Annotated in this window: 230 protein-coding genes and 2 pseudogenes (2 of these 232 cut by a window edge); 96 read left to right on the forward strand and 136 right to left on the reverse strand. The window is 59.2% G+C overall.

Annotated features, from left to right (window positions below):
* The 8 genes from rseP to rpsB form a co-directional block, all read right to left on the reverse strand.
* Nucleotides 1-92, reverse strand: partial view of a sigma E protease regulator RseP gene (rseP, locus tag FX984_RS24005; protein WP_146475825.1) — the start only. 1,261 nt of this gene lie to the left of the window's left edge; 92 of the gene's 1,353 nt are visible here — the first part of the coding sequence; the start codon lies at nt 90-92; its stop codon lies beyond the left edge, outside the window.
* Nucleotides 93-146: 54 nt separating this feature from the next.
* Nucleotides 147-1,337 carry a 1-deoxy-D-xylulose-5-phosphate reductoisomerase gene (gene ispC / locus FX984_RS24010; protein WP_146475826.1) on the reverse strand — a complete coding sequence of 397 codons (1,191 nt, stop codon included), beginning with the start codon at nt 1,335-1,337 and terminating at the stop codon, nt 147-149.
* Nucleotides 1,334-2,143 carry a phosphatidate cytidylyltransferase gene (locus tag FX984_RS24015; protein WP_141156920.1) on the reverse strand — a complete coding sequence of 270 codons (810 nt, stop codon included), beginning with the start codon at nt 2,141-2,143 and terminating at the stop codon, nt 1,334-1,336. The genes ispC and FX984_RS24015 overlap by 4 nt, the downstream gene beginning before the upstream one ends.
* Nucleotides 2,144-2,899 carry a polyprenyl diphosphate synthase gene (gene uppS, locus FX984_RS24020; protein ID WP_027604478.1) on the reverse strand — a complete coding sequence of 252 codons (756 nt, stop codon included), beginning with the start codon at nt 2,897-2,899 and terminating at the stop codon, nt 2,144-2,146.
* Nucleotides 2,900-2,916: 17 nt separating this feature from the next.
* Entirely contained in the window at nt 2,917-3,474 is a 558-nt protein-coding gene (gene frr, locus FX984_RS24025) for a ribosome recycling factor (protein WP_027604479.1), read from the reverse strand.
* The gene (pyrH, locus tag FX984_RS24030) at nt 3,471-4,214 is read right to left on the reverse strand and encodes a UMP kinase (protein ID WP_003172271.1); all 744 of its coding nucleotides are present in this window, start codon (nt 4,212-4,214) and stop codon (nt 3,471-3,473) included. The genes frr and pyrH overlap by 4 nt, the downstream gene beginning before the upstream one ends.
* A 211-nt stretch (nt 4,215-4,425) precedes the next feature.
* The gene (gene tsf / locus FX984_RS24035; protein WP_027604480.1) at nt 4,426-5,289 is read right to left on the reverse strand and encodes a translation elongation factor Ts; all 864 of its coding nucleotides are present in this window, start codon (nt 5,287-5,289) and stop codon (nt 4,426-4,428) included.
* Nucleotides 5,290-5,481: 192 nt separating this feature from the next.
* A complete protein-coding gene (gene rpsB, locus FX984_RS24040; protein WP_003219330.1) occupies nt 5,482-6,219 on the reverse strand; it encodes a 30S ribosomal protein S2 in 738 nt (245 codons plus the stop codon).
* A gap of 387 nt (nt 6,220-6,606) precedes the next feature.
* Here rpsB and map point away from each other — a divergent pair, with 387 nt between their 5' ends.
* From map to dapC, 3 genes are all read left to right on the forward strand, one after another.
* Nucleotides 6,607-7,389, forward strand: coding sequence for a type I methionyl aminopeptidase (map, locus tag FX984_RS24045; protein ID WP_012722594.1), 783 nt, complete (start codon nt 6,607-6,609; stop codon nt 7,387-7,389).
* A gap of 65 nt (nt 7,390-7,454) precedes the next feature.
* Nucleotides 7,455-10,157, forward strand: coding sequence for a [protein-PII] uridylyltransferase (locus tag FX984_RS24050; RefSeq protein ID WP_027604481.1), 2,703 nt, complete (start codon nt 7,455-7,457; stop codon nt 10,155-10,157).
* 59 nt (nt 10,158-10,216) lie between these two features.
* On the forward strand, nt 10,217-11,416 hold the full coding sequence (gene dapC, locus FX984_RS24055) for a succinyldiaminopimelate transaminase (protein WP_065938769.1): 1,200 nt from the start codon (nt 10,217-10,219) through the stop codon (nt 11,414-11,416).
* A 9-nt stretch (nt 11,417-11,425) separates the two neighbouring features.
* On the opposite strand, the gene FX984_RS24060 is transcribed toward dapC, so the two are convergent.
* On the reverse strand, nt 11,426-13,069 hold the full coding sequence (locus FX984_RS24060; protein WP_146475827.1) for a Na+/H+ antiporter: 1,644 nt from the start codon (nt 13,067-13,069) through the stop codon (nt 11,426-11,428).
* Between the two features lie 281 nt (nt 13,070-13,350).
* Between FX984_RS24060 and FX984_RS24065 the strand changes: the two genes are divergently transcribed.
* From FX984_RS24065 to FX984_RS24080, 4 genes are all read left to right on the forward strand, one after another.
* Complete coding sequence (locus FX984_RS24065; protein ID WP_231982825.1) at nt 13,351-13,659, forward strand: arsenate reductase; 309 nt, start codon at nt 13,351-13,353, stop codon at nt 13,657-13,659.
* Nucleotides 13,660-13,691: 32 nt separating this feature from the next.
* On the forward strand, nt 13,692-14,726 hold the full coding sequence (gene dapD / locus FX984_RS24070; RefSeq protein ID WP_146475828.1) for a 2,3,4,5-tetrahydropyridine-2,6-dicarboxylate N-succinyltransferase: 1,035 nt from the start codon (nt 13,692-13,694) through the stop codon (nt 14,724-14,726).
* Between the two features lie 64 nt (nt 14,727-14,790).
* Complete coding sequence (locus FX984_RS24075) at nt 14,791-15,996, forward strand: aminotransferase class V-fold PLP-dependent enzyme (RefSeq protein WP_146475829.1); 1,206 nt, start codon at nt 14,791-14,793, stop codon at nt 15,994-15,996.
* The gene (locus tag FX984_RS24080; protein ID WP_065938765.1) at nt 15,993-16,406 is read left to right on the forward strand and encodes a SufE family protein; all 414 of its coding nucleotides are present in this window, start codon (nt 15,993-15,995) and stop codon (nt 16,404-16,406) included. Before FX984_RS24075 ends, FX984_RS24080 begins: the two co-directional genes overlap by 4 nt.
* Before the next feature lie 20 nt (nt 16,407-16,426).
* Here FX984_RS24080 and tcdA read toward each other — a convergent pair whose 3' ends face one another.
* Nucleotides 16,427-17,236 (reverse strand): tRNA cyclic N6-threonylcarbamoyladenosine(37) synthase TcdA, encoded by an 810-nt coding sequence (tcdA, locus tag FX984_RS24085; RefSeq protein WP_027604488.1) that lies wholly within the window; start codon nt 17,234-17,236, stop codon nt 16,427-16,429.
* Between the two features lie 218 nt (nt 17,237-17,454).
* On the opposite strand from tcdA, the gene FX984_RS24090 reads away from it, so the two are divergent.
* From FX984_RS24090 to FX984_RS24105, 4 genes are all read left to right on the forward strand, one after another.
* A complete protein-coding gene (locus FX984_RS24090; RefSeq protein WP_141156915.1) occupies nt 17,455-20,046 on the forward strand; it encodes a glycosyltransferase in 2,592 nt (863 codons plus the stop codon).
* A 111-nt stretch (nt 20,047-20,157) separates the two neighbouring features.
* Nucleotides 20,158-21,309 (forward strand): succinyl-diaminopimelate desuccinylase, encoded by a 1,152-nt coding sequence (gene dapE / locus FX984_RS24095; RefSeq protein WP_027604490.1) that lies wholly within the window; start codon nt 20,158-20,160, stop codon nt 21,307-21,309.
* Entirely contained in the window at nt 21,309-22,118 is an 810-nt protein-coding gene (locus FX984_RS24100) for a putative RNA methyltransferase (RefSeq protein ID WP_027604491.1), read from the forward strand. The genes dapE and FX984_RS24100 overlap by 1 nt, the downstream gene beginning before the upstream one ends.
* A gap of 54 nt (nt 22,119-22,172) precedes the next feature.
* The gene (locus FX984_RS24105) at nt 22,173-22,550 is read left to right on the forward strand and encodes a hypothetical protein (RefSeq protein WP_065948851.1); all 378 of its coding nucleotides are present in this window, start codon (nt 22,173-22,175) and stop codon (nt 22,548-22,550) included.
* Between the two features lie 131 nt (nt 22,551-22,681).
* On the opposite strand, the gene FX984_RS24110 is transcribed toward FX984_RS24105, so the two are convergent.
* On the reverse strand, nt 22,682-22,891 hold the full coding sequence (locus FX984_RS24110; protein WP_017529713.1) for a cold shock domain-containing protein: 210 nt from the start codon (nt 22,889-22,891) through the stop codon (nt 22,682-22,684).
* Between the two features lie 180 nt (nt 22,892-23,071).
* On the opposite strand from FX984_RS24110, the gene plsB reads away from it, so the two are divergent.
* From plsB to FX984_RS24125, 3 genes are read left to right on the forward strand one after another with little or no spacing between them, the layout of a single operon-like run.
* Entirely contained in the window at nt 23,072-25,576 is a 2,505-nt protein-coding gene (plsB, locus tag FX984_RS24115) for a glycerol-3-phosphate 1-O-acyltransferase PlsB (RefSeq protein WP_146475830.1), read from the forward strand.
* A gap of 51 nt (nt 25,577-25,627) precedes the next feature.
* Entirely contained in the window at nt 25,628-26,029 is a 402-nt protein-coding gene (locus FX984_RS24120) for a YbaY family lipoprotein (protein ID WP_027604494.1), read from the forward strand.
* 22 nt (nt 26,030-26,051) lie between these two features.
* A complete protein-coding gene (locus tag FX984_RS24125) occupies nt 26,052-26,741 on the forward strand; it encodes a DUF4197 domain-containing protein (protein WP_074844233.1) in 690 nt (229 codons plus the stop codon).
* 48 nt (nt 26,742-26,789) lie between these two features.
* Here FX984_RS24125 and FX984_RS24130 read toward each other — a convergent pair whose 3' ends face one another.
* The 4 genes from FX984_RS24130 to FX984_RS24150 all read right to left on the reverse strand — a co-directional run bounded on the left by FX984_RS24130 (nt 26,790) and on the right by FX984_RS24150 (nt 33,621).
* On the reverse strand, nt 26,790-28,154 hold the full coding sequence (locus tag FX984_RS24130) for a Fic family protein (RefSeq protein ID WP_391564220.1): 1,365 nt from the start codon (nt 28,152-28,154) through the stop codon (nt 26,790-26,792).
* A gap of 92 nt (nt 28,155-28,246) precedes the next feature.
* Nucleotides 28,247-28,840, reverse strand: a complete 594-nt coding sequence (locus FX984_RS24135; RefSeq protein WP_092356443.1) for a LysE family translocator — start codon at nt 28,838-28,840, stop codon at nt 28,247-28,249.
* 611 nt (nt 28,841-29,451) lie between these two features.
* Entirely contained in the window at nt 29,452-32,514 is a 3,063-nt protein-coding gene (locus FX984_RS24145; protein ID WP_146475835.1) for an efflux RND transporter permease subunit, read from the reverse strand.
* A gap of 6 nt (nt 32,515-32,520) precedes the next feature.
* Nucleotides 32,521-33,621, reverse strand: a complete 1,101-nt coding sequence (locus tag FX984_RS24150; protein WP_092356439.1) for an efflux RND transporter periplasmic adaptor subunit — start codon at nt 33,619-33,621, stop codon at nt 32,521-32,523.
* Between the two features lie 93 nt (nt 33,622-33,714).
* Here FX984_RS24150 and FX984_RS24155 point away from each other — a divergent pair, with 93 nt between their 5' ends.
* Nucleotides 33,715-34,368 (forward strand): TetR/AcrR family transcriptional regulator, encoded by a 654-nt coding sequence (locus tag FX984_RS24155; protein WP_027604500.1) that lies wholly within the window; start codon nt 33,715-33,717, stop codon nt 34,366-34,368.
* Between the two features lie 44 nt (nt 34,369-34,412).
* Here the strand turns inward: FX984_RS24155 and FX984_RS24160 are convergent, their stop codons facing one another.
* A complete protein-coding gene (locus tag FX984_RS24160) occupies nt 34,413-35,195 on the reverse strand; it encodes a class I SAM-dependent methyltransferase (protein ID WP_146475837.1) in 783 nt (260 codons plus the stop codon).
* Nucleotides 35,196-35,291: 96 nt separating this feature from the next.
* On the opposite strand from FX984_RS24160, the gene FX984_RS24165 reads away from it, so the two are divergent.
* Nucleotides 35,292-35,912 (forward strand): energy transducer TonB, encoded by a 621-nt coding sequence (locus tag FX984_RS24165; protein WP_092356433.1) that lies wholly within the window; start codon nt 35,292-35,294, stop codon nt 35,910-35,912.
* Here FX984_RS24165 and FX984_RS24170 read toward each other — a convergent pair.
* The 7 genes from FX984_RS24170 to ppc all read right to left on the reverse strand — a co-directional run bounded on the left by FX984_RS24170 (nt 35,909) and on the right by ppc (nt 43,145).
* Nucleotides 35,909-36,607, reverse strand: coding sequence for an extensin-like domain-containing protein (locus FX984_RS24170; protein WP_027604503.1), 699 nt, complete (start codon nt 36,605-36,607; stop codon nt 35,909-35,911). The two genes, FX984_RS24165 and FX984_RS24170, sit on opposite strands and share 4 nt — an antisense overlap.
* 3 nt (nt 36,608-36,610) lie before the next feature.
* Entirely contained in the window at nt 36,611-37,438 is an 828-nt protein-coding gene (locus FX984_RS24175) for an isocitrate lyase/PEP mutase family protein (RefSeq protein WP_108573940.1), read from the reverse strand.
* 27 nt (nt 37,439-37,465) lie between these two features.
* Nucleotides 37,466-38,326, reverse strand: coding sequence for a DUF72 domain-containing protein (locus FX984_RS24180; protein WP_027604505.1), 861 nt, complete (start codon nt 38,324-38,326; stop codon nt 37,466-37,468).
* On the reverse strand, nt 38,326-38,616 hold the full coding sequence (locus FX984_RS24185; RefSeq protein WP_027604506.1) for a hypothetical protein: 291 nt from the start codon (nt 38,614-38,616) through the stop codon (nt 38,326-38,328). The genes FX984_RS24180 and FX984_RS24185 overlap by 1 nt, the downstream gene beginning before the upstream one ends.
* A gap of 160 nt (nt 38,617-38,776) precedes the next feature.
* The gene (gene tsaB / locus FX984_RS24190; protein ID WP_027604507.1) at nt 38,777-39,463 is read right to left on the reverse strand and encodes a tRNA (adenosine(37)-N6)-threonylcarbamoyltransferase complex dimerization subunit type 1 TsaB; all 687 of its coding nucleotides are present in this window, start codon (nt 39,461-39,463) and stop codon (nt 38,777-38,779) included.
* A gap of 89 nt (nt 39,464-39,552) precedes the next feature.
* A complete protein-coding gene (gene adk / locus FX984_RS24195; protein WP_010212617.1) occupies nt 39,553-40,200 on the reverse strand; it encodes an adenylate kinase in 648 nt (215 codons plus the stop codon).
* A gap of 299 nt (nt 40,201-40,499) precedes the next feature.
* Nucleotides 40,500-43,145, reverse strand: coding sequence for a phosphoenolpyruvate carboxylase (ppc, locus tag FX984_RS24200; protein WP_027604508.1), 2,646 nt, complete (start codon nt 43,143-43,145; stop codon nt 40,500-40,502).
* A 184-nt stretch (nt 43,146-43,329) separates the two neighbouring features.
* Here ppc and FX984_RS24205 point away from each other — a divergent pair, with 184 nt between their 5' ends.
* The 3 genes from FX984_RS24205 to lptF all read left to right on the forward strand — a co-directional run bounded on the left by FX984_RS24205 (nt 43,330) and on the right by lptF (nt 45,223).
* Entirely contained in the window at nt 43,330-43,674 is a 345-nt protein-coding gene (locus FX984_RS24205; protein ID WP_027604509.1) for a hypothetical protein, read from the forward strand.
* 297 nt (nt 43,675-43,971) lie between these two features.
* Complete coding sequence (locus FX984_RS24210) at nt 43,972-44,382, forward strand: DUF4398 domain-containing protein (protein WP_169899499.1); 411 nt, start codon at nt 43,972-43,974, stop codon at nt 44,380-44,382.
* 55 nt (nt 44,383-44,437) lie between these two features.
* A complete protein-coding gene (gene lptF / locus FX984_RS24215; RefSeq protein ID WP_098480282.1) occupies nt 44,438-45,223 on the forward strand; it encodes a lipotoxin F family OmpA-related lipoprotein LptF in 786 nt (261 codons plus the stop codon).
* A 438-nt stretch (nt 45,224-45,661) separates the two neighbouring features.
* Here the strand turns inward: lptF and FX984_RS24225 are convergent, their stop codons facing one another.
* The 16 genes from FX984_RS24225 to FX984_RS24300 all read right to left on the reverse strand — a co-directional run bounded on the left by FX984_RS24225 (nt 45,662) and on the right by FX984_RS24300 (nt 62,294).
* On the reverse strand, nt 45,662-45,991 hold the full coding sequence (locus FX984_RS24225) for a hypothetical protein (protein ID WP_043293396.1): 330 nt from the start codon (nt 45,989-45,991) through the stop codon (nt 45,662-45,664).
* Nucleotides 45,992-46,160: 169 nt separating this feature from the next.
* Complete coding sequence (locus FX984_RS24230) at nt 46,161-46,487, reverse strand: PA3694 family proteiin (protein WP_003172217.1); 327 nt, start codon at nt 46,485-46,487, stop codon at nt 46,161-46,163.
* Entirely contained in the window at nt 46,484-47,389 is a 906-nt protein-coding gene (locus FX984_RS24235; protein ID WP_027604512.1) for an alpha/beta hydrolase, read from the reverse strand. Before FX984_RS24235 ends, FX984_RS24230 begins: the two co-directional genes overlap by 4 nt.
* A 27-nt stretch (nt 47,390-47,416) precedes the next feature.
* Nucleotides 47,417-48,694 (reverse strand): flavohemoglobin expression-modulating QEGLA motif protein, encoded by a 1,278-nt coding sequence (locus FX984_RS24240; protein ID WP_027604513.1) that lies wholly within the window; start codon nt 48,692-48,694, stop codon nt 47,417-47,419.
* A 21-nt stretch (nt 48,695-48,715) separates the two neighbouring features.
* Nucleotides 48,716-49,264 carry a hypothetical protein gene (locus tag FX984_RS24245; RefSeq protein WP_092356418.1) on the reverse strand — a complete coding sequence of 183 codons (549 nt, stop codon included), beginning with the start codon at nt 49,262-49,264 and terminating at the stop codon, nt 48,716-48,718.
* A 15-nt stretch (nt 49,265-49,279) separates the two neighbouring features.
* Nucleotides 49,280-49,996 carry a TetR/AcrR family transcriptional regulator gene (locus FX984_RS24250; protein ID WP_027604515.1) on the reverse strand — a complete coding sequence of 239 codons (717 nt, stop codon included), beginning with the start codon at nt 49,994-49,996 and terminating at the stop codon, nt 49,280-49,282.
* Between the two features lie 106 nt (nt 49,997-50,102).
* The gene (lysS, locus tag FX984_RS24255; protein WP_027604516.1) at nt 50,103-51,605 is read right to left on the reverse strand and encodes a lysine--tRNA ligase; all 1,503 of its coding nucleotides are present in this window, start codon (nt 51,603-51,605) and stop codon (nt 50,103-50,105) included.
* A 91-nt stretch (nt 51,606-51,696) separates the two neighbouring features.
* Nucleotides 51,697-52,792, reverse strand: a protein-coding gene (prfB, locus tag FX984_RS24260; protein ID WP_098465888.1) for a peptide chain release factor 2 whose coding sequence is annotated in 2 segments (ribosomal slippage) — nt 51,697-52,719 and nt 52,721-52,792 — 1,095 coding nt in all. Because the reading frame shifts where the segments join, the coding sequence is not laid out codon by codon here.
* Nucleotides 52,793-52,948: 156 nt separating this feature from the next.
* Nucleotides 52,949-53,950 carry a response regulator gene (locus FX984_RS24265; protein ID WP_027604517.1) on the reverse strand — a complete coding sequence of 334 codons (1,002 nt, stop codon included), beginning with the start codon at nt 53,948-53,950 and terminating at the stop codon, nt 52,949-52,951.
* Between the two features lie 49 nt (nt 53,951-53,999).
* Nucleotides 54,000-55,010: a chemotaxis response regulator protein-glutamate methylesterase gene (gene cheB / locus FX984_RS24270; RefSeq protein ID WP_027604518.1), complete on the reverse strand. Its 1,011-nt coding sequence runs from the start codon at nt 55,008-55,010 to the stop codon at nt 54,000-54,002.
* Nucleotides 55,007-57,289: a hybrid sensor histidine kinase/response regulator gene (locus FX984_RS24275; RefSeq protein ID WP_027604519.1), complete on the reverse strand. Its 2,283-nt coding sequence runs from the start codon at nt 57,287-57,289 to the stop codon at nt 55,007-55,009. The genes cheB and FX984_RS24275 overlap by 4 nt, the downstream gene beginning before the upstream one ends.
* Complete coding sequence (locus FX984_RS24280; protein WP_092356412.1) at nt 57,286-57,987, reverse strand: chemotaxis protein CheW; 702 nt, start codon at nt 57,985-57,987, stop codon at nt 57,286-57,288. The genes FX984_RS24275 and FX984_RS24280 overlap by 4 nt, the downstream gene beginning before the upstream one ends.
* Nucleotides 57,984-59,237, reverse strand: a complete 1,254-nt coding sequence (locus tag FX984_RS24285) for a CheR family methyltransferase (protein WP_027604521.1) — start codon at nt 59,235-59,237, stop codon at nt 57,984-57,986. Before FX984_RS24285 ends, FX984_RS24280 begins: the two co-directional genes overlap by 4 nt.
* Nucleotides 59,234-59,746, reverse strand: a complete 513-nt coding sequence (locus tag FX984_RS24290; protein WP_027604522.1) for a chemotaxis protein CheW — start codon at nt 59,744-59,746, stop codon at nt 59,234-59,236. Before FX984_RS24290 ends, FX984_RS24285 begins: the two co-directional genes overlap by 4 nt.
* Nucleotides 59,746-61,368, reverse strand: coding sequence for a methyl-accepting chemotaxis protein (locus tag FX984_RS24295; protein WP_027604523.1), 1,623 nt, complete (start codon nt 61,366-61,368; stop codon nt 59,746-59,748). The genes FX984_RS24290 and FX984_RS24295 overlap by 1 nt, the downstream gene beginning before the upstream one ends.
* Before the next feature lie 218 nt (nt 61,369-61,586).
* Nucleotides 61,587-62,294: a tellurite resistance TerB family protein gene (locus FX984_RS24300; RefSeq protein WP_065938734.1), complete on the reverse strand. Its 708-nt coding sequence runs from the start codon at nt 62,292-62,294 to the stop codon at nt 61,587-61,589.
* A 167-nt stretch (nt 62,295-62,461) separates the two neighbouring features.
* Here FX984_RS24300 and FX984_RS24305 point away from each other — a divergent pair, with 167 nt between their 5' ends.
* From FX984_RS24305 to FX984_RS24340, 8 genes are all read left to right on the forward strand, one after another.
* Nucleotides 62,462-63,373, forward strand: coding sequence for a LysR family transcriptional regulator (locus FX984_RS24305; protein WP_027604525.1), 912 nt, complete (start codon nt 62,462-62,464; stop codon nt 63,371-63,373).
* 132 nt (nt 63,374-63,505) lie between these two features.
* Entirely contained in the window at nt 63,506-64,963 is a 1,458-nt protein-coding gene (locus FX984_RS24310) for a gamma-aminobutyraldehyde dehydrogenase (RefSeq protein WP_065926495.1), read from the forward strand.
* Between the two features lie 71 nt (nt 64,964-65,034).
* Nucleotides 65,035-66,186: a putative ABC transporter substrate-binding protein YdcS gene (gene ydcS, locus FX984_RS24315; protein ID WP_146475839.1), complete on the forward strand. Its 1,152-nt coding sequence runs from the start codon at nt 65,035-65,037 to the stop codon at nt 66,184-66,186.
* Nucleotides 66,187-66,322: 136 nt separating this feature from the next.
* Complete coding sequence (locus FX984_RS24320; protein WP_027604528.1) at nt 66,323-67,357, forward strand: ABC transporter ATP-binding protein; 1,035 nt, start codon at nt 66,323-66,325, stop codon at nt 67,355-67,357.
* A gap of 1 nt (nt 67,358) precedes the next feature.
* Nucleotides 67,359-68,288: an ABC transporter permease gene (locus FX984_RS24325; protein WP_027604529.1), complete on the forward strand. Its 930-nt coding sequence runs from the start codon at nt 67,359-67,361 to the stop codon at nt 68,286-68,288.
* Nucleotides 68,278-69,087, forward strand: a complete 810-nt coding sequence (locus FX984_RS24330) for an ABC transporter permease (RefSeq protein ID WP_025856826.1) — start codon at nt 68,278-68,280, stop codon at nt 69,085-69,087. Before FX984_RS24325 ends, FX984_RS24330 begins: the two co-directional genes overlap by 11 nt.
* Before the next feature lie 170 nt (nt 69,088-69,257).
* Nucleotides 69,258-70,682, forward strand: a complete 1,425-nt coding sequence (locus FX984_RS24335; RefSeq protein ID WP_146475841.1) for a gamma-aminobutyraldehyde dehydrogenase — start codon at nt 69,258-69,260, stop codon at nt 70,680-70,682.
* 361 nt (nt 70,683-71,043) lie between these two features.
* Nucleotides 71,044-72,669 (forward strand): glucan biosynthesis protein D, encoded by a 1,626-nt coding sequence (locus FX984_RS24340; protein WP_027604532.1) that lies wholly within the window; start codon nt 71,044-71,046, stop codon nt 72,667-72,669.
* 45 nt (nt 72,670-72,714) lie between these two features.
* Here FX984_RS24340 and FX984_RS24345 read toward each other — a convergent pair whose 3' ends face one another.
* From FX984_RS24345 to FX984_RS24355, 3 genes are all read right to left on the reverse strand, one after another.
* Nucleotides 72,715-72,900: a hypothetical protein gene (locus tag FX984_RS24345; RefSeq protein ID WP_027604533.1), complete on the reverse strand. Its 186-nt coding sequence runs from the start codon at nt 72,898-72,900 to the stop codon at nt 72,715-72,717.
* Between the two features lie 270 nt (nt 72,901-73,170).
* Nucleotides 73,171-74,277: an NADH:flavin oxidoreductase/NADH oxidase gene (locus FX984_RS24350; protein WP_027604534.1), complete on the reverse strand. Its 1,107-nt coding sequence runs from the start codon at nt 74,275-74,277 to the stop codon at nt 73,171-73,173.
* Between the two features lie 126 nt (nt 74,278-74,403).
* Entirely contained in the window at nt 74,404-76,305 is a 1,902-nt protein-coding gene (locus tag FX984_RS24355) for a potassium transporter Kup (RefSeq protein ID WP_027604535.1), read from the reverse strand.
* 413 nt (nt 76,306-76,718) lie between these two features.
* On the opposite strand from FX984_RS24355, the gene FX984_RS24360 reads away from it, so the two are divergent.
* The 7 genes from FX984_RS24360 to tsaA all read left to right on the forward strand — a co-directional run bounded on the left by FX984_RS24360 (nt 76,719) and on the right by tsaA (nt 81,480).
* On the forward strand, nt 76,719-77,042 hold the full coding sequence (locus FX984_RS24360) for a type II toxin-antitoxin system RelE/ParE family toxin (protein ID WP_027604536.1): 324 nt from the start codon (nt 76,719-76,721) through the stop codon (nt 77,040-77,042).
* Nucleotides 77,039-77,374 carry an addiction module antidote protein gene (locus FX984_RS24365; protein WP_043293399.1) on the forward strand — a complete coding sequence of 112 codons (336 nt, stop codon included), beginning with the start codon at nt 77,039-77,041 and terminating at the stop codon, nt 77,372-77,374. The genes FX984_RS24360 and FX984_RS24365 overlap by 4 nt, the downstream gene beginning before the upstream one ends.
* 180 nt (nt 77,375-77,554) lie before the next feature.
* Nucleotides 77,555-78,895 carry a 30S ribosomal protein S12 methylthiotransferase RimO gene (gene rimO, locus FX984_RS24370; protein WP_005785474.1) on the forward strand — a complete coding sequence of 447 codons (1,341 nt, stop codon included), beginning with the start codon at nt 77,555-77,557 and terminating at the stop codon, nt 78,893-78,895.
* Nucleotides 78,896-78,994: 99 nt separating this feature from the next.
* Complete coding sequence (locus tag FX984_RS24375; RefSeq protein ID WP_027604538.1) at nt 78,995-79,468, forward strand: GNAT family N-acetyltransferase; 474 nt, start codon at nt 78,995-78,997, stop codon at nt 79,466-79,468.
* 71 nt (nt 79,469-79,539) lie between these two features.
* Nucleotides 79,540-80,250: an rRNA pseudouridine synthase gene (locus FX984_RS24380; protein ID WP_092356391.1), complete on the forward strand. Its 711-nt coding sequence runs from the start codon at nt 79,540-79,542 to the stop codon at nt 80,248-80,250.
* 69 nt (nt 80,251-80,319) lie between these two features.
* Nucleotides 80,320-80,781, forward strand: a complete 462-nt coding sequence (locus FX984_RS24385) for a YehS family protein (RefSeq protein ID WP_027604540.1) — start codon at nt 80,320-80,322, stop codon at nt 80,779-80,781.
* Between the two features lie 3 nt (nt 80,782-80,784).
* On the forward strand, nt 80,785-81,480 hold the full coding sequence (tsaA, locus tag FX984_RS24390) for a tRNA (N6-threonylcarbamoyladenosine(37)-N6)-methyltransferase TrmO (RefSeq protein WP_092356388.1): 696 nt from the start codon (nt 80,785-80,787) through the stop codon (nt 81,478-81,480).
* 118 nt (nt 81,481-81,598) lie between these two features.
* Here the strand turns inward: tsaA and fpr are convergent, their stop codons facing one another.
* A complete protein-coding gene (gene fpr, locus FX984_RS24395; RefSeq protein ID WP_003172178.1) occupies nt 81,599-82,378 on the reverse strand; it encodes a ferredoxin-NADP reductase in 780 nt (259 codons plus the stop codon).
* 124 nt (nt 82,379-82,502) lie between these two features.
* Here fpr and FX984_RS24400 point away from each other — a divergent pair, with 124 nt between their 5' ends.
* On the forward strand, nt 82,503-83,429 hold the full coding sequence (locus FX984_RS24400; RefSeq protein ID WP_027604543.1) for a LysR family transcriptional regulator: 927 nt from the start codon (nt 82,503-82,505) through the stop codon (nt 83,427-83,429).
* 3 nt (nt 83,430-83,432) lie between these two features.
* On the opposite strand, the gene FX984_RS24405 is transcribed toward FX984_RS24400, so the two are convergent.
* The 3 genes from FX984_RS24405 to FX984_RS24415 all read right to left on the reverse strand — a co-directional run bounded on the left by FX984_RS24405 (nt 83,433) and on the right by FX984_RS24415 (nt 85,493).
* Nucleotides 83,433-83,795 (reverse strand): diacylglycerol kinase, encoded by a 363-nt coding sequence (locus FX984_RS24405; protein ID WP_027604544.1) that lies wholly within the window; start codon nt 83,793-83,795, stop codon nt 83,433-83,435.
* Nucleotides 83,796-83,870: 75 nt separating this feature from the next.
* Nucleotides 83,871-84,521 (reverse strand): response regulator transcription factor ErdR, encoded by a 651-nt coding sequence (gene erdR, locus FX984_RS24410; protein ID WP_027604545.1) that lies wholly within the window; start codon nt 84,519-84,521, stop codon nt 83,871-83,873.
* Between the two features lie 252 nt (nt 84,522-84,773).
* Nucleotides 84,774-85,493 (reverse strand): tRNA-uridine aminocarboxypropyltransferase, encoded by a 720-nt coding sequence (locus FX984_RS24415; RefSeq protein ID WP_027604547.1) that lies wholly within the window; start codon nt 85,491-85,493, stop codon nt 84,774-84,776.
* A 179-nt stretch (nt 85,494-85,672) separates the two neighbouring features.
* On the opposite strand from FX984_RS24415, the gene FX984_RS24420 reads away from it, so the two are divergent.
* Both FX984_RS24420 and FX984_RS24425 read left to right on the forward strand, forming a co-directional pair.
* A complete protein-coding gene (locus FX984_RS24420) occupies nt 85,673-86,113 on the forward strand; it encodes a PA3611 family quorum-sensing-regulated virulence factor (protein WP_027604548.1) in 441 nt (146 codons plus the stop codon).
* Between the two features lie 377 nt (nt 86,114-86,490).
* Complete coding sequence (locus tag FX984_RS24425) at nt 86,491-87,603, forward strand: LOG family protein (RefSeq protein WP_146475843.1); 1,113 nt, start codon at nt 86,491-86,493, stop codon at nt 87,601-87,603.
* Nucleotides 87,604-87,868: 265 nt separating this feature from the next.
* Here the strand turns inward: FX984_RS24425 and recX are convergent, their stop codons facing one another.
* From recX to FX984_RS32535, 24 genes are all read right to left on the reverse strand, one after another.
* Nucleotides 87,869-88,336 (reverse strand): recombination regulator RecX, encoded by a 468-nt coding sequence (recX, locus tag FX984_RS24430; protein ID WP_016977936.1) that lies wholly within the window; start codon nt 88,334-88,336, stop codon nt 87,869-87,871.
* Between the two features lie 8 nt (nt 88,337-88,344).
* Entirely contained in the window at nt 88,345-89,403 is a 1,059-nt protein-coding gene (recA, locus tag FX984_RS24435; RefSeq protein ID WP_003189042.1) for a recombinase RecA, read from the reverse strand.
* Between the two features lie 83 nt (nt 89,404-89,486).
* Nucleotides 89,487-89,987, reverse strand: coding sequence for a CinA family protein (locus FX984_RS24440; RefSeq protein WP_027604550.1), 501 nt, complete (start codon nt 89,985-89,987; stop codon nt 89,487-89,489).
* An 81-nt stretch (nt 89,988-90,068) separates the two neighbouring features.
* The gene (locus FX984_RS24445) at nt 90,069-90,569 is read right to left on the reverse strand and encodes a lysis system i-spanin subunit Rz (protein ID WP_092356380.1); all 501 of its coding nucleotides are present in this window, start codon (nt 90,567-90,569) and stop codon (nt 90,069-90,071) included.
* Nucleotides 90,557-91,114 (reverse strand): glycoside hydrolase family 19 protein, encoded by a 558-nt coding sequence (locus tag FX984_RS24450; protein ID WP_098480294.1) that lies wholly within the window; start codon nt 91,112-91,114, stop codon nt 90,557-90,559. The genes FX984_RS24445 and FX984_RS24450 overlap by 13 nt, the downstream gene beginning before the upstream one ends.
* A 22-nt stretch (nt 91,115-91,136) precedes the next feature.
* Nucleotides 91,137-92,147 (reverse strand): contractile injection system protein, VgrG/Pvc8 family, encoded by a 1,011-nt coding sequence (locus FX984_RS24455; RefSeq protein ID WP_146475845.1) that lies wholly within the window; start codon nt 92,145-92,147, stop codon nt 91,137-91,139.
* A gap of 9 nt (nt 92,148-92,156) precedes the next feature.
* Nucleotides 92,157-92,369, reverse strand: a complete 213-nt coding sequence (locus FX984_RS24460) for a tail protein X (protein ID WP_027604555.1) — start codon at nt 92,367-92,369, stop codon at nt 92,157-92,159.
* The gene (locus FX984_RS24465; RefSeq protein WP_027604556.1) at nt 92,362-92,745 is read right to left on the reverse strand and encodes a phage tail protein; all 384 of its coding nucleotides are present in this window, start codon (nt 92,743-92,745) and stop codon (nt 92,362-92,364) included. Before FX984_RS24465 ends, FX984_RS24460 begins: the two co-directional genes overlap by 8 nt.
* Entirely contained in the window at nt 92,745-94,205 is a 1,461-nt protein-coding gene (locus tag FX984_RS24470; RefSeq protein ID WP_146475847.1) for a tail tape measure protein, read from the reverse strand. The genes FX984_RS24465 and FX984_RS24470 overlap by 1 nt, the downstream gene beginning before the upstream one ends.
* Before the next feature lie 5 nt (nt 94,206-94,210).
* Nucleotides 94,211-94,336 (reverse strand): hypothetical protein, encoded by a 126-nt coding sequence (locus FX984_RS32980; RefSeq protein WP_017844653.1) that lies wholly within the window; start codon nt 94,334-94,336, stop codon nt 94,211-94,213.
* On the reverse strand, nt 94,333-94,905 hold the full coding sequence (locus tag FX984_RS24475) for a phage tail assembly protein (RefSeq protein WP_146475849.1): 573 nt from the start codon (nt 94,903-94,905) through the stop codon (nt 94,333-94,335). The genes FX984_RS32980 and FX984_RS24475 overlap by 4 nt, the downstream gene beginning before the upstream one ends.
* Before the next feature lie 50 nt (nt 94,906-94,955).
* Nucleotides 94,956-95,462, reverse strand: a complete 507-nt coding sequence (locus tag FX984_RS24480; RefSeq protein ID WP_146475851.1) for a phage major tail tube protein — start codon at nt 95,460-95,462, stop codon at nt 94,956-94,958.
* Nucleotides 95,462-96,628 (reverse strand): phage tail sheath protein, encoded by a 1,167-nt coding sequence (locus tag FX984_RS24485; protein WP_027604560.1) that lies wholly within the window; start codon nt 96,626-96,628, stop codon nt 95,462-95,464. Before FX984_RS24485 ends, FX984_RS24480 begins: the two co-directional genes overlap by 1 nt.
* 2 nt (nt 96,629-96,630) lie before the next feature.
* Nucleotides 96,631-96,822, reverse strand: a complete 192-nt coding sequence (locus FX984_RS24490) for a hypothetical protein (protein ID WP_146475854.1) — start codon at nt 96,820-96,822, stop codon at nt 96,631-96,633.
* 99 nt (nt 96,823-96,921) lie between these two features.
* Nucleotides 96,922-97,347: a tail fiber assembly protein gene (locus FX984_RS24495; protein ID WP_146475856.1), complete on the reverse strand. Its 426-nt coding sequence runs from the start codon at nt 97,345-97,347 to the stop codon at nt 96,922-96,924.
* 10 nt (nt 97,348-97,357) lie between these two features.
* Entirely contained in the window at nt 97,358-99,316 is a 1,959-nt protein-coding gene (locus tag FX984_RS24500; RefSeq protein ID WP_146475858.1) for a phage tail-collar fiber domain-containing protein, read from the reverse strand.
* Nucleotides 99,317-99,946 carry a phage tail protein I gene (locus tag FX984_RS24505; protein ID WP_146475860.1) on the reverse strand — a complete coding sequence of 210 codons (630 nt, stop codon included), beginning with the start codon at nt 99,944-99,946 and terminating at the stop codon, nt 99,317-99,319.
* On the reverse strand, nt 99,943-100,938 hold the full coding sequence (locus tag FX984_RS24510; RefSeq protein ID WP_146475862.1) for a baseplate J/gp47 family protein: 996 nt from the start codon (nt 100,936-100,938) through the stop codon (nt 99,943-99,945). Before FX984_RS24510 ends, FX984_RS24505 begins: the two co-directional genes overlap by 4 nt.
* Entirely contained in the window at nt 100,935-101,267 is a 333-nt protein-coding gene (locus tag FX984_RS24515; RefSeq protein ID WP_065938705.1) for a phage baseplate protein, read from the reverse strand. The genes FX984_RS24510 and FX984_RS24515 overlap by 4 nt, the downstream gene beginning before the upstream one ends.
* 9 nt (nt 101,268-101,276) lie before the next feature.
* On the reverse strand, nt 101,277-101,888 hold the full coding sequence (locus tag FX984_RS24520) for a phage baseplate assembly protein V (RefSeq protein ID WP_027604567.1): 612 nt from the start codon (nt 101,886-101,888) through the stop codon (nt 101,277-101,279).
* A gap of 3 nt (nt 101,889-101,891) precedes the next feature.
* Entirely contained in the window at nt 101,892-102,407 is a 516-nt protein-coding gene (locus tag FX984_RS24525; RefSeq protein WP_027604568.1) for an ATP-binding protein, read from the reverse strand.
* A 20-nt stretch (nt 102,408-102,427) separates the two neighbouring features.
* The gene (locus FX984_RS24530) at nt 102,428-102,772 is read right to left on the reverse strand and encodes a phage holin family protein (protein WP_027604569.1); all 345 of its coding nucleotides are present in this window, start codon (nt 102,770-102,772) and stop codon (nt 102,428-102,430) included.
* 594 nt (nt 102,773-103,366) lie between these two features.
* Nucleotides 103,367-104,110 carry a LexA family transcriptional regulator gene (locus FX984_RS24540; protein ID WP_169899530.1) on the reverse strand — a complete coding sequence of 248 codons (744 nt, stop codon included), beginning with the start codon at nt 104,108-104,110 and terminating at the stop codon, nt 103,367-103,369.
* A gap of 30 nt (nt 104,111-104,140) precedes the next feature.
* On the reverse strand, nt 104,141-104,344 hold the full coding sequence (locus tag FX984_RS32535) for a hypothetical protein (protein ID WP_186511823.1): 204 nt from the start codon (nt 104,342-104,344) through the stop codon (nt 104,141-104,143).
* Between the two features lie 261 nt (nt 104,345-104,605).
* Between FX984_RS32535 and FX984_RS24550 the strand changes: the two genes are divergently transcribed.
* From FX984_RS24550 to FX984_RS24570, 5 genes are all read left to right on the forward strand, one after another.
* The gene (locus tag FX984_RS24550) at nt 104,606-104,821 is read left to right on the forward strand and encodes a hypothetical protein (protein ID WP_027604571.1); all 216 of its coding nucleotides are present in this window, start codon (nt 104,606-104,608) and stop codon (nt 104,819-104,821) included.
* 135 nt (nt 104,822-104,956) lie between these two features.
* Complete coding sequence (locus tag FX984_RS24555) at nt 104,957-105,283, forward strand: DUF2388 domain-containing protein (RefSeq protein ID WP_146475866.1); 327 nt, start codon at nt 104,957-104,959, stop codon at nt 105,281-105,283.
* Between the two features lie 544 nt (nt 105,284-105,827).
* On the forward strand, nt 105,828-106,196 hold the full coding sequence (locus tag FX984_RS24560) for a hypothetical protein (protein ID WP_126588338.1): 369 nt from the start codon (nt 105,828-105,830) through the stop codon (nt 106,194-106,196).
* 277 nt (nt 106,197-106,473) lie between these two features.
* Nucleotides 106,474-106,689: a hypothetical protein gene (locus FX984_RS24565; protein ID WP_126588339.1), complete on the forward strand. Its 216-nt coding sequence runs from the start codon at nt 106,474-106,476 to the stop codon at nt 106,687-106,689.
* 112 nt (nt 106,690-106,801) lie between these two features.
* Nucleotides 106,802-107,170, forward strand: a complete 369-nt coding sequence (locus FX984_RS24570; protein WP_154905365.1) for a hypothetical protein — start codon at nt 106,802-106,804, stop codon at nt 107,168-107,170.
* A 179-nt stretch (nt 107,171-107,349) separates the two neighbouring features.
* On the opposite strand, the gene FX984_RS24575 is transcribed toward FX984_RS24570, so the two are convergent.
* The 13 genes from FX984_RS24575 to FX984_RS24635 form a co-directional block, all read right to left on the reverse strand.
* Nucleotides 107,350-108,081: an HNH endonuclease family protein gene (locus tag FX984_RS24575; protein WP_221768728.1), complete on the reverse strand. Its 732-nt coding sequence runs from the start codon at nt 108,079-108,081 to the stop codon at nt 107,350-107,352.
* Nucleotides 108,081-109,415 carry an AAA family ATPase gene (locus FX984_RS24580; protein ID WP_126588342.1) on the reverse strand — a complete coding sequence of 445 codons (1,335 nt, stop codon included), beginning with the start codon at nt 109,413-109,415 and terminating at the stop codon, nt 108,081-108,083. The genes FX984_RS24575 and FX984_RS24580 overlap by 1 nt, the downstream gene beginning before the upstream one ends.
* Nucleotides 109,416-109,644: 229 nt before the next feature.
* Nucleotides 109,645-110,439, reverse strand: a complete 795-nt coding sequence (locus FX984_RS24585) for a DNA adenine methylase (RefSeq protein WP_154905366.1) — start codon at nt 110,437-110,439, stop codon at nt 109,645-109,647.
* 147 nt (nt 110,440-110,586) lie between these two features.
* Entirely contained in the window at nt 110,587-111,102 is a 516-nt protein-coding gene (locus FX984_RS24590) for a lysis system spanin subunit (RefSeq protein WP_154905367.1), read from the reverse strand.
* Nucleotides 111,096-111,410: a ubiquitination-like system serine protease family protein gene (locus tag FX984_RS32810; protein ID WP_154905368.1), complete on the reverse strand. Its 315-nt coding sequence runs from the start codon at nt 111,408-111,410 to the stop codon at nt 111,096-111,098. The genes FX984_RS24590 and FX984_RS32810 overlap by 7 nt, the downstream gene beginning before the upstream one ends.
* The gene (locus FX984_RS24600; protein ID WP_154905369.1) at nt 111,407-111,916 is read right to left on the reverse strand and encodes a glycoside hydrolase family 24 protein; all 510 of its coding nucleotides are present in this window, start codon (nt 111,914-111,916) and stop codon (nt 111,407-111,409) included. Before FX984_RS24600 ends, FX984_RS32810 begins: the two co-directional genes overlap by 4 nt.
* Before the next feature lie 435 nt (nt 111,917-112,351).
* Nucleotides 112,352-113,191 (reverse strand): hypothetical protein, encoded by an 840-nt coding sequence (locus tag FX984_RS24610; RefSeq protein ID WP_154905370.1) that lies wholly within the window; start codon nt 113,189-113,191, stop codon nt 112,352-112,354.
* Nucleotides 113,191-115,062, reverse strand: a complete 1,872-nt coding sequence (locus tag FX984_RS24615; protein WP_154905371.1) for an SGNH/GDSL hydrolase family protein — start codon at nt 115,060-115,062, stop codon at nt 113,191-113,193. The genes FX984_RS24610 and FX984_RS24615 overlap by 1 nt, the downstream gene beginning before the upstream one ends.
* Nucleotides 115,063-115,074: 12 nt before the next feature.
* Nucleotides 115,075-117,585 (reverse strand): phage tail protein, encoded by a 2,511-nt coding sequence (locus FX984_RS24620; RefSeq protein WP_190329704.1) that lies wholly within the window; start codon nt 117,583-117,585, stop codon nt 115,075-115,077.
* Nucleotides 117,569-118,027: an NlpC/P60 family protein gene (locus FX984_RS32540; RefSeq protein WP_190329705.1), complete on the reverse strand. Its 459-nt coding sequence runs from the start codon at nt 118,025-118,027 to the stop codon at nt 117,569-117,571. Before FX984_RS32540 ends, FX984_RS24620 begins: the two co-directional genes overlap by 17 nt.
* Nucleotides 118,024-118,884 (reverse strand): DUF2163 domain-containing protein, encoded by an 861-nt coding sequence (locus FX984_RS24625; RefSeq protein WP_190329706.1) that lies wholly within the window; start codon nt 118,882-118,884, stop codon nt 118,024-118,026. The genes FX984_RS32540 and FX984_RS24625 overlap by 4 nt, the downstream gene beginning before the upstream one ends.
* Complete coding sequence (locus FX984_RS24630; RefSeq protein ID WP_122758621.1) at nt 118,881-119,531, reverse strand: DUF2460 domain-containing protein; 651 nt, start codon at nt 119,529-119,531, stop codon at nt 118,881-118,883. Before FX984_RS24630 ends, FX984_RS24625 begins: the two co-directional genes overlap by 4 nt.
* An 8-nt stretch (nt 119,532-119,539) precedes the next feature.
* Complete coding sequence (locus FX984_RS24635; RefSeq protein WP_154905374.1) at nt 119,540-122,311, reverse strand: coiled-coil domain-containing protein; 2,772 nt, start codon at nt 122,309-122,311, stop codon at nt 119,540-119,542.
* A gap of 284 nt (nt 122,312-122,595) precedes the next feature.
* Here FX984_RS24635 and FX984_RS24640 point away from each other — a divergent pair, with 284 nt between their 5' ends.
* Complete coding sequence (locus FX984_RS24640) at nt 122,596-123,636, forward strand: hypothetical protein (RefSeq protein WP_154905375.1); 1,041 nt, start codon at nt 122,596-122,598, stop codon at nt 123,634-123,636.
* A gap of 57 nt (nt 123,637-123,693) precedes the next feature.
* Here FX984_RS24640 and FX984_RS24645 read toward each other — a convergent pair whose 3' ends face one another.
* The 22 genes from FX984_RS24645 to FX984_RS24745 form a co-directional block, all read right to left on the reverse strand.
* On the reverse strand, nt 123,694-123,885 hold the full coding sequence (locus tag FX984_RS24645) for a hypothetical protein (protein ID WP_154905376.1): 192 nt from the start codon (nt 123,883-123,885) through the stop codon (nt 123,694-123,696).
* Nucleotides 123,886-123,950: 65 nt separating this feature from the next.
* Nucleotides 123,951-124,298, reverse strand: a complete 348-nt coding sequence (locus tag FX984_RS24650) for a hypothetical protein (protein ID WP_223841658.1) — start codon at nt 124,296-124,298, stop codon at nt 123,951-123,953.
* Nucleotides 124,295-125,050: a hypothetical protein gene (locus FX984_RS24655; protein WP_223841659.1), complete on the reverse strand. Its 756-nt coding sequence runs from the start codon at nt 125,048-125,050 to the stop codon at nt 124,295-124,297. Before FX984_RS24655 ends, FX984_RS24650 begins: the two co-directional genes overlap by 4 nt.
* A gap of 10 nt (nt 125,051-125,060) precedes the next feature.
* The gene (locus FX984_RS24660) at nt 125,061-125,513 is read right to left on the reverse strand and encodes a hypothetical protein (RefSeq protein WP_090407981.1); all 453 of its coding nucleotides are present in this window, start codon (nt 125,511-125,513) and stop codon (nt 125,061-125,063) included.
* 5 nt (nt 125,514-125,518) lie between these two features.
* Nucleotides 125,519-125,806 carry a hypothetical protein gene (locus FX984_RS24665; protein ID WP_053130790.1) on the reverse strand — a complete coding sequence of 96 codons (288 nt, stop codon included), beginning with the start codon at nt 125,804-125,806 and terminating at the stop codon, nt 125,519-125,521.
* Entirely contained in the window at nt 125,799-126,008 is a 210-nt protein-coding gene (locus FX984_RS24670; protein ID WP_154905378.1) for a hypothetical protein, read from the reverse strand. Before FX984_RS24670 ends, FX984_RS24665 begins: the two co-directional genes overlap by 8 nt.
* The gene (locus FX984_RS24675; RefSeq protein WP_154905379.1) at nt 125,998-126,246 is read right to left on the reverse strand and encodes a hypothetical protein; all 249 of its coding nucleotides are present in this window, start codon (nt 126,244-126,246) and stop codon (nt 125,998-126,000) included. Before FX984_RS24675 ends, FX984_RS24670 begins: the two co-directional genes overlap by 11 nt.
* Before the next feature lie 35 nt (nt 126,247-126,281).
* On the reverse strand, nt 126,282-127,229 hold the full coding sequence (locus FX984_RS24680; protein WP_065899728.1) for a Mu-like prophage major head subunit gpT family protein: 948 nt from the start codon (nt 127,227-127,229) through the stop codon (nt 126,282-126,284).
* A gap of 63 nt (nt 127,230-127,292) precedes the next feature.
* The gene (locus FX984_RS24685) at nt 127,293-127,709 is read right to left on the reverse strand and encodes a cytoplasmic protein (protein ID WP_154905380.1); all 417 of its coding nucleotides are present in this window, start codon (nt 127,707-127,709) and stop codon (nt 127,293-127,295) included.
* A 42-nt stretch (nt 127,710-127,751) separates the two neighbouring features.
* On the reverse strand, nt 127,752-129,116 hold the full coding sequence (locus tag FX984_RS24690) for a S49 family peptidase (RefSeq protein WP_154905381.1): 1,365 nt from the start codon (nt 129,114-129,116) through the stop codon (nt 127,752-127,754).
* A gap of 2 nt (nt 129,117-129,118) precedes the next feature.
* Nucleotides 129,119-130,729, reverse strand: a complete 1,611-nt coding sequence (locus FX984_RS24695) for a phage portal protein (RefSeq protein WP_154905382.1) — start codon at nt 130,727-130,729, stop codon at nt 129,119-129,121.
* Entirely contained in the window at nt 130,726-130,947 is a 222-nt protein-coding gene (locus FX984_RS24700) for a DUF6148 family protein (protein ID WP_065899722.1), read from the reverse strand. Before FX984_RS24700 ends, FX984_RS24695 begins: the two co-directional genes overlap by 4 nt.
* Nucleotides 130,948-130,950: 3 nt before the next feature.
* Entirely contained in the window at nt 130,951-133,194 is a 2,244-nt protein-coding gene (locus tag FX984_RS24705) for a phage terminase large subunit family protein (RefSeq protein ID WP_190329707.1), read from the reverse strand.
* Nucleotides 133,100-133,597 (reverse strand): hypothetical protein, encoded by a 498-nt coding sequence (locus FX984_RS32545; RefSeq protein ID WP_190329708.1) that lies wholly within the window; start codon nt 133,595-133,597, stop codon nt 133,100-133,102. Before FX984_RS32545 ends, FX984_RS24705 begins: the two co-directional genes overlap by 95 nt.
* Before the next feature lie 209 nt (nt 133,598-133,806).
* A complete protein-coding gene (locus FX984_RS24710; protein ID WP_145337684.1) occupies nt 133,807-134,538 on the reverse strand; it encodes a hypothetical protein in 732 nt (243 codons plus the stop codon).
* A 19-nt stretch (nt 134,539-134,557) separates the two neighbouring features.
* Nucleotides 134,558-134,902 (reverse strand): phage holin family protein, encoded by a 345-nt coding sequence (locus FX984_RS24715; RefSeq protein ID WP_154905384.1) that lies wholly within the window; start codon nt 134,900-134,902, stop codon nt 134,558-134,560.
* A gap of 58 nt (nt 134,903-134,960) precedes the next feature.
* Nucleotides 134,961-135,260: a hypothetical protein gene (locus FX984_RS24720; RefSeq protein ID WP_154905385.1), complete on the reverse strand. Its 300-nt coding sequence runs from the start codon at nt 135,258-135,260 to the stop codon at nt 134,961-134,963.
* Nucleotides 135,261-135,813: 553 nt separating this feature from the next.
* Entirely contained in the window at nt 135,814-136,179 is a 366-nt protein-coding gene (locus FX984_RS24725; RefSeq protein WP_115485957.1) for a PA0613 family protein, read from the reverse strand.
* Complete coding sequence (locus FX984_RS24730) at nt 136,172-138,391, reverse strand: VapE domain-containing protein (protein ID WP_115485956.1); 2,220 nt, start codon at nt 138,389-138,391, stop codon at nt 136,172-136,174. The genes FX984_RS24725 and FX984_RS24730 overlap by 8 nt, the downstream gene beginning before the upstream one ends.
* A complete protein-coding gene (locus tag FX984_RS24735; protein WP_347338719.1) occupies nt 138,384-138,638 on the reverse strand; it encodes a TraR/DksA family transcriptional regulator in 255 nt (84 codons plus the stop codon). Before FX984_RS24735 ends, FX984_RS24730 begins: the two co-directional genes overlap by 8 nt.
* The gene (locus FX984_RS24740; protein ID WP_190329709.1) at nt 138,592-139,119 is read right to left on the reverse strand and encodes a phage regulatory CII family protein; all 528 of its coding nucleotides are present in this window, start codon (nt 139,117-139,119) and stop codon (nt 138,592-138,594) included. Before FX984_RS24740 ends, FX984_RS24735 begins: the two co-directional genes overlap by 47 nt.
* Before the next feature lie 326 nt (nt 139,120-139,445).
* A complete protein-coding gene (locus tag FX984_RS24745; RefSeq protein WP_154905387.1) occupies nt 139,446-139,670 on the reverse strand; it encodes a helix-turn-helix transcriptional regulator in 225 nt (74 codons plus the stop codon).
* Between the two features lie 105 nt (nt 139,671-139,775).
* Here FX984_RS24745 and FX984_RS24750 point away from each other — a divergent pair, with 105 nt between their 5' ends.
* The 12 genes from FX984_RS24750 (at nt 139,776) to FX984_RS24815 (ending at nt 146,511) form a co-directional block, all read left to right on the forward strand.
* A complete protein-coding gene (locus FX984_RS24750; protein ID WP_154905388.1) occupies nt 139,776-140,441 on the forward strand; it encodes an XRE family transcriptional regulator in 666 nt (221 codons plus the stop codon).
* 543 nt (nt 140,442-140,984) lie between these two features.
* Nucleotides 140,985-141,545 carry a hypothetical protein gene (locus tag FX984_RS24760; RefSeq protein WP_154905390.1) on the forward strand — a complete coding sequence of 187 codons (561 nt, stop codon included), beginning with the start codon at nt 140,985-140,987 and terminating at the stop codon, nt 141,543-141,545.
* A gap of 9 nt (nt 141,546-141,554) precedes the next feature.
* Nucleotides 141,555-141,845 (forward strand): phage antirepressor KilAC domain-containing protein, encoded by a 291-nt coding sequence (locus FX984_RS24765; RefSeq protein ID WP_090408042.1) that lies wholly within the window; start codon nt 141,555-141,557, stop codon nt 141,843-141,845.
* Nucleotides 141,846-142,010: 165 nt separating this feature from the next.
* On the forward strand, nt 142,011-142,445 hold the full coding sequence (locus tag FX984_RS24775) for a hypothetical protein (RefSeq protein ID WP_154905392.1): 435 nt from the start codon (nt 142,011-142,013) through the stop codon (nt 142,443-142,445).
* Nucleotides 142,442-142,765: a pyocin activator PrtN family protein gene (locus tag FX984_RS24780; RefSeq protein ID WP_430714310.1), complete on the forward strand. Its 324-nt coding sequence runs from the start codon at nt 142,442-142,444 to the stop codon at nt 142,763-142,765. The genes FX984_RS24775 and FX984_RS24780 overlap by 4 nt, the downstream gene beginning before the upstream one ends.
* Before the next feature lies 1 nt (nt 142,766).
* Nucleotides 142,767-142,964: a hypothetical protein gene (locus tag FX984_RS24785; RefSeq protein WP_154905393.1), complete on the forward strand. Its 198-nt coding sequence runs from the start codon at nt 142,767-142,769 to the stop codon at nt 142,962-142,964.
* Nucleotides 142,965-143,021: 57 nt separating this feature from the next.
* Complete coding sequence (locus FX984_RS24790; protein ID WP_154905394.1) at nt 143,022-143,420, forward strand: hypothetical protein; 399 nt, start codon at nt 143,022-143,024, stop codon at nt 143,418-143,420.
* On the forward strand, nt 143,417-143,638 hold the full coding sequence (locus tag FX984_RS24795; protein WP_154905395.1) for a hypothetical protein: 222 nt from the start codon (nt 143,417-143,419) through the stop codon (nt 143,636-143,638). Before FX984_RS24790 ends, FX984_RS24795 begins: the two co-directional genes overlap by 4 nt.
* Nucleotides 143,635-144,177, forward strand: a complete 543-nt coding sequence (locus FX984_RS24800) for a phosphohydrolase (RefSeq protein WP_154905396.1) — start codon at nt 143,635-143,637, stop codon at nt 144,175-144,177. Before FX984_RS24795 ends, FX984_RS24800 begins: the two co-directional genes overlap by 4 nt.
* A complete protein-coding gene (locus FX984_RS32815; RefSeq protein WP_223841660.1) occupies nt 144,174-145,103 on the forward strand; it encodes a hypothetical protein in 930 nt (309 codons plus the stop codon). Before FX984_RS24800 ends, FX984_RS32815 begins: the two co-directional genes overlap by 4 nt.
* Nucleotides 145,100-145,297 carry an excisionase family protein gene (xisR, locus tag FX984_RS24810; RefSeq protein ID WP_154905397.1) on the forward strand — a complete coding sequence of 66 codons (198 nt, stop codon included), beginning with the start codon at nt 145,100-145,102 and terminating at the stop codon, nt 145,295-145,297. Before FX984_RS32815 ends, xisR begins: the two co-directional genes overlap by 4 nt.
* On the forward strand, nt 145,264-146,511 hold the full coding sequence (locus tag FX984_RS24815) for a site-specific integrase (protein ID WP_154905398.1): 1,248 nt from the start codon (nt 145,264-145,266) through the stop codon (nt 146,509-146,511). The genes xisR and FX984_RS24815 overlap by 34 nt, the downstream gene beginning before the upstream one ends.
* On the opposite strand, the gene FX984_RS24820 is transcribed toward FX984_RS24815, so the two are convergent.
* Genes FX984_RS24820 through FX984_RS24830 form a run of 3 tightly spaced genes read right to left on the reverse strand, consistent with a single transcriptional unit; the run spans nt 146,495 to nt 148,831 of the window.
* Nucleotides 146,495-147,556: an MBL fold metallo-hydrolase gene (locus tag FX984_RS24820; protein WP_154905399.1), complete on the reverse strand. Its 1,062-nt coding sequence runs from the start codon at nt 147,554-147,556 to the stop codon at nt 146,495-146,497. The genes FX984_RS24815 and FX984_RS24820 overlap by 17 nt on opposite strands.
* Nucleotides 147,546-148,130, reverse strand: a complete 585-nt coding sequence (locus FX984_RS24825; RefSeq protein WP_154905400.1) for a hypothetical protein — start codon at nt 148,128-148,130, stop codon at nt 147,546-147,548. The genes FX984_RS24820 and FX984_RS24825 overlap by 11 nt, the downstream gene beginning before the upstream one ends.
* Nucleotides 148,130-148,831 carry a hypothetical protein gene (locus tag FX984_RS24830; RefSeq protein WP_154905401.1) on the reverse strand — a complete coding sequence of 234 codons (702 nt, stop codon included), beginning with the start codon at nt 148,829-148,831 and terminating at the stop codon, nt 148,130-148,132. Before FX984_RS24830 ends, FX984_RS24825 begins: the two co-directional genes overlap by 1 nt.
* A 406-nt stretch (nt 148,832-149,237) precedes the next feature.
* Between FX984_RS24830 and mutS the strand changes: the two genes are divergently transcribed.
* A complete protein-coding gene (gene mutS, locus FX984_RS24835; RefSeq protein WP_190329711.1) occupies nt 149,238-151,817 on the forward strand; it encodes a DNA mismatch repair protein MutS in 2,580 nt (859 codons plus the stop codon).
* Between the two features lie 142 nt (nt 151,818-151,959).
* The gene (gene fdxA / locus FX984_RS24840) at nt 151,960-152,283 is read left to right on the forward strand and encodes a ferredoxin FdxA (protein WP_027604581.1); all 324 of its coding nucleotides are present in this window, start codon (nt 151,960-151,962) and stop codon (nt 152,281-152,283) included.
* Nucleotides 152,284-152,779: 496 nt separating this feature from the next.
* Here fdxA and apbC read toward each other — a convergent pair whose 3' ends face one another.
* The gene (apbC, locus tag FX984_RS24845; RefSeq protein WP_027604582.1) at nt 152,780-153,874 is read right to left on the reverse strand and encodes an iron-sulfur cluster carrier protein ApbC; all 1,095 of its coding nucleotides are present in this window, start codon (nt 153,872-153,874) and stop codon (nt 152,780-152,782) included.
* 172 nt (nt 153,875-154,046) lie between these two features.
* On the opposite strand from apbC, the gene metG reads away from it, so the two are divergent.
* The 4 genes from metG (at nt 154,047) to FX984_RS24865 (ending at nt 158,241) form a co-directional block, all read left to right on the forward strand.
* Nucleotides 154,047-156,098 (forward strand): methionine--tRNA ligase, encoded by a 2,052-nt coding sequence (gene metG / locus FX984_RS24850; protein WP_146475868.1) that lies wholly within the window; start codon nt 154,047-154,049, stop codon nt 156,096-156,098.
* A 114-nt stretch (nt 156,099-156,212) separates the two neighbouring features.
* Nucleotides 156,213-157,175: an electron transport complex subunit RsxB gene (gene rsxB / locus FX984_RS24855; protein WP_098480305.1), complete on the forward strand. Its 963-nt coding sequence runs from the start codon at nt 156,213-156,215 to the stop codon at nt 157,173-157,175.
* A gap of 137 nt (nt 157,176-157,312) precedes the next feature.
* Nucleotides 157,313-157,951 carry an endonuclease III gene (gene nth / locus FX984_RS24860; protein WP_027604585.1) on the forward strand — a complete coding sequence of 213 codons (639 nt, stop codon included), beginning with the start codon at nt 157,313-157,315 and terminating at the stop codon, nt 157,949-157,951.
* Between the two features lie 107 nt (nt 157,952-158,058).
* A complete protein-coding gene (locus FX984_RS24865; protein WP_027604586.1) occupies nt 158,059-158,241 on the forward strand; it encodes a PA3496 family putative envelope integrity protein in 183 nt (60 codons plus the stop codon).
* Nucleotides 158,242-158,325: 84 nt separating this feature from the next.
* Here FX984_RS24865 and FX984_RS24870 read toward each other — a convergent pair whose 3' ends face one another.
* The 3 genes from FX984_RS24870 to FX984_RS24880 form a co-directional block, all read right to left on the reverse strand.
* Entirely contained in the window at nt 158,326-158,958 is a 633-nt protein-coding gene (locus tag FX984_RS24870) for a response regulator transcription factor (RefSeq protein ID WP_027604587.1), read from the reverse strand.
* A gap of 589 nt (nt 158,959-159,547) precedes the next feature.
* Entirely contained in the window at nt 159,548-160,765 is a 1,218-nt protein-coding gene (locus FX984_RS24875; RefSeq protein ID WP_012722490.1) for an argininosuccinate synthase, read from the reverse strand.
* Between the two features lie 129 nt (nt 160,766-160,894).
* Nucleotides 160,895-161,803: a flagellar protein MotY gene (locus FX984_RS24880; RefSeq protein ID WP_092356347.1), complete on the reverse strand. Its 909-nt coding sequence runs from the start codon at nt 161,801-161,803 to the stop codon at nt 160,895-160,897.
* 156 nt (nt 161,804-161,959) lie between these two features.
* On the opposite strand from FX984_RS24880, the gene pyrC reads away from it, so the two are divergent.
* Both pyrC and rnt read left to right on the forward strand, forming a co-directional pair.
* Complete coding sequence (gene pyrC / locus FX984_RS24885; protein ID WP_027604589.1) at nt 161,960-163,006, forward strand: dihydroorotase; 1,047 nt, start codon at nt 161,960-161,962, stop codon at nt 163,004-163,006.
* Nucleotides 163,003-163,677 carry a ribonuclease T gene (gene rnt, locus FX984_RS24890; RefSeq protein WP_027604590.1) on the forward strand — a complete coding sequence of 225 codons (675 nt, stop codon included), beginning with the start codon at nt 163,003-163,005 and terminating at the stop codon, nt 163,675-163,677. Before pyrC ends, rnt begins: the two co-directional genes overlap by 4 nt.
* A gap of 65 nt (nt 163,678-163,742) precedes the next feature.
* Here rnt and FX984_RS24895 read toward each other — a convergent pair whose 3' ends face one another.
* The gene (locus FX984_RS24895; RefSeq protein ID WP_003172097.1) at nt 163,743-164,345 is read right to left on the reverse strand and encodes a peroxiredoxin; all 603 of its coding nucleotides are present in this window, start codon (nt 164,343-164,345) and stop codon (nt 163,743-163,745) included.
* A gap of 244 nt (nt 164,346-164,589) precedes the next feature.
* Here FX984_RS24895 and FX984_RS24900 point away from each other — a divergent pair, with 244 nt between their 5' ends.
* Nucleotides 164,590-164,808, forward strand: coding sequence for a bacterioferritin-associated ferredoxin (locus FX984_RS24900; RefSeq protein WP_074844072.1), 219 nt, complete (start codon nt 164,590-164,592; stop codon nt 164,806-164,808).
* A gap of 201 nt (nt 164,809-165,009) precedes the next feature.
* Nucleotides 165,010-165,480, forward strand: coding sequence for a bacterioferritin (bfr, locus tag FX984_RS24905; RefSeq protein ID WP_012722487.1), 471 nt, complete (start codon nt 165,010-165,012; stop codon nt 165,478-165,480).
* Between the two features lie 71 nt (nt 165,481-165,551).
* Here bfr and grxD read toward each other — a convergent pair whose 3' ends face one another.
* Entirely contained in the window at nt 165,552-165,890 is a 339-nt protein-coding gene (gene grxD / locus FX984_RS24910; protein ID WP_027604591.1) for a Grx4 family monothiol glutaredoxin, read from the reverse strand.
* Between the two features lie 86 nt (nt 165,891-165,976).
* Nucleotides 165,977-168,085, reverse strand: coding sequence for a molybdopterin oxidoreductase family protein (locus FX984_RS24915; RefSeq protein ID WP_146475870.1), 2,109 nt, complete (start codon nt 168,083-168,085; stop codon nt 165,977-165,979).
* 431 nt (nt 168,086-168,516) lie between these two features.
* Between FX984_RS24915 and argF the strand changes: the two genes are divergently transcribed.
* Complete coding sequence (gene argF, locus FX984_RS24925) at nt 168,517-169,437, forward strand: ornithine carbamoyltransferase (RefSeq protein WP_027604593.1); 921 nt, start codon at nt 168,517-168,519, stop codon at nt 169,435-169,437.
* Nucleotides 169,434-170,543, forward strand: coding sequence for an ABC transporter ATP-binding protein (locus tag FX984_RS24930; protein WP_065926527.1), 1,110 nt, complete (start codon nt 169,434-169,436; stop codon nt 170,541-170,543). Before argF ends, FX984_RS24930 begins: the two co-directional genes overlap by 4 nt.
* 63 nt (nt 170,544-170,606) lie before the next feature.
* On the opposite strand, the gene ybaK is transcribed toward FX984_RS24930, so the two are convergent.
* Entirely contained in the window at nt 170,607-171,077 is a 471-nt protein-coding gene (gene ybaK, locus FX984_RS24935; RefSeq protein ID WP_027604595.1) for a Cys-tRNA(Pro) deacylase, read from the reverse strand.
* Nucleotides 171,078-171,403: 326 nt separating this feature from the next.
* Here ybaK and FX984_RS24940 point away from each other — a divergent pair, with 326 nt between their 5' ends.
* The 11 genes from FX984_RS24940 (at nt 171,404) to FX984_RS24990 (ending at nt 183,674) form a co-directional block, all read left to right on the forward strand.
* A complete protein-coding gene (locus FX984_RS24940) occupies nt 171,404-172,258 on the forward strand; it encodes an MIP/aquaporin family protein (RefSeq protein WP_027604596.1) in 855 nt (284 codons plus the stop codon).
* A 76-nt stretch (nt 172,259-172,334) separates the two neighbouring features.
* Entirely contained in the window at nt 172,335-173,840 is a 1,506-nt protein-coding gene (glpK, locus tag FX984_RS24945; RefSeq protein ID WP_027604597.1) for a glycerol kinase GlpK, read from the forward strand.
* Nucleotides 173,841-173,935: 95 nt separating this feature from the next.
* Nucleotides 173,936-174,691, forward strand: coding sequence for a DeoR/GlpR family transcriptional regulator (locus FX984_RS24950; protein WP_027604598.1), 756 nt, complete (start codon nt 173,936-173,938; stop codon nt 174,689-174,691).
* Between the two features lie 222 nt (nt 174,692-174,913).
* Nucleotides 174,914-176,452, forward strand: a complete 1,539-nt coding sequence (glpD, locus tag FX984_RS24955) for a glycerol-3-phosphate dehydrogenase (protein ID WP_027604599.1) — start codon at nt 174,914-174,916, stop codon at nt 176,450-176,452.
* A gap of 312 nt (nt 176,453-176,764) precedes the next feature.
* Nucleotides 176,765-177,691: a glutamate/aspartate ABC transporter substrate-binding protein gene (locus FX984_RS24960; RefSeq protein WP_027604600.1), complete on the forward strand. Its 927-nt coding sequence runs from the start codon at nt 176,765-176,767 to the stop codon at nt 177,689-177,691.
* Nucleotides 177,692-177,885: 194 nt separating this feature from the next.
* Nucleotides 177,886-178,632, forward strand: a complete 747-nt coding sequence (locus FX984_RS24965; protein ID WP_024073702.1) for an amino acid ABC transporter permease — start codon at nt 177,886-177,888, stop codon at nt 178,630-178,632.
* Nucleotides 178,632-179,303, forward strand: coding sequence for an amino acid ABC transporter permease (locus FX984_RS24970; RefSeq protein ID WP_027604601.1), 672 nt, complete (start codon nt 178,632-178,634; stop codon nt 179,301-179,303). Before FX984_RS24965 ends, FX984_RS24970 begins: the two co-directional genes overlap by 1 nt.
* Nucleotides 179,300-180,034 (forward strand): amino acid ABC transporter ATP-binding protein, encoded by a 735-nt coding sequence (locus FX984_RS24975; protein WP_027604602.1) that lies wholly within the window; start codon nt 179,300-179,302, stop codon nt 180,032-180,034. The genes FX984_RS24970 and FX984_RS24975 overlap by 4 nt, the downstream gene beginning before the upstream one ends.
* Nucleotides 180,035-180,100: 66 nt before the next feature.
* Nucleotides 180,101-182,002, forward strand: a complete 1,902-nt coding sequence (aauS, locus tag FX984_RS24980; protein ID WP_146475872.1) for a two-component sensor histidine kinase AauS — start codon at nt 180,101-180,103, stop codon at nt 182,000-182,002.
* Complete coding sequence (aauR, locus tag FX984_RS24985; protein ID WP_065926532.1) at nt 181,999-183,336, forward strand: two-component response regulator AauR; 1,338 nt, start codon at nt 181,999-182,001, stop codon at nt 183,334-183,336. Before aauS ends, aauR begins: the two co-directional genes overlap by 4 nt.
* Nucleotides 183,336-183,674: a GlpM family protein gene (locus tag FX984_RS24990; protein ID WP_146475874.1), complete on the forward strand. Its 339-nt coding sequence runs from the start codon at nt 183,336-183,338 to the stop codon at nt 183,672-183,674. Before aauR ends, FX984_RS24990 begins: the two co-directional genes overlap by 1 nt.
* Nucleotides 183,675-183,796: 122 nt before the next feature.
* Here the strand turns inward: FX984_RS24990 and FX984_RS24995 are convergent, their stop codons facing one another.
* From FX984_RS24995 to FX984_RS25020, 6 genes are all read right to left on the reverse strand, one after another.
* Nucleotides 183,797-185,194, reverse strand: coding sequence for a sigma-54-dependent transcriptional regulator (locus tag FX984_RS24995; RefSeq protein ID WP_027604606.1), 1,398 nt, complete (start codon nt 185,192-185,194; stop codon nt 183,797-183,799).
* The gene (locus FX984_RS25000) at nt 185,184-186,953 is read right to left on the reverse strand and encodes a HAMP domain-containing sensor histidine kinase (RefSeq protein ID WP_092356323.1); all 1,770 of its coding nucleotides are present in this window, start codon (nt 186,951-186,953) and stop codon (nt 185,184-185,186) included. The genes FX984_RS24995 and FX984_RS25000 overlap by 11 nt, the downstream gene beginning before the upstream one ends.
* Complete coding sequence (locus tag FX984_RS25005) at nt 186,953-188,077, reverse strand: GNAT family N-acetyltransferase (protein ID WP_098480931.1); 1,125 nt, start codon at nt 188,075-188,077, stop codon at nt 186,953-186,955. The genes FX984_RS25000 and FX984_RS25005 overlap by 1 nt, the downstream gene beginning before the upstream one ends.
* 131 nt (nt 188,078-188,208) lie before the next feature.
* A complete protein-coding gene (locus tag FX984_RS25010) occupies nt 188,209-189,186 on the reverse strand; it encodes an alpha/beta hydrolase (protein ID WP_146475876.1) in 978 nt (325 codons plus the stop codon).
* Nucleotides 189,183-190,577: an aspartate aminotransferase family protein gene (locus tag FX984_RS25015; protein WP_065938687.1), complete on the reverse strand. Its 1,395-nt coding sequence runs from the start codon at nt 190,575-190,577 to the stop codon at nt 189,183-189,185. Before FX984_RS25015 ends, FX984_RS25010 begins: the two co-directional genes overlap by 4 nt.
* Nucleotides 190,570-191,274 (reverse strand): MtnX-like HAD-IB family phosphatase, encoded by a 705-nt coding sequence (locus FX984_RS25020; RefSeq protein ID WP_027604610.1) that lies wholly within the window; start codon nt 191,272-191,274, stop codon nt 190,570-190,572. The genes FX984_RS25015 and FX984_RS25020 overlap by 8 nt, the downstream gene beginning before the upstream one ends.
* A 226-nt stretch (nt 191,275-191,500) precedes the next feature.
* On the opposite strand from FX984_RS25020, the gene FX984_RS25025 reads away from it, so the two are divergent.
* Complete coding sequence (locus FX984_RS25025; RefSeq protein ID WP_146475878.1) at nt 191,501-192,271, forward strand: MipA/OmpV family protein; 771 nt, start codon at nt 191,501-191,503, stop codon at nt 192,269-192,271.
* Between the two features lie 51 nt (nt 192,272-192,322).
* Here FX984_RS25025 and FX984_RS25030 read toward each other — a convergent pair whose 3' ends face one another.
* The 5 genes from FX984_RS25030 to FX984_RS25050 form a co-directional block, all read right to left on the reverse strand.
* Entirely contained in the window at nt 192,323-192,727 is a 405-nt protein-coding gene (locus FX984_RS25030; RefSeq protein ID WP_027604612.1) for a DMT family transporter, read from the reverse strand.
* A complete protein-coding gene (locus FX984_RS25035) occupies nt 192,724-193,104 on the reverse strand; it encodes a DMT family transporter (RefSeq protein ID WP_027604613.1) in 381 nt (126 codons plus the stop codon). Before FX984_RS25035 ends, FX984_RS25030 begins: the two co-directional genes overlap by 4 nt.
* Entirely contained in the window at nt 193,101-194,021 is a 921-nt protein-coding gene (locus tag FX984_RS25040; RefSeq protein WP_027604614.1) for an arginase family protein, read from the reverse strand. The genes FX984_RS25035 and FX984_RS25040 overlap by 4 nt, the downstream gene beginning before the upstream one ends.
* Nucleotides 194,022-194,209: 188 nt before the next feature.
* A complete protein-coding gene (locus tag FX984_RS25045; RefSeq protein ID WP_027604615.1) occupies nt 194,210-194,863 on the reverse strand; it encodes a DsbA family oxidoreductase in 654 nt (217 codons plus the stop codon).
* A gap of 55 nt (nt 194,864-194,918) precedes the next feature.
* Nucleotides 194,919-195,938, reverse strand: coding sequence for an alpha/beta fold hydrolase (locus FX984_RS25050; RefSeq protein WP_027604616.1), 1,020 nt, complete (start codon nt 195,936-195,938; stop codon nt 194,919-194,921).
* Nucleotides 195,939-196,120: 182 nt separating this feature from the next.
* Here FX984_RS25050 and metR point away from each other — a divergent pair, with 182 nt between their 5' ends.
* Nucleotides 196,121-197,038 carry a transcriptional regulator MetR gene (gene metR / locus FX984_RS25055; RefSeq protein ID WP_027604617.1) on the forward strand — a complete coding sequence of 306 codons (918 nt, stop codon included), beginning with the start codon at nt 196,121-196,123 and terminating at the stop codon, nt 197,036-197,038.
* Nucleotides 197,039-197,062: 24 nt separating this feature from the next.
* Here metR and FX984_RS25060 read toward each other — a convergent pair whose 3' ends face one another.
* Genes FX984_RS25060 through nosR form a run of 3 tightly spaced genes read right to left on the reverse strand, consistent with a single transcriptional unit; the run spans nt 197,063 to nt 199,337 of the window.
* Nucleotides 197,063-197,569: a GNAT family N-acetyltransferase gene (locus tag FX984_RS25060; protein ID WP_027604618.1), complete on the reverse strand. Its 507-nt coding sequence runs from the start codon at nt 197,567-197,569 to the stop codon at nt 197,063-197,065.
* Nucleotides 197,570-197,574: 5 nt separating this feature from the next.
* Nucleotides 197,575-197,988, reverse strand: a complete 414-nt coding sequence (locus tag FX984_RS25065; RefSeq protein WP_027604619.1) for an NUDIX hydrolase — start codon at nt 197,986-197,988, stop codon at nt 197,575-197,577.
* Between the two features lie 32 nt (nt 197,989-198,020).
* Nucleotides 198,021-199,337, reverse strand: coding sequence for a response regulator c-di-GMP phosphodiesterase, NosR family (gene nosR, locus FX984_RS25070; protein ID WP_092356312.1), 1,317 nt, complete (start codon nt 199,335-199,337; stop codon nt 198,021-198,023).
* A 219-nt stretch (nt 199,338-199,556) separates the two neighbouring features.
* On the opposite strand from nosR, the gene FX984_RS25075 reads away from it, so the two are divergent.
* The 14 genes and pseudogenes from FX984_RS25075 (at nt 199,557) to FX984_RS25135 (ending at nt 218,569) form a co-directional block, all read left to right on the forward strand.
* On the forward strand, nt 199,557-201,431 hold the full coding sequence (locus tag FX984_RS25075) for a putative bifunctional diguanylate cyclase/phosphodiesterase (RefSeq protein ID WP_027604621.1): 1,875 nt from the start codon (nt 199,557-199,559) through the stop codon (nt 201,429-201,431).
* A gap of 25 nt (nt 201,432-201,456) precedes the next feature.
* Entirely contained in the window at nt 201,457-202,425 is a 969-nt protein-coding gene (locus FX984_RS25080) for a cytochrome-c peroxidase (protein WP_146475880.1), read from the forward strand.
* A gap of 10 nt (nt 202,426-202,435) precedes the next feature.
* The gene (locus FX984_RS25085; protein ID WP_027604623.1) at nt 202,436-204,250 is read left to right on the forward strand and encodes a DAHL domain-containing protein; all 1,815 of its coding nucleotides are present in this window, start codon (nt 202,436-202,438) and stop codon (nt 204,248-204,250) included.
* On the forward strand, nt 204,247-205,626 hold the full coding sequence (locus FX984_RS25090; RefSeq protein ID WP_027604624.1) for an ATP-binding protein: 1,380 nt from the start codon (nt 204,247-204,249) through the stop codon (nt 205,624-205,626). The genes FX984_RS25085 and FX984_RS25090 overlap by 4 nt, the downstream gene beginning before the upstream one ends.
* A 208-nt stretch (nt 205,627-205,834) precedes the next feature.
* Nucleotides 205,835-207,415 carry an OpgD/OpgG family glucan biosynthesis protein gene (locus FX984_RS25095; protein WP_223841672.1) on the forward strand — a complete coding sequence of 527 codons (1,581 nt, stop codon included), beginning with the start codon at nt 205,835-205,837 and terminating at the stop codon, nt 207,413-207,415.
* Nucleotides 207,412-209,676, forward strand: coding sequence for a glycoside hydrolase family 3 N-terminal domain-containing protein (locus tag FX984_RS25100; RefSeq protein WP_146475882.1), 2,265 nt, complete (start codon nt 207,412-207,414; stop codon nt 209,674-209,676). The genes FX984_RS25095 and FX984_RS25100 overlap by 4 nt, the downstream gene beginning before the upstream one ends.
* 81 nt (nt 209,677-209,757) lie before the next feature.
* A pseudogene (locus FX984_RS25105) lies at nt 209,758-210,498 on the forward strand (glutamate synthase-related protein); the annotation flags it as partial.
* A gap of 413 nt (nt 210,499-210,911) precedes the next feature.
* Nucleotides 210,912-212,738 carry an ATP-dependent nuclease gene (locus tag FX984_RS25110; protein ID WP_146475884.1) on the forward strand — a complete coding sequence of 609 codons (1,827 nt, stop codon included), beginning with the start codon at nt 210,912-210,914 and terminating at the stop codon, nt 212,736-212,738.
* Nucleotides 212,739-212,883: 145 nt separating this feature from the next.
* Nucleotides 212,884-214,425 carry an AAA family ATPase gene (locus FX984_RS25115; protein ID WP_146475886.1) on the forward strand — a complete coding sequence of 514 codons (1,542 nt, stop codon included), beginning with the start codon at nt 212,884-212,886 and terminating at the stop codon, nt 214,423-214,425.
* Nucleotides 214,422-215,258 (forward strand): hypothetical protein, encoded by an 837-nt coding sequence (locus tag FX984_RS25120; RefSeq protein ID WP_146475888.1) that lies wholly within the window; start codon nt 214,422-214,424, stop codon nt 215,256-215,258. Before FX984_RS25115 ends, FX984_RS25120 begins: the two co-directional genes overlap by 4 nt.
* A 214-nt stretch (nt 215,259-215,472) precedes the next feature.
* Nucleotides 215,473-216,231, forward strand: coding sequence for an ABC-three component system protein (locus FX984_RS25125; protein WP_146475890.1), 759 nt, complete (start codon nt 215,473-215,475; stop codon nt 216,229-216,231).
* Nucleotides 216,228-216,449, forward strand: coding sequence for an ABC-three component system middle component 7 (locus FX984_RS33270; RefSeq protein ID WP_391564218.1), 222 nt, complete (start codon nt 216,228-216,230; stop codon nt 216,447-216,449). Before FX984_RS25125 ends, FX984_RS33270 begins: the two co-directional genes overlap by 4 nt.
* Nucleotides 216,443-218,068: a DUF2326 domain-containing protein gene (locus tag FX984_RS25130; protein ID WP_146475892.1), complete on the forward strand. Its 1,626-nt coding sequence runs from the start codon at nt 216,443-216,445 to the stop codon at nt 218,066-218,068. The genes FX984_RS33270 and FX984_RS25130 overlap by 7 nt, the downstream gene beginning before the upstream one ends.
* 258 nt (nt 218,069-218,326) lie before the next feature.
* A complete protein-coding gene (locus FX984_RS25135) occupies nt 218,327-218,569 on the forward strand; it encodes a type II toxin-antitoxin system PrlF family antitoxin (RefSeq protein WP_146475894.1) in 243 nt (80 codons plus the stop codon).
* A 35-nt stretch (nt 218,570-218,604) separates the two neighbouring features.
* Here FX984_RS25135 and FX984_RS33275 read toward each other — a convergent pair whose 3' ends face one another.
* Nucleotides 218,605-218,985 (reverse strand): hypothetical protein, encoded by a 381-nt coding sequence (locus FX984_RS33275; RefSeq protein ID WP_223840758.1) that lies wholly within the window; start codon nt 218,983-218,985, stop codon nt 218,605-218,607.
* A gap of 114 nt (nt 218,986-219,099) precedes the next feature.
* On the opposite strand from FX984_RS33275, the pseudogene FX984_RS32820 reads away from it, so the two are divergent.
* Nucleotides 219,100-219,301: pseudogene (locus tag FX984_RS32820) on the forward strand (AbrB/MazE/SpoVT family DNA-binding domain-containing protein).
* Between the two features lie 234 nt (nt 219,302-219,535).
* On the opposite strand, the gene FX984_RS25150 reads toward FX984_RS32820, so the two are convergent.
* From FX984_RS25150 to FX984_RS25170, 5 genes are all read right to left on the reverse strand, one after another.
* Nucleotides 219,536-220,156, reverse strand: coding sequence for a LysE family translocator (locus FX984_RS25150; RefSeq protein ID WP_146475898.1), 621 nt, complete (start codon nt 220,154-220,156; stop codon nt 219,536-219,538).
* 211 nt (nt 220,157-220,367) lie between these two features.
* Nucleotides 220,368-221,585, reverse strand: coding sequence for a diaminopropionate ammonia-lyase (locus FX984_RS25155; protein WP_146475900.1), 1,218 nt, complete (start codon nt 221,583-221,585; stop codon nt 220,368-220,370).
* Nucleotides 221,586-221,776: 191 nt separating this feature from the next.
* Entirely contained in the window at nt 221,777-222,784 is a 1,008-nt protein-coding gene (locus FX984_RS25160) for a bile acid:sodium symporter family protein (protein WP_146475902.1), read from the reverse strand.
* A gap of 66 nt (nt 222,785-222,850) precedes the next feature.
* A complete protein-coding gene (locus tag FX984_RS25165; protein ID WP_146475904.1) occupies nt 222,851-224,263 on the reverse strand; it encodes a M20 family metallopeptidase in 1,413 nt (470 codons plus the stop codon).
* A gap of 54 nt (nt 224,264-224,317) precedes the next feature.
* Complete coding sequence (locus FX984_RS25170; RefSeq protein ID WP_204280835.1) at nt 224,318-225,601, reverse strand: SLC5/6 family protein; 1,284 nt, start codon at nt 225,599-225,601, stop codon at nt 224,318-224,320.
* A gap of 333 nt (nt 225,602-225,934) precedes the next feature.
* Between FX984_RS25170 and ggt the strand changes: the two genes are divergently transcribed.
* A protein-coding gene (ggt, locus tag FX984_RS25175; protein ID WP_146475906.1) for a gamma-glutamyltransferase crosses the window boundary here: on the forward strand, nt 225,935-227,063 show its 5' portion. It continues 458 nt past the right edge of the window; the window shows 1,129 of its 1,587 coding nt (coding positions 1-1,129); its start codon is at nt 225,935-225,937; its stop codon lies off the right edge, out of view.

Genomic DNA, 227,063 nt, shown 5'->3' on the forward strand with positions numbered 1-227,063 from the left:
CGACGTGCCACCCAGAAGTGGCCGAATTCGTGGAAGGTAACCAGCACACCCAGAGCAACCAGGGTGCCGACAATCATGTAAAGCGCACTCATCTAATTTCTCCGCATTCCAATCCAGTGCCCCAGGGCTCAATCGCGCCCACAAGACTAACGCGCGTTGCGGTCCAACCATTGTTCGGCCAAGGCCCGTGCCTTGGTGTCCGCCTCGAATACCGCGCCGAGGTCATTGACTGCCACCACGGGTTCAAGACCCAGGACGTCCTCGATGATACTCGCGATCTGCGGAAAGCGGATGCGCCGTTCGAGAAACGCCGCCACGGCCACTTCATTCGCCGCGTTGAGCATCGCCGGCGCGCTGTTACCTGCCTCCGCCGCCTCACGCGCCAGACGCAGGCACGGAAAACGTTGCTCGTCCGGCGCCTCGAAGTCCAAGCGGGCAATGGCAAACAGGTCCAGTGGCGCCACACCGGAATCGATTCGCTCCGGCCAGGCCAGGGCATTGGCGATCGGGGTGCGCATATCCGGATTGCCCAATTGGGCCAATACCGAGCCATCCACATAGTCGACCAGTGAATGAATCACACTTTGCGGGTGAATCACCACCTCGACCTGATCCGGTCGCGCATCGAACAACCAGCACGCCTCGATCAACTCCAGGCCTTTATTCATCATGCTTGCCGAGTCGACGGAGATCTTGCGCCCCATCGACCAGTTAGGATGAGCGCACGCCTGGTCCGGAGACACCTGCCCCAACTCCCCCAAGGGAGTTTGCCGGAAAGGACCACCCGACGCGGTCAGCAGAATCCGACGCACACCCACCTGGCCCAGGCCACGAGCAAAGTCGCCGGGCATGCATTGGAAGATCGCATTGTGTTCACTGTCGAGGGGCAGCAATACGGCGCCGCTCTTGCGCACCGCCTGCATGAAGAGCGCGCCGGACATCACCAGCGCTTCTTTGTTGGCCAGCAGGATTTTCTTGCCCGCATCCACGGCAGCCAAGGTCGGACGCAAGCCGGCGGCACCGACGATAGCGGCCACCACCGTATCCACCTCGGCATCGGCCGAGACCTGGCACAACCCCTCCTCCCCCACCAGTACCTGAGTGGCCAGCCCGGCAGCCCGCAGATCATCCTGCAGGCTCCGTGCCGCCGAACGCCCAGGTACCACGGCAAAGCGCGGCACGTGGCGCACGCACAGTGCCAGCAGTTCGCTGAGGCGGGTGAACCCGGTCAAGGCAAACACTTGATAGCGGTCAGGATGACGAGCGATCACATCCAGGGTGCTCAACCCTACCGAGCCGGTTGCACCCAGCACGGTCACTTGTTGCAGGCGGCTCACGAAGCGGTCATCCACAACAGTACGGCAAAGATCGGGATGGCAGCGGTAAGACTATCGATACGATCCAGCACCCCGCCATGACCCGGCAGCAGGTTGCTGCTGTCCTTGATCCCGGCCTGGCGCTTGAACATGCTTTCGGTGAGATCACCGACCACCGAGATAAATACGACAATGGCCGTGCCCAGCAGGGCCAGGACAATCTCCTTCACCGACCAGTCGCGCACCAGCCCCACCACCAGGGTGATCGCCAGCGTCAACGCAAGGCCGCCATACACGCCTTCCCAACTCTTGCCCGGACTGACTGCCGGCGCCAGCTTGCGCTTGCCGAATGCCCGGCCAGAGAAATAGGCGCCGATGTCTGCGCCCCAGACCAGCACCATCACCGCCATGATCAGCCAGTTACCCATCGGCGAATTCTTGATTTCCACCAACCCTTGCCAGGCGGGCAACAGAATCAGCAAGCCAATCACCAGCTTGCTGGCGACACTGGACCACTGGCCACTGCTGCGCGGAAAAGTCAGCACCAGGTAGGTCGCAAGCGCCCACCACAGCACCGCCGCCCCCAACACCCAAGGCACGATGATGCTCGACAGGGTGTGCATCAGAAACAGCAGCACCGCCACCACAAGGGCATACACCACACGCGGCAACTGTGCGTTGAAACCTGCCAATCGCGCCCATTCCCAGGCACCCAGGGTTACCACCAGGCCGATAAACAGCGCAAAGCCGGAGCCATCCAGCAGGAAAAACCCGCACAAGGCAATCGGCAACAGTATCAGCGCGGTGATGATTCGTTGTTTAAGCATTTAAACCCGGGCCCCAGCTTCGATCTGCTCACTCGTTTTACCGAAGCGACGCTGACGGGAAGCGAAATCGGCCAGCGCAGTGCGCATGGCATCGTGTTTGAAGTCCGGCCAGAACAGGTCGGAGAAGTACAACTCGGTATAGGCCAATTGCCATAAGAGGAAATTGCTGATGCGATGCTCACCACCGGTACGGATACACAAGTCAGGTAACGGCAGGTCGCCGGTCACCAGGCAGGTCTGTAACAGTTCAGGCGTGATGTCGTCCGGCCGCAGGTGACCGGCCTGCACTTCGCGGGCCAGTCGCTGCGCAGCCTGGGCAATGTCCCACTGGCCACCGTAGTTGGCCGCGATTTGCAGCACAAAGCGGTCAGTACCGGCAGTGATCGCCTCGGCTTCACGCATGGCCGCCTGCAGTTCCGGGTGGAAGCGCGAGCGGTCGCCGATGATGCGCAGGCTGATGTTGTTGTCATTCAGGCGCTTGGCCTCGCGACGCAGGGCCTTGAAGAACAGATCCATCAAGGCACTGACTTCTTCGGCGGGCCGCTGCCAGTTTTCACTGGAGAACGCGAACAGGGTCAATACCTCGACCTTGGCCTCGGCACACACCTCAATCACGGCCCGCACCGCATCGACACCCGCCTTATGCCCGGCGACACCCGGCATAAAGCGTTTCTTCGCCCAGCGATTATTCCCATCCATGATGATCGCGACATGGCGCGGCACCACGGAGGGCACAGTCTGCTTGGTCTTTTCCATGAAGGCGTCCTGACCCCTTATACGGCCATCAGGTCCTTTTCTTTTTCGTCGGTTGCCTGGGTGATCTTCGCCTCGGCCTCCTTGGTCAGCTTGTCGATATCGGCGACGGCACGACGCTCTTCGTCTTCGCTGATTTCCTTGTCCTTGACCAGCTTCTTCAGCTCGCCCAAGGCATCACGACGAATGTTACGCACTGCAACACGTGCATCTTCAGCCGCGCTGCGGGCCTGCTTGGTGAAACCCTTGCGGGTTTCTTCAGTCAGGGCCGGCATGGAGATCAGCAGCAACTCACCCAGGTTGGTGGGATTGAGGTTCAGGCCAGCGCTCTGGATGGCCTTGTCGACTGCCGCGAGCATGTTGCGCTCGAAGGCCACGACTTGCAGGGTGCGCGAATCCTTTACGGTAACGTTGGCCACGCCGCTCAGCGGGGTATCAGTGCCATAGTAGGGCACCATCACGCTGCCCAGGATGCTCGGGTGCGCCTTGCCGGTACGAATCTGGCCGAATGCGTGGCTCAGAGACTCCAGGGATTTCTGCATACGCGCTTGGGCGTCTTTCTTGATTTCGTTGATCATTGTTGGCCTTCCTCGATCAGAGTCCCTTCCGCGCCGCCGTGTACGATATTCAGCAGGGCACCGGGCTTGTTCATGTTAAATACGCGCAGCGGCATCTTGTGGTCGCGGCACAGGCAAATAGCCGTCAGGTCCATCACGCCCAGCTTGCGATCCAGCACTTCATCGTAGGTCAGATGATCGAACTTCTCGGCATGCGGGTCTTTGAATGGGTCTGCGGTGTACACGCCATCTACCTTGGTCGCCTTGAGCACCACGTCGGCATCGATCTCGATGGCGCGCAGGCAAGCAGCCGAGTCCGTGGTGAAGAACGGGTTGCCGGTACCGGCAGCGAAGATCACCACCTCTTTGGCGTTCAGGTGGCGCATGGCTTTGCGACGATCATAGTGATCGGTCACACCCACCATGGAAATAGCCGACATCACGATAGCCGAGATATTGGCACGCTCCAGGGCGTCACGCATGGCCAGGGCGTTCATCACAGTGGCCAGCATGCCCATGTGGTCGCCGGTGACCCGATCCATGCCGGCCGCACTCAATGCCGCGCCGCGGAATAGGTTACCGCCACCGATCACCAGGCCGACCTGCACGCCGATGCCGACCAACTGGCCGACTTCCAGCGCCATGCGGTCGAGCACCTTGGGGTCGATCCCGAACTCTTCCGAGCCCATCAGGGCCTCGCCGCTAAGCTTGAGTAGAATGCGTTTATAGCGAGCCTGATAACCACTGCCCTGCTGAGCCATTGCGAATCTCTCCTGCGGCGTATTTTTAAAAAATTCTTGGCGAGCCGTTTACGGCTTGCGTTCACTCTAGCTGGACGCTCTCACAGCGCCATCGGAACACGGCTTTGTAAGCCAGTTCCGAGGGTAAGCCAAATTAAATCGGCCTGCCCATTTGAAAAGAGGCTGCGCGCGTGAGCGGGCAGCCTCTTTCGGGCGACAGTTAAAAACTGTCTTATTGCTTGGCGGCAGCCAGCTGGGCAGCAACTTCTTCAGCGAAGTTGTCGACCGGCTTCTCGATGCCTTCGCCTACCTTGAAGTAAGTGAAGGAAACGATTTCAGCACCGGCTTTCTTGGCCAGTTCGCCAACCTTGATTTCAGGGTTCTTGACGAACGCCTGCTCAACCAGGCTTGCCTCAGCCAGGAACTTGCTGATACGGCCCTTGACCATGTTCTCAACAATGTTTTCTGGCTTGCCTTTGATTTTTTCTTCGTTCAGCTGCAGGAACACCGCTTTTTCACGCTCGATCGCTTCGGCAGAAACTTCCGAAGGCAGCAGGAACTCAGGGTTGCTGGCCGCTACGTGCATAGCGATGTCTTTGGCCAGCTCAACGTTGCCGCCCTTCAGGACCACTGCAACGCCGATCTTGTTGCCGTGCAGGTAACCACCGACAACATCACCTTCAACGCGCACCAGGCGACGGATGTTGACGTTTTCGCCAACCTTGCCGACCAGTACCAGGCGATCAGCTTCTTGAGCGGCGATCAGCGGAGCGACGTCAGTCAGCTTGTCGGCGAACGCTTTTTCAACGCTGGCAGCAACAAATGCCTTGAAGTCGTCCTGCAGGGCCAGGAAGTCGGTCTGGGAGTTCACTTCCAGCAGAACAGCAGACTTGCCGTCTTCTTTCAGAGCGATAGCGCCTTCAGCAGCCACGTTGCCTGCTTTCTTGGCAGCCTTGATGGCGCCGGAAGCACGCATGTCATCAATGGCTTTTTCGATGTCGCCGTCAGCCTTTTCCAGGGCTTTCTTGCAATCCATCATGCCTTCGCCGGTACGCTCACGCAGTTCTTTAACCAACGCTGCAGTAATTGCTGCCATTTTCAAATTCCTCTTGGATAGGTTTTCAACCATTCCACCCGATCGAACGGGGGATCAATTCTTCCCGAACCACCCTTGTTAGCCGCTGCACGTTACAGGTGATGTAGCTGCGCTGCTGACAAATGGTTTTCGAGGTGGCAAAAAGGGGGCCAAGCCCCCTTTTTGCTTACTGAGTCAACGCCAGGGCGTCAATTACTCAGCTGCGGCTACCGGAGCTTCTTCAACGAACTGCTCGGTGCCACCAGCAACGTGGTTGCGACCACGGATGACAGCGTCAGCCATCGAACCCATGTACAGCTGGATGGCGCGGATGGCGTCATCGTTGCCTGGGATGATGTAGTCAACGCCTTCCGGGCTGCTGTTGGTATCGACTACGCCGATAACAGGGATGCCCAGCTTGTTGGCTTCGGTGATCGCGATGCGCTCGTGATCAACGTCGATAACGAACAGTGCGTCAGGCAGACCGCCCATGTCCTTGATGCCACCCAGGGAACGATCGAGCTTTTCCAGGTCACGAGTGCGCATCAGCGCTTCTTTCTTGGTCAGCTTGGCGAAAGTACCGTCTTCGGCCTGCACTTCAAGGTCACGCAGACGCTTGATGGAAGCACGGATGGTTTTGAAGTTGGTCAGCATGCCGCCCAACCAGCGGTGATCGACGTACGGCGAACCGCAACGTGCTGCTTCTTCAGCAACGATCTTGCCAGCGGAACGCTTGGTGCCGACGAACAGGATCTTGTTTTTGCCCTGGGCCAGGCGCTCTACGAAAGTCAGAGCTTCGTTGAACATTGGCAGGGTTTTTTCAAGGTTGATGATGTGGATCTTGTTACGCGCGCCGAAAATGTACTTACCCATTTTCGGGTTCCAGTAACGGGTCTGGTGACCGAAGTGCACACCGGCCTTCAGCATATCGCGCATGTTGACTTGGGACATGATAGTTCCTTAATAAGTCGGGTTTGGCCTCCACGTATCCCAATGACCAACCAGCGGCATCAAGGCCTCCGGCACCCAGGTCATCGTGTCGACACGTGTGTGGATTTAAGCTTTTCGGGGTATCCCCGGAAAGCGGCGCATTTTATACCACACGAAGGGCGAAAACGAAACACGCAATCACATTTGGCCTGGGCGACGTGTACGCAAGCCTTTGAATAGAGCCGATATAACCCCATCTGATAGAGAGAAGCGATCGTCGGGGGCTCATGATTTGCCGCCCGCGTCTGTTAGAATCGCGTTTTTTGGCGCTTGTGCGAGTTCTGCAACCTTTTGTCGCACGCCCGTAAACCGTATTGATTTCAGCGCATCGCGCTAGAGAGAGCCTGTATGACCGTTAGTTTGAAAACCGCCGAAGACATCGCCGGCATGCGCATTGCCGGCAAACTGGCTGCCGACGTGCTGGAAATGATTGCCGAGCACGTCAAGCCCGGCGTTACCACGGAAACCCTGAACCAGATCTGCCACGACTATATAGTCAATGTGCAGGGCGCCATTCCTGCGCCACTGAACTACAAGGGCTTCCCCAAGTCGATCTGCACTTCGGTCAACCACGTGGTCTGCCACGGGATTCCGGGCGACAAGCCGTTGAAGGACGGCGACACCCTGAACATCGACGTCACCGTGATCAAGGACCGCTACTTCGGCGACACCAGCCGCATGTTCCACGTCGGCACCGTGCCGGTCTGGGCCGAGCGCCTGTCCCAGGTCACCCAGGAATGCATGTACAAGGCCATCGAGATCGTCAAGCCTGGCTGCCGCCTGGGCGACATCGGTGAAGTGATCCAGAAGCACGCCGAAAAGAACGGTTTCTCGGTAGTGCGCGAATTCTGCGGTCACGGTATCGGTACGGTCTTCCACGAAGAACCGCAGATCCTGCACTACGGCCGCGCCGGCACCGGCATGGAGCTCAAGGCAGGCATGACCTTTACCATCGAGCCGATGATCAACCAGGGCAAGGCCGACACCAAGGTGCTGGGCGACGGCTGGACCGCCATCACCAAGGACCGCAAGCTCTCGGCCCAGTGGGAACACACCCTGCTGGTCACCGAGACCGGCTACGAGATCTTCACCCTGCGCGCCGACGACACGATCCCACGCGTTTCGGCGTGAAGGGCTGCCAAGGTTTTCCCAAACTGTGTTGTGACTGACTGATAGATAGAAAGGAAAGCCGATCAATGCCCCAGGTGGATCCCGAACTCTTCGATCGTGGCCAGTTCCAGGCCGAGCTGGCACTGAAGGCGAGCCCCATCGCCGCATTCAAAAAGGCGATCCGCCAGGCCCGCGAGGTGCTCGACGAGCGCTTTCGCAGCGGCCGGGACATCCGCCGACTGATCGAAGACCGCGCCTGGTTCGTCGATAACATCCTGCAAAAGGCCTGGGAACAGTTCAGCTGGAGCGAAGACGCCGATATTGCCCTGGTAGCGGTCGGCGGCTACGGTCGTGGCGAGCTGCACCCGTACTCCGACATCGACCTGCTGATCCTGCTGGACAGCGCCGACCATGAGATCTTTCGCGATTCCATCGAGCGCTTTCTGACACTGCTGTGGGACATCGGCCTGGAAGTCGGCCAGAGCGTGCGCTCGGTGGATGAGTGCGCCGAAGAGGCCCGCGCCGACCTGACCGTCATCACCAACCTGATGGAAAGCCGCACCATCGCCGGCCCCGAGCGCCTGCGCCAGCGCATGCTCGAAGTCACCAGCACCGCGCACATGTGGCCGAGCAAGGATTTCTTCCTGGCCAAGCGTGCCGAGCAGAAGGCCCGGCACCACAAGTACAACGACACCGAATACAACCTCGAACCCAACGTCAAAGGCTCGCCGGGCGGGTTGCGCGACATCCAGACGATTCTGTGGGTCGCACGTCGCCAATACGGCACCCTGAACCTGCGCGCCCTGGCCGGAGAAGGCTTCCTGGTGGAGAGCGAAAACGCCCTGCTGGCATCGTCCCAGGAATTCCTGTGGAAAGTGCGCTACGCCCTGCACATGCTCGCCGGGCGCTCCGAAGATCGCCTGCTGTTCGACCACCAGCGCTCCATCGCCACCCTGCTGGGGTTTGAAGGCGAAGACGCGAAGACCAGCATCGAAAGCTTCATGCAGCAGTACTACCGGGTGGTCATGAGCATTGCCCAGCTCAGCGACCTGATCATCCAGCATTTCGAAGAAGTGATCCTCGCTCCGGAAGACGAAGCACCGCCGCAGCCGATCAATTCGCGCTTCCAACTGCACGACGGCTATATCGAGGCACGCAACGACAACGTGTTCCGCCGCACTCCGTTCGCCATGCTGGAAATCTTCGTGCTGATGGCCCAGCAGCCGGAAATCAAGGGCGTACGCGCCGACACCATCCGCCTGCTGCGGGAAAACCGTCACCTGATCGACGATGACTTTCGCAACGACATTCGCAACACCAGCCTGTTTATCGAGCTGTTCAAGTGCAAGATCGGCATCCACCGCAACCTGCGGCGCATGAACCGCTATGGCATCCTCGGGCGTTACCTGCCGGAGTTCGGGTTTATCGTCGGGCAGATGCAGCACGACCTGTTCCACATCTACACCGTGGACGCCCACACCCTCAACCTGATCAAGCACCTTCGCAAGTTGCAGTACACCCAGGTGTCAGAGAAATTCCCGCTGGCCAGCAAGCTCATGGCCAAGCTGCCCAAACCGGAGTTGATCTACCTGGCCGGCCTGTACCACGACATCGGCAAGGGCCGGCATGGCGATCACTCGGAAATCGGCGCAGTCGATGCCGAGGCGTTCTGCCAACGCCACCAACTGCCGTTGTGGGACAGCCGCCTGATCGTGTGGCTGGTGCAGAACCACCTGGTGATGTCGACCACCGCCCAGCGCAAGGACTTGTCCGACCCGCAGGTGATCCACGACTTCGCCGGGATTGTCGGCGATGAAACCCGCCTCGACTACCTGTACGTGCTGACCGTTTCCGACATCAACGCCACCAACCCGACCCTGTGGAATTCCTGGCGCGCCAGCCTGTTGCGCCAGCTCTACACCGAGACCAAGCGCGCGCTGCGCCGTGGCCTGGAAAACCCAGTGGACCGCGAAGAGCAGATCCGCCGCACCCAAAGCGCCGCCCTGGACATCCTGGTGCGCGGCGGCAACGACCCGGACGACGTCGAGCAACTGTGGTCGCAATTGGGGGACGATTACTTCCTGCGCCACACCGCCGGCGATGTGGCCTGGCACAGTGACGCGATCCTGCAGCAGCCGGCCGATGGCGGCCCGCTGGTGTTGATCAAGGAAACCACCCAGCGCGAATTCGAAGGTGGCACGCAGATCTTCATCTATGCGCCCGACCAGCACGACTTCTTCGCCGTGACCGTGGCGGCCATGGACCAGCTCAACCTGAACATCCACGACGCACGGGTGATCACCTCCAGCAGCCAGTTCACCCTCGACACCTATATCGTGCTCGACACCGAAGGCGAGTCCATCGGCGATAACCCGGCGCGGGTGAAAAAGATCCGCGAAGGCCTGACCGAAGCCCTGCGTAACCCCGACGACTACCCGACGATCATCCAGCGCCGGGTACCGCGTCAGCTCAAGCACTTTGCCTTTGCGCCCCAGGTGACCATTTCCAACGATGCACAGCGCCCGGTGACCGTGCTGGAACTCAGCGCACCGGACCGGCCAGGCCTGCTGGCACGAATCGGCGGCATTTTCCTGGAATTCGATTTGTCACTGCAGAACGCCAAGATTGCGACCCTCGGCGAGCGCGTGGAGGACGTGTTCTTTATTACCGATGCCGATAACCAGCCGCTGTCCGACCCGGAGCTGTGCCTGCGCTTGCAGGCGGCGATCGTGCAGCAGCTGAGCGTGCCCCAGGAACCCGGTGTCGAGCTGACGCGCCTGACGATTTGATACCAGGAGCGGCCTACCGCTCCCCTCCCAGTTTTTAACGCCTTGCACGAGATCCACCGATGAACAACGCCCTGAACCAGCTCCAGCCCTACCCGTTCGAAAAGCTGCGCGCCCTGCTGGGCAGCGTCACGCCGAACCCGGACAAGCGCCCGATCGCGCTGTCCATCGGCGAACCCAAGCACAAATCGCCGCAGTTCGTTGCCGATGCCCTGGCCAACAACCTCGACCAGATGGCGGTCTACCCCACCACCCTGGGCATCCCGGCCCTGCGGGAGGCCATCGGTGCCTGGTGCGAACGCCGCTTCGACGTACCCAAGGGCTGGCTGGATCCGGCGCGCACTATCCTGCCGGTCAACGGCACCCGTGAAGCGCTGTTCGCCTTCACCCAGACCGTGGTCAACCGAGGCGACGACGCGCTGGTGGTCAGCCCGAACCCCTTCTACCAGATCTACGAAGGCGCCGCGTTCCTGGCCGGGGCCAAGCCGCATTACCTGCCATGCCTGGATGAAAACGGCTTCAACCCGGATTTCGACGCGGTATCGCCGGACATCTGGAAACGCTGCCAGATCCTGTTCCTGTGCTCCCCCGGCAACCCGACCGGTGCACTGATCCCGGTCGACACCCTGAAAAAACTCATCGCCCTGGCCGACGAATATGACTTCGTTATCGCCGCCGACGAGTGCTACAGCGAACTGTACTTCGACGAACAAACCCCGCCACCGGGCCTGCTCAGCGCGTGCGTCGAGCTGGGCCGCCAGGACTTCAAGCGTTGCGTGGTGTTCCACAGCCTGTCCAAGCGCTCCAACCTGCCAGGCCTGCGCTCCGGTTTTGTCGCGGGCGACGCCGAAATCCTCAAGGGTTTCCTGCTATACCGCACTTACCATGGCTGTGCGATGCCGGTGCAAACCCAGCTGGCAAGCATCGCGGCCTGGCAGGACGAGGCCCATGTGCAGGCCAACCGCGACCTGTACCGCGAGAAGTTTGATGCCGTGCTGGCAATCCTCAAGCCGGTGCTGGACGTACAGGCCCCGGACGGCGGCTTCTACCTGTGGCCGAATGTGCAAGGCGATGATGCCGCGTTCTGCCGCGATTTGTTCGTGGAGGAACACGTGACCGTGGTGCCGGGTTCTTACCTGTCCCGGGAAGTGGATGGCGTGAACCCCGGCGCCGGGCGCGTACGCCTGGCGTTGGTTGCGCCGCTGGCCGAGTGTGTGGAAGCGGCTGAACGGATTCGCGATTTCATTCAGCGTCGTCGGTAAGCAACCGGGTCATTTCACCTGGCCCAGATTCGCCTCACTCATATCCAGCTCCGCCAGCACTTCCCTCAAAACGTCATCACCAATTTGGTGATGACGGCTCAAGCTGTACAACTCCAAGCGTTGCGCACGCAGGGCCTTGAGCCGCAGCTTTCGCTCGAGCAGGTCCATCTGCATCGCGAGCGCCTGGGCTTCGGCTGAGTCGTTGAACACCTCCAACTGATGGCGGTATTCCGACATCAACCGTGCCTTTAGCTCCGTAGCCAGCGCCGCCTGGGCGGCGTCGGAGGTTTCCGAGTCTAAGGGCTCTTCCGCCTCCAATGCGTGAATCGCTGCCACGGCGGTTTTTTTCCAGGCCTCGCGCACTTCGTTATGGCGCTTTTCGTCCGGACTTTTTTCAACGCCCCGCAAGAGCAGCGGCAGGGCGATGCAGGCGGCGATCAGTGACAGCAGGATCACACCGGCCGCGATAAAGATCAGCAGGTCGCGCTCGGGGAAATCCTGGCCTGGAACCAGCAGCAATGGCACCGACATTACACCGGCCAGAGTCACCGCACCGCGAACACCGCCCACGGTCAACAGCCAGCAGGAACGCGCAGTGGGCACCAGGGTCAACTCACTTTTCCCACGCAGTCGCCGGAGCAAACCCGACAGGCGCCAGATGCTCTGCACCCAGATAAAACGCAACACCACCAGCACCAGGAAAATCGCAATCACATCCAGGCAGCGATACAACAAGGTGGGCCACAGCGTCGGCTCATGACTGGCCACGGCCTTGATGATGTCCGGCAATTGCAGGCCCAGCAGCAGGAAGATCAGGCCATTGAAGGCAAATTCCAGCAATGACCAGACACTGCGATTGAGCAGGCGCGTGCTGGTCTGGCGAGGCAGCAGGTCGAGCCAGCTCTGCATCATGCCCGCCGCGACCGCCGACAAGATGCCCGAGGCGCCGAGCCGCTCGGCCAACACGTAGGCCGCAAACGGCAGCAGCAACATGAACACCACATGCGTTGCCGGGTCGTCCCAGCCCCGGGCAATCATCCAGGCGCGCAGGCGGCCGACCAGCCAACTCAGCGCCACCCCCACCGCCAGGCCGCCCAAGGCCACCAAGACAAAGGTCAGGCTGGCATCGGCCAACGAGAACACACCGGTCAACGCGGCCGCCAAGGCGAACTTGAAGGTCACCAGGCCCGAGGCGTCATTCATCAACGCTTCGCCCTGGAGCATATGCATCAGCGGCGTCGGCAAGCGGTTCTGGGCAATTGCCGACACGGCCACGGCATCGGTGGGCGACAACACGGCCGCGAGGGCGAAGGCCACCGGCAGCGGGATTGTCGGCAATAGCCAATGAATGAAGTAGCCGGCACCGACCACGGTGAACAGCACCAACCCGACGGCGAGTGTCAGGATCGGCCCACGCAGGCGCCACAATTCGCGCTTGGGCATGCGCCAGCCATCGGAGAACAGCAGCGGTGGCAGGAACAGAAACAGGAACAGCTCCGGGTCCAGCGCCACATGCAGTCCCAGCGTGGGCCAGGCCAGCAAGGCGCCGGCGGCAATCTGCACCAGGGGTAACGGCAGGGGGATGACACGCCCGACCAGACGCGAAACGCTGACCAGCATCAGCAGGATAAGAACGGTGTAGGCGGTTTGCATAACGCGGGTTTCCCGGACGATCGGCTTGCAACGACACACATCAGGCAACAACTGGCCGTTGAAGTGCCATATTACCCGGCTATCTTACCGGCCTATGCTGCGCGCTGGCTTTTGCACAAAAGTCGCACGCTGCTGACGAGCGGCACCCAAAATCTCTGGGCGTGGCATAATCCGTGACCTTTCATTTTCATTGGCACTTGCATCAGTAAAGCAGGGGGGGCAATTCCTTGACCGCTTCAAGCAAAACGTTGCACCTTTTCGGCATCAAAGCCTGCGACACCATGAAAAAGGCGCGCACTTGGCTCGACGAGCACGCGGTGAGCTATGAGTTCCACGACTACAAAACGGCCGGTATCGACCGCGAACACTTGACCCAATGGTGCAACGAGCACGGTTGGCAGGTGGTTTTGAACCGTGCGGGCACCACCTTTCGCAAACTCGAAGACGAACGCAAAGCCGATCTCGATCAGTCGAAAGCCATTGAATTGATGCTCGCACAACCTTCGATGATCAAGCGCCCGGTGCTTGATCTCGGCGACAGAACCCTGATTGGCTTCAAGCCAGATAGTTATTCGGCGGCCCTCAAGTAGGCCAGCCCTTCCATTTTTGTAGAGGTAACAGCATGTCCAATTCCCTGTTCAGCCTGGGCTTCGGCGTCGGCACTCAGAACCGCCAAGGTGCTTGGCTGGAAGTGTTTTACGCACAACCCCTGCTCAACCCGTCGGCTGAAATCGTTGCCGCCATCGCGCCGATCCTCGGCTACAACGAAGGCAACCAGGCGATCACCTTCACCGTCGCCCAGGCCCTGCAACTGGCCGACGCGCTCAAAGGCGTCGACGCTACCCAGGCCGCCCTGCTGAGCCGCCTGGCCGAAAGCCACACGCCGCTGGTCGCCACCTTGCTGGCCGAAGACGCCGCACTGACGTCCACCCCAGAGGCCTACCTCAAGCTGCACCTGCTGTCCCATCGCCTGGTCAAGCCGCATGGCCTGAGCCTCGCTGGTGTGTTCCCGCAACTGCCGAACGTGGCGTGGACCAGCCAGGGCGCGATCGACATCAACGAGTTGGCCGAACGCCAACTGGAAGCCCGCCTGCGTGGCGAGTTGCTGGAAGTGTTCTCGGTGGACAAGTTCCCGAAAATGACCGACTACGTGGTGCCGAGCGGCGTGCGTATCGCGGATGCCGCGCGTATCCGCCTGGGTGCCTACGTGGGCGAAGGCACCACCGTGATGCATGAAGGTTTCGTCAACTTCAACGCCGGCACCGAAGGCCCGGGCATGATCGAAGGCCGTGTATCGGCTGGCGTGTTCGTCGGCAAGGGTTCGGACCTGGGCGGCGGTTGCTCGACCATGGGCACCCTGTCGGGCGGCGGCAACATCGTGATCAAGGTCGGCGAAGGCTGCCTGATCGGCGCCAACGCCGGTATCGGTATCCCATTGGGCGACCGCAACACCGTGGAGTCGGGCCTGTACGTCACCGCCGGCACCAAGGTTGCGCTGCTGGACGAGTCGAACCAACTGGTCAAGGTGGTCAAGGCCCGTGAGCTGGCCGGCCAACCGGACCTGCTGTTCCGCCGTAACTCCGAGACCGGTGCCGTGGAGTGCAAAACCCACAAATCGGCCATCGAACTGAACGAAGCGCTGCACGCTCACAACTAAGCAGCCACTCGATGCCACTGGCGGGCCCCGACCCTGGGGCCCGCTTATACGAGTCTTGAACACCATGCTTGTGCCCTCCCCCTGGCGCGCCGACTTTCCGGCCATCGCCACCCTGCAACGGCAAGACCAGACTTATCTGGACAACGCCGCGACGACGCAAAAACCCCAGGCCCTGCTGGATGCCATCAGCCATTACTACGCCAATGGCGCCGCCAATGTGCACCGCGCCCAGCATTTGCCGGGTGCCCATGCGACCCAGGCCTTCGAGGACAGTCGCAGCAAGGTCGCGCAGTGGTTGAATGCAGGTGACAGCGGGCAAATCGTGTTCACCCACGGCGCGACGTCAGCGCTGAACCTCCTGGCTTATGGCCTTGAGCACTTATTCAATGCGGGCGATGAGATTGTCATCAGCGCCCTGGAACACCACGCCAACCTGTTGCCGTGGCAGCAACTGGCCAAGCGTCGCGCGCTCACCCTGGTGGTATTGCCACTCGGCGATGACGGCGTGATCGACCTGCAAGCCGCCACCGAGTCGATCGGCCCGCGTACACGCCTGCTGGCGGTGAGCCAACTGTCCAACGTCCTTGGCACCTGGCAGCCGCTGCCGGCCTTGCTGGCGTTGGCCCAGGCCCACGGCGCCCTGACCGTGGTCGATGGCGCCCAAGGCATCGTCCACGGCCGCCACGACGTGCAGGCCCTGGGCTGCGACTTCTATGTGTTTTCCAGCCACAAGCTGTACGGTCCGGACGGCGTCGGCGTGCTCTATGGCCGCAACGAGGCCCTGCATCACCTGCGCCATTGGCAATTTGGTGGCGAGATGGTGCAACAGGCTGAGTACCAAAGCGCGAGCTTTCGCCCGGCACCGCTGGGCTTCGAGGCCGGCACCCCGCCGATCGCCGGTGTGATCGGCCTGGGCGCGTCCCTTGACTACCTGAGTTCGCTGGATCAGCACGCGGTGCTCGCCCATGAAGCGGCCCTGCATGACTACCTGTTGCGCGGGCTGAACGCGCGCAATGGCGTCCGTGTGCTGGGCTCGCCGCAAGCAGCGCTGGTCAGTTTTGTGGTCGAGGGCGTGCACAACGCCGACCTCGCGCACCTGCTGACCGAGCAAGGCATTGCCGTACGCGCCGGCCATCACTGCGCGATGCCGCTGCTCAAGGCGATGCACTTGTCGGGGGCGATCCGTGTCTCCCTGGCGCTGTATAACGACTCCGATGACCTGGAACGCTTCTTTGAAGCGCTGGACCGGGCGCTGGATATGCTGCGATGAGCCTGCCGGTAGATGCGGTAGCTGCGCTGGAGGCCTTCCAGTCAGTCGGCAGTTGGGAACAGCGGGCACGCATGCTGATGCAGTGGGGTGAACGCCTGCCCGTATTGGCGGACGAGGAGAAGGTCGATGCCAACCTGGTGCAGGGCTGTGAGAGCCTGGTGTGGTTGGTGGGGCGCTTGCACGATGGCCACTGGCAGTTCGCCGCGAGCAGCGATGCGCGGATGATTCGTGGCTTGGTGGCATTGCTGCTGGCGCGGGTCAATGGGCTGTCGGCGGACGAGTTGCAGGCGGTCGACTTGCCTGACTGGTTCAATCAGCTGGGGCTTTCCCGTCAACTGTCGCCGTCGCGCAGCAATGGGCTGAATGCAGTCCTGCAGCGCATGCGCGAACTCAGTCATACCCACATTTGAACCGTGTAACGTTCTGAGGCTCAGGCGGGCTTGACCCGCTCCGAAGGCCTGCGCACCCCGGCCACAATCTTGTCCACCGCCTTGGTCGCCGCGACCATGCCGAAGGTCGCCGTCACCATCATCACCGCGCCAAACCCGCCGGCGCAGTCCAGCTTCACCCCATCACCGACAAAACTCTTCTGCAGGCAGATGCTGCCATCCGGCTTGGGGTAGCGCAGTTGCTCGGTGGAAAACACGCACGGCACGCTGTAATGGCGGGTCACGGTGCGGGAAAAACCGTAGTCACGGCGCAAGGTGGAGCGCACTTTCGACGCCAAGGGGTCATTAAAGGTGCGGTTCAGGTCACAGACCTGGATCAGCGTCGGGTCGATCTGCCCACCGGCGCCACCGGTGGTGATGATCTGGATCTTGCGGCGCTTGCACCAGGCGATCAGCGCGGCCTTGGCATTGACGGCGTCGATGCAGTCGATCACGCAATCAATGTTGGGCGTGATGTACTCCGCCATGGTGTCGCGGGTGACGAAATCCGCCACCGCATGCACCGTGCAATCCGGGTTGATCGCGCGCAGGCGCTCGGCCATCACCTCGACCTTGGGCTTGCCCACGGTGCTGTCCAAGGCGTGCAACTGGCGGTTGCTGTTGCTGACGCAGACGTCGTCCAGGTCGAACAGCGAAATCTCGCCCACTCCGCAACGGGCCATGGCTTCCGCCGCCCACGAGCCGACGCCGCCGACGCCGACGATCGCCACATGGGCCGCTTTCAAGCGCTCCAGGCCTTCAATGCCATACAAGCGGGCGACGCCTGCAAACCGCGGATCTTCTGTACTCATGACCATTACCCCAAAAACCGGCGCGCATTATAGGACTACGCAGCGACAAGTTTTAAGCTACAAGCTACAAGTTAAGAACTTAGATGTACTTTCGCTGCCCAATGTCCGGTTTTTCTCGGCTTGCTGTACGGTCAGGGAAAGGCCGGTGTAGGATGCGCGCCGTTCGGTGCAGGCCGACACCTCTTTTCGTTCCACACCCTTTGGAACCCGACATAACCATGGCATCGCGTAAATTTGGACTCAACCTGGTGATAGTGCTGGCAATTGCCGCGCTGTTCACCGGCTTCTGGGCGCTGATCAACCGCCCGGTCACTGCTCCCAACTGGCCCGAGCAGATCTCCGGTTTTTCCTACTCGCCGTTCCAGCAAGGCCAGTACCCGCAGAAAGACCAGTACCCCACCGACGAGCAGATGCGTCGCGATCTGGAGATCATGAGCAAGCTGACGGATAACATCCGCACCTACTCGGTCGACGGCACGCTGGGGGACATTCCCAAGCTGGCCGAAGAGTTCGGCCTGCGCGTAACCCTGGGGATCTGGATCAGCCCGGACCTGGAGCGTAACGAGCGCGAAGTCCAGCGCGCCATCGAGATCGCCAACAGCTCGCGCAGTGTCGTGCGGGTTGTGGTCGGTAACGAGGCGCTGTTCCGTGAAGAGATCACCCCTGAAGCGCTGATTGTGCTGCTGGACCGAGTGCGCGCCGCCGTGAAAGTCCCGGTGACGACCTCCGAGCAATGGCATATCTGGGAAAAGAACCCGCAACTGGCCAAGCACGTCGACCTGATCGCCGCGCACATCCTGCCGTTCTGGGAATACATCCCGATGGACAAGGCCGGCCAGTACGTACTCGACCGCGCCAGGGACCTGAAGAAACTGTTCCCGAAAAAGCCGCTGCTGTTGTCGGAAGTGGGCTGGCCAAGTAACGGCCGTATGCGCGGCGGGAATGAAACGTCCCCCGCAGACCAGGCCATTTACCTGCGTACGCTGGTGAACAAGCTGAACCGCCAGGGCTACAACTACTTCGTGATCGAGGCCTTCGACCAGCCGTGGAAGGTCAGCGACGAAGGCTCGGCCGGCGCGTATTGGGGCGTCTACAACGCCGCGCGCCAGCAGAAATTCAACTTCGAAGGGCCGGTGGTGGCAATCCCGCAGTGGCGCGTCCTGGCGATCGGCTCGGTGGTGCTCGCCTTGCTGTCCCTGACCCTGCTGATGATCGACGGCTCATCCCTGCGCCAGCGTGGCCGCACCTTCCTGACCTTTATCGCGTTCCTCTGCGGTTCGGTACTGGTGTGGATCGGCTACGACTACAGCCAGCAATACAGCACCTGGTTCAGCGTGACCGTCGGCATCTTGTTGGCCCTGGGCGCCCTGGGCGTGTTCATTGTGTTGCTGACCGAAGCCCACGAACTGGCGGAAGCGGTATGGACCCACAAGCGCCGGCGTGAATTCCTGCCGGTGGAAGGGGAATCGGACTACCGCCCGAAAGTGTCGATCCATGTGCCGTGCTACAACGAGCCGCCAGAGATGGTCAAACAGACCCTCGACGCCCTGGCCGCCCTCGATTACCCGGACTACGAAGTCCTGATCATCGACAACAACACCAAGGACCCGGCGGTATGGGAACCGGTGCGCGACTACTGCGAAACCCTGGGCCCGCGCTTCAAGTTTTTCCACGTCGCCCCCCTGGCCGGTTTCAAGGGCGGTGCACTGAACTACCTGATCCCGCACACCGCCAAGGATGCCGAAGTGATCGCGGTGATCGACTCGGACTACTGCGTGTCGCCGAACTGGCTCAAGCACATGGTGCCGCACTTCGCCGACCCGAAAATCGCCGTGGTGCAGTCGCCGCAGGACTACCGCGACCAGAACGAAAGCACCTTCAAGAAGCTCTGCTACGCCGAATACAAAGGCTTCTTCCATATCGGCATGGTCACCCGTAACGACCGCGACGCGATCATCCAGCACGGCACCATGACCATGACCCGTCGCTCGGTGCTCGAGGAACTGGGCTGGGCCGACTGGTGCATCTGCGAAGACGCCGAACTGGGCCTGCGGGTATTCGAGAAAGGCCTGTCGGCGGCGTACTACCACGACAGCTACGGCAAGGGCCTGATGCCGGATACCTTTATCGACTTCAAGAAACAGCGTTTCCGCTGGGCCTATGGCGCGATCCAGATCATCAAGCGCCACACCGCCAGCCTGTTGCGTGGCAAGGACACCGAGCTGACCCGTGGCCAGCGCTACCACTTCCTCGCGGGCTGGTTGCCGTGGGTGGCGGACGGCATGAACATCTTCTTCACCGTCGGCGCGCTGTTGTGGTCGGCGGCGATGATCATCGTGCCGACGCGGGTCGACCCGCCGCTGTTGATTTTCGCGATCCCGCCGTTGGCGTTATTCGTGTTCAAGGTGGGCAAGATCATCTTCCTCTACCGCCGCGCGGTAGGTGTGAACCTCAAGGATGCATTCTGCGCCGCCCTGGCTGGCCTGGCGTTGTCCCACACCATCGCCAAGGCGGTGCTGTATGGCTTCTTCACCACCAGCATTCCGTTCTTTCGTACACCGAAAAACGCGGATAACCACGGCTTCTGGGTAGCGATTTCCGAAGCCCGCGAAGAAATGTTCATCATGCTGCTGTTGTGGGGCGCGGCGCTGGGGATCTACCTGGTGCAGGGCCTGCCGAGCAATGACATACGTTTCTGGGTGGTGATGCTGCTGGTGCAATCGCTGCCGTATGTGGCGGCGTTGATCATGGCGTTCCTGTCGTCGCTGCCGAAACCGGCCGTGGCACCTGAGCCTGCACCTGTGGCTTAAAAACTTGCGCAATGCACTAAACGGCGGCCTCTGGCCGCCGTTTTGCTATAAGATAACGGCCGTTTTGTCCGCCCGCCCTGCTCTTCCAGACATGTTTCCCGGAGTTTTCCCATGACGGCCCATGCCGACCTTTCGCCGACCCTTCAACTTGCCATCGACCTGATCCGTCGTCCCTCGGTCACGCCGATCGACGCCGATTGCCAGAAGCTGATGATGCAGCGCCTGGGCGACGCCGGTTTTGCGCTGGAGCCGATGCGCATCGAGGACGTGGACAACTTCTGGGCCACCCATGGCAAGCATGACGGCCCGGTGCTGTGCTTCGCCGGCCACACCGACGTGGTCCCCACCGGTCCGGTGCAAGCCTGGCAGAACGACCCGTTCGACGCCTTGATCGACGAAAACGGCATGCTCTGCGGGCGTGGCGCGGCCGACATGAAGGGCAGCCTGGCCGCCATGCTGGTGGCGGCCGAGCGCTTCGTCAGCGACTACCCGGACCACAAGGGCTCGGTCGCTTTCCTGATCACCAGCGATGAAGAAGGCCCGGCGCACCATGGCACCAAGGCCGTGATCGAACGCCTGGCTGCGCGCAAGGAGCGCCTGGACTGGTGCATCGTCGGCGAACCGTCGAGCACCACCCTGGTAGGTGACGTGGTCAAGAACGGCCGTCGCGGCTCCCTCGGCGCCACCCTGACCGTGCGCGGCGTACAGGGCCATGTGGCCTACCCGCACCTGGCGAAGAACCCGATCCACCTGGCCGCACCGGCCCTGGCCGAACTGGCCGCCGAGCACTGGGACAACGGCAACGCCTTCTTCCCACCGACCAGCTTCCAGATCTCCAACCTCAACTCCGGCACCGGCGCCACCAACGTGATTCCGGGTGACCTGACGGCGGTGTTCAACTTCCGTTTTTCCACCGAATCCACGGTCGAAGGCCTGCAACAGCGCGTTGCGGCGATTCTCGACAAGCATGGCCTGGACTGGCATGTGGAGTGGGCGCTGTCTGGCCTGCCGTTCCTCACCGAGCCGGGCGCGTTGCTCGATGCGGTGTCGGCCAGCATCAAGGCGATCACCGGGCGTGAGACCCAGGCCTCCACCAGTGGCGGCACCTCCGATGGGCGCTTCATTGCGACCCTCGGCACCCAGGTGGTCGAGTTGGGCCCGGTGAACGCGACGATCCACCAGGTCAACGAGCGGATCCTGGCCAGCGACCTCGACGTGCTGACCGAAATCTATTACCAGACCCTGATCAAGTTGCTCGCCTGATGCTGGCCTGCCCCATTTGCAGCGCCCCGCTCAACGCGGTGGACAATGGCGTGGCGTGCCCGGCCGGGCACCGTTTCGACCGCGCGCGCCAGGGTTACCTGAACCTGCTGCCGGTGCAGCACAAGAACAGCCGCGACCCGGGCGACAACCTGGCGATGGTCGAGGCGCGCCGTGACTTTCTCAACGCCGGGCACTACGCCCCGGTGGCCAGGCGCCTGGCCGAGCTGGCCGCCGAACGCGCACCGCAGCGCTGGGTGGACATCGGTTGCGGCGAGGGTTACTACACCGCGCAAATCGCCGCGGCCCTGCCCCATGCCGATGGCTACGCCCTGGACATTTCCAAGGAAGCGGTCAAGCGCGCGTGCAAACGCGACCCGGCGCTGACCTGGTTGATCGCCAGCATGGCCCGCGTGCCGTTGGCCGACGCCAGCTGCCAGTTCCTCGCCAGTGTGTTCAGCCCGTTGGATTGGCAAGAGGCCAAGCGCCTGCTCAGTCCCGGCGGCGGCCTGATGAAGGTCGGCCCGACCAGCGGCCACCTGATGGAACTGCGCGAGCGCCTGTACGACGAAGTGCGCGAGTACACCGACGACAAGCACCTGGCCCTGGTGCCGGACGGCATGAGCCTGGCCCACAGTGAAACCCTGGAATTCAAGTTAAGCCTGGCCGAGCCCCAGGACCGCGCCAACCTGCTGGCCATGACCCCCCACGGCTGGCGCGCCAGTGCCGAACGCCGTGCCGAGGTGATCGAGGCGGCCGAGCCGCTGCTGGTCACGGTATCGATGCGCTACGATTATTTCGTGCTTCAATAACCGACTTTTAACCATCCGCGAATGGATTTTCGAATCCCGCAACGAGGAATATCCATGCGCCAACCCGATATCGAGATTTACCTGAAGGACGCCGACGTCGACTACAAGGCCATCGCCGCCTGGCTGGGCGCTGCCCTGGGCCCTTGCAGCGACTGGGTCCAGCGTGGCCAGACCTACAAGTGCAAGGCCGGCAATGTGCCGGTCACCTGGCTGCCGAAAGCCGTAGGCAAGTGGAACAGCCTGTACCTGGAAAGTGACCAGACGCCGTGGGAAGACGACATTGCCTGCGCCCGCGCTGCGTTTGCTGCGCTGAACGTGGAAGTGCGCTGCGCACCGGGGAGCTGGGTCGAGGAAGAAGGTGAGGAAAGCGCCGACACCTGGATTCGCATCAGCGCGGACGGTGAAGAGCAGATCACCTGGAAAACTGCCTGAGCCTGAATTGCGAACCCAGTCAAATGTGGGAGGGGGCTTGCCCCCGATAGCGGTGTATCAGCCAATGTATTCAGTGACTGACACTCTGCCATCGGGAGCAAGCCCCCTCCCACATGGGTTCAGTGGTGAACTTACAGACCGACCACATCCTCCGCCTGCAACCCCTTCTCGCCGCTTACCACGGCGTATTCCACCTGCTGGCCCTCGGCCAACGAACGGTGGCCGTCGCCGCGAATGGCGCGGTAGTGCACAAACACATCCTTGCCATCTTCACGCTGGATGAAGCCATAGCCCTTGGCGTCGTTGAACCACTTCACATTGCCTGTCTCGCGCGTTGCCATCTGTTCACTCCCACTTGATTGTTATTGTTGAGCCGATCGCGTTGAACTGCCGAGTATAAGACAGGCTCAAAAACGATCAACTCAAGTTTACATCGCTGCTTTTTTGCCGATTTTCGGCGAATACGGCACACTACCCGCCCGAGCGCCTGCTCGGTTTTTCCCACTTGAAGCAGCTCGCCTATGACCCGCTCCCCGTTCCGCCGTCTGGTGTTTGGCACCTTGCGCCGACTGTTGTACCTCTGGGTTCGCTCGGAGACGATCAACCAGTCGTCCCTTACCCTCAACCTGGACCGCAGCCGGCCGGTGTTTTACGTCCTGCAATCGCCCTCCCTCACCGAATTGGCCGTGGTCGATGCCGAGTGCACCAAGGCCGGCCTGCCGCGCCCGGTACTGCCGGTATCGGTAGGCCCGCTGATGGAACCCGCGGCGTTCTTCTACCTCACGCCCGAGCCGGACTGGCTGGGGCGCCAGGACAAGCGCGGCGCGCCGCCGACCCTGACCCGCCTGGTCAACACCCTCAGCGAACACGCCGAAGAGAATGCACAAATCATTCCGGTCAGCGTGTTCTGGGGACAAACCCCTGCGAGCGAGTCCAGCCCGTGGAAACTGCTGTTTGCCGACAGCTGGGCGGTCACCGGGCGTCTACGCCGGTTGTTGAGCATCCTGATCCTGGGGCGCAAGACCCGCGTGCAATTCTCCGCGCCCATCAACCTGCGTGAATTGATCGAGCACAATAAAGGCCACGAACGCACCGTGCGCATGGCCCAACGCATCCTGCGCGTGCACTTTCGTAACCTGAAGACGGCGGTGATCGGCCCCGATTTGTCCCACCGGCGCAATCTGGTGAAAGGCCTGGTCAACATGCCGCTGGTGCGCCAGGCCATCCTTGACGAAGCCGAGCGGGAAAAAATCAGCCCGGAAAAAGCCAAGGCCCTGGCCCTGCGCTACGGCAACGAGATCGCCTCGGACTACACCTACACCGCGATCCGCTTCCTGGAAGTGGTGCTGAGCTGGTTCTGGAACAAAATCTACGACGGCATCAAGGTCAATAACATCGAGGGCGTGCAACAGGTTGCCCAGGGCTACGAGGTGATTTATGTGCCCTGCCACCGCAGCCATATCGACTACCTGCTGCTGTCCTACCTGCTGTTCAAGAACGGCCTGACCCCGCCGCATATCGCCGCCGGCATCAACCTGAACATGCCGGTGATCGGCAGCCTGTTGCGCCGTGGCGGTGCGTTTTTCATGCGCCGCACCTTCAAGGGCAACCCGCTGTACACCTCGGTGTTCAACGAATACCTGCACACCTTGTTCACCAAGGGCTTCCCGGTGGAGTACTTCGTCGAAGGCGGACGCTCGCGCACCGGGCGCATGCTGCAGCCGAAGACCGGGATGCTGGCGATTACGCTGCGCAGTTTCCTGCGCTCCTCGCGCATGCCGATCGTGTTCGTGCCGGTGTATATCGGCTATGAGCGCGTGCTCGAAGGCCGCACCTACCTCGGTGAGCTGCGGGGTGCGAGCAAGAAGAAAGAGTCGATCTTCGATATTTTCAAAGTGGCCGGCGCGCTCAAGCAGCGCTTTGGCCAGGTCGCGGTCAACTTCGGCGAGCCGATCAAGCTGGCCGAGTTCCTCGACGCCGAGCAACCGGACTGGCGCACCCAGGAACTGGGCCCGAACTACAAACCGGCCTGGCTCAACGAAACCACCAATCGCCTCGGCGAACAGGTGGCCCGCCACTTGAACGAAGCCGCCGCCGTGAACCCGGTGAACCTGGTGGCCCTGGCGCTGCTGTCCACCACGCGCCTGGCCCTGGATGAACAGGCCATGGCCCGCCAGTTGGACCTGTACCTGGCGCTGCTGCGCCGCGTGCCTTATTCGCCCCACACCACCTTGCCCGAAGGCGACGGCCTGGCGCTGATCAAGCACGTCAAGGACATGGACCTGCTGTCGGAACAGAGCGATGCCTTGGGCAAGATTCTGTACCTGGACGAGCAGAACGCCGTCCTGATGACCTACTACCGCAACAATGTGCTGCACATCTTCGCCCTGCCGGCGCTGCTGGCCAGCTTCTTCCAGAGCAGCTCGCGGATGAGCCGCGAGCAGATCCTGCGCTATACCCACGCGCTGTACCCGTACCTGCAATCGGAGCTGTTTATCCGCTGGTCGCTGGAAGAGCTGGATACGGTGGTCGATCAATGGCTGGACGCGTTCGTCGAACAGGGCCTGCTGCGCTTCGAAAACAACGTGTACCTGCGCCCCGCACCGAGCTCGCGGCACTTCGTGCTGCTGACCCTGCTGTCCAAGACCATCGCCCAGACCCTGCAACGCTTCTACATGGCGATCTCACTGCTGCTCAACAGCGGCCAGAACAGCATCAGCGCCGAAGAACTGGAAGACCTGTGCACGATCATGGCCCAGCGCCTGTCGATCCTGCATGGCCTCAACGCCCCGGAATTCTTCGACAAGAGCCTTTTCCGACATTTCATCCAGACCTTGCTGGAACAAGATGTGCTGCGCCGCGACGAGGCCGGCAAGTTGAGCTACCACGACCTGCTCGGCGAACTGGCCGAAGGTGCGGCCAAGCGCGTGTTGCCCGCGGAGATTCGCCTGTCGATCCGCCAGGTGGCCTTGCACCGTGTGGATGGCGCAGCCGAAGCGCCGGTGGAAGCGGAAGAAACACGCTAGATTGAACAAGGCGCCAGTTGGATGCTGGCGCCGTTGAAAAGGAGCTGCACCATGAAAAAAATCATTCTCCTGGGCCTCACCGCCCTGCTCGGAGCCTGCCAATCCATGCATCCAGCGCCCAAGGCCAGCCTCGACGGCGAGGTGTTCTACCTGCAACGCATTGCCCTGCCGCCCGCCGCCACCTTGAGCGTGAGCCTGCAGGACGTGTCCCTGGCGGATGCGCCCGCGGTGACGCTGGCCGAGCAGAAAGGCCCGGTCAAAGGCCAGGTGCCGCTGCCGTTTCACCTGACCTACGACCCCGCACAGGTCAAGCCGGGCCACAGTTATTCGGTGAGCGCTCGCATCGAGCTGGACGGCAAGCTACTGTTTATCACCACCGAACGGCACACGGTGCAGCTCAACGGCCAGGATCCACAGCCGCTGCGCGTGCGCGTGAACGCCGTAGCACCCTGAACTCGAACATAAGGAAGCGCCCATGCTCCGCAACTCCCTTCGCCTCACTGCCCTGTGTGCCGGCCTGCTGCTCGGCGCCAATGCCGTGGCCCTGGACCTCAGTAGCCTGTCCCAGGGCGACGCCAGCGGCGGCCTCAAGGACGCCCTGACCCAAGGCGCACAGATCGCCGTGAAACAACTGGGTGTACCCGGTGGTTTCAGCAACAACCCTGAAGTGAAGATCGGCCTGCCGGGCAAGCTGGGCAAAGTCGCCGACAAGCTGAAAATGTTCGGCATGGGTGACCAGGTCACGCAGTTGGAAGACAGCATGAACAAAGCCGCTGAAACCGCCGTGACCCAGGCCCAGCCGATCCTGGTCAACGCGGTGAAGAACATGAGCGTGACCGACGCCAAGGGCATCCTCAGCGGCGGCCAGGACTCCGCCACCCAGTACCTGAACAAAAGCAGCCGCGAAGCCATCCGCGCCAAGTTCCTGCCGATCGTCAAGGCCGCGACCGACAAGGTCGGCGTGGCCCAGCAGTACAACGCCCTCGCAGGCAAGGCCGCCGCATTTGGCGCCGTGGATGCCAAGAGCGCCAACGTCGAAAGCTACGTGACCGAACAGGCGCTGGATGGTTTGTTCAAGATGATTGCGCAGCAGGAAGAGACGATTCGCAAGAACCCGGCGGCTGCGGCCACCAGTCTGGCGAAGAAGGTGTTTGGCGCCTTGTAATAGCTATGATGCCCACGTTTCAGCGAGACGTGGGCATCGGGAAGCCGCTCAATGAGAAGTCTTTAACCAGTTCTTTTGTATTTCTGCTTGGTCTCGCATTGAAAAGAACCATTCGCGGCCAACCTTCTTTTTGACAAATATATTCAAGTCGACAAGACCGTTCAGCACGGCCGATGCCGTATTGTAAGAACAGCCTAGATTTTCCTTCACATTGACGGCGGTGAACTGTTTGGCGGTACCGCTCTTGGCGACCTGAAATACCGTCTTTTGTTTCTCATTCAGTTCCTTATAAAGTCCTGACTCCCACAACCAATGCTCAAACGCCTCGGCCTCTCGGACACTTATCTCGTAAGACTGCTTAAATCCATCAACTGCGCGTTGCACGATGGAGCACTGATAGTCGATGAAGTAAGTCAGATCGAGTTCATCCGTCTCCGTATACAGATAAGACATACCGTATTGAACAGCCGCATTCTTCAGCAAGACACTGATGGAGATATACCTGAATGCCGCGTAATCGCTTTTAAACATGAACCAATAAAACAACGCACGCGCAACACGACCATTGCCATCCCGAAAGGGATGCTCGTAACCCAAGGCAAAGTGCAGAGAAATGCCTTTGATCAGTGGATGCAGGTAGCGGGTGGCCGTAGCATCGTCGTGACAAGTATTGATCCAATCAGCCAACCGCTCCAGCCGAGTGATGATCCCTTCTGCAGGAGGTGGCGAATGCACAACATTGCCATCGCCATCCTGGACAACCACCTCATCGTTTAAACGAAAGCTGCCAGGAGAATATTTATCATCGTCAATGCCCTGAACACCTACTTCGTGCATGTCCGCGATCAACTCCACACTTAGCGGCTCGTTTCTCTTATCCCAAGCGAAACGCATCATTCGGTAATTGCCGATGATCATTTTTTCATCTGGCGTTCTGGGCAGTCGCTCTCGCTTCAACATATCTTTTGCAACGAGCGTCGTGGTTGCCGCGCCCTCCAACTGGCTGCTACTGATGGCCTCATCTTCGATCAGGTCGTTGAGCAAATACTTTATATGAGCAGCCTTCCCGACCTTGCTGCTCATGTACTCAAGTGCGGCAGTCGAGGCATACCTGTCGACCGTGGAGACCACGCGTTGTGCGGTTGGCGTTAATACAAAGTTGCACCAGACCTCAGGCATACCTACGGGCACTATTTGCTGATACAGACGGGAGCGCTCGGACTTTACGATCCCCCAACATATCGCTGGATCCAAGTGCTGAGGAAAACGGTGGCGTAGCTGATCAAAGTGCAAATAGCGGCCCCGACTGTCTGTTGGCTGAGACAGCTTCATATAGTCAGATAGATGCTGAAGATGGGGCTCCTGGCCAATGAGAACAAAAACCCGTTCCGGCACCTTGGGTGGCAGTTTAATCATCAAAATCTCAATTTTTGATTTCTGAGACTTGAGTACAGCAGAAAACCCCACCTATCTCAATAACCACGAAAATTGAGACATGCCTTTCTTCAATGCAATACCGACTCAGCCAATCGCCCCACCGTCAACGTTGCAAAGCCCCCCATGGCCAGCGCCGTCGCACGGTTGATCTTCAAGGGTGTCAGCCAGGCTTTTTGCAGCCCTTCGAAGCGACTGCCGAATACGATCCACGCAGACCCTACCGGTATCACCACCAATGCCAGTGTGGCCATGAACCCGGCATAGCCTTGCCATGCGGCAAAGGTGCCGGCCGGCGCAATGAACGACACGATCAACAGCCCCTTGGGGTTCATCAGTGTCAACCAGAAAAAACTCAACCCACTGAGGCGGTCACGGCCAGGGTCGACGGTGCTGTTTTTGCGTTGCCAGAGCTTGTACGAGACATACAGCAGGTATCCGGCCGCCGCCAATTGCGTGAACTTCGACGCCCAAGGCGAATAGGCCGCCAGGTAGAGCAGTGCAACACCCCATATCGAAACCTGAAGCACGTAAGCCAGGCACTCGACAAATGCCAACCACCAGGACGCACGATAGCCAAACAATACGCCGGCACGAAACAGCAAGGTATTGGTGGGACCGGGGGCGAGCAGTAGCAACATCAGGGCTGGAATGCAGGCGAACATGCAGGTTTTCCTCAAGAGTGACGACCCAAAGTCGTTCCACCCATCGAAACTGACGCGTCAACATGGATGGCCCGGCGACAGTGGCCAACATCAAACCCGCGAAGTCTACTGCAAGTACCCGCAAGATGCCCTCACCGGGAGGGCATGCAGATTCGTTCCAGCGGTTAAACCAGATAACTACAGGAAAGCGCCCACGACAAAAGTCGTCGTTGTTGCCACGCCATAACCAATACTCATGGGCGGCTCGGCCGAACGCATTGAACAAGGGAGTGGCCTCGTGGGACTGGGCTCAGGCCAGCAAGGGCTAGGCGGTTTTGCGTAGCAAGGCCGGGGCGGCGGCGGGCAAGGCCGGGGTGGCGGCTCTTGCGGGCAAGGACCGCTTACCGGGGGTCTTTGAGGCATGCACAGCGCAGCAAAAAAGTTCTTGAGGGGGCAAAGAGACATAAAGTATTCCTTAAGTCCAAAGAGATGAGTCCATTTACCGTTGTCGTCAACAACTGACATCGACAAATCCATACCTGTGATCAGGTAGTCTCTAAGTGGCAGGAATGCAGGAAGCGTTCCCGGCTCCTGCCACCCGTTTCGACACTCAAATATTGGCCCTTACCCCTCTATGCCGCCTTCCGAACCTTGAACCACGCCGCGTAGAGCGCCGGCAAGAACAACAGGGTCAACGCCGTCGCCACGATCAAGCCGCCCATGATCGCCACTGCCATCGGCCCGAAGAACACGCTGCGTGACAGCGGGATCATCGCCAGCACCGCCGCCAGGGCGGTCAGCACAATCGGGCGGAAACGCCGTACGGTGGCTTCGATAATTGCCTGCCACGGCGCCAGGCCGGCCCTGATGTCCTGTTCGATCTGGTCCACCAGGATCACCGAGTTGCGCATGATCATCCCAGACAACGCGATGGTCCCGAGCATGGCCACGAAGCCGAAGGGCTGGCGGAACACCAGCAGGAACAGCGTCACGCCAATCAGGCCCAACGGCGCGGTCAGAAACACCATCGCCGTGCGTGAGAAGCTGCGCAGTTGCAGCATCAGCAAGGTCAGCACCACCACGATAAACAGCGGCACGCCGGCCTTCACCGAGTTCTGCCCGCGGGCGGAGTCTTCGACGGTGCCACCGACTTCCAGCAGGTAGCCATCCGGCAGTTCGGCGCGTACACCTTCAAGGGTTGGCAGGATTTGCTGGACCAACGTAGCCGGCTGTTCCTTGCCGTAGATATCGGCGCGCACCGTCACCGTCGGCAAGCGGTTGCGGTGCCAGATAATGCCCTCTTCAAAGCCGTATTCGAGGGTGGCGATCTGCGACAGGGCCACGCTTTTACCGTTGTCGGTCGGTACCGCCAGGCTGGGCAGCAGCGACAACTCAGTGCGCTCGTGGACGGTGCCGCGCAGGAGAATTTCGATCAACTCGTTGTCCTCCCGGTATTGACTGACGCTGGACCCGGTCAGTGAGCTTTGCAGGAATTTCGACAGGTTGGCGGTACTGACGCCGAGGGCGCGGGCGCGGTCCTGGTCGATATTGAGGTAGACGATCTTGCTCGGCTCTTCCCAGTCCAGGTGCACATTGACCACATGGGTATTTTCGCGAACCTTGGCCGCGACTTTCCGCGCAAGGGCGCGGACTTCCTCGATGTGTTCGCCGGTTACGCGAAACTGCACCGGGTAGCCCACGGGCGGGCCGTTTTCCAGGCGGGTGACACGGGAGCGCAGGTCGGGGAATTGTTCGTTGAGGGTTTCGATCAGCCAGGTGCGCAGGCTCTCGCGGCCCTCGATGGTCTTAGCCAACACCACGAACTGCGCAAAACTGGCCGCTGGCAGTTGCTGGTCCAGGGGCAGGTAGAAACGCGGCGAACCGGTGCCGACGTAGGCCACATAGTTATCAATGCCGGCGTGTTCCTTGAGCAAGGCTTCCAGGCGCTTGACCTGGTCGGCGGTGTTGCTCAGGGAAGCGCCTTCAGCCAATTTCAGGTCGACCATCAGCTCCAGGCGGCCTGAGGCCGGGAAGAACTGTTGCGGCACAAAACGAAACAACCCCACCGAGCCGATAAACAGCAGCAACGTCAGGACAATCACGGTTTTGCGCCGACTCACGCACCACTCCACCAAACGTCTTACACGTTGGTAGAACGGCGTGCCGTAGGGATCCGGGCCATCGGTGCCATGTTTGGCCGCGTGAATCTTCGCCAGGTCCGGCAGGAGTTTTTCCCCCAGGTACGGCACAAACACCACGGCGGCGATCCATGAGGCGAGCAACGCGATCGTCACCACCTGGAAGATCGAGCGCGTGTATTCACCTGTGCTCGACTGCGCGGTGGCAATCGGCAGGAAGCCGGCCGCCGTGATCAGCGTACCGGTGAGCATCGGGAAGGCGGTGCTGGTCCAGGCAAAACTGGCCGCCTTGAGCCGGTCGTAGCCCTGCTCCATTTTGATTGCCATCATTTCCACGGCAATGATCGCATCATCCACCAGCAACCCCAGGGCCAGCACCAACGCACCGAGGGAAATCTTGTGCAGGCCGATGCCGAGGTAATACATCGTGGCAAAGGTCATCGCCAGCACCAGCGGAATCGCCAGGGCTACGACCATGCCAGTGCGTATGCCGAGGGAGAAGAAACTCACCAGCAAGACAATCGCCAATGCCTCGGCCAACACCTGCACGAATTCGCCGACACCGGTTTTCACCGCTGCCGGTTGGTCTGACACCTTGCGCAGCTCCATGCCCGCCGGAAGGTTCTTTTGCAAACGTGCGAACTCGCCTTCGAGGGCCTTGCCCAGCACCAGGATATCGCCACCGTCGCGCATGGCCACGGCCAGTCCGATAGCATCCGCCCCCATGTAACGCATGCGCGGCGCCGGTGGATCGTTGAAGCCGCGGTGAATATCGGCAACATCACCGATGCGGAAGGTTCGATCAGCGACACGAATAGGAAAGTCGCGGATTTCTTCCACCGTCTTGAAGTTGCCCGACACACGCAGTTGCACACGCTCGCTCGGGGTTTCAAAGAAGCCGGCAGTGGACACCGCGTTCTGCTCCTGCAACGCCTGCTGCACAGCGGCCAACGGCAGGCCAAGGGTGGCGAGCTTGAGGTTGGACAGCTCGATCCAGATCTTCTCATCCTGTAGGCCAAGTAACTCGACCTTGCCCACATCCGCCACCCGTTGCAGCTGAATCTGGATGCGGTCGGCGTAGTCCTTGAGCACGGCATAGTCGAAGCCGTCGCCGGTCAGGGCGTAGATATTGCCGAAGGTGGTACCGAACTCGTCGTTGAAAAACGGCCCCTGGATATCCGGCGGCAAGGTCTGCCGGATGTCGCTGATCTTCTTGCGCACCTGGTACCACAACTCAGGAATCTGCACAGAGTGCATGGAGTCGCGCGCAATGAAGGTGACGGTGGACTCACCCGGGCGAGAGAACGAGACAATGCGCTCGTATTCGCCGGTCTCCATCAGTTTTTTCTCGATACGCTCGGTGACCTGGCGCGAGACTTCCTGGGCCGTAGCGCCGGGCCAGTTGGTCTTGATCACCATGGCCTTGAAGGTGAACGGTGGATCTTCGCTTTGCCCCAGCTTGGTGTAGGACAAGGTGCCGACCACAGCCAGCAGGATCATCAGGAACAGTACGATCTGGCGGTTACGCAACGCCCATTCGGAAAGATTGAAAGCCATCGGGGACTACTCCTTGGCCGCCAGGTTCACTATACGGTTGGAGCCATCCACCGCGCGCACTTGCTGGCCCTCGTGGAGCACATGCACGCCTGCTGCGACCACCCAGTCGTTGGGGGTCAAGCCTTCCAGCACCGGTACGGTTTTTTCGCCAAAGGCGCCGATGCGTACCGGCGTGCGCTTGAGGGTGTTGTCCGGCTGTACACGCCAGACGTAGGACGCACCGTTCTCCGCACTCAGGGCAGACAGCGGTACCGACAGCGGAACAACGCCGTCGGCCTGTATGAATACGCGAGCGCTTTGCCCCAGTTCCGCCGGGACTGTGCCGCCGGTGAAGGCAACGCGAGCGGCGAAGGTGCGCGATTTTGGATCAGCCGCAGGCGACAGTTCACGGATGCGCCCGGTGAAACGCTGGCCCGGCTGGCTCCACAATTCCACCGCGACCGGTTGACCGATCTTGAAGCGACCAAACCCTTGTTCGGGCAGGCTGATAAGCACTTCGCGCTCGCCATCGGTGGCCAGGGTGAACACGGTCTGGCCAGCGGAGACCACTTGGCCGACTTCCACCGCGCGCTTGGCCACGACGCCATCCTGGGGGGCGCGCAATACGGCGTAACCGGCCTGGTTACTGGCCACGTCGAACTCGGCCTTGATCTGCTTGAGGCGCGCTTCACCGGAACGGTAAAGGTTTTCGGAATTGTCGTACTGGGAACGGCTGACCATCTGACGGTCCATCAGGGTCTTGTAGCGATCACGCTCAGCGCGCACCAGGCGCAGGTTGGCCTCAGCAGCGGCGACCTGGGCACGGGCGGCCTCCAGTTGCAGGCGCACATCCTGAGGGTCAAGTTCCGCCAGCGCCTGGTTGGTCTTGACCCGCTCGCCCTCCTCCACCAGACGCTTGCTGACTTTGCCACCGATGCGAAAGGCCAGGTCCGGCTCATAGCGCGCGCGTACCTCACCGGGGTAGCTGTCCGTCGACTGCGCCGAGGGTTGCGGCTGCACCACCATGGCCGGGCGGACGGTGGTCTGGACCGCTTCTTCCTGGCCGCAGGCGGCCAACAGGAAGACCAGGCAGACAGGCAACGCAAAGGGCAGGAAAGTGCTGCGCATGCTGAAGGACCTTTCGCAAATGGAGCTAGGAATAATTATACTGGCCGGTATGTTATTAATACCAAACTCGCCAGTCCAGTATTAAAGGTGAAAATGTCCGACAATCGTGTAAGCACCAATAGTCCCGGGCGTCCCAAGGACATGGCAAAACGCCAGGCAATCCTCTCGGCAGCAAAAACCCTGTTCTTGAGCAATGGCTACGCCAGCACCAGCATGGATGCCGTGGCCCTTGAGGCCGGCGTGTCGAAACTGACCGTCTACAGCCACTTCACCGACAAAGAAACCTTGTTCACCGCCGCCGTGGTGGCCAAGTGCGAGGAACAGTTGCCGGTGATGTACTTCGAACTGCCCGAAGGCATGCCGGTGGAAACGGTATTGTTGAATATCGCGCGGGGGTTCCATCGGCTGATCAACAGTGAAGAGTCGGTAAACCTGCATCGCCTGATGATGACCACCGGCAATCAGGACGTGAAACTCTCACAGATCTTCTTCGAAGCCGGGCCCATGCGCATGCTCCAGGGCATGGAGCGCCTGCTCGGCAAGATCGACCAGAGCGGCGCGCTGAGCATCGACAGACCGCTTACGGCAGCCGAGCACTTCTTCTGCCTGCTCAAGGGCACCGCGAACTTCTGCCTGCTGTATGGCTGCGGCGGGCAACTGAGTGAGGAAGCCGCCGAAGCCCATGTGCAGGAGGTGGTGGGGTTGTTTATGCGGGCCTATAGGAGAGATGCGGCTGCAAGTGGTTAGCTGCAAGCAGCAAGTGAAAAGCGCTTTTGCTTGCAGCTTGTGGCTTAAGACTTGAGCGCTTTCTTGGGATAAATGTCATACCGGCTGGACTTGCCATCCAGCGCATGGCTCGGCTTGGGCCCCTCGATGCAGGGCGCCTTGCGCGGGCGCTTGACCACCACACGGTGGCTGGCCAGGGCCAGGGCGGCGGCCAGCAAGGCCGGTGCGTCCGGATCATCCCCCACCAGCGGCCGGAACAGGCGCATTTCTTTCTTCACCAGGGCGGTTTTCTCACGGTGAGGGAACATCGGGTCGAGGTAGATCACCTGGGGCGACTCCCCTTGCCAATGGAGCATCACGTCAATGGAGTTGCCCTTGAGCAGCTTCATGCGCGCCACGATGGGCGCCACGTCGAAATCCTCCGCGCCGCGTGCCAGGCCATCTTCGAGCAGGGCGCCAATCAGCGGTTGGCGCTCGATCAGGCTCATCTCGCAGCCCAGGCTGGCCAGCACGAACGCGTCCTTGCCCAGACCCGCCGTGGCGTCCAGCACACGGGGACGCACGCCTTGGGCAATGCCCACGGCCTTGGCGATCATCTGTCCGCTGCCGCCGCCATACAGCCGACGGTGAGCCGCGCCGCCTTCGACGAAGTCCACCCGCACCGGCCCCGGCGCGTCGGGACCAAGCTGTTGCAGTTGAAGGCCATGCTCACCTACCTGCAGGGAAAAATCCGCCTCCGCAAGCTGTAAAGGCAAGCCGAGCTGTTCAGCCCACTGCTCGGCCCGGGCCTGGAAACCTTCGCCCAAGGCCTCGACCTGGATGCGGCTGGCCGCTGGTTGTTCGCTCATCAATCGCTACGCTCAAAAATATTAAGGATCGGCAAACAACGGCCGATAAAAACAACAGTCAGGTATTTTGCCAGAGCTGAGCGTCGACCGAGAAAAATGTCAGACATTCTCCCCCTAACCATCGGTGTACTGCCGACCCATAACCACTACGGCCTGCGCAATACTCAAGCGCTGGCCGGGGTGAGCCATGTGTGGCAGGACTTCTTCGCCCGGGCGCTGGCCGAGCAGCTCGGTGAAACGCCGGACGCGCTCGCCGCCAAGGCGCCGGCACCGGCGGACCCGGCGGTAGAGCCCAGCGCCGGTGCCGACCTGTTGTCGCAGATCCTCACCCAGCGTGAGTGCGACGTCAAAGACACCGAGATTGCGCCACCTGAGCCACTGTTCCTGCCCATCGCCGAATTCGAAACCGAATTGCTGCCACCGGCCGCCGAGCCGTTCCCACAGGATGAAATCGTCGCGCAGCAGCGCCAGCAGAATTTCGAAAGCGCTTGGGTTCGCCCCATCGTCCTGACGGCCGGCCAGCCACTGCCTGAGCCCGGCCCGGCGCCGGAACCACGCCCTCTGCACTTGCCGATTGCCGAGTTCGAACTGGACCTGTTGCCACCACCGGCCACGCCTTACCCGACCGAAGAATTGCTGGCGCAACAGAAGGCGCTGGACTTCGACTACCACTGGGCACGCCCGCTGATCACCCACAACCTGCGCCTGGCGGCCTAGCGACAGACCCACCAACGCCCCATGTCCAGATGGAAATGGTTGCGGTGCGCGGCGTTGTAGTCCGGGCTCAACACCACATTGAAGTCATCACAGGCGCCATCGCGCACCTGGCGCAGGAACCGCGCGCTGTCGCCCTCCCCGGACCAATCCTTGAGCACGCTGATACTGCGCCCATCCGCCAGGCGAAACCCGGCGATATCCAAGGCATTGGCCGACGCATGCTGGCTGAGCCGCCCTTCGGCACGGTTATACATGTTGCGACAGGCAAAGCTGCCCAGGTGATCGACCCGCGTCACCGCCTGGCCGAACACCGCCTGGGCCGCCGGCTGCAGGCTGTGACGCTCGAACAGGGCGAACGCCACGGCCAACGGGCAACTGGCGAGAAAGCTGCTGCTCAATGCCACGTCTGCCCCCTGCACGCGCAAGGTATTGCGCAGCGGACAGGCAGCGTCGGCGGGCGTGTCAGCCTGATGGCTGACACGCAAACCAGAGGTTTTCAGCACTTGGTCGCACAGCACAGGGTCATCCTGCAGGCGCCCCAGCTTGTAGCGAGTCAACAGGTTAGGGCTGGACCTCACGTCCAGCGGCGACCAGGGGTTCCATTCTGCCGGCAACGGCAGCCAGCCACGCCATACACCCACGGCAAATGCGCCGCCGAGCACCAGCAGAGCACCCAGCAGTTTGAAAAAACGCACGGCTCAGTCCTTGAAGAACTGATTGGCCTGGCTGAAGGGCATCGAGCGCTCGGTAAAGCTGAAGGTGCCCAGCTCATAGACTTCCTGGGCCGCTCGGTAGAACTCACCATAGGCCGCCAGTGCCATGGCCGAGCCCACGCTGATGCGCTTTACCCCCATCGCACTCAATTGCGCCACGCTGAGTTTCAGGCCGCCGGACATCAACACGTTCACCGGCTTTGGCGCCACGGCCTTGACCACCGCCAGCACGTCCTCGGCACTGCGCAGGCCCGGCGCATAAAGCACGTCGGCGCCGGCTTCGGCGTAGGCCTGCAAGCGGCGAATAGTGTCGGGCAGATCCAGGCGACCATGCAGGAGGTTTTCCGCGCGGGCCGTCAGTGTGAAGGGGAATGGCAAGCTGCGGGCAGCGGCGACGGCGGCTTCCACGCGTTCTACGGAAAGGTCGAAGGGATAGATCGGGTCGACGGCAACGCCGGTGGCATCTTCGATAGAGCCCCCCACGATACCGCTGGCCGCCGCCCGCAGGATGGTCTCGGTACAGCCATCAGGGGTATCGCTGAAGCCGTTTTCCAGGTCGGCCGCCACCGGCAGCGCGGTGGCCTTGGCAATCATGCTGGCATTGCCCAAGGTGTCTTCCAGGGACAACGCCCCTTCCGCGTCCGGGCGTCCCAGGCTGAACGCATAACCCGCACTGGTCGTGGCCAGGGCTTCAAAGCCAAGGCTGGCGAGCATCACCGCAGAGCCGGCGTCCCACGGGTTAGGCATCACGAAGGCACGGTCGCGCTCATGCAGGGCCTTGAAGGTTTCGGCGCGAAGGGTTTGGGCATCCATGACTGACTCCTGGCGGGAAAAGGAGCCCTAGAGTAACCCCAGTTGCTCGGCTTCGGGTTCCCGATGCAAGGTCGGCAGCGCCGGCAGGCCGGGCAGGCGCGCCATCAGCTGCGCGTGAAAACGCAGGGCCAGTTGCGCGGCAAGGCGATTATCCGAGGTGTGCAGGAACACGTAGGGTGTGCGGCCTTCTTCGATCCAACCCGCGACTTTTTCCACCCACGGCACCAGGAACGGGTCATTGGCCTCAAGCTCCGGATGGCCGATAAAACGCACTTGGGGAAACCGGGTCAGCGCGGCCGGACGGGGCGGCACCTTGGGCTTTTTCGATTGTGCGTGCAGTACCGCCGCCGAAGTCGACGTGCAACTGAACAACGCACGCGGGTCGAGGCAGATGCGCTCGACACCGCGATCACGCAACAAACGGTTGAGCATGCGCTCGGCATCGCCCTTGGCGAAGAACTCAGGGTGGCGTACTTCCACCGCCATCGGGCGTTCCAGGCCATCGATAAAACCGGCCAGTTCAGCCAGGCGTTGCGGCGAAAAACTCGCCGACAGTTGCAGCCACAGCGGCGAAACACGTTCACCGAGCGGGCTCATCAAACCGACAAAACTTTCCGCCGCCGGCAATTGCTCGCGCAAGTCGCCACCGTGACTGATGTCACCGGGGAATTTGGCAGTGAAGCGAAAATCGTCGGGCATGATGTCGGCCCAGCGCTGCACGGTAGCGGCCGAGGGGCGAGCGTAGAACGTGGTATTGCCTTCAACGGCGTTGAAGACCTGGGAATAAAGGGCAAGGTAATCGCCGGAGCGGGCGTCGGCTGGGTACAGGTACTCGCGCCAGGCGTTTTCACTCCAGGACGGGCAGCCGAGGTAGTAAGGCAGGCGCATCAGATGTGGATGTCGAGACCCAGCACTTCCATATCCCATTCGACAAATCCGGCGGTGGTCAGGTAGCTGGCCAGGGCGGTGGCAACGCTTTTGCTCATGGAGCGCGGGAAGACCATGTCTTGCTGACGGGCGGGAACGCCGCTGATGCGGGCTTGTGAACTGGCCTGCGCATCGGATTGGACCTCAATGAAGTCCGGCGAATCCTCGACGGAGTCGTCCACCGTGGCGTTTGCCCTACGCGGCTTGCGCTTGATCGGGTACGACTGTGAGGAAAATCCATCTATACGCATAGGCGCGAACTCGCTATCAGTAATGGCATTTTGGCAGCACTGTCCGTCGCGCGCAAATGCTCTGGTGATAACTAGAACACATAATTTGAAAAAGGTTTAAAAACCCGGGCAAATTCTGACGATTGGCGACTTTTGCCTCAAATTGCCATCATTTTTGGCGTCAAATAATCCCTCTTTCCGCCTTGGTCTGCGCGACCTTATCGCGCAGGTAAACCGGTGCGGCCTGATCCGCAGGAATCGCCTCGCCACGTTCGAACGCGAAGCGCGCCAGGGTCAGCAGATCTTCGGCGTGAGGCAACAGGGTGGCGTCCTGGCCAGCGGGTTGAACACCGATGCGCTCGCCATACCCCCAGCCGGTACCGGCGCCGAACCAGTCACCGCTGGCATCGTCGGGCAATACCGCCGATTCCGGTGGCTGTACCGCTTCCACGCCGACAAGGCGCATTTCGCCAGCCGTTTCGCGGTAGCAAGCCCAATACACTTCGTCCATACGCGCATCGATCGCGGCCGCCACCTGCCGCGCGCCCTGTTCGCGCAAGGCACGCTGGGCCAGTACGGCAAGGTTGGAGACCGGCAGCACCGGGCATTCCAACGCAAAGGCCAGGCCCTGGACCACGCCAATGGCGATACGCACCCCGGTGAACGCCCCCGGGCCACGGCCGAAGGCGATGGCATCCACGGCCGACAGGGTGGTGCCCGCGTCTTCAAGCAGCTGCTTGATCATCGGCAACAGCTTCTGCGCGTGCAGGCGCGGGATCACCTCGTAGTGGCTTGTGACCTTGCCATCGTGCAGCAAGGCAACGGAGCAAGCTTCAGTCGCGGTGTCCAGGGCCAGCAGGGTGCTCATCGGTGTGGGTGTCCAAGTCGAAAAAAAGTGCGCCAGTATAAACAACAACGGCCCGCAAGCGGGCCGTTGTCTATCAAGCCGATAAAGGATCAGCTCAGTGCTTGCAGGACCTTGGCGGTGATGGCTTCCACCGAGCCGACGCCAGGGATATGGCTGTACTTCGGCTTGCCCTGGGCTGCGGACAGCTTCTGGTAGAAATCCACCAGCGGCTTGGTCTGGGAATGGTAGACCGACAGGCGATGACGCACGGTTTCTTCGGTGTCGTCCTTACGCTGCACCAGGTCTTCACCGGTGACATCGTCCTTGCCTTCAACTTTAGGCGGGTTGTAGACGGTGTGGTACACGCGGCCCGAGGCTTCGTGGACGCGACGACCGGCGATACGCTGGACGATTTCTTCATCTTCAACCGCGATTTCCACCACCGCGTCCAGCTCGACGCCGGCTTTCACCAGGGCTTCGGCCTGGGGAATGGTGCGTGGGAAACCGTCGAACAGGAAGCCGTTCTTGCAGTCTTCCTGGCTGATGCGTTCCTTGACCAGGTTGATGATCAGGTCATCGGAGACCAGGCCGCCGCTGTCCATCACGCTCTTGGCGATCAGGCCCAGCTCGGTGCCGGCCTTGACGGCAGCGCGCAGCATGTCGCCGGTGGAGATTTGTGGAATGCCGAATTTTTCAGTGATGAACTTTGCCTGAGTACCTTTACCGGCCCCGGGAGCTCCCAGCAGAATGACGCGCATCGATGTGCTCCTCAATTTTTTATAGAGATGACGCTCGGATTCGCCGCGTGGGGCCAATCTCGTAAAAATAATATAGGGCTCATGAAACTATGGGCCCAGGCCGCCCAAACGGCCAAAGGCTGATCAAGATACACAGCGGGCCCTAACCACACAAGCCGCCAAAAGTCGCAGGAACCCGCGCCACGCGTACGTCATAGGTAGGGTGTGCCTGAGTGCAACCCGCGCTGTAAACGCCGACCACCCCTTTCGGGGCGGCCGTCGTGGTTTCTGCGCAAGCCTTTGAGAACACGCAAAAAACCTCAGCCGGTGTTGCGCAGGCCGGCGGCAATACCGGCCACGGACACCAGCAGCGCCTGTTCCAGAGGGCTGTCCTGCGCGGCTTCCTGGCGACGCGAGCGCGCCAGCAACTCGGCCTGCAACAGGTGCAAGGGATCGAGGTAGGTGTTGCGCAGGCGGATAAACTCCAGGGTGTCAGGGCTATGGGCCAGCAGTTGCGACTGGCCGGTCAGGCCAAGCACCACGTCGCAGGCCTGCGACAATAGGTCGCGTAAGTGCGCCCCCAATGGCAACAGGTCCGGCTGCACCAGGCGCTCGTCATACAGGCGCGCAATATCGGCATCGGCCTTGGCCAGGACCATTTCCAGCATATCGATGCGGGTGCGGAAGAACGGCCACTGTTCGCGCATCTGTCCCAGCAGTTCACCTTCGCCGCGCTCCAGGGCCTTGCTCAACGCGGCCTCCCAACCCAGCCAGGCCGGCAGCATCAGGCGAGTCTGGGTCCAACCGAAGATCCACGGAATGGCGCGCAGGCTTTCTATACCACCGGCGCGACGCTTGGCCGGGCGACTGCCCAGAGGTAGCCGGCCCAGCTCCTGCTCCGGGGTGGACTGACGAAAATACTCGACGAATTGCGGATTTTCCCGCACCACCGCGCGATAAGCGCTGACGCCGTCGGCCGCCAATTCATCCATCAAATGGCGCCACGCCGGCTCCGGTGGCGGCGGTGGCAGCAATGTCGCTTCCAACACGGCGGCCAGATAGAGATTGAGGTTCTGTTCAGCAATGTCCGGCAAGCCGAATTTGAAGCGAATCATCTCGCCTTGTTCGGTGGTACGGAAACGCCCCGCCACCGAACCCGGCGGTTGCGACAGGATCGCCGCGTGGGCCGGGCCGCCGCCACGTCCGACGGTGCCGCCGCGACCGTGGAACAGCAGCAATTCCACCTGTTGCTCCCGGCAGATATCCACCAGCCGCTCCTGGGCCCGGTACTGCGCCCAGGCGGCGGCGGTGGTGCCGGCGTCCTTGGCCGAGTCGGAGTAGCCGATCATCACTTCCTGCGGGCCCTGCAAGCGCGCCCGGTAGCCTGGCAGCAGCAACAGTTGTTCGATCACGGGACCGGCGTTATCTAGGTCGGCCAGGGTTTCGAACAGGGGCACCACGCGCATCGGCCTTTGAACGCCCGACTCTTTAAGCAGCAGTTGCACCGCCAATACGTCCGACGCTGCACCGGCCATGGAGATGACATACGAGCCTAACGATGCGGCAGGCGCGGCGGCCACTTCCTTGCAGGTATTGAGCACTTCGGCCGTATCGGCCGATGGCTTGAAATAGCCCGGCAACAGCGGTCGACGGTTGGCCAGCTCCTTCATCAGGAAGCTGATGCGCATGTCTTCGTTCCAGTCCTCGTAACGGCCCAGGCCCAGGTAATCGGTGATTTCGGTCATCGCCGCCGAATGACGACTGGAATCCTGGCGCACATCCAGGCGCACCAGGAACAGGCCAAAGGTGACGGCCCGACGCAGGCAATCGAGCAACGGGCCGTCGGCGATCACGCCCATGCCGCACGCGTGCAGCGACTGGTAGCACAGCTCCAGTGGCTCGAGCAGGTCGCGGTTGTTCTGCAACACCTCGGCAGGCGCCGGCGTGCTGCTGCTCAACGCGGTATGGGCCCATTGGCGCGTGGCGCGCAGGCGTTCGCGCAGTTGCTTGAGCAGGGCACGATAGGGTTCGACGCTGTCGCCGACCTTGGCCTGCAACGCTGGGCTGGCCTGTTGCATCGACAGTTCGGAGGCCAGGTGGTCGATATCGCGCAGGTACAGGTCGGCCGCCATCCAGCGCGCCAGCAGCAACACCTCGCGGGTGACCGGCGCGGTGACATTCGGGTTGCCGTCACGGTCGCCGCCCATCCACGACGCAAAGCGGATCGGCGCGGCTTCCAGCGGCAAACGCAGGCCCGTCGCCGCGTGTAACGCCTGGTCGGCCTTGCGCAGGTAATTGGGGATGGCGTGCCACAACGAATGCTCGATCACCGCGAAGCCCCACTTGGCTTCATCCACGGGGGTGGGCCGGGTGCGGCGGATCTCTTCGGTGTGCCAGGCTTCGGCGATCAAGCGCTGCAGGCGCTGGCGGATCTGCTCGCGCTCAGCAGTGGTAAGGTCGCGGTGATCCTGCAGCGCCAGTTGCGCGGCGATGGCGTCGTATTTCTGGATCAGGGTGCGACGCGCCACTTCGGTGGGGTGGGCGGTGAGGACCAGTTCGATGTCCAGGCGTCCCAACTGGCGGGCCAGGGACTCATTGCTGTGGCCCTCGCCCTGCAGGCGCGCCAGCAACTCCGGCAATACGCGGGACTCGAACGGTGCCGGTTGCGACTCATCGCGCCGGTGAATCAACTGGTACTGCTCGGCGATATTGGCCAGGTTGAGGAACTGGTTGAAGGCCCGCGCCACCGGCAGCAGTTCGTCTTCCTGCAACTGATTGAGGCTGGCGCTCAGTTCATCACCCGCGGCTTTGTCCGGGGCGGCTCCGCGGCGGTCGGCCTTGGCGCCTTTGCGGATCTGTTCGATCTTGGCGAGAAAATCATCGCCGTACTGCTCTCGAATGGTGTTGCCCAACAGCTCACCCAGCAGGTGAACATCCTCACGCAAGCGTGCATCGATATCACTCATCAGCCAATCTCCAGCCAGAAATCCGGGACGCGCAGGTCTGTCAGAGTGCCGCCGGCATCGTTTTATGACAAGACTTTAAACCTTGTGACTTGCAGCTAGTCTCAAGTGTGAGCCGCCGCGTTTATCCACGCGCACGGCTGGTCACTCATCACCGCCCGCCACCGCAGGCTTTATTGAGGTTGCCATGAAAATTCGAGAACTGGCCCAGCATTGGGAAGAGAACGCCAAGGGTCGCCTGACCAAGACCGAGTACGCCATCCATCTGGATGTGGAGGCCGCTGCACGGCTGGCAGCCATCGCCGAGATGTACCCCAAGCGCCACACCGAAGAACTGCTCGGCGAGCTGATCGGCGCCGCCCTTGAGGAGCTGGAAGCCAGCTTTCCCTACATCAAGGGGCAACAGGTCATCGCCACCGATGAAGAGGGCGACCCGCTCTATGAGGACGTCGGGCCTACGCCGCGGTTCCTGACCTTGTCCCGTCGCTATCTGCATGATTTGTCTGCCAGTGCCGACGACCAAAAGCACTGACGGACTCGATTGACACCCATCTGAACCCCGTATTCCGGGCCTCTGTCGAGGCTCGGAGTACCCCTGCACGTGGCAAAAGTTCCAATTTTTTACCCTGACCAATCAGTCAGATATTTTTTTAGGCAAATCGCCATCTCTTCTGAACTTTTGAAAAAAGCCTCCGGTCACAGCCAGTAAGCCATCACTTGGAACGGCCGTTTGAAAGGGCCTGTCGCGCTTTACCGCCGCGCCCCAAGCCGTTCACCGACTGCGATGGATTTTGATGTTTTTAGGAGCTATCCAATGGAGTTGAAGACGATGAAGACCAGCACTGCCAAATCCACGTTTAACCACCTGCGCGGGCTTAAATTGGCCGCGCTGGCAATCGGCACCAGCTTCGTTTTGGCTGGCTGCGCCGGCAACCCGCCAACCGAGCAGTACGCGGTGACTCAGTCCGCGGTCAACAGCGCAGTGAGCGCCGGCGGCACCGAGTACGCAGCAGTTGAAATGAAATCGGCCCAGGACAAGCTCAAGCAAGCCGAAATCGCCATGCACGACAAGAACTATGACGAGGCGCGTCGCCTGGCCGAACAGGCTGAATGGGATGCTCGCGTTGCAGAGCGCAAGTCCCAGGCCGCCAAGGCCGAACAGGCTGTGAAGGATTCCCAGAAAGCTGTTCAGGAGCTGCGTCAGGAAGGTATGCGCCCGGCTGCTATCCAGCAGAAATAAACCGCCGCGCCTGATTGCACTGCACCCGATATCGAATTGAAAGGACGACACGACTATGCGTAAACAATTGATGATCCCTGCCCTGCTGGCGATGAGCGTTGCCCTGGCGGCCTGCTCTACCCCGCCCAACGCGAACCTGGAAAACGCACGGACCAACTTCTCGTCCCTGCAAACCAACCCGCAAGCCACCAAGCTTGCCGCGCTGGAAACCAAGGACGCCAGCGATTGGCTGGACAAGGCTGACAAGGCCTACCGCGACAAGGAAGACCAGAAGAAGGTCGATCAACTGGCCTACCTGACCAACCAGCGCGTTGAAGTGGCCAAAGACACCATCGTGCTGCGCGAATCCGAAGCCAAGCTGAAAAACGCCGGCGACGAACGCGCCCGTGCCCTGCTCGAGGCCCGTGATGCGCAGATCAAGCAGCTGCAGGACAGCTTGAACGCCAAGCAAACCGAGCGCGGTACCCTGGTGACCTTTGGCGACGTGCTGTTTGCCACCAACAAGGCCGACCTGAAGTCCAGCGGCCTGGTCAACATCAATAAGCTGGCGCAGTTCCTTCAGGAAAACCCGGATCGCCAGGTGATCGTTGAAGGTTACACGGACAGCACAGGCAGCGATGCCTACAACCAGAGCCTGTCGGAGCGACGCGCCGCTTCGGTGCAGGTTGCGCTGATCAAGATGGGCGTTGACCCACGTCGCATCGTGACCACCGGCTATGGCAAGGAATACCCGGTTGCCGACAACAGCAGCGTCTCGGGCCGTGCCATGAACCGCCGCGTTGAAGTGACCATCTCCAACGATAACCAGCCGGTCAAGCCACGCTCGTCCGTCGCCAACTGATTGATTGATGCTGGATAAGAAAACCCACCTTATGGTGGGTTTTTTTTGGGCTCGCCGAATTGGACAGGACGGTTTGTGTCCTCCGCTGGCAGCTCAATCTTCGGGGCATGGGCATGTTTCGGCAAATGCTCCATCAGTTGCTTTTTCTGCTCCCGAGCCTGCTGCCGTTCCAGATCCTCATGGCACCTGACCATATCCCGCATGTTACGTAATGCAGGACTTTCAGGAGCTGCAGGATTCGCAGGAGTTGAAAAAATAGATATCGCCACTTTCTCGGCCCTGAACTGTGTAAGTTACACCGCTTTCTGTGGCGTCTTGCGCGATATGGTTCCAAATAAATCCCGCCCCCCCTGTGGGCATTGAGCGGGCCGTGGCTAACCTGACCCCGGATACACAAAAACCCGCCTATGGCAGGCGGGTTTTTCAACGGGTGGGCAATCAGGGGTTGATCGAGCCTCCCCCCTGATAGTCGGGTTGCGGAATCTGGCCATTGCCCTTGCCACCATCTTCGCTGCCACTGTTCCCCATTAAAGACTGCTGCAATTTTGCCAACTTTTCCTGCATCCTCTTCAGTTCCTCCTCCAGTTCCTCAAGACTAGCTCCGCCCCCGCTTCCATTCCCGCCCTGAGAGCCTTGTGACTTCATTTGGTCAATTCTGTTTTGTAGGCTATTAATATCCCCCTTGAGATCTTGCTCGGGACTACCGCTCCCGCCGGCGCCATAGCTGCCCGTATTCACTGGAGACTGTGTTCCGCTGATGTTTGCCATAAATGTCGACTCCACAATAACTAACGAAAAGGACCGATCAGTCACACCGATCAGTCCATAGTCTGTGGCGGGCAAATAGAGATGGTTCCGGCCTGGGAAGACTCGGACCTGCACCAAGGGACGAATCCCCAGGCTGAGTGGCGTTTTCCCACGGACTCGACGCGCTGGCTTACTGCTGCAGTTGCGGGGTTTCCTGGCCCATGCAACGCACCGCCTGCTTCTTATTATTGACCAATACACCACTCAAGCCTTTTTGTTCGGTATCGAACATGACCAGCACGCCATCGACGCACTGTGCCACTTGAGCGGCCGGGGTCAGGGAGATCTTGTAGTCCTCGCCCGGCACGGTCTTGAGCATGGTGAAGTCGCTGAGCAGCAACGCATCCTCAGGCTTGGCGAAGTGCAAATAGCCGTAGTACCACAGGCAGCCGACGGTGCCGATGATGGTGCCGATGCCGGTGAGGATCAGCGGGATCATGTTGCGTTCTTCGCTCATTGCGGGCTCTCTGATGGATCAACTTTAGGAATGGGGTAATTCGGAATCTCGCCCAGGCGGCGCAGGCCGTTGAAGTGCTGCGGGTCGTCCAGATAGCGCAGCATCACGGTTTGCCAAGTCTTGTCGGCAAAGGTCTGCACATGGCCGCCGCGGGTCAACTGCAATACCCGTGGCGGTGGCGCGGCCTGATACAGGCGGATACCGTTGGCCACGGGCACGATCGGGTCATCCAGACTGTGGAACAGCAATTTCGGCACGCCGGTCAGTTGCGGCATGGCGTTGATCGCGCTGTCGGCGTCAGGCACCAGCCAAGACAAGGGCACCTGGAAGGGCCATGTTAACCAGGAGGTGCTCAGGGCGAATTGTCCTACGTCACGATAACTGGCCGGCACGCCGTCCAGTACCAAGGCCTTGAGTTGGACTTGACGCTGCGGGTGTTCCGCCAGGTAATGCACCGCCAGCGCACCGCCGAGGCTTTGACCGAGGACGATCAACGGCTGGCCCTGGGTTTCGGGCGCCTGGTCGAGCCAGTTGAACGCCGCGTCCACATCCTGATAAATCGCCGGCAGTGAGGGCTTGCCTGCCGACAGCCCATAACCGCGATAGTCCAGCAGCAGTACCTGGTAGCCCTGCTCCGGCAACCACCAGCTGCCGCCCAGGTGCCAGGCCAGGTTACCGCCGTTGCCGTGCAGGTGCAGCACCGTCCCTTTGACGGGTACTCCGGCCTTGGCCGGCAGCCACCACGCGTGCAGCTTTACGCCGTCGGCGGTGGTGAGGGTGACATCGCGGTATTGCAAGTGCGCTTTTTCGGGCGTGAATGGCAGGCCGGGTTCGGGGTAGAACAGCAGGGAGCTGCAACCGTTCAATGTGAGTAGCAGGCACAGAATGCCGAGGATTCTCATCCGTTGAAGCCTCGTGAATAACAGCGTTTAAAGGATATTGGAGTAATCCGCCTCGATCCGGTCCAGGCTCAAGTGGTTGAGGAAGTTGGAGAAACACATCCACGCCGCCAGTGCATTCATGTCGCGGAACTGTTCAGGCAGGTACTTGGGCGGCACCACCAGGCCTTCGTCCACCAGTTGGCGCAAGGTGCGCATGTCTTCCAGGGTGGTCTTGCCGCAGAACAGCAGCGGCACTTGCTCCAGCTTGCCTTTGCGCACAGCCAGCTGGATGTAGTTGTAGACCATGATAAAGCCCTTGAGGTAGGACAGGTCCTTGGTAAACGGCAAGCCGTTCGGCACCGAGCCACGGAATACCCGGCTGGCGTTGCCATAGCTTTCGGCCATTTCAAAGCCTTGCTCGCGGAAGAACTCGAACACCTGCAGGAAGTCGGCACCCTCTTCCACCATGTGGATCGCCCGGGTGCGGTTGGTCAGCTTGCGCAAGCGGCTCGGGTAGGAGGCGAACGTAATGATCTCCATGAGGATCGCCAGGCCTTCCTGGGTCACGGTGGACGACGGCGGGCCCTTGGACAGGAAGGTGCAGATCGGCTGGTTCTGGCCGTTGAGCGTGGTACCGACATGCACCAGGCCTTCGTGGACTTCCAGCGCACGCACGTCGCGGTCGTTGAACATCGCGTCGGCGCGGATCTTGATGTAGTCGGCGCCCGCTGCGGCATCGGCAACGATGCCGTCGGACTCGAACACGCGGATGGTCTCTTCGGCTTCGCCAAATACCTTGTTCAGGCGGGTTTGCAGCAGGGCCACGGCGTCCTTGGCGGTCAGGGTCTTGGCTTCGTCCTTGAGGTCGCCACGGCCGTCGATATTGTTCAGGTAGTCGGAGAGCATCAGGCCCAGGTCAGCCAGGGTCGGGTCGCCGGCGTGGAAGGCGTCGGAAGCGGCGCCGTACAGCTCCTGGGAAATCAGGCCGAAGTCCTCGGTGCCGCGGGCTTCGAGCATGCGCACCACCATGCGGTATTCGCGGCACATGCGGCGCATGATCTGCCCCACCGGGCTGAACTGGCCGAGGCGGCGAGTGATGTCGCGTTCGATGTTCTGGAATTCCAGCTTTACCGCACTGGAGTCGAACGATAGCGGTCGGTTCAGGTAGTAGTCGCGATCCACGGCGGGCATGGCCTTGCCCTTGGCCTTGAGAAATCCCTGGCGAATGTTGTCGTCCCACTTCACAGCGTCGAGGACGCGAATCGGTGTTTGCGCCAGCACAATGCGATCGGACAAGCTGCGTATCGTCTGCTGGTAATCGTCCACCCGGTGCTTCCTCTCTAAACGTTATTTGCCCGCACGCTGGTAGCGCACGGCTTCAACGAACACATCGGCATTGGCCGGGTCATCCAGGTAGGCAAACACCTGGCTCATGGAACTGTCGACCCGTACGCCGGCGCCTTCGACGGTCTCCACGCTGCTGCCCTGCAGCACCTGTTGCCCGATGGCCTGATGAATCTGTTCGAGGTCGAGGTTATAGACCACCAATTCGTGCTTATCGTCGAACTCGAACCCCGCCAGGAAGTAATGCCCTCCGAACCGGGCCGGCAACGGTGCCGACAGGTACCAGCGGTTGCCATGACGCGAAACGGTAAACAGGTACTCATCACGCTGGGCCGGCGTGGCTTTAGGGTAGCTCACTGCCTTGTAGCGGTGCTCACCGGCACGGCTGATGCGCAGATTGAGCGGTTCGCCCCAGGCATTCCTGCTGGTCCAATGGCCCAGCAACTCATCCGGCGCCGCCTCATGGGCGGGCAACGGGTCCTTGAACGTGACCAGGCAACCGCTGAGCAACAGGAACGACAAGGCGATTACCGCCACACGCCAGGTTTTCATTGGACTCCCCCGGTGTCAGACCGAGGCCAACACCAAATGCATGTAACGCTTGAGGATCTCAAGCATCTCTTCACCGGTCAGAGGCTCTGCGCCGCCCAGCAGGCCCTGATATTCCATCCGACTGATAATCGCCGTCAACACCTTGGCGTCCTGTTGCGGCTCGCGGGAGCCCAATACCTGGAAAAACTGTCCCGTGCCCTGCAACAGGATCTGCTGGTGGGACCGCACCAGCTCGGCCAGGCGCGGGTTGAGCAAGGCTTCCTGGCGAAAGGCCTGTTCGGCCATCAAATGTTCGCGGCGGTTGGTCAGTTGGCGCAGCACATAGTCGGCGGTCAGCCGCGCAATGTCATCGGCCAGTTGCGAGCGCGATTCCGGGCTGCCATCGCCATAGGCAACCATCTCACGCAGCAGGCCTTCGTTACGCACCCATAGCTTGCCCATGAAGGCGGCGCTGCGTTCAACATACTGGGCGAAGGTATCGGTGAGCAGGTCATCGATGTCCTTGAAGTAATAGGTAGTGGCTGACAACGGCACACCGGCCTCGGCCGCCACGGCCCGATGGCGCACGGCGCGCACGCCATCGCGCACCACAATGCGCATGGCTGCATCGAGAATGTCTTGCCTGCGTTGCTCGCTGCCCCGACGGCTGGCCTTACGGCCCTGGTACTGGACGCTTTCAGCCACGGCAGCGGCAATGCCGGCGGCGCCTTCTTGAGCGGTTACGCGGTTCACGACACACATCCTTGAATAGATCAAAACCTGGCGCTGTTTGCTTGACGCTTAAAAACGCCACATAAAAAAGCCGCCTTATAAAAGGCGGCTTCGGATTTCGCTACGCTTACGCTTGTGGCCGCATGTGCGGGAACAAGATCACATCGCGGATCGACGGCGAGTTGGTCAACAACATCACCAGGCGGTCGATGCCGATACCTTCACCGGCCGTTGGCGGCATGCCGTATTCCAGGGCACGTACGAAGTCGGCATCGTAGTGCATGGCTTCGTCATCGCCGGCGTCCTTGTCGGCCACCTGGGCCATGAAGCGCTCGGCCTGGTCTTCCGCGTCGTTAAGCTCGGAGTAGGCGTTGGCGATTTCGCGACCGCCGATGAACAGCTCGAAACGGTCGGTGACGTTCGGGTTGTCGTCGTTGCGACGGGCCAGCGGCGACACTTCGAACGGGTACTGGGTAATGAAGTGCGGCTGTTCCAGCTTGTGCTCCACCAGCTCTTCGAAAATCATCACCTGCAGTTTGCCCAGGCCTTCGAAGCCCAGCACCTTGGCGCCGGCTTTCTTGGCGATGGCGCGGGCCTTGTCGATGTCGTTGAGGTCGTCGGCGGTCAGCTCAGGGTTGTACTTGAGGATCGAGTCGAATACCGAGAGACGCACGAACGGCTCGCCGAAGTGGAACACCTTGTCGCCGTACGGCACGTCGGTGCTGCCCAGGACCAGTTGCGCCAGCTCGCGGAACAGTTCTTCGGTCAGGTCCATGTTGTCTTCGTAGTCGGCGTAGGCCTGGTAGAACTCCAACATGGTGAATTCCGGGTTGTGCCGGGTCGAGACGCCTTCGTTACGGAAGTTGCGGTTGATCTCGAACACCTTCTCGAAGCCACCGACCACAAGACGCTTGAGGTACAACTCAGGCGCGATACGCAGGAACATTTCCAGGTCCAGTGCGTTGTGGTGGGTTTCGAACGGCTTGGCTGCGGCGCCCCCCGGGATGGTCTGCAGCATCGGGGTTTCCACTTCCAGGAAGTCACGCTGCATCAGGAAGCTGCGGATGTGCGCGATGACCTGCGAACGCACGCGGAAGGTCTGGCGCACGTCTTCGTTGACGATCAGGTCAACGTAGCGCTGGCGGTAACGTTGCTCGGTGTCGGTCAGGCCGTGGTGCTTGTCCGGCAACGGGCGCAGGGACTTGGTCAGCAGGCGCACGCTGGTCATTTCCACGTACAGGTCGCCCTTGCCGGAACGGGCCAGGGTGCCTTCGGCGGCGATGATGTCGCCCATGTCCCAGGTTTTCACCGAGGCCAGGGTTTCTTCGGACAGGGTCTTGCGGTTGACGTAGACCTGGATACGCCCGGTCATGTCCTGGATCACCATGAACGAGCCACGGTTGAGCATGATGCGACCTGCCACCTTGACCGGGATCGCCGCTTCAGCCAGCTCTTCCTTGGTCTTGTCCGCGTACTGCTTCTGCAAGGCATCGCAGTAGTTGTCGCGACGGAAGTCGTTGGGGAAGGCATTGCCCTTGGCGCGCTCGGCAGCCAGCTTTTCCTTGCGCAGGGCGATCAGGGAGTTTTCTTCCTGTTGCAGGGCTTGCGGGTCGAGTTGTTGGTCGCTCATGTCTTTAAATTTTCCATCAGGTTCGTGGTCCCCGGCCTGCGGCCGGGGATCGCCGGCAAGGACTGGGCGTCCCTCCGGTTCCTACAAGGGGTTACAGGCCAGATTTCAGGCTGGCTTCCAGGTATTCGTCGATGTCACCGTCGAGCACCTTGTCGCAGTCGCTGCGTTCGATGTTAGTGCGCAGATCCTTGATCCGCGAGGCATCGAGCACATAAGAGCGGATCTGGTGACCCCAACCGATATCCGACTTGGTGTCTTCCAGGGCCTGGGAAGCGGCGTTGCGCTTCTGCATTTCCTGCTCGTACAACTTGGCCCGCAGCATTTTCATGGCGGTGTCCTTGTTCGCGTGCTGGGAACGTTCGTTCTGGCAGCTCACCACGGTGTTGGTCGGTACGTGGGTAATACGTACGGCCGAGTCGGTGGTGTTTACGTGCTGGCCACCGGCACCGGAGGAGCGGTAGGTGTCGATACGCAGGTCGGCCGGGTTGATCTCGATTTCCACCTTGTCATCGATCTCGGGCGAGACGAACACCGCAGAGAACGAGGTGTGGCGACGGTTGCCGGAGTCGAACGGGCTCTTGCGCACCAGGCGGTGCACGCCGATCTCGGTACGCAGCCAGCCAAAGGCGTATTCACCCTTGATGTGCACGGTCGCGCCCTTGATGCCGGCGACTTCACCGGCCGACAGTTCCATGATGGTGGCGTCGAAGCCGCGCTTGTCGGCCCAGCGCAGGTACATGCGCAGCAGGATGTTGGCCCAGTCCTGGGCTTCGGTGCCGCCGGAACCGGCCTGGATGTCCAGGTAGGCGTTGTTCGGGTCCATTTCGTGACTGAACATGCGACGGAATTCAAGCTTGGCGAGGTTTTCCTCGAGACGGGCCAGCTCGGCGACGACATCGCCCACTGCGCCTTCGTCGTTTTCTTCGACGGCCATGTCCAGCAGGTCGCGGCAATCGGCCAGGCCGGTGTTCAGTTCATCGAGGGTGTCGACGATCTGCGCCAGCGCAGCGCGCTCGCGTCCCAGCTCCTGGGCGTATTCAGGTTTGTTCCAGACACTCGGATCTTCAAGCTCGCGATTGACTTCGGTCAGACGCTCATGCTTTTGATCGTAGTCAAAGATACCCCCGAATAGTTTCGGAGCGCTCGGACAGGTCCTTGATGGTGTTAAGGATCGGGTTGATTTCCATGGCGGGCAGCACTCGTTGGCGAACTTTTGAAAGCCGGCGAGTATAACGGCAAACGGGGACTAACGGCAGCCCGCTTGGCGAAAAGGCAGACTACGCAGGGTTAAATGTGGGAGGGGGCAAGCCCCTTCCCACCTTTTGATCTGCTGCGGCCTCGAGTCACTCGATACCGACCTGATTGCGCCCGTTGTGCTTGGCCGTATACAAGCCCTTGTCCGCCGCCATGATCAACCGGCGGCAATCGGTACCCTGCACCGGCGTCATGGTCGACAGGCCGATGCTGATGGTCAGGCTCGAGCCTTCCGCCGGCGCGATGTGCGGGATCTTCAGCGCGGCGACGGCCATGCGCAGCTTTTCCGCCACCAGGCGTGCCCCACCCGGCGAGGTGTTCGGCAATACCAGGGCAAACTCTTCGCCACCGTAGCGCGCCGGCAGGTCCGAGGGGCGGCTGCTGGCTTCGCGGATGGTGTTGGCCACTTTGCGCAGGGCTTCGTCACCCTCGACGTGGCCGAAGCTGTCGTTGTAGGTCTTGAAGAAATCCACGTCGATCATCAGCAATGACAACTGGGTCTGGTCACGCATGGCGCGGCGCCATTCCAGCTCCAGGTATTCGTCGAAGTGGCGGCGGTTGGACAGCCCGGTCAGGCCATCGGAGTTCATCAGCCGTTGCAGCACCAGGTTGGTGTCCAGCAGCTGTTGCTGGCTGACCCGCAGCGCACGGTAGGCGGCATCGCGCTGCAACAGGGTCATGTAGGAGCGCGAGTGATAGCGGATGCGCGCCACCAGTTCGATGTTGTCCGGCAGCTTGACCAGGTAATCGTTGGCCCCCGCCGAGAACGCCGCACTCTTGATCAGCGGGTCTTCCTTGGTGGAAAGCACGATGATCGGGATGTTCTGCGTGGCCGGGTGGTTGCGGTATTCGCGTACCAGGGTCAGGCCGTCGAGGCCGGGCATCACCAGGTCCTGCAGGATCACCGTGGGTTTGATGCGGATGGCCTGGGCAATCGCCTGGTGCGGGTCGGCACAGAAGTGGAAGTCGATGTTTTCTTCGTGGGCCAGGCCACGCCGGACGGCTTCGCCGATCATGGCCTGGTCGTCGACCAGCAACACCATGGCGGCGTTTTCGTCGGTCTTGATGTCGTCGATCTGTAAATCATTCATGTGCAGTCACCTGAATTACTACCTGCAAGCCAGCCGCGGGAGGTGTGGATCATTTTGCAAATACCTCCAGCAATCGGGGCGCAATTCTATCCAGTGGGCGAATTTCAACAGCAGCATCAATCGCCGCCGCCGCTTTGGGCATGCCATACACCGCCGAGCTTTGCTGATCCTGGGCGATGGTCAAATAACCTTGTTCACGCATTAGCTTGAGCCCCTGGGCCCCATCACGGCCCATACCGGTCAGCAGTACGCCGACGGCATCGCCATTCCAGTGGCTGGCCACGCTTTCGAAAAACACATCGATGGAAGGCCGGTAAATCTCGTTCACCGGCTCTGCGGTATAGGCTAGCGTGCCATTCTTCAATAAACGAATGTGGTGATTGGTGCCGGCCAGCAGCACCACCCCGCTTTGCGGCGGTTCGCCTTCGCGGGCCAGGCGTACCGGCAGGCCGGAAGCGCTGCTCAGCCACTCGGCCATGCCGGCGGCGAAGACCTGGTCCACGTGCTGCACCAGCACAATGGCGGCGGCAAAGTCCCGGGGCAACCCCTTGAGCAGGGTTTCCAGGGCAGCCGGGCCACCCGCCGAAGAACCGATCGCCACCAGGCTCTGGCGTTTGCCGGTGCTGCGCTCCGGCGTGGTTTCGGCGCGCACACGGCTGCCGCGCTGGCCGATCAGCCAGCCGATGTTGAGGATCTTGCGCAGCAACGGCGCCGCCGCATCCTTGGGGTTGCCCACGCCGAGCGCCGGCGTGTCCACCACATCCAGGGCGCCGTGGCCCATGGCTTCGAACACCCGGCTCACATTGGCCTGGCGGTCGACGGTCACCAGCAGGATCGCGCACGGGGTCTCGGCCATGATCTGCCGCGTGGCCTCCACGCCGTCCATCACCGGCATGATCAGGTCCATCAGGATCAGGTCCGGGGTCAATTCGGCGCAGCGCTGCACCGCCTCCAGGCCATTGCTGGCCACCCACACCACCTGGTGCAGGGGCTCGAAGCTCAAGGCACGGCGCAGGGCCTCCACGGCCAGGGGCATGTCATTGACGATCGCAATCCTCATGAGCGCGCGCCTCCGATCAGCTCCACCACGGCATCCAGCAGCGCGTCATCGTGGAAGCTGGCCTTGGCCAGATAATAATCGGCCCCAGCATCCAGGCCGCGACGGCGGTCTTCCTCACGGTCTTTGTACGACACCACCATCACCGGCAACGATTGCAGGCGACTGTCACGGCGCAGGAGTGTGACCAATTCAATACCGTCCATACGAGGCATATCGATATCAGTGATAAGCAGGTCGAAGTCTTCGGAGCGCAAGGCGTTCCAGCCGTCCATGCCGTCGACCGCGACGGCCACTTCGTACCCGCGATTGAGCAGCAGTTTGCGTTGCAACTCCCGCACAGTGAGCGAGTCGTCCACCACCAGTACCCGCTTGCGCGGTGCCTCGGTGGCCTGCTGGCTGCGCCGGGCGATGCGTTCCAGGCGCCCGGTGTTGAGCAGCTTGTCCACCGAGCGCAGCATATCTTCCACATCGACGATCAATACCACCGAGCCGTCGTCCAGCAAGGCACCGGCGGAAATATCCTGGACCTTGCCCAGGCGATCATCCAGCGGCAGCACCACCAGGGTGCGTTCGCCGATAAAGCGTTCCACCGCAATCCCGTAAACCGCATCGCGCTCGCGGATCACCACCACCTTCAAGGTTTCGTCATTGCTCTGCCCCGATGGGCGCTGCAACAACTGGCTGGCGGCGACCAGGCCCACATGCCGACCTTCGTGCCAGAAATGCTGGCGGCCTTCCAACTGCACAATGTCGTCGGGGGCCAGGTCGCACATGCGCTCGATATGCGCCAGCGGGAACGCATAGGCTTCCTCGCCGACTTCCACCACCAGGCTGCGCACCACCGACAGAGTCAGCGGCACCTCCAGGTGGAAGCGGCTGCCCTGCCCTGCCGTCTGCTCCAGCACCACCGCGCCGCGCAGTTGGCGGACCATATGCTGCACCGCATCCAGTCCGACACCGCGCCCGGACACTTCGGTGACCTTGTCGCGCAGGCTGAACCCCGGCAGGAACAGGAACGTCAGCAGCTCCTCTTCACTCAGGTTCAGGGCCGTCTCCCAGGTTGAAAGATGCCGATCGACGATGGTGCCGCGCAGGCGCTCCAGGTCGACGCCATTGCCGTCGTCACTCAGCTCCAGCACCAGCAGGCCGGCCTGATGGGACGCGCGCAGGCGGATCAGGCCTTCGGCGGGTTTGCCTGCCAGCAGGCGTTGCTCGGGCATTTCGATGCCGTGGTCGACGGCATTGCGCAATAGATGGGTGAGTGGCGCTTCGAGCTTTTCCAGCACGTCGCGATCGACCTGGGTCTTTTCCCCCTCGATCTCCAGGCGCACTTGCTTGCCCAGGCTGCGGCCGAGGTCGCGCACCATACGCACCTGCCCGGCCAGCACATCGGCAAACGGGCGCATGCGACACGCCAACGCAGTGTCGTAGAGCACCTGGGCACGCTGGCCGGCCTGCCAGCCAAACTCATCCAGCTCGGCGGTCTTTTCCGCCAGCAGCGCCTGGGCTTCGCTCAACAGGCGGCGGGTATCGGCCAGGGCTTCCTCGGCTTCGAGGCTCAAGCCCAGGGTCTTGAGCTGGCCATCCAGGGTATCCAGGGCGCGTACGCTCTGGCTTTGAATCCGTTTGAGACGCTGCATGCTGGCCAGGTAGGGCTTGAACCGCTGGGTTTCCACCAGGGACTTGCTCGAGAGGTCCAACAGGCTGTTCAAGCGCTCGGCGGTCACGCGTAATACACGTTCGCCACCTTCAGTCATGCGCCGGCCCTGACGCGGCGGATCGCTGGCGACGGGCGGTGCGGGCTCGGGCTCCGGCGGCAGCTCTTCGATAAGCGGCGCCGGGGCGGGCTCAGGCGCAGCGGGCAGCGGCACGACGTAGGCACTGGGCTGGGATGGATCCAGCAGGCGCTCCATCAACGCCACATAGGCGTCGATGTCCGCCGTGCCGACATCGTTGCCAGGGGTGGCGATACGCATCAGCAGGTCGGTGCCTTGCAGCAAGGCGTCGATATGTTCGGGTTGCAGGTACAGGCGGCGTTCCTGGGCGCTGACCAGGCAATCCTCCATGACGTGGGCCACGCTGACCCCGGCGTCCACCCCAACGATGCGCGCCGCGCCCTTGAGCGAGTGCGCGGCACGCATGCAGGCTTCAAGCTGGTCGGCCTGGGTAGGGTTGCGCTCAAGGGCCAGCAGGCCCGCGCTCAGCACCTGGGTCTGGGCATCGGCTTCCAGGCTGAACAGCTCCAGCAGCGAGGCGTCGCGCATCTGGTCGGGGGTCATGTGAGGCTCCGGGTCACGGCGGACAACAATTGCGCCTCGTCCAGCCACCGCAGGCTACGGCCTTTCCACTGCAACACACCCTGGGTGTAGCGCGCGCTGGCCTGGGTACCCGAGGCCGACGCCGCCTTCAGGGTGCGCTCATCGATGGCATGGATGCCATCCACTTCGTGCACCGGCACCACCACCGGGCCATCCTGCGCGGCGATGATCAGCATGCGCGGCATGATCCGCCCACCGCTGGCGCCCTGATGGGTTGTTTCCAGGCCAAGCAACTCCACCAGCGACAGGCACGCCACCAGCGCGCCACGCACATTGGCCACACCGAGCAAGGCACGGGAGCGCTGGTGCGGCAGCGAATGAATCGGTTGCAACGGCGCCACCTCCACCAGGCAGCGGGTGGCGATGCCCAGCCATTCCTCGCCGAGGCGGAACACCAACAGCGAGCGGGTGATGATCTTTTCGTCAACCTCGGCAGCCGCCACCGGACGACGGTCGTCCTGCTGCAAGGCATAGCGGTCCAGCAAGCGCGTGGCGGCAGCCGAGTACACCGAACAGTTGCGGCAGTGGATATGCTCCACCAGCAGCGGGCATGACTTGTCGCCATGGATACCGATACGGTTCCAGCAGTCGTCGATGGCTTGGGTGTCGGCCAGGGTCAAGTCCAGGCCTGCGGTGTTGAGCGCCTCGGTGCTACTCATCGTTTGGACTCACTGTCTGCTCGCTCGCTGCGGGCGGCCCGCGCCTGTAAACGGCGCGCCCCCGCACTGTCGCCCTGGGACTCGAGCAAGGCGGCCAGGTGCATCAAGGCCTGCGGATGCTGGGGTTCCAGGTACAAGGCTTTTCGATAAAACCCCTGGGCTTCCAGGGCGCTGCCGGCCACGTCGCTGAGCAACCCCAGCCAGTAGAACACCTGGGCGGCCGGCGGGTGACTGTTCAGATACTGCTCACAGGCGGCGCGGGCCTCGGCACTTTTACCTTCGTTGGCCAGGCTGGCGATGCGGCTGAGCAAGGTGCCCGCATCGGAGGGCGGCGCCTTGATCGGCCCCGCCTGGTTGCTGGCCGTGCTGAACGGTCGCGGCTTGACCGGGACCGGCGCGGCGCTGCGCGGTGGCGTCGGCATGGGCACGAATACCGGCTCAGGCTTCACCGGTTCGGCCTGCCGGCTGAAGGCAAATGACTGCGGCACCCCAATCGAGCGCATGCCGTGGCGCCCCAGCAAGCTGCCCTCGGCGGGACCGATAAACAGCACGCCGTCCACATGGGTCAGGCCCTTGAGCACATCGAAGACTTGCTTCTGGGTCGGCTGGTCAAAGTAGATCAGCAGGTTGCGGCAAAACACGAAATCGTAGCTCGCCTCGTTCGCCAGCAGCGTCGGGTCGAGCAGGTTGCCGACTTGCAGGCGCACCTGTTCGCGCACGCGGTCGGCAATGTGGAACCCGTCGCCGTATTCCGTGAAGTGGCGGTCGCGAAAGGCAATATCGCCACCGCGAAACGAGTTCTTGCCATACACCCCACGCCGGGCGCGCTCCACCGACAGCGGGCTGACATCCAGGCCCAGGACCTTGAACTGGTGCGGCGCCAACCCGGCATCCAGCAAGGCCATGGCAATGGAATAGGGTTCTTCGCCGGTGGAACACGGCAGGCTGAGAATGCGCAGGGCGCGCATCTGCTTGATCTCGGCCAGGCGTGCAAGCGCCAGTCGGGCCAGGGTCGCAAAGGATTCGGGGTAACGGAAAAACCAGGTCTCGGGGACGATCACGGCTTCGATCAGCGCTTGTTGCTCGTCCTCGGAGCTTTGCAGGTGCTGCCAGTACTGCCCTGGCGTTTGCGCCTGCACGGCCTGGCTGCGCTGGCGCACGGCACGCTCGATGATGGCCTCGCCGACCGACGCGACATCCAGGCCGATACGTTCTTTCAAGAAGGCAAAGAAACGCGGGTCGTTGCTCATAGGCTCAGCTCGGCAGAAAACAACAAGGCGCGCACATCGTCGGTGAGCACGTCATTCACGCCAATCCACTGCATCAGGCCCAGGGCATCCTCCCGCACCGGCCCCAGGTACCGCGCCTGGCGGTTATCCAGGCCGTAAGGCTGGAATTCCGCCGGGTCGCACCGCAGGGTGTCCGTGGCCTGCTCGAGGATCAGCCCGAGCCAGCGCGATTCGACCCAGGTGTGCGGCTGGTAATTGACCAGCACCAGGCGCGTACTCGTACGCGCCTGGGCCGCTGTGCCGAAGGTCAGCGCACTCAGGTCGATGACCGGTACCAACGCCCCGCGATGGGCAAAGATGCCCGCCACCCACAGTGGCGCATGGGCGATAGGCTTGAGCGGCAGGCGTGGCAACACCTCGGCCACCTCCGTGGCCTTGAGCGCAAAGCGTTCGCTGCCGATGTGAAACACCAGGAACAAGGCTTTTTTCGCTGCCGGAACGGCGCCGCGTTTAGCCGCAAGGTCGCTCATCAGACTTTGAAACGCGACACGCCGCTGCGCAGACCCACCGCAACCTGGCTCAGTTCATCGATGGCAAAGCTGGCCTGGCGCAGGGACTCCACCGTCTGGCTGCTGGCATCGCCCAGTTGCACCAGGGCATGGTTGATCTGCTCGGCGCCGGTGGCCTGGGCCTGCATGCCTTCGTTGACCATCAACACCCGCGGCGCCAGGGCCTGTACCTGATGGATGATCTGCGACAGCTGCTCGCCTACTTGCTGCACTTCGAACATGCCTCGACGGACTTCTTCGGAGAACTTGTCCATGCCCATCACGCCCGCCGAAACCGCTGACTGGATTTCACGCACCATCTGCTCGATGTCATAGGTGGCCACGGCGGTCTGGTCGGCCAGGCGCCGCACTTCGGTGGCCACCACGGCAAAACCGCGCCCGTACTCACCGGCCTTTTCGGCCTCGATGGCGGCATTCAGGGACAGCAGGTTGGTCTGGTCGGCGACCTTGACGATGGTCACCACCACCTGGTTGATGTTGCCGGCCTTCTCATTGAGGATCGCCAGCTTGGCGTTCACCAGGTCGGCGGCGCCCATCACCGAGTGCATGGTTTCTTCCATGCGCGCCAGACCTTGCTGGCCGGAACCGGCGGCCACCGAGGCCTGGTCGGCGGCGGTGGACACTTCGGTCATGGTGCGGACCAGATCCTTGGAAGTGGCAGCGATCTCCCGCGAAGTGGCACCGATCTCAGTAGTAGTGGCCGCGGTTTCAGTGGCAGTGGCCTGTTGCTGCTTGGAGGTGGCGGCAATCTCGGTGACCGAGGTGGTGACCTGCACCGAAGAGCGCTGGGCCTGGGACACCAGGGCCGTAAGCTCGGTCATCATGTCGTTGAAGCCGGTTTCCACCGCGCCGAACTCGTCCTTGCGCTCCAGGTTCAAGCGTTTGCTCAGGTCACCGGTACGCATGGTCTCGAGGATCTCGACGATACGCTGCATCGGCGCCATGATCGCGCGCATCAGCAGCAGGCCACACAGGCCGGCAGCGAGGATCGCCACGGCCAGCGACAGGAACATGCTGACCTTGGCCGAGGCAACGGCGTCGTCAATGGCGGCCGTCGCGTTGTCGGACACGGCCTTGTTTTCCGTGATGATGTCATTGAGCTTCATGCGCCCTTCGGTCCAGATCGGCGTCAATTGCTCTTCCAAGAGCTCGCGCGCGGCCGGCAGGTCATTGGCTTCGACGCGATCGAGTACCTGGGCCAGGACCTTGTTGTAATTGATGTGGGCGGCCTTGAAGTTGTCGAACTCCATGCGATCGGCCTGGCTATGCACGGTTTTTTCGTAATTGGCCATCTGCTGTTCGATACGCGATTCGAAGGCCTTGTAGTCCGATTTATCGCTATTGGTGAAGGTTTTATCCTCGCGCAGGCCAATGATATCGATGGTCTGCAAATAACTGTCGACCCATGCGCTACGGATCATCGAACTGAGGTAAACCCCCGGCACCGCGTCGTCACGCACCGATTCCTGGCTGGCTTCAATCTTCAGCAACCGTGAGTAGGACACCACAACCATCAGCAGCATGATCGCGATAATGACCGCAAAGCTCGCCAAAATCCGCTGGCGCAAGGTCCAATTCTTCACAGTGTTTCCTCGAAGGGCCATTCAAATGGAGGGGAGTATAGCTGAGCAGAAGCCCTCATTTATCAATGGGTTTCGATGTGGCACACACACATTGCAAAAACACCTGTGGGAGGGGGCTTGCTCCCGATTGCCGTGGGTCAGTTGCAGAGATTCGAACTGGACCACCGCTATCGGGAGCAAGCCCCCTCCCACAGGTTGGATTTGCCCGGCCCCGTTGGTTACTGGTTAAGCCGTACCTGCTTTTCCAGTTCCAGCTTCAAGCCCGGCTCGAGCTTGAGTTGGCGGGCCAATTCGTCCAGATACGCCTTTTCCATAAAGTTCTCCTCGTCCACCAGCATCACGCTGGCGATGTACATCTCGGCGGCCATTTCCGGGGTGCCGGCGGCGCGGGCGACGTCGGCCGGGTCCAGCGGCTTGTTCAGCTCGGCGTGCAGCCAGCTTTGCAGTTCGCGGTCGTTGTCCAGCTTGGTGAATTCACCTTCGATCAGTGCGCGCTCGCGCTCATCCACATGGCCGTCGGCCTTGGCGGCGGCGACCAATGCCTTGAGGATCCCCTGGCTGTGCTGCTCGACCTGGGCCGGTGGCAGGCGATCGATGGTTTGCGGTTCGCCCTGAGGCGCGTTGGCCTGCTTCGCTTGCCAGTTGCCGTAGGCTTTGTAGGCAATCACGCCCAACGCGGCCAGCCCGCCGTAGGTCAGGGCCTTGCCGCCAAACTTGCGCGCCTTCTTGTTGCCCAGCAACAGGCCCATCGCCCCCGCCGCTAGGGCGCCACCGCCCGCACCGCCGAGCAGGCTGCCCAGACCGCCGCCGCCGAGCAGCCCGCCGAGGGCGCCTTTATCGTCCTGTTTGCGCTGGCCGCCGGTTTTATTCTGCAACATGTCCTGGCCGGACTTGAGCAACTGATCGAGCAATCCACGGGTATTCATTCGTAGCCTCCAGACACTAGGGTTCATGGACCAATAGGCCCTCAGCGTAAAACTAAGTGCCAAAAAGCCGCGATCTAGAGTGCTTCCAGATGTAACGCCACTGCCGTTCGCTAAAACCGATATACACTCGGACAAATCTATAAAAACACCCCACTGGTAATTCCAGCATGATGACCTTGCGTCAAATCCGGCATTTTATCGCCGTGGCCGAGACCGGATCGATCTCCGCCGCCGCGCAGACCGCGTTCATTTCCCAGTCCACCCTGACCCTGGCGATCCAGCAACTGGAGCAGGAAATCGGCGTCACCCTGTTCAACCGGCACGCCAAGGGCATGACCCTCACGCACCAGGGCCATCAGTTCCTGCGCCAGGCGCACTTGATCCTCGCCACCGTCGACAATGCCAAGCGCAGCCTGCAACAGAGCACCGACCAGGTCGCCGGGCAATTGATCATCGGCGTGACCAGCCTGGTCGCCGGCTACTACCTGGCGGATTTGCTCACCCGCTTCCAGCGCGCCTACCCCAACGTGGAGATCCGCGTGATGGAAGACGAACGCCCGTATATCGAGCATTTGCTGGTCAGCGGCGAGATCGATGTGGGCGTGCTGATCCTCTCCAACCTGGAAGATCGCCACGCCCTGCAGACCGAAGTCCTCACCCACTCGCCCCACCGCCTGTGGCTGCCGGCGCAACACCCGCTCCTGGAGCACGACAGCATCAACCTCGCCGACGTGGCAAACGAGCCGTTGATTCAGCTGAACGTCGACGAAATGGGGCATAACGCCCAGCGCCTGTGGGCCGCTGCCGGCCTGCAACCGCGCGTGACCCTGCGCACCGCCTCCACCGAGGCCGTGCGCAGCCTGGTGGCCGCGGGCCTGGGCGTGTCGATCCAACCGGACATGACCTACCGCCCCTGGTCCCTGGAGGGCGACATTATTGAAGCGCGGCCGATTGCCGACCTCAGCCAGACCCTGGACGTCGGCCTGGCCTGGCGTCGGGGCACCGCGCGACCGGCCTTGGTGGATCCGTTCCTCACCGTTGCGCGGGAACAACCACACCCGCGCAAGCCATCTATTTAATCGAATGCTGCATTCAGTATTTAGTATTTGTTGACCTCGCGCCTGACCTCTAGTCTCTGTCTATGCATAAGAGAAGGTCCGGCGCCTTGTAAGAGAACGCCCATGACCGCACAAGAAAAGAGATCACGAAAAATGTCCGGCGCGCCCACCCCGCTGCTTACTGCGTTGCTGATCGACGGCGAACTGGTCCAGGGCCAGGGCGTTGCCGAGCCGATCCTCAACCCGGCCACCGGCGAAGTGCTCACCCAGATCGCCGAAGCCAGCACCGAGCAGGTCGAAAGTGCGATCCTCGCCGCGCACCGCGCTTTTGCCGGCTGGTCGCGGACCACGCCGCAACAACGCTCGAACATCCTGCTGGGCATCGCCGACGCCATCGAGAAACACGCCGACTACCTCGCCCGCCTGGAATCGCTGAACTGCGGCAAGCCGTTGCACCTGGCGCGCCAGGACGACTTGAGCGCCACCATAGATGTGTTCCGCTTCTTCGCCGGCGCCGTGCGCTGCCAGACCGGACAGCTCAGCGGCGAATACCTGCCGGGCTACACCAGCATGGTGCGCCGCGATCCGATTGGCGTGGTGGCCTCGATTGCGCCGTGGAACTACCCGCTGATGATGGCCGCGTGGAAGATCGCCCCGGCGCTGGCGGCCGGTAATACCCTGGTGTTCAAGCCGTCGGAACACACGCCGCTGTCGATCCTCGCATTGGCCCCGGTCCTGAAGGACGTGTTACCACGCGGGGTCATCAACATTCTGTGCGGTGGCGGTGAAGGCGTCGGCAGCCATCTGGTCAGCCACCCCAAGGTGCGCATGGTCTCGCTGACCGGCGACATCGTCACCGGCCAGAAAATCCTGCAGGCCGCCTCCAAGACCCTCAAACGCACGCACCTGGAATTGGGCGGCAAGGCGCCGGTGATCGTGTGCAACGACGCCGACCTGCAAGCCGTGGTCGAAGGCGTGCGTGCCTACGGTTACTACAATGCCGGCCAGGACTGCACGGCGGCATGCCGCATCTACGCCCAGGCGGGCATCCACGACAAATTGGTCGCCGAGCTGGGAGCAGCCGTCAGCAGCCTGCGCTTCGCCGGCAAGCGCGATGCCGATAACGAACTCGGCCCGCTGATCAGCACACGCCAGCGCGACCGCGTGGCCAGCTTTGTCGAGCGCGCCCTCGGCCAGCCGCATATCGAGCGGGTCACCGGCGCGGCCGTGCATTCCGGGGCCGGCTTCTATTACCAGCCGACGCTGCTCGCCGGTTGCAAGCAGAACGATGAAATCGTCCAGCGCGAAGTGTTCGGCCCGGTGGTCACCGTGACCCGCTTCGACGAACTGGAACAGGCGGTGGACTGGGCCAACGATTCCGAATACGGCCTGGCCTCCTCCGTCTGGACCCAGAACCTGGACAAGGCCATGCAGGTCGCCGCGCGCCTGCAATACGGCTGCACCTGGATCAACAGCCATTTCATGCTGGTCAGCGAAATGCCCCACGGCGGCTTGAAGCGCTCGGGGTATGGGAAAGATCTGTCCAGCGATTCGCTACAGGACTACAGCGTGGTGCGCCACATCATGGCCCGCCACGGCCAGCATCTTTAAAACAACAACTAAGCTCATGCGTCACGGCTTCACACACTGCCCCGACCATAATTAAAGAAGAGGGAATCCCCATGTCTGCGCATAAGACCGCACTGCTCAGTGCCTTGACCACCGCGCTGCTGGCCAGCGTCAGTATCCAGGCCGCCGAACCGCTCAAGGCGGTGGGCGCTGGTGAAGGCCAGCTGGATATCGTCGCCTGGCCCGGCTATATCGAACGTGGTGAAAGCGACAAGGCCTACGACTGGGTCACAGGTTTCGAGAAGGAAACAGGCTGCAAGGTCAATGTGAAAACCGCCGCCACCTCTGACGAAATGGTCAGTTTGATGGCCAAGGGCGGTTATGACCTGGTCACCGCGTCCGGGGATGCGTCGCTGCGATTGATCGTCGGCAAGCGTGTGCAGCCGATCAACACGGCGTTGATCTCCAACTGGAAGAACATCGACCCGCGCCTCAAGGATGCGCCGTGGTACGTGGTGGGCCAGCAGACCTACGGCACCCCGTACCAGTGGGGGCCGAACGTGCTGATGTACAACACCACCGTGTTCAAGACCGCGCCCACCAGCTGGAACGTGCTGTTCGATGCGCAGAACCTGCCGGACGGCAAGCCGAACAAAGGTCGTGTGCAGGCCTATGACGGTCCGATCTACATCGCCGATGCGGCGCTGTACCTCAAGAGCACCCAGCCGGAACTGGGGATCCAGAGCCCCTATGAACTGACCGAAACCCAGTACAAGGCCGTGCTCGACCTGTTGCGCGCGCAGCAGCCGTTGATCCACCGCTACTGGCATGACACCACCGTGCAAATGAGCGACTTCAAGAACGAAGGCGTGGTGGCCTCCAGCGCCTGGCCGTATCAGGTCAACGGCCTGCAGAACGAGAAGCAGCCGATTGCTTCGACCATTCCCAAGGAAGGCGCCACCGGCTGGGCCGACACCACCATGTTGCACAGCGAGGCCAAGCACCCGAATTGCGCCTACAAGTGGATGGACTGGTCGCTGCAGCCCAAAGTCCAGGGAGATGTCGCCGCCTGGTTCGGCTCGCTGCCAGCGGTGCCCGCAGCCTGCAAGGAAAGCGAACTGCTCGGTGCCGAGGGTTGCAAGACCAACGGCTTCGACCAGTTCGACAAGATCGCCTTCTGGAAAACCCCGCAGGCCGAGGGCGGCAAGTTCGTGCCGTACAGCCGCTGGACCCAGGACTACATCGCGATCATGGGCGGCCGCTAAGACCATGCAGACGGCATAGATCCCCTGTGGGAGGAGGCTTGCCCCCTCCCACATCGACCGCATTCACGGATGTTTTGTTTTTCAGCAGTCCAGGCCGGGCGCTGCGACCACCCGCGCCTTTTTGGAGCACCGCACCATGACGCTTGCAGTCCAATTCACCCACGTTTCCCGTCAGTTCGGCGAAGTGAAAGCCGTTGACCGGGTTTCCATCGATATCCAGGACGGCGAGTTCTTTTCCATGCTCGGCCCATCCGGCTCGGGCAAGACCACCTGCCTGCGCCTGATCGCCGGTTTCGAGCAGCCGAGCGCAGGCTCGATCCGCATTCATGGCGAGGAAGCCGCTGGCTTGCCGCCGTATCAGCGTGACGTAAACACGGTATTCCAGGATTACGCACTGTTCCCCCATATGAACGTGCGCGACAACGTCGCCTATGGCCTCAAGGTCAAAGGCGTGGGCAAGACCGAACGCCTCAATCGCGCCGAAGAAGCCTTGGGGATGGTCGCCCTCGATGGCTACGGCGAGCGCAAGCCGGTACAGCTCTCCGGCGGCCAACGCCAACGGGTAGCCCTGGCCCGTGCCCTGGTCAATCGCCCCCGCGTGCTGCTGCTCGACGAGCCGTTGGGCGCCCTCGACCTCAAGCTGCGCGAACAGATGCAAAGCGAGCTGAAGAAGCTGCAGCGCCAGCTCGGCATCACCTTTATCTTCGTGACCCACGACCAGACCGAAGCGCTGTCGATGTCCGACCGTGTGGCGGTGTTCAACAAGGGCCGTATCGAACAGGTCGACACCCCGCGCAACCTGTACATGAAACCGGCCACCGCGTTCGTCGCCGAGTTCGTCGGCACCTCCAACGTGATTCGCGGCGAGTTGGCCCAGCGCCTCAGCGGCAGTGCGCAGCCGTTTTCGATTCGCCCGGAGCACGTAAGGTTTGCCGAGGGCCCGCTGGGCGCCGGCGAAGTGGAAATCAGCGGCCTGCTGCACGACATCCAGTACCAGGGCAGCGCCACCCGCTATGAACTGAAACTGGAAAACGGCCAGGCGCTGAACATCAGCCAGGCCAACAACCAGTGGCTGGACATCAGCAGCGGCCATCAGGTCGGCCAGTCCATCACCGCCCGTTGGGCGCGAGAAGCCATGACGCCGCTGACTGACCGCGCAGGCGAGGTGTGACATGAGCCTGGCCCTTTCCCAACCGCCGATGCGCAGGTTTTCCAACCTGCTGTACCGCAAGCCCAACCTGTACCTGGCGATGCTGCTGGTTCCGCCGCTGATCTGGTTCGGCGCGATCTACCTGGGTTCGTTGCTGACCCTGCTGTGGCAAGGCTTCTATACCTTTGACGACTTCACCATGGCGGTCACGCCGGACCTGACCCTGGCCAACTTCGCCGCGCTGTTCCAGCCGTCGAACTTCGACATCATCCTGCGCACCCTGGGCATGGCGATCGTGGTGTCGATCGCCAGCGCCATCGTCGCCTTCCCGATCGCCTACTACATGGCGCGCTACACCACGGGCAAGACCAAGGCGTTCTTCTATATCGCGGTGATGATGCCGATGTGGGCCAGCTACATCGTCAAGGCGTATGCCTGGACCTTGCTGCTGGCCAAGGGCGGCGTGGCGCAGTGGTTCGTGCAGCACCTGGGCCTGGAACCGGTATTGCAGTTCGTGCTGGGCATTCCCGGCGTGGGCGGCAGCACCTTGAGCACCTCGCACCTGGGGCGCTTCATGGTGTTCGTCTATATCTGGCTGCCCTTCATGATCCTGCCGATCCAGGCGTCCCTGGAGCGCTTGCCGCCGTCGCTGCTGCAAGCCTCCGCCGACCTCGGCGCGAAGCCGCGCCAGACCTTCATGCAGGTAATCCTGCCGCTGTCGGTGCCGGGGATTGCCGCCGGTTCGATCTTCACGTTTTCGCTGACCCTGGGCGATTTCATCGTGCCGCAACTGGTGGGCCCGCCGGGTTACTTCGTCGGCGGCATGGTCTACGCCCAGCAAGGCGCCATCGGCAATATGCCCATGGCCGCGGCGTTCACCCTGGTGCCGATCGTGCTGATCGCGGTTTACCTGTCCATCGTCAAACGCCTGGGGGCCTTCGATGCACTCTGAGAAATCATCCTTAGGCTTGAAGATCGCAGCCTGGGGCGGTTTGGTATTCCTTCACTTCCCGATCCTGATCATCTTCCTCTACGCCTTCAACACCGAAGAAGCCGCGTTCAGCTTTCCGCCCCAGGGCTTTACCCTGAAGTGGTTCAGCGTGGCCTTCGCCCGGCCGGACGTGTTGGAGGCGATCAAGCTGTCGTTGCAGATCGCCGCCATCGCCACCCTGATTGCCATGGTGCTGGGCACCCTGGCCTCGGCGGCGCTGTATCGCCGCGAGTTCTTTGGCAAGCAAGGCGTGTCGCTGATGTTGATCCTGCCGATTGCGCTGCCGGGGATCATCACCGGTATTGCGCTGCTGGCGACGTTCAAGACATTAGGCATCGAGCCGGGGATGTTCACCATCATCGTCGGCCACGCGACGTTCTGCGTGGTGATCGTCTACAACAACGTCATTGCCCGCCTGCGCCGTACGTCCCACAGCCTGATCGAAGCCTCCATGGACCTGGGCGCCGACGGCTGGCAGACCTTCCGCTACATCATCATGCCCAACCTCGGCTCGGCGCTGCTGGCCGGCGGCATGCTGGCGTTTGCGCTGTCGTTCGACGAAATCATCGTCACCACCTTCACCGCCGGCCACGAACGTACGTTGCCGCTGTGGTTGCTCAACCAATTGAGCCGGCCACGGGATGTGCCGGTGACCAACGTGGTCGCGATGCTGGTGATGCTGGTGACGATGTTCCCGATCCTGGGCGCCTATTACCTGACCCGCGGTGGTGAAAGCGTGGCGGGGAGCGGTGGTAAATAACTTGGCCACTGAAGGAACGCGGTTCAAATGTGGGAGGGGGCTTGCCCCCGATAGCGGTGTGACAGCCAACACAGCTGTCACTGAACCACTGGCATCGGGGGCAAGCCCCCTCCCACATTTAAATCCGGTTTCTTCAGGGAAATAACACGCGTTTTTTGGAGGACTCAATCATGCAAACCAAACTGCTGATCAACGGCCAACTGGTACAAGGCGAAGGCCCGGCCCAGGCCATCTTCAACCCGGCACTGGGCCGCGTGCTGGTGGAAATCAAAGAAGCCAGCGAAGCCCAGGTCGACGCCGCCGTGCGCGCCGCCGATGCGGCCTTCGAAGGCTGGTCGCAGACCGCGCCCAAGGATCGCTCGCTGTTGCTGCTGAAACTGGCCGACGTGATCGAAGCCCACGGCGAAGAACTGGCCAAGCTGGAATCGGACAACTGCGGCAAGCCCTACAGCGCCGCGCTGAACGACGAGATCCCGGCAATTGCCGACGTGTTCCGCTTCTTCGCCGGCGCCAGCCGATGCATGAGCGGTTCGGCCGGTGGTGAATACTTGCCCGGCCACACCTCGATGATCCGTCGCGACCCGGTGGGCGTGATCGCGTCCATCGCGCCGTGGAACTACCCGCTGATGATGGTCGCCTGGAAAATCGCACCGGCCCTGGCCGCGGGCAATACCGTGGTGCTCAAGCCGTCGGAGCAAACCCCGCTGACCGCGTTGCGGATGGTCGAGTTGGCGTCGGAGATTTTCCCGGCCGGAGTACTCAACCTGGTGTTCGGCCGTGGGCCTACCGTGGGCAGTCCGCTGGTGAACCACCCGAAAGTGCGCATGGTGTCGCTGACCGGCTCCATCGCCACAGGCGCGAATATCATCTCCAGCACCGCCGACAGCGTGAAGCGCCTGCACATGGAGCTGGGCGGCAAGGCGCCCGTGATCATCTTCAACGACGCGGATATCGATGCAGCGGTGGAAGGCATTCGTACCTTCGGCTTCTACAACGCCGGGCAGGACTGTACCGCAGCGTGCCGGATTTATGCGCAGGCGGACATCTACGATGCCTTTGTGGAGAAACTCGGCGCGGCGGTCGCCAGCATCAAATACGGCTTGCAGGATGACCCGGCCACTGAGCTGGGCCCGTTGATCACTGCGCAACACCGCGACCGGGTTGCCGGGTTTGTCGAACGCGCCGTGGCGCAGCCGCATATCCGCCTGGTCACCGGTGGCAAGGCAGTGGAAGGCAATGGCTTCTTCTTTGAGCCGACCGTACTCGCCGATGCGCAACAGGACGATGAGATCGTGCGCCGCGAGGTGTTCGGGCCGGTGGTGTCGGTGACCAAATTCACCGATGAGGCGCAGGTGCTGGGCTGGGCCAATGATTCGGACTACGGGTTGGCGTCGTCGGTATGGACCACCGACGTAGGACGCGCCCACCGCCTGGCCGCGCGCTTGCAGTACGGCTGCACCTGGGTAAACACCCATTTCATGCTTGTCAGCGAAATGCCCCACGGTGGTCAGAAACTGTCGGGGTATGGCAAGGATATGTCCATGTATGGCTTGGAGGACTACACCACGGTTCGGCATGTGATGTTCAAGCACTGATCCCCCAAGTGCCGTAACGCTTTATTGTAGGAGCGAGCTTGCTCGCGAAGAACGCAAGAGCACTGCGGTTAATCAGAATCTCCGCGTTATCGTTGACGTTCTTCGCGAGCAAGCTCGCTCCTACATTTGGATCTTCATAATTGGTGGGTAATGTGTTCACTCACAGCGTCGGAAATGTCTTGTCGCATTTGCAATGCCATCACCCCGCCATCAATCAATTTTCCTTCTCCATCGAACCGCTTAAGCTATCCGGCGTCTGTTTAATGTCCGTTGCGTTTGGCCGAAGGCATGTCCGAACCGTAATTTCTGATCCAGCACGTGCCAGGAACGGCGCGGGATTTGCTCACGACAGGTTGTCTCTATGCACCGCAGGAATTTGCTCAAAGCCTCCATGGCCATTGCGGCCTACACCGGTTTATCGGCCAGCGGCCTGCTTGCCGCGCAGGCCTGGGCCGGGAACCGTGCCGCCGATGGCAAGGCCGTAGCGTTCGATTTTGAAACGCTCAAGGCCCAAGCCAAACAGCTCGCCGGGACCACGTATAAAGACACCAAACAGGTGCTGCCGCCTACCCTGGCGACCATGACCCCGCAGAATTTCAACGCCATCGGCTACGACGGCAACCATTCGCTGTGGAAGGAATTGAACGGCCAGCTCGACGTGCAGTTCTTCCACGTCGGCATGGGCTTCAAGACACCGGTGCGCATGCACAGCGTCGACCCCAAGACCCGTGAAGCCCGCGAAGTGCATTTCCGCCCTTCACTGTTCAATTATGAAAAAACCACCGTCGACACCAAACAGCTGACCGGCGACCTGGGTTTCTCCGGCTTCAAGTTGTTCAAGGCGCCGGAACTGGATCGCCATGACGTGCTGTCGTTTCTCGGCGCCAGCTACTTCCGCGCGGTGGATTCTACCGGCCAGTACGGCCTCTCCGCCCGTGGCCTGGCGATTGATACCTACGCAAAAAAACGCGAAGAGTTCCCGGACTTCACGCAGTTCTGGTTCGAGACCCCGGATAAGAACGCGACCCGCTTTGTGGTCTACGCCCTGCTCGACTCGCCGAGCGCCACCGGCGCCTACCGCTTCGATATCGACTGCCAGGCCAACCAAGTGGTGATGGCCATCGACGCCAACATCAATGCCCGCACCGCCATCGAACAGTTGGGCATCGCCGCCATGACCAGCATGTTCAGTTGCGGCACCCACGAACGCCGCATGTGCGACACCATCCACCCACAGATCCACGATTCGGACCGCCTGGCGATGTGGCGAGGTAATGGCGAGTGGATTTGCCGCCCGTTGAATAACCCGGCCAAGCTGCAGTTCAATGCGTTCGCCGACACCGACCCGAAAGGTTTCGGCCTGGTGCAGACCGACCATGAGTTCGCCAGCTACCAGGACACCGTCGACTGGTACAGCAAGCGTCCAAGCCTGTGGGTCGAACCGACCACCGCCTGGGGCGAAGGCTCGATCGACCTGTTGGAAATCCCCACCACCGGCGAGACCCTGGACAACATCGTGGCCTTCTGGACCCCGAAAAAGCCGGTGGCGGCCGGCGACTCACTCAACTATGGCTACAAGCTGTACTGGAGCGCCCTGCCCCCGGTCAGCACGCCGCTGGCGCAAGTCGACGCGACCCGTTCCGGCATGGGCGGCTTTACCGAAGGTTGGGCGCCGGGCGAGCACTACCCGCCAGTGTGGGCGCGCCGGTTTGCCGTGGACTTCAAGGGCGGCGGCCTGGACCGTTTGCCGGCCGGCACCGGGATCGAGCCGGTGGTGACCTGCTCCCACGGCGAAGTGAAAGACTTCAGCGTGCTGGTGCTCGACAACATCAAGGGCTACCGCATCCTGTTCGACTGGTACCCGACCAGCGACAGCGTGGAGCCGGTGGAACTGCGGCTGTTTATTCGCACCCAGGACCGCACCCTGAGTGAAACCTGGTTGTATCAGTACTTCCCGCCGGCACCGGAGCAGCGCAAGTACACCTGATCCAGATCGTTCCCACGCGCGTGGGAACGATCCTCGCGCACGCCATCAGAACCGCGACACACTCTTCATCGCTCCAATCAGATAGCGCATCGCCACCTGATCGTTTTCGGTCAGGGCGCGATACTGCGCCAGTAATTCGGCTTCGTCCGAACTCAACCTGCGGCCACGCAAGGACACCCTGCGGGTAAAAAAAGACACCACCGCACCCGCTACACCATAGGACTTGGCCATGGACTGTTTCTCCTGATATCGATCAAAAACTCCTGTGCCCACAAACCGTTTCCCGGGGAGCGCAATGCCTCCGTGAACAAACAGGCTGACTTCCTGGGCCAGAAATCAGTCCTACCCTAAGCGTAGAAACAATCTCGTTACGTGTGGGATTTTTTTAGAGCATTCACTTAAAAAATCACTTCGGTAACAAATACCTACAACCCCATCCCACAGCAGCAGGCAAAAAAAACCCACCGGTTCAAGGTGGGTTTCGACGGCGCCGACGCAGGATCAATCCCTCAAGTCAGACTCGTGGATCGGTTGGTCCCGATGGGTCGCTCGTTGGTACTGAGCCGGCCAAATGGCCTTGCGCCCGCCCAGATCATCATCGGCATGCAACGGCCAGTAAGGGTCACGCAGCAGTTCACGGGCCAGGAAGATGATGTCGGCCTGGCAGGTACGCAGGATGTGCTCGGCCTGGGCCGGTTCGGTGATCATGCCGACGGTGCCGGTGGCGATGCCCGACTCCTTGCGTACACGCTCGGCAAAGCGCGTCTGGTAACCGGGGCCGGTGGGGATTTCGGCGTTAGCGGCAGTGCCGCCGGAAGACACGTCGATCAGGTCCACGCCCAGGTCTTTGAGGCGACGCGCGAGTTCCACGGTTTCATCAGGGTTCCAGCCATCTTCCACCCAGTCGGTGGCCGACACCCGCACGAACAGTGGCAGCTCCTGGGGCCAGACCTCGCGCACGGCCTCGGTCACTTGCAGCACCAGGCGGATACGGTTCTCGAAGGAGCCGCCATATTGGTCCTGCCGCTGGTTGCTGATGGGCGAGAGGAATTGATGCAGCAGGTAACCATGGGCGGCGTGGATCTCCACCACTTCAAAACCGGCGGTCAGGGCTCGCCTGGCGGCGGCGACGAAGTCGGCGATCACTTGCTGGATCTGCGCCTCATCCAAAGGCTTGGGTTGGGTGTGCTGCGGGTCAAAGGCAATCGGCGACGGCCCCACCGGCACCCAGCCACCGTCTTGCGGCTTGACGCTGCCGTGCTTGCCGATCCATGGGCGGTGGGTGCTGGCCTTGCGCCCGGCATGGGCCAGCTGGATGCCCGCCACCGCGCCCTGGGCGGCGATAAACCGTGTGATGCGCCGCAGGGGTTCGATCTGTTCGTCGTTCCACAGGCCCAGGTCTTCGGCCGTGATGCGGCCATCGGCGGTTACGGCGGTGGCTTCGGTGAATATCAGCCCGGCGCCACCGACCGCGCGGCTGCCGAGGTGGACCAGGTGCCAGTCGTTGGCCAGGCCATCGACACTTGAGTACTGACACATCGGCGACACCGCGATACGGTTGAGCAGGGTCAATTGGCGCAGGGTATAGGGTTCGAGCAGCTGACTCATGGCGCACCTCTTCTGGGGTCTGTGGGCACTATTCAAACAGTGCTTAGAGCCTAGTCGACAACCGTGGATTGCACAGGGTTCAGACGTAAAGCGGGAGCCGATTGCCGGCTCCCGTACCGCGCAGGCTTACATTTCGACCTGGGTGCCCAATTCGATCACTCGGTTGACCGGGAGCTTGAAGAACCGCAGGTTGCCGTTGGCGTTCTTGAGCATGAATGCAAACAACGCTTCGCGCCAACGGGCCATGCCCTTGATGCGGGAGGCGATGACGGTTTCACGGCTGAGGAAGTACGTGGTGCGCATCGGACTGAAATCCAGGCCGTCCAAATGGCACAGCTTCAACGCTTCGGGGACGTCCGGCTCATCGGTAAAGCCGAAGTGCAGGATCACGCGAAAGAACCCCTCGCCGTAGGAATCCACCTCGAAGCGCCGTGAGGCCGGAACACGCGGGATGTCTTCGTAGACCACCGTCAGCAACACCACCTGTTCATGCAGCACCTGGTTATGCAACAGGTTGTGCAACAGCGCATGGGGCACGGCGTCCGGGCGCGCGGTAAGGAACACCGCCGTGCCCTGTACGCGATGCGGCGGCTGCACGCGGATGCTGCTGATGAAGATCGGCAACGGCAGGCCACCTTCGTCGAGGCGGTCCACCAGCAATTGCTTGCCGCGCTTCCAGGTGGTCATCAGCACGAACAGCACAATCCCCGCCAATACCGGGAAGGCACCGCCCTGGATGATCTTCGGCACGTTGGCCGCGAAGTACAGCCCGTCCACCAACAGGCAGCAGACCAGGACCGGCACGGCCAGAATCGGTGGCCATTTCCACAGCAACAGCATGACTGCCGACACCAGGATGGTGGTCATCAGCATGGTCCCCGTCACCGCCACGCCGTAGGCCGACGCCAGTGCGTTGGAGGACTCGAAACCCAGCACCAGCAGGATCACGCCGACCATCAGCGACCAGTTCACCGCACCGATATAGATCTGGCCCTGTTCGGCGCTTGAGGTGTGCTGGATATGCATACGCGGGATATAACCCAACTGGATCGCCTGGCGCGTCAACGAAAACGCACCGGAAATCACGGCCTGGGACGCAATCACCGTGGCCAGGGTGGACAACACCACCAGCGGGATCAGCGCCCAACTTGGCGCCAGCAGGTAGAACGGGTTGCGTGCGGCTTCCGGGTCGCCCAGCAGCATGGCGCCCTGGCCGAAATAGTTGAGCACCAGCGCCGGCAACACCAGGATGAACCAGGCGCGGGCGATGGGCTTGCGGCCGAAGTGACCCATGTCGGCATACAGCGCCTCGGCACCGGTCAACGCCAGCACTACCGCACCGAGGATTGCCACGCCAATGCCAGGGTGGGCCTCGAAGAAACGCACGCCCCACATCGGGTTCAGGGCATTGAGCACTTCAGGGTGCAGGGTAATGCCATACACGCCGAGGCCACCCAGCACCAGGAACCAGGTCACCATCACTGGCCCGAACAGCTTGCCGATGCGGTCGGTACCGTGCTTCTGGATCAGGAACAGCGCCACCAGCACCACCAGGGCGATCGGCACCACCCATTTTTCCAAGCCGTCGAACGCCAGTTCCAGGCCTTCAATGGCCGACAGCACCGAAATCGCCGGGGTGATCATGCTGTCGCCATAGAACAACGCCGCACCGCACAGGCCACACACCACGAGGAAACTGCGCAACTTCTTGCGCTCCCCCGCCGCCCTTCGCGCCAACGCGGTCAGGGCCATGATGCCACCTTCGCCCTGGTTATCGGCGCGCAGCACGAACAGCATGTACTTGATCGACACCACCCAGATCAACGACCAGAAGATCAGCGCCAGGATCCCCAGCACACCGTCATGGTTGACCTGCACCCCATAACCACCGTTGAACACCTCTTTGAGGGTATAGAGCGGGCTGGTACCGATATCGCCGTAAACCACCCCGACCGCTGCCACCAGCATGCCGATCGGCTTTGCGTTGGAATGCTCGGCACCTGCTGCCTGACTACTTGCCTGACCCATCAACCACTCCTGCCCTTTGACCTGAGGTCTCTTATAAACAGCGCGTCTAAGCTGACCCTAGCATGCGCTGTTTTACTTCTCGTAACAGACGTTTTATTGACCCAAGGGTTTTCCCCGTGCGCAACGGCGCGAAGCATAGCGCAGCGGTCGTCGTATTTCCCTGCTCAAGTGATTCGGGTATCGATTTACACCGTCAGTCGTAGATGAAGCGGCATTTTGGAGCCTTTTTGCCTGCATTGATCACATTTACGGCCAACCGTATATTTTCCGCCCGGCTCAGTAGCGCAGCCTCAGCGGTGTATGCGCAAGCTCCTTGGCCACCTTGCCTGATCAATAAATCGCGCGCCTGCATCACCTGCGTAGTCGATATAAAAACTCAATCATTGCCCTGTCTCTTTTAAGGTACATTCCGCATGTACGAAGTGAAACACGTACTTTCAGTCAACGGGGTGGATATCTACCAGGCTTGGCTGGACACCGTGCAAGACACGCGTTCAAAGGCAAGAATCACCACCAGAGTGGATCGAGCTTCCCTTGGCCACTTTGGTGTTACCGAGTCGGTGGGTGACGGGGTCTTTGAGATGAAACTCGACTTCGGGCCTGGGTTTCGTGTGTATTACGCAATCCAGGATCGAAAAATTGTTTTCCTGTTGGGCGGCGGCTCAAAGGTCAGGCAGCAGAACGACATTGATCAGGCCAAGGCCCTCTGGAAATCTTACAAGGTGCAGCAAAAATGACCATTCGTACTCGTTCTCATGAAGATAGTGTTCTTGAAATGCTCCGAGACGACGAAGCATTTGCCTTGGAATATCTATCTGTCGCGCTTGAGGAAATCGATGAAGCGGGTGGGGAAGACGCGTTCCTTGTCGCTATCCGTCGAGTGGCGGACGCTCGCGGCGGGATGCTCAGTCTGTCGCAGAACACGGGCCTCAATAGAGCAAATCTCTATAGGTCCCTCGGCGTCGGCGGCGACCCAAAGCTTTCCACTCTCCTGAAAGTGCTTCAGGCGTTAGGTGTGGGCATGTCTAAAGTTGTAACGCACCGCACAGAGCAGGACGTCCGGGCTTAAGAACGTGTAAGGGCTGGGCGATTCACCCAACACAGCACTCGTCGCATTTCCCTGCATAAAGCTGGTCAAGAGCGTTGCCCGTCGCTAGAATTGCGCACTTTTTGATCAGAGGCGCAGCAAGCGCCCGTCCGCAGCCCTGTCGTGCCCGACTGGCGGCGTCATTCAATACCGAGGTTAGACATGTCCACCACCATCGCAAAAGCCAACCCCAAGGTTGGCTTTGTTTCCCTGGGTTGCCCGAAGGCTCTGGTCGATTCCGAACGCATCCTCACGCAACTGCGCATGGAAGGCTATGACGTGGTGTCCACTTACCAGGACGCCGATGTGGTGGTGGTCAACACCTGCGGCTTTATCGACTCGGCCAAGGCAGAGTCCCTGGAAGTGATCGGCGAAGCCATCAAGGAAAACGGCAAGGTCATCGTGACCGGCTGCATGGGTGTGGAAGAAGGCAATATCCGCAACGTGCACCCCAGCGTACTGGCCGTGACCGGCCCGCAGCAGTACGAGCAGGTGGTCAATGCCGTGCACGACGTGGTGCCGCCGCGCCAGGATCACAACCCGCTGATCGACCTGGTACCGCCTCAAGGCATCAAGCTGACCCCGCGTCACTATGCGTACCTGAAGATTTCCGAAGGCTGCAACCACAGCTGCAGCTTCTGCATCATCCCGTCGATGCGCGGCAAGCTGGTCAGCCGTCCGGTGGGTGACGTACTCGACGAGGCCCAGCGCCTGGTCAAATCCGGCGTCAAGGAGCTGCTGGTGATCTCCCAGGACACCAGCGCCTACGGCGTCGACGTGAAATACCGCACCGGCTTCTGGAACGGCGCGCCGGTGAAAACCCGCATGACCGAACTCTGCGAAGCCCTCAGCAGCCTGGGCGTGTGGGTGCGCCTGCACTACGTCTACCCGTACCCGCACGTGGACGAGCTGATCCCGTTGATGGCCGCCGGCAAGATCCTGCCGTACCTGGACATCCCGTTCCAGCACGCCAGCCCGAAAGTGCTCAAGGCCATGAAACGCCCGGCCTTCGAAGACAAGACCCTGGCGCGCATCAAGAACTGGCGCGAGATCTGCCCCGAGCTGATCATCCGTTCGACCTTCATCGTCGGCTTCCCCGGCGAAACCGAAGAAGACTTCCAGTACCTGCTGGACTGGCTGACCGAAGCGCAACTGGACCGTGTGGGCTGCTTCCAGTACTCGCCCGTGGAAGGTGCCCCGGCCAACCTGCTGGACCTGGCCGTGGTCCCGGATGACGTCAAGCAGGACCGTTGGGAGCGCTTCATGGCGCACCAACAGGCAATCAGCTCGGCGCGCCTGCAACTGCGTATCGGCAAGGAAATCGAAGTGCTGATCGATGAAGTCGACGAGCAAGGCGCAGTCGGCCGTTGCTTCTTCGATGCACCGGAAATCGACGGTAACGTGTTTATCGACGATGCCAGCGGCTTGAAGCCAGGTGACAAGGTCTGGTGCACGGTGACCGACGCCGATGAGTACGATCTGTGGGCTGAAAAGCGCGACTGATCGAAAAAACTTGAAAAGCCCTGCCTCTGGACAAGATGCGGGGCTTTTTTAGGTCTATCTTTTGCCCATCAGCACCCATCATCGCAAGGGGCAGCGGGCATGCGTCAGCATTCGGTTATCCACACACCTAAAGCCAGCGACTACGCAGAGCTGGCGCGCATCTGGGAGGCCTCGGTGCGGGCCACCCATGATTTTTTGCCGGACAGTTACATCGTATTGCTGAAAAACCTGCTGCTGACCCGCTACCTGGATTCGGTGATGCTGATCTGCACCAAAGACACACGCCAGCGTATTACCGGGTTTGCCGGAGTGGCGTGCGGTAAGGTGGAGATGCTGTTTATCGACCCGCAATACCGCGGGCAAGGCCTAGGCCGGCAGTTGCTGCGTTATGCAATCGAGCGCATGAACGCCGATGAACTCGACGTCAACGAGCAGAATCCCCAAGCCTTGGGGTTCTATTTCAAGCAGGGTTTCGAAGTGGTCGGACGCACCGAACATGACGGCCTGGGGCAGCCCTATCCGTTGCTGCACCTGCGCCTGCGCCAGCAACAACAAAGCGCCCGTCAGGGCTAAATGAAATGGGGCCGGGATTAACCGCGCCCACACAGGTACAATAGCCGCCCCCTTTTGTTACGGCCCTTGTCATGACTGACCCCATACGCCTCTCCAAACGCCTTATCGAACTGGTCGGTTGCTCCCGTCGGGAGGCTGAGCTGTTTATCGAAGGCGGCTGGGTCTCGGTGGACGGTGAAGTGATCGACGAGCCGCAATTCAAGATCACCACCCAGAAGGTCGAACTGGACCCGGAGGCCAAGGCCACCGCGCCAGAGCCGGTGACCATCCTGTTCCACGCCCCGGCCGGTGTCGATGCCGAGACGGCAATGGCCTCGATCAGCGCCGAAACCCTGTCCGAAGAACACCGCTTCAGCAAGCGTCCGCTCAAGGGCCACTTCCTGCGCCTGACCGCCAGCGCCGACCTGCAAGCCAAGGCCAGCGGCCTGCTGGTGTTTACCCAGGACTGGAAGATCCTGCGCAAGTTGACCGCCGATGCCGCCAAGATCGAGCAGGAATACGTGGTGGAGGTTGAAGGCGACATGGTTGCCCACGGCCTCAACCGCCTGAACCACGGCCTGACCTACAAAGGCAAAGAGCTGCCAGCCGTAAAAGCCAGCTGGCAGAACGAAAACCGCCTGCGATTTGCGATGAAAAACCCGCAACCAGGCGTGATCGCCCTGTTCTGCGAAGCCGTTGGCCTGAAAGTTGTCGCGATCCGCCGCATTCGCATTGGCGGCGTGTCCATCGGCAAAGTGCCGGTTGGCCAATGGCGTTATCTGTCCGGCAAAGAAAAGTTCTAAACAGCCTCCCCCTTTCCAGGCACCGCCCCACTCGGCGGTGCCCACCGTTGAAAACCAGGATTGCCCACCATGATTCACAACGACGTACTGCGCAGCGTGCGCTACATGCTCGACATCAGCGACAACAAGATGGTCGAGCTTATCAAGCTCGGCGGCATGGACGTGACCAAGGAAGACCTGCTGACCTACCTCAAGAAAGACGAGGAAGAAGGCTTTGTGTTCTGTCCGGATGAGGTCATGGCCCACTTCCTCGATGGCCTGGTGATTTTCAAGCGCGGCAAGGACGAAAGCCGTCCGCCGCAGCCGATCGAAACCCCGGTGACCAACAACATCATCCTCAAGAAACTGCGTGTGGCCTTCGAACTGAAGGAGGACGACATGCACGCCATCCTCAAGGCTGCCGAATTCCCGGTGTCCAAGCCTGAGCTGAGCGCGCTGTTCCGCAAGTTCGGCCACACCAACTACCGCACCTGTGGTGACCAGTTGCTGCGCAACTTCCTCAAGGGCCTGACGCTGCGGGTTCGCACGTAAGCCATGGGTTACCAGGTCTCGCCGGTCGGTTTCGTACGCTCCTGCTTCAAGGAGAAGTTCGCCATCCCGCGCCAACCGCAACTGGCGCCTGCCGCGCGGGGCGTGCTGGAGTTGGTGGCGCCGTTCGACCAGGGCGAGGCGGTACAGGGCCTGGAGCAGGTCAGCCACGTGTGGCTGTTGTTTCTGTTCCACCAGGCCCTGGAAGACAAGCCCCGCCTGAAAGTGCGCCCGCCCCGCCTGGGTGGCAACACGTCCATGGGGGTGTTTGCGACCCGCGCGACTCATCGGCCCAACGGGATTGGCCAGTCAGTGGTCAAGCTGGACAAGGTCGAGCCGGGCCGGCTATGGATTTCCGGAATCGATTTGCTCGATGGCACCCCGGTATTGGATATCAAACCGTATGTGCCCTACGCCGACATCATCGACACGGCCACCAACAGCATCGCCAGTGGTACGCCGCAGCTGATTCCAGTGCAGTGGCTGAAGAGCGCACTGCAGCAGGCACAAGGCCATGCCCAGCGCCTTGGGGAGCCGTTGGTGGAGTTGATCGATCAGTGTCTGGCACAGGATCCACGCCCGGCCTACCAGACGCCAGGGCCTGAACGCGAATACGGGGCGCAGTTCTGGGATGTGGATGTGCGCTGGCACTATCCAGAGGCCGGGATGATTTGTGTGCTGGAAGTGGTGCCGGCGGGATAAACCGGAAACCCAATGTGGGAGGGGGCTTGCTCCCGATGGCAGTGGATCAGTCAACGTGTATATCGACTGATCCACCGCCATCGGGAGCAAGCCCCCCTCCCACATTTTTTTACCGCAGTTATTTCTCGACGAACGCGCGCTCGATCAAGTAATCACCCGGCTCACGCATGCGTGGCGAAACTTTCAGGCCGAAGCTGTTCAGCACTTCGCTGGTCTCGTCCAACATGCTTGGGCTGCCGCACAACATGGCGCGGTCGTCCTCGGGGTTGATCGGTGGCAGACCGATGTCGCTGAACAGCTTGCCGCTGCGCATCAGGTCGGTCAGGCGGCCTTCGTTTTCGAACGGCTCGCGGGTCACGGTCGGGTAGTAGATCAACTTCTCACGCAGGGCCTCGCCGAAGAATTCGTTCTGCGGCAGGTGCTCGGTGATGAATTCGCGGTAGGCGACTTCGTTGACGTAGCGCACGCCGTGGCACAGGATCACTTTTTCAAAGCGCTCGTAGGTTTCCGGGTCCTGGATCACGCTCATGAACGGAGCAAGGCCAGTACCGGTGCTGAGCAGATAGAGGTGTTTGCCCGGCTTCAAATCGTCAAGCACCAGGGTGCCCGTCGGTTTTTTGCTGATGATGATCTCGTCGCCTTCCTTCAAGTGCTGCAATTGGGAAGTCAGCGGGCCATCCGGCACCTTGATGCTGAAGAACTCCAGATGCTCTTCCCAGTTCGGGCTGGCAATGGAGTAAGCGCGCATGAGCGGGCGGCCGTTGGGCTGTTGCAGGCCGATCATCACGAACTGACCGTTCTCGAAGCGCAGGCCCGGATCGCGGGTGCACTTGAAGCTGAACAGAGTGTCGTTCCAGTGATGAACACTGAGGACACGCTCGTGGTTCATGTTGCTCATGTACGGGGGACTCCTGGAAATGGGTCTGCGCCAAAGATGAAGTGCGCAATTGCACAGCATTCTAATGGCGGCGACAATATCTGTTAACTGGATTATTAAGATAAGGGTTATCGGTTATATCGATATGCGATTTACTCTCCGTCAACTGCAAGTCTTCGTCGCCGTCGCCCAGCAGGAAAGCGTCTCTCGCGCTGCTGGCCTTCTGGCCTTATCTCAATCCGCCGCCAGCACCTCGATTACCGAGCTGGAGCGTCAATCCAGCTGCCAATTATTCGACCGTGCCGGCAAGCGCCTGAGTCTCAACGCCTTGGGCCATCAGCTGTTGCCTCAAGCGGTGGCGCTGTTGGACCAGGCCAAGGAGATCGAAGACCTGCTCAACGGTAAGTCCGGCTTCGGCTCCCTGGCGGTCGGCGCGACCCTGACCATTGGCAATTACCTGGCCACCCTGCTGATCGGCAGCTTCATGCAGCAGCACCCCGAAAGCCAGGTGAAGCTGCATGTGCAGAACACTGCCAATATCGTGCACCAGGTTGCGCACTACGAAATTGACCTGGGTCTAATCGAAGGCGACTGCAGCCACCCCGATATCGAGGTGCAAACTTGGGTGGAAGATGAGCTGGTGGTGTTTTGCGCGCCCCAGCACCACTTGGCCAAGCGCGGCGTGGCCACCCTGGAAGAGTTGACCCATGAGGCCTGGATCCTGCGGGAGCAAGGCTCCGGCACGCGCCTGACCTTTGACCAGGCCATGCGCCATCACCGCAGCGCGCTGAATATCCGCCTGGAGCTGGAGCACACCGAGGCGATCAAACGGGCGGTGGAATCGGGTTTGGGCATCGGGTGTATTTCCCGGCTGGCGCTGCGCGATGCATTTCGCCGTGGCAGCCTGGTGCCCGTAGAAACCCCGGACCTGGACCTGGCCCGACAGTTCTACTTCATTTGGCATAAACAGAAATACCAGACCTCCGCGATGCGGGAGTTCCTGGAGCTGTGCCGCGCCTTCACCGCCGGGGTTCAGCGCAGCGACGAGATCGTGCTGCCGAGCATTGCCTGATCGTCAGATCAGGATCACGGCCCACACCAGGGTGATCATGGTCAACGCCACGAATTGCGCGGCGCTGCCCATGTCCTTGGCGTTTTTCGACAAGGGGTGGCGGTCGAGGGAAATACGGTCGATCGCCGCTTCTACCGCCGAATTGAGCAATTCAACGATCAAGGCCAACAGGCACACTGCAATCAGCAGCGCGCGCTCAACACGGCTGATGTGCAGGAAAAAACTCAGCGGGATCAGGATGACGTTCAACAAGACCAGTTGACGGAACGCCGCCTCACCGGTGAACGCCGCGCGCAGACCATCCAGGGAATAGCCCCCTGCATTGAAGATACGTTTGAGACCGGTTTGACCCTTGAAAGGCGACATAGACGTAGGCAACTGAACCAAAGAAGTGGGGAAACTAGATCACGCAAAGTCAAAAAAGCGTGAATCGATAACAACTTAATGCTGAGCAATTGACTCAAGTTGTTGCAAGAGCAGCGCCGCCTGGGTCCGCGTACGCACCCCCAATTTGCGAAAAATTGCCGTGACATGCGCCTTGATGGTCGCTTCCGACACACTCAGCTCATAGGCGATCTGCTTGTTCAGCAAACCTTCGCAGACCATGGTCAGCACTCGAAACTGCTGGGGCGTCAGGCTGGCCAAGCCATCACGGGCGGCCTTGGCTTCGTCGGACACGTTGATGTGTTCGAATGCCTGCGGCGGCCAGGACACATCACCGTCCAACACTGCGCGCACGGCCTTCTGAATATCTTCCATCGCGCTGGACTTTGGAATGAAGCCGCTGGCGCCAAACTCCTTGGAACGCACCACCACGTCGGCGTCTTCCTGGGCAGAGACCATCACCACGGGGATCTGCGGGTATTGCCCACGCAGGAGCACCAGCCCCGAGAAACCGTAGGCGCCGGGCATGTTCAGGTCGAGCAGCACCAGGTCCCAATCGGATTTTTCGGTAAGGCGGGTTTCCAGCTCGGCAATGCTGGCCACTTCAACCAGGCGCACGTCGGGGCCAAGGCCCAGGGTCACGGCCTGATGCAGCGCACTGCGAAACAGCGGGTGGTCATCGGCTATCAGGATTTCGTATGTGGCCATTGATTAAATGATCCTGTTTTTTATGGCAGCCCCGATGGGTTCGGGGTTCACCAATACACAAGGCGACAGCCAGGCAGCCATCGCCACAGGGTACGTTCAACGTCAAAAGCACTTGGAACGACGTCGAAAACTCACGGTTGCACCCCAATCGGCGCTCAGCATGCCCAGCGCAGCCTGGGGGGTCAAGCACTACGCCCATGGGCATTTTAGCGGCATGCAGGTTTACGGTGCCATCATGCAAACGTCGTCTGGCTATAGCACGGATATATAGGGTGCAAGACGAGTATGGACGCTGTCGGTCGGGTCCAGTGGCAGCTGGAACTTGGCGGCCAGGTAATGGGTGCTGAATACGTCGAGGTAGGCGTCCAGCACTTCGCTTGCTGCGGCGTCCTCGGCCAGCTCCAGGCACAGGGCGGCGACTTCGGCGGTGCAGAAATGGTCATCACGCTTGGAGCGGCGCAGTTTGTAGCGCGAAAGCTGCTCAGGCGCCAGGCTCAATACCGGCAGATGCTCCAGATAGGGACTCTTGCGGAACATCTTGCGCGCTTCGCTCCAGGTGCCATCCAGCAGGATGAACAGCGGGCGCCTGCCTTCTGCCACCGTCACGGTACTGACGACACGCTCGGGCGCCACGAATTCGCCGGGGAACACGATGTAGGGCTGCCACTGCGGGTCAGCGAGCAGGGTGAGCAATTCCGGGTCGACTTCGGTGCGCGACCAGGCGAATGCCGTGGTGTCCTCGACCACGTCGGCGATCAGCCAGCCGGTGTTGCTGGGTTTCATGGGTTCGACATCGTGCATCAGCAGGCACATGGCGGACCTGGCCGCGACCTGGGGGCGCCAGGCACACAGGCAGTATTCGGGGATGACCCGGCAGCCGGGGCAGCGTTCGGCACGGGAGCCTCGATTGACGAAGGGCTTGATCGCGCGTGCCAGGCGCTGTGTACGCAGGCGAGAGACGGCGTGGCTCATCGGATGCGCCGTACAGAGGGGTAGATCGACACGGAGAAAACTCGTGGAAGGCTGAAGTGACCGCAGTTTACCAGCGATACGCCTGGCTGTAGTGGCAAGGGGTCACCTATAATTGCGCGCCACTGAACGCACAGCGCAGTGGCTGGTCTATGCACCAGTAACCGAATCAGGAGAGTTTCATGCTGCGTTCCATGCTGCGTCTTGCCGCCCCATCCATCGCACTTGCGCTGGTACTGCCCGTGGGCGCCCAGGCGGCCTCGCTGCTGGAGGCCCAAATGAACCGGAAGCTGCAAAGCGTCGCGACTGAAAGCAACAAGGACCTGCCGCGAGAAATCGACGAAAAAACCCTGGAAGTGGCCTACACCGTTGAGGGCATGCAACTGATCGATCACCTCAGCGTATTGCCTGATCGCGCCGAACAGATGCGCGCCAACCCCAAGGCGGTGTATTTCCAGCTGGGGCAAAGCGTGTGCCTGAACAAAGGTTATCGCGAGCTGATGGCCAAGGGCGCAGTGATGCGCTATGAAATCACCGAGAACAAGACCAATCGTCCTGTGGCATCGGTGAAATTCGTGGAAGCGGATTGCCCGGCACCAGCTGCCGCCAAGAAGAAAAAGTAATCTTCGCTTGCCCTTCGCGCGCTGCTGTCCAGTAGCGCGCACTCCCCTGCTTCACTTCCCTGCAGGCGGCTAAACTCCCTGCTGAGTGACCAATAAGCGGTTGCCAGCCAAGGGTTTTTCGGCCCATGATCAAGTCATCCTGATCGCCCGTTCATCACGGCTTCCACGCCGTTCTGTAACATTTCCAGGGCAAAAGAGGGTTGCCCTCCTGCGACGTGCAGTGCAAAGGTTTTTTAAATCACAAGGAATATACAGAGCCCGTTTGCTGCCTGGCGAACACGTGCAATGCCTTGGGTATGCAGCGACACATGCAGTGTCGTGGCCCCCGGACGAATCTCTCGCCGCTGGCCCAGCCTCTGTGAAGAAGGAGAAGTTGAATGCCTTACGAACCGAATGACCACCTGCTCCGGCATTTTGAAGAAAACGGGGCCGACCTTACGCAACAGGTTGAAGCTCAGCTCCAGCAGATCGCCCCCAACAGCCCGAATATCCCCTTGTATCGCGACATGATCCTGACCGTGCTGCGCATGGCCCAGGACGACCGCAACCGCTGGAACGCCAAGATCACCTTGCAAGCCATTCGCGAACTGGACCACGCCTTCCGCGTACTCGAACAGTTCAAGGGGCGCCGCAAGGTCACGGTGTTCGGCTCGGCACGCACCCCGGTGGAAAGCCCACTGTACGCCTTGGCCCGCGAGGTGGGTGCCGCACTGGCCCGTTCGGACCTGATGGTAATCACCGGTGGCGGCGGCGGCATCATGGCAGCGGCCCACGAAGGGGCAGGCCTGGAACACAGCCTGGGGTTCAATATCACCCTGCCGTTTGAACAGCATGCCAACCCGACCATCGATGGCACCGAGAACCTGCTGTCCTTCCACTTCTTCTTTACCCGCAAGCTATTCTTCGTCAAGGAAGCCGATGCGCTGGTATTGTGCCCGGGTGGTTTCGGCACCCTGGATGAAGCCCTGGAAGTATTGACCCTGATCCAGACCGGCAAAAGCCCGCTGGTGCCGGTAGTGTTGCTGGATGCGCCCGGTGGCGGTTTCTGGCAAGGCGCCCTGGACTTTATCCGTAGCCAGCTGGAAGCCAATCGCTACATCCTGCCCACCGACCTCAAGCTGGTACGCCTGGTGTACAGCGCTGAAGAGGCAGTGGAAGAGATCAATCAGTTCTATGCCAACTTCCATTCCACGCGCTGGTTGAAACGTGAGTTTGTGGTGCGCATGAACCACCCGCTCAGCGATCGAGCGCTGGCTCATTTGCAGAGTGAGTTTGCCAGCCTGCGATTGAGCGGAGAATTCCAGCAACTGGCCTATACCGGTGAGGAGCATGATGAGCCGAAGTTCAGCCATTTGACGCGGTTGGTGTTCAACTTCAATGGCCGCGACCAGGGCCGGTTACGGGAGCTGGTGGATTACATCAACTTGCCGGAGAACTGGGCGCAGGCTCAGGGGAAGACGCAACATCGGGTAGCGCCGCAGCCGGCGTGAAATCCAGAAACGCAGGATCCAGAAACGCAAAAAGGCCCGCTATTTTCATAGCGGGCCTTTTTTTGGGGGCTTCAGGTTTGGTGTTTCAGGTTTAGATCGAAGGGGAGGCCATTGGGGCTGCTTCGCAGCCCAGCGCGGGGCAAGCCCGCTCACCACAAACAAGCCCGCTCACCACAACAAGCCCATTCACCACACAACAAGCCCATTCAACAAACAACAAGCCTATTCACCACACAACAAGGCCGTTCACCGCACAACAAGGTGTTCAGTCATCCATGTCTCGGCCACTTAATAAGCGGCTGATCATTTCCATCGAAAAACCGCGATAACTCAAGAAACGCCCCTGCTTGGCGCGTTCCCTGGCATCAATGGGGAGATGACCCGAGAATTTGCGGCGCCAGGTGTCTTCCAGTTGCGCCTGCCAACTGATACCGCACTCACGCAAGGCAAGGTCGATATCGGCGCGCTGTAAACCGCGCTGGCTCAGCTCTTCGCGAATACGCGCCGGGCCATAGCCGGACCGGGCTCGGTAGGAGACAAAACTTTCGAGATAACGGGCTTCCGAAAGCAGCCCCTCTTCCGTCAAACGGTCAAGGGCGGTTTCGATCATCTCAGGTTCCGCGCCGCGTTGACGCAGCTTACGCGTCAGCTCGACTCGACCATGCTCGCGGCGAGCGAGCAGGTCCATTGCGGTACGCCGAACGGCGACGAGTGTATCCAGTACAACGGTCATCGTTTATTTCAGATGTCAGTATCGGCTTCTTCTACTTCTTCAACCGGCTCGCGGTTGGCGGCAGCTTTCACGTCTGGTGCTGCGGTCAGCAGTTTGTCGCGGATCTGCTTCTCAAGCGTGGCAGCGATATCCGGGTTGTCCGCCAGGAACTTGGCCGAGTTGGCCTTGCCCTGACCGATCTTGCTGCCATTGTAGGCATACCAGGCACCGGATTTTTCAACGAAGCCGTGCAGCACGCCCAGGTCGATCATCTCGCCGTTCAGGTAGATACCCTTGCCGTAGAGAATCTGGAATTCAGCCTGGCGGAAAGGCGGAGCCACTTTATTTTTCACGACCTTGACGCGGGTTTCGCTACCGACCACCTCGTCACCCTCTTTCACCGCGCCGGTACGGCGGATGTCCAGGCGGACCGACGCGTAGAACTTCAGCGCGTTACCACCGGTGGTGGTTTCCGGGCTACCGAACATCACGCCGATCTTCATGCGGATCTGGTTGATGAAGATCACCAGGCAGTTGGCGTTCTTGATGTTACCGGTGATTTTACGCAGCGCCTGGGACATCAGGCGGGCTTGCAGGCCCACGTGCATGTCGCCCATTTCGCCTTCGATTTCAGCCTTGGGTACCAGGGCTGCAACGGAGTCGACCACGATCACGTCGATGGCGTTGGAGCGCACCAGCATGTCGGTGATTTCCAGGGCTTGCTCACCGGTGTCCGGCTGGGACACCAGCAGGTCGTCAACGTTGACGCCCAGCTTGCCGGCGTATTCAGGATCCAGGGCGTGCTCGGCGTCGACGAACGCGCACGTAGCGCCCATTTTTTGCGCCTGGGCAATCACCGACAGGGTCAGGGTGGTTTTACCGGAAGATTCAGGACCGTAGATTTCAACGATACGGCCTTTTGGCAGGCCGCCAATGCCGAGCGCGATGTCCAGACCCAGAGAGCCAGTGGAAATAGCCGGGATCGCCTGACGGTCGTGATCGCCCATACGCATTACGGCACCCTTGCCGAATTGACGTTCGATCTGACCCAGGGCCGCAGCCAAGGCTTTCTTCTTGTTGTCGTCCATTAAAGTCCTCACGTAATCAATAAGGCCTGACGGCCAACACCTGTATAAGTAGACAGTATTGTTCCACAAAGATCGGAGATCGCCTACCCCTGATTTTCTATTTCTGCTGCAGCTCGTCGCAACAAGCCCTCCAGCGCGGCCTTCACCGTTTGTCGGCGGACCTCGTCGCGGTTGCCAGGGAAGTGCTGAAGCTCGGCCGTGACCTCCTCGCCAACGCCAAAGGCCAGCCACACGGTGCCCACCGGCTTGTCCACCGAACCACCATCGGGCCCCGCCACACCGCTGACCGCCACGGCAAAGCGCGCCAGGCTTTTCTCCTGGGCGCCGCGCACCATGGCCTCCACCACTTCCTGGCTGACCGCCCCAACCTTTGGAAACAAGGTTTCCGGCACATTCAGCTGCCGGGTCTTCTGCCGATTGGAATAGGTGACATACCCCGCCTCGAACCAGGCCGAACTCCCCGGGATCCGCGTAATGGCCTCGGCGATACCGCCACCGGTACAGGATTCCGCGGTGGTGACGTGGGCATTGAGCACCTGCAGGCGGCGGCCCAGGTCAGCGGCAAGTTGAGTGATTTCCTTCACGACGGTCTCCAGAAGTGGGCGGGGGTTTGCCTACCCTACAGGAGCAAATCGCTCATGCAAGCGACAGGCTGGAACAAGAGATCAGCGGGCGACAGCGCGCACATATGCCTGGCAAGCGCGCAGCGCGATCAGTCCCTGGTCGCCGGCATCGGTGATGCCGATAATTCGCTGAGCATGCGCCGGGTCAAGTCGGGCTCGTGCGGCTGCATGAACCAGGCCTGTGGTGGCGGTGGCGGTTGGCATTGCACAGCCACGGGCAGGTTCGGTGGCGTCGAGAAGGACTGACAACCGCACATCAGCAGTGGCCAGACGGTCGCGCAGAGCAGCCTGGTTATGTTGGGCATCGCGCAATTCCCGGGCATGATGTTGGTCGCTGGCACTGAGCTGTTGCTCCAGGGCCAGTCGTTTGTCTTGTTCAGCCTGTTGTTGATGCAAGGCCGCCTGGCGTTGCTGGCTGAACGCCTGTGCATGGGCAGAAGCCTGGCGCTCAAGCTGTCCCCCCAAGCGCCAGGCCTGGACCTGCCAGGTCACCGCCACCAACAGGCAAGCACCGATCAGTTGGTAGGCCCCTAGGAAACGCATAACACCGCCTTCGCCCGCGCCCACAGCCGCAAGCGATCCTCCAGCCCATTCAGCCCGCCATTGATACGCCGTGTAATGCTGGTGAACTGGTCCTTGTCGGCCAGCTCATTCAGGCCATTGACCTGCCAGAACCAGGCGGCCGACTCAACCGCCCATTGCGGTTGCTCCAGCAACATCGGCTCCCGTAACAGACGGTCATCACCAAACAGCGCCTGGCTGCATGCCAGGTAATTGCGCCGACCGGTGATCTGGATCAGTCCTCGGCCCCGGTACAACTGGCCGTCGCCATCCGCTTCGGGGCTATTGCCCAGGCGTGCGGCCAGGCTGCCGGTGTCGTATTTGCCCAGGTAGTGATCGCTGCCCAGTTCGCGCACGTAACGCAGCTCACCGGATTCGTGGCCGATCTGGGCGAGGAAGGCGGCAATGCGCCTGGCACGGTTAATCTCGAAGCGAACGAACGCCGCATTCAAGGGCATTAAAAAAACGCCCGCTCTAAGGCGGGCATCCGGCATGACGCCAAGCAGTTGGGGGAGTGTTATCACCATTGGTTTTACTCTCGAAAAGTAGCTATATCGACAACCCACCCGCCGTGATCGAACTGCGGTATCCCGTCACCGGATCGCCGACATGAACCACCTGCTTTATCGACCAGCGCCCCTGCATATAGGACGGCCAGCTCTCATCCAGCACTAACAACCCTTCCGCCGCCAACAATGGATTGCCCGGGCAATCGATCAGCAACTTCAAATTTTCACGCCCCACACGGCGTAGCTCACCTTCGGCAACAGCGCGGGCTTCGGCTTCGTTCTGGCAGCGTTGGCGCAAGGTCTTGAACGGCGCATTCCCCACCTGGACGACGCGCTGCTTGCCGGCGGAGGCATCCCACCAACTGGTACGGCAGCCTTGGTATTTCGAGCGGGATTTTTCGTCGAGCTTGGCGGTGATAAAGCTTTGTTCACCGGGGCGATTGTCATCCGTCACGGACAGCTTCACTTCCGGCAACAGCTGGCCGGAGAGCGACTTGACTTGGCCGGCTTCGGCCAATACATAGAGTTCGTTGAACGGTTTGGTGACTGCACTATAAAGTCGGGCAAGGCGCGAAATGAACGCCATGTCACTTTCGTTGGATTGGTCAATGTGCGCGATCGCAATCCCCTCCAGCGCCGGTGCCACTCGCGGTGAATAGCCGTGACGACTGACCAGTTGGCGAAACAGCGCGCCCAGGGTGGTCGGACCGTAGCTGGCGGATCGACGCTGGCGGTAACCCGTTGCATCGACCACGCTGAAGGGCGCCGCGGTGGCCACGATCATCAAGCGCATGGGAAACAGCACCGGTGTGCGTTGGGTGACGACAAACTCGCCCTTTTCCACCAACCCCGATTCCAGGTAACCGGCACGCAAGCCGATCTTGCCGTTCAGCGTGGGCAGGCCGTCCAGGCCCTCGATATTCAGGGTCAGCTCCAGCCGGTCGGTCTCAATGCCCGCGGCGTCGGTGTGGCTCCAGTGCATCAAGCGTTGATTGAGCAGCGCCGCGTTGGCGCCATAAAACTCCACGATAGGCGTAAATCCCTGTGCCATGCAGCCTCCTTAATCCCAGGCCAAAACGGGTCGCACAGCTCCGGGCCGAGCGTGCAGTTCAGGTACGATCACCCACACGCCGGCCGGCAGCACCGGGCCATATTCGGCAAGCTCGGGGTTCAGGCGCCAGAGGGTTTCTTCCGCCGTGTCGTCGCAACGGCCCACCTCCCGATAAAGCAACAGGTTGACCGAATCACCGGCAATACTTCGTACTCTACGCATTGGCGAACTCCTCCAACTCCAGCGTCCAGGCCATGACCATGGCGGTGCCGTCATCGATGACATTGCTCTGGGTTTCCACAATCGAATTGATCCGCCACAAGCCCCAGTTACGACCGATGCCGTCAACCAGGGGCAACGGCGCCCGCGCATTTTGCAGCGCGCGCAATTGGTCCAGGCGCTGCATGCCTACGCCGTACATGGCCGTGCCGCCGAATGTGAGTTTTTCCAGCTTCTGACCGCTCTGCCGCGACTGCGACTTGCTGGCAATAATCGCCAGGTCACTCCAGCCGCCATCGCTGGCACGGACCAACGAGGAATAGGCGAATCCTCGAGACAAGCCGAAAATAAAGTCGCCGAGTACCATTTGTTGTCGCATCAATCACCTCCTGGAGGATCGGCCAGTGCCGCGTTGCGTCGGATGCCCAGGGTGTCGGTGAGCATCGGCAGACACTGAAACTGCAGCGCCTGGATCACCTGGTTGACGACCTGCTGGGCATCGGCGGGGTTTACACCGGTGATCTGGATGCTCGGGGCGAGGGTCACTTGCACGTTGTCCGTGCGTGCACTGTTGAGTTCCTTGCTCACCGCATTGGGCGCAGGCAGGCGATCCGTTGAGCCGAACAGTTTGTCACCGAGCCAACTGCCTGCCTCGCTGCCGAGCAAACCGCCGATGGCACCACCGACTGCGGTGCCGACGCCAGGAAAAATCAGCGTACCGATTGCCGCCCCCGCGGAGGCGCCTGCCCAAGCGCCGCCAGCGGTGCTAAGGCCAGTACCGATAGCGTTTGCGTCACCATTGCGCACGCCTTGGACCACGTCCACAGCGGTGTCGACATACTTCATCGGGCCGAGGCGGCGGATGGTCGATGACTCCAACCTGGCAAGCGTTCCAGACAAGTTCGCCGCCAGGCCCTTGCCTGCTCCACGAGCCGCAGGCCCGGTTGCGGGCGGTGCCGCGGAGGAGGCCAACGAGTTACCGGGCAAGTGGACCGAAGCCTGGCCCGCCTGCTTGATGTCAAATGGGATAAGTGGTTGGCCCATGGCATTGAGAGGTGGCGCGACAACTGGCGGCTTGAGGTCCACCGATTTGCCGGGGACCACCACCTTGTTGTCGAGTGTTAGCTTCGACGAACCGGGTATCGCATCGACGGGCTTGGGAACGTTTGCGCGACGCTTTTTCCTACTGCTAGAGGGGCGCGCTTTGTTTTTTTCCCGGACCGTCTCGCCAATGCCCCCGGGTAATCGTGCCGACGCCGGATCAATAAGGCTGGCAGCACCGAGGGACGTTGTGCCGGGGCAGCATTGCTTGTCCTTATCCTTGTCCTTATCAACCCCCCCATCCTTGAAAAGTTTGCCGACACCTGGAAGCTTGCCAAGCGTCACATCGACCACATTGCCAGCCACTCGCGTCTTGACCGTATCCCACACGCTTGAACCCAGATCTTTCGCCAGGTCCGTCCCCGCCTTGAGGCCCTTGTCCACCCAGGAATCGTTCGGCGGCGTCGGTTCTTTCTGCCCGCCTTCCGCGGCGCCGGCAGCGACGTCAACCGTCTTGATTGCCAGCGAATGACCGTTAATGAACAGCGTACTGTTGAGTGTTTCCAGTGTCTCGCGCAGCCGCACTTGCTCAAGCATCAAGGCGTTGACATCCACACTGACGCTGATCAGCGCCGAAGTGAGTTCCGCCTGCGGCTGTAGTTGCGGCGCAGCATCCAGACGCACTGGCGTGGCAAGCCCTGCGGTGAACGGCGTGAGCACATTGCCAAGGTCCGCTTCGCCGAACAGCCAGCGTTTGTCTTCCTGGACGAGCCTCGTTTCAAATTGAGTCTCCTGCATCCCGCTTACTCCTGTTTAACGCCAAGGCGAGTGATCGCAATGTCGTAGCGGCGCAATGCTTTGCCGGCGTCCCAGTCAAGAATCTCCGCCTCATTGACCGAATAAATCAGCGGCACCACATCGAGGATCACTTCGATGTCGCGCTCCGAAAGAAGTCCGCCGGTTGATTTAAAAAATCGTCGATACGCTCCTGCAGTTCCGTCCAATCGGGCACAGTCAGGCCGGCAAGATCGGGGATCATCAGGCCAGTGCAGTGAGCAGTGATGAACTCGGCGCGCTCTTTGTTGGTGGGAAGTTTTTTCATCACCTTGGTGGCGCGCAGGGCGGGCATTTCCAGGGGCAGATTGGTGAGGCTGCGACCCGCGGCCTCGAGGGGCAGCAGCAATCGGACCGGCTGGTCGTAGGCCGATTCCTCAGCCTCACCGCGGAAAAACGACGCAGGGCGCGTCGACATCTCATGTACGTATTGGGCGATGGTCACGTAGTCCGGGCGCTTGAGCTGGTCGAGCTCTTTTTCCGACAGGCCGGTGGCGAGTTTCGCCAGTTCGAAAAACTGATCGTCCTCGTCGTCACCGGCCCGGGCCAGCGCGGCTTTTTGCGCGGCGTAGTACAGCGGCTTGAGTTGCACCTGCTGGATCGTCGCGCCGGTGTCGGCGGTGATCGGAGACAGCAGGAGGTGCAGCGGTGGCATCCAGGCCATGGGGCAATTCCTTGATCAAATAAGGGGCGAGCACGCCCGCCCCCGGGGAGTTACGGCATCAGCACCGCGCGGCGGGCATCGCCGAGGATGTCTACACCATTGAGCACGAACTTCTGGGTGCGCACGTCGATGTCGATGACCGGGATGCCGTTTTCCAGGCGGTTGTAAGTGCGGCAGGACAGCTCAAGCGTGGTGAGAGCCTTGTCGCCCATCTTCAACTTGGCTTCGACCAGGGATTTCAGCTTGCCGCCGACCGTGTGATAGGTGAAGTAGGTCTTGCCGTCCTGATCCTGCCCGGCTTCCCGCACGTTCAGCAGGATGTCATCACCCAGGCGTACCCCCAGGGCCAGCATGACTTCCGGGCCGGCACCTTGCAGCATCAGGATGGCATTTAGCACCTTGCCGCTCTTGGCCATTTCCTCGGCAATAAAGCGCCCGCCGGACATGGATTCCATGTCGAATTCAATCTTCGGCGGAGTGAATTCCTCAACCGTCGCGGACAACGGCAGGCCTTGAAGGGTGGCCGCAATGGCCTGTCTGACTCGGTTGGTAAACATTAGAGAACGTCCTCCAGGAACTGCTCGATGATTTCATCGCGGGCGTTGAGTTGATAAATCATGTGTTCGTTCGGCGCATAGCGGCCGTAATCGATGACGATGAACCAGGTGCCATTCTTGTACTTCTCGACACTGTTGAGCTCCGGGTGCAGGTACACGCTGCCGCCGGGAATGGTTTCGTCGGCGACCAGGGTTTGCAGCCAGTCGTTGATGCGCTTGACCTCCTGGTCCATGAAGGACTTGGTGAGGTTCTTGGCCATGGCTTTCTGGCCCGCCTTGACCAGCTTGCGGCTGATGGCATCTTCCAGGCCGACGTAGCTGATGAACTTGCCGGTGATGGAGCGATTACCTAACAGCGAGAAACCGCCGAGGATGGTGCGGGCGTAGTAGCTCACGCCGTAACGGTTGAGCAGGTCGCCTTCGGTGGAGGTGTCGAGGATGTTGTACTCGACCACGCGGGAAACGTCCTCGGCGAACGTCACCTGGTTACCCGGGCTTTCCCATTGCTTGACCTTGGCCAGCGCAGCGATCGCCAGGGACGACGGCGCAAGGAACACGTTTTTCTTCGCCGCCTTGGAGTACACCGACGGCATGTTGTGCACCAGCAGGCAACGGTCGAAACCAAGCTCGGCACCGCCCAGTTCGCCGCTGTAGGTCACCTGGTCGGCCACCGCCGCGTCCTTGCCATCCAGCACCACACGGGCCTTGATGCGCTTGCCGAAGGCCGCGAACTCACCCGCCACAGCCTTGGTACCGGTGAAGCCTGGGGCGCCGATAATGGTCAGGTCTTCCGGCACGCTGGCCAGTGCCGCCAGGCCCAGCTTGCGACCGGTGACCGGCTCGTTGCCGCCGATTACATTGTTGAGGGTGTCCGCCGGGGTGGCGCCCTCTTCCACGATCACCACGTAGACCGGCACCTTGACCACTTTGAGGATCTGGTAGACCGCGTGGAACAGCGTGCCAGACTCCGCACCGGTAGGGTCCAGCAGCGCCTGGGTGGTGAAACTGTTGATACGGAATGGCGCGTTTTTCGGGATCGACGCATGGGCATTCGGCGCGGTGCCGACCAGGCCGATCACGTTATCGCCGAGGCCACCCATGGCCTCGGGGGATTCAGTGGCATTGACGGTGATGCCGTTGTGCTCGAAGTTCAGAACCTCAGCCATGGTTAGTCAGCCTTCTTGGTAGTGGCCTTTTTGGCCGGGGTGGCGTTGAGGACGCTGGTCAGTTCCAGGCGGCCAGCGGTGCGCAGGGCGGATGCTTCCACGTCCAGCAGGTCCAGTTCCTCGCCGACGGCGGACCAATGGCCACCTCCGGTTGGGAATGGGATGAGGACGGTGTAGGTTTGGCGGGTGGCCATAGGTGGATCTCCAGGCATAAAAAAACCGCAGGGCGGTTTTTTGTTGGGTTATAGAAAAGTGAAAGCCAGAAAAGAAAACGCCCCGTCAGAGCGGGGCATTTATTGGAGTAGCGTTGAGAGCCAGATCGGCGCCGGGGGGCGGTGCTCGCTCAAGGGAAACTCGCCAGCCTCTGGCCAATTGCGCAAGGCGCGACGGTAGGCCTGCAACTCGGTGTACTGGTTAGTGCTGAGCGTAGTTTTCACTTCGCCTTCCAGCTCATCGCGATGGCGCGTTACTACGCCGTCCGTATCGGATAGGCATTGATCGCGCCAAACTCGCTCAATACCGGCCAACTCTTCATCACTTGGCAGCGGTGGGGCGACCAACGCCGGGAAACCATCACTCTCCCAATTAATTATCTTGCCTTCTGACTGCCCCTTCAGCAGTTCGGCATGGAACGCTGGAGAGATCTTAAAAACGTCATCGGGCATCGACGAGTTAATAGAAGGATCATAAAAACCGCGAGTAGATTTCGAGGCAAACATTAAACTCTCCTTAATACCCAATAGCAATCCAGTGAACTACGGCAACTGCGTTTTTAGCAGCAATCACCCCAGAAGAAACAATATAGGGCGCCGCATAAAGTATTACGGTAGACAAACTACCACTTCCGATGCCTGTTGGATAACAGGTTTGACCAGAGTCTGACGACACCACTCTTAAAAAAGCATTCGGAAATGCAATTGGCAGTGTAATTACGGCCGACACTGCAGTTCCCGCAATGCTCGCCGACCCCCATTGAATAATTAGACCACTCGGTAGTCTCTGATAACCACTGTCCCCCAAAAGCGCAGAAAAAGAACGCGTATTTTTCAGAGTGGCCGAGCCGGTCAACACCCAGTTCACGCCACTTGCGGTGGCCACCACGAATTCACCCTGACCCAGTAAAACACTCTCAGACTGTGAAACGCCTAAAACCAAATTATCAGTGCTTTGCCTCGAAATCGTAACTGGTGAAGACGCCACATTTTGCAATAGCATCGATGCACCATTAACCACAGAACTCGTTGCCGGCAGCGTTACGGTATAGGAGCCGGCGCCCCCAAAGGTAAAAATAGACCCCGTATCAGATGCTGTCAGAGTTGTTGCTCCAGAGGGTGCTGACGCACCTGAAAAGCTACCCAATGCACTTCGAACGAACTTGGTGGACGCGAGCCGCTGGCTGCGATCAAACTGCGGGACTGCCACGCTAGCGTACATGTTACCGCCACCTACGTACCATGCTCCCGCACCAGCAGCATTATTCAGCAACGTCAGTTCAAGAATATCCCCATAAATCATTCGTATATTTTTCGCACTAACCGACTGCCCTGGATCTGCACCGTATATAAGGTCAGTCCCGGCCCTAGTTATTTGCGCCGACGCGGTGTTGTAACAGATTATCGTGACCGTCGCCCCATTAGGCAGATCTGATGAGACAGGGAGATTTATAGTACTTGCTATGTCGCCAAACAAAACGGTCATTTGGCCGACCGAAGCGGCAAGAATCGAACCGCTATTATTTAACGCAGTACTTCCTGAATACTGTTTACCCAAGCGACGCGCCCACTCAGTCGTAGCCAACAACGAAGAGTTATCGAAGCGTGGTGCCGACTCTGCCGTCGCGGCCCCCTTAAATGCGGGTGAGTTAAGCGGTGCAAATCCTTGAGTGACGTTCTGAAAAGCTAATGGCGTGGTTCCCAGGATGATCGCCCCATCCGTAACCAACTGCCAGATCGTATCGGCAAACATAGCCCCCTGCTCAACCGATACCGTCATCGCCGATGTCACCTTAGCGTTCGAGTCAGCGTCTTGAGCCCGCCCCCACGCCGCATTCGCCACAACATAAACCCCGTTATCTTTCGCGGCTGTCTGATTTTTAACAAGAACCCGATCACCCACAACAACAGCAACACCATCAATCGTTTGCGCTGCACTCAAGGTGATATTGGCCGTGGTTGCTACACGCACCGACTGCTTGGCATCAAGTTTCGCCAACTCATCCGCCACATAGCCCGTCACCCAAGCCCGCGTTGCCTTGACGACCGTGTCATCAATCAACAACGTCACAAGCGACGCATTACTGGTCTCGAAAATTGACCGAATATAAAACTCTTTCCCCGATCCAGATGTAGCTAACACCGGTTTGAACGACTCCGGATACTTAACGATCGCATAAAGAATCCCGGTGTCCGTCCAAAGACCGGCCTCGCGCACATACCAACCACCGACCTCTGGTGGAATCGTCACCTCAGCCAGCAACCAGCTCGGATTTTTCTCATCCTGAAACAGCGCATTCAGCGGCCCGCGCCACACTTCACGTTTCAGTGCTTTTGCGGTGGCATCGGGGTTGTAGACGGCACCATTGCCGTCGCCGACCGAAATTTGCGCAAGTTTGATCGGGACGCCAGCCGCTTTGCAGGCAGTTTCATAAGCAATCCCTGTATTGGTCAGCAGGGTATAAAAGTCGGCCATTTAGGACCCCTTTGGATAGATAGTGGCGGTTTCGACGCTGTAGAACCCGGCCGCCACAAAGGCCATGCCGGAAGCTTCAAGCCCCTCGATAACAATCGGATAGATAGTGGTCAGCTCACCACAGACAGTCGCGGCGCCAATGGAATGGCGGCCAAACGCACTCAAGCCGACCGTGACGGTGAAAATGTCGCGCTCGCTTTTGGCGTCCGCCAGGCGTCGATCAAGGCGTTCATCGATCTCTTCGCTGTAGGGCAGCTCGGAATAGGCCCGCAGAGAAAAGCTGTAGGGTTTGCCTCGCGGTGTTTGTTCGTACCAGGCCCGCACCTCGGGGATCAGTTGCAAGCCTTTGGCTGCGTTCTCCAGCGCCTTGCGGGTGCCTGCCTGTCGGGCCGTCGGCCAGGCAAGCTGTACCGTTGCGCGTTTTTCAGCCTCGGCAGCGCTAGAACTCCACTCGTTAACCCCGCGATCAGCCGCCAGGTACGGCAAAAAATCTGCTGGGGTTTGCGTTGGATCCATCAGTTCGGGAAATGGTGGGGTGATCCGCTCAAGTAGCTGACCGAAACCTTGATCCAAGGCTTTTTCCAACGGCGAACTGTTCGTGGGCAATAGGCTCGGTTTGCGCTCACTCATAGCGTGCGCACCTCCACTTCAACGCCGGAGCAATAAGGCGCCTGAAAGGCCGTCGCAACAATCGGCGCGAGCGGCTCAAGGATCTGCAGCTGCGCGGCACCTGCGCTGTGGATGGAATAGTCGATCCAGCTCGGATCCACCCGTCCTTCCAGGCGATGGCAGGACGCTGCATAGCCTTGCAGCAATTTCTGCGCGGCGACTTGGGTGAGTCCGGAATCCGGACCGGCGTTGATCCTGGCCACCACGCGAATTTTGTACGGCAGGATTTGTGCGCCTTGGACGGTGACCAGGTCGGTCTCAGGCCGTACATCGGGCCGTGCGAAATGTCGACGCACGCCGTCAAGCAAATCGGCGGACGGCGTGCCGTCTCCTTCCCTTGAAAGCACGGTGACCATCACTTCGCCAGGCGCCGTGCGCCGTCCGTTGCCATCCTTGACCCGGGCCGCGTAGCCGTCCGGATCGAAGGTGTAGCTGACGGTCACCACGCCCGGTGTGGCGCTTTGCACCTTGACCGACGGCCGCTCGCCGAGGGTGAAGACTTCGCGGCGATACTGCATCCGCGAACCCGCCGCCGGCGCGTGAGGCGCCAGGTAATAGCGCAAGCGCGCGTCGTCGTCGCTTTCCAGGGTGGGTGGCACCGGTGGGAAAGCCGCCGGGTCGCCGGGGTCGAGCACTTGGCGCTCCAGGCCCATATCGGCCAGGCGTGCATCCAGGTTGCTGCCGGTGGCCCACCACGCCAGCATCTGCTTGATGCGGGCGTTGTATTTGCGTTCGTGGGTTTGCAGGCGTACGCAAAAAGCTTCCAGGGCCAGGGTCAGCAGCTCGCTCTCGTTGTCGAGGCTGACCTTGAGTCTGGCCGCGCTTTGCGGCGCGCGGGTGGCGACGTAGTCGACGACAAACGCCTTGAACTCCGCCAGCAGCGGTTCGAACTCATCGACCGCGATAATCGCCGGCTCCGCCAATTGGTTCTGGCCTGGGATCAGCATGCTCATGTCACGACCTCGAAGGATTGTTGGCGGTTTTTCCAGGTGCCGGCAAAACGCAGCAATAACCCGGCGCCCTGGCGGGTGGCGACGATGACCTGGGGCTGGAAGTCGGCAATGCCGTTCTGGCGGTTGTAGAACGCTTGCGCCGCGTGGCTTTGGGCGAGGATCAACAGGTCATCGCCAAGGTTCTGGCCGAGCAGTTGCGGGATCATCGAGCCGTACAACGGGCGCTTCTGGCGAGTGCCCAAGGGGGTGGTCAGCGCTCGGGTGGCACGCTGTACGAATTGCAGCCAGTCATCCACGGCTGCCCCGGTGTTCCTATCGATTCCGATCATGGCAAATCCTTATGCGCGGCTGATCACGCGGCCCTGGTGATCCACCAGCGGGCCGCTCAAATGCACGCCGACGGCATCCAGCGTGAGGCCGGTGGCGCCGAGTTGCAGGGTGATGCCCTGGGCACTCAGGGTCAGGCTGGCAGCGCCGACCTTGACGTCGACCTGTTCGCGGGATCCGCTGAACGTGGTTGGGCCGTTAATCCAGTTGAAGGTGTGACTGGCATCGTCGTAGTCGCTTTGGGTGCCATCCTGATGGCGCCGCCGGGTCAGCGAGGCGACGCTGGACACGGGAGGAAACAGACTGCTGTTCAGCCCGAACAGCGCCACCGACTGCGTGCCCCCTTCCCCGCCGCCGTAGTTAAGCAACAGGCATTGCTCGCCCACCGACGGAATACGGGTTTCGGTCTGCGCACCGGCGCTGGGGTTGAAGAACCGAATCGCCGGGGTAAGCAACTCACCATGGCTGACCTTGCAGGTATTGCTGGCGGCGTCGACCTCCTGGCACACGCCAATGCGGCAGAAACTGTCCGCGCGTCGATACAGGTCTTCGAGCTGGGCTTCCATTTCCGCCAGGCGCTCGACAATCGGCCCCAATTGCATGCGTAACAATGCGTCGAACATGGACTACTCCTGCAGGGGCCGATATTGATCCGGATCGTCGATGTCCGAGACTTCCCAGGTGCGGGCAAACAGCGGTGTGCCGGTGGGATCCTCGATCAATGACGGGCCGAGATAGAGGGTTTGGGTGAAAGACACGGTCCAGGTGTCGTAGTCCGTTTCGGCGCTGGCGAGCCCAGAGGGCGCCGCGACGACAGCCGTGGGTAAATCGCACTGGTCCGACGGCAGGCCCCAGCGGTTATCCAGGGCCAGGTCCATCAATTGGCTGGCCAGGTCACACGCGTCAAAAGGCGCCGCCGCGCTGGCGACCGTAACCCTGAGTGATACCGACAAGGCATGCGCCTTGCGCCCTTCGCGGGAACGCACGCCGGGGCCGTTGCGTTCCACGCTGATCAGCACGCCGGTGTGATCCCCGGCGCCGCCAACGTCCTGGTGGTTGCCTACCTGCAGTTGCGGGAAGGCACGCTTCAGCGCCCCCTCAATGGCTACAGGCAGTTGGGAGGGTTTTTCGATAAGTGTCATCAGTTGCGTCCTTGCAGCAGTTACTGCTGATCCGAGCGGGATGTGGGCGCTTCGTTGACCCCGATGCGCTTGGCCGCCCAGCGTTCATAAAGGCCGATGGCGACGTCCGCGCCGGCCATGGCCGTCAGGCAACCAATGGCGCCGGCGGTCCAGATCGACATGCCGGCGGCGTAGCACAGCATCAATGCCGAGACCCCGCAGACCATGCACGCCCCAGACCGCAGGGCCAGGCGCCGGACCAGCGACCAACCGCGGGCGCCCTCCTTGTCGGCGCGCCACATTTCGCCGGATACACCGCCAATCAGCGCCAGTGCGATCACCAGCCAGATAGGCATTTCCGCTAACGCTTGCTGCTCGTTTGTCATGTCACGCCTCCTGGCTGAGTAACGCCGGCAAACACCGGCTTTTGGGTAAATCCATGTATAGGTAGGCATTCCAAAAAGCCCGGTTGCCCAGGCTTTTCAGTAATGCGGTCCAGCTTCGATCTTTCGGCGCTACTGGCGCGGTACGGATCTTTCCTCGATGTTTTTCCGACCACGATCCCTGTCTGCCGGATAACTGCTTCTGGTGCTTTACGCTGCACACCCGGGTCAGTTGCCAACCCTCTGAACCGTTAAGGCCGGTTCATCGCTGCCTGTTGCTGAAGCGGTGTCACTAAAGAGCGTCGGCATCCTTGCCGGTGTTGGCTGGCGTCCCTGCCATCGCTCTGATGGCGTCCCTGCCGATGTTGCGTGCCTTCCTTGTCTTCCTTGGCAGCATCCTTGCCGCCTCCACCACCTTATTGGCTGGCTTGAGATGAAGGATATGCATGTATGCATATACAGTCAATGCACTGGTGCATTTATTTTCAGCCAACTCATGCACAAATGCATTTTCGACCTTGCAGGCAAAGGGTTTGGCGATTTTCTACAGACGAAAAAAAGCCCGCTCGATGGCGGGCTCTCTCTTACGCAAGGAGGTCAACGGGCGTACATACCCCACCAGAACACATGCCCAAGGATGCTGATCTGCTCATCCTGGATATCCTGGAAGCTGTAGTCCTCATCCGGGTGTTCATCGCGATTGAAACTGCGCAGGCGAATCCCGGAAGGCAGGCGATAGAGCTGTTTAACCCGCAGCTGGCCATTGTGATTGATGGCATACAAGTCGCCATCGACGATGTCGCCGATGCCACTTTTGCCAGCATTTACGCCGACCGTCGCGCCGTCGCGCAGTACCGGCAACATACTGTTGCCGCGCACCGTTACACACTTGGCCTGGTCGAACTGCACACCGTTATGCCGCAGGCTGCGCTTTCCAAAACGCAGGCTGGCCTTCTCGCTTTCCTCGATGACGAATCTTCCTGATCCAGCAGCCAATTCAACCTCGCGCAGAAAGGGGATCGACACCTCGTCATCATTAACGGGGGTGTCATCGTCCCACAGGCTTATATCCTTGAGTTCCGAATGCATCGGGTCGCGCCCGTCATCGCGCAAAGCCCCCACCGCCGCGCGCCCGCGCAGTTGATCGGTGCTGACGCGGAAGTACTCGGCGATGCGCGAGATGTGTTTATCCGACGGATCAACGATCTTGCCGCTGAGAATCCGGGACAACGTGGATTGAGGCACGCCAGTACGCCGGTGAAGCTCCGTGGGGGAGATCCGGTCGCGGTCCAGCAGTTCTCTTAAGACGATAGAAACGTTGCGTTTTTGCATAGCGGCGATAGTGACGGGAGTTTTTGGGGTTGGCAAATGCTAATTTGCATATTCCATGCACATCAGCGGAACTTCCGGGCAAAATAATGTCAATTTTGGCATGATCACCGCGGTACTTGATGCGATGCGCTCAAACAGCGCCAGGCTGATTCCTGGCGAGCCAAGGAAGAAAACAATGAAACTCGTGCTTGCCATTTTGTTGATGTTCAGTGGGTACACCTTTGCGGCAAGTTGCACCAGCATCAGCGACTCTGACCAACGAGCCTACTGCAACGCCCAGCAAAGTGGCTCCAGCTGCGAAAACATCAGCAATAGCGATTTGCGCACTCAGTGCAACGCAATGAAGCGTTGATCAGGATGGGCTAAGGGACAAAAAGGGTCGCCCGCACTTTTATTTACGTTCTACCTATCCGTTCATGACCTGCGAAGCCCCCAACCTTGCGTGCTAACCTTGCCGCCAACGCCCATTCACCTCAATTTAAAGCGGTATGCGGAAGACCACGAATGACCGAATGGAGAAATCAGAGCTTCTGGGGCAAGGCGTGGATATACGCCGTGCTGGCGCTCCTAATGTTGATCTCCGACGGCGCAGACTTCAGTTCGCTGGGCGGCTGGGGCTCTAATCGCAAGCGGGTCTTCAGCCCCGGGTTCATTGTGCTGTGCTGTTTCGTCGCGGTGATTGAATTGATAGTGCTGAACCATTTCTATGGGGCGAACTGATGAGTCGAGAGCACAGCGTTAAAAACCACCCCGTCAAGCATGGCAACCCGCCCCAGTGCCGACGGCGCCTTATATCTGCAAAGTGACCAGCTCTGCTATCGTGCCCCCCTCTTATAGAAATGGAAGCTTCGAAGAATGGACTCATGGAAGACTCTGGCAATCGCTGCCATGGTATTGATCGGCGCCCCAGCAGTGGCCGCAGAAAACGCCAACCCTTTCGATAAAGCGCTGATGTACACGACGTTCGTGCCCACCATCCTGATTGGGGGAGCCAGCGCTCTCACGACCGATGCGCCAAAGCTTTTCACATCGTCCAAAACCGATGCCCTTGCCTTTATCGGTTCGGACGGCGAGATCCGCGGTGCTGAGTTCGAACAGGCATCTCGGTACTATCGCTCGACCTACGCCTCGCCTCTTATGTCCGACATGCAACTGGCCAAGGCGATCGCCTCATCGTACTGAGGGAGGTATTTTCGGCTGCGTGCCAACAGCGACACGTCCCTGCAGAAGCGTTGCGCATTTAAACAAATGCGCCATCCCACTTTGCGTTTTACCTATCCGTTTGCGACCTGCGAAGGGCCGACCTCGCGTGTTAACCTTGCGGCCATTGCAAAATCAGCAGGGCCGAGTGCCCCACCTTTGCCCCACTCCTTTCAACGAATTTGCCTATTATCCAATGAGTAAAAACACGTCCGATCTGTCCTCCCACACCCCGATTGTGCTGGAGTATCGTATTAGCTAAGCCGTCACCCCGCGTCTTTACTGAGGTTCGGCGCAATTGCTACTGCACTCACGATCGGATGATAGGCATTGAATGGCGTTGATTGGCGTACGGTTTGCCCCATTTTTGCCCCACAACCGCAAGCCCCATCTCCCTGGTTCACGGTTCCGCAAGGAAATCCTGCTGATGTGTGATAAATACTGACTCACCTGCACTTACGCTCTTGGATGATCCGCCCTGCCATGATAGCTTCTGGCCACCCTACGTAGACAAGGAGCTGTGCACATGGAACTTAATATTTCTAAAGTAAATGGACGAGGATCAGCGGCTAGCGAATACGTTGTTTTTAGCGTGCTCAAAGATTGTAATCTGAAAAACTTCATGGTTTGCGATAAAACGTTTAACTCTGATGGTACGCCTAGCAATAAGCATCGCCATGTTTACTTCTTTCCATCATGCGAGGTAAAAGCGGGCGAGGTGGTATGGCTAAATACCTGTCCCGGTACAAACCGTAAAAATGAGACGAAGGGGGGCAAGCGCGCTCATGAGTTCTTCTGGGGGCTGAATTCATCTGTATGGAATGACGGAGGCGATAAAGTGCATCTGATCAAGATTGCGGCAATCGAAACGCTGGAAGTGCCGTCTGTCACTTAGAAAAGCTATCTAATTGGACGCTGGCTGAGGTTCAGACCCAACTCCCCCATGGCCGCAGAACATCTATAAGATCTTCTGCGCCCACTCTTCAGGATAGGGATTCGAACCCCTTCTTGCTTCTCTGGATACCGCTTAAGGCCAGAAAATACGATGTTTTCGTCCTGTATTCATGGCGCCATGGCGGTCTATGGCGGCCCTGAATCAGCCCTAATTTTGCCCTAAACATCTTCTACACTGCCGCTGCTATGCTTGGTCTTTCTCAAAAGGAGTCGACCCCATGTCAGGTGATTACTCACTACCCGATATACTGGAAAGGATCTATGACAATCAGCTCGCTTTGGAAGCGGCGGTAATGGAGCTGACGTTGTGGGTGGAACAGAGGGCTTCCTCAGAGGTCGGTGATAATATCCGTGGAGCACTGGAAGCTATTGGAGAGAACGCAGGCCATATCAAACAGGGCTTGGCCAAACTCAAGGGTACGAGTCGCGGCTAGGCATCAGCTTACCGAGTAGGCCTCAGAATCGCCTCAGGTAAGTTCCATGGTGGACAAAATAAAATTATTTAGGGGGCGATTTAGCTTCCATGAAAACTGACAAGGGACTCCCATGATTGAAATTTTGCTCGTAATCATCACAACCCTGCTAGCAGTGATATGCATCCTTACTTTTGGAATCCTTCTCAAGGTTTCCCATGCCAAGACCGGCATTTCGTCCCTCATTCAAACCACCGCAGCTTTTCATGACATAAATGCTGACCAATGCAGAGAAAGATTCGAATTGACTACGGCTCACTTGGAGCAATTGGTCGAGGCAACCGTTAGCGCTGAGCGAAGTATTTCGGAGATCAAAGAAGTTACTGATGTGATTTATCAATACAAATTACCAAATGCGGCAGAGAGAAAAATTCTGGATCAGATCGAGATCGACAATGAGGTTTCCAGCGGTATTCTGAATGCTGACAGACGTCATGTATAAGATGGCGACCCACCTCGTATTTCTCCATCACGCAAATACAATCGGAAAGGCGGACGCAGTCACACAACACGTGGACAACCAAGTTGTCGTCAGCAATCCAGCCTAAAATCGAATCAGAACAAACCTCCCAACACCGCCGGTTCCCAGTTATTGAATCGACTGATTTGTCGCCTCAATATCTATAGCCACCGTTGCACACCATGTCGATTAATAATATCAACTACCTGCTGACCAAGAAGCGTCACTCCGGCCGCAGTGACCGATGCCTTAACCAAATAAGACAGGACAACACTAAAAGGAAAATCTTTTATAGCCTCCTGAATTTCAATTGCCTTAGCAGGATCATTCCCCACCTCGACGTCAAATTCTTTAAGCAGAGCAACGAGACTAACCAGTGCATCTCTCCTGCCTTTTGGCAGGCGCCGAGGAAATAAATTATCGTTTAAGCCGAAAACCCTTATAGACTCCCCTCCTTTTGGGCCTACGATAGAGAACTCTCCAGTTGATGGCATCAAACTCAAGTGCAACTCAGGATCTTCATTCGTCGGATCTATAAGTAAAGGCTCACCATTAACATCAAGGGGGAACTGAGTGCGCTTCTGGTTGCTATTGCAATAGCTGCACGCGAGAAGATAATTCCCCCAAACAAATGCCTGATCTGGGTAAACCGACTTTGGCCAAAAATGATCGATATCGGTTCCCATGCTATCTTCACAATACATACAGCGACTTCGCCCAGTAGCCATCCGCTCTAACGAAGAGCGTATTTCTTTGAAGGCAACCTTGGGCTTTCTCTTCCACCTATTATCAGCATCGGTCTTTGGATTAGCCGCAGCCGCTACCTTCGCGGTGACTCTTCCTAGAGCTTTCACAGTTTTTGGGCTCAACGCCAGCCTCTGAACGCGGCGCATTAATCATGATCTCCCAAGATCGCTCTCAACTTCCGATCAGCTAACTCGCCGAGATCCAAGCTCAATGAGCTTTTGATATCGTTGTAGCGGTCTATCTCTTTAGCGTCTGCCTCGTCACGCATTAGCTTTGCCTCGATTAATGCCATTTCCCGTCGTAGGCTCTCCGCTTCATGTGAATGGGCGTGTTCCAAACCGAACAACTCTGTCATAACGGCGTCATCAGCACCACCATTCACAACGGCCCGCCAAGTAATCTCATCAATATGGTCAATGACTCTTTCTTCGCCCGGCGCAGGCAATCTTATTACTCCATTACTACTAGCCGCTTGACATATGAAAGGGCTGTGGGTCGTGACCAAAAATTGAATTGCTGGAAAAGTTTCAGTCAGCCAAAAGCCTATTTTCTGTTGCCAAGCCACATGCAAATGGGCATCGATCTCATCAATAAGAATCACCCCTGGCTGGGCGCACACGATCTTTCCAGAGTCTGCACTATACGTATCAAGCTCTCCGTATGTCTCATGGAGTCTTCTGAGAATATCTACGACTAACGCAGCCACTGTTCTATAGCCATCGCTGACTTGTTCCAGCGGCATTGTTACACCATCACGTTCAATCCAAAGTCCTTCTGAGTCTACTTTCCTTATAAAGCTACCATCTGGAAGTAACCCATCACCCAAGACACCTAAAACAGTATTTTTAAGTTGGTCTGCCCCCGGCCTACCCTCTAGTGCTCGAAGATGAACTTGTTTTAACCAGTCAACAGCATCCGAGAGCGTAGCAGTCTCGTTGAACAGGTTGACTAGCCGCGCGATTACTGGATCGCCGCTCAATTTAACTACATCAGCAGGTGGAGGGCCAAGGTGACGATAGGGGCCATATCCCGCAATAAACCATCCAGATGGCCCGTCCGCCCACGGCCCTCGATCAGGGATTTTTTGTCTAGGCTGGCTTTCCTTTTCCATCCATCGTTCAAGAACATCATGCCCATGACTAGATGGGCTCCATTTCAAACCGGCCCAAAATGGGGTTTTTGTTACTCGCCCCCCGGTCTGGAAAGTATCCTTCTGCTCAGTGAAAGCGATTTTTGCTGCGATTCTCCCAGTGTCTGCACCTTTACGTACCCAATCAGTGAATACTCCTGCGAGCGATCGAGACGCCAGAGGGCCGATAGTAGCCAAGGCAATGGCTTTAAGAAGGGTGCTTTTACCTGCACCGTTCCTGCCCGCAAAAACGGTCCACCCTGGGTACGTGCCGTCCGCATGAGCGAGCGAGACCGAGTGAGTTCCGCGAAAACTCCTTAAATCGGTGATTTCGATTTCAGTTATGTACATACGTAAGGCCACATTTAGGATTAAGCGTTATGGAGATCATACTGCCTCAGATGCTGCAGATATCATTAATACCCTTTTTCATCTAATAGAGGCCGTTATGTTCATGCAGCGAACTGGTAACTGTCAAAAGCAGCTTTTGGCCGAAAGTAACTCCCCATCACGCTGACCGCCAAGCTCGCATAGCTCATACAGCCTTGAAGAGCAGCCTGCACTTTTTTTTTGGCGGTGATCAAAATAACCCTCTCAGGGCCGTAGGCTCCCAGTTAATGATCACCAGCTCTCCAGTTACGCCAGCTTTACTATGCCGCTGGTTGGTCGTGGTGTAGCGAATGCCCAGCGTCTCGAAGTGGAAGCCGTCGAACACCTGCCGGATGTCCGGATGATCGTTGATGCTGACCATCACCTTCCCTTTGCAACGTCGCATGAAATCAGCCATGCGCTCGTAATTCTCAAATGGAAAATCCACTCCATAGCCTGCCGTCTGCCAATAAGGCGGATCCATGTAGAGGAAGGTATGCGCACGGTCATACCGTTCAGCGCAATCAAGCCAAGGGAGGTTTTCGATGTAAGTGCCGGAAAGTCGCTGCCAAGCGGCCGAGAGGTTTTCCTCAATCCGCAGCAGGTTGATGGCCGGGCCAGTGGTTGCGGTTCCAAACGTCTGCCCCGTCACCTTGCCGGCAAAAGCGTGATGCTGCAGATAGAAAAAACGGGCCGCACGCTGAATGTCGGTGAGGGTTTCAGGGCGGGTCATCTTCTGCCACTCGAACACCTGGCGGGAGCTTAGCGCCCATTTGAACTGACGCACGAATTCTTCCAGGTGGTTCTGCACGACGCGGTACAACGTCACTAGGTCGCCGTTAATGTCGTTCAGAACTTCAACCGGCGCGGCCTGAGGTCGCATGAAGTAGAGCGCGGCGCCGCCGGCAAAGACTTCGACGTAACATTCGTGAGGTGGGAAGAGCGGTATAAGACGATCGGCCAGGCGGCGTTTGCCGCCCATCCAAGGGATGATAGGGGTAGACATAAGAGCAAGACCTTTGCTGTATGAATAAACAGTGCTAGGCTCATTTCGCTTTGTGCACGAAGCAGGAGCCTTGGCTGGACTTGCAGGGGAGCTCTGCGGGAAAGGTGGCCGTGCTGAATGTTGACGCATCCTACCCGGCCGCTCCTTTTACTTCGGTTTAGACACTTCTTTTGCGTAGGTCTGACACGCCCTCAAGGCGATCAATCCTTGGTCGCCGGCATCGGTGATCCCGATAATTCGTTGAGCATGCGCTGGGTCAAGTTGGGCTCGACGGGCTGCATGAACCACGCCGACGGTGTTGGGGGCGGTAGACACGTTGCAGCCACTGGTTGGGGCCTTGGCGTCGAGAAGGACTGACAACCGCACGTCAGCAGTAGCAAGGCGGTCGTGCAATAGAGCCTGATTACGTTTGGCATCGGACAGTTCTCGGGTGTGCTGTTGATCGGAGACGGCGAGTTGTTGCTCTGTGGCCAGGCGCTTGTCCTGTTCGGTCTGCTGCTGGCGGAGCGCGGCCTGGGTCAGATTGTTCAGATCGTCAGCCTGCAGCGCGGCCTGGCTCGCGAGCTTTCCCGTGTAACGCCACGCTTGCACCTGCCAGGCCGCGCCGAACGCAGTAGCCATAGCGATCAACAAGACCGCCAATTTCTGTGGCGCGGTTAGCATTGCTCATCCTCCCAATCCGGTAGATCGACGGTATGCCCCGCCAAGTGGTGAGTGCATTCATCAAGGAACTGGATGCGCCCACCGGTCACGAACGAATGACAAACCCTCGGGCCGTCCGACCAGGTGTATCGGACCAGAATGCTCGGCGTGAACGTCGGCGTGTCCAAGTTCCCATTCCACCCCCACCTTGGACCAGCCCCTGCGCCGTGCGAAATGCCATGAGCTATGCCGCACCCTGGACACTCAAAATACAGACGATCCTCCTCGGCTTGGGCCAGGCACCAGGACACTTTCCGTAATGCCGTCATGACAGTGCTCCACCCGCCAGGCGGTACTGCTGGATCAAATCGGCAAGCCGGTGTTCACGCTGGCCATACCCTGCACCAGGCAGGCTTGCCCAAATATTCCGACACTTTGCGATCGCGGATTCGACCCGGCCGGCATGCACGTCCGGTAGTGCACGACATTCGCGGATGTGCTGCAAAGCCAGCAGGTCCTGGCTGATCGGGCTGAAGTCAGGTAGGGCCAGCAGCGTTCGGTAATACGGCCAGTCCTTGAGCATCTGCTGATACCGGCCCGAGGCGTTTGAGGTCAGGCCCTTGCTGTTGATGACCTTCGAGCGGCGTCCCTTTGCGAAAGGGTGATCGCTGAAATCTGTGAAGACCTCAGGCTTTCTGTCGATGCCCGTCACGATGACGTCGTAGCCATCCAGGGCAGTGGCGGGCGATGTGCTGGTCCCCTCGGACCAAGCGAGCATATCGAGGAAAGCCAGCGCATTGCGGCTGCCCACTTGAGTGGTCGAGAGTCGTGCCATAGCCTTTTCTCCAGACGAAAAAAAACCCGCACAACGTCGGGTATTAGAGGTGGAATAAACTCTGTTGAGTTCGTTTTAGACGGTGCTGCACTCAAACGAATGGGGCCAGAACACTCATCGTGATAAGAAGTTCCGCCCCGTTATTAATTGACAGCCTTTGCGTTAGGGCACATCGCTATCATCTGCGCCAAATTTCGCCACGAAGGAGCGCGTAAATGGTGCAAAGGCCCGCCAAAACTACCAATCGCCACGGATGGGTTTGGGTCTATAAAAAAATCAGACGCTTTGGATTCTCTCGGTTTACTGCTTGCTACAGAGCAACCCGTTACGTTCTCACAGGAGATACAGGAACTTTCCGATTCAAAAATGGCTGGGAAAAATTCCGCTTCCGCCGCTAATTACGGGTGGCTGTGGACTTGAGGTTTACCTAGCCAACTATGGGAAGGTCGACGGCGCCGTAAAGGTGTCGCCAGCAAACCGGCCACCTGCCGCGAAAGCGGCATCCCATAGCGCTTTGTCGAGAGCGTCGACGTCCGCATAGGTTCGTCCCGACACGGTCAGATCCTCGCAGTAGCCGCGATAGAAGATGTCCGAGGGGCATTGATTGGTCAGCGCCGAACCAGATCCACCATTACCGAAAATAATGCTCCCGGCCGCTGCCACAACAGTATCACTGCTACCTGCGGACGCTCGCATCGAGGAGTACCGGTTAGCCACGGCGTTGGCCCCGCCGACGACGTTGTAAAGTCCGGAAGCTTTGCCTGTGTTTCCGGCACCACTCATGTACCCCAGGAAGTTGCCGCCGCTACCGATCTCCATGTACCGGTGACCGGTTGCGAGTGCTGCACGTGTCCGGTGCGCCCATACCGAGAAATAGAACAGGTGAGTCTTGTTAGCGATGATGTAGTCGCGGATCGCGGTTGCGACATTGATCTGTGAACCATGACCACTCACCGTGTTGTTCACCTGGCTGTAAATGGCGTGCAGGCCCTTCTTGGGCGTCCGCTCAAACAGAGCGTCAGCTGCGACCGCATTACTGCTGAACACCCCCGCTAAGCTGCTCTCGGTGCCCGCGCCAAGCACCGCCGCCGCTTCGGCGTAAGCTATGTTAGGAATGGAGGCTCCAGCTGCCGGCACTCCGCTCACACCACCCAAGCTATGCCCCAAGTCGAACAAATACAGCGACCCCGCACTCAGCAACGCATCGGAACGCAGAATGGGCAACGTCGTATCGGTAAAGGTGATGCCATCCAGTACAGTTTTTTGTCCGGCCATTACCAGGACCTCCGGTTAATTTCGTAGGCGATGCGACGGGCGATATGCCCGTTGCTGATCGTGGTGTTGTGAATGATGTCCAGCCGCAGTGAACGCGGAACCACGCCCTTGGCCACGTCGTCCAGATCGTCGGCGCTGCCGTCGTTGAACTGCATGAGCCACTCGCGGATCTTGATCACGCGATCGCCGTACTCGGCGGTGGCCCAATCCTCCAGCGCGACACAATTGTTGTAGGTGGCGGTACCAACACCCTCCCCCGTCGACGTGCCCGGTGTCGGGTTACCGCCAAGCGGCGGAGTAATGATCAGGTAGCGCTTTTCAACGGTTTTCTGCACCCCCACCATCGCCCGAATGTCAGCCTTGATCTGCTCGATGTTGTCGAGGTTGTTGCGGCCCATCCAGATGATTTCGGTGTAAAACCCGTCACCGGGCACGTCGGGCACAAACGGCGACTTGGGCGCGCTGTATCGGGCGTCTCCGGCAGCATCCCGAGCAAACGTATAAACGTCCGACGAGTCCCCTGTCTCACTGTGCGTGCACGTCAGCGTCCCATGGATGCCGCCCAAGGTACCTGGCAACGTGTAGGTGCCGGAATTGGTCGCGGGCGTGGACAGCAGCAAGGTGCTCAGAGCTGTAACCGTCACCGAACCCGAGGCCGGGATCTGGTTGTCCGTGACGGTCAGCAGTGCGGTACCAGCACCGAAACGCGCGGCGATCTGGCGAGACGTCTGCCCGCCAATGCCGCCATTCACAATGGTCCGCGCACTGATCAGTGGCGCAAGTTGCTCCCGCCAGGTCACCTGGCTGCTATTGGCTGTGAGGGAATCCCCTACACACAGCAGATCGTGCACCGGCTTGAGGTACTCAATTCCTGTCACATCGGGAATATGAATATCAAAGTTACCCACCGTTTTGCCGGCTGTGGTGATGCCCAGCGCAATGCGGCCAACCGCATCGACGACAGCCCAGACATAGCCGGACTCTGGACTCAGTTGAATGGCAATGAAACCCGACAGATCGGCCCCCAGCGCTTTGCGAGGTACGGCACCGGTGCCAAGCAAGAACTTCCCGGTAACGGTCCCGTCCACGCGAAGAGCCAGCCCAATCCGGCCCAGGGTATCGATCACTGCCCACGCGTATCCCGACTGAGGGTCCAACGCCTTGGCGATGAATCCGTCGAGGTCGAGTTTCAGCGTGTTGCGATCAACCGTGCCGTCGCGCAGCATGAACTTGCCCACGAGTGAACCATCCACCCGGCACCCCAGCGCCATGCGTCCAACCGAATCGACCAGCGCCCAGGTGTAACCGGACTCTACGGCCAGTCGAACAAACCGCAGCTCCAAGCCGTTAAACGTGCCGCTCTCAACCGCAGAGGTGCGCACGTCTATCTCTGCGATGTAACCCACTGACGGATCATCGGAGACGTGCCTGGCCTCCGTGGCACTGACCCGCACATACAAACTGCGCGATATATCTGGCGAGGTGGGTTCGACGTAAAAAGACTGGCCGTCGACCGTCGCCAGAAGACCTGCAGCGACAGTGGCATGCACTTTTCCATCGACCATATCGCGGTTGAGGCGATCAATTTCCGCATTGATCATATCCACCGGATCACTGGTACCGATGCCCTGCAGCAGCGGCGCTCGGTACCCCGCATAGCCGATCTGAATATCGATGCGAGCCGCCGTGGTGTAGAAGAACACCCGCGCACTGGCATCGGCATGCATGGGATTGGCTAGAACCACGGTCGCCGCCGCATCGGAAAACAGCGGCGCCAACGTCTCACTCCCGGAGACAAGCACACTCACCGTTGCTCCGGGCAATAGCACGCCGTCTTCAGCCCTTGCGGCAAAGAATTGAATAGGTTGCATGATGAGTCTCTATCAGGTGTTGAAGGTGATCGCCGGGGCGAAGTTGAGTTGACTGCGTACACTGCTCCATGTGTCGTACGCTGCAGCGCAGAGGTAATATGTGGTGTCTGGCGTCAGTCCCGTGATCTGCCCGGTGCGTGATACGCCTTGATAGCCGACCGTTCCTGCGGTTGCCGGATCAAAGTCCTCCTCTGTCGAATACACAAACACATAGCCCGCCGTGTCTGCAGCTGCACTGGCCGCGCAACTGACATCCGCGGTGGTGGTGCCAGTGACGGTGGCGGCGGTTCCCGTAACGGGCGCCGGCGCCGTATTGGTGACCAACAACGACACCAACTGTGCTTGGCCTGCAGCGTTGCGCTCGATGACCTCCACCCGATAGCTGCGAATGAGCGGGCCATCCACCAGCGCATCTTCACGTTGGTACGTGAATGCCGTGCTGGTGGTCGCCACCTCTCGCAGGAGGGCATTACTGCCCGCGTGACGAACACGCACCAAGCGATCCTCGGCACGAGCTCCGGCCACCCAGCTGACGGTGAAGTACGGCGCCTCGAAGGCCCCCACCAGGGCGAGGTTTTGCGCGGTATCAGGCGCTACCCGGGCGGGCGATAACGTGACGCTGTAGGCCGTGACATCCGCCAGATCCTCAAGCGCTCGACCGAACACGTTAAAGGAGCGGAACTTGACCCAGACAGTCTTGCCGACCTGGTCGGACGTGTAGCTGTACTTCCAGACGGCGTCATCCAACCGCACAAACGGTGAACCGGCCGAGTGACTGGAGATGGCCGTGCTCAGACGCCCGCGTCGCAGATAGCTCAGCTCATAGCCTCCGACGCCCGTGAGCACCGCGTCGCGGTAACTCAGCAACTCACCAGCCACCCAACACAGCGTGGCGCCACTGTTCGCCTCTGCAGTAGTGGCGGCGGCCAGCTCCGTCGCCGCTGCCAGTTGCACCGACAAGGTGTTGACCGTATCGGGGTCACTTCCAGCGGCCAGAGTCGTTGTCAGTTGCCCCATGCGCGCCCTGCCGTAAATCGTCTCCGCTAACCGGTAGCTGTCGCCATCGGCGCTGATCCAAATCTCACAACCGCCCCAGGCTTCACCCACACCGGCAACACCGCCCCAGATCTGCAATGTGCCGGCGGGCAGCAAGCTCTCGGGTGGGTTGAACATGATGGGCGCCAGGACAGGACCAGGGGCAACGTTCTGATTGCCCTGATAACCGCTTTTGCTCTGCACCGGATAGTTAGGTGCGCTGCCGACGCCCAGCAACGCATCCTCGGCCACGATCGCCAACTTACCCAGCTCGTCCTCCTCAACCGAAATCAACCGGACCAGGCGCTGATGCAGGTTCAAGCCAGGCTCAGTGATCGTCACCAGGTCCATAGGTTCGAGGAGCACATGCTGCCAACCGAGTGAGAACTCATATTCATTGCGCACATACAGCTTACGCTGCACCAACAACTGCGCCGCATGGGCGCCGATGGCGATATTGCAGATCTCGTACGCTTTGATGGTGTCCATCGGCTTGGAGCCAAACTGCTCAATGGCAGCCTGATCAGGCGCACGCACTACGTCGGTGTTGTACTCATGGTCGCGGTCGAGGATCTCTAGCGACACTTCGTTGTAGCTGTCGGCCTGGCTCTTGATCTTGAGCGAAACCGGAGGCTCACCGTCCTCAGAAAGAAAATCGTCATCGGTCAGATCCGCCACCGGCGTGATGTTCGGAAACCACGTGACACCGTTGCCCGTAACAGCCTGATCACCGTAGGGGATCACCTTGAGTTGACCAGCAGACCACACCATCTCGCTGTTGGTCAGCTGCAACCAACGTGTGATCGCCTCATTCGCCGGCGCCTGTTCGTCGAGCACCGGACTCAAGAGTAAGTTTTCCGCCAAGCAATAGTTGCGGTAGTTCGACATATCCGCGACCCATGCCGGGGTAAAACCGATTCCGTCCAACGGATCGAGCAACAACCCGGGCAGGAAATCGCCCGGGTTGGCATCCGGCAGCCCGGGCACCTGATAACGCCCGTCCACTTCGAAGGTATGATTCTGGACGCCGGCGTTGTCGTTGAGCAGGTACCTGCTGGAAAAAACGTAGGCCGTGTCAGCGTAGGCAATCGCTTCGGCAGGGTGGCGAGTTTGAAGAAAACCCCACACCGCCTGATCATGAGTGCCATTGGCGTAGTTCAAGCCAATTTGCGCCAGTGAGGAAAACACCTCTTTGTCACGAAATACGCGGTGAATCGCACCCAGCGGGCCTCGCCCGACGGCCAAAATGATCGCCGCGTAGTAGGTGTAGGTCGTGTCTTTTTGGGTGGCCCCGCCGCCGCCTTTACCCCCCGACTTTTTCGTCGTGGTTTTGGCGACCGCTTCAAAATCACTGTAATAAATGAGGTTAGGGCTGATGCGATTACGGCCGGCGATCCAGGCGATCGGCTTGCCACTCGCACTGCTCTGGATCTGCAGCGCGTTGATACGTGTCGCACTGTTGGAAATGGTACTACTGCTGCCCCCCATCGCTGACTCCATATCGGTTAAGTGTGTAATAACGCACGGTGTGGCTGGAAAGCCGCTCCTCGCGCATGTCTGCAAACTCGACGCCGATGTCCCGATAGGCGTGAATAATGCGGTGCTCATCGACCACCACCGCGCCGTGGCTGAAGGTCCGGCCGAATTTCCAGACCGCGACATCACCACGCTGTGGCGTATCAATCTGCCGACCGAACAGCTCCAGCCAGCCCAGATAACGCTCTTCACTGCGATGCAGGTGCCAGTCCTGGGCGTACGCGCCTGGATCAATCGAGGGAATCAAGCCGGCGGCGTGATACACCTCAATCAACAACCAGGCGCAGTCAACACCAACACCCAGCAGGTGCTGCCGGTGCTGGTACGGCGTGCACAACCAACGCTCGGCCTGCGCGATCACGGCATCACGCTGCTGCACTTCAAACGGGCTCATACCGATGTCTCCGCAACGGGAATGAACGGCATACCCCGGTACCGCGCTCGGTTGCCGAATTTGTTGGTGCAGGCATCCAGCGTCCGTGGGCAACCCGGGTAAATCAGAAACTGATCACCCGCCACTGGCACACCTGGCAGCCCCAGGATCATCGTCACAGCGCCATCGGCAGTGAATCTGCGTACAGTTCTTGTCACACCTGCGTTGGCACCGTTCACAAACCGAATCACGCCCTGGTCGAACCAACCCTGAGTGGCGGGCACATTGGAGTTCACGCGCAGGGCCGTGCTGCCGCCCTGGACCACACCCAGGGTTTCAAACAGTGCGCGATTCACCCCGCAATCGGCGCTGTACACCGTGCGCAGGCAGGAGGGCTGATAGACGCCCCGGGGCACCTTGGTATCGAGCAGCTCAATCGGCGACTTCACTGTCACCGTCGCCTGCTCGCGATCGGCAGGATCCACCTCGGCGACACGCCCGATAAAACGTGTGACCGTGCCCACCACGGGCGATCGCCAGTCCGCCATAAACGCTCTAACAAGGTTCAGCGTGGCCCCGTCAAAACCGCCGCCGGCAATGAATGGCAGCAAGGGCTCGCCAAATACCGTGTCGTCCATGCCGGCGGTAAAGGTCACGTTCAACGTGTCGACCTCGATCCCGCGCACCGCACGCACGCCGGTGCGCTTGATCAGTGGCCCGCTGGCCGAGTAGTTCTGTCCGCCATAAAAAATCTGCAAACCCGCATCGGTGTAACGCAGCACCTGGCCGCTGGCCAGGGCAATCGTGTACAGATCCGCCATGACGAAACTACGCGCCGTGGCCAGAAAAGCTTTCAGTTCAGGTGTGGCATCGATCATGGCTTGATACTCGTGAACGCGATGTTTTTGAGTTCCCATATCGCGCGATAAGGCTGAGCCCCGTCGAGCGAATCGGCCTCGAAAGCACAGCGAAAATAAAACGCCCCACTCCACACCAGCGCCGCATTGATGGGCGGGGCCACCGTGAAGGTGATGCGCCCCAGCTCATCCACAGTGAAGGCTGAAGTAGGAGCACCACTGACAGTGACGATGTCCACATTGACGACGCCGTACACCGGCTCGACCCAGTCGCCTATCTCCCGGGACAGCTGAAATGTTCGCGTGGTGCCATCCCCGGTGCCAAAGCGCTGAAGCGTTACCAGGTGATCGCTACGATCAAAAAACAGGAACTCGCCGAATTGCCCTTTGCGCTGATTGAAGAACTCAATCAGCCTCGACCACTCATCCAACCCGGGGCGCTTGCGCACGGCGTTGTAACTCAGCTGGAAAGACCACAGCGGCGCCGGGTAGTAAGCCGTTGTCCGGCGTCGACCGCTGGCAGCTTTCTGCACACCGGTACTCCACTCAGGTGCCTTTTTTGAAAGCAAGGTTTGCCCGGGCAGGCGCGGCAGAACGCCTTCAACCGCCGCGCCCATATCGGGGTAACTGGCGATCCAGCGCGCCGGCCAAAAAGGTCCTAACGACATCTCGCCCCCTAAGTTTTGATGGCGCCGTTGCGCCGCATTTTTTGCATTTCCTCGGCCAGCACCCGGGCACCCCGACGAATATCAGCAGGTGACATCCGCCCGCTGCTGTCGTGGTAGTGATAGCTGTTACCGGCCCCTCCCAACTGCCCCTCTCCACTGGCTGCCTGGCGGATGACATTGGCGTATTGCTTAGGCAGCACCATTTCCTGCTCGTGGAGTTGCGTCATGGGGTTGGTACCGGCAGGGATGTCATAGCCGCCCTCGGCCGAGGCGACGTTTTTCACCAGGCCGAATACGAATGCGCCTGCAGCAACTGCAGCCGCCGCGCCGAGGATCGGACCAATGATTGGAATGGCGGACATGGCTGCAAAAGCACCGGCCATGGCCTGCCAGGCACTGGCAATGATGTTTTTGATCGTGGCTGCACCCCAGATCGCTACGGACATGGCCGCACCACCTGCCTCTGCTGCCGTTCGAACGCCAACACCCACTACAGTCGCACCGGTTTTAGCCGTTTCGCCGAACATCCAGGCCATCAACGGCTTGGTGACCATGTTCTCAACGAACGCGGTTCCGATGCTGGTGAAGATCCCGCGCAGCAGGCCCTGGGTGCTCATGGTGCCGCTGATGATCCCGGTAAGCCCGCTCGACCAGCTGGTACGCAGGCTGTCGACCATGCCCGTCCAGTTGCTTTGCGATTCGAAGGTTTGCTGCCTGCCAATCACAGCCATGCTGTTGCGGTGGGTTTGCTCCAGCGCCAGGATCTGCTGCTGGACCTGCTGCAGGGCGACCGGGTTACGGTCAGGATCCTGCTCCAGCAGCGCTTTACGTTCGGCCAATGCCTGAGCTTCGATCGCATACCGTTGCTTTTCGAACTCGGCCTGGGCCTGCAGTAGCTGGCCTTGGGTGATCAGGTTGGCCTGCAGATCCAGCTGGGCCATCTGTTCGGCATGGGCAACATCGGTAAGCCGCGCCTGCTGATCGGCTGCCAGCTGCTGCTGTTTCATGTTGGTGATTTGCTGCTGCTTTTCGCGCTCTACAGCAACCACTTCAGCCGCAGCCTTGCGGTATTCCTGGCTGTCCTGGCCATAGAGTTGCCGGCTGCGCTCCAAGGTCTGCTGAGCGATCTGCAGGCGCGCGTCCATGTTGTTGCGGTATTGCTGTGCCTGGGCCTGTAGATCGGCAAAGGCTTGGCCTTCGTCCTGCCGGCGCAACGCATTCAATGACGCCAGGTAATTGCGCTGAACGCTCAAGCGTTCGGCCGCGCTCAAATCCGTGCGCTTGAGAATGCCCTGCCAGTACTGCATTTCCTGCTGCTGAGAAAACTGCAGGAAGGTACCCTGCTCGGCCTGCTGCTGGGCGTGAGCGACCTTTTGCGCGTCCAATGCCTCTGCCCACTGGCTGACACGCGAGGCGGTCTTAGCTGGAGGGGTTACCGGGTCTTCGGTCTTTTTTGGTGGAGTAGTGGATTCAACCACTTTTTTCCGATGTTCGACGGCTGCCGCGTAAGCCTGCTCCAGCTTGGTCAGTTGGGCGATCTCAATGCCATAAGCCGTAGGACTGACTCTGCCCTGCTGTGGCGCCTTGGTCAGGGCTGTATTGCCGGTCGCGGCCATCTCGGCCACTTTGCGCCGCTGCTCTTCGATGCGAGCGGAACGGGAGCGCATACCCGCGTCGACTTCTTCCAGCTTGTTGGACACCAACTGCATGTTTTCCAGCAGCAGGCGTTCCTCGGCCAGTGTTGCTTCAAGCGGTGCCTTACTGCCTCCAGCACGCGGACCTGCCGTAAAGTTCGCCAGCATTTGTTCGTAGCGGGCGACATTGGCAGCGACCTCATCAACGGTCACCCCAACCCCCGTCATGCTTTTCAGCAGGTTGTTAAACCAACTGGCAGTCTCCGACAGCCGCTTGTTCAGGCTGATGAAGACAGGCTCAAGAATGGTGCCGATGGTGACCTGCAGCTGGTTGCTTTTGGAGTCGAGCTCGGCCTGGCTACCGGTCAACCCATCGGCCGCTTTGGCGGCGTTGCCGACCTGGGCCTCTGTTTCTTTCATGATGCCGTTGTATTCGGCCGTGATCTTTTGCGAGTCCGACAACTTGTCACGACTGGTGCCGATGCTCTTGGCGTACTCGTCCCACATTTTGGCGACGTTTTTCGTAACACCGGCGTTATCCACCAGCACCGAGTTTTCGTTTTTCAAGCCCTCGGTGGCCGACACCACAGCTTCCGACATGCTGAGATTGGCTTGCCGGTTGAACGCTGCAGCGTCTTTCAGGCGGTTGATTACCGCCACTGCCTGGTCGACGTTGTAACCACGACTGAGCAGGTTTTGCAGGGCTTTGGCCGCGTCACCGACGCTGAGCAAGCCGTCAGAGGCGAGCTTGTTGGCCTCATCCATGGCCCGACCAATGCCGACGCCGGCATGATTGGCCACCGCTTCCAGGCCACGGTAAGCAGCTTCCTGTTGGATCGCCGCGTCCTTGCTATCGCTAACGATCTGGCCAAGCTTGAAAGCACCCAGACCGAACACTCCCGCAATGCCAGCCGCCACACCACCGAGGCCCGAACGCATGATGGTGCTGACGCCAGAAAAAGCTTCATTCACTGCGGGACCAAAACGAGAAAGCCGGGTCTGACTGCCGACCATCTCGGTGTTAATTGCCCTCAATTCGCGGCTGAACGTCGTCCGAGCGTCACGCATGTTGCGCTCAATGCTTTCAACTGCACGGTCGAAACCCTGTGTGCCGGCGGTAAACTGGTACGCAATGTTTTTTTCCATAACATCGTCTCAATTTGAAAATGTGGACAAATACCTCAAGGCAGAACAACAACTTAAAATAGCGGACCAACTTTTAGTCATCGTTATAATTTGTCGAACATCTTATAAAATATTTATAAAAATGATCAAAAAGTCAGGTTCGCAAAATTTTTACTGCCCCCCCCTTTGCAAATTCGATACTTGTCTGCTAGACCATTTATAAAAAAGCAAGCGACCACGTAAACCTGCCAATAGAAACACTGTTAGGCCACTAACTGACTCATTTCTGAAACAGGGGAATCAACATGAGCTTAAAAAAAGCAATCGTAACTGTAGCGATCACTTCATCACTGCTCGGGTGTGTCTCAGATGACACAGGTCCCGGGAAGAATTTCGGCTGGAAAACTCTAAGCCCTCCTGTCGAAAAAGCGTTAGGACGTTACGTGGAGCGCGACTCAGGAAACGTATACCTGGGTGGAATTGGCTACACGATTAGTGATGACACAGTCTTTACGTCGCCCTCTTATAATGATGTGAAGTCGGAAGATTACTCAAACTACAAACTCGGGGCAGAGGCGTCATTCAAAGGCGTCTTGGCAAAAGCCGGGATTGAACATTCGGCAAATGATAGTTCAAGCGCCTCAGGATGGTCTGTCACTCAAATAAAAGACTTTAGTCGTGGCGCCCCGATCGACAAGGAGTTTGTTTACAAATGCATCATGGTATCCGATTATACCTTTGAAGCAAAAAGCAAAACATCAGCCAACTTAGATCTAGATGCAAGTACATTAGCAAAAACTTTCGGAGTCTCCGTTGCAAAAATAAACTTGAGCACATCTCCAGAATCGCCAGATTCACTAAAAATCATCGTTAAAAACCCTAATCTATGCCTGTCATATGTTTCCGCGAAGTTGAGCACTCCTTGGCTTGGAGGTAAGGGAAAGGTTAACACAGTTACGAAGAACGACGAAAACAACGTAAACAAAAGCAATTTCAACCTAAAACTAAATGAATCTAGCGAACCTAGAAGTGCCGATCTTGGAAATTCTGCAAAGGAGAGAAAACCTCTTTACCGTCTTACAGTGAGAGGCACCCAAGACGCGCCAGTTCTCAGCATCTGGAGGGAAGATCGGGAAAACATTGATGCACCACCAGTGTATTTCCCACTCAAAGAAAAAGCACCAGGCCAATGGTTTGGGCAATATGGCATAGAACAGTATTATTACAGCGATATGAAATACGCTCTAATCAGAATCGAAATCGACGCAAAAATACTTCCAGATAAATCTATACAAGTAAAGTCAGCAGAAATCTACTCGCAAAAATTGAACCTTTCTTTGAGGTAACCTATAGGAAGCTCAATCCTCTCATAGCTCAGAGAACACTACATCTGAGCTATGAGTTCACCTCACTAAAGTAAAAGCATCCAAGGCATGTCGTAAATGCTCAGGTAAATCGTCCCGCAAATCAGCGGCAATCTCGGATAAGTTACTTTCTAGTGCAGTAGCATCACTTATAGAAGGAGCAGCTTTATAGCCTAAATAGCCAGCGACTAGTACATGAACGGGCGGATGGTTTCGCCAGTAGTTAGTCATATGCCCCACCATGACCAGGTCCCAGTCACGCCGCAACGTAACCGGGCTTTGACCTGTACTTGCGATCAGGTGAGCGTAGAGTTGGCCCCAGTCGAAGGGGCCAGCGCTTCCCCCGGTTCCGGTTCCGTAACTTCCAAGCCCGAGGCACTCATAACAGCATCCAGCGCGTCACGCATGTTGCGAAGATCCAGAAGGGCTGCCACCTCTGCCCGCTCGATGTCGGGGTAGTTACGCCGCAATGCCGCGTGCGTGGCATCGATCACCGTCGCGATACTGTCCCGGTCCATGTTGCCGGCCATCACCGCGTTGATCCGCTCCAGCAGTTGCTCCAGATCCCCCAGCGCCAGGGGTGGGATGACAAGCGTTTTCCCTGGAAACGGGAACGAAACGCCAGGAACATTCACGACCGTCATTCGTTGGCACTCCAGTAGCACACCTCGCCGAACTCATCCGCATAACCGGTGAATTCAAAGTCCGGGATGGTGTAGTCGTCCTGTTTGGTGGCGATCCCGAGCTTGTTGCTGACAAAGTTCGGCACACGCACATACACAGTCTTGCCCTTGTATTTCAGGACCAGCTCGCCCTGGAATACAGGCATGTCCCCCATGGGCAGGTTTTTCACCGACAGGCTTTTCCCCGTCGTAACCGTGTAGCGGTAATCAATGAACACCGACTTAGCCACGTCTGCAGCGGCAAATGCATATTCCCCCGTGGCGGCATCAAAGGTGTACTGCCCAACTGCAGGCGCGCTCAGTACCCGTACGCAAGGGATCGCGCCGGCGCCGCGTACACCAAGATCGCCCGAGAGCGTCCCGCCCGCCGGAGGCTCCACGGTAATGGTGGCCCCTGCAGGCACCGCTGTGGGCTCCGTGGAGTGATGAACCAACACCTGGCCGGTGGTCAGGGTCTGCCCGAACACCAGTTGATTCCACTGCAGCAGGCTGATCTGGGCGGACTTTGCTTTGCCCGTCAGCTTGCCCTGGCCCCGCGCCGCGTCGACCGCAAACTGCTCGCTGCCGAACAGTTCCTTGGAATCAAACGACAGATCCACCGAGGCTTCTTGCATGATGCCCAGCAGGATGGGGGTCGGCGCGGAAATGGCATTGCCATAGGCGTCCATCAGCGGAGTGGCGTAAAACAACCCGCTGCCGAATGCGATTTGCATAATGTGTTCCTCAGTAAAAGGTAGGTCCGGCCGTCAGGTCGCCGGTGTTGCACAGGTAGGTAAAGCGGTAGCGCACCATGCAGTTGCCGGCGGTGTTGTCGCCCTCGTCTTCGATCCAGTCGATGTAGAAGCGCTGCACCCGATCCGCCTCTTCAAAGGCGTCCTCTGCCATCAGGACCGCATGCACGGCAACCTTGACCAAGTCGGCGACCTGATCCCAGGCAGCACCTGTGACCGTGTCCTCCCGGGCGATGATTTCCACCGTCAGCTCGAACTGGTTACGATCCACTGCAGCGCTTTCGCGCTCACACGTTTCAAGGTCAGGGCGCAGCACGATCGCGGGCGTCATGTCCCGCTTGATCGCCTCAGTACGACTGCGGTACACCCGGTCTGCCGCCAAGGTACCGGCGGCCAAAATCAGCGCCTGCGCCTTTGCGACGATGCGTTCTTGAATCGAGGGCATGAGGGTTAAACCTTGGTGAGGGAGGCCAGGCTAAAGGCGCCGTCATCGATCATCCGGCGGTCACGGACGCGAAAATTCACACCGGCGACGGTGATCAGTTTGGGGTTATCGATGCCCAGGCGCTCGGCCTCGGCGGTGATGATCAGGATCTCGTAGCCGGTGGACTGGCTGTTGGTGCCACCCATACCGTGGATCTCGTCCGGCATATCCCGCGCGGCCAGAAACGGCTGACCATCAACCATCCCGCCGACGTCGAAGTCCTCAAGGAAGCCCCTGAGATCTTCGTCAAGCATCAGGGCTCACCTTGGCGGGCTTGCGTCCGCCCTCACCCGCAGCGGGAGGTGCCGGTGCTGGCTCGACCACCAACACTTCCAACTGGTGGCGAAAGCGCTGGGCCACGTCATCAGGCAACTCGATCACGCCCCCCGCACCGGTCAGTTTGTCATCTGGCCCGCGAAAGGAGCCGGATAACACCGTGTAGGATTTATTCGGCATTACGCTCTCCTGCGACCCTCTCCAGTTTCGTCAACCGCTGCCCCAACGCCTTGTCCGGCTCGCCGGGGATCACAATCACCTCCCCGGCTTTGAACTGAACGGGCGACACAATGGTGTAGCGACCCTTCTTGTTTTCGACCGGCTCCAGGTTATGCGCACGCGCACTGGCCTGGGCCGCATTCAGGATCAGTTCCCCCCCATAAAGGGTAATCGTCTGTTCCACGCGGTATTTCGGCATATCAATGCCCTCAGTGAGGTGTGAGGCCGAAAGGCTTACGCCACCAGTTGGTTAAGAACGGCGTACTGCCAGCGCCCAAAACCCACGTTGCGCCAGGTGTCGACGCCGTATTGATGGGCATCGTTGTCGAATTCGTACTCCGAGCCCTCGGCCTTGGCTTTCATGGCCACGTCGGTTTCCTGCTGGCGAATGAACGCTTTCAAACGACCGTCCGTGCGGAAGGTCACGAATTTGTCCTGCCAGGCGTTGAGGCGCACGTTACCCACCACGCGGACAACCACGTTGTCCGGCATGACGATCTCGCTGATGTTGGTACCGCGCGGCACGCTGAGCGCTGTCTGCGCAACGCTCAGCAGGTTGAATGGCACCATCACCAGAAACTCGCGTGCCAGTTCGTTGATGGGTTCGCCCTGGTCATCCTTGAAGCTGGTCAACTGGGTGACTGATCGAGCAACCGCCTGCTGAAACTCCTCAACGCTCGGCCGGCTGGGCGTCCCGTGAAGTGTTGCTGGCAGTTCGGAGATGTCGGTGGTGATCTTGTTGGACTGCACGCCGCTCTGGCCTTCTTCGTGGTCGGTATCGAAGAAGTACTGGCCGTCATAGCAGGTCTGGCTTTCGCCGTTGAGCAGCAGCACCGACAGCAGTCGCGCCCAGTGCGCGTTGGTGCGGTCGGCCAACTCGCCCAGGCGGATGCGCAACTGTCCGGTTTTATCGCGGCGCAGCTCGGTGACCAGCACTTCGAGGGTGGCCTCAAAATGCAGGTTTTCGATTTCGAGATCAGCGCTGATAAAGCCCTTAGCGTGGCGACCACCAATCCACTCACGCAAGGTCGGTACCATGCCGATCCATGGATAGGTTTCTTTGGCCTGGTCGGAGTCGAACAGATTGGACACGGCGTCGATCCAGTTCGACCCCACATTCTGCTCGAGCAATTCGTAAAACATGCCGATGATGGCACGGCTGGAAAGTACTTCAGCACCCATGGGTGATTCTCCTGAAGAAGGATAAGGTCAGAGAAAAGTTTGAAAAACGGGTTGAGTGATGCGTCAGGCCGCTGCAGGGATGGCCTGGGCGGTGAACTTGACGATGCCGACGCCAGTGCGCACAAACCGGTGAACATGCCCGATCAGGCTGTTACCGGCGGCGTTGAGCAGAAACGTGCCGCTGTCGCTGGCATACACCGGCTTACCGATGTCGGTGATCGCCAGCGCGGTGACGGGCAGTTCAACTTTGCCGGCTTCGCGAAGACGCACGCGCGCTGCGGCAGCGGCGCCGATTCGATTATCAACGCCGCGATCGGCGAAGCCCACGAACAGATCCCCTGCCGCCAGAGGACGTGCGAGTCCATTAGCCGCAACAATGCCAACCGCCGAACCTTCGAAAATCTGCACGCCGGCCGCAACCGACAAATCGTTGATGTCCCCGATCTCATAAGCGCGGGGGGTATCGAGAGTGAGAGGCATAGGATTCTCCAGAGCCATGGGTGGGAAGGAATTACCCGGTGTTTACTTTTTCAAGACCTTGACCAGGCCCCGCTCGGTGGCCTTGCGGTAGCCGTGATAGGCCTCGAAGGTGCCAAACTCGGCGCGCAGCTCCTTGTCGCCGTCCCAGGTAGCCTTGGCGCGTTCCTCCAGCGGCGCCTCGGGATCCTCCTTCACCGCCTCAGGGACTGCCGGTGGCGTCAGCACGTTGGGCACTGGCGCAGGCGCCTGGGTGCGAATGTCGACCAGAGCACCGGCGCGTTTGGTTTTTTCGGCGCCGATAACCTGCGCCGCCGCTTCGGCACCGCTGGTTTTGCCGTCGAACTTGAGCGAGGCGATCAACTCTTCGTGCCCGGGCAGCGCGGCGGCTTCCACCGCCTGGATGCGTTCGCACTCGGCGCGGGCGCCGGCAGCTGCACCAGCGGCATGCGCGTCATGTTCCAGGCTGGCCAGCAGCTCGGCATGATTCGCGGCCAGGTATTCGCGGTTGATAACGGGTTTGTCTGCAGTCGGCGCGGGGGCGTTACTGTTGGTGGTGGTGGACATAGGTTTTTCTCCAGAAGAACTGCTGTTGAACTCGGCGATGAGTTGTTCAAGGGTGGATTCACGGTCAGCCATGCCCAATGCCACGGCATCGGAGCCAATCCGCATATCGCCCTGGCCGAAGTCGGCCAAAACGGTTTCAACACTGAGGGCACGGTAATTGGCGACGTCCTCGACAAAGATGTCAGTCAGCCGGTCGACATGGGCCTGAGCGACAGCACGTCCTGATTCAGTGCTGAAGTCAGGGCGTTTTTTCGGGCTCTGGCTGCTGACGATCTCAAAACTGCCGTCGTCGTCGCTTTTACGCACCGTCAGCACCGTGCCGATGGAGCCCACGGCGCCGGTGCGGCTCATGACGATTTCATGGGCTGCTGCAGCTATCCAGTAGCCAGCGCTAGCCGCGTTACCGGACACATACGCAACCACCCGTTTGGGCGAGGCGCGGATCATCTGGCCGAATTCAGCGATGCCACTGGCAATACCACCGGGGGTATCCATCACCAGGATGATGGTGTCGGTGCGCGGATCGTCGACGGCGGTGGTGAACTCCTTCGCCAGCACATCCAGCGACGTCGCACCGGACAGCGCCGTAAACAAGTTGGCGTAGCGGAACACCGGGCCGGTGACGGGCAGCAATGCCACATTGCCGCGTTGGGTCACTGCGCGGCTGTTCTGCAGGGGTTTACCCTGCCTGGCCTCCAAGGCTTCCGGGCCTTCATGTTCCCGGCGGGCGATGGCGGTGATGGTCTGCAGCATGTCCGGGGTGATGGCCCAGGGCTCGCGTGATACCAGGTCGAACGCCGTCACCCGGTGCACGGGAGGTGCATCGGTTGGGTTGTCGCTCATAGTTAGGTCCGTTCAGGAAGATCAGGATTGGCCGCAGGCTCATCCTCGGGGCGAGCCGTTGGTGACACGGATAGGCCGTCATCACGCCTACGCTTCACTTCAAGCGCACGCTGTTCGTGGTTCTCTTCCCAATCGCTGCCGTCGTAAAGCATGGATTCCTTGGCGAGCGTGCTTACGCCAATATCGATGCGCTTTTCGGCGGCATTGATGTCTTTGAGCGGATCAACGGTGCCAGGACCATCACCCACCCATAGCGACCCGCTGTACGCATAGCGCAGCAACGGGTGGTCGAAAAACCCGGGAGCCTCAATGTCTCCCTGCGCCACGGCCTCTTCAAGCCAATGCTCGTACACGGGCTGGCAGAAATGTTGGCCCAGGAAATCACGGCAACCGCGAACGAACTGCCAAGCCTCCATCACCGCAGCACGCGCGGCGGTGTAACTGGCGGTAAAGTGCTTGATCAGCACCTCATACGGCAGCTCCAGGGCCATGCCGATCTGCCGGAGCATGGCGAGCACGAACGGATCGAAAGCCATGTTCGGTCGACCGGGTGATGCGGTATCGATCGACGCACCGTCGTCCAGCTCGGCGACAATGCCGCCACTGAGTGAGCCGTCCCAACCGCCCTGGTCCCGGCCGGCGGGTTTATCGCCACCCACCGGGGTGTTGCCGGTAACGGCCGATGCCAGAGGGCTGAGATTGCCGCCCTGCCCGGGCTTGATGAACACGGCGAAGAACGCAGACACCACCGCCGCTTCCAGCTCGGCATCGGTGTAGCGATCCAACTGTTTGAGCTTCTCGATCACCGGCGCCAGGTACGGCACACCGCGTGGCTGGCCCACCCGACGCCGCCGGTACACATGCAGCAGCACCCGACCGCCACGCTCGTTGAAGAACGGGCGGTCATCCCAGACGCGCTCTTTAACGCCCAGCGCCCCCGGGTGGCTGCGCAAAATGTGAGCCTTGATCGGTGCACCATCGGCGTCACGCTCGATGCCGGCCGTGAGGGCTTCCGTGTCGGCCTTGTTGCTAGGGTTACAAACCCGGTCGGCCTCAATCAGCTGGATGCACGCCGAGTAATGCTGGCCGGGTTGTTCTTTGTGCGTGAGCAACGTGAAGACGTCACCGCTGCTCAGCACAGACCGCCAGGTCAGATCCTGCAGGCCGTAGAAATTCTGCTCGCGGGTGATGTCACAGCAGGTGGTTTCCGCCCAGGATTTGAACAGCGATTCCGTTTTGCGCTGCCACTCCCTGGCATGGTCTTCGTCCCAGCCCAAAATCGAGCGATTGACCACGGACTTGAGCGCCAGGCCGGTGCCGACCGTCTTCGTCGTCACCGTATTGATCGCACCGCCGCCGATGGGGTTGTTGCGTTCTAGGTCTCGGCAGCGTTCGCGAAGCGTGGGCAAGTCGGGCAGCAGATCTGCCGCCGCACTGCCTGCCGTCGGGGTCCAAGCGCTCAGCGAACGCTTGGCCTTCGACGCGCCGCTGTAACCGCCCAAGGCAGTCATGGTCAACCGGGCGTGCATGCGCTTGGCGCCGCGCTCGGGGCTGAGCCAGGTGATGGCCTTATCCAGCAGCGTCGGCTCTGGCACTTTCGGTGCGCGGCTCATCGCGGCGTAATCCCACGCAGCACGATCCCCCGGGGACGGCCACTTTCCAGGCGATCAACTTGCTGTTGCCAGTAGTCGATCGTCTTGGTGATTTCGGCAAGGTCGGCGTATTCCAATTGCCGGGTGCCGATGCGGTAGCTCTGCTTTTGGCTGACCTTCATGCTCGCATCGAGCCAGGCTTGCAGCTGGCCCTGCGCTTGTTCCAGGGTGATAGCCATGAATTAATTCCTGCGTTGGGAGAGCACGCGCATTGCACTACGGCGCCCAGAAACAACTCTCCCGCCAGAGGGCGGGAGATTGGGTGGTTCGACGGGTGGTGTCGGTTCCGGACCGGTCCCGTCCGTTTCGGGATCGGGTTCTGCCTCGGATTGATCCGGCTCGGGTGGGTCAAACAACGCACCCTGACGGATCTGTGCATCGAGCCCAGCCCAGTCTTGCTCCCGCATTAAATGCGTTTTCAGAGAGCGGGCCGCGTGCAACGCGTACGTCTCGCAGTCGGTACCTTCGTTGGGTTGGCCGGCCTTTTTCTGCCAGACCTTGCGGTAGTGGTGTCGCCGGCTGGGCGCCTTCACTTCGGCGGTGATCTGCCGGAAATAATCCGGTCGCACCGTTTTGTAAAAGTGCATCCGACCTGGGCCATCACCGGTCAACGGCAGACGGCCCTCAATCCACAGATCCTTGGCCCGCGACGTGCCGACAATGTAAGGGCGTAGGCCGTACTTCGAAGCCTTTTGCTCTTTGTCCGTATCGACACCCTGCCGAGGGGCGCTGAAGATCTCCCGACGCTCATCGTCGCGTGTGTTGCCGCGCTCGCTCGCGCCCTTGATCGCCATCACGCCGTTGCGCTGATGTTTACGGCAAAACGCATACGCCGCGTCCTGGGTGATGGTGCCGTCCGAGGTATCCAGCGAAGTAGCCAGCACTCTCAGCTTGGCGCCGCAGGCGTGTGAAATCGGCGCAAACAGCAACTTTTCCAGATCAAGCCAGACGCCCTGGTCGGGCAGTACCACCTCGCCGTAAATCTCGCCCCAGTAGATCAGCCAGGATTCCTCGCCTCGGCCCCAGGCCCGCATCACCACCGCCAGGCGATCGTGCTGCACGTCGACGCCGGCGGTGATCACCAGGCCCCCCATGGGCACAAACATCTCCGGGTAGTCCTCTGCCCGCTCAGCCAGTTTATCGGCCTCAGGCAGGTCGGATTTGTACTCGTAGGCACGGCCCTGTTTCTGGTTGACGAACTTGATCAGCAACGACAGGTTGCCAATCGACGCCTGGTGTTCGGCGTTGAGTTTCTCCCGCACGATGTCGGCCAGGCTGGTACCGGGCAGACACGCATACAATTCGTTCAGCTCAATGAAACCGGCACGACCAGCAAAGGGTTTAGTCGGTACCCAGCCGCAATAGGGGTCGCCGGCGGCGATGGCGTTGTACACCGTATTGCGAATGTTCTCTTTGCGCTGGTAGTCGTCCCAGCAACTGCCACAGTGCGGGCAGGCGTAATAGGCTGTATCCGGAAGCGCTCGACCGTAGATTTCATGGGGCTGATCAAGTATTTGAGCAAGCTTTACGGCCCCTTTCCCCAGGCGCTTTAAATCCTTGACCAGATCGGCATTATCTCTAAGCCAATCATCATCACGTTTATCTAATGCGTCGAAATGGGACTGTTCGTCCTGCTCAAACCATTTGATGTGCTCGAAATCCAAGACGTGAGATTTGCCACAATCCTGGCAAATAACCGGCAGCACCCGGCAGTCAGTCTGGGCCAGACGCGCCTCGGTCTTGCTCGCGCCCTTGATCGCCGGCGTACCGCCCACCAGCATCTTGGAGCCGGGGTAGCGTTTGCCGCGCTCCTCCAGCAGGGCGATCGCATCACCCTGCCCCTTTACGTCATCGCTGGTATCGTCCGGTTCTTCCACCACCGATAAGCCCACCGACGAAGTGGACTTAACGTTGCCGGGTGAGTTCGACGCTACCAGTTTGAGGAACCCGCCCGGGAAGGTCTTATGGTCCCAACGGTTCCCCGAGGTGCGGCTCACATCGACCGGCATCAATTTGGCCACCTCAGTGTTCGCCGTCACGCCGAACTTGAGCTTTTCATCGTGGAAGTTTTTGCCGTCTTTTTCCTTGGCAAACAGGATCATGATCGGGCGCGGCAGGTGATGGATGAACTTGAACAGGTAGCCGATCAAGAACCACGTCCAGCCGATCTGCGCCGCCTTCATCAGGTCGACCTCGCTCACCCGGGGATCATCCAGGGCAGCGGCAACGCCGAGGAAGTAAGGCGTGTAGTGGAAATCGTACAGGCCGTGCAGCACGCCGCTTTCAGCGGGCAGGTAAAACTCGGTGCTCAGGTAGTGCGCGGTCGGGATGTCACGCGGCGGGTTGAATTCCCCCGCCGCTGCCAACAAGCTTCGCGCCAAGTTTTCGCGCGTAGCCTGCAATTCGCTCGGTTGTAGGTCCAGCAATTTTGGCCACCACTGATCGATCAACCGTGACTTTTTGCACGCTCTCGATTTCCTGAATGATGCGTTCAAGGCCGCCCAGGTATTCCCGGTTTGCGAAACTGGCCCAGTCGATAAGCACCCGATCAGCCTCGCCAGCCGGAATCAATGAACGCAGTTTTTCGTGATACAGCAGGCGACCGTTAGCGGCCTTGACTCGGCCTTCATCGATCCGCACAGCGTTAAGTTCTTCCAACTGGCTGCCTCCGCGCCCAGCGGCTTTTGCGCGCAAGTCGCGGATGTAAGCAATCCGGATTTCATCTAGGCAGGCTGTCTGCCAATCGCTTATGCCGATTCCCTTCAGCACGTCGCGGGCGTTTCGCTCGCTCATGTCCAGGTGATCAGCAATTTCACGCTGTGTAGACATGCTCATCTCCAAGGTCAGGACTAGGAAGCGGAACCCCCTATGTCGGGTTGAATCTGCAAAAAAGTCGGGGTTCGAATTACCCCGATGGCCCCGCTGCCTGGAAGGACCCATTGATTTTGGGTCGCAAGTCGACCTGTCAAGCCAAAACCCCGACAAATCATTGAAAAATCGCCATTTTTTGAGGAGAAATGCACGAAGCCGACAAGAGGTCAGCCTCGCTCCATCTCCCGTGCCAGGGCGCGCCGGAACAGCGGCTCGAACTCGGCCTCGGCGACGCGATTGGCTACCCCGTAGAAGTCAAAGCGCCGCCGATACGTCGGGCGCTTGACGAAGATCAGGATGGGCCGTGCCCCGTTGCCGATCCGCTGCCAGATACCCAAAGGGCCGGTGCCGTTGCCAGGTCGACCCACGAAATAGTCCGGTGCGTTGCGGTTACGGCGCCGGCTGCGCTGAGTGCGGTTGGCCATGAAGCCCGACACCCGCTCAGCTGCTCCGAGTGCGGACAATATCTGCACGATCTGGCCGCGACTGATGTTGCCGTTGCCATCCATCCTGGCACGCCGACCAGGGACGGCGTACATGTCCGCTGGCATCAAACCGTAGTGGATCAGCGCTTTCTCAAATCGCTTGTGTGGTCGGTTGCCACCGTCAATGTGCACCGGCAAGTACTTGGACGCGGGCACACCTGAGCTGGCTTCGTCCTTGATCCACACACGGGCAAACAGGCGGCTGGTCGTGGCACTGCGCTTGAAGACCGAGTTGAGCGTCCAGCGCGTGGGCCGATCAAACACCCGCTCCAGCTCGGCCTTCTCTGCCGCCTGTACGCGTTCAGCGGTGAAGGTCAACGCTTTGGCAGCGGCTATCGGCACCTTCGACTTGCTGAGCCCACGCATCTCCCTGACGATCTTGTCGATGTTGTCACGCATCTCAAGTCGCATCATGGTCATTGCCCCTGGATGCTTATGGTCCAGCTTCACCGTTGGCCTGTGCTTCACGCAGACCAAGGCGCTTGACCGCCCAGCGCTCATAAAGTCCGATCGCTACGTCGGCGCCTGCCATGGCGGTCAGGCATCCAAGCGCACCGGACGTCCAGATCGACATGCCCGCCGCATACAGCAGCATGATCGCCGACACTCCGCACACCACGCAGGCGCCGGACCGAAGGGCCAATCGGCGGATCAATGCCCAGCCACGCGTCCCTTCCTTGTCCGCTCTCCACATCTCGCCCGACACACCGCCCACCAGGGCCAGGACGATCACTAACCAGATCGGCATTTCTGCCAGCGCTTGCTGTTCGTTCGTCATTGGCCTACTCCGTAAACGAAAAAGCCCTGCGCTAGGCAGGGCTCAAAAACGTTGTTGTCTAGTGGATGGGTAGTTCACTGCTGCGCAAACTCAACCTCCTACTTCTGTCGAGATAGTTATATCCCGCATTGGTGACACGCTGGATACGTATATCCGGTGCTTCCCCTTCAACATTGATACAGCCCAAATCTACAAGCAGCTCAATATGGCCATCCACTACAACACCGGCCCAATGGACACACTCGGCACTGGAGAATTTGCCGCGAATATCCTTGGCCGATAAATCGAGCTTCCAGTCATCGGAGTTCTTGATGCATACCTCTAAAATCTTGATCAACAGCTTCTGATCTCGCTCCATTTTCAGCTCCAATGGGAAAAATTATCTATGCGAGATCGTACGCCTGACGAGAAATAAAAAACCCGGCTCAAATGGCCGGGTTTGCTAGGTGTGAACTGCTTCAATCTTTGGGTCGCACCTATCGAAGATGACTACTTTTTACAGGTGGATTCCGATGGCAGCAAGCAGATTTTAATGCCACAGATCAATATGGGGGCAACGTGGGTGTAACACAGGTACAACGCAGGGATAACGCATTAATTCGGCTATCGCTTTTGGTTCTGTGTCCCATACGTCCCATAGACTTTGAACTCTTTGGGACAGCTGAGAATGCCTAAATCAAAGGCGTGTCCCATAGTCCCATTGCTTTTATCCTTTTCTCGCATATAGAGAGAAAATAATAAAACGCGTGCGCGAAGCACACGCGAGTACGAACGCGCTACGCACACATGCGAGGAAAGTAGTGATTTGTATGGGGCTATGGGACAACCCGCTAACCGCGTGGCCTGCAGCTGTCCACTAGAGCTAAAAACCCTTGGGACCGAACGGGACAATGGGACAGAGCAAATCGAAGTCATGCCGCCTTTCCCAGTAAAAAACCGGCAATGCACAGGTGGGCCTCATGCAAACGTTGATAATAGGTGTCACGGCTACACCCACAGTGAAGGTACTTCTGAGAAAGGAGGCTTTCATAGTTGCAGTAGTGCTCAACCACCACTAACGCCAGCTCTGGTGACAAGTGCTTGTTAACGATCAGCTCAATATCAGCTGACTCATCCAGCAGCACCCGACTGCCTCGAGTTCCACGTATCAACTCGCCCTTGCACGCCATCAATACTGCGATTATGTTGCCGCCGGTCGAGCCTCCGTCGTTACAAGTAGAAAGTTGATGCAACTCCTGCGCCCAGATCTTGAGCATTTCATCAATTCGCTTAATCATCGAAGCAAGGCTCCTCATCCACAACTTGCAATAAGGCCGACGTGCTCCCCCACCCGTCCGGCCTTTTGTAAGCCCATGGCCGACGCCCGCTTTTCCGCAGCGCCGGCAAGCGCACACGCAGCCAACCCAACCGCTGCATAATCGCACCCACACGAATTTGATCCGGCTTGTTCCAGTGCCCGAAATCCAGCTTTAGCGCTTGGGTTAAAATCTCGGCTCCCGTGGCCGTCTCGCCAATCTGTGACTCCTCCAGCCAGGTCAGAATCGGCCCCTCCCATTCATCCACCACAAAGCGCTCTTCCTGCTCCTCCGCAAACAACGGGGCTTCCTCCCGAACAACCCACCAGATGTCACCGGCCTCGTAACAAAACATGGCCTCGGCCCACAGCTGGTCGCGGATCTGACGCAGCAGGTCTAGATCAACTTTGGTACAAGCGACCGGCCAGTAACGCCGGTTACCTGTAGCGTCCTTGAGGTACTCACTCTGGTTGGTGGTTCCCGCGAAAACACACTGGCGTGGCACGTCCACAGATCTGCGTCCGTAGCTCTCGCGATAAGTATCATTTGAGGCTGAGAAGAATTGCTTAGCCTTGGTGGACTCGGCCTTATTGAAACTATCCAACTCTCCGAGCTCTACGATCCACTTACCTCGTATGGTCTGAAAGGCGTCTTTATCACCCAACGCAAATGGCGTATCCATGAACCATTGCCCCCCAAGAATACCTAGCGCCGTCGACTTACCAGCGCCTTGGGCACCTTCGAGGATGATCACAGAGTCAGCCTTACAGCCCGGAGACATGACCCGTCCCACCGCCGAAATCAGCCAGCGCCTACCAACCTTAGAGCTGTAGTTGGTTGGCGCAACACCCATCACGTCAGTTAACCAACTGTCGAGCCGGGGCACGCGGTCCCATTCAAGCTTTCCCAAGTAATCACGTACGGGGTGAAAAGCGTGATCGTGTGCAACCACACTCACTGCTTCCATAACATGAGACATCTTGACCCTAAAGTTGTACTGCTGGGCGAGCCACTTCATTACTCGCACGTCATCAATATCTGCCCACTCGCCAACACCGCCGCCGTACGGAGCGGCACGCAACTTGATGATCTTCGAACTAAACATGCAGAAACCGATGACCCCGGCCCAGCGCTCATCATTGCCAAGGATCAGTTCCACATTTTGCATGTGCGCAATCAATGCCCCGCTCTCACTGCGAGCCAACCTGTCCTTCCAGCCGCCTGCCGCAGGCGGTTTTACGACGGCGAGTACCTGGCGGCGCACGGCCTCAAGACCTTCCGCGACATGGAGATCGTTGAAGTCGGTCCACTTGACCTCACGTTCGCCGGAAAAAATCGGCGCTACCACCTGCCCGCCGACAACTAAAGCCGCGTTGTTGGCTTTTTCCTCTCCAGGATTCCAGGGTGTGCCGTTTGGACGTTTAGTTTTCCAATCGTCATCGCGACAGATAATCAAAGGACACCCAGGAAAGCGTGCACGCATAGACTTAGCTACTGAGAGCAAATTGCCCGCGTCAAAAGCTATCGCCACTGCCTGCGAGGTTGCCATGTGCAGGCTGGCGCCAGTGGCATACCCCTCGCAGATTAACAGCGGCTCTCCCGGCTCGGGATGCCCACCGATTAAGTGAAAGGCTCCCGTCTTAGACATGCCCGCAGGCCAATACATCTTGTCGCGCCCGGTGTCTTCCTGCTTGCTAGGGAAAATAACTTGAAGCCCAACAATGTCATCCTGGACATTGCACATCGGGACCAACACCGCACCAGTACGCGGCGCATAACGAACTCTGAAACCAACAATGTGCTTTCGATCCAGGTAGGCGCTTTTACCCTTTTCAGGCATACGTTTGAACAAACCCGATGCACGATTAGCTGCACGCCGAGCCGCGTTAGCCGCAACCTCCGCAGCACGGCGCTTGGCGTCCTCTTGCCGCGCACGCATGACCTCCCGCTCTTCGGCGGACAGACGCCCCGCCTTGACCTTGATTTTCTGAGTTTCACCTGAACGCCAATCCCCAAAACTCCCAAAAATGAGTGTTTCACCCTTTTCGGTGAGGTACTCATGCGCCACATACCAACCATTCTTTTCCTTACCTTTGTCCTGGGAAGTCTTGCAGCGAGTGAGTTTGCCGAAAGTCAGTGGTTGCTCTGGCTCCAGGCCGTAATCAGCAAATTGTCCGAGAACCTCATCAAGCATTGTGCGCCCTCCTCAGCTCATCGTAATTCTGGCAACTGACGCATTGCGTGCAGCCTTCCAGGGCAATTCGTCGAGCTAATGGAATCGGGGCATCACACGTTTCGCAGTACAGGAAAGAATGGCAGACCATTTCCGCCTTCAGCGCATCTCTAGTCGCCAGTGCGCGCTCCATTCGTTCCTCGACCAGGTCGTTGGCCAGATCAGCAAGATTTGCCATCGCTCTGCCCTCGCGTTGCCTGGTTGACATAACTGGCTCGATTGAAAAGGCCCAATAGCCCGCGAATACCACGGAACACCTGCAGGTGGATCTCAGCTAATTCGCTGTCGCTGACAACGCCGTCGCCGATGCTCCTTGCCCACGTGTCAGCCAGATCCGCTACCTGTCTAAAGTAAGTAGCGAGGCCAGTAGTCAGCGTTTCTGGCATGTCGTTGGTATAGGCCTCAGCCAGTTCCTGCCAAATGGTGTCGCCGACAAGGCCATGTACCGCATCAAGGATGCGCCGGTCTTTCGTCAGTTCGAGGATCTCGCTGAACTCGTGAATGTTTACAGAATGGCTGGGGTGGGTTGGGGAAAGTTTGTGCTGGAGGGTGGTGGGATTACGGCCGGTGGTGGCGGCGATGGCTGCGGCGCCACCGGGGTAATCGCGAGCAGCGTGATAAAGCGCCAAGTCGAGGGGCAGGACTTCCCGCCGTGCTCGATCAAGGGAATTCAAAGCAATTCGGCTCATGGCATTAATCCTTGCAAGTTGCCAGTGCCGCGCAGCATGTAGTGGTGATACATTTGCCGCGTGGCTTGAAAGGGCCCAAACGCCGGTCAGATCCGCAAGATCAAAACCGGCACCGTGCCGAGGCGAACGATCCGTCGCTCACCTCTGGCGCAACAGCTGCCTGATCTGTGGTGGAGGAGGCAGCAACCCAAGGTATCCGTACCTTGGCAGCGCGGTAAAAGGAGGCGGTTTAGCATGTGGTGTGCACGCCTACTTTTATCGCGCCCCGACAGCACTGTGGTGGTGTGTGCCGGGAGGAACTGGGCGGCCTTTAGGTCGCCTTTTTTCTAAGCCACTTTAGATAAATCTAAATCTGGAGGAAAAACATCATCCAGATCACACACCACACCCATTTTATTGAGTGCGTTGGTGATCGCACGGCACTCACTTAAGCCAGGAAGGCGTGTCTCAGACTCGTAATTGCTCAGACGGCTCTGAGACCACCCCAAAGCCTCAGCCAATGCTGTTTGCTTGATCCCTTTACCGCTTCGTAGGGTGGAAATTCTGTTCATTGACCATTCCCCGCGTTGAACTGCGAGAGACATTAACAACGGTACGTTATTTTTGCAATACGTTAAGTTTTAAATCCTCTTAACGATTCGTGATATTTTTACTATATGGAAACTTTAGGTCAGCGCCTTGCGCGCTATAGAAACGAAGCTCAATACACCCAGAAAAGCTTAGCCGCCGCGTGCGACTGGCAAAATGGCCAGGGGCGAATCGCCAACTATGAAAAGGATAAACGTGAGCCCAGCCTCGCCGATTTACGCACGCTTTCAGAAGCTCTAAATAAGCCTTTGATGCACATCATCGAAGGTGAAGATGGCTCGGCCGTAGGTGTTTCTCCAAGGATCGATGAGTACGCACTGATCCCGCAGTACACCGCCCACGGGTCTGCAGGCAGCGGTCACTTAAACGACCACATAGAAGTTAAAGGCGGCTTGGTCTTCAGGCGCGACTGGCTCCAACGCATGGCCTTAAAAGAGCGCAACCTCCATGTGATCTACGCAAAAGGCCACAGCATGGAGCCGACCATATGCGACGAGGACGTGGTTCTCATCGATGACGTCCAAATAACGCCTAGAGACCGGCGTATCTATGCAATGTTAAAGCCCGACGGCGAACTGATCATTAAGCGATTAGTGCAAAGCCTGACTGGTGGCTGGATCATACGCAGTGACAACGAGGATAAGAGGCAGTATCCCGACCAACCCGCCACCGACAGCGAGATAGGTCACTTGAGGATAATCGGACGTATCGTTTGGCATGGTGGCGCCTTGTAGCATTGGTAGCCATTCCCCAGCACCTTCAAATCAGTTAGGTATCACCTACCCACCTCCTTTCAGCCGCAGGAGGTGGGCAATTGTGCTCCTCTTGTGGCCCCTTCCAAAAACTCAGCAAACCATTTGATTATGTCTCCGGGTATCTCACCCGGAATGAAGCTCGCAAAACCCTTCATATACGGCAACGCCCCACACATAGTTAAAAAGCAATGGATTCAATAGGTTGCTCTCGAAAGCGCACCACTCTTAAACATCGAGCTGACCTCAAATGCAAAAAAAATATCTCAAAAATAACAAATCGTGTTGATTGATAAAATTCAATATGTGATATTCGCTTCACTCTCCCACCACAGAGTGAGGCACCACCATGCACACCACAGCGACCGTACACGTGCACCCCGCGTGCGCGAGCAACCCAAAACTGATTGAGCAGCTGCAAGCCAGCACCGGCTGCATAGTTATCCTTCACAACAAAAAACCCAAGCTCGCCGCAAAAAGCCAGCAGCCTGCCCCCTTCGATCCTGACGATGGAGGACGTGCAGCATGAGCAGACTATCTCTCAACGCCGCCGCCTACATTCGCCTCCAGGCTCAGGTGCACCTCAGCGGCACGTTCAATCACACCCTGCACACGCTTGATGATCGCCATTCCGTACCGGCCCAGGTCGAGATCGAGCAATGCACTGCTGGCATCACGGTAATGGTGCGCATCTGCGGAACGCGCAATACCTCAGTCACCCTCGATAAGCACCGCAAAAACAACGCCACGCGCGTAGCGAGCTTTATCGAAGGTATCGCCAATGGCCGCAGCCCCTCCGGTGTGCCCGACGTAGATGAGCATGAAGCGGTCAGCGATATAGAAGCCACCCTACGTCTGGCAATCCGACGTGGGCGCGGCACTTACCATCTGATCGCTGACGAACTGGATCCCTCTGTACAGATCCAGCGCAACCCACGCGGAGGCTATATCGCCAAGCTCGAACTCGACGACGCTGGCTGCGTGCTCACTCTGCCCACCGACAACCAGCGCGCCTACGCAATCCTGGCTGAAAACCTTAATCAATTCCTGCAGGGCTACCGCAATAGCCTCGCAGCCGCCGCGTGAGGTGCCGCCATGAGCTTATCCCTCAAACGCGTAGCCGAACGCCTTGGTTTGGGTCACCGCGAGCTGATGAAACGCATGCGCGACAAAGGCTTGCTGGATCAACACAACCTGCCAACCAACCCTGCCGCTACCAAAGACTTTTTGGTCACCCGTGAGAGTCGCTGGTTTCACGAGAAGTATGGCATGCAATACAAGCGCACCACGCGCGTGACGGACATTGGCATTTCCTGGCTGGCCAGGCAGATCGGTATTGAACGCCCAGCCCCACCCGCCGTGCCTGACCCGCGAGAAGTCGCGTAATGAGGCAGCCTGAAGCATGGCCGCGCGAGTACGCCCGCCAGATCGTTGCCATGCGCACACGCGAGGAGCGCAATGCCGCGCTTCTCGAAGTGCCAGAGCACCTACGCGAGCTGACGAAAAAACACTGCCTTATTGCCTGGAATCATCCTAAGAGGAAGAGAAGCCATGGACCACAAACTGATTGATCAAGCGCTGAACCAGTTGCTTTCTACAAAGGCCGTCGAGCGAACTCCAGAGCAGATCCAAGGTTTCGCTCATTTGGTTTGCAGTGCTGCCGGGGTAACGGCTGATGCGCCCACATCAACGCTGTCCAGCCTGCCAGAACTGCATGCAGCTGTACTGCTACTCGCAAACCAATTGGATGTTATCTCCCTAAATCCAAATAGCTCCGTTACCACGGAGTTCCGTCTTTGTAATCGCGCAATACCAAGAGTTGCTGCCTTTATCCACAACCCTCATGGGTTTGACAACGGCAAGACCATCCTTTCGGGGTACGGCAACTCCCCAGCGGAAGTGCTGCGCTCCCTCCGAGACAACGCCTATGACCTTTGCAAGCTGGGGGCCGACGCCTATGACCTTTCCAGCCTGGAGGCCAAATGATTCCCAACGTCGGCCAGCAACCAATCCGGCTGTTGCCCGCACCAGATCCGTCCACCATCGAGATGCTGCACCACATCTTCGGCGATGTGCTTATCCCCCTGGAAAAGGTCCACGCGCACTACTTCAAAAACATCAACGAGAAGACGTTCACCGAGGCAATCAACAGCGGACGGATTCAGTTGCCGGTGACCACCTTGGACCTCAGCGGTAAAGCGCTGCGTTATGCACACATCAGGCACGTCGCGGCGCTGATCGATATTCGTGCTTACCAGGCGGACCAGGCCATGCCGAGACCTCATAGCGATTCGGAGGAAAACTGACATGTCACTTCAAGACTTTTGCCGGCACTGCCGGGCACAGTTATCGGCGGACGGAACACCCGACCGACTTTGCGGGCACTGCAGCTATCTCGCCGCCGACTACCGCCTATACGACGATCTGCGCGAGGAAGGCTACATGCCGTACCAAGCCAAGCTGATGTGTGGCCTGGCCGATCCACCAGATCCTGATCACGAATAAACCCGTTTCAACACTGCTGCCACCACCAGCTTAAGTGACACCACAGGAGCACACCACATGACATTCTTTGAAGTTTTCGCACTGGTCACCTTCGTAATCGCACTCGCCATTTTGTATTGGGTCGGGTATCGGGGCGGATTGAAGGATGGCTGGGCTGACGGTTATGACGATGGCCACACTAATGGCTACATTGAGGGCATTGAGGAGGGCGAGTCGTCGAGTGCTACCGCTCTCGAAAAGGCCACGCGCCGATGCGAACGCCTGGAACTGATTTTGATCAGGGAACCCCAGGACCGACAGATCCTTCTGGCCATCGCGGGAAAACTCAAACTCGCCGCCGACTTCTTTCAAGCGATCAAATCGGAAGGCCACGCAACTCAAGCACTCATTCTGCGCGACCACGCTTTGAGCATGGCCGCCGAGTTGGATTCCTTCTATCAGGAGGATGCAGCATGAGTCGCGCTATCCCAATGTTGCGTCTGACGCCCCAGGCCGCTGGAACACTGCAACAGCAGTACACCAAGGCTATGAAGGAACTGAACGCAATGAGTCGCCATAACAAAGAGTTCGACCGGCAACTGAAAGCGCTGATCGGTTACGACGCTCTCCGCGAATTGCATAAGGCAGCTGACAACGCCCTGCTGCTGGCTGATCTCGTGAAGGAGGCCGCATGAACTGGATCCTCACCCACACCGGCAAGCATTTTGACCTGTTCGAACCTGACGCCGACATGATCGACCCACGGGATATTTCCCACTCACTGGCACACCTCTGCCGCTTCAACGGTCACACCCGCGAGTTCTACAGCGTGGCGCAACACAGCTGCATCGTCGCCGAGCTGGTGCCGGAAGAACACAAGCTCGCGGCCTTACTCCACGACGCGCCAGAGGCGTACCTGGGCGACATGACCAAGCCACTTAAACAGTGGGTACATGCATACCAGGACTTTGAAGACTGGGTATGGCAACGCGTGTGCCAGCGCTTCGACATTGCTGCAGAACTTCCTGCATGCGTTCACCAGGCCGACTTGATTGCGCTGGCCACCGAACGCCGCGACCTCATGCCAACCGATCCGGCTATCTGGGATTGTTTGGTCGGCATACAACCTATGGCCGAAATCATCCGTCCATGGCCTGCCGCAGAAGCCCGACTCACCTACCACCAGCGCCTGATGGACCAACTCGCTGTCGAACATCGGAGGAAAGCGGCATGAAGAACCATCAGGAAAACACCAGCGCCCTGCCCGCTTTGCTCCGCAGCACCAGTGGTGTCGACACGCCAGAAACAAACAGTCTCTGCTGCGCAGCAGCAGGCTTTATTGCTCCTTCAAGCGCCACTGCCGAGGCACGTATACCCCACGAAAAGCTGCGCGGGGCAGCGGTCAATGATGCAATGCTAACCGCTCCAGAACGCCCGCTCGCGCAGCCTGCCGAAGGGGGTAAAGCAGTTTTTGCATCAAGCATCTGTGTCGCCAACAAGCCCGTGCTGCTCACAAAAGTCGTCAAGAAATCCATGAACCACGCTCAGCACATGAGCCACTGGAACAGTACCCACACCATTGGAAATCATGAGTACCGCGGCATCAGCGCTGAGGGCATCACCTGCTCGCATGATTCCGACCTCTGCGGGCATAGTGGTAAACCAAACAGAGGCCGGCTTGATGGTGTCATCTGGATATCGATCTGCTGCGTAGTGCTTGAAGGAGTTCGCTATTTCACGACAGGTACTGAGGCTCGGGCAAAGCGCTCTCAGATGCATCTGAAAATTCGTTTTGGTCGGTTGACCTCCCCTCTGCCCCTTGCCCCAGATTTCACGCTGGGACTCGGATCCACAGTGCCAAATCCACTCGCAAATGTGGAAAGCCGTGAGAGCACCGTTAATTGCAAAGTAGCTCGAAGTAGCGAGTCTATCCGTAGCCTTGGAAATGTGACTGCGCTGCAGCTGGCCTACCTCCCAGCCCAACTTCAACAACATGTCGTTGATACTTTTCACCTGAAACGTATGCACCGATCTACCCCCTCTTATCCCCGTATTAAGCATTGCGCCCCTACTCACCGACGAGGGGCTCGGCTTAACCAATGCCCACCGTCAATCCATTCAATGTCGCACGACCGCAGCTTGTGGAGGCGAAAAATATGAGTTTCCCAAACTGGGTAATGATCAGCCGCGCCTCCGAACTCACCGGCTATAGCGAAGACGCTATCCGCCACAAAGTGAAGAACGGCACCTGGGCCCAAGGTCGTGTCTGGCGCAAGACTCCGGACGGCCGCATTGCAATCAACATGACGGAGTACGACAAGTGGGCCGAGAGCGCACCTCAGGAAGCGGCCTAGAAACCGAGCTGGCAAAGCACAAGGGGATTGAGATACACGGCGGCAACCTGCGAATCGTGTTCATGTGGCGGCGTATACGCTGCCGCGAATCCCTCGGCCTTCCTATCACCAAAGCCAACATCAAACACGCCGCCCTGTTAAGGGCGGCGATTCTTCACGAGATCAAAACCGGCCATTTCGACTATGGCCGGCACTTTCCCAACTCGAAGCACGCGACCAACTACAGCAGTGCCAAAGACGTAAGGCTCGGCGCGCTGCTGGAGAGATACAAGCCGCTGAAGGCGGTGGACATCACCCCGATGACGGAGGAGAAGTACGGCTACGCCTTGGACATCTGCACTGCCTTGGTCGGAATAGATCGTCTCGTCGGCGTTTTACTGCCCGAAGACATCCAGTTACTGAGGACGCTGCTGATTGCAGGTCGAGCACCGTCAACCGTCAATCACTACTTGGCGACGTTCGCCGGCTTCTTGGACTGGTGCGAGAGCAATGGATATTGCCGTACAGGATTATCAGAAGCGTGTAATAGGTTCGCAATGCAGGGCCAAGAGCCGGATCCGCTTACTCGTGACGAATTCCAGTTGGTGGTCGAAAAAGGATGCCTTCACCCCCAAGACTCTGCGGCGATCACTTTGGCAGTGTATACCGGGCTTCGACCAGGTGAGCTATGTGCACTGGCCGTTGAAGATATCGACTTGGGCGCGGGGCAGATCAACATCACCCGCGCCATTACAGCCAACGGCACGTTCAAGGTTCCCAAAACAGGCAAGCCGCGCTCAGTCTTATTAATGCCGCCAGCGGTCGAAGCCTGCAGGGTATTGATGGCGCTAGTTGCGGATCACCCTGCACGCTCCATTCAGGTATTCCAGAACAGGCACGAGAGCCGCCAGGAAAAGGTCACCCCACTGCTCTCGCCCACCACCCAAGCGCGCAAGAAGATCATCAACTTCTGGTATGTGCCAACGGCTTGGAACACCAAATGGGCCGCAATTCAGAAGCGCTCAGGTATCCGCCCGCGTCGACCGTATCAAACCCGTCACACCTACGCATGCTGGTGCCTGACTGCTCGTGGCAATCTTGCATTCATCGCAAAACAGATGGGACATAAAGACTTTACTATGTTAGTTGAAGTTTATGCCAAATGGATGGATGACGAATCACCAACAGAGATTCAGCGCATATGGAACGCACTGGACACTAGGCGGCCACACTAGCATGAGTATTCAATAGGACAGTAGAAACGCCATCCAACATCCTTACCTGTATGTGACCCATATTTCTTGTTACAACACGCCGAGATTTAGCCACCAACAAAAGATTCTCTTCAACTGCGCGACTCCTAATCGGGGCGCGCACCTTGGGCAAGGAAGTAAAGTACAGCCCAGACGAGTAATCTTTTATCCTCAATATATCTTCCTCACGAGGCAAAGAAGAACTATTAAAAGTTGTCAATATCGAAATAGGCTTTTCACGAAGCATTGTTTTAACAACAGCATCAGAGTGCCCATTCTGCGATCCGTGATGAGGAACTTTAAATAAGGCCGCAGTAGTAATTGGTTTCTTTGCGTCTAAAATAACAGCTTCCCACCCCAAAGCGGGATCATTCGAAACTTCTAAGTCAGAACCCAACAAAACAGTATCACGACCATTGCAAATGTGTAACGCAATCGCACACAAATTAGGGTGCAATTTATTTGCCAATTTCCTAAATTCTGTTTCAACCTTCAATAAGCGATCAGCAAATAACAGCCGAGACTGAGCGATCGCCCTGCTTGAAGGGGAAAGAGAATGGACTAAAACATTATTTTTCCTATATAAAACTTGATTTGCACCCACAAACTCGATGTGCCGATCACCTATAGACTTGATAATCTTAGCTATCTCATAAGTGCTAGGTTTAGCTTTATCTACGAGCACATCACCCAAAGCATGAGCCAAGGAATAAGAAATTGACTCCTCATGCGTCAATGCGCCAGAAATAAAAATTTCGGCAGCAGAACATGCTTCGATTAAAGCACTAGCTCCTGCTATGTGATCGTCATGAAAATGAGAGATCACAATTAGCTTTACGCGGTCGGCACTTACTCCCAGCTTAGTCAAATAATCTAAAGCAACAGGAACTTTATTTTCCACAGTGCAGGAATCTACCACCATCCACTCATTATCACCCAGGTGAGCGACAATACACTCACCTGTTCCTGGTCCAAATAGGGATACTTCGAGTTCAGCAACTGCAGGTGGCTGAAAATTAATGGCCATGAATGATTTTGGACAATCCTTTGCTCAAAGTTTTTATATGTTCAATAGTTTCGGCAGACACAGGAGGAAGCCTCCTAAATCTAAGCTCATACTTATTAACAGCTGGCCCAACCTTACCACTTTTTTCAGAATACTTACGATACTTGCCTATATTCCAGAAAAATACCGCCCCTTCAGATATCAAGTCCAAATCAGACTCAATAACACTTTCATAGCCGATCACAACTTCTTCATCTGGATTTGACTTGCAAGTCTTATCAGAGATAATAGCAACAAACTCTCTCGAGCCCGGAGAGTTTTCGATAACTCGCCCCTCCCAAGTCTGGTTAATTTCAGACCAAACTGAAGTTTTTTTAATAGCGGACTCAGGCGCTCTGACAACACGCATATCACCCACCTCACGAGCAGAGACAGCACTAGGTACATAGTCAATGGATGAGACATCTTTTCGAAGAGGTTTCACAACATTCAACTCTCGATAACGTCTCACTCCTACGCTAGCTTCCCTTTTGAGAAAATACTCAAAAGGATCAGCGAGTGCTGTTTCAGGGTTCGACATATTTACCTGGGCCATTACTTAATCTCCAGCTTCGCTTGTGACAAGAGAGAGAGAATGAGATGTTCATGAAAATCCAACGTCTGCTGCCAGCAAGCAGTAATAATAGCGATCGGATCAAAAGCACCAGAACGCCCGGCTTTTTGCTTTACTGAAGAGGAAGACTGCTTAGAATCATAGTGATTATTTATTGAAAATCTAATCGCCTTAGGAGTCTCCAACCAACCCACTGTAAAGTTATATAGCCCCTGCTCACCCTTAGGTTTCATTATTTGCATCTGAACATTTGCCATTCCGATCCGCTCGGAGTCGGGAATAGCCTTAAACCAAACATCTTTTGGTGTTATCAAATTACCAACACTATGCCAGTGATCCAAACTATCAAAATGGACATCCGCATACTGATTCAAACCGACAGCTCGGACCTTACTTTCTTTTAAAGCGGACAAAATACTTAAAGCAAGATCATGAATCCTGTAATCAAAGGAAGGGTGATCCGAACGTAATATCAAAGTAGTGCATTGGATTTCGACCTGGATGTTAGCAAGAGAAAACTTGGTCAAATCTTTATAGACCAACTCAATTGCCAAGTTTTCATCTATATCCTCTTGAGGAATCATTCCCTGTTTGGCAAACCAGTGAGGAGTCATTACCAGCGGGTCAAATTCACCCACTAGCACGATACTCGACTCTCTTTGTTTGACGTCTAACTGCTCCATTTCCACGTATCCAAAAGGGGATTGATAAAATTCGGATCACTCCGACCCGCGACACTCATCCTTCGACGACGACACCTAAAATCGACCACAACCATATCGAGAGTCCATCCTCATTGGCTTTTATGGTCTATCGCCCCTGTCACCAGACACGGAGAAGCCGCCCGAAATCAGGCTAGCGTGGGACTCTAGCACGCCCCAATTGATATCAATGGGCCATCATCGGAAAATATTATCCTATTACCGAAAGCCTTTTCAATCAGAACAAGCAACCTTGATTACATCCCCGTCTTTTTCCAATGTTACCCTAGCTTAGAATTTCGTTCGGGGCTCAATCCATGCTTAATAAAGCCCCATTTTTGCCCCAGCCACTTCATAGATTCCTTCTAACATACTGATGAATAAAGCAATTTCAGATCTGTCCTCCCACACCCCGATGATGCAGCAGTACTGGCGCCTGAAAAACCAGCACCCTGATCAATTGATGTTCTATCGCATGGGCGACTTCTACGAGATCTTCTATGAAGACGCGAAGAAGGCCGCCAAGTTGCTGGACATCACCTTGACCGCGCGCGGGCAGTCGGCGGGGCAGTCGATTCCGATGTGCGGGATCCCTTATCACTCGCTGGAGGGTTACCTGGTCAAGCTGGTGAAGCTGGGCGAATCGGTGGTGATCTGCGAGCAGATCGGCGATCCGGCCACCAGCAAGGGCCCGGTGGAACGCCAGGTGGTGCGCATTATTACGCCGGGGACGGTGAGCGATGAGGCGCTGCTGGATGAGCGTCGCGATAACCTGATCGCCGCGGTGCTGGGCGATGAGCGCTTGTTCGGGCTTTCGGTACTGGACATCACCAGCGGCAATTTCAGCGTGCTGGAGATCAAGGGCTGGGAAAACCTGCTGGCGGAGCTGGAGCGCATCAACCCGGTGGAGCTGTTGATCCCGGATGATTGGCCCAAAGACCTGCCAGCGGAAAAACGCCGTGGGACCAAGCGTCGTGCGCCGTGGGATTTCGAGCGTGACTCGGCACTGAAAAGTCTATGCCAGCAGTTCTCGGTGCAGGACCTTAAAGGCTTCGGTTGCGAAACCCTGACCCTGGCCATCGGCGCTGCGGGTTGCCTGCTCAGCTATGCCAAGGAAACCCAACGCACCGCCCTGCCGCATTTGCGCAGCCTGCGCCACGAGCGCCTGGACGATACCGTGGTGCTCGATGGTGCGAGCCGTCGCAACCTGGAACTGGACACCAACCTGTCCGGCGGGCGCGATAACACCCTGCAATCGGTGGTCGACCGCTGCCAAACCGCCATGGGCAGCCGTCTGCTGACCCGCTGGTTGAACCGTCCGTTGCGGGATTTGACGGTGCTCCAGGCGCGCCAGACGTCGATTACCTGCCTGCTGGACGGCTATCGCTTTGAAAAGCTGCAGCCGCAGCTGAAGGAAATCGGCGACATCGAGCGCATCCTGGCGCGGATCGGCCTGCGCAATGCGCGGCCCCGTGACCTGGCGCGTCTGCGCGATGCCCTCAGCGCCCTGCCGCAACTGCAAGTGGCAATGACCGAACTGGATACGCCGCACCTGCAACAGCTCGCCGTAACGGCCGGTACCTACCCGGAACTGGCAGCGCTGTTGGAAAAGGCCATTATCGACAACCCGCCGGCGATCATCCGTGACGGCGGCGTACTCAAGACCGGCTACGACAGCGAACTGGACGAACTGCAGTCCCTGAGCGAAAACGCCGGGCAGTTCCTGATCGACCTGGAAGCCCGCGAAAAAGCCCGCACCGGCCTGGCCAACCTGAAAGTGGGCTACAACCGCGTGCATGGCTACTTTATCGAGTTGCCGAGCAAGCAGGCCGAGTCGGCGCCCATCGACTATCAACGCCGCCAGACACTCAAGGGAGCCGAGCGTTTTATCACCCCGGAGCTGAAGGCGTTTGAAGACAAGGCGCTGTCGGCCAAGAGCCGTGCCCTGGCCCGGGAAAAGATGCTCTACGAGGCGTTGCTGGAAGACTTGATCAGCCAGTTGGCGCCGCTGCAGGACACCGCCGCCGCCCTGGCGGAGCTGGATGTGCTGAGCAACCTCGCCGAACGGGCGCTGAATCTCGACCTGAACTGCCCGCGGTTCGTCAGCGAGCCGTGCATGCGCATCGTGCAGGGGCGCCACCCGGTGGTGGAACAGGTGCTGACCACGCCGTTCGTCGCCAACGACCTGTCGCTGGACGACGATACGCGCATGTTGGTGATCACCGGTCCGAACATGGGTGGTAAATCCACCTACATGCGTCAAACCGCGTTGATCGTACTGCTGGCGCATATCGGCAGTTTTGTGCCGGCAGCCAGTTGCGAGCTGTCCCTGGTGGATCGTATCTTCACCCGGATCGGCTCCAGCGATGACCTGGCCGGTGGCCGTTCGACCTTTATGGTGGAAATGAGCGAGACCGCCAATATCCTGCACAACGCCACCGAGCGCAGCCTGGTGCTGATGGACGAAGTGGGTCGCGGCACCAGTACATTTGATGGCCTGTCCCTGGCGTGGGCGGCGGCCGAGCGATTGGCGCATCTGCGTGCCTATACGCTATTTGCCACCCACTACTTCGAACTGACGGTGCTGCCGGAAAGCGAGCCGCTGGTGGCCAACGTGCATCTGAATGCCACCGAGCACAACGAGCGCATCGTATTCCTGCACCACGTGCTGCCAGGGCCGGCCAGCCAGAGTTACGGCCTGGCCGTGGCGCAATTGGCCGGCGTGCCGAACGACGTGATCACCCGTGCCCGCGAGCACCTCAGCCGCCTGGAAACCACGGCCCTGCCCCATGAAACCGTGGTGGCCAGCCCGGCCAAGGCCAGCCGCAAACCTGCTGCGCCGCACCAGAGCGATATGTTCGCCAGCCTGCCCCATCCGGTGCTGGATGAACTGGCAAAGCTTGACCTGGACGACTTGACGCCGCGAAAAGCGCTGGAAATGTTATATGCACTGAAGACTCGGATATAACGCTCACGCTTGCAAGCTGATAGACTCTCGCGCGGTTTGGGATGCTGCTGGCTCTTAGCCTGGCCTGCAGACTATCGCTCCCGAACCTCGCGAGCCCTACCACAAAGGGTTTCGCTGCCGCCGCCTGAGGAGAGAATTAGAAATGACCTTCGTCGTCACCGACAACTGCATCAAGTGCAAGTACACCGACTGCGTAGAAGTGTGTCCGGTGGACTGCTTCTACGAAGGCCCGAACTTCCTGGTCATCCACCCGGACGAGTGCATTGACTGCGCCCTGTGTGAACCTGAATGCCCGGCCGTCGCCATTTTCTCCGAGGACGAAGTCCCGGCGGGCATGGAACAGTTCATTCAGTTGAACGTTGAATTGGCTGAAATCTGGCCAAACATCACCGAGAAGAAAGACTCGTTGCCGGATGCCGCCGAATGGGATGGCAAACCCAACAAGATTGAGCAACTAGAGCGCTAAAAGCGCCGCTGCCCAACAAAAAAAGGCCCTTCAAGGGCCTTTTTTGCGTTCCGGGGAACGCATTCACTTTTCTATAGACGAAAAAAGGGGCGGTATGACCCGCCCACATTTTTTCCCTAGTCCCTGTGTTCCTTTTCATCATCCTGATGAATCGCATCCTGCGACGTTCCTTCAACCATCGTTCCTTGATGGCTGTGTCAATCCGTGGACACAGGGCTGATGTTAGAGAGTTCCAAGGGAAGTTCAACGGGATCCAAACCGGGCACTGACAGGCTCCAGCCCCCAGACAAAGATAATTAATTGTTATCTTTCAAATAGATAGAAAACTCCTTCAAAGATTCGAGACGCACACACCCAGCAAAAAAACCAAACACTTACGAGAAAGTAAGCGAATGCTTACGCGCGCCATTGCGTAAAAGCGTAAAAGAACCCCATTGACCGATCTCCAGGCAAGAAAAAGCCCCGACAAGTCGAGGCTTCTTGTCCTTCAGCGAGTTCAGTCGTCGCTGACGGTAATGGTCGGCATTGCCGGGGCCGCCGCTTCCTGCAGGACGATCCGTGCGCCCACATGGCGAGCCAATTCCTGGTAGATCATGGCGATCTGGCCATCGGGCTCTGCCGCTACGGTGGGCTTGCCGCCGTCGGCCTGTTCACGAATGCCCATCGACAATGGCAACGAGGCCAGTAGTTCAACGCCGTACTGGGTCGCCAGCTTCTCGCCACCGCCTTCACCAAACAGATGCTCTGCGTGGCCGCAGTTGGAGCAGATGTGCACCGCCATGTTTTCCACCACACCCAACACCGGAATGTTGACCTTGCGGAACATCTCCACGCCCTTCCTGGCGTCCAGCAAGGCCAGGTCCTGGGGCGTGGTCACGATCACCGAGCCCGCCACCGGGACTTTCTGTGCCAGGGTCAGCTGGATATCGCCGGTGCCTGGCGGCATGTCGATCACCAGGTAATCCAGGTCGCCCCAGGCGGTCTGGGTGACCAACTGCAGCAACGCGCCGGAGACCATCGGCCCGCGCCACACCATCGGCGTGTTGTCATCGGTCAGGAACGCCATGGACATGACCTCCACGCCCATGGACTCGATCGGCACGAACCACTTCTGGTCCTTGACCTTCGGCCGCGTGCCTTCGGCGATGCCGAACATCACGCCCTGGCTCGGGCCGTAGATATCGGCGTCGAGAATACCCACGCGCGCGCCTTCACGGGCCAGGGCCAGGGCCAGGTTGGCTGCGGTGGTGGATTTGCCCACGCCGCCCTTGCCGGAAGCGACTGCCACCACGTTCTTGACGTTGGCCAGGCCCGGGATCTGCGCCTGGGCCTTGTGCGGGGCGATCACGCACTGGATGTCGACCTTGGCGGCACGCACGCCGTCGAGGCCCTCGATGGCCATTTGCAGCATCTGCGCCCAACCGCTCTTGAACAGGCCGGCGGCATAACCCAACTCCAGTTGGACCGAGACCTGGTCACCCTGGACCTCGATGGCACGTACACAGCCGGCGCTGACCGGATCCTGGTTCAAATAGGGGTCGGTGTACTGGCGAAGAACGGCTTCCACCGCTGCGCGATTGACGGCGCTCATGGGCAACTCCCGAAAAAAGACTGACTGAAACAGGCGGCTATCCTAACCGTTCCAGCCGCGTTACGGCATGCTTTCGCAGGTGCGGAAGATTCTGAAACAGCACCACGGGGTGAAATAAATTTCCCGGCGCTTTATAGTGGCCGACCTCCGTTTCATCAAGTAGCCGAGCCCCATGTCCGAGCCACGCAAGATCCTCGTCACCAGCGCCCTGCCCTATGCCAATGGTTCCATCCATCTTGGCCATATGCTTGAGTACATCCAGACCGATATGTGGGTGCGCTTCCAGAAGCATCGCGGCAATCAATGCATCTATGTCTGCGCGGACGACGCCCACGGTTCGGCCATCATGCTGCGCGCCGAAAAGGAAGGCATCACCCCGGAACAGCTGATCGCCAATGTGCAGGCTGAACACAGCGCCGACTTTGCCGAGTTCCTGGTGGATTTCGACAACTTCCACTCGACCCACTCCGCCGAAAACCGCGAGCTGTCGAGCCAGATCTACCTGCGCTTGAAGGACGCCGGGCACATCGCCACGCGCTCGATCACGCAGTACTTCGACCCGGAAAAGAAAATGTTCCTGGCCGACCGCTTCATCAAGGGCACCTGCCCGAAATGCGGCACTGAAGACCAGTACGGCGACAACTGCGAAAAATGCGGTGCCACCTACGCACCGACTGACCTGAAGAACCCGCGCTCGGCGATCTCCGGCGCCATCCCGGTACTCAAGGATTCCCAGCACTTCTTCTTCAAGCTCCCGGATTTCCAGCAGATGCTGCAAACCTGGACCCGCAGCGGCACCCTGCAGGACGCCGTGGCCAACAAGATCGCCGAATGGCTGGATGCAGGCCTGCAACAGTGGGACATCTCCCGCGATGCGCCGTACTTCGGCTTCGAGATCCCAGGCGAGCCCGGCAAATACTTCTATGTATGGCTGGACGCACCGATCGGCTACATGGCCAGCTTCAAGAACCTCTGCGACCGTACGCCGGAGCTGGACTTCGATGCGTTCTGGGGCAAGGACTCCACCGCCGAGCTGTACCACTTCATCGGCAAGGACATCGTCAACTTCCACGCCCTGTTCTGGCCAGCCATGCTCGAAGGTTCGGGCTACCGCAAGCCCACCGGCATCGCGGTACACGGCTACCTGACGGTCAACGGCCAGAAGATGTCCAAGTCCCGTGGCACCTTTATCAAGGCACGCACCTACCTGGACCACCTGTCGCCGGAATACCTGCGCTACTACTACGCCTCCAAGCTGGGCCGTGGCGTCGACGACCTGGACCTGAACCTGGAAGACTTCGTCCAGAAGGTCAACTCGGACCTGGTGGGCAAGGTGGTCAACATCGCCAGCCGCTGCGCCGGTTTTATCCACAAGGGCAACGCCGGCCTGCTGGTGGCCGAGAACGCCGCGCCGGAACTGACCGACGCGTTCCTGGCTGCCGCGCCAAGCATCGCCGACGCCTATGAAGCCCGTGACTTTGCCCGTGCCATGCGCGAGATCATGGGCCTGGCCGACCGCGCCAACGCCTGGATTGCCGACAAGGCCCCCTGGTCGCTGAACAAGCAGGAAGGCAAGCAGGCTGAGGTCCAGGCGATCTGCGCCACCGGCGTCAACCTGTTCCGCCAGTTGGTGATCTTCCTCAAGCCCGTGCTGCCATTGCTGGCCGCCGACGCCGAGGCGTTCCTCAATGTCGCCCCGCTCACCTGGAACGACCACGCCACGTTGCTCAGCAACCATCAGTTGAATGAATTCAAGCCTCTGATGACCCGCATCGATCCGATCAAGGTCCAGGCAATGACCGACGCCTCGAAAGAAGACCTGGCCGCCAGCCAGACCGATACCGGCGAATCGAAACCGGCCGGTAACGGCGAGCTGGCCAAGGACCCGCTTTCCCCGGAAATCGACTTTGACGCCTTTGCTGCCGTGGACCTGCGCGTGGCGCTGATCATCAAGGCCGAAGCCGTGGAAGGGGCCGACAAACTGCTGCGCCTGACCCTGGATATTGGTGACGAACAACGCAACGTGTTCTCCGGAATCAAGAGCGCCTATCCGGACCCGTCCAAGCTCAATGGTCGTCTGACCATGATGATTGCCAACCTCAAGCCGCGGAAAATGAAGTTCGGTATCTCCGAAGGCATGGTGATGGCGGCCGGTCCCGGCGGCGAAGAGATCTACCTGCTGAGCCCTGACAGCGGCGCCAAGCCGGGTCAACGTATCAAGTAAGCGCCGCAAAACAGCCCTGTCGTTTCGGCGACGGGGCTTTTCAACTAGTCCCCCCTTCTCGCTTGCCGGATAATCAAACCCTGTTTGTTCAACCGGCACGCCAATGATCACTCCATGAATCTGATTCAACGTATCGACGCACTGCTGCCGCAGACACAATGCGGCAAGTGTGGGCACCCGGGCTGCAAGCCTTACGCCGAGGGTATCGCCCGGGGCGAGGCAATCAACAAATGCCCACCCGGAGGACAGGAGACGATCACCGGCCTCGCGCTATTACTGCGTGTACCCATTCTGGAGCTGGATACCAGCCGTGGGGACGCGCCGGCCCAGGTCGCCTACATCCGCGAGGCCGAGTGCATCGGCTGCACCAAATGCATCCAGGCCTGCCCGGTGGACGCGATTGTCGGCGCCGCCAAGTTGATGCACACCGTCATCGTCGATGAGTGCACCGGTTGCGACCTGTGCGTCGCGCCCTGCCCCGTCGACTGCATTGAGTTGCGCCCAGTGGTCACAGGGCTGCCGATCATCGGCGGCCTGGCAGCGAACGAAAACGAACGCCGTGAACGAAATTTCAAGCGCGACCGTGCCCGGCAACGCTTTGAACAACGCAATGCACGCCTGCAACGGGAAGAAGAGCACAGGACTGCCCAACGTGTGGCGCGGCCTCAGCGCTCAGCACCAACTCCCCCTTTGCCATTTGACGCAGCGCGGGCCGCCCAGGATGCGGAGGTGAAAAAAGCCAAGATCAATGTGGCCATGAGCCGCGCCCAATTGCACAAATCCTTGCAGGCTTTTGGGCACCCGCCGACCTTTGAACAACAATCCCAACTGATCGCCCTGCAACAGCAATTCGAGGCAGCGGAGCAGGCGTTGGCAGCCCTGGGCCAGCATCACACACCCGCGACACCGCTGCCTGCCGTCAACAACGCCGACCTCAAGCGCGCCAAAATCCAATTGGCGATGCGCCGGGCCGAGTTGAAGAAAGCCCTGGACCAACAGGCGGATCCGCAACAATTAGCCGACGCGCAACACAAGCTCGATGACGCGCAGCGCCAAGTAGACGCCCATGGCACATGACTGATAATCCTGGGGGGGTTGTTACAGTCCATCGCCGACACCACATTGATACCGTCGGGTTATCCTTCTCGCAGGACTCCGTGCCTGGACCCACTATTCAACACTACGCTGACTGCCCGAAAGGAACCTTCCGCCTCATGAACGCCGCAAAACGCCTGGAAATTTTCCGCAGGCTTCACGAAGACAATCCGGAACCCAAGACCGAACTGGCCTACTCCTCGCCGTTCGAGTTACTGATTGCGGTGATCCTGTCGGCCCAATCCACGGACGTCGGCGTCAACAAGGCCACGGCCAGGCTGTATCCCGTGGCCAACACGCCAGAGGCGATTTACGCCCTGGGCGTGGACGGGCTGTCGGAGTACATCAAGACCATCGGCCTCTACAACAGCAAGGCCAAGAATGTCATCGAGACCTGCCGCTTGCTGATAGAACGGCACAATAGCGAAGTGCCAGAAACCCGCGAAGCACTGGAAGCCCTGCCGGGGGTGGGCCGTAAAACCGCCAACGTGGTGCTCAACACTGCATTCAGGCAACTCACCATGGCCGTGGATACCCATATTTTTCGGGTCAGTAATCGAACCGGCATAGCACGCGGCAAGAACGTGGTCGAAGTGGAAAAGCAGCTCATGAAGTTCGTACCCAAACCGTACCTGCTTGACTCCCACCATTGGCTGATCCTGCACGGACGCTATGTTTGCCAGGCCCGCAAGCCGCGCTGCGGCAGCTGCCGCATTGAAGACCTGTGCGAATACAAGGACAAGACGTCGGACGATTGAGGGTTCATTGGTTTTCTCGATCAGTCGATTGAAAAAATCTTTTTTACCCATTCATGGATTATCGTTATAAGGAGCGCCAACGGCAGTCTTACTCCGGAGTTAACGTTATGAGCACTGACAAAGAACAGTTGGATGTGGAAGACGACCTCGTTGAATCGGAGGACGATGGCGTGGAAGCACCTGTGGCAGAGGTCGCCAAGACCAATCTGAGCAAACGCCGTACTATCGACAACCTTCTGGAAGAACGACGCTTGCAAAAACAACTGGCCGACTACGACTTCGACCTCTGATCAAGCGGTCGACGGCCGGAAGCCTCCCTGTCGGAGGCTTTTTTCTGCCGGTTGTGCGGCCTATGCGCAGTGCTGTGCCCTCACCTATACCAAGCCGTTACGCTGGGCCAACTCGATCAGGTCCACGAGAGAGCGGGCATTGAGCTTGAGCAGCAGACGAGTCTTGTAGGTGCTGACGGTCTTGTTGCTGAGAAACATACCGTCGGCAATCTCCTTGTTGGTCCTGCCCCGAGCCAATTGCTGCAACACCATCATTTCCCGGCCGGACAGACGCTCGACCATATCGGCCTCACTGGCATTACCCATGGTGGAGCGTACCGAGTTGAGTGCCTGGTTTGGAAAATAGCTGTAGCCCGACAACACCGCCTTGATCGCACTCAGCAACTCGGTCAGGTCCTGTTGCTTGCACACATAGCCCGCAGCGCCCGCCTGCATGCAACGCATGGAAAAGTGACCTGGAGCCTGGGAGGTGAGCACCAGTACCTTGAACGGGACAGCCTGCTTGGTAGACGAAAGCCGGCAAATAACTTCCAGGCCATCGAGCTTGGGAATCCCAATATCCAGTATGACAATGTCCGGCATATGCTCCCGCGCAAGTTGCAACGCATCGACACCGTTATTGGTCTCTGCAACGACCTCATAACCATGACGCTCCATTAGCATACGCACAGCAAGACGAATGACGGGATGATCATCTACGATCAGCACTTTATTCATGAGAAAGTCCAATTTCGCTGTTCGAATTATTTAGAGCAAACACAATAGCCTAGTCGTTTCCTAGTTGGCATAGCGTTCCCCCCCGAGCAACAGCAAGCAGAGACCCAACCCACAGAGATAAAGGAAACGCCCTACAAAAAAACACCGATACAGATGTTTCCAGTTTTATGGGGCCCTTCAGAACTTTCCGGGACCTCACATATTTTGAGTGAAATTTCCAGCCCCTCCAGGGGATAAGGTAAACGTGCCGCACGCAACTATCAGGAAATGCCCCTTGCCTGTCGACTGCAGGTAGCGGAGCCGGCAGAGAAAAATCGGTAGTTTCAGTTCCATTTAACATATTTACTTACATCCTTATTTCCTACAGAATTTTTGGCTTCTTACATACTCCTCGCACCTACATGAGTGAATTATCTGTAAGACTGGTTCCTACATAAATGATAAAAAACATTCCCCCGACAAAAAAACAGCGCCCCAATAATCAACAACACTGATTAAACAAGTTTAAACAAAGTGGACTTAATCAAGAATTCAAGACAAAAAAAATGGCCCCTTGAACAAGGGGCCATTTTTACAACCGGCTTGACACTCAGAACAACGAACGACCTTTGTTGGCAGCAATGCGCATGCGCAATGCATTCAACTTGATAAAGCCCGCTGCGTCAGCCTGGTTGTAGGCACCGCCATCTTCTTCGAAAGTGGCGATGTTGGCGTCGAACAGCGAGTCATCCGACTTACGGCCGGTAACGATCACATTGCCCTTGTACAACTTCAGACGCACAACGCCATTCACGTGGGCCTGGGAAGCATCGATCATCTGTTGCAGCATCAGACGCTCAGGGCTCCACCAGTAGCCGGTATAGATCAGGCTGGCGTACTTGGGCATCAGCTCGTCTTTGAGGTGAGCCACTTCACGGTCCAGGGTGATGGACTCGATGGCGCGGTGGGCACGCAGCATGATGGTGCCGCCCGGGGTTTCGTAGCAACCACGGGACTTCATGCCCACATAGCGGTTCTCGACGATGTCGAGGCGGCCGATGCCGTGTTCGCCACCGATACGGTTCAGCGTCGCCAATACGGTGGCCGGGGTCATTTCCACGCCGTCCAGCGCGACGATGTCGCCATTACGGTAGGTCAGTTCCAGGTACTGCGGCTTGTCTGGAGCGTTCTCCGGGGAGACGGTCCATTTCCACATGTCTTCTTCGTGCTCGGTCCAGGTGTCTTCCAGCACGCCGCCTTCATAGGAGATGTGCAGCAGGTTGGCGTCCATCGAGTACGGGGACTTTTTCTTGCCATGACGCTCGATCGGGATCGCGTGCTTTTCAGCGTAATCCATCAGCTTTTCACGGGACAGCAGGTCCCATTCACGCCACGGGGCAATCACTTTTACGCCGGGCTTGAGCGCGTAGGCACCCAGTTCGAAACGCACCTGGTCGTTGCCCTTGCCGGTGGCGCCATGGGAAATGGCATCAGCGCCGGTTTCGTTGGCGATTTCGATCAGGCGCTTGGCGATCAGCGGACGTGCGATGGAAGTACCCAGCAGGTACTCGCCTTCGTAGACGGTGTTGGCGCGAAACATCGGGAAGACGAAATCGCGGACGAATTCTTCGCGCAGGTCGTCAATGTAGATCTCTTTCACGCCCATGGCTTGCGCCTTGGCACGTGCAGGTTCGACCTCTTCGCCCTGACCCAGGTCAGCGGTGAAGGTCACCACTTCACAGTTATAAGTATCCTGCAGCCACTTAAGGATCACCGAAGTGTCCAGGCCGCCGGAATACGCGAGAACGACCTTGTTTACGTCGGCCATGCCATCACTCCACGGGGTTGTACGGAAAGGCGTCGATTCTACCGATCAAAACCGTGGATTTACAGGGGCGCGACAGCAAATGAAGATAAAGCGACAGATTATGTCGAGCGAGCGACCGATGGTCGCACGTCAGGAGGTGTGTGCCGGGTTGCTCGGCCCCGTGGCCTGGGGGGCCGGTTTCTCAGGGGCAGCCACGCGTTCGAGCTGAATATTCACACGGCGGTTACGGGCCCGGTTGGCGGCAGTGGTGTTGGGCGCCAAGGGGTAGCTTTCGCCATGGAACCGCAGGGTGATCTGGGACTCCGGGATACCGTTGGCCTTGAAGTAGTCCATCACAGCCAGCGCGCGACGGCGTGAAACGTCACGGTTGCTCAGGCGATTGCCGCTGTTGTCCGAGTGGCCGTTCAATTCGATATGGTTGACGGTTGGGTCCGCCTTCATGAATTCGAGAATCACCGCCAGCTTCTGCTTTGCCGCAGCGTCCAGCTCGATGCCGCCACCGGGGAAGCCCACTTCGGTCTGCTTGACCTGATCGTAATTCATCGGCAGCAGCTTGGCGGTGCACAGCTGATAATCGCTGTAGGCCTTGTTGAATTTCACCGGCAGCAGGCGAATCTCCGAATAGCCACCCTCACGTCCATAGTGCCGCACCGTGGGCGAGCGTCCATCGAGCAAACCGTTGAAGAGACGCCCGGCCTGGGCCTGAGAGCTGTTGAACAGCACATCACCGCTGCCGGCACGTACGGCGCCGAGATTGATGTCACCCCGACCGGGCTGCCAGGGGGCTGCGGCGGCCAACAAGGTGGCCGACCCTGCGCCCAGCGACCCGTTATAGGCTTTCAGACGAAACGTCGCCTGCTCGCCGGCCCGGCGCACGAACTCACCCGAACCGAAGTCGGTGATCGGTTGGCTCAGGCGGCACTCGAACTTGTCCCCCTCCACCTTCCACTCAATGTTCTCCAGACGAGTCTGGAACGTGAGGGCCATAGCAGGCAGGCTGGCGAACACACTGAGCAGGGCTAGATAATGCTGGCGCACGGGAGGCTCCACTGGTTTCTACAACACTTCAAAGCGTCATACATCGATAAGGCATACGAAAGGCTATCGGATGCATCCTGCAAAACTTGATAGCGAGTGCCTGCAAGAGTCTTTTCCGGTAGCATTCCCACCAGATTGACCCGCCTGGAATCCCCAATGTCCGACCGCCTGACCCTGCTGCGTCCCGACGACTGGCATATTCATCTTCGCGATGGTGCTGCGTTGCCCCAAACCGTGGCCGATGTAGCGCGTACGTTTGGCCGCGCCATCATCATGCCTAACCTGGTACCACCGGTGCGTAACGCCGCCGAAGCCGACGCCTATCGCCAGCGCATCCTCGCTGCACGGCCGGCCGGCAGCCGCTTCGAACCATTGATGGTGCTCTACCTCACCGACCGTACCCAGCCCGAAGAAATTCGCCAGGCCAAGGCCAGCGGTTTCGTGCACGCCGCCAAGCTGTACCCGGCCGGCGCGACCACCAACTCCGATTCCGGCGTGACCAGCATCGACAAGATCCTGCCGGCCATCGAAGCCATGGCCGAAGTCGGCATGCCGCTGCTGATCCACGGTGAAGTCACCCGTGGCGACGTGGACGTGTTCGATCGCGAGAAAATCTTCATCGACGAGCACATGCGCCGCGTGGTCGAGCTGTTCCCGACCCTCAAGGTGGTGTTCGAGCACATCACCACGGCCGATGCCGTGCAGTTCGTCACCGAGGCCTCGGCCAACGTCGGCGCAACCATCACCGCCCATCACCTGCTGTACAACCGTAACCACATGCTGGTGGGCGGGATTCGGCCGCACTTCTATTGCCTGCCGATCCTCAAGCGCAACACCCACCAGGTTGCCTTGCTGGATGCCGCGACCAGCGGTAATCCGAAGTTCTTCCTCGGCACCGACTCTGCGCCCCACGCCCAGCACGCCAAGGAAGCGGCATGCGGTTGTGCCGGTTGCTACACCGCGTTCGCCGCCATCGAGCTGTATGCCGAAGCGTTCGAACAGCGCAACGCCCTGGATAAACTCGAAGGTTTCGCCAGCCTCAATGGCCCGCGATTCTACGGCCTGCCGGCGAATACCGACCGTATCACCCTGGTCCGTGAAGACTGGACCGCCCCCGCCAGCCTGCCATTTGGCGAGCTGACCGTTATCCCGCTGCGCGCCGGTGAAACACTGCGCTGGCGCCTGCTGGAGGAAAGCAAGTGAGTGAAGACCATTACGATGACGACCAGGAACACGGTGGCGGTGGTGGTTCGCGCCATCCGATGGCCGAACGTTTCCGCGGCTACCTGCCTGTCGTTGTCGACGTAGAAACCGGCGGCTTCAATTGCGCCACCGATGCACTGCTGGAAATCGCCGCAACGACTATCGGCATGGACGAACAGGGCTTTGTGTATCCGGAGCACACCCATTTCTTCCGCGTCGAGCCGTTTGAAGGTGCCAATATCGAAGCGGCAGCCCTGGAGTTCACCGGGATCAAGCTCGATCACCCTCTGCGCATGGCCGTCAGCGAAGAGGCGGCACTCACCGATATCTTCCGTGGCGTACGCAAGGCCTTGAAGGCCAATGGCTGCAAGCGCGCGATCCTGGTCGGGCATAACAGCAGCTTCGACCTGGGCTTCCTCAACGCCGCCGTGACGCGGCTGGACATGAAGCGCAATCCGTTCCACCCGTTCTCCAGTTTCGACACCGCCACCCTTGCTGGCCTGGCCTATGGCCAGACGGTATTAGCCAAGGCCTGCCAGGCGGCCGGCATCGACTTCGACGGTCGCGAAGCCCACTCGGCACGCTACGACACCGAGAAGACCGCCGAACTGTTCTGCGGCATCGTCAACCGCTGGAAGCAGATGGGCGGCTGGGAAGACTTCGGCGACTGAGGTCAAATCCCGCGCACAAAAAAACCGGCCTTCTCAGGCCGGTTTTTTTGTCCCGCGAATCCGGCTTACAGCTTGCCAGCGTTCTCGGTCAGGTAAGCCGCAACGCCTTCTGGCGAAGCGTTCATGCCTTTGTCGCCTTTTTTCCAGTTGGCAGGGCAGACTTCGCCGTGCTCTTCGTGGAATTGCAGGGCGTCGACCAGACGGATCAGCTCTTCCATGTTACGGCCCAGCGGCAGGTCGTTGATGATCTGGGAGCGCACAACGCCCTTGTCATCGATCAGGAACGCGCCACGGAAAGCCACGCCGCCTTCGGATTCAACGTCATAGGCCTTGGCGATGTCGTGCTTCATGTCGGCAGCCATGGTGTATTTGACTTTGCCGATGCCGCCATCGTTGATGGCCGTGTTGCGCCAGGCGTTGTGGGTGAAATGGGAGTCGATGGAAACGGCAACCACTTCAACGTTACGTGCCTTGAAATCGTCCATGCGGTGGTCCAGAGCGATCAGCTCCGAAGGGCAGACGAAGGTGAAGTCCAGCGGGTAGAAGAACACCAGGCCGTATTTGCCTTTGATGGCTTCAGACAGTTTGAAGCTGTCAACGATTTCGCCATTGCCGAGCACGGCAGGTACGTCGAAATCCGGGGCTTGTTTGCCGACGAGTACGCTCATTGGGTATCTCCTGATGTAAGGGTGACGATTGAAGTAAAAGGACCGGCCTTGAGTCTGCCGCATTCAAGCGACAGCCCTGTGACGCAGTCACGCTTCGTGAAGACCGACCATCATACACTGAAAAAACCGTTCGTCAGCGTGAGGGCGGTGCAGGCCAATACCCTACGAATCTACTTTGACAATCATTCTCGTTAACATTAAGATCCATCGCACTTAAGCCTTAAACCCGCGACGGTTCTCCCTTATGTATGTGTGCCTGTGTACCGGCGTCACCGACGGACAAATCCGCGAAGCAATCTATGAAGGTTGCTGCAGCTACAAGGAAGTGCGTGAAACCACCGGCGTTGCCAGTCAATGTGGTAAATGTGCTTGCCTCGCCAAGCAAGTGGTACGGGAAACCCTGACGCAGCTGCAAACAGCCCAGGCCGCTGTTCCCTACTCAGCAGAATTTACACACGCTTGAATAGGCGTGTTTTGAAGAACCGGACCGAGTGTCCGGTTTTTTTATGCCTGTAATTCAATTAGTTAGCGCTAAGACGCGGAACACAAACATTCTTATTCCGATTAATTTTCATTTATTATTCAATAACTTAGGTTTGACACTAGGGTTTTCGCCGCTCAAACTCCGCCTTATACACAGCTACTACAGGGCAGGACCCCAGTCATGAAAGGCGACATCTCAGTCATCCAGCAACTCAACAAAATCCTTGCCAATGAACTGGTCGCGATCAATCAGTACTTCCTGCATGCGCGCATGTACGACGATTGGGGCCTGGAAAAGCTTGGCAAGCGTGAATACAAAGAATCCATCAAGGCCATGAAGGACGCCGACGCGCTGATCAAGCGGATCCTGTTCCTCGAAGGCCTGCCGAACGTACAGGACCTGGGCAAGCTGAACATCGGCGAGCACACCCAGGAAATGATCAGCAGCGACCTGGGCTTTGAACGCAAGAGCCACAGCGACCTCAAGGCCGCCATCGCACATTGCGAGACCAAGGGCGACTTCGGCAGCCGCGAGCTGCTGGAAGACATCCTTGAAGACCAGGAAGAACATATCGACTGGCTGGAAACCCAACTGGGCCTGATCGACAAAGTCAGCCTGGAAAACTACCTGCAATCGCAGATGGGCGAATAATCCCGTCGCTCTCTCAGGTACAAAAAAGCCCCGCTCTCTCACGAGAAGCGGGGCTTTTTATTGCAGGCGAATCAAGCGTCGGTCTTGGCCGCCGCGTTTGCCGCTGCATCTTTGATCAAGGCCTGCAACGAACCATCAGCTGCCATTTCGGTGATGATATCGCTACCGCCGACCAGCTCGCCGGCTACCCACAGTTGCGGGAAGGTAGGCCAGTTGGCGTACTTCGGCAGGTTGGCGCGGATTTCCGGGTTTTGCAGGATATCCACGTAAGCGAACTTCTCGCCACACTGCATAACAGCCTGGGAAGCCTTCGCGGAGAAACCGCACTGAGGAGCGTTAGGTGCGCCCTTCATGTAAAGCAGAATGGTGTTGTTGGCAATCTGCTCTTTGATCGTTTCGATGATATCCATGGAACACCTCGGCTGGAACTTTGCGACTCACAGGTCGGCACGGTGGCGCATTGTAACGCAAAATTCCAACGCGGTGCTCGGGCTCCTTATGCGGCAGCGACTTGGACCGGTACGCCATTCAATGCCGCATTGCCCGATAACTCATCCAATTGCCGCTCGTCGGTCAAGTCATTCGCGCTCGCCCCCGGTTGCTCGCTGGCGATGGTCATCTGGACGCCAGGACGGGCGTGGCCCCAACCATGGGGCAGGCTGACCACGCCGGGCATCATGTCCAGGCTGGCGACCACCTCCACCTCGATCATGCCGATACGTGAACTGACGCGCACCCGCTGGCCGTCTGCCAACTGGCGACTGGCCACGTCGTCGGGATGCATATGCAACTGGTGCCGAGGCTTGCCCTTCACCAGCCGGTGATAGTTATGCATCCAGGAATTATTACTGCGCACATGGCGACGGCCGATCAGCAGCAACTCGTCAGCCACAGGCATCGGCTGCGCCGCAAAGCGCGCCAGATCCGCCAGAATCACTGCCGGTGCCGCCTGCACCTTCCCATCCACGGTTTTCAAGCGCGCTGTGAGATTTGGCTTGAGCGGCCCCAGGTCCATGCCATGGGGATGATCCGCCAGCTTCGCCACCGACAACTGATGGCTCGACGCATCACCATAAGCGCCGGCGCGCAGGCCGAAGTCGATCATTTGCGCAGGCGGCATGGTGGGCTTGAGCGCCATACCGGTGTGCGCAGCGAATGCCGTGGCCAGGCCGACGAAGATCTCCCAGTCATGCAACGCCCCCTCAGGCTTGGGCAGGATCGCGCGATTGAAACGGGTGACATTGCGCACGGCGAACATGTTGAACGTGGTGTCGTAGTGGTCGTTTTCCAGCGCCGAAGTGGACGGCAGGATCAGATCGGCATAACGCGTGGTCTCGTTGATATAGAGGTCGATGCTGACCATGAACTCCAAGCCGTCCAGGGCCTGCTCCAACTGGCGGCCATTGGGGGTCGACAGCACCGGGTTGCCCGCCACCGTCACCAGCGCGCGGATCTGTCCTTCGCCGCCGGTGAGCATTTCTTCGGCCAATGCAGACACTGGCAACTCGCCGCCGTACTCCGGGCGCCCGGACACGCGGCTCTGCCAGCGATTGAAATGCCCGCCACCGGTGGACGCGACCAAATCCACCGCCGGACTGGTGCATAACGCGCCGCCCTCGCGGTCGAGGTTGCCCGTGACCAGGTTGATCAACTGCACCAGCCAATGACACAGCGTGCCGAACGCCTGGGTCGACACCCCCATGCGCCCGTAGCACACCGCTTTATCCGCAGCAGCGAAATCCCGTGCCAACTGGCGAATCTGCCCGGCAGGTACGGCACACTGGCGGCTCATGGCTTCGGCGGTAAAGCCGAGGATCGCACGGCGCACATCCTCAAGGCCCTCTACCGGCAAATGACTGTCACGCGTCAGGTTCTCGGTGAACAGTGTGTTGAGTACCCCGAACAGCAACGCCGCATCCCCGCCAGGCCGCACGAACAGATGCTGATCAGCGATCGCCGCTGTCTCACTGCGCCGAGGATCGACCACTACCACCTTGCCGCCCCGGGCCTGGATAGCCTTGAGACGCTTCTCCACATCAGGCACGGTCATGATGCTGCCGTTGGAGGCCAGCGGGTTGCCGCCGAGGATCAGCATGAAGTCGGTGTGGTCGATGTCCGGAATCGGCAGCAACAGGCCATGGCCGTACATGAGGTGGCTGGTGAGGTGATGGGGCAACTGGTCTACGGAGGTGGCAGAAAACCGGTTGCGCGTCTTGAGCTGGCCGAGGAAGTAGTTGCTGTGGGTCATCAGCCCATAGTTGTGCACGCTGGGGTTACCCTGATACACCGCCACTGCATTCTGCCCATGCCGCGCCTGGATGCCCGCCAGCCGCTCGGCGACCAAGGCAAACGCCTCATCCCACGGGATTGGCTGCCATTCGCTGCCCACCCGCAACATGGGCTGGTGCAGGCGGTCAGGATCATTCTGGATGTCCTGCAACGCCACGGCCTTGGGGCAGATATGGCCGCGACTGAAGCTGTCCAGCGTGTCGCCCTTGATCGAGGTGATCGCCAGGCTGCCGTCTTCGGCCTGGGTGGTTTCCAGGGTCAGGCCACAGATGGCTTCACACAGGTGGCAGGCACGGTGGTGGAGAGTCTTGGTCATGGCCAGTCTCTTTATTGGGCTTTGGCCTGACTATGGGCCGTGACCATGACAGGCGCCAGCATCGTTCGTCCTGTGAATCGATAGCCATCAGGCCAGGCCATGCGCAAACATGAGCAAATGTTACAGAACCTGTCATCAACCTCTGAAACCGACGCAGCCTGATCCAGGCCCGCCCCCGCGCATTGCAAAAGGTGATGGCGTCAGTGTACAAATGGCCCGCTGCTGTCAGGAAATCGTCTTCAAAAGCGCTCTCGCGCCCTTCTTGAACACCCCTAAAAACGTAGCCCTATTGGTAAGACGCGACATTTAATGTCAATATCGCGCCTTCCCCTATTTCGTCGCCCCGTGCGGCTTTCGCCGCAGGTCTCGCCCGTTGTCACAATAAACAAGGCTTTGAGTATCTGCGGTCTGTTGCAAAAAGGTAGTTAATGATGAGCGCAAGGCACTTTCTCTCCCTGATGGATTGCACGCCCGAAGAGCTGGTCAGCGTGATCCGTCGAGGCATTGAGCTTAAAGACCTGCGTAACCGCGGCGTACTGTTCGAGCCTTTGAAAAACCGCGTGCTCGGGATGATTTTCGAGAAGTCGTCGACCCGCACTCGCCTGTCGTTCGAAGCCGGCATGATCCAGCTGGGTGGCCAGGCCATCTTCCTGTCGCCGCGTGACACCCAACTGGGCCGTGGCGAGCCGATCAGCGACTGCGCGATCGTCATGTCGCGCATGCTCGATGCGGTGATGATCCGTACCTTTGCCCACAGCACCCTGACCGAATTCGCCGCCAACTCGCGCGTGCCGGTAATCAACGGCCTGTCCGATGACCTGCACCCATGCCAGTTGCTGGCCGACATGCAGACCTTTCTTGAGCACCGTGGCTCGATCCAGGGCAAGACCGTGGCCTGGATCGGTGACGGCAACAACATGTGCAACAGCTATATAGAAGCGGCGATTCAGTTCGACTTCCACCTGCGCATCGCCTGTCCGGAAGGCTTCGAACCGGCCGCCGAGTTCCTGGCCAAGGCCGATGGCCGTGTGCAGATCCTGCGCGATCCAAAGGATGCAGCGATCGGCGCCCACCTGGTCAGCACCGACGTCTGGACCTCCATGGGCCAGGAAGACGAAACCGCCAAGCGCCTGGCCCTGTTCGCGCCCTTCCAGGTGACCCGCGCCCTGCTCGACATGGCCGCGCCGGACGTGCTGTTCATGCACTGCCTGCCCGCCCACCGGGGTGAGGAAATCAGCCTCGACCTGCTCGATGACCCACGCTCCGTGGCCTGGGACCAGGCCGAGAACCGCCTGCACGCGCAAAAAGCCCTGCTCGAATTCCTCGTCGAACCGGCGTACCACCACGCATGAGCCAGCCATTACTGCTGAACTTGCGCAATCTGGCATGCGGTTACCAGGATCAACGGGTGGTGCAGAACCTCAATCTGCACCTCAACGCGGGCGATATCGGTTGCCTGCTGGGTTCTTCGGGCTGTGGCAAAACCACGACCTTGCGCGCGATTGCCGGTTTTGAGCCGGTGCACGAAGGCGAAATCAGCCTCGCGGGCGAAGTGATCTCCAGCGCCGGTTTTACCCTGGCGCCGGAGAAACGTCGCATCGGCATGGTGTTCCAGGACTACGCGCTGTTCCCCCATCTCAGCGTGGCCGACAACATCGCCTTCGGCATTCGCAAACACCCGCAAAAAGACCGTGTGGTCGCCGAACTGCTGGAACTGGTCAACCTCAAGAACCTGGGCAAGCGTTTCCCCCACGAACTGTCGGGCGGCCAGCAACAACGCGTCGCCCTCGCCCGCGCCCTGGCGCCGGAGCCGCAGCTGTTGCTGCTGGACGAACCGTTCTCCAACCTCGACGGCGAACTGCGGCGCAAGCTCAGCCACGAGGTGCGCGACATCCTCAAGGCACGGGGCACCAGTGCGATCCTGGTCACCCATGACCAGGAAGAGGCATTCGCCGTGAGCGATCACGTCGGGGTGTTCAAGGAAGGCCGCCTGGAGCAGTGGGATACCCCCTACAACCTCTATCACGAACCCCTGACGCCTTACGTCGCCAGCTTTATCGGCCAGGGTTATTTCATTCGTGGCCAGTTGAGTTCGCCCGAGTCCGTCCACACCGAACTCGGCGACCTGCGCGGAAACCGCGCCTACACCTGGCCTACGGGGGGGGCGGTGGACGTCTTGCTGCGCCCGGACGACATCGTCTACGCGCCGGACAGCGCCTTGAAAGCGCGGATCGTCGGCAAGACCTTCCTCGGCGCGTCGACCCTGTACCGCCTGCAACTGCCGACCGGTGCGCAGTTGGAGTCGATTTTCCCCAGCCATGCCGACCATCAGGTGGGCGCGCAAGTGGGCATTCGCGTGGCCGCTGAGCATCTGGTGCTGTTCCAGGCCTCAGGCAGCGTCGCGGCGCAGGTTCCTCACGCCGAATCCGGCGTACGACGCTACAGCCCGGCTGGCTGAGTCAATGATCAACGTGTGGGAGGGGCAAGCCTCCTCCCACATTGGTTATCCAGGATACCGGGATTACGCCCGGCCAATTTCTGCGAATTTGGCCTGGGTATGTTCCGCCAGCACTGCGGCGGACAACTCCACTTCCAGTCCCCTTCTCCCCGCACTCACAAAAATTGTCGCAAACGGCTGCGCCGTTACATCGATAAATGTGCGCAGCCGCTTCTTCTGCCCCAGTGGGCTGATACCTCCCAGCAGGTAACCGGTGGAACGCTGCGCCGCAGCCGGATCAGCCATTTCGACTTTTTTAACCCCCGCCGCATGAGCCAGGGCCTTGAGGTCGAGACTTCCGACGACCGGCACCACAGCCACCAGTAATTCGCCTTTTTCACTGCTGGCCAACAAGGTCTTGAACACCTGCGCCGGGTCGAGGCCCAATTTCTCTGCGGCCTCCAGGCCATAGGAGGCCGCCTTGGGGTCGTGTTCATAACTGTGGATGCGATGTTCGGCGCGAACTTTTTTCAACAAATCCAATGCGGGGGTCATGACCTCTCCGAGCGTGGCAAACTGACGGCCAATTCTAGGCCAAGCCCGCATAAAACGCTCTAGTCCGCCCTCCCCGTCCACAATACTTAACGTGGCGAGCGTGATCATTCATCAAACCAATAGTTTGAAAGTGACCGACAGTTCACTTTCGACCTTTGACAGCCGTCATTCTTGTCTATATTTTTTCGTTTCCGAATACTGTAGGAATACACCTGCAGCGTTCCAGCAGTAAGCCGTGTCTTGGATGGGGATCCTCGTCACGGTGAAAATCGCGCAACCGTCCGTTGAGGCAGTGCGCCAGACAAGAACAACAATCGAGGTTTTCCATGACAACTGCTCTTCAACAGCCTTCACTTTCGAGCCAATGCATGGCCGAGTTCCTGGGGACTGCGCTTCTGATCTTCTTCGGTACAGGCTGCGTTGCTGCGCTCAAGGTCGCGGGTGCCAGCTTCGGGTTGTGGGAAATCAGCATCATCTGGGGGATCGGCGTCAGCATGGCGATCTACCTGAGCGCCGGTATTTCCGGGGCTCACCTCAATCCGGCGGTCAGTATCGCCCTGTGTATTTTTGCCGACTTCGACAAGCGCAAACTGCCGTTCTACATCCTGGCCCAAATCGCCGGAGCCTTCTGCTCGGCGGCGCTGGTGTACACGCTTTATAGCAATCTCTTTTTCGATTACGAACAAACCCACCATCTGGTACGCGGCACCCAGGCCAGCCTGGAATTGGCCTCGGTGTTCTCCACCTACCCCCATGCACTGCTGAGCACGGCGCAGGCCTTCCTGGTGGAAATGGTCATTACCGCGATCCTGATGGGCGTGATCATGGCCCTGACCGATGACAACAACGGCCTGCCGCGCGGTCCGCTGGCACCACTGCTGATTGGCCTGCTGATTGCGGTCATCGGCAGTGCCATGGGCCCGCTGACCGGCTTTGCGATGAACCCGGCGCGGGATTTCGGGCCCAAGCTGATGACCTTTTTCGCTGGCTGGGGTGAAATGGCCTTTACTGGCGGCCGCGATATTCCTTACTTCCTGGTTCCGATTTTCGCGCCGATTGTCGGCGCATGCCTCGGTGCTGCGGCCTATCGCGGGCTGATTGCTCGCCACTTGCCGAGCGCCGCACCTGCTATAGCGGAAACAACTGACACGGCTGTCAACGGCAAGACTCGTATTTCCTGAAAGCGCCAGCCTGGTCCTCTGCCCTTCGCGGCCCCGGCTGATTTCTGACTTCCTTATTTCGTCCAAGGCAATAGACATGACCGATATCGAGAATAAGAACTACATCATTGCCCTTGATCAGGGCACCACCAGTTCCCGGGCAATCATCTTCGATCGCGACGCCAACGTGGTCTGCACCGCCCAACGTGAATTCACCCAGCACTACCCGCAAGCCGGCTGGGTCGAGCATGACCCGATGGAAATCTTCGCCACCCAGAGCGCGGTGATGGTCGAGGCCCTGGCACAAGCCGGCCTGCACCATGACCAGGTCGCCGCCATCGGTATCACCAACCAGCGTGAAACCACCGTGGTATGGGACAAGATCACCGGCCGCCCGATCTACAACGCCATTGTCTGGCAATGCCGCCGCAGCACCGAGATCTGCCAGCAGCTCAAGCGCGACGGCCACGAGCAATACATTAACGACACCACCGGCCTGGTCACCGACCCGTACTTCTCCGGCACCAAGCTCAAGTGGATCCTCGATAACGTCGAAGGCAGCCGCGAGCGTGCGCGCAACGGCGAGCTGCTGTTCGGCACCATCGACAGCTGGCTGATCTGGAAATTTACCGGCGGCAAGACCCACGTTACCGACTACACCAACGCCTCGCGCACCATGCTCTTCAACATCCACACCCTGGAGTGGGATGCGAAGATGCTGGAGATCCTCGACGTTCCGCGGGAAATGCTGCCGGAAGTGAAGTCTTCCTCCGAGATCTACGGCCGCACCAAAAGCGGCATCGCCATCGGCGGTATCGCCGGTGACCAGCAAGCGGCCCTGTTCGGCCAGATGTGCGTGGAGGCCGGCCAGGCCAAGAACACCTACGGCACCGGCTGCTTCCTGCTGATGAATACCGGCGACAAAGCGGTCAAGTCCAAGCACGGCATGCTCACCACCATCGCCTGCGGCCCCCGTGGCGAAGTGGCCTATGCGCTGGAAGGCGCGGTGTTCAACGGTGGCTCCACCGTGCAATGGCTGCGTGACGAGCTGAAAATCATCGCCGATGCCACCGACACCGAATACTTCGCCGGCAAGGTCAAGGACAGCAACGGCGTGTACCTGGTCCCGGCCTTCACCGGCCTGGGTGCCCCCTACTGGGACCCGTATGCCCGTGGCGCACTGTTTGGCCTGACCCGCGGCGTACGCGTGGATCACATTATTCGTGCCGCCCTGGAGTCGATTGCCTACCAGACCCGCGACGTACTCGACGCCATGCAACAGGACTCGGGCGAACGCCTCAAGGCCCTGCGTGTGGACGGCGGTGCGGTGGCCAACAACTTCCTGATGCAATTCCAGGCCGACATCCTCGGCACCCAGGTCGAGCGCCCGCAAATGCGCGAAACCACTGCACTCGGCGCCGCCTACCTGGCAGGCCTGGCCTGCGGCTTCTGGGGCAGCCTGGACGAGCTGCGCGGCAAGGCCGTGATCGAGCGCGAATTCGAACCGCAACTGGAAGAAGCCGCCAAGGAAAAACTCTACGCTGGCTGGCAAAAAGCGGTGAGCCGCACCCGTGACTGGGAGCCCCACGAAGGCGCCGAATAAGCCATGCGCCGGCCCCATATCGGGTTGTAACTGGCAGGGAGCAGATTCCTGCGTCATCATGGGCCACTTTTGTATGGCAGCCCAAAGGACGCCCCATGAATCTGCCTCCCCGCCAGCAGCAAATCCTCGAACTGGTCCGCGAACGCGGCTACGTCAGTATCGAGGAAATGGCGCAGCTATTCGTTGTCACCCCGCAAACCATCCGCCGCGATATCAACCAGCTGGCGGACGCCAATCTGCTGCGCCGCTACCACGGCGGCGCGGCCTATGACTCCAGTGTCGAGAACACCGCCTACGCCATGCGTGCCGACCAGATGCGCGACGAGAAACAGCGCATCGGCGAAGCCATCGCGGCACAAATTCCCGATCACGCCTCGTTGTTCATCAATATCGGTACCACTACCGAGTCCATTGCCCGTGCGCTGCTCAATCACAATCACCTGAAAATCATCACCAATAACCTCAACGTCGCCACCATGCTCAGCGCAAAGGACGACTTCGATGTGTTGCTGACCGGCGGTAATGTGCGCCGTGACGGCGGCGTGGTGGGCCAGGCCAGTGTCGACTTCATCAACCAGTTCAAGGTCGACTTCGCGCTGGTGGGTATCAGCGGCATCGACGAGGACGGCAGCCTGCTGGACTTCGACTACCAGGAAGTCCGGGTTTCCCAGGCGATCATCGCCAATGCACGCCAGGTGATCCTGGCGGCGGACTCCAGCAAATTCGGGCGCAATGCCATGATTCGACTGGGGCCGATCAGCCTGGTGGACTGCCTGGTGACGGATCAGGAGCCGGTGCCGGCCCTGGTGCAGTTGTTGAACCAGCATAAGGTTCGCCTGGAAGTCGTATAGCGTCTGCACTGAAGCCATCGGGGGCAAGCCCCGATGGCGATTTATCCAGCGCCTTTTTCTCGAGCCTGCCCAGGCTTATGTTCACAAATTTTCCTTTTCCCGCCCTTCGATGAGTTTTTTCAATCGAAGTCGGCTGGCTGTGCCCACGTTTATCAGCTACCATTTTCGCAAATGAACATTAATGTTCGAATTCCAATACGAAAAAGCTCCCGAGGCCAGTCGATGAACCCTTCTACCTTGCCTGCTCCACCGCTTGCCGAAGTCTATGACGTTGCCGTAATCGGTGGCGGGATCAACGGCGTCGGCATTGCAGCAGACGCAGCCGGTCGCGGTTTGTCGGTATTCCTTTGCGAAAAGGACGACCTGGCCAGCCACACCTCCTCCGCCAGCAGCAAGCTGATCCACGGCGGCCTGCGCTACCTCGAACATTACGAATTCCGCCTGGTACGCGAAGCCCTGGCCGAACGTGAAGTGCTGCTGGCCAAGGCCCCGCACATCGTCAAGCAGATGCGCTTCGTGCTGCCACACCGCCCCCACCTGCGCCCGGCGTGGATGATCCGTGCCGGCCTGTTCCTCTATGACCACCTGGGCAAGCGCGAGAAACTCGCCGGCTCCAAGAGCCTCAAGTTCGGCCCTGACAGCCCGCTGAAAAGCGAAATCACCAAAGGCTTCGAATACTCCGACTGCTGGGTCGACGACGCCCGTCTGGTCGTCCTCAACGCCATGGCCGCCCGTGAAAAAGGTGCGCATATCCATACCCAGACCCGCTGCATCAGTGCCCATCGCAGCAATGGCATGTGGGACATGAACATGGAACGCGCCGATGGCAGCCTGTTCTCGATCCGTGCCCGCGCCCTGGTGAACGCCGCCGGCCCGTGGGTCGCCAAGTTCATCAAGGACGACCTGAAGCTGGACTCGCCCTACGGTATCCGCCTGATCCAGGGCAGCCACCTGATCGTGCCGAAACTGTATGAAGGCGCCCACGCGCACATCCTGCAGAACGAAGACCAGCGCATCGTCTTCACCATTCCGTACCTGAACCACCTGACCATCATCGGCACCACCGACCGCGAATACACCGGCGACCCGGCGAAAGTGGCGATCACCGAAGGTGAAACCGACTACATGCTCAAGGTGGTCAACGCGCACTTCAAGAAACAGCTGAGCCGCGACGACATCGTCCACACCTACTCGGGTGTGCGCCCACTGTGCAACGACGAGTCGGACAACCCGTCGGCCATCACCCGTGACTACACCCTGTCGCTGTCCGGTGGTACGGGCGAGGCGCCGATCCTGTCGGTGTTCGGCGGCAAGCTGACCACCTACCGCAAGCTCGCCGAATCGGCTATGGCGCAACTGGCCCCGTACTTCACGCAGATGCGTCCCAGCTGGACCGCCACCGCCAGCCTGCCCGGCGGCGAGGACATGACCACCCCAGAAGCCCTGGCCGAGGCCATTGGCAGCAAGTTCGACTGGTTGCCGAGCGAAATCGCGCGCCGCTGGTCCACCACCTATGGCAGCCGCACCTGGCGCCTGCTCGAAGGCGTGCAGTCGCTGGCTGACCTGGGTGAACATTTGGGCGGCGGCCTCTACACCCGCGAGGTCGACTACCTGTGTGCCGAGGAATGGGTAACCCAGCCCCAGGACGTGCTGTGGCGCCGGACCAAACTCGGCCTGTTCACCACCCCACAGGAACAGGACAACGTGCAACGCTACCTGTCCAAGGTTGAGCAGACCCGCAGCAAGATCGAAGCGGCCTGACAGGCCCGTCGTACAAAAGCCCCTGCGCCGTAAGGCCCAGGGGCTTTTTTATAGCGCCTGACATTCGGTTTTCCGAACGCCACAGGCAAGCCTATTCGGTTTACCGGATCAAACGGTTACATATTTGTCGTCATACAAAATTAATCCTCATGTAAATCAACTTGTTAAGCTTTTATTTCCGGTCTGGCACGACTCATGCTCTACACTCCTAGACGATTGCCTGGGACGCTTCAGGAGCCGTCACGGGCATTCGCTGTACAAGAGAGCCGTCTAGCCGGCTTCATAAAAAAAACAAATGTCGAGGAAGTATTGATGCGCATCGTTCCCCATATCCTGGGCGCAGCTATCGCTGCTGCTCTGATCAGCACTCCAGTTTTTGCCGCCGAACTCACCGGCACACTGAAGAAAATCAACGACTCCGGCACCATCACCCTCGGGCACCGCGACAGCTCCATTCCGTTTTCCTACATTGCGGATGGTTCGGGCAAACCTGTGGGCTACTCCCACGACATTCAGCTGGCCATCGTCGAAGCCCTGAAAAAAGACCTGAACAAACCCGATCTGCAGGCCAAGTACAACCTGGTCACCTCGCAGACCCGTATTCCGCTGGTTCAGAACGGCACCGTCGACATCGAGTGCGGTTCCACCACCAACAACGCCGAACGCGCCCAGCAAGTCGCCTTCACCACCAACATCTTCGAAATCGGCACTCGCCTGCTGGTCAAGAAAGACAAGGAAGGCAAGCCTAGCTACGCCGACTTCGCCGACCTGAAGGGCAAGAACGTCGTGACCACCGCCGGCACCACGTCCGAGCGCATCATCAAGGCGATGAACGCTGACAAGCAGATGGGCATGAACGTCATCTCCGCCAAAGACCATGGCGAGTCCTTCCAGATGCTGGAAAGCGGCCGTGCCGTAGCCTTCATGATGGACGACGCCCTGCTGGCCGGTGAAGAAGCCAAGGCCAAGAAGCCGGATGACTGGGTCATCACCGGTACTCCACAGTCCTTCGAAGCCTACGCGTGCATGGTTCGCAAAGAAGACCCTGCCTTCAAGAAAGCGGTGGATGACGCCATCGTTGGCCTGTACAAGTCCGGCGAAATCAACAAGATCTACGCCAAGTGGTTCGAAAGCCCGATCCCACCAAAAAACCTGAACCTGAACTTCCCAATGAGCGACAAGGTTAAGGAACTGATCAAGAACCCGACCGACAAGCCGGCGCCTGAAGTAAAAATCTGATTCCTGACTAACCTTATCGCCTGAGGGAGCCAACCCTCCCTCAGGCGTCTGTTACTACCTGCTGGCTATACTTTGGAACACTCGACCTGGCGGTTTTCGAGCCGATCGCGTGTGCCTGGCGTTCATCGCCAGGCGGGAATGGACTTTCCCCAAGCGGGTGCTTGTACATCGATCGATCTCGAGGGGAGACCCTAATGAATTACAACTGGGACTGGGGCGTGTTCTTCAAGTCCACCGGCGTGGGCAGCGAGACTTATCTCGACTGGTACATCGCCGGCCTGGGCTGGACCATCGCCATCGCTGTCGTGGCATGGATTATCGCCTTGCTGCTGGGCTCCATTCTGGGGGTCATGCGCACCGTGCCAAACCGCCTCGTATCAGGCATCGCGACCTGCTACGTGGAGCTGTTTCGTAACGTGCCGCTGCTGGTGCAGCTGTTCATCTGGTACTTCCTGATACCCGACCTGCTGCCGCAGAACCTGCAGGACTGGTACAAGCAGGACCTTAACCCGACCACCTCGGCCTACCTGAGCGTTGTCGTGTGCCTGGGCCTGTTCACCGCTGCCCGTGTGTGCGAGCAAGTGCGTACCGGTATCCAGGCGCTGCCACGTGGCCAAGAGGCCGCTGCACGTGCCATGGGCTTCAAGTTGCCGCAGATCTACTGGAACGTGCTGCTGCCCCAGGCCTACCGGATCATCATTCCGCCGCTTACCTCGGAATTCCTCAACGTCTTCAAGAACTCCTCCGTGGCGTCCTTGATCGGCCTGATGGAACTGCTGGCGCAAACCAAACAGACCGCCGAGTTCTCGGCCAACCTGTTTGAAGCCTTCACCCTGGCCACGCTGATCTACTTCACCCTGAACATGAGCCTGATGCTGCTGATGCGCGTGGTCGAGAAGAAAGTCGCAGTGCCCGGCCTGATCTCCGTGGGGGGTAAATAATGGAACTCGATTTCAGCGGCATCATCCCCGCCATCCCGGGCCTGTGGAACGGCATGGTCATGACCTTGAAGCTGATGGTCATGGGCGTGATCGGCGGTATCGCGCTGGGTACGATCCTGGCACTGATGCGCCTGTCGTCCAGCAAACTGCTGTCCCGGGTGGCCGGCGCCTATGTGAACTACTTCCGCTCGATCCCGCTGCTGCTGGTGATCACCTGGTTCTACCTGGCGGTGCCGTTCGTGTTGCGTTGGATCACCGGCGAAGACACCCCGATCGGCGCGTTCACCTCCTGCGTCGTGGCGTTCATGATGTTCGAGGCCGCGTACTTCTGCGAGATCGTGCGGGCCGGCGTGCAGTCGATCCCCAAGGGCCAGATGGCGGCGGCACAGGCAATGGGCATGACCTATGGCCAGACCATGCGCCTGATCATCCTGCCCCAGGCGTTCCGCAAGATGACCCCGTTGCTGCTGCAACAGTCGATCATCCTGTTCCAGGACACCTCGCTGGTCTACACCGTGGGCCTGGTGGACTTCCTCAACTCCGCCCGTTCCAACGGCGACATCATCGGGCGCTCCAATGAGTTCCTGATCTTCGCCGGTGTCGTCTACTTCATCATCAGCTTTTCCGCCTCGCTGCTGGTCAAGCGTCTGCAAAAAAGGTTTGCCGTATGATCTCGATCAAGAACATCAACAAGTGGTATGGCGACTTCCAGGTGCTGACCGATTGCAGCACCGAGGTTAAAAAAGGCGAAGTGATCGTGGTGTGCGGGCCATCGGGCTCGGGCAAGTCCACCCTGATCAAGTGCGTCAACGCGCTGGAACCGTTCCAGAAAGGCGACATAATCGTCGACGGCACCTCCATCGCCGACCCGAAGACCAACCTGCCGAAACTGCGTTCGCGCGTGGGCATGGTGTTCCAGCACTTCGAGCTGTTCCCGCACCTGACCATCACCGAAAACCTGACCATCGCACAGATCAAGGTGCTCGGCCGCAGCAAGGAAGAAGCCACCAAGAAAGGCCTGCAACTGCTTGAGCGCGTCGGCCTGTCGGCGCACGCCCACAAGCACCCGGGCCAGCTTTCCGGTGGCCAGCAGCAACGTGTGGCGATCGCCCGCGCCCTGGCCATGGACCCGATCGTCATGCTGTTCGACGAACCGACCTCGGCCCTCGACCCGGAAATGGTCAACGAAGTACTGGACGTGATGGTGCAACTGGCCCAGGAAGGCATGACCATGATGTGCGTCACCCACGAAATGGGCTTTGCCCGCAAAGTGGCCGACCGCGTGATCTTCATGGACGCCGGCAAGATCATCGAAGACTGCCCGAAGGAAGAGTTCTTCGGCGACATCAGCGCCCGCTCCGAGCGCGCGCAGCACTTCCTTGAGAAAATCCTGCAGCACTAAGTACCACCCAGTTGTGGTGAAGGGGCCACCCCCTTCGCCACAACTGGTTGACCCAAGGCATCTGTGATGAAATGCGACCCCAACCTCTATCGCGCCGCACCGCCATCACTTGCCGTGAAACCTCGTCTGATTCGCCAACTGTTCCTGCCGCCGTTGATCATCGCCCTGATGATCGGCCTGGGTTATATCGGCTTCTGGATCAGTGAGTACTACGGCATCCGCACCCTCAGCGACAACGGCGAACGCCAGCTGGAGCTGCATGCCCGCACCGTCGAGAGTGAAATCAGCAAATACACCTACCTGCCCAGCCTGCTGGAGCTGGAATCGAGCGTCTCCAAGCTGCTGGCCGAGCCGAACCAGGAAACCCGCAAAACGGTCAACGACTACCTCGAAGGCCTGAACCGACGCAGTCGCAGTCGGGCCATCTACGTGATGGACACCACCGGCCGTGTGCTGGCCACCAGTAACTGGCGCGATGCCGACAGTTACCAGGGTGAAGACCTGTCCTTTCGCGCCTATTTCCAGAATGCCGTGCGCGGCCAGCCCGGGCGTTTCTACGGCATCGGCAGCACCAACGGCGAACCCGGCTACTACCTGGCCCATGGCCTGGAAGAACACGGCAAGATCATCGGCGTGGCGGTGGTAAAAGTGCGCCTCGAAGCCCTGGAAGAGCGCTGGCAACGCGCGCGCCTCGAAGCCTTTGTGAGCGACGAGAACGGCATCATCATTCTCTCCAGCGACCCGGCTCGACGCCTCAAGGCGGTGCGACCGCTGAGCGACGAGACCAAGGATCGCCTGGCCCACAGCCTGCAATATTACTGGGCCACGCTCAACGAACTGGAACCCCTGGCCCGTGAGCGCTTGAATGAACGCAGCGAGAAGCTGACCTTCCCGGCCAACACTGAAGTGGTCAACGACGAGCACGAAGTCAGCTACCTGGCGCAAACCCGTCCACTCAACGACACACCGTGGAATTTCACCCTGCTCACCCCGCTCAACGACCTGCGCCGCGCGGCGATCAACCAGGGCATCCTGGTGGCAGTCGCGTTTGGCCTCGTCGCGTTTTTGCTGATTGCCTGGAACGAGCGGCGCAAAGTCATCGCCACCCGCCTCGCTGCGCGGGAAGCCTTGCAGGAAGCCAACAGCCAGCTGGAACGGCGGATCGCCGAACGCACCGCCGACCTGCGCGCCAGCAACGAGCGGCTCAAGGGCCAGATCCGCGAACGGCGCCAGGCCGAGGAAACCCTGCGCCGCGCCCAGGATGAACTGGTACAGGCCGGCAAGCTGGCGGCCATCGGCCAGATGTCCACCAGCATCGCCCATGAACTGAACCAGCCGTTGGCCGCGCTGCGCACCTTGTCCGGCAACACCGTGCGCTTCCTCGAACGCGGCGCGCTGGACACCGCCAGCGCCAACCTCAAGACCATCAACGAGCTGATCGACCGCATGGGCCGCATCACCGCCAGCCTGCGCTCCTTTGCCCGACGCGGCGATGACCAGGGCGAAGCCAGCCTGGCCAAGGCCGTGGACGCCGCGTTCCAGGTCCTCGGCCCACGCCTGGACAGCCTGCCGCTGAGCCTGCACCGCAACTTTGCCCCGGCCCAATTGCAGATCGACCAGACGCGCCTGGAACAGATCCTGGTCAACCTGATCGGCAACGCCCTCGACGCCATGCAGGCACAACCGGCTCCCGAGTTGTGCCTGGAAGGCAGCATCGCCGACGGCAAATACCGCCTGCTGGTGCGCGACAACGGCCACGGCATCGACGCCGAGGCGCGCAAGCATCTGTTCGAACCCTTCTTCACCACCAAACCCGGCGAGCAAGGCCTGGGCCTGGGCCTGACCCTCTCCGCCAGCCTCGCGGCAGCCACCGGCGGCACCCTCGCCGTGGAGCACCCGGCCGGCGGTGGCACTGCCTTTGTCCTGAGCCTGCCGCTGGTGGGCGCTCAACAAGCTGAGTCGACATGAATATTGATCCTCAAGACCTCACCGTGCTGATTGTCGAAGACGACCCCCATGTGCTGCTCGGCTGCCAACAGGCCCTGGCGCTGGAAGACATCCCCAGCGTGGGCGTGGGCAGTGCCGAAGAAGCGTTGAAACGCATCGGCGAGAACTTCGCCGGCATCGTGATCAGCGACATCCGCCTGCCGGGCATCGACGGCCTGGAACTGCTCACCCGTCTCAAGGCCCTGGATAAAAGCCTGCCGGTGGTGCTGATCACCGGGCATGGCGACATCTCCATGGCGGTCGGCGCCATGCGCAATGGCGCCTACGACTTCATGGAGAAACCCTTCTCCCCCGAGCGCCTGGTCGACGTCGCCCGCCGCGCCCTGGAACAACGCGGGCTGGCGCGGGAAGTCTGGTCGCTGCGCCGCCAGTTGGCTGAGCGGGATTCGCTGGAAGGCCGCATCATCGGTCGCTCGCCGGCCATGCAGAACCTGCGCGAGCTGATCGCCAACGTCGCCGATACCTCGGCCAACGTGCTGATCGAAGGCGAGACCGGCACCGGCAAGGAACTGGTCGCGCGTTGCCTGCATGATTTCAGCCGCCGGCACGCCCACCAGTTCGTCGCCCTCAACTGCGGCGGCCTGCCGGAGAACCTGTTCGAAAGCGAGATTTTCGGCCACGAAGCCAACGCCTTTACCGGCGCAGGCAAGCGCCGTATCGGCAAGATCGAACACGCCCATGAAGGCACGCTGTTCCTCGATGAAGTGGAAAGCATGCCGATCAACCTGCAGATCAAATTGCTGCGGGTGCTGCAGGAGCGCACCCTGGAACGCCTGGGCTCGAACCAGAGCGTGGCCGTGGATTGCCGGGTGATCGCCGCCACCAAGTCCGACCTCGACGAACTGAGCCGCGCCAGCCAGTTCCGCAGCGACCTGTACTACCGCCTCAACGTGGTGACCCTGGAACTGCCGCCCCTGCGCGAACGCCGCGAAGACATCCTGCAGCTGTTCGAACACTTCCTGCAGCAGTCGTCGCTGCGTTTTGACCGCACCGCGCCGGAACTGGACAACCAGACCCTCTCCAGCCTGATGAGCCACGACTGGCCCGGTAACGTACGCGAACTGCGCAACGTCGCCGAACGCTTCGCCCTCGGCCTGCCCGCCTTCAAGAAAAGCGGGGCCAGCAGCGGCAGCCAAGGCCTGGCGTTCACCGAAGCGGTGGAAGCCTTTGAACGCAACCTGCTCAGCGACGCCCTGCAACGCAGCGGCGGCAACCTGACCCAGGCCAGCCAGGAACTGGGCATGGCCAAGACCACCCTGTTCGACAAGGTCAAGAAATACGGGTTGAGCCACTGATGGATGTTTTTTTGAAAGCCGCCCTGGGCGCGGCGGTGGTGCTGATCCTGGCGGCACTGGCCAAGACCAGGAACTACTACATCGCCGGGCTGGTGCCGCTGTTTCCGACCTTTGCGTTGATCGCCCATTACATCGTCGGCAAGGGCCGCTCGCTGGACGATTTGAAGACCACCATCCTGTTCGGGATGTGGTCGATCATTCCCTACTTTTGGTATTTGGCGACGTTGTATGTGATGGTGGACCGCATGCGGCTGGAGGCCTCTTTAGCCGTCGCGGCGGTAGCGTGGCTGATGGCCGCGACGGTGTTGGTGAGCGTGTGGGTACGCGTCCACGCCTGACACCACTCAATCCAAATGTGGGAGGGGGCTTGCCCCCGATAGCGGTGTATCAGTCACCTTATCTTTAACTGACCCACTGCCATCGGGGGCAAGCCCCCTCCCACACTTTTAATCGAGGCGTGTCAGCGGACGATCTTGTCGACCTGGATGCCCAGCTTCTTCAACCGATACCAGAAGCTTCTCTCGGAAATTCCTATCTTCGCCGCCGCCGCAGCCTGCACGCCGTTGCTCTCCTGCAAGGCGGCCAGGATGTAGGCTTTCTCCACCTCCGCCAGCGCCGCATCCAGGTCCTGGGGAATCCCCGGCCCTTCGCTGAGGATCGCGGTCACGCCGCCTTCGCTGGGTTTGGAAGCAAACAGATAACCCGGTAAATCAATGTCTTCGATCACAGGCGTGGCGGCCACGATGGTCGCGCGCTCCACACAGTTTTGCAGCTCACGGATATTGCCCGGCCAGTGATACGCGGCCATGGCCTGCAACGCCTCAGGGCTGAAGCCGGTAATCCGCTTGCCGGCAGTGGCGCTGAGGGTCCGGGCAAAGTGGCGGGCCAGGGGCGCGATGTCTTCCACACGCTCACGCAGGGCTGGCAGCGGGATCGGGAACACATTGAGGCGGTAATACAGGTCTTCGCGAAACTCCTTGTTAGCCACCGCCTCCAGCAGGTTCTTGTTGGTGGCCGCGATCACCCGCACATCCACCTTGCGCTCGCGGGGGTCGCCCACCGGCTCGATCACCCGCTCCTGCAAGGCGCGCAGGATCTTGGCCTGCAATGCCAGGGGCATATCGCCCACTTCATCGAGAAACAGCGTGCCCTTGTCGGCCTGCTGGAAGCGCCCGACCCGGTCAGACACGGCGCCGGTAAACGCGCCCTTGCGATGGCCGAACATTTCGCTTTCCAGCAACCCTTCGGGGATCGCCGCGCAGTTGACCGCCACAAACGGCTTGTCGGCACGGCTGCCATGCTTGTGGATGGCGCGGGCGACCATTTCCTTGCCGGTGCCGCTTTCGCCGGTCAGCAGGATGGTGGTGCTGCTGTCGCGCACCGAATCCACCGCCTGCAACACTTTGCGAAACGCCGGGCTGTCGCCCACCAGGCTGTCGAACTGCGCCTGCTCATCCAGTTCGGCGCGCAGGCGCGCGTTGTCGCGCATGATGTCGCGAAACTGCAGGGCCTTGGCCACGGTGATGTCCAGCTCGTCGATATCGAACGGTTTGGCAATGTAGTCGTAGGCACCGTTGCGCATCGACTGCACGGCGTTTTTCACCGTGCTGTAGGCGGTCATCACGATCACCGGCACGTGGGGATAACGCACCTTGATCTCGGCCAGCAAGGCCGGCCCGTCCATGCCCGGCATGCGCCAGTCACTGATCACCAGGTCGATGTCTTCCTGTTCCAGCACCTTGAGCGCATGCAGGCCGTTGCCCGCAATGAACACCTGCACGCTGTTCTGGCCCAGGGCCGACGCCAGCAGGTCGCAGAGCTTGGGTTCGTCGTCGACTACCAGAATGTTATGCGTCATGACTGTCCTCGTCGTCTTCGCCTGTCGCTGGAATGTACAGGCTGAAGGTGGCGCCGGCATCGTTTTCGCTGGCGCATTCGATGCTGCCGTCGTGACTTTCCATGATCGAATAGACTTTGGCCAGGCCCAGGCCCGTGCCCGAGGCCTTGGTGGTGACGAATGGCGTAAAGATACGCTCGATCATCTCCGGCGCGATGCCCTGGCCGGTGTCGGCGATGGCGATGACGGTGTTGTCGCCCTCGCTGCGGATGCCCAGGGTCAGGCGCCCGCCTTCAGGCATGGCATCGATGGCGTTGAGAATCAAGTTGAGGCAGGCCTGCTTGAGTTGCTTGGCGTCGGCGTAGATCGTCGCCCCCGGCGCCTGGTCGTCGATCTGCGCGTCGATGTTATGGCTGGCCAGTTCCGGCGCGCAGAAGCCCAGGATCTCCTCCACCAGCGGACGGGCCGGCTGCAGCACGCGCAACGGTGGGTTGGGTTTGGCAAAGTCGAGGAACTCGGTGATCAGGTCATTGATGCGGCTGACTTCGCTGATCACATATTCCAGGTGGCGCTTGTCGGCGTCCGGCAGGTCAACGCGGCGGTGCAACAACTGGGTGGCCGTCTTGATGATGCCCAACGGGTTACGGATCTCATGGGCCAGGCCCATGGCGACTTCACCCAGTGCATGCAGGCGATCACGCCGGCGCAGTTGGGCTTCGAGGTGGTGCAGCTCGCCCAGGCGCTCGGTCATATGGTTGAAGGTGCTGCTCAATTGCGCCAGTTCATCGCCGCCACTGACCAGCACGCGGTGCGTGTAGTTGCCTGAGATCACCGCGCCCACGCCCTCGGATAAGTCCCGCAACGGCTTGGTCAGGCGCCGAGACACCAGCACCCCCGCCGCCAGGGACAGCGCCGAGCTGAGCAGGAAAATCAGCACGAACAGATTGCTCTGGTTCACCAGCCCCACCAGGCTGGTATGGCGCAGCAGGCCGCTGAAAATCACGCCTTGGAGGTCACCGGCGTCATTGAAGATCGGCCAGTACAGCCCGCTGTAGCTGTTGGTGAACTGCTCGCTGGGCTGCTTGGTACTGCGCATCGCGGTCTCGACACTTTTCGGAATGCGCGCAGGATGGTCCACGAAGCGCTGGGTCGAAAATATCTCCGAGAACCCCTCGGGGTTGGCCAGGTACAGGCGCAGGTCGAGGGAATGCACATCGGCCACGCTGGTGAGAAAGCTGCTGTCCAGGTAGGTCGCCACCAACAGGCGGTAGTCGACGCCGTCCTGGCTGGTTTCGAAGGTCGAGACCACAATCCCGGTGCTCACCCCTGCCACTTGCACGGTCTGCAGCACCGCGTTGCTGGTCAGGCTGATCTGTTTGACAATGTCATCGGAAGCCGTGCTGAACACCACCTTTTGATCGCTGGTGCGGATCAGCGCCACCACGTCGATGTCGGTGGCATCGGCGATGTCCGCGGTCAGCCGGTCATGCTTGGCCGCCTGCCGGCTCGAGGGCGGGCTGGTGTAGCGCAGGAACAGCTTGGCCATGCGCGCGTTGTCGTGAAGGATGTCGCCGATCTCGTCCTTGACGATCTTGGTCGATTCCTGCAGCCAGATGCGCACGTTGCTGTCGAAAATCTGCGACAGCGTGGTCGCCGCCAGCTCCGCCGCGATCATGGTGGGAATCACGCTGACCAGCCAGAACGCCAGCACCAGCTTGCGCTGGACGCTCCAGCGCGAAATGGCAAAGGGGCGGGCTTTCTGGCGGGTCTTGGTGATCATCAGGTTTCGCTTATCGCAGCAGCCATGGCAGGGTCGGAACGATCCGGTCGAATAAACAGTTTTACAAGCGTGAGCAGGCCGTTGACCAGCCGGTTGCGGTGGCGAAAAAACACACTGTTGCCCTGGAACTCGCAACCCAGGCGCAGCTTACTGGCATACCCGGCCTGGCCGCACTCATACACCGCAATATTGTGTTGAATACAGTAGTCGACGTTGGTCAGCCAGCTGCGGAAGTACAGGTTGTAGTCACGGCTGAACGCAACGTCATGGGCGAAAAACTTGTCCACCAACCGGTGCTCGTCCAGCAGCAGCAGGTTGAACGCCACCAACTGCTCGTCGACCCAGTAAAGAACACAGACGGCGCGATCGCCAAGGCGTTCCAGCACGCCGGTGAAATAGCCGGCAGGCAGGCGTTCGAACTGCAACTCGGCGCGCGTCAGCGTGGCCTCATACAGGCGCATGACCTCGGGCAGCACGTCGTCGATATTGCCGCGCCACTCCACCCGCGGTCCAGGTGCACGCAGCTTGCGGCGCAAGTCCTTGCGGGTGGATTTGCCCAGCGAGCCGAGGTAGGCGTCCACCGAGCCGTACGGCAGCGGCAACACCCCGGTGGGCAAGCCCGGCATGCTTTGAAAACCCGCCACCCGGCAACTGTCGAGCCAATGGGGGTCCTGGCTGGGTGCATCCTTGACCGCCAGCAGGCCGATACCGAAATCATCGGCATCCTGGCGCGCGGCCTCCAGCAAGTGTTTGAGCAACAACGGGCGACGCGACTCAGGCACGCCACTGGCCACCCCGGCGTCGCAACGCTCGGCCACCGGGGAGCCAATGGCATACAGGCCCAATTGCAAAACACCCGGCCACAGCCGCTCCACACGTTCGGCCAAACGCTTGCCGGCGCCCGACACCGTGGTGTCGAGGCGATAATGGGTGATGAACGCGGCAGCCACGGCTACCAGCGTTCCGTTGTCATAAACCGCCAGGTAGCGCCATTGGAAATCATCGATGGCGGCGTTTTCCACGGCGACGTAATAATCCCAGTCTTCCAGGGCACCGGGAAAACAGTCGTTCCAGGCGCTACGCTGGAGGGCCCGGATGGTCGGGAAGGCTTGGGTGGTGATCACATCGTTTCCCTTGTTATGGCTGGCGAGCTTGCTGTGGTGAGCGGGCTTGTTGTGGTGAGCGGGCTTGCTGTGGTGAGCGGGCTTGCCCCGCGCTGGGCTGCGAAGCAGCCCCAAACCCAGGCACCTCAGTTCTAACTGGACGCATGCAGTGTCAGTGATGGGGCGGCTTCGCCGCCCAGCGCGGGACAAGCCCGCTCACCACAACAAGCCCGCTCACCACAACAGCAAGCCAGCTCAACACAACAAGCCCGCTCACCACAAAGTAAGCCGGCGTCCACAAACGCGGTGTGCCGTTCGACAAAGTCGGCACTCAACTCGATGACCCGGCGGTATTGCAGGTCGACGGTGATCATGTGGTAGCAGTTGTCCAGCAGGATCTTGGTCACCGGGCCGCCCAGGTGACGCTCCACGTAATCGGCGTTCCAGCGGCTGGTGATGTCGTCTTCGAGGGAATGCAGCACCAGGGCCGGCACCTTGACCTTGGGCATGCGTTTCCTGACCACGGCGTTCATGCGGTGCAATTCGCGCACCGTGATGCCTTCCATGGTCAGCAAACCGGCTTCGCTGCTCTGCCCTTCCTTCATCTGCCGCTCGACGATTGCCCGCAGGCGTTCGTTCTTGATGCCGTAGGGCGGCTTCTCTTCGAAGCGGCAGATGTGCACGCCGAACGGAATCTTCATCAGCAACGGCGTGAGGAATGCCAGCTTGTTGATGCTCCAGCCGTCGTACTTGAGGGTGGTCGAATACATCAACAGCCCGGCAACTTGCCCAGGGTGCTCGGCAGCCACGTACATCGACATCACCGCGCCCATGGACAAGCCACCGACAAACACCTGCTCGTGGCGTTGCCTGACCTGCACGAAGGTCTTGCGCACGCCCTCGTACCAGTCCAGCCAGCCGGTGGCCTGCAGGTCGCTGTTGTCACCACAGTGCCCGGCCAGGGTGGGCACGTACACCGTGCAGTTACCCGCCTTGGCCAGGCCCTTGGCGACCTGGCGCAGTTCCGTCGGGGTGCCGGTCAGGCCGTGGATCAACAGGATCCCGACCGGACCTTCACCGAGAACGAAACCGGCGCGGCCTTCACCGAGGTCGATCCCGGCGGCGCTCACCGTTGGGTCGCCCGTACCAGCAGTTGCTCGAGCAGCTTCAGGCCCAGTTCGATTTCCGGGTAGCTGATTTCCAGGGACGGTGCCAGGGTGATCACGTTTTTGTAGTAGCCGCCCACGTCGAGGATCAGGCCGAGTTTGCGGCCATCGACGACCATGTCGCCTTTCATGCCTTCTTCGACCATGTAGTCCAGGGTCGCCTTGTCCGGCGTGAAGCCGTCCGGGCCGCAGATTTCGCAGCGCAGGGCCAGGCCCAGGCCGTCGACGTCGCCGATGATCGGGAAACGTTTCTGCAGGTCCTGCAGGCCTTCGAGGAAGAATTTGCCCTTGGCCATGACCATCGCGCCGTAGTCGACTTCGTTGGTCATCTTGAACATTTCCAGGCCCACCGCCGTGCCCAATGGGTTGGAGGCGAACGTGGAGTGGGTCGAACCTGGCGGGAAGATCTTCGGGTTGATCAACTCTTCACGGGCCCAGATGCCGCCCAGTGGGTTGAGGCCGTTGGTCAGCGCCTTGCCGAACACGATCACGTCCGGTTGTACGTCGAAGTGCTCGATGGACCAGAGTTTGCCGGTGCGGTAGAAGCCCATCTGGATTTCGTCGGACACCATCAGGATGCCGTGCTGGTCCAGTACCTGCTTGAGTTCGCGATAGAAGTTCATCGGCGGGATCACGTAGCCGCCGGTGCCCTGGATCGGCTCGACGTAGAACGCGGCGTATTCACTCTGGCCGACTTTCGGGTCCCACACGCCGTTGTATTCGGTCTCGAACAGGCGTGCGAATTGCTGCACGCAGTGGCTGCCGTACTCTTCCTTGGTCATGCCTTTAGGCCCGCGGAAGTGGTACGGGAACGGGATGAACTGCGCACGCTCGCCGAAGTGGCCGTAGCGGCGACGGTAGCGGTAGCTGGAGGTGATCGACGAGGCGCCGAGGGTCCGGCCGTGATAGCCGCCTTCGAAGGCGAACATCAGGCTTTTGCCGTTGGTGGCGTTACGCACCACTTTCAGGGAGTCTTCGATCGACTGCGAGCCGCCGACGTTGAAGTGCACGCGACCGTCGAGGCCGAATTTCTTCTTGGCGTCCACCGCGATCATTTCCGACAGCTCGATCTTGCCTTTGTGCAGGTACTGGCTGGCGATTTGCGGCAGGGTGTCGATCTGCTGTTTCAGCGCGTTGTTCAGGCGCGGGTTGGCGTAGCCGAAGTTGACGGCCGAGTACCACATTTGCAGGTCGAGGTAGGCCTGGTCTTCGGTGTCCCACACGTAGGAGCCTTCGCAACGGCTGAAAATACGCGGTGGCTCGATGTAGTGAACGGTGTCGCCGTAGGAGCAATACTTGGCTTCTTTATCCAGAAGGATCTGGTCTTCGGCGGTAGCGATGCGGATATCAGACATGGTGGAAGAGTTCCTGATTGTCAGAAGAGGTATTGAAGGTGGTGGCGTTGGCAGCGATGCCCTGAGGCAGGCGGGCCAGCAACGCAGGCACTTCGGCGAAGGTGTCGAAGCGCGCGTGAGGGATGTTGTTGGCTGCGCAGTACTGGGCGAGGCTGCCTTTGGCGAACACGAAGTCGGCGGTGGAGGCCACGCACATGTCCGACTTGCCGTCGCCGATCACCAGCACGCGCTTGTTGCGCGGGGTGGATTTGCACTTGCAGTTGCCGGACGCGGCGCGGCAGGCATCGCTGGCATACGGGAAGTCGATGCGCCAGCTGTTCTGGTCGACCTGGCGCAGGCGGTTGGCAAGGATCGGCAGCAAGGTCACGTAGTTGCGCGACAGGATCCGCGCAATCCCCTGTTCGATGCCGTCGCTGACCACTTCGAGGGAAGCGCCCAGGCCGAGCACGTGATCGACGAAGTCGGGAAAATCCGGGTCGATCTCGACACTGTCGAAATACGCCAGCAGTTCACTTGGGGTGGCCTTGATCAGCGCCAGTTGACGGCTCAGGCATTCGCGGGAACCGATATGCCCATCCAGCCATTCCTGTTCGATGGTTTCCCACTCGGGGCCGGCGAAGCGTTGGAGGACGTTGTCGATGACATCGGTGGGGGTAATGGTCCCGTCGAAGTCACACACGATATGCCAGTGGATCATCTGCGTTTACCTTGAGGAGCGCGCTGTGTGCGCTTGCCCAAGGGGTAGAGCAGGGAGTGTGCCAACTGGCTGAAGCCCAGCCGGGCTGGGGGTTCTGGCGTTAGCGGTGGAGATATGTGTCGTGCAAGCTACAATTTTTGTAGCTCGCTACAAACAAGATGAGTGCTTGCGCAAGGGATGCCCTTCGCGCGTTCATGCGCGCATGTCCACATAAGGAACCTGCTCCATGCTCAAACTCACTTGCGCTGTATTCGCCGGTTTACTGGGGCTGTGGGGCATTGCCGACCCCGCCCTGGCAGCCCCGATCACCGGTGAAGTCGGCGCGGGCCTCAGTTATCAACCCCACGACCCCACCGGCAGCCGCTACGAAACCCGCCCCGTGCCCTACCTGGACCTGGACTGGGGCCCTGTCAGCCTGAGCACCGATGACGGCCTGACCTGGAGCGCCCTGAACACCAACGGTTTTACCGCCGGCCCCTACATCAACTACCTGCAGGGGCGTACTTCCAACGGCGAGCTGCAAGGCCTGCGCAATGTGTCGGACATGGCGGAAGTGGGCGGTTTCATCCAATACGCGCCGGCCGACTTCTGGCGCGTGTACGCCCGGATGGGCCAGGCCGTGGGCGGCGGGCACTCGCAGAGCGGTGCGCTGGGCAAGGTCGGCGGCGAGCTGGGCTACCCACTGGGAGGCGGGATTATCGGCAGCAGCGGCCTGGCGGCGAATTTCGCCGATGCGCGCCAGACTCAAACCTATTTCGGGGTAGACGCCAATGAATCCGCGGCCTCCGGCATTCGCCCCTACAACGCCAGCGGCGGTTTCCAGAACCTCACGCTGACCCAGAGCTTCGAGTTCCCCCTGGCCTCCCACTGGTCGCTGCTGACCAGCGCCAGCTGGATCCACCTGGTGGGCTCGGCGGCCAACAGCAGCATCGTCAAGGAGACGGGCGACGTGAACCAGGGCCAGGTGCAGACGGCGATCAGCTACAGGTTCGATTGATCACTTCGGACAACATGTGGGAGCAAGCCCCCTCCCACAGGGTTCCGTGTTTCAGTTTTCCTCGCCCTCGGCCAACAGCGCGATTCCGCCGATAATCACCGCAACGCCCACCCAATGCAGCGGGCTGATATGTTCCCCCAGCCCCAGCCACGAACCGAGCAACACCACCACAAACACCAGTGAACTCAGTGGAAACGCCAGGGACAGGCTGCTGCGCCGCAGGATCAGCATCCACACGAAAAACGCGCCGATGTAGCAGGCAATCGCCGCCAGGATTCCCGGGTTGCGCGCCACCTCGGACAACCACTGCCAGTTGAAATCCATCTGCCCCAGCTGGTCCCCTGCAACCTTGGTAAACAGCTGCCCGGCACTCTCGGTGCAGATCAGCAAGGCCCACAGCACCACCGTGCCGAGGCGCCCATGCAACCAACCGGTATGCATCGTTTGCGTACTCATGCCTGACTCCCAGCAATCGCTACCAGCATCACACCCAAGGTAATCACCAGCGTGCCCAGCCAACGGCGGCGGCTGACGGTTTCGCCCAGTACCACCTTGCCGGCCAGCACCACCCCGCAATAGGCCAGGGCCGCCGCCGGAAATAACAGGCTCAACGGCGCACGAGACAGCGCTTCGAGCCACACGAAAAACTCGATCACATAGGCCGCGATCCCCGCCCACAGCAACGGCGCATTGAACACCTGGCCCCAGAACGCATTCAGGCGAAAGCCGCCCTCCAGCTCCGGTAAACGGTCCAGACCGAGCTTGAAACACAGTTGACCGATCACATCGAGCACGATGGAAAAGGCCACCAGCAACACCACAGTCAAGGTCACGGGAACAGCTCCTCAAACAGGTCGATCAGGGCTTCATTGGTGGCGGCGTTGCGCTGCAGATCCTCCGGGCTCCAGCGCTCCGCGGGCGGCTGGTCGGACTTGGCTTCCCAACGCTTGAACGCGTTGCTGAACGCCGGCGTGGCGAACTCGCCGCACACGTCGATGCCGATGATGCGCTTGCGCGCCGCCAATGCGCGCAGGGCTTGCAGCAGGTGGGTCAGGCGCATGCCGCCCTGGTCCCAGTTGGTGGCGGCGTCTTCACTGGCGAGCACGTCTTTGTCGATGGTGATCCAGATCGCTTCGGTGGGCAGGCTGCCGATCATCTGCTCGAGAAACGCCGGCCAGTCCAGCTCCGCCAGGTTGCGCCAGTGCAGGTGGTTTTCCTGCTGCTGGTGGCCGGCGCCATCGCCGACCCGGCCCCAGACTTTCGACGGCGGGTGCTGCCAGGGGAACAGTTGCAGGCGCCCGCGCTTGAGGGCTCCGAGGTTGCCGCCACGCAGTTGCGGGTTATGCAGGTCATCGCTGCACGGGCCGAGGGTGACGATGCGTTTGATCGCCGGCATGTTCAATGCGCGGTTGACCCACGAGCCACAGTGACGCTTGGGCGCAAAGCGCACCCAGTCTGGGTGGTTGTCGAAGTGGATCAGGCTGATGGGTTCTTTCAGGTCGGCCAGAAACGCCGGCGTCAGGTGGTGATAATCGCCGGAGCCGACGAACAGGATTTCCGGGCGCGCATCCGTGGGCCGGGGCCGCCGGGCCAGGCGCTCGGCGAAGCGCTTCCAGGTTTTTTCGGTGGACCACAGGCGCAGCTTCGGGCCCAGGTCCAGCAGGTCGATACGCGTGGCACGGCCACTGGCCAGACGCCGGGCAATCGGTGCCTGACCGGTGAGGCTGTGGTCGAGGTCGAGAATATTCAAGGTCATGTTTCCCCTATGGCTTTAGGGGGGCGATGCAAGGGGCGGGCCAGCGTTTACCTCAAGGACAGTGAGAAACAAATGTGAGAGGGGGCTTGCTCCCGATAGCAGAGTGTCAGTCAACAAAGATGTTGAATGTGCCACCGCTATCGGGCGCAAGCCCCCTCCCACATTTGGATCAGTGTTCGATTTTAGTTTTTAGCTTCGCTGATGATCTGGCGAATCGCCCCCACAAAGGCTTCCGCCGGCTGGCCACCGCTGACGGCGTACTGGTCGTTGAACACGATGGTCGGCACCGACGTCACCCCACGGGAGGTCCACAACTGCTCTTGCTCGCGGACTTCGGCGGCGTATTCATCGCTGGCGAGAATCTCGGCGGCGCGCTTTATATCCAGGCCGACGCTTTCGGCGATGATCGCCAGGGTGGCGTGATCGGAAGGGTCCTGGCCATCGCTGAAGTAGGCCTTGAACAACGCCTCCTTGAGGTTGTACTGCAAGCCCTCGAGCCCGGCCCAATGCAGCAGGCGGTGTGCGTCGAAGGTGTTGTAGATACGGCTCTGGCCGTCGGTGCGGAAGGCAAAGCCCAGCTCGGCGCCCATGTCGCGGATACGCGCACGATTGGCCTGGGACTCTTCGGCGCTGGAGCCGTATTTCTCGGTGATATGCTCGACGATATTTTGCCCTTCGGCGGGCATGTTCGGGTTCAGTTCGAACGGCTGGAAATGGATCTCGGCCTGCACCTCGCTGCCAAGCTGGTCGAGGGCTTCGGTCAGGCCGCGCAGGCCGATGATGCACCAGGGGCAGGACACGTCGCTGACGAAATCGATTTTCAGGGGAGTACTCATGACAGGCAACCTCGCAGGCTTCAATACGCCGTAAAGGGTGCACGATACACCAATGTCACAGCAGCTTCGAAGGCCCGACCGGATCGATCTGCGCCCAATGCGCGGCATCTTCACGATGCGCCTGCAGATACGGCAGCACCGCCGTCAGCAGCGGCACCTTGAACGCTTCCTGGAAACGATGGGCCATGCCGGGAATCAACTTCAACTGGCTGCCCTGGATATGCGCCGCCAGGTGCACGCCGTGCATCACCGGCAGCAAAGGGTCGGCGGTGCCGTGGACCACCAGTGTCGGCACGCGCAGCTGGTTGAGCAGCGGCACACGGCTGGGTTCGGCGAGGATCGCCATGATCTGGCGCTTCACGCCGTCCGGGTTGAAGGCGCGGTCATAGGACAGCGCCGCCTGGTGCAGCAACACCTGGCGATCGTCCTTCACCGTCGGGCTGCCCAGCGCCGCGAGCAAATCCGCCTGCTGCTCCAGCGCCACTTCACGATTCGGCGCACTGCGTCGCGACAATAACTGCACCAGCGCCGCATTCGGGGCCGGCAAGCCTTCGGCGCCGGAGCTGGTCATGACCAGGGTCAGGCTTTCCACGCGCTGCGGCGCCATCGCCGCCAGGTGCTGGGCGATCATGCCGCCCATGCTTGCGCCCAGTACGTGGAATTGCTGGATCTGCAAGGCGTCCATCAGGCCCAGGGCGTCATCGGCCATATCCGTCAGCGTGTACGGCGCCGATACCGGCAGGCCGAGCTTGTAGCGCAGCACTTCAAAGGTCAGGTTGGCGCTCGCCGGCGCCTGGCGCCAGGTGGAGAGGCCGACATCGCGGTTGTCATAGCGGATCACCCGGAAACCCTGCTGGCACAGGGCAACGACGACTTCGTCGGGCCAGTGGATCAGTTGCCCGCCCAGGCCCATCACCAGCAGCAAGGCCGGGTCGGACGCACGGCCGATACTCTGGTAGGCGATGCTCACCTGGGCCAGGTCGACCGTTTGGGTCGGGACATTGACATCACATCGAGACGCCGCAAAAGACGGCAGGCCGAACAGCAGAGCGGCCAGTAAAAGCAACACGCGCATGAAAAACACCGAAACGCAGAACCCCAGTAGAGCGCGAGTCTGATGAAGTTTGTTCAAGGGCGCTGCCACAGTTCCATGACAGTTTGATGAAGAGTGCCCGGCGGTCGTGGTCGACACAGCTTGCAACATGAGACAAACTCACGCTATCCCGCTTCGTCACAAATTGTCTTCATGGAGAGCCCGTGCTCGAGATCCGTCACCTCAAGACCCTGCACGCCTTGCGCGAGGCCGACAGCCTGGTGGAGGCCGCCGAGCGCCTGCACCTGACGCAATCGGCGCTGTCCCACCAGTTCAAGGAGCTGGAAGAGCGCCTGGGCATGCCGCTGTTCGTGCGCAAGACCAAACCCGTGCGCTTCACCAGCGCCGGCCTGCGCCTGCTGCAACTGGCCGACGCCACCCTGCCCCTGCTGCGTGGTGCCGAGCGAGATATTGCACGCCTGGCCGGGGGCACCGCCGGACGCCTGCACATGGCGATCGAGTGCCACAGTTGTTTCCAGTGGTTGATGCCGACCATCGACCAGTTCCGCGATGCCTGGCCGGAAGTCGAGCTGGACCTGGCCTCGGGCTTTGCGTTCGCGCCGCTGCCGGCCCTGGCCCGTGGCGACCTGGACCTGGTGGTGACGTCCGACCCGCTGGAGCTGCCGGGCATCACCTATGTACCGCTGTTCACCTACGAAGCCATGCTCGCCGTGGCCAACCAGCACGCGCTGGCGAACAAGGCGTACATCGTGCCCGAAGACCTGCTGAGCGAAACCCTGATCACGTACCCGGTGGAGCGTGACCGCCTGGACATCTTCACCCGCTTCCTGGAACCGGCCGACGTGGAACCGGCCCAGGTGCGCACTTCGGAACTGACGGTGATGATGATGCAACTGGTCGCCAGCGGTCGCGGCGTGTGCGGCATGCCCCATTGGGCCCTGCATGAATACAGCTCGCGCGGCTACGTGAAGGCCAAGCGCCTGGGCGAGAAAGGCTTGTTTGCGACGCTGTATGCGGGGATTCGTGCGGATATGCTGGATGCACCGTATATGCGCGATTTTTTGCTGACGGCCAAGGACACGTCGTTTTCAACGCTGGACGGCGTGAGCGCGGTGCGCTGAAACAACACCCTCCCACATTGGCTCTCAGCCAGAGTTGAGTTCGCGCCACATGTAGATTTTATCGAAGTAGTCCACACCCACCCGCACCGCCAACGGTTCCAGGCCGTACTGGATAAACCCGCAGCGGCGGTACAGCGCAAACGCTGCATCGTTGCCGGCGGTGACGGTCAGTTGGATCACTTTCAGGCGCGGATGTTGGCGCGCTTCATCCAGCGCGGCCTCGACCAATCGCCGGCCCAGGCCTTTGTGCTGGTGCGCCTGGGTCACGTACATGCCGAACAGGGTCACTTTGTGCCGCGCCTTCTCCCGAGGCTCGAAGGCCAGGCCGACGATGCCGGCCAGCTCATCCCCGACGTACGCGCCGAGCAAACGATCCAGCGGACTCTCCAGGCGTTTTTCCCACCAGCTCAACGGCATCGCCCCACGCTCGGCCACACTGGAAGTGAACGCCTGGGGATAGGCGCCGTAAGCTTCCAGCATCAACGCCCGATAAGCCTCGGCATCGCTGGCCCCCAGCGCACGCACGCTCATTCGCGTCAGGCCGGCGTGGTCAGTGACGCGCGGTAAAACGGCAGGATCAGGTCACGGGTCAAGGGCGCCAGCACCAGGCCGCCATCACCGGCCGGGTCGATCCAGCGCACCTCTTCGATTTCAGCGGCCGGGCTGACCGGAACATCGATCTGCACCTGGAACAATTCAGCGTCCACGGTAAACCCCGGTTCGTTGGCCGCGGGGGCCGAGAAGTGACCCAGGTAGACCGCGTCGCCGGGCTCGATGCGCAGGTTCAGCTCTTCGTACAGCTCGCGGGCCAGCGCCTCGACGGGCTGCTCACCGGCGTCGATCTTGCCACCGGGTTGCATAAAGGCCTGGGTGCCGCGCTTGCGCACCAGCAAGGTGTGGCCGTCGCTGCCGATCAGCAGGGCAGCGGCGATACGGATAGTGCTAGGCATGAACTGAAAACCTTGAACTCAAACAATGAAAATTAATGGAGCACCCCTTCGCTCTCGTCCGGCTCCTTGATGAACACGCTGTACTTGGCGCCTTCCATCGCCTCGAACGCAATCAGCTTGTCCACCAGCGGCAGGTTCAGCACCTTGCCGGCATTGAGCAGCAACATGCCGTTATCGGCGTTGAGGTTACGCGCCAGGACCATGCCGTCTTCCAGCTCACGGGTGGTGAGCACCTTGACGGTCGGATCGCCCAGGGTCACGTCACTGAGAAACGCAGCGCACGCCAGGATGAAGTCCTCGACCAGGTCCGGATCGTAGAGGCGCCCGGCATACTTGCGGATATACAACAGCGCTTCATCGCTGTTCAGGTGCCGCTCAAGGATCAGGCCTTTCTGCAACTCGATGAAGTCCACCGCCAGTTTCAGCAGGCGTGAACCGAACGGAATCGCATCGCCCTTGAGGTGGTCGGGAAAACCACTGCCGTCCCAGCGTTCCTGGTGATGACGGATGATCCGCGCCGCATCCTTCATCGGCTCCAGGGTCATCAGCAGTGATTCGCTCTGGGCCGGATAGCCACGGTAGCGCTCGCGATCGGTGCTGTGCAGCTTGTCGGCGGGCTCGATCAACATGCTGTCGCTCCAGCTCAGCTTGCCGATGTTGTACAGCGCGGCGGCCATGGCCATGTCGCGGGCGCTGGCTTCGTCTATGGACTGGGCGGTGCAGTACACCCGCACCAGTTCGATCAGTGCACGGTTGGTCTGTTTGTTCTTGGGCAGGCGCAGGTTGGCCAGCAACGAAAACACTTCGGTGCCGGTCACGTAGCTGCGCTTGAGCTCGTCGTAGGCCAGGTCGAGCATGTCGGCGGTCTGTTGCAACTCACTGGTGCGTGCTGCCACGCGCTTTTCCAGGGTCGCGTTCAACAGCTTGAGCTGGTCGTTCTGCTGATGGGCCAGGCGTTCCAGCCGCTGAAATTCCAGGGCCTGCTGCAGGATCAGCTTCAGTTCGTCGTCGTTCCAGGGTTTGCCGATATAGCGGTGAATCGCCCCTTCGTTGATCGCCTTGATGATCGTCGGCAGGTCGGCGTAGCCGGTGAGCAGGATGCGACTGGTGGCGGGATAAAGGCGATGAACCTCGGCCAGCAGCTGCGCGCCGTCCATGCCGGGCATGCGCGCATCGCTCATCACCAGGTCGATGGGCTGGGCGGCCATGATCTCCAGGGCCTGGGCGCCGCTGCCCGCGAGCACGACATCAAAGGGTTGGCCGCGCAACAGGCGACGCAAGCTGTTGAGAATCGACTCTTCATCGTCGACCAGCAAAATAGTGGGTTTCGTCGCAAGTTGTTCATCCATGCCTGCTGCGCCTTCACATTGAACTGAATTGAGCTGATTTGAAACCGTGTGCCAAGCCATCTTCCCTCGCTTAAGGCGCGGAGTTGATTTGACGCCAACTGGCCGCCGAATTCAAGGGACCTCGACTACACTGTCACGGCAGGTCTGCGCCCCGCTCAGCCATGGAACCAAGGAAGGAATGGTTATGCCGTCGAACCGTTTGCAGATAAGGCGCGCACTATGAACCCGAACGCAGGGCGGGCCAACCGTCGCATCCTGATCGTCGATGATGTCACGTCCATCCACCTGGACTTTCGCAAGATCCTCTGCGCCGACGCCGACGCCGAGCCCTCCCTGGATACCCTTGAGCAAACCCTGTTCGGCACCCCCACCGTCCCTCGCCAGGCGTTTATCCTGGATTCCGCCTATCAGGGCCAGGAAGCCCTGGAGCTGGTGAATCGGGCCCTGGCAACCAACGCCCCCTACGCCATGGCGTTCATCGACATGCGCATGCCGCCCGGCTGGGACGGCCTGCAAACCATCGAGCAGTTGTGGAACGTCGATCCCAACCTGCAGATCGCCCTGTGCACCGCCTATTCCGACTATTCCTTTGAAGCGATCGAGGCGCGATTGAAGTACAACGACCAGTTGCTGATCCTGAAGAAGCCCTTCGACCACCTGGAAATCCGCCAGATGGCCAGCGCCCTTACGTGGAAATGGCAGCTCGCCCAGGATGCCGCCCTCAAGGTGATCGGGCTCGAACGCACGATTGAGGAACGCGTGCAGGAGTTGCTGAAAGTCTCGCACCTGCTGCAATACGACGCGCTCACGGAGCTGCCCAACAGCACGCTGCTGGGCGACCGCCTGACCCAGGCCATTGCCCTGGGCCGGCGCCATGACACGCAACTGGCGGTGATGTTTATCGGCCTCGACCGCTTCAAGCGCATCAACAACGCCCTGGGTTATCCGGTGGGGGATGAGGTGCTTCAGCAGGTCAGCCAAAGCCTGGTGGCGGCCGTGCGTGAGTCGGACTCGGTGTTTCGCTATGGTTCGGACGAGTTTGTGATCCTGCTCAATGATGTCCAGCATCCCCAGCAAACCCAGCATATCGCCCAGAAGGTGCTCCAGGCCATCAGCGTTACCCGGCATGTCGCGGGGCACGACCTGAGCGTTACCGCCAGCCTCGGAATCAGCATCTACCCGAACGACAGCAGCACTGCGGTGGAACTGATCAAGCACGCCGAAACCGCCATGCACACCACCAAGGAGCGTGGCCCCGACGACCTGAGTTTCTACACCGAAGACATGAACCTGCGCGCCCGGCACCAGCAGAACCTGGAAAGCGCGATCCGCCAGGCCCTGGAGCACGATGAGTTTGCGCTGCACTACCAGCCCAAGCTGGACCTGGAAACCGGGCGGATCCTCGGCGCAGAGGCGCTGATCCGCTGGTTTCAACCGCGCTCGGGCTGGGTCCACCCGGCCGACTTCATTCCGGTGGCCGAAGACAGCGGGCTGATCGTGCCCTTGACCCAGTGGGTGCTGCGCCACGCCTGCGAACAGGCACAGGCCTGGCGCACCATGGGCCTGGCGCCGCTGCGCATCTCGGTGAACATCTCGGCCATCGACTTCCGCCAGCGGGAGTTTGTCGACAACCTGGCCGCCATCCTCAAGCAGACCGGCCTGCCGCCCAACCAGCTGGAGCTGGAAATCACCGAAAGCGTGCTGATGCAGAACGTCGACGAGACGGTCGATATCCTGAACCGGATCAAGGCCATGGGCGTGCGCCTGGCCCTGGATGATTTCGGCACCGGCTACTCCAGCCTCAGCTACCTGCGACGCTTTCCCATCGATGTGCTGAAGATCGACCAATCATTCGTGCGCGGGCTGCACGAAAATAGCCAGGACGCGCAGCTGATCAGCGCTATCATCGGCATGGGCAAGAGCCTGGAGCTGAACATCATCGCCGAAGGGGTGGAGACCCTCGAACAGCTGAACTTCCTGAGAGCCCAGCACTGTGAAGAAGGCCAGGGCTTTCTGTTCAGCAAGGCCGTGCCTGCGAAGGATTTCGCCCAGTTGCTGCAGGTGGGCAGCCCCACACTGATGCCCGACCAATAGCCCTATGCCTGCAAGGAGTGCTCGCTTGAGCGACGTTTCAACCTACCGTTTCGGCTCCATCCTCGCGTTGGGGCTGTGCCTGGGGACGACCGTGACGGCCGCGCCGCTGGACGAAGCGCTCAAGCCCCTGCCGCCGGTGCCGCACCTGGATGCGGCCAAGGTCGAACTGGGCCGCCAGCTGTTCAATGAGCCGCGCCTGTCAGTGAACAACACGCTGTCGTGCGCCAGTTGCCATCACCTCGAATCCGGGGGCGCCGACACCAGGCCCTTCTCCCTGGGTTTCGACGGCAAACCCGTGGAGATCAATACACCGTCGGTCTTCAACGCCAGCCTGAACTTCAAACAGTTCTGGAATGGCCGGATGGACACCCTGGAAGCGCAGGTCGAGCAAGTGGTCATCAGCCCGGTGGAAATGGGCAGCGACTGGAACACGGTGGTGCAGAACCTGACCGCCCTGCCCGCCTACCAGGCGGCGTTCAAGCAGGCCTACCCCGATGGCGTCACCGCCGCCAATGTGCAAAACGCCCTGGCCACCTATGAACGCACGCTGCTGACGCCCAACTCACGGTTTGACCAGTACCTGCTGGGCAACACGGAAATCCTCACGATCCAGGAAAAGTACGGCTACCAGCGCTTCAAGGATTACGGTTGCATCGCCTGTCACCAGGGCATCAACATCGGCGGCAACATGTTCCAGAAATTCGGCGTGATGGGCGACTACTTCAAGGCCCGCGGCAACCCCGTCGAGTCGGACCTGGGGCGCTACCTGCTAACCAAGGATGAGGAAGACCGGCACGTGTTCAAGGTCCCCAGCCTGCGTAACGTCGCGGTCACGGCCCCGTATTTTCACGATGCCTCGGCCAAGACCCTGGAAGAAGCCGTCGACGTGATGTTCAAGTTCCAACTGGGGCGCAATCCTTCACAGGAGGATAAAGACCTGATCATCCAGTTTCTCAAGACCCTGACCGGCGAATGGAAAGGCAAGCCTTTATGAGCAGACCGTCATGACCCTTTCTCGCCGCCGCACCAGCCAGTTGGCCTTGGGGTTGATCACCCTGTTGCTGGCCTCGACCCTGATTTTTCTGTACATCAAGTCGTCCAGCGACCAGGCGTCTTCCTACACCCACTCCCGGGACCTGATCCGGCAGTTGCAGCAACTCAATGCCCAGTGGGACAGCGAAGTCCTCAAGGCCAGGATAGCCATCACCCACAACTACGACCCCCTGGTGACGCCCCTGACGGAAATGACCCGGTTGTGGGCCGAACTGGAAGCACGCGACTCGTACCACAGCCCGCAAGACCTGCCCGCCTGGCAAGCCAGCCAACAGGCTTATCAGGCGGCCATCCAGGAAAAGGCCCGGCGCGTCGACCAGTTCAAGTCCCATAACGCGGTATTGCGCAATTCCCTGGCCTTCCTGCCGACTGCCGAAGACGATATCCAGGCGCAGTTCAACCAGGTGAACGACGATACAAAACCGCAACTGCAAAGCGTGGCCACCGACACCTACGACTTGCTGCTCAGCAGCCTTGAATTCGCCCAGGTCACCAGCGACGAGCGCGCCGCCGACATTCTCGTCGGCCTGGGCAAGCTGGCCGTCAACCAGGAACTGCTGCCCAGCGAATTCCGCGGCCCGGTGGAGATCCTGAGCAATCACATCGAACTGATCCTGCGCGAGCAGCCGGTGGTGAACACGTTGCTCGAACAGATCGCCGCCATTCCGGTAGCCGAACGCCTGGATGACCTGACCACCCACCTCAACCAGGACCAACAGGCCCTCGACCTGGTCGAGCAGCAATACCACCGTTACCTGCTGGTGTTCTCGACCCTGCTGGTGGCCCTGCTGCTGTTCCTGACGGTTCGCCTGCTGCGTAGTTTCGCCGAGATCAACCGCGTCAACCGCGCCTTGCAGGCGGTGAACGAAACCCTGGAACAGCGTGTGGAACGACGTACCCGACAGCTCAAGGATGCCCAGAGCGAGCTGATGGACAGCGCGCGCCAGGCCGGCATGGCGGAGATCGCCACCAACGTGCTGCACAACGTCGGCAATGTGCTTAACAGCGTGAACATCTCCGCCGACCTGGTCACCCGCAAACTGCGCAGCAGCAAGGCAATGGGCCTGGGCAAGGCCATGCAGTTGATCAACGAACGCCAGGGCGACCTGGGCACTTTTATCACCGAAGATGAGAAGGGCAAGTTGCTGCCCGGCTACTTGAACCAGTTGGTGGACGCCATTGCCGTCGAGCAACAAGGCCTGATCGAGGAACTGGGGCAATTGAGCAAAAGCGTGGACCATATCAAGGACATTGTCTCCACCCAACAATCCTATGCGGGCGCGCCCTCGCTCAAGGAGCCGGTGCAGATCAGCACCTTGATGGAAGACGCCCTGCGCATGAACGCGGGGGCCCTGAGCCGGCACAATGTCACAGTGGTCAAGCACTACGGGCAGGTGCCGGAAGTCCTCGGGGACAAACACCGCTTGCTGCTGATCATGGTCAACCTGATCAGCAACGCCAAGTACGCCATGTCCAACCTCACCGACCGGCCACGGCAGATGACCCTTACGGTCCAGTCGCTGGAGGACAACAGGTTGCAGATCAGCGTGAAGGACGAAGGCGAAGGCATACCGGCCGAGAACATGACCCGGATATTTACCCATGGTTTTACCACCCGCAAGGAAGGCCACGGTTTCGGGCTGCACAGCTGCGCCCTGGCCGCCGTCGAAATGGACGGCCACCTCAGCGCCCACAGCGACGGGCCGGGCCTGGGCGCGCTATTCACCCTGACGATCCCCCTCATTCCTGCCGGAAGCCTCGTATGAACCAGCCTCCCAACCGGCGCATCCTGTTGATTGATGACACACCGTCGATTCATGAGGATTTCCGCAAGATCCTGATGCCGCCCACTGAATCCAACCAGGAGCTGGATGACATGGAGTCGGCACTGTTCGGTGAAACCAGCAAACCCACGGCTCCCCCTTTCGACCTGCACTCGGCCTACGGCGGCGAAGAAGGCCTGCAGCTGCTCATCACCGCCATGGCACACCAGCAGCCCTATGCCCTGGCGTTTGTCGACATGCGCATGCCCCAGGGCTGGGACGGCGCGAGGACCATAGAAGAGCTCTGGAAAGTCGCCCCCGACCTGCAAGTAGTGGTGTGCACCGCGTACTCGGACTATTCCTGGGAGGACCTGCTCGACCGCCTGCAAGGCCATGATCGCTTGCTGATCCTGAAAAAACCGTTCGATAACATCGAAGTCCAACAGATGGCCAACACCCTGGCCAATAAATGGGACATGGCCCGTCGCGCCACCCTGCAAACCACTCATCTGGAACGGCTGGTGGAACAACGCACCCACGCGCTGCAGCTGGAAATCGAAGAGCGCAAGCACCTGGAAAGCCAGCTGGTGCAGTCGGAAAAACTCGCCTCCCTGGGGCAACTCGCTGCGGGCGTGGCCCATGAGATCAATAACCCGGTAGGCTTTATCTCGTCCAACCTCAGCACCCTCGACGGCTACTTCACCCAGTTGCAACAGATGCTGGAGGCTTACCGGCAGGCCGAAGAAAGCCTCGCCACGGGTGAACAGCACGAGCAGCTCAAGGCCTTGCGCACCCGCCTGGAACTGGAGTTTCTACAGGAAGACATTCCGGTGTTGATCCACGAGTCCAAGGAGGGCATCGGCCGCGTGGTGCAGATCGTCAAGGACCTGAAAAACTTCTCGCGGGTGGACAACGACCAGACCTGGCAATTCGCAAACCTGCAACAGGGCATCGATTCGACGCTGAACATCGTTGCCAGCGAACTCAAGTACAAGGCCGATGTGGTCAAGCACTACGCACCGCTGCCAGAGATCGAATGCCTGGCCTCCCAGCTCAACCAGGTGGTGATGAACCTGGTGATCAATGCGGCGCAGGCCATGGGGCCGGAGCGCGGCATCATCACCATCAGCAACGGTGTGGAAGGCGAGAACGTGTGGCTGGAAGTGGCGGACAACGGCTGTGGGATTGCCCCCGAGGCGGTGCAGAAAATCTTCGACCCGTTTTTCACCACCAAGCCGGTGGGCGAAGGCACTGGCTTAGGGCTGTCACTCTCCTACGGCATCATCAAGAAACACCATGGCGATATCTCTGTCAGCAGCGAACTGGGCAAGGGCACGAAGTTTCGCGTGGTATTACCGATTCGGCAGACGGCGGCGTAGGACACGCCGCCGAATCATCCGCCCCTGCGCAACCTGTTATTTCTGACAGTAGACAGACCCTTTTCCCGACTCGAGACTCCACACAAGCAACACGATTGCATGCCGGTGGCGTGCTGAACGTGAGGCCTGGGCTCTCATCGTCGAAGGAAAGGACACCATGTCTACGCGCCGCGAGTTCCTCACATACGCGTCACTGGGCGCCTTGCTCATGCCACTGGGCAGGGGCGCCCTGGCGGCCGATACAGCCGACCCGGCCAGTACTTTTTCCTTCGAAGGCTTGATCGAACAGGCACAGGCCGATGCCTTGAAACCCTACACCTACCCCAGCACCGCATCGGCCGCGCTGCTGGCGCGACTCGACTACGCCGCCCATGGCCAGATCCGCTTCAAACCCGAGCACGCCCTGTTCGCCAAAGGCCCCGGCAAGTTCCCTGTGACATTCTTTCACCTGGGGTCGTTTTTTCGCACGCCCGTCAGGCTGTATGTGCTGGACAACGGCATCGCCCGCGAGATCGTCTACGACCCGGCGCACTTTGATATGCCGGGCGACAGCCCGGCCCATGCCCTGCCCCGTAACAGCGGGTTCGCCGGCTTTCGTATCCAGGAAAGCCGCCTGGGCGACCAGGCCAGGCTGGCGTGGCAACAAAACGACTGGGTGGCCTTTCTTGGCGCGTCGTACTTCCGGGCCATCGGCGAGTTGTACCAGTACGGCCTGTCGGCACGGGCGATTGCTCTGGATGTGGCACAAGCCGGCAAGGCCGAAGAATTCCCCGACTTCACCCATATCTGGTTCGAGCCGCCAAAGAACCAGCACACAAACGCCATGACCCTCTACGCGCGGCTCGACGGCCCCAGTATCTGCGGCGCCTACCGTTTCGTGATCCACCGCACACAGGGCGTGGTCATGGACATCGACTGCACGTTTTTCCTGCGCAAGAACGTCGGCCGGCTGGGCATTGCGCCGCTGACCTCGATGTTCTGGTTCAGTGAAACCGCCAAGCGCACCGCCGCCGACTGGCGCCCCGAGGTCCACGACAGTGACGGCCTGGCGCTGTGGACCGGCAACGGAGAACGTATCTGGCGGCCCTTGAACAACCCGCCACGCACCCTGGTTTCGGCGTTCAGCGACCGGCAACCGAAGGGCTTCGGCCTGTTACAGCGCGACCGTGATTTCGACCACTACCTCGATGGCGTGAATTACCAGCGGCGCCCCAGCCTGTGGGTCGAGCCATTGGGCGATTGGGGCGAAGGCAGCGTGCAACTGATGGAAAACGGCACCGACGACGAGATCCACGACAACATCGTCGCAATGTGGGTGCCCTCGGCCCCGGCGGAAGCGGGCAACCGTTATGCGCTGCGGTATCGCCTGCACTGGCTGGCCCGGGAGCCCTACGTTTCGCCACTGGCGGTGTGCGTGGCCACTCGCCTGGGCAAAGGCGGCTCACCGGGCGAGCCGCGCCCGCTGGGGGTACGTAAATTCGTGGTGGAATTCCAGGGCGCCCCCTTGGAAAAACTCGCACCGGGGGTCAAGCCCGAGGCCGTGATCAGTGGCTCCAGGGGCGCGCTCAGCCGGGTCTTTACCGAAGCGGTGCCGGACGGCGTCGCCGGCCATTGGCGGGCACAGTTCGACCTGAGCGTCGACGGCAAGGACCCGGTGGAATTGCGCCTGTTCCTACGCCTGGACGGCCAGCCGCTGTCAGAGACCTGGCTGTATCAGTACCACCCCTTCCATTCGGAATCGACGGCAATCGGTACCCCTTCAACGGCTGACACCGGCAATAGTCCATGAGGCTCGGCGGTCAATGGGCGCTGCTCTGCCTGGCCCTCAATGCCAGCGGCAACGCTCTCCAGGCCGGCGAGCAGGACCCGGTAGAGGCCTTGTTGCAGCAGATGACGCTGGAAGAAAAAGTCGATCAACTCAGCCAGCTCGGCGTCCAGGACACACCTACCGGCCCGGTCATTGACCCAGGCGAGCTGGCGCAACGGCCCATGAGCACCGTGGGCTCGGTCCTTGGCGCCTACGGCGTCGAACAGACCCGCCGGTTACAGGAACACGCCGTCACCCGTTCGCGCCTGCCTATACCGTTGTTGTTTGCCTTTGATGTGATCCACGGGTTTCGCACCGTATTTCCCGTGCCGTTGGCAGAAGCTGCGGCCTGGGACGTTGACCTGGCACAACGGACCGCTCGCGCGGCGGCCGTTGAAGCGACGGCCAGCGGCATACACTGGACCTTCGCGCCCATGGTCGACATTGCCCGCGACCCGCGCTGGGGCCGTGTGGTGGAAAGCACCGGCGAAGATCCATTCCTGGGCGCAGCGCTGGCCAGCGCCAAGGTGCGGGGGTTCCACGGTGCCGGGCCTGCCGACCCGTCATTTATGCTGGCGACCGCGAAACACTTCGTGACCTACGGCGCGGCAGAAGGCGGGCGCGACTACAACGTCGCCGACGTGTCGGAACGCACCTTGCGGGAGGTGTACTTGCCACCTTTCCAGGCGGCCGTGGCGGCTGGCGTCGATGGGATCATGCCCTCGTTCAACGAACTGGCCGGGACGCCCCTGCACAGCAACACCGCGCTGTTGACCGGTGTGCTGCGCAATCAGTGGCGGTTCCGTGGCCTCATTGTCAGTGACTTCAACGCCCTCTGGGAGCTGAGCCAGCACGGCATCGCCGGCGGTCCGACCGACCGGGCACGGCTGGCGTTCAACGCCGGCGTGGACATCGACATGGTCAGCCAGACGTACCGCCAATACCTGCCCACCCTGGTGCGCACTGGCCAGGTTTCCCTGACCGCCGTGGATAATGCGGTGCGCCGTGTACTCCAGGCCAAGCAGCGCCTGGGACTGCTTGACGATCCCTACCGCTACAGCGACGAGGCGCGGCAGCGGACCAATGTCCTGACCCCGCAGCACCGGGCACTGGCACGCGAGGCCGCGCAGAAGTCCATCGTATTGTTGAAAAACACCGACGCCCTGCTGCCGCTGCCCAAGCACCTGCGCAACATGCTGGTGGTCGGCAGCCTGGCCACGGACGCCGAGGCCACGCTCGGCCCCTGGGCCTTGGCGGCTCATCCCCAAGATTCGATCACGGTCTTGCAGGGCATACGCCGTGCCGTCGCGCCTGGCACCGAGGTGGTGTACCTGCCCGGCGCTTCGCCCATCAGCACCGAGACGCAGAACCTCAACGAGGTCCGGCAGGCCGCCCGCCGCGCCGAGGTAGTGGTCGCCGTGCTCGGCGAGCGCGCCGATCAGAGCGGCGAAGCCCGCAGTCGCGCGGACCTGGACCTGCCGGGTGCCCAGGAGGCGCTGTTGCGTGCCCTGCTGGACAGCGGCAAACCCGTGGTCATCCTGTTGATGAATGGCCGCCCGCTGGTGCTCTCGCAGAACGTGCGCCAGGCGCCGGCGCTGCTGGAAACCTGGTTCCTGGGCAGTGAGATGGGCCATGCCGTGGCCGATATCCTGTTCGGTGACGTCAACCCCAGCGGCAAACTGCCGATCACGTTCCCCCGCAACGTGGGGCAGATCCCCCTCTACTACGCGCACAAAAGCACCGGGCGTCCGCCCAGCGGCGATGAAAGGTATACCTCCGGCTATATCGATGAACACTGGACGCCGCTGTATCCCTTCGGCTTCGGCCTGAGCTATACCTCGTTCAGTTACTCCGCACCGCGGCTCAGCACACAGCGGCTGGCGTCCACCCAAGTGCTGAGCGTGGCGGTCACCGTCACCAATACCGGAGCGCGCCCAGGCGAAGACATCGTGCAGTTGTACCTGCGCGATGACGTCGCCAGCGTGACCCGCCCGGTTCGCCAATTACGCGGTTTCCGCAAAGTGCAACTGGCGCCCGGCGAGGCTCGGGACTTGACCTTCACCCTTGACCAGGCGGACTTTGCCCTGCTGGACAGCAACTTTTCGCCGGTGATTGAGGCCGGCACGTTCACCGTCTTCGTCGGGGCAGATTCGACCACCGAAAACCAGGCCCGGTTTGAACTGACCGATGGCCGCGCCTTGTCTATTTCGGGCCAGTCCGTCCCATCACCGGGATCAAACTGAGTCCACCTGCAGGTTGTCTGGCGTTTCGTTACTGGCGCAGAATGCCGGATCGACCTGAGAGTCCGAACCCAAGGAAACCGTATGAGCCTGTCCTTGCTAAGCCGCTACGCCTTCTTTGCCGTGTGCGTCATTTTCACCCTCGCCAGCCTGCCCTTTATCCAACACGAATGGCTGTGGCCCATCACCCTGGTCACCGGCGTGTTGAGCCTGATCGGTATTTTCGACCTGTTGCAAAGCCCCCACGCCGTACGCCGCAACTACCCGATCCTGGGCAATATCCGTTACCTGGTGGAAGCCATCCGCCCGGAGATACGCCAGTACCTGCTGGAGTCCGACAGCGACGCCCTGCCCTTCTCGCGCTCGCAACGATCCCTGGTGTACTCGCGGGCCAAGAACGAAACCGCCGACAAACCCTTCGGCACCCTGATCGATGTGTACCAGCTGGGTTTCGAATTTATCGGCCACTCCATGCGCCCCGCGCCCCTGAGCGACCCCAGCGCCTTTCGCGTGATGGTCGGCGGCCCGCAATGCACCCAGCCGTATTCGGCGTCGGTGTTCAATATCTCGGCGATGAGCTTTGGCTCGTTGAGCGCCAATGCGATCCGCGCGCTCAACCAGGGCGCCAAGCTCGGCAATTTTGCCCATGACACCGGCGAAGGCAGCATCAGCCCCTATCACCGCGAAAACGGCGGCGACCTGACCTGGGAACTGGGCAGCGGCTACTTCGGCTGCCGTACCAGCGATGGCCGCTTCGACCCGGAGCGCTTCGCCGCGCAGGCGCAGAACCCGCAGGTGCGCATGATCGAAATCAAGATGAGTCAAAAGTTAAATTGTCAATACGTTGACCTTAAGAATTTTACCCTATTGTTCTTTAGAGGTGCCCGAAAACAGCTTCTCGTAGTTTGAATTCGACATTGACCATAGCGATCGCATAGGTCAACAAACAGCTTTTCGATCAGAGGAAGCTGTTGATCTCTTCTTTTAAGCTCCCCGTCATTCCTCCACGCTGCGCTTTTCTTCCCTGGGGCACCCTGACCGCACCACGTTCGTTCTAGCTGCGTTGAACAGATCTGGATCACTAGTCGATTTCGCGGCCGCCACATCTCAATGCGACTCAGTTAATAACTAGCGCCTATAGAAGCATTGCGCCATCAACCAGTGAGCGGGTACGCTCGCCGAGCGTCTGCCATACAATCGATCTAAATCAAATATATGAACATGAGCGAGATAGGGATATGTCGATTCCAAAAATAACAAAGCTACTGATCAAAAATTTTGGATGTATTGGCCCAGAAGGGATAGCTGTCGACATCGATAAGATTGTCGTACTGGTGGGTGCCAATAACTCCGGCAAAAGCACCATACTCAGGGCTTTCGAGGTTGTAACTGAAGGGCAGAAGCTCACCCAGGACGACTTTCACAACCGACAGGTTCTTCCGGAGGCGTTCCCAGAAATCGAGCTACATTCGATTGTAATCGAAGACAATAAGCCTGGGGATGAATGGTGTGCCGCTGCCCCCAATGAATCTTGGGTAGTAAAAGAGCGGTGGACATGGGGCGGCGTGAACGTTGATCCAATCCGCATTGGATATAATGTAAAACTAGGGCGTTGGGCAGAAGCAGCAGATAAAGAAAAAATGCCTTGGGGCATGAAATCCCTCTCCAACTCCAAGCGTCCTAAGCCTCATCGGGTCAACACTTTTGACAATCCTGAAGCTCAAAGCAAGGCAATTACGTCACTTCTTCGCAGCCTGTTGGAAGAAGACATCAAGCGTCTGAAGGTTAGCGATGAAGACGAACATTCAAGATATGATGGGATTCTGGAAAGCTTAAGAAGCTTGCGCCAAGACTCTAAAGATATTCAAGCTGCTGGCATTGCCACCATGCAAACGCAAGCAAATTTGATTTTGGAGCAAATCTTCCCAGGTTATCAAATGAAGGTTGTCTCACCAGAGAGCGTAGCGCCAATCAGCATTGATCTGCTGGGTGATGAATTCTGCTTGGAGATGGGGGCTATAAATGGTGAGTCCTTCCCTCTCGAAAAACAAGGCAGTGGCACACAACGAACAGCTCTCTGGACGATCTTGAAACTACTCGCTGACAAGGGAATTAAGGCAAGAGCTGTAGGTGGAAAAGCTAAAAGCCATCATGAAGCACTCGGCGCCAATATATCTCACATCTTACTAATTGATGAACCGGAAGTTAGCCTTCATCCTCGAGCAACCCAAGCGGCGAGAGACGTTCTCTACTCACTCCCAGATAGTGAAAATTGGCAGGTCATGCTGACCACGCACTCTCCGAGCTTCATCGATCTTGCCAAAGACCACACCACCATCATTCGAGCAGAAAAAGATCACGATCACAAGGTTTCTGCTACAACTTTATACCGGCCTGATCAAGTTCAACTTGACCAAGATGACAAAGAAAACCTGAAGCTAATGAATCTCTTCGACTCTCATATTTCCGAAGCTTTTTTCGGTGGGAAAGTTTTGATCGTCGAGGGCGATACAGAGTATGCAGCATTTAACTACATTAGAGATCGCGAGATCACCAATGGAAGCTACCAATACAAAGACATAAACATTATCAGGGCGCGAGGTAAAGTTACAGTCGCATCAATGATGAAAATCCTTAATCATTTCAAAACCAAATATTACGTTCTTCACGATACTGACCAGAAAAGAACGAAATCGAGGAAACTCGACAAAAAAGCTAGCCAGGGCGGCAAGAAAGTTTACACAGAGATAGAGATAGCCAACCCGGCTTGGACTAACAACACCAAGATTGCCAACCAAATGAGCGAGTATTCCCGCGTGGTTGCTTCAATTGGTAATTTCGAGGCAGCATATTTTTCGGAGATTATTGAAAGTGACAAGCCGGAAAACACCATGAATAATATCAAGGCAGATCACGATCACTATAACGTAGTAAAGCAACTCCTTGACGCAATTTTCGGCTTTGAAGAGGCCGAGCTTCCAGCCGGTGCCATAGCTTGGACTGAGATGGAACAGATCGACGCGGCGGTTCAGGCTTGGGCGGATAGCATTACTATCGTTGCATAAATGGTTGGAGCCCTAGCCACAACGCTGGGGCGTCCAAATATAGTCATCCGCGCTGCATACAAATTTCGAAACTACAGGGTGTTAAACTCAGAGAATTACGTCGCTCAGGCTGTGCTTTACACCCCCAGGTCATGGATAGTAATAAATGATCGAATATTTCAAGGTAGTAGCCGAAGGCGAGAGCTTACCAGCTGTCGGCAAAAATCATGTTTTGCTATGGACAGATAACTGGGATGACTGGTTCACGTATAGCACTCAATACATAGTCTTCGTTTTTGATGATAATGCTGTGCGTCACCGAATCGGTAACGTGAAGATTGGTCAATTCGGTATGAAGTCAGACCAGCGCCGTCCTACATTGCCTGGTAAGTTTGACCAGATCGGCGATGAGTTCTTTTCACTCGGACAAGATGATGAATATTACGACAATCTCAATAAGCTTGGGCCGGACGTTCGTGACCGTGTGCTGCAGGGACTGGGAGACATCGCGCTGGACGCTGACCGGTGTCTTAGGGCCATGGATGAAAAGGTTACCGGGGTATCGCTTCTCAGATCTGTGACGCGCTCCACTGTTGAGGGACAATTTCGTCGCCTCGCAACCGGAGGTGCCAGACTTAACGAGTTCCGCTTTATCTATACTGCGCCACCTACTCGCAACTCTCGCGTCGACCAAATTTCGTTATCGTTTGAAGTCGAGCCAGAATCCATGCCCCCGACAAACATTCATGTATTGATCGGACGTAATGGTGTTGGCAAGACACACATGCTCAACAACATGTCCAGAGCGTTAATAGATAAGGAACCAGACGAAAGTAAAGTCGGCATTTTCGAGTGCGTTACTGACGACAAATCCTCGTTCGCGAATCTTGTTTCGGTTACGTTCAGTGCTTTCGACCCTTTCGAACCCCTGCCCAACCGAAGAGACCGCTTGGACGGGCTACCTTGCGCTTACGTTGGGTTAAAACGTCCAGGAAAAACCAAAAGTGGTAGTCCCCTACCACCTAAAACGCCGGAAAAACTATCCGAAGAATTTGGGGCCAGCGTCTTGGTCTGCAGTCAGGGCGCTCGCCTCTCCCGGTGGCGACGCGCTTTGCAGATGCTGGAAACGGATCCCATTTTCCGAGCCTTGGATGTTGCTACCTTGGCGGATGACACGCAGACCGAAAAGGAGATCAGATTTGCAGCCCGACGATTGTTTGGAAAGTTAAGTTCTGGTCACAAGATCGTGCTACTAACAATCACCAGGCTCGTGGAGACAGTGGAAGAACGCACACTTGTTCTCTTGGACGAACCGGAAGCTCACCTACATCCGCCTTTGCTTTCTGCATTTGTAAGGTCGCTGTCCGACTTGTTGGTAAACCGCAACGGCGTGGCAATCATCGCCACTCACTCACCAGTGGTTGTGCAGGAGGTACCCAAGAGCTGCGTATGGAAGATAAGACGAAGCGGACATGTTGTCGCGGCTGAAAGACCTGATATCGAAACGTTCGGGGAGAACGTAGGGATTCTTACCCGGGAGATTTTCGGCCTTGAGGTGACTGACGCAGGTTTTCATCGATTGCTGAGGGAGTCAGTTCAGAGTAGCGATACATTAGCGCAAGCCCTGAAAAAGTTTGATGGAGAGCTAGGTGGCGAGGCTCGAGCACTGATCCGGGCGCTCGTATTAAACCGTGGAGAAAAGCAATGATTTCTATGGTTTGCCCAACACTGGATGCGAACGACGTCTTTATCACGTGCATCAGCAGGGTGCGAGATCCGGCATTGAAAGCTCGCTTGACCGCGATTACCGATGACGTCACCACTGCGTCAATGGACTATGTGGATAAAGCCAGAAACAATCGCCTACACGAGGTCGTTCGTCAGGCGGTTATTGGTGACGTCACAACTGCTGAAATGGAAAAAGTTTACACCCAGCGGATGGCTGGTAAAAAATCGCCAGGTAGAGCGGCATATGACGAGATCTTTAATTCTTCTGCCAAATGCTTGCTCTGTGCCCAGCGCAAGGTGGATACCCTAGACCATCACCTGCCTAAGGCTCACTATCCCGTACTGGCAGTAACACCTGCTAATCTCCTTCCTGCTTGTGCCAGTTGTAACAAAGCGAAGCTTGCCAGCATTCCAACCACGGCAGATGAGGCCGCGTTACATCCCTATTTTGACTGCATTGAGAATGAACGGTGGTTGCTTGGGCAAGTTGTCCCCGGTACACCTGCTGTAGTGAAATTTCGTGTTGAGATTCCTGAAATTTGGACTCAACAGCTTGCCAATCGCGTCGAACTATATTTCGCGGCACTTAGTTTGGGTGATCTCTATTCTGCGGAGGCAGCTGAAGAGCTTTCATCAATACGCCATCAGCTAAAGGGGATTCACGCTGGTGAGGGGATTCAAGGTGTGAGGGATGAGTTGTTGGCCCGTTATGAGAGTGCCAGCGTGGCTCGACTGAACGGATGGCGTGCAGCTACCTATCAAAGCTTCGCTGAAAGCGACTGGTTTTGTGACGGTGGTTTTGCTGAAGAATAGACACCACTGTGAATCCCCCCCCGAATTTCGTAGGCACCTTTTAAGCCTTAATGAGGCTCGACCAAGTGACCGAAAAGCAGCCTCCTGTCTCTGGGGGGGGGGTAGCGCTGTTGGGCGTGCCCGACGCTAGACAGACAGGCACTTCTGACGATGACCTCATTACGCTATCATCTGCTCAGCTTTTTTTGCTCGCCTCGCTCTTAAGGAACAGAGCATGTCCCTGAACAAACGCAAGAGCTTCTCCGAGAATATCAACATAATGTTGGTAGGCGAGGTGTCGGCAAAATGTCCAAAATGTCGCAGACCGTTAATGTATGAGAAGGCTAAAACTTCAAATAAAAGATACGAGCTCGCGCACATCTATCCTCTAAACCCGAAACCGCAAGAGCTTGAGCTACTTAAAGAAGAGTTCCGACTTAGCGACAATGTGGATCATCCGGATAATCTCATAGCACTTTGCATTCTTTGCCATACTGAATTCGATAACCCAAGGACAGCTGAAGGTTATAGGGAGATGGTCGCGCTCAAACAATCAATCATGGAGCGAAACCGCCAATCCAAGCTAATGGATGAATACGCGATTGAGAACGAGATTGCAAAAATCATTGATGCCCTGGAACACGTCTCAGATGAGGACATTGAGCTCAGTCTTGAACCCAAAGAATTAAGTGCAAAAATCAATGACACCATGACTCGACTGACCAAAAACCGCATCAAGGAAAATGTGAGCAACTACTTTTCCTTTGTTCGGAGAAAATTGCAGCTTGTCGAGGCAGAGTCCCCTGATTCATCGATGATGATCTCTCTTCAGGTCAAAACGTACTATCTGCTGCAAAAAAAGCAAACCCAGAACCAGCAAGTAATTTTCAAAAACATCGTGGAATGGATACGCCATCGCTCAGGATCCGAGTCGGACGAAGCCTCGGAAATCATCGCATCCTTCTTCATTCAAAATTGCGAGATCTTCGAATGATCACGCCTAATAAATTCATATCGTTCGCAGAATCTTCCCTAGGCCACGCGGACAAAGTGTACGCCGCCGTAGAGCAACCGATATCACTTGGAGAGCTTTACAAAAAAACCTCTACGAGTATTGGTTCGATCGAGTTATTTCTCTACGCCATAGAGATTTTGCACCTGAGCAATGCTCTACATGTAAACCTTACGACAGGGATTGTTTCAAGATGCTGATCTACATTGAGTGCGATTGGTTCACCGAAAAACGCATTACTTTCAAAGAGAAGCTCAACATTGTTGTAGGAGATCGTGCGAACTCCAACTCGATCGGCAAGTCGACTCTTCTCAAAATCATCGATTTCATCTATGGAGGAGATACGCTTATAACGCACGGCAAAGACGTGCCTGAAGCATTGGGACACCATAGCTACATCTTCAAGCTTCGCCTGGATAAAGAGTACGTCTTTGAAAGAAATACTGGCACCCCGACTCTGCTACATGTTCATGGCGCCGATGGCTCTAAAAGGGAGATGGGTACCACTGAATATCTGGAATTCCTGCAGCTTCATTACACCAACGAAATCGAAGATCTGAGCTTTAGATCCATCGTGTCCTTGGTAACGCGCGTTTGGGGACGAGACAACCTCGATGTCAGGAGGCCGCTGCATAATTTCAGTCAGGAGAGTGGATCTCAGTGCATCGAGTGGCTGATCAAAGTCTTTAAGCAATTCGGCCCGCTGGAAGATCTGTCCATCCGTCAGACGAATCTGCTTACTGAGCAAAAATCCCTTAACGCAGCTGCAAAACAGAGCATCATCCCGAAAATTACCAAAACTAAATACAACAAAAATCAGGAAGATATCGCAACCCACGAGACTCGCCTAGATAATATTAGGAAGGAAATCTCCAGCCTGGCCATGTCGATCAACGAACTGATTGATGAAGCCGTACTGGAACAAAAAACACAAAAAAACCAGCTGCTCGAAATAAAGATGTCCCTCGCAAGCGAGCTTGAACGGGTAAAGGCCAATCTTGAGAACAACAAGAATATTTCAAAGCGGAGTTTCCAGCCCTTGCTTGAGATTATCCCCTCCCTCAATTTAGAGAAGCTGGATACTATCGAGTCATTTCACAACGGTCTGACTCGCATTCTTCGAAAAGAGATCAAAGCTAAAGAACAAGAACTAACCGAGCAATTAAGCCTGATCGATACTCAAATTGCAGAATGCAATGCAGCAATCGCAAAAGCGTTAAAGAATTCGGGCAACCCAGCGTTCATCGTAGACTCAGTAATCGACATCTCCCTGGAATTATCCAAGCTTTCCAAAGAGAACGAACTCTACGATAAATTTATCAAACTAAAGAAAGACGCCAAAGAACTTAAAGACAAACTCAAAGAGCTTAAATCTGGCATACTTCGAAAAATAGAAGACAACTTAAACACGGACATTGCGGGCCTAGTTAACTTCATTTATGGCGAGATGCGAGCCTCACCAAAACTTGAGCTCATGCCGGAGAAGTATAGCTATGAAATACCCAAGGATACGGGCACTGGCAAAGCCTATTCAAACCTCATATTGCTCGATACGTCGCTACTTAGGCACACGACCATTCCATTTTTAGTTCATGACTCCATCTTATTCAAAAATGTCGAGAACAAAGCGATTGAGAACGTCCTACACGTGTATCAGTCTTTGAGGCAGCAAAGCTTTATTTCGCTTGATGGTGAGATCGTAGAGTCTAAGTCAGCAAAATTACTTGTTGAATCATGCGCCGTAGTTTACTTGAACGCTGATAAACTTCTTTATACCAAGGATTGGCGCGCCCAAGAAAATAAGGTGCAGGCAGAATAGCCGGCCGGAAACGGGTACATATAAGTAGGGATTACAGTAATTTCACTTCGGTGCCCCCCCGCCCGATGAGCAGCATTTGGACACTAAGGTACGCTATCAAGCACTTGCATAATAGTCGAGCTGTGAGGTAGGCCACATAACGTGAAGACGTGAGGTCGAGCCGGGCTTTCGCCCGAAGGAGCGACAACCAAAGGAGCTTCTTTCGGAATCCACACTCGGCGCATGACAAGCGCTTCAAGCGCGGATAATGTCTGTACCATGAACGACTCAAATTCCATTTCATCCATTTCCACGATCCTTTCTCGCAATGAGCCGGATAGTGCAGACGCCTCAAGAAATGATCGGGAGCCTTGCGAGTTTCTGACGCTGTTAGAGGACGACGTCCTGAGTAACCCAGGGAAGCTGATCGCCCTTGATTCAACTCTTCTAGTTCGCCTCGATTCCTTGATCGGCGGTATCGATGTTGACATTAACTCTCCGCTCTCAGCGGATGATGAATGAATACTCGACACTGGCGAAACGGATGGCGCCTGCAGTCAGGCTGGAGCGAATGCCGCCTCAATCAGCCGCGCGTTAGGTAGGGCTCGACTTACGTCTGCTATTGCACCCTCAACTGCGTCATGCGCAGAAGGCGCTTCACGGACAAACTCGAGTGCGAGACGACCAGGCTGCCCTATTCCGACCAACGCATCATCACAGCCTTCCTCCGCCAAGCGTTCCACAAGCGCGTCCAGATCGCTCTCGTCAGATGTCAGTTGGTACTTCAGGGTGAACGTAAATTCCATCTGCCGCAAATCGCCAACGATCTGGCGATAACGCAGGGACAGGCAGGTCTCATGATCACCATTCCCGGTGTGGTGGCTGCCTGCTCTGCGTTGTTGACCATCGGTCTTACCAACGCCTTTGATCGCCGCCATGTCATCTGGGTATTGCTCAGTTTGCTCGTCGTTTCCAACTCGCTTACCCGTGTAGCCGTGAGCAGGTTGAGGACTTGCCGATGCAAACTCTCATTGGCGCGAGCACCTATAACAATGGTTCAAGCATGGCCATGGCGGCAGCTTCCGGATGAGGCGTTGCAGGAGCTGGAGCTTGATGTTGGTGAGTCGCTGTATTTGATAGAGGAATTTGTCGGCAATACGCGATGCCTAGTCCTATCAAAAAAGCCTTCGAACAGACGAGTTCACTGAAGCTTGGGATAGCGCAAAGCCAACCGAACATTGCGCCAGACCGTAGAAGATCAAAAAGAGCTGTACCAGTAGGGGGGCGCGAATCACAAGGCCAAGCGAGGTGGACTTTCAAATGGCTACGGCCAAGAAACGAGATGGTGGATATACGCTGGAGGTGTCCAAGGAGTATCTAGTTAAAGCGTTCTTTGATTGATTTTATAGGTAGGCAGAGCGTGATGGTTCGTCTCGCCAGGCATGACCTAAACAGTGAGAGAAATATGCAAGCAGGGAGATGCCGATCTCAATGCTTACTGAAAGCCAGCCGAGTGGCAAACAGAACAAAGACCATGCCAGTGGTGCGATCCATCCATTCGATCACTATTTCACGCCGTAAAATGCCAGCTAGTGGTTGAGTGGCGCCAATCAACATTGATGACCACAGTAAACCGAGCATCACGTGGATGCTGACCAAGCCAAACGTCCAGGCAATCAAGGAGTGCCCTTGGGGAATAAACTGAGGAAGAAAGGAGACATAGAAAACGCCAACCTTGGGATTAAGGACATTTCCCATCATTCCCTTAAGAAACCAGTTTGGATTTGGCTTTCCGTCGGTTTCAGCGGGCGACAGTGAGGTACGTGGACGCAAAAGCATATTCAAACCAAGCCAAGCTAGATAAGCGGTGCCACAGTATTTCAAGAGATTGAATGCCAGCTCAGAGACTACAATCAACGCACCCAGACCAAAGGCGACGGCGGCTCCCCACAAGAGACAGCCAGAGTTGATACCCAGCACAGCTCGGAATGCCTGTTGTTTACCTTCCACTGTTGCGGTTCTCAAGACCAATGCGGTATCGAGGCCTGGCGTCAGTGTCAGCAGAGTGGCGGCAAAGGTAAACGTTAAAAGATTTTCGGCGATGGACATGGGATTTAGAAGCTGCTCCTAACTAATTAATCGATCTGGCCGGCTTTGATGGGGCGTTGATAATTCATCAAGTGATGAACTGTGAAAGTGAAGCTAGAGCAGCTCCTCCGTTTCGATCATTCGCGGCAGCAGTAGGTATCGAAGCAAAACGGAGAAGCCGGACTTCGTCTCGTGGATGACGTTGTCCGACCTCACCGGCAAACTTTGACGATCAGGCCGCGACTGCAGACCATCCTTTTTGGCGGGCTGCCACTACCTCAGCAGATTGACCTACCAGCTCTTCGTAGACTTTCGGAGCAGTAGCACCTTCGGTGCTGATCAGCAGGACACGCGAGTTTGCATCGATACCCAGATCTGCGGCTAGGCTGCTGGACTGGGTGATGCGCTTGAGAGCCGACAGACCAGCAACTGCGGACTCGCCAGCGACTACAGGGATGTCGGTGCCGTTTTCAACGGCCAGGCGGCGCATGGAAGCAACAGCTTCGTCGTCGGTGATGGTCATGAAGAAGTCGACGCTCGGCTGCAAGAATCTCCATGCCAGCGGCGAGGTTTCACCGCAGGCCAGGCCAGCCATGACAGAGTCGACGGAGCCGGTCGCTTTTGCCGCTTTACCTTCCAGCGCGCTCTGGTAGAGGCAATCGGCTTGTTCAGGCTCAACCACTACGAAGGTCGGGCGCTTGCTGCCGTAGAACTCCCAGAAGTAGCTCGCGATACCTGCTGCCAAGCCACCTACGCCGCCTTGCAACAACACGTGAGTGAACTCTTCGCCTGGCTCGAGCGAGTCGATGATTTCCGAAGCAATGGTGCCGTAACCTTGCATAACGTCACGCGGGATCACCTCGTAGCCTTCGTAGGAGGTGTCGGAAACCACGATCCAGTTATTTTCCGCAGCGAGAGCTGCCGCGCGCTCAACGGATTCGTCGTAGTTACCGGTGATGCGAACGATCTCGGCACCATACGCCGCGATTGCTTCCTCACGCTCCACGCTCACGTTGGCATGCAGAACGATGACGCAACGGCAGCCGATATCTTTTGCTGCAGCCGCGAGGCCTTTACCGTGGTTGCCGTCAGTGGCACTGATCACTACGAAACTCGCCAAGTCTTGCTTGTATTCACCCGCCAGCAGGCGGCGAGGATCAAAGTTCGACTCAGGGAAGGAGCGCAGAACCAGGCGCACCAAAGCGATGGGAGCGCCAAGGGCCTTGAAGCTGCCAAGCTCAGAACGAACGGATTCGTCTTTAATCTTTAGTTCTTTCACGCCGAGCTCACGAGCAAGGCCAGGCAGGCTGTAAAGAGGGGTGCCTTCGCTGTTGATTTTGTCCCAGGATGAGAGCCAAGCCCGGCTCTCGGCAGCTTTCTGAATGCTCATGATGTCGCGCAGTTCTTGGGGATAAGCCTGGCGACTTGCGTTCTTGTTGGCAGTGAACATTGTTACTCCTTGGTGATATGTGCGTCACGACTTCGGTAAACGCTTTTTAGCGCGTCTTTACGGGTTACATCGCTTTGCGGTAACTGACGGAAGAAATGGTAGATCTCGTACTGATCAATTACGGCGCGTTTATTGCGCCACTACCGAGACAAACATGCGTTTCTTCAACTGACAGCGGGTAGATATTGCGGCTACGTGCCTTCTTGAGAAGTCAACTCAGGATCCGCCTCAATAGCTCGAGTTGAATAACGTTGGGCGAGCACAGCGCAGACCATGAGTTGGATTTGATGGAAGAGCATTACCGGCAAAATGATCATCCCGATGCTGCTGGCGGAGAACAGCACCTGAGCCATGGGTACGCCGGTAGCCAGGCTCTTCTTTGAGCCGCAGAACAAGATGGTGATCCGATCCTCCTGATTGAACCCGAGGCGCTTACCAAGCACTGCGGTCAAAACCAACGCTATGGCGAGGATCCCGATACAGACAGCAATCAGAATTCCGAGAGATACCGCTGGGACTTGGTGCCAGATACCCCCGATCACCGCACTGCTAAACGCCGTGTAGACCACCAGGAGAATGGAGCTCTGATCGAGGTACTTGAGAGTGCCCTTGTGTTTATCCACCCAGATGCCGATCCAGCGTCTTGCGATTTGCCCCGCGACGAAAGGTAGCAGCAGCTGAACGGTGATTTTTTCAATTGCGTCGAGGGTCGAACTCCCACCATCAGTGCTGCCCGAATTCATGATCAACGCAACAATGATGGGCGTAAGGAAGATCCCGAAAAGGCTCGAAGCAGCAGCACTACAAATCGCTGCTGGTACGTTCCCACGGGCCAGGGAAACGAACGCAATTGAAGACTGGACTGTTGAAGGAAGTGCGCACAGGTACAAGATGCCCATGTACAGTTCCTCGCCAATCACGGGTGAGAGAGCTGGCCGAAGGGCTAGGCCTATCAGAGGGAATAGGATGAACGTGGCACTGAACACCGTGAGATGCAGTTTCCAGTGCCCAGCGCCAGCGAGCACCGCTTGCTGGGACAACTTGGCCCCATGCATGAAAAAGAGCATAGCGATTGAAATGTTGGTCAACCAGGAGAAGACGACAGCGACCTCTCCAGAGCACGGAAGCAGGGACGCAAACGCGACTGTAGCCAAAAGGGAGATTGTGAAATTGTCTGGCAACCATTTTGGCCTAGCCATAAAAGCCTCTCATCATTTTCGTTACAACAACCCCCGCAGAGCCCATGTTCTGCGGGGTTCACCGCGTTACTTGTTGCGTTGGCTGACGACCTGCTGAGCCTCTTCGCCCAAGTCCCACCAAATGCCCGCCATAATTGCCATGGACTCGCGTGCTACCGAGCCGAGAAAGTGCTCGTTCGGGGCGTGCTGAGAGCAAGCTGGATAGGAGTGAGGAATCCAAATGGTTGGGAGACCCAATGTCTCGGCGAAGATGTAGTTGGGAGTGGTGCCGCCAAAGTTCGGCAACAGAGCCGGCTTCTTGCCCGAGGTGACGCCGACCGATTTGACCGCCCACTGTGCCCAGGCATCGTCTGGATCCAGGCGAGTAGCTGGCAGACCCTCAGTGACCTTGACCCGTACGCAATGCAGACCGCGTGAATTGAGGTGGTTGCGCAGGTGCTTTTCCAGATTGCGCCAATCTGAACCGACGACGAAGCGGAAATCGCAAACGGCTTTGGCAGTTGCCGGAATCGCGTTCACTGGAGAATCCGCATTGGCACACTTGAACGCGAGAACTTCGATTGTGTTCCAAGCGAGGACACGCTCTGCTGCTGTCAGGCCAGGCTGACCCCAGCTATGGTCGATTTCAGGAGCATCGTCGTCTTGGCCCAGCACCACGTCGGCAAGAGCGGCAGACACATTGTCAGGAATCGGTGGTGGAAGAAGCGCTTCGACTTGAATGCATCCGTTCTGGTCTACCAGGCTGGCCATGGCGTGCGCCAGGATGGTCGCAGGGTTCGAGAGAACACCACCCCAGTTTCCCGAGTGATGAGCGGAATCACGAAGGGTCACTTCCAGATCGAAAAGGATGCCGCCTCGGGAGCCCAAGAACAGAGTTGGTCGCTCCGCTGAAACACGAGGGCCGTCCGACGCGATGAACACATCGGCAGCTAGGGCTTCTTTTTCAATCTCGCATACCGCATTCAGGCCTGGGGAGTCGATCTCTTCGCCCGATTCGAACAGCACCTTCACGTTGTATCCCAGCTTGCCTTTACGAGCTTCAAGTACCGTCTGCAGAGCGGCCAGGTTGATGGCGTGCTGTCCTTTGTTGTCAGCGATCCCACGACCGTACCAGCGGTCTCCGACGACAGTTACTTTCCATGGGCTGAGACCTTCATCCCACTGATCGTCGTACCCTCTGACCACGTCAGCGTGACCATACGTGAGAATCGTCGGCAGAGACGGGTCTTCAATGCGCTCGCCAATCAACAGAGGTGCAGTGGCGCTGATCGGGTTGTCTACCAGGCGAGTGTTGAACCCCATCTCATGCAATGCCGGCGCGATTTCCTTTGTAAGGTAATCGATCTGAGCTTGTACTTGATGCGGCTCCTGGCTTTCGGTCTTGTAGGAAACCAGTCGATCAATGGTCTTCAACAGCGTGCCCGAGTCGACAATATCAACTGCTTTTTCTACTACTGCTTGGCGTTGGTTTGTGCTCATGTTTCTACTCCAAGTTCCAAACGCCATTGGCGTCCGACGGTCTATCAAAGAGGACTATCTAAAGGCGATCGCGAAGCCGTTGATCAGGCACACCATCCCCACGGCTATCGAGAACCAGTTGGCGAACCCACCGCGATACCTCTTCAGGCATGGCACCTTTGCGAATGCGTATTGCGGCAGGAAGTAAACAATGAAGACACTGATCGGAACCATCACGACCTGGATAAGGTTCAAAACATTCCAGTTGAGGATTGCAGGTACGCAGGTCACTACAAAGATGAGTACTGAAAGGATCCGCTGCAGACCTTTGCCATGCACGACTTCTGGCTTGCAGCCAAGACAGGAAGTGGCGAATCCTTTGGCGCTTTCCTTGGTAGCAAGAAAGTGCGCCAAAAACGACTTGATAGTTGCGGTAAATACGATTAGCTGCGAAGCGCTTGCCAACCATGGGTTATCGAATTTTCGAGCTAGGTAGGAAAGCGCCGTAAGATTGTTTGCTTTCGCTTCCGCCAGCTCAGCGGGCGAGAGAGCGAAGATGCAACTCCAGGAGAAAAAGACAACAGTCACAATGATCATCAGGACGGCAATCAACATGACCTGTCTGACCTTAGCGGTTGCCTGATCACCGTAGGCCCTTTTCTGCGCTACAACGAAGCTCGATACCACTGAAGTGAAGCTGAACGCGTAGATAACCATCGGTAGCGACGACCACACGGATTTCGCAATACCAGCTGCCCCGCCGAAGTCGGTAGCTGTCTCCATGAAGGACAGATTCCAGCTTGGGATGGCCATGAATCCAAAGAACACAAGAGAGATGATGAATGGGAAAACGATTGCTCCCATCACCTTCACAATGAATGTGGTATTTCCTTGAACCAGCAGTACCAGAGCAAGGGTTGCCAGTGGTGCAACGACGTATCGAGGCATGACGCCCAGATGTAGCTGAGAGTCGACAAAGTCGATGATCGTATTGGTGACCGTGATCGTGTACACCATCATCGCCGGAAATACGGTGATGAAATAGAGCATGGTCAACCATTTGGCCCAGCCAAGACCCAGGTGCTCCTCAACGGCATCAACGATATTGCCTTCGCGGCCATTCGTTGTACTGGCTGATTGAATGAATCTGGCAAATGCTCGGTACGTGTAATACGTTACGGGAAAGGCCAAGGCTGTCAGGATCAACATCGACCAGAAGCCAGAAAGCCCTAGGCTTATAGGCCAGAAAAGGCTGCCGCTACTGACTGCACATCCATAAATCGCAAGCACCCATAGCGAGTCTTGCTTGTTCCACTTACTTGCGACCACTGGACGGTCATACGCTATCGCCGCATCCATTATCTCTCTCCGTTATTTTTGTATGAGTACGGTCAAACCACGGCGGATACCAATGGTTTGGAATGGGCAGAAACAAAGCCTTAACCGTTTCCACAGAAGGCATACCTACATGAGGGAGTCGCTCATCATCTTGTTATTTGGCGGTGGCCAGAGACTTGCTGTTCGACCTCGCAGCCATCCTAACCATGGTGATGCAGGCAATCGTTGCTAATTGGCCCCTCAGAACGCACCGATGTTGCGTTGAGTCCCGGATAAGCTGCTCGCGTTGGCCATGCTGCATTAGTGCGGCGAAAGCCTTAATTACCCTCAAGGTGCCCTTGTCCAGGAGTCAGCATGCGAAATTTCGAGCAACCCGGTCGCTCTGAAGCGATGAGCACAAAAACAATGGTCGCCACCTCGCACGGACTCGCGACGGCAGCTGCGTTGGATATTTTGCGGCAAGGAGGTAACGCGATTGACGCGGCTATTACCGCTGCTGCAATGCTTGCCGTAGTCGAGCCAACCCAGACCGGGATTGGTGGTGACTGCTTCGCGCTGTTCAAGAAAATTGGAGAGCCTGTATGTGCTCTGAATGGCTCGGGATGGGCGCCCAAAGCCGCCAACGTTGATTACTACAAGCGCAAGCAAATATCCGAAATCGATCCGTCAACGCCAGATGCAGTGACTGTCCCAGGTGCGGTGGCAGCCTGGGAGCGACTCTCACGAGATCATGGCCGCTTGAGCTTTGCGAAGTTGCTTGAGCCGGCTATACAGGCAGCAGAGTTCGGTTATCCCGTGACGGAGCGACTAGCTTATGACTGGCACCGTAACTCTTGGAAGCGTGATCGCTGCCCCAACTTTGCCGAAGTCTTTTTCCCTGGCGGGATGGCCCCTGCTGCAGGCGCTATCCATTGTCAGCCCAAGTTGGCCAAGACGCTTCAGTCTATCGCGCAAGATGGAGCTGCTGTGTTCTACGAAGGTTGGGTCGCAAAGGATCTGTTGGACAGTTTGAACGCACGCGGTGGTTTGCATACTTCAGAAGATTTTTCTGATTATCAGCCAGAGTATGTTGATCCCATATGCGCGAGCTACAGAGGATACGAGGTCTGGGAATGTCCACCGAGCGGACAGGGGGTCATCGCGCTTGCGATCCTCAAAATATTAGAGCAGTTCAACCTCGGAGAAATGGATCCGTTTGGGGTAGAACGTCTGCACATCCAGGCCGAAGCATCACGGTTGGCCTATGCCGAGCGTGACCTATTCCTTTGCGATCCCAAGTTCGGAAGCTGCCCCGTGGAGCTGTTGCTTTCAAATGAGCGAGCGGAAGAGCTCGCTTCTCGGATCATGCTTGATCGCCGGCTGGATGACGTCACCCCTCAGCCTCACCCCGCTCATAATGATACCGTTTATATCTCGGTGGTTGACGAAGACGGGCTTGCCGTTTCCTTGATTAACTCGATCTTCGATGATTTTGGCAGTGCCG

It is taken from the genome of Pseudomonas marginalis, from assembly GCF_008692035.1.
GTDB lineage: Bacteria > Pseudomonadota > Gammaproteobacteria > Pseudomonadales > Pseudomonadaceae > Aquipseudomonas > Aquipseudomonas marginalis.

Excerpts from the sequence above, each read along its gene's own strand:
- FX984_RS24015 (WP_141156920.1), bottom strand. The coding sequence starts at position 2,143 with ATGCTTAAACAACGAATCATCACCGCGCTGATACTGTTGCCGATTGCC.
- uppS (WP_027604478.1), bottom strand. The coding sequence starts at position 2,899 with ATGGAAAAGACCAAGCAGACTGTGCCCTCCGTGGTGCCGCGCCATGTC.
- frr (WP_027604479.1), bottom strand. The coding sequence starts at position 3,474 with ATGATCAACGAAATCAAGAAAGACGCCCAAGCGCGTATGCAGAAATCC.
- pyrH (WP_003172271.1), bottom strand. The coding sequence starts at position 4,214 with ATGGCTCAGCAGGGCAGTGGTTATCAGGCTCGCTATAAACGCATTCTA.
- tsf (WP_027604480.1), bottom strand. The coding sequence starts at position 5,289 with ATGGCAGCAATTACTGCAGCGTTGGTTAAAGAACTGCGTGAGCGTACC.
- rpsB (WP_003219330.1), bottom strand. The coding sequence starts at position 6,219 with ATGTCCCAAGTCAACATGCGCGATATGCTGAAGGCCGGTGTGCACTTC.
- map (WP_012722594.1), top strand. The coding sequence starts at position 6,607 with ATGACCGTTAGTTTGAAAACCGCCGAAGACATCGCCGGCATGCGCATT.
- FX984_RS24050 (WP_027604481.1), top strand. The coding sequence starts at position 7,455 with ATGCCCCAGGTGGATCCCGAACTCTTCGATCGTGGCCAGTTCCAGGCC.
- dapC (WP_065938769.1), top strand. The coding sequence starts at position 10,217 with ATGAACAACGCCCTGAACCAGCTCCAGCCCTACCCGTTCGAAAAGCTG.
- FX984_RS24060 (WP_146475827.1), bottom strand. The coding sequence starts at position 13,069 with ATGCAAACCGCCTACACCGTTCTTATCCTGCTGATGCTGGTCAGCGTT.
- FX984_RS24065 (WP_231982825.1), top strand. The coding sequence starts at position 13,351 with ATGAAAAAGGCGCGCACTTGGCTCGACGAGCACGCGGTGAGCTATGAG.
- dapD (WP_146475828.1), top strand. The coding sequence starts at position 13,692 with ATGTCCAATTCCCTGTTCAGCCTGGGCTTCGGCGTCGGCACTCAGAAC.
- FX984_RS24075 (WP_146475829.1), top strand. The coding sequence starts at position 14,791 with ATGCTTGTGCCCTCCCCCTGGCGCGCCGACTTTCCGGCCATCGCCACC.
- FX984_RS24080 (WP_065938765.1), top strand. The coding sequence starts at position 15,993 with ATGAGCCTGCCGGTAGATGCGGTAGCTGCGCTGGAGGCCTTCCAGTCA.
- tcdA (WP_027604488.1), bottom strand. The coding sequence starts at position 17,236 with ATGAGTACAGAAGATCCGCGGTTTGCAGGCGTCGCCCGCTTGTATGGC.
- FX984_RS24090 (WP_141156915.1), top strand. The coding sequence starts at position 17,455 with ATGGCATCGCGTAAATTTGGACTCAACCTGGTGATAGTGCTGGCAATT.
- dapE (WP_027604490.1), top strand. The coding sequence starts at position 20,158 with ATGACGGCCCATGCCGACCTTTCGCCGACCCTTCAACTTGCCATCGAC.
- FX984_RS24100 (WP_027604491.1), top strand. The coding sequence starts at position 21,309 with ATGCTGGCCTGCCCCATTTGCAGCGCCCCGCTCAACGCGGTGGACAAT.
- FX984_RS24105 (WP_065948851.1), top strand. The coding sequence starts at position 22,173 with ATGCGCCAACCCGATATCGAGATTTACCTGAAGGACGCCGACGTCGAC.
- FX984_RS24110 (WP_017529713.1), bottom strand. The coding sequence starts at position 22,891 with ATGGCAACGCGCGAGACAGGCAATGTGAAGTGGTTCAACGACGCCAAG.
- plsB (WP_146475830.1), top strand. The coding sequence starts at position 23,072 with ATGACCCGCTCCCCGTTCCGCCGTCTGGTGTTTGGCACCTTGCGCCGA.
- FX984_RS24120 (WP_027604494.1), top strand. The coding sequence starts at position 25,628 with ATGAAAAAAATCATTCTCCTGGGCCTCACCGCCCTGCTCGGAGCCTGC.
- FX984_RS24125 (WP_074844233.1), top strand. The coding sequence starts at position 26,052 with ATGCTCCGCAACTCCCTTCGCCTCACTGCCCTGTGTGCCGGCCTGCTG.
- FX984_RS24135 (WP_092356443.1), bottom strand. The coding sequence starts at position 28,840 with ATGTTCGCCTGCATTCCAGCCCTGATGTTGCTACTGCTCGCCCCCGGT.
- FX984_RS24145 (WP_146475835.1), bottom strand. The coding sequence starts at position 32,514 with ATGGCTTTCAATCTTTCCGAATGGGCGTTGCGTAACCGCCAGATCGTA.
- FX984_RS24150 (WP_092356439.1), bottom strand. The coding sequence starts at position 33,621 with ATGCGCAGCACTTTCCTGCCCTTTGCGTTGCCTGTCTGCCTGGTCTTC.
- FX984_RS24155 (WP_027604500.1), top strand. The coding sequence starts at position 33,715 with ATGTCCGACAATCGTGTAAGCACCAATAGTCCCGGGCGTCCCAAGGAC.
- FX984_RS24160 (WP_146475837.1), bottom strand. The coding sequence starts at position 35,195 with ATGAGCGAACAACCAGCGGCCAGCCGCATCCAGGTCGAGGCCTTGGGC.
- FX984_RS24165 (WP_092356433.1), top strand. The coding sequence starts at position 35,292 with ATGTCAGACATTCTCCCCCTAACCATCGGTGTACTGCCGACCCATAAC.
- FX984_RS24175 (WP_108573940.1), bottom strand. The coding sequence starts at position 37,438 with ATGGATGCCCAAACCCTTCGCGCCGAAACCTTCAAGGCCCTGCATGAG.
- FX984_RS24180 (WP_027604505.1), bottom strand. The coding sequence starts at position 38,326 with ATGCGCCTGCCTTACTACCTCGGCTGCCCGTCCTGGAGTGAAAACGCC.
- FX984_RS24185 (WP_027604506.1), bottom strand. The coding sequence starts at position 38,616 with ATGCGTATAGATGGATTTTCCTCACAGTCGTACCCGATCAAGCGCAAG.
- tsaB (WP_027604507.1), bottom strand. The coding sequence starts at position 39,463 with ATGAGCACCCTGCTGGCCCTGGACACCGCGACTGAAGCTTGCTCCGTT.
- adk (WP_010212617.1), bottom strand. The coding sequence starts at position 40,200 with ATGCGCGTCATTCTGCTGGGAGCTCCCGGGGCCGGTAAAGGTACTCAG.
- ppc (WP_027604508.1), bottom strand. The coding sequence starts at position 43,145 with ATGAGTGATATCGATGCACGCTTGCGTGAGGATGTTCACCTGCTGGGT.
- FX984_RS24205 (WP_027604509.1), top strand. The coding sequence starts at position 43,330 with ATGAAAATTCGAGAACTGGCCCAGCATTGGGAAGAGAACGCCAAGGGT.
- FX984_RS24210 (WP_169899499.1), top strand. The coding sequence starts at position 43,972 with ATGAAGACCAGCACTGCCAAATCCACGTTTAACCACCTGCGCGGGCTT.
- lptF (WP_098480282.1), top strand. The coding sequence starts at position 44,438 with ATGCGTAAACAATTGATGATCCCTGCCCTGCTGGCGATGAGCGTTGCC.
- FX984_RS24225 (WP_043293396.1), bottom strand. The coding sequence starts at position 45,991 with ATGGCAAACATCAGCGGAACACAGTCTCCAGTGAATACGGGCAGCTAT.
- FX984_RS24230 (WP_003172217.1), bottom strand. The coding sequence starts at position 46,487 with ATGAGCGAAGAACGCAACATGATCCCGCTGATCCTCACCGGCATCGGC.
- FX984_RS24235 (WP_027604512.1), bottom strand. The coding sequence starts at position 47,389 with ATGAGAATCCTCGGCATTCTGTGCCTGCTACTCACATTGAACGGTTGC.
- FX984_RS24245 (WP_092356418.1), bottom strand. The coding sequence starts at position 49,264 with ATGAAAACCTGGCGTGTGGCGGTAATCGCCTTGTCGTTCCTGTTGCTC.
- lysS (WP_027604516.1), bottom strand. The coding sequence starts at position 51,605 with ATGAGCGACCAACAACTCGACCCGCAAGCCCTGCAACAGGAAGAAAAC.
- FX984_RS24265 (WP_027604517.1), bottom strand. The coding sequence starts at position 53,950 with ATGAATGATTTACAGATCGACGACATCAAGACCGACGAAAACGCCGCC.
- cheB (WP_027604518.1), bottom strand. The coding sequence starts at position 55,010 with ATGAGGATTGCGATCGTCAATGACATGCCCCTGGCCGTGGAGGCCCTG.
- FX984_RS24275 (WP_027604519.1), bottom strand. The coding sequence starts at position 57,289 with ATGACCCCCGACCAGATGCGCGACGCCTCGCTGCTGGAGCTGTTCAGC.
- FX984_RS24280 (WP_092356412.1), bottom strand. The coding sequence starts at position 57,987 with ATGAGTAGCACCGAGGCGCTCAACACCGCAGGCCTGGACTTGACCCTG.
- FX984_RS24285 (WP_027604521.1), bottom strand. The coding sequence starts at position 59,237 with ATGAGCAACGACCCGCGTTTCTTTGCCTTCTTGAAAGAACGTATCGGC.
- FX984_RS24290 (WP_027604522.1), bottom strand. The coding sequence starts at position 59,746 with ATGAGCGACCTTGCGGCTAAACGCGGCGCCGTTCCGGCAGCGAAAAAA.
- FX984_RS24300 (WP_065938734.1), bottom strand. The coding sequence starts at position 62,294 with ATGAATACCCGTGGATTGCTCGATCAGTTGCTCAAGTCCGGCCAGGAC.
- FX984_RS24305 (WP_027604525.1), top strand. The coding sequence starts at position 62,462 with ATGATGACCTTGCGTCAAATCCGGCATTTTATCGCCGTGGCCGAGACC.
- FX984_RS24310 (WP_065926495.1), top strand. The coding sequence starts at position 63,506 with ATGTCCGGCGCGCCCACCCCGCTGCTTACTGCGTTGCTGATCGACGGC.
- ydcS (WP_146475839.1), top strand. The coding sequence starts at position 65,035 with ATGTCTGCGCATAAGACCGCACTGCTCAGTGCCTTGACCACCGCGCTG.
- FX984_RS24320 (WP_027604528.1), top strand. The coding sequence starts at position 66,323 with ATGACGCTTGCAGTCCAATTCACCCACGTTTCCCGTCAGTTCGGCGAA.
- FX984_RS24325 (WP_027604529.1), top strand. The coding sequence starts at position 67,359 with ATGAGCCTGGCCCTTTCCCAACCGCCGATGCGCAGGTTTTCCAACCTG.
- FX984_RS24330 (WP_025856826.1), top strand. The coding sequence starts at position 68,278 with ATGCACTCTGAGAAATCATCCTTAGGCTTGAAGATCGCAGCCTGGGGC.
- FX984_RS24335 (WP_146475841.1), top strand. The coding sequence starts at position 69,258 with ATGCAAACCAAACTGCTGATCAACGGCCAACTGGTACAAGGCGAAGGC.
- FX984_RS24340 (WP_027604532.1), top strand. The coding sequence starts at position 71,044 with ATGCACCGCAGGAATTTGCTCAAAGCCTCCATGGCCATTGCGGCCTAC.
- FX984_RS24345 (WP_027604533.1), bottom strand. The coding sequence starts at position 72,900 with ATGGCCAAGTCCTATGGTGTAGCGGGTGCGGTGGTGTCTTTTTTTACC.
- FX984_RS24350 (WP_027604534.1), bottom strand. The coding sequence starts at position 74,277 with ATGAGTCAGCTGCTCGAACCCTATACCCTGCGCCAATTGACCCTGCTC.
- FX984_RS24355 (WP_027604535.1), bottom strand. The coding sequence starts at position 76,305 with ATGGGTCAGGCAAGTAGTCAGGCAGCAGGTGCCGAGCATTCCAACGCA.
- FX984_RS24360 (WP_027604536.1), top strand. The coding sequence starts at position 76,719 with ATGTACGAAGTGAAACACGTACTTTCAGTCAACGGGGTGGATATCTAC.
- FX984_RS24365 (WP_043293399.1), top strand. The coding sequence starts at position 77,039 with ATGACCATTCGTACTCGTTCTCATGAAGATAGTGTTCTTGAAATGCTC.
- rimO (WP_005785474.1), top strand. The coding sequence starts at position 77,555 with ATGTCCACCACCATCGCAAAAGCCAACCCCAAGGTTGGCTTTGTTTCC.
- FX984_RS24375 (WP_027604538.1), top strand. The coding sequence starts at position 78,995 with ATGCGTCAGCATTCGGTTATCCACACACCTAAAGCCAGCGACTACGCA.
- FX984_RS24380 (WP_092356391.1), top strand. The coding sequence starts at position 79,540 with ATGACTGACCCCATACGCCTCTCCAAACGCCTTATCGAACTGGTCGGT.
- FX984_RS24385 (WP_027604540.1), top strand. The coding sequence starts at position 80,320 with ATGATTCACAACGACGTACTGCGCAGCGTGCGCTACATGCTCGACATC.
- tsaA (WP_092356388.1), top strand. The coding sequence starts at position 80,785 with ATGGGTTACCAGGTCTCGCCGGTCGGTTTCGTACGCTCCTGCTTCAAG.
- fpr (WP_003172178.1), bottom strand. The coding sequence starts at position 82,378 with ATGAGCAACATGAACCACGAGCGTGTCCTCAGTGTTCATCACTGGAAC.
- FX984_RS24400 (WP_027604543.1), top strand. The coding sequence starts at position 82,503 with ATGCGATTTACTCTCCGTCAACTGCAAGTCTTCGTCGCCGTCGCCCAG.
- FX984_RS24405 (WP_027604544.1), bottom strand. The coding sequence starts at position 83,795 with ATGTCGCCTTTCAAGGGTCAAACCGGTCTCAAACGTATCTTCAATGCA.
- erdR (WP_027604545.1), bottom strand. The coding sequence starts at position 84,521 with ATGGCCACATACGAAATCCTGATAGCCGATGACCACCCGCTGTTTCGC.
- FX984_RS24415 (WP_027604547.1), bottom strand. The coding sequence starts at position 85,493 with ATGAGCCACGCCGTCTCTCGCCTGCGTACACAGCGCCTGGCACGCGCG.
- FX984_RS24420 (WP_027604548.1), top strand. The coding sequence starts at position 85,673 with ATGCTGCGTTCCATGCTGCGTCTTGCCGCCCCATCCATCGCACTTGCG.
- FX984_RS24425 (WP_146475843.1), top strand. The coding sequence starts at position 86,491 with ATGCCTTACGAACCGAATGACCACCTGCTCCGGCATTTTGAAGAAAAC.
- recX (WP_016977936.1), bottom strand. The coding sequence starts at position 88,336 with ATGACCGTTGTACTGGATACACTCGTCGCCGTTCGGCGTACCGCAATG.
- recA (WP_003189042.1), bottom strand. The coding sequence starts at position 89,403 with ATGGACGACAACAAGAAGAAAGCCTTGGCTGCGGCCCTGGGTCAGATC.
- FX984_RS24445 (WP_092356380.1), bottom strand. The coding sequence starts at position 90,569 with ATGCGTTTCCTAGGGGCCTACCAACTGATCGGTGCTTGCCTGTTGGTG.
- FX984_RS24450 (WP_098480294.1), bottom strand. The coding sequence starts at position 91,114 with ATGGTGATAACACTCCCCCAACTGCTTGGCGTCATGCCGGATGCCCGC.
- FX984_RS24455 (WP_146475845.1), bottom strand. The coding sequence starts at position 92,147 with ATGGCACAGGGATTTACGCCTATCGTGGAGTTTTATGGCGCCAACGCG.
- FX984_RS24460 (WP_027604555.1), bottom strand. The coding sequence starts at position 92,369 with ATGCGTAGAGTACGAAGTATTGCCGGTGATTCGGTCAACCTGTTGCTT.
- FX984_RS24465 (WP_027604556.1), bottom strand. The coding sequence starts at position 92,745 with ATGCGACAACAAATGGTACTCGGCGACTTTATTTTCGGCTTGTCTCGA.
- FX984_RS24470 (WP_146475847.1), bottom strand. The coding sequence starts at position 94,205 with ATGCAGGAGACTCAATTTGAAACGAGGCTCGTCCAGGAAGACAAACGC.
- FX984_RS24475 (WP_146475849.1), bottom strand. The coding sequence starts at position 94,905 with ATGGCCTGGATGCCACCGCTGCACCTCCTGCTGTCTCCGATCACCGCC.
- FX984_RS24480 (WP_146475851.1), bottom strand. The coding sequence starts at position 95,462 with ATGTTTACCAACCGAGTCAGACAGGCCATTGCGGCCACCCTTCAAGGC.
- FX984_RS24485 (WP_027604560.1), bottom strand. The coding sequence starts at position 96,628 with ATGGCTGAGGTTCTGAACTTCGAGCACAACGGCATCACCGTCAATGCC.
- FX984_RS24490 (WP_146475854.1), bottom strand. The coding sequence starts at position 96,822 with ATGGCCACCCGCCAAACCTACACCGTCCTCATCCCATTCCCAACCGGA.
- FX984_RS24495 (WP_146475856.1), bottom strand. The coding sequence starts at position 97,347 with ATGTTTGCCTCGAAATCTACTCGCGGTTTTTATGATCCTTCTATTAAC.
- FX984_RS24500 (WP_146475858.1), bottom strand. The coding sequence starts at position 99,316 with ATGGCCGACTTTTATACCCTGCTGACCAATACAGGGATTGCTTATGAA.
- FX984_RS24505 (WP_146475860.1), bottom strand. The coding sequence starts at position 99,946 with ATGAGTGAGCGCAAACCGAGCCTATTGCCCACGAACAGTTCGCCGTTG.
- FX984_RS24510 (WP_146475862.1), bottom strand. The coding sequence starts at position 100,938 with ATGAGCATGCTGATCCCAGGCCAGAACCAATTGGCGGAGCCGGCGATT.
- FX984_RS24515 (WP_065938705.1), bottom strand. The coding sequence starts at position 101,267 with ATGATCGGAATCGATAGGAACACCGGGGCAGCCGTGGATGACTGGCTG.
- FX984_RS24520 (WP_027604567.1), bottom strand. The coding sequence starts at position 101,888 with ATGTTCGACGCATTGTTACGCATGCAATTGGGGCCGATTGTCGAGCGC.
- FX984_RS24525 (WP_027604568.1), bottom strand. The coding sequence starts at position 102,407 with ATGACACTTATCGAAAAACCCTCCCAACTGCCTGTAGCCATTGAGGGG.
- FX984_RS24530 (WP_027604569.1), bottom strand. The coding sequence starts at position 102,772 with ATGACAAACGAGCAGCAAGCGTTAGCGGAAATGCCTATCTGGCTGGTG.
- FX984_RS32535 (WP_186511823.1), bottom strand. The coding sequence starts at position 104,344 with ATGCTGGTGCAACTTGCCGCAAAGGTGTACCCACTGAACATCAACAAA.
- FX984_RS24550 (WP_027604571.1), top strand. The coding sequence starts at position 104,606 with ATGACCGAATGGAGAAATCAGAGCTTCTGGGGCAAGGCGTGGATATAC.
- FX984_RS24555 (WP_146475866.1), top strand. The coding sequence starts at position 104,957 with ATGGACTCATGGAAGACTCTGGCAATCGCTGCCATGGTATTGATCGGC.
- FX984_RS24560 (WP_126588338.1), top strand. The coding sequence starts at position 105,828 with ATGGAACTTAATATTTCTAAAGTAAATGGACGAGGATCAGCGGCTAGC.
- FX984_RS24565 (WP_126588339.1), top strand. The coding sequence starts at position 106,474 with ATGTCAGGTGATTACTCACTACCCGATATACTGGAAAGGATCTATGAC.
- FX984_RS24570 (WP_154905365.1), top strand. The coding sequence starts at position 106,802 with ATGATTGAAATTTTGCTCGTAATCATCACAACCCTGCTAGCAGTGATA.
- FX984_RS24575 (WP_221768728.1), bottom strand. The coding sequence starts at position 108,081 with ATGCGCCGCGTTCAGAGGCTGGCGTTGAGCCCAAAAACTGTGAAAGCT.
- FX984_RS24580 (WP_126588342.1), bottom strand. The coding sequence starts at position 109,415 with ATGTACATAACTGAAATCGAAATCACCGATTTAAGGAGTTTTCGCGGA.
- FX984_RS24585 (WP_154905366.1), bottom strand. The coding sequence starts at position 110,439 with ATGTCTACCCCTATCATCCCTTGGATGGGCGGCAAACGCCGCCTGGCC.
- FX984_RS24590 (WP_154905367.1), bottom strand. The coding sequence starts at position 111,102 with ATGCTAACCGCGCCACAGAAATTGGCGGTCTTGTTGATCGCTATGGCT.
- FX984_RS32810 (WP_154905368.1), bottom strand. The coding sequence starts at position 111,410 with ATGACGGCATTACGGAAAGTGTCCTGGTGCCTGGCCCAAGCCGAGGAG.
- FX984_RS24600 (WP_154905369.1), bottom strand. The coding sequence starts at position 111,916 with ATGGCACGACTCTCGACCACTCAAGTGGGCAGCCGCAATGCGCTGGCT.
- FX984_RS24610 (WP_154905370.1), bottom strand. The coding sequence starts at position 113,191 with ATGGCCGGACAAAAAACTGTACTGGATGGCATCACCTTTACCGATACG.
- FX984_RS24615 (WP_154905371.1), bottom strand. The coding sequence starts at position 115,062 with ATGCAACCTATTCAATTCTTTGCCGCAAGGGCTGAAGACGGCGTGCTA.
- FX984_RS24620 (WP_190329704.1), bottom strand. The coding sequence starts at position 117,585 with ATGGGGGGCAGCAGTAGTACCATTTCCAACAGTGCGACACGTATCAAC.
- FX984_RS32540 (WP_190329705.1), bottom strand. The coding sequence starts at position 118,027 with ATGAGCCCGTTTGAAGTGCAGCAGCGTGATGCCGTGATCGCGCAGGCC.
- FX984_RS24625 (WP_190329706.1), bottom strand. The coding sequence starts at position 118,884 with ATGATCGATGCCACACCTGAACTGAAAGCTTTTCTGGCCACGGCGCGT.
- FX984_RS24630 (WP_122758621.1), bottom strand. The coding sequence starts at position 119,531 with ATGTCGTTAGGACCTTTTTGGCCGGCGCGCTGGATCGCCAGTTACCCC.
- FX984_RS24635 (WP_154905374.1), bottom strand. The coding sequence starts at position 122,311 with ATGGAAAAAAACATTGCGTACCAGTTTACCGCCGGCACACAGGGTTTC.
- FX984_RS24640 (WP_154905375.1), top strand. The coding sequence starts at position 122,596 with ATGAGCTTAAAAAAAGCAATCGTAACTGTAGCGATCACTTCATCACTG.
- FX984_RS24645 (WP_154905376.1), bottom strand. The coding sequence starts at position 123,885 with ATGACTAACTACTGGCGAAACCATCCGCCCGTTCATGTACTAGTCGCT.
- FX984_RS24650 (WP_223841658.1), bottom strand. The coding sequence starts at position 124,298 with ATGACGGTCGTGAATGTTCCTGGCGTTTCGTTCCCGTTTCCAGGGAAA.
- FX984_RS24655 (WP_223841659.1), bottom strand. The coding sequence starts at position 125,050 with ATGCAAATCGCATTCGGCAGCGGGTTGTTTTACGCCACTCCGCTGATG.
- FX984_RS24660 (WP_090407981.1), bottom strand. The coding sequence starts at position 125,513 with ATGCCCTCGATTCAAGAACGCATCGTCGCAAAGGCGCAGGCGCTGATT.
- FX984_RS24665 (WP_053130790.1), bottom strand. The coding sequence starts at position 125,806 with ATGCTTGACGAAGATCTCAGGGGCTTCCTTGAGGACTTCGACGTCGGC.
- FX984_RS24670 (WP_154905378.1), bottom strand. The coding sequence starts at position 126,008 with ATGCCGAATAAATCCTACACGGTGTTATCCGGCTCCTTTCGCGGGCCA.
- FX984_RS24675 (WP_154905379.1), bottom strand. The coding sequence starts at position 126,246 with ATGCCGAAATACCGCGTGGAACAGACGATTACCCTTTATGGGGGGGAA.
- FX984_RS24680 (WP_065899728.1), bottom strand. The coding sequence starts at position 127,229 with ATGGGTGCTGAAGTACTTTCCAGCCGTGCCATCATCGGCATGTTTTAC.
- FX984_RS24685 (WP_154905380.1), bottom strand. The coding sequence starts at position 127,709 with ATGCCTCTCACTCTCGATACCCCCCGCGCTTATGAGATCGGGGACATC.
- FX984_RS24690 (WP_154905381.1), bottom strand. The coding sequence starts at position 129,116 with ATGAGCGACAACCCAACCGATGCACCTCCCGTGCACCGGGTGACGGCG.
- FX984_RS24695 (WP_154905382.1), bottom strand. The coding sequence starts at position 130,729 with ATGAGCCGCGCACCGAAAGTGCCAGAGCCGACGCTGCTGGATAAGGCC.
- FX984_RS24700 (WP_065899722.1), bottom strand. The coding sequence starts at position 130,947 with ATGGCTATCACCCTGGAACAAGCGCAGGGCCAGCTGCAAGCCTGGCTC.
- FX984_RS32545 (WP_190329708.1), bottom strand. The coding sequence starts at position 133,597 with ATGTCTACACAGCGTGAAATTGCTGATCACCTGGACATGAGCGAGCGA.
- FX984_RS24710 (WP_145337684.1), bottom strand. The coding sequence starts at position 134,538 with ATGATGCGACTTGAGATGCGTGACAACATCGACAAGATCGTCAGGGAG.
- FX984_RS24715 (WP_154905384.1), bottom strand. The coding sequence starts at position 134,902 with ATGACGAACGAACAGCAAGCGCTGGCAGAAATGCCGATCTGGTTAGTG.
- FX984_RS24720 (WP_154905385.1), bottom strand. The coding sequence starts at position 135,260 with ATGGAGCGAGATCAGAAGCTGTTGATCAAGATTTTAGAGGTATGCATC.
- FX984_RS24725 (WP_115485957.1), bottom strand. The coding sequence starts at position 136,179 with ATGATTAAGCGAATTGATGAAATGCTCAAGATCTGGGCGCAGGAGTTG.
- FX984_RS24730 (WP_115485956.1), bottom strand. The coding sequence starts at position 138,391 with ATGCTTGATGAGGTTCTCGGACAATTTGCTGATTACGGCCTGGAGCCA.
- FX984_RS24735 (WP_347338719.1), bottom strand. The coding sequence starts at position 138,638 with ATGTCAACCAGGCAACGCGAGGGCAGAGCGATGGCAAATCTTGCTGAT.
- FX984_RS24740 (WP_190329709.1), bottom strand. The coding sequence starts at position 139,119 with ATGAGCCGAATTGCTTTGAATTCCCTTGATCGAGCACGGCGGGAAGTC.
- FX984_RS24745 (WP_154905387.1), bottom strand. The coding sequence starts at position 139,670 with ATGAACAGAATTTCCACCCTACGAAGCGGTAAAGGGATCAAGCAAACA.
- FX984_RS24750 (WP_154905388.1), top strand. The coding sequence starts at position 139,776 with ATGGAAACTTTAGGTCAGCGCCTTGCGCGCTATAGAAACGAAGCTCAA.
- FX984_RS24760 (WP_154905390.1), top strand. The coding sequence starts at position 140,985 with ATGAGCAGACTATCTCTCAACGCCGCCGCCTACATTCGCCTCCAGGCT.
- FX984_RS24765 (WP_090408042.1), top strand. The coding sequence starts at position 141,555 with ATGAGCTTATCCCTCAAACGCGTAGCCGAACGCCTTGGTTTGGGTCAC.
- FX984_RS24775 (WP_154905392.1), top strand. The coding sequence starts at position 142,011 with ATGGACCACAAACTGATTGATCAAGCGCTGAACCAGTTGCTTTCTACA.
- FX984_RS24780 (WP_430714310.1), top strand. The coding sequence starts at position 142,442 with ATGATTCCCAACGTCGGCCAGCAACCAATCCGGCTGTTGCCCGCACCA.
- FX984_RS24785 (WP_154905393.1), top strand. The coding sequence starts at position 142,767 with ATGTCACTTCAAGACTTTTGCCGGCACTGCCGGGCACAGTTATCGGCG.
- FX984_RS24790 (WP_154905394.1), top strand. The coding sequence starts at position 143,022 with ATGACATTCTTTGAAGTTTTCGCACTGGTCACCTTCGTAATCGCACTC.
- FX984_RS24795 (WP_154905395.1), top strand. The coding sequence starts at position 143,417 with ATGAGTCGCGCTATCCCAATGTTGCGTCTGACGCCCCAGGCCGCTGGA.
- FX984_RS24800 (WP_154905396.1), top strand. The coding sequence starts at position 143,635 with ATGAACTGGATCCTCACCCACACCGGCAAGCATTTTGACCTGTTCGAA.
- FX984_RS32815 (WP_223841660.1), top strand. The coding sequence starts at position 144,174 with ATGAAGAACCATCAGGAAAACACCAGCGCCCTGCCCGCTTTGCTCCGC.
- xisR (WP_154905397.1), top strand. The coding sequence starts at position 145,100 with ATGAGTTTCCCAAACTGGGTAATGATCAGCCGCGCCTCCGAACTCACC.
- FX984_RS24820 (WP_154905399.1), bottom strand. The coding sequence starts at position 147,556 with ATGGCCATTAATTTTCAGCCACCTGCAGTTGCTGAACTCGAAGTATCC.
- FX984_RS24825 (WP_154905400.1), bottom strand. The coding sequence starts at position 148,130 with ATGGCCCAGGTAAATATGTCGAACCCTGAAACAGCACTCGCTGATCCT.
- FX984_RS24830 (WP_154905401.1), bottom strand. The coding sequence starts at position 148,831 with ATGGAGCAGTTAGACGTCAAACAAAGAGAGTCGAGTATCGTGCTAGTG.
- fdxA (WP_027604581.1), top strand. The coding sequence starts at position 151,960 with ATGACCTTCGTCGTCACCGACAACTGCATCAAGTGCAAGTACACCGAC.
- apbC (WP_027604582.1), bottom strand. The coding sequence starts at position 153,874 with ATGAGCGCCGTCAATCGCGCAGCGGTGGAAGCCGTTCTTCGCCAGTAC.
- metG (WP_146475868.1), top strand. The coding sequence starts at position 154,047 with ATGTCCGAGCCACGCAAGATCCTCGTCACCAGCGCCCTGCCCTATGCC.
- rsxB (WP_098480305.1), top strand. The coding sequence starts at position 156,213 with ATGAATCTGATTCAACGTATCGACGCACTGCTGCCGCAGACACAATGC.
- nth (WP_027604585.1), top strand. The coding sequence starts at position 157,313 with ATGAACGCCGCAAAACGCCTGGAAATTTTCCGCAGGCTTCACGAAGAC.
- FX984_RS24865 (WP_027604586.1), top strand. The coding sequence starts at position 158,059 with ATGAGCACTGACAAAGAACAGTTGGATGTGGAAGACGACCTCGTTGAA.
- FX984_RS24870 (WP_027604587.1), bottom strand. The coding sequence starts at position 158,958 with ATGAATAAAGTGCTGATCGTAGATGATCATCCCGTCATTCGTCTTGCT.
- FX984_RS24875 (WP_012722490.1), bottom strand. The coding sequence starts at position 160,765 with ATGGCCGACGTAAACAAGGTCGTTCTCGCGTATTCCGGCGGCCTGGAC.
- pyrC (WP_027604589.1), top strand. The coding sequence starts at position 161,960 with ATGTCCGACCGCCTGACCCTGCTGCGTCCCGACGACTGGCATATTCAT.
- FX984_RS24895 (WP_003172097.1), bottom strand. The coding sequence starts at position 164,345 with ATGAGCGTACTCGTCGGCAAACAAGCCCCGGATTTCGACGTACCTGCC.
- FX984_RS24900 (WP_074844072.1), top strand. The coding sequence starts at position 164,590 with ATGTATGTGTGCCTGTGTACCGGCGTCACCGACGGACAAATCCGCGAA.
- bfr (WP_012722487.1), top strand. The coding sequence starts at position 165,010 with ATGAAAGGCGACATCTCAGTCATCCAGCAACTCAACAAAATCCTTGCC.
- grxD (WP_027604591.1), bottom strand. The coding sequence starts at position 165,890 with ATGGATATCATCGAAACGATCAAAGAGCAGATTGCCAACAACACCATT.
- FX984_RS24915 (WP_146475870.1), bottom strand. The coding sequence starts at position 168,085 with ATGACCAAGACTCTCCACCACCGTGCCTGCCACCTGTGTGAAGCCATC.
- argF (WP_027604593.1), top strand. The coding sequence starts at position 168,517 with ATGAGCGCAAGGCACTTTCTCTCCCTGATGGATTGCACGCCCGAAGAG.
- FX984_RS24930 (WP_065926527.1), top strand. The coding sequence starts at position 169,434 with ATGAGCCAGCCATTACTGCTGAACTTGCGCAATCTGGCATGCGGTTAC.
- ybaK (WP_027604595.1), bottom strand. The coding sequence starts at position 171,077 with ATGACCCCCGCATTGGATTTGTTGAAAAAAGTTCGCGCCGAACATCGC.
- FX984_RS24940 (WP_027604596.1), top strand. The coding sequence starts at position 171,404 with ATGACAACTGCTCTTCAACAGCCTTCACTTTCGAGCCAATGCATGGCC.
- glpK (WP_027604597.1), top strand. The coding sequence starts at position 172,335 with ATGACCGATATCGAGAATAAGAACTACATCATTGCCCTTGATCAGGGC.
- FX984_RS24950 (WP_027604598.1), top strand. The coding sequence starts at position 173,936 with ATGAATCTGCCTCCCCGCCAGCAGCAAATCCTCGAACTGGTCCGCGAA.
- glpD (WP_027604599.1), top strand. The coding sequence starts at position 174,914 with ATGAACCCTTCTACCTTGCCTGCTCCACCGCTTGCCGAAGTCTATGAC.
- FX984_RS24960 (WP_027604600.1), top strand. The coding sequence starts at position 176,765 with ATGCGCATCGTTCCCCATATCCTGGGCGCAGCTATCGCTGCTGCTCTG.
- FX984_RS24965 (WP_024073702.1), top strand. The coding sequence starts at position 177,886 with ATGAATTACAACTGGGACTGGGGCGTGTTCTTCAAGTCCACCGGCGTG.
- FX984_RS24970 (WP_027604601.1), top strand. The coding sequence starts at position 178,632 with ATGGAACTCGATTTCAGCGGCATCATCCCCGCCATCCCGGGCCTGTGG.
- FX984_RS24975 (WP_027604602.1), top strand. The coding sequence starts at position 179,300 with ATGATCTCGATCAAGAACATCAACAAGTGGTATGGCGACTTCCAGGTG.
- aauS (WP_146475872.1), top strand. The coding sequence starts at position 180,101 with ATGAAATGCGACCCCAACCTCTATCGCGCCGCACCGCCATCACTTGCC.
- aauR (WP_065926532.1), top strand. The coding sequence starts at position 181,999 with ATGAATATTGATCCTCAAGACCTCACCGTGCTGATTGTCGAAGACGAC.
- FX984_RS24990 (WP_146475874.1), top strand. The coding sequence starts at position 183,336 with ATGGATGTTTTTTTGAAAGCCGCCCTGGGCGCGGCGGTGGTGCTGATC.
- FX984_RS24995 (WP_027604606.1), bottom strand. The coding sequence starts at position 185,194 with ATGACGCATAACATTCTGGTAGTCGACGACGAACCCAAGCTCTGCGAC.
- FX984_RS25000 (WP_092356323.1), bottom strand. The coding sequence starts at position 186,953 with ATGATCACCAAGACCCGCCAGAAAGCCCGCCCCTTTGCCATTTCGCGC.
- FX984_RS25015 (WP_065938687.1), bottom strand. The coding sequence starts at position 190,577 with ATGTCTGATATCCGCATCGCTACCGCCGAAGACCAGATCCTTCTGGAT.
- FX984_RS25020 (WP_027604610.1), bottom strand. The coding sequence starts at position 191,274 with ATGATCCACTGGCATATCGTGTGTGACTTCGACGGGACCATTACCCCC.
- FX984_RS25025 (WP_146475878.1), top strand. The coding sequence starts at position 191,501 with ATGCTCAAACTCACTTGCGCTGTATTCGCCGGTTTACTGGGGCTGTGG.
- FX984_RS25030 (WP_027604612.1), bottom strand. The coding sequence starts at position 192,727 with ATGAGTACGCAAACGATGCATACCGGTTGGTTGCATGGGCGCCTCGGC.
- FX984_RS25045 (WP_027604615.1), bottom strand. The coding sequence starts at position 194,863 with ATGAGTACTCCCCTGAAAATCGATTTCGTCAGCGACGTGTCCTGCCCC.
- FX984_RS25050 (WP_027604616.1), bottom strand. The coding sequence starts at position 195,938 with ATGCGCGTGTTGCTTTTACTGGCCGCTCTGCTGTTCGGCCTGCCGTCT.
- FX984_RS25060 (WP_027604618.1), bottom strand. The coding sequence starts at position 197,569 with ATGAGCGTGCGTGCGCTGGGGGCCAGCGATGCCGAGGCTTATCGGGCG.
- FX984_RS25065 (WP_027604619.1), bottom strand. The coding sequence starts at position 197,988 with ATGCCTAGCACTATCCGTATCGCCGCTGCCCTGCTGATCGGCAGCGAC.
- nosR (WP_092356312.1), bottom strand. The coding sequence starts at position 199,337 with ATGGATGAACAACTTGCGACGAAACCCACTATTTTGCTGGTCGACGAT.
- FX984_RS25075 (WP_027604621.1), top strand. The coding sequence starts at position 199,557 with ATGAACCCGAACGCAGGGCGGGCCAACCGTCGCATCCTGATCGTCGAT.
- FX984_RS25085 (WP_027604623.1), top strand. The coding sequence starts at position 202,436 with ATGACCCTTTCTCGCCGCCGCACCAGCCAGTTGGCCTTGGGGTTGATC.
- FX984_RS25090 (WP_027604624.1), top strand. The coding sequence starts at position 204,247 with ATGAACCAGCCTCCCAACCGGCGCATCCTGTTGATTGATGACACACCG.
- FX984_RS25095 (WP_223841672.1), top strand. The coding sequence starts at position 205,835 with ATGCCACTGGGCAGGGGCGCCCTGGCGGCCGATACAGCCGACCCGGCC.
- FX984_RS25100 (WP_146475882.1), top strand. The coding sequence starts at position 207,412 with ATGAGGCTCGGCGGTCAATGGGCGCTGCTCTGCCTGGCCCTCAATGCC.
- FX984_RS25110 (WP_146475884.1), top strand. The coding sequence starts at position 210,912 with ATGTCGATTCCAAAAATAACAAAGCTACTGATCAAAAATTTTGGATGT.
- FX984_RS25115 (WP_146475886.1), top strand. The coding sequence starts at position 212,884 with ATGATCGAATATTTCAAGGTAGTAGCCGAAGGCGAGAGCTTACCAGCT.
- FX984_RS25120 (WP_146475888.1), top strand. The coding sequence starts at position 214,422 with ATGATTTCTATGGTTTGCCCAACACTGGATGCGAACGACGTCTTTATC.
- FX984_RS25125 (WP_146475890.1), top strand. The coding sequence starts at position 215,473 with ATGTCCCTGAACAAACGCAAGAGCTTCTCCGAGAATATCAACATAATG.
- FX984_RS33270 (WP_391564218.1), top strand. The coding sequence starts at position 216,228 with ATGATCACGCCTAATAAATTCATATCGTTCGCAGAATCTTCCCTAGGC.
- FX984_RS25130 (WP_146475892.1), top strand. The coding sequence starts at position 216,443 with ATGCTGATCTACATTGAGTGCGATTGGTTCACCGAAAAACGCATTACT.
- FX984_RS25135 (WP_146475894.1), top strand. The coding sequence starts at position 218,327 with ATGAACGACTCAAATTCCATTTCATCCATTTCCACGATCCTTTCTCGC.
- FX984_RS33275 (WP_223840758.1), bottom strand. The coding sequence starts at position 218,985 with ATGGCGGCGATCAAAGGCGTTGGTAAGACCGATGGTCAACAACGCAGA.
- FX984_RS25150 (WP_146475898.1), bottom strand. The coding sequence starts at position 220,156 with ATGTCCATCGCCGAAAATCTTTTAACGTTTACCTTTGCCGCCACTCTG.
- FX984_RS25155 (WP_146475900.1), bottom strand. The coding sequence starts at position 221,585 with ATGTTCACTGCCAACAAGAACGCAAGTCGCCAGGCTTATCCCCAAGAA.
- FX984_RS25160 (WP_146475902.1), bottom strand. The coding sequence starts at position 222,784 with ATGGCTAGGCCAAAATGGTTGCCAGACAATTTCACAATCTCCCTTTTG.
- FX984_RS25165 (WP_146475904.1), bottom strand. The coding sequence starts at position 224,263 with ATGAGCACAAACCAACGCCAAGCAGTAGTAGAAAAAGCAGTTGATATT.
- FX984_RS25170 (WP_204280835.1), bottom strand. The coding sequence starts at position 225,601 with ATGGATGCGGCGATAGCGTATGACCGTCCAGTGGTCGCAAGTAAGTGG.